We start from the raw sequence: 223,720 nt of genomic DNA, 5'->3' as shown, positions 1-223,720 counted from the left end.
CGGCGGCGCCTGACCGGTCCAGATCTGACTCGTGCAACCGGCACAGTCCCGATTGTCGTGCTTGTAAAGCGTCTGTCCAAAGCGGTCCTGGACCCGGTCGATCATCGTCGGTTCGATCCGCTTGCCGCCGTTGACCAGCATGGCGTATGCGGCAGTCATGCGCAGCGCCGTGGTTTCGCCGGCGCCGAGCGACATGGAGAGAACCTCCTCCAGATTATCGACGATGCCGAGGCGTTTCGCGTAGTCGGCGATCACCGGCATGCCGACCGCGTCCGCCAGTCGGACCGTCATGAGGTTGCGTGACTTCTCGACGCCGATGCGCAGCGTCGTGGGGCCGTAGAACTCCTTGGTATAGTTGGCCGGCTTCCACTTCGGGAGGCCAGGTCCTTGATCCATGGTGATCGGCGCGTCGAGCACGATGGACGAGGGGGTAAAGCCGTGGTCGAGCGCAGCCAGGTAGACGAAGGGCTTGAAGGCGGAACCGGGCTGCCGGCGCGCCTGAACGGCTCGGTTGAACTCGCTGATCTCGGCCGAGAAGCCCCCGCTCATGGCCAGCATGCGGCCGCTATGGGGGTCGAGCGCGACCAGCCCGCCCTGGACGGCCGGGATCTGGCGCAACCCGAACTGGGGCGGAACGGGCGCTTCGGTGCCGTCTTCGAGCGGCAAGGGCTCGATCAGAACCACGTCCCCGATCGACAATACGTCGGAGGGTTGACGGGGCTGTTGTCCAACCCGCTGGTTCTCGAGCGCCTCCCGGGCCCAGGTCAGCTCGCCCATGGGAATCGTACCGGCACTGCCGTCGGCCAGTCCGATGCGGGCCGTTTCGGCCTCCAGCGCGAGCACGACGGCCAGTTGCCAGGTCCCGGCTCCGGCAGGCTGCGCGACCGCCTCCAGGCGCTCGGCCCAACCCTCGCTTTCCGCGTCGATCGAGGCGACCGGGCCGCGGTAGCCATGACGGCGGTCGTAGGCGACCAAGCCACTGCGCAGGGCGCGGTCGGCGATGGCCTGCAGGCGCGGATCGACCGTGGTGCGGACGGACAGCCCTCCCTCGTAGACGCCGTCGTCGCCGAAGACTCCAGCCAGTTCGCGCCGGACTTCCTCGGCGAAGTAATCGGCCTGTGCCGTCTGCGTCGCTCTGCGCTGTCGGATGACGAGGGGTTCGGCGCGCGCGGTCGCGGCCTCCTCAGGCCCGATGGCTCCATCTTCCAGCATGCGCGCGATCACCCAGTTGCGCCGGTTGATCGCTGCCTCGGTCCGGCGGGTGGGATGGTAGTTGTTCGGCGCTTTCGGCAAGGCCGCAAGATAAGCGGCTTCGGCCGTCGTCAGCTCGTCGAGCGACTTGTCGAAATAGTTGAGCGCCGCGGTCGCGACACCGTAAGACCCGAAGCCGAGATAGATCTCGTTCATATAGAGCTGGAGAATCTTCTGCTTCGAGAAGGTCTGTTCTATGCGGAACGACAGGATGGCCTCGCGCACCTTGCGGTCGATCGAGACTTCGTTGGTCAGGAGGAAGTTCTTGGCCACCTGCTGCGTGATGGTCGAGGCGCCCACCGGTCGGCGATCGCTGCCGATCTGGCGGACATTCGTGACGACCGCGCGCAGCAGAGCGACGAAATCGATGCCGGAGTGCTGATAGAAGTTCTGGTCCTCGGCCGAGATGAAGGCGGCCTTGACCCGTTCCGGGATCGCACCGAACGGCACGAAGACCCGTTTCTCCGTCGCGAACTCAGCCAGCAATCGACCGTCGTTGGCATGCACGCGGGTCACCATCGGCGGCTCGTAGTCAGCGAGCTGGTCGTGGGCCGGAAGTCCCTCGGAGAAGTGATAGATACCGAAGGCCACGCCGCCGGCGCCCAGAAGCAGGCCAACCAGTAGCAACGACGCTGTAATTTTCAAAAACTTGAGCATTGCTCTCGAAAGATCCGCTTGTCTTGGCCCTGTTTCGACTGCGGCACCATGTAGAACTATACGACAGCTTTGGCCGGAATGTGGCGGCCTCAGTCCCGCGACTCGATGTTCAAACTTGCGAGATCGCCGTCGAGTTCCTGCGCCCTCAAACAGCTGGTTCTCAAATGTACCGGTCTGCGTGCAAGGCGACTCAGTTGTTGTGCATCGCCGTTTGCAGCTTGAAGAAGCGCTCGATGGAAGCAACCAACCCGTCGGTCACTTTCTCGCGATGTGCCTTGGTCTTCAACTGCCGCTCCTCCTCGGCATTCGACATGTAGCCGATTTCGACCAAAACCGAGGGTACGCTAGGCGACTTCAAGACCGCGAAGCCGGCGAAACGGTGGGTGTTGTTGAGCAACTTGACCCGCTCGCCCAGTGTGTCGACCAGCATGTTGGCGAAAGACCGCGAGAGGTTCAGCGTGTCGGTCTGCATCAGGTCGATCAGGATATGAGAGACCGTGTCGCTGTGAGGGCTCAGTTCGACGCCGCCCAGGGCATCGGCCTTGTTCTCCTTGGCCGCCAGGGCCGCCGCCTCGGTATCGGAGGCGCCCTGGGACAGGGTATAGACCGATGCGCCGCGGATTCGGCCCGAGGAATGGATGTTCGCGTGCAGCGAGACGAAGAGGTCGCCGCCGGCTTGTTCGGCGATTCGGTAGCGATCGCGTAGAGGGATGAAACGGTCGTCCGCTCGGGTCATGACCACCCGGTAACGGCCGCTCCCTTCCAGCGCCGTGCGCAAGGCCTTGGCGTAGTCCAGCGCCAGAACCTTCTCGTAGGTGCCGGAGACGCCGATCGCGCCGGGATCGACGCCGCCGTGACCTGCGTCGATCACGACCGTCGGGCGCGGGTCGCTTGGGACCGGAGGTGCCGCGGGCAAAGCTGTACGTATGCGCGGCAGTTCCTCTCGCGAGACCAGGCGGCGGTCCAGTTCGGCGGCGAGGAAGGTCGGGCGGTCCGTCCGCTCCAAATCGACGACAAGACGGTAGCCCTGGCCGTCGCGCGGCGGGATCATAAAGACCTCGCGCAGACGGGCCGGACCGGTCAGATCCAGAACGACACGGCTGGTCGTCGGCGTGAAGAGGCCGTAGCGCAAGTCGCCGATCAATCCGCCCGTTTGTTCCGACGCCGGGGTCGGCCAGTCGATCTCCGGCAGGTCGATCACGACACGGTAGGGGTCCGCCAAAGCGAAGACGCGGTAGGCCGGGGCGGCATCCAGTTCCAGGACGAACCGTGTGAACTCCAGGTGTGCGCCGATGCGCACGTCCGTGACGCGCGGCTTGGCCATTGCCGATTGCGCGATGGCGCAAACGACGACGACCGTCAGGGCGGTCAAGACGCCGAGCAGGCCTCGGACCTTACGCACTCGATCGTTCTGCACTCGATCGCTCCCTAAAGCCGTCGGGCGGGATTGCCGTAAACCCGATCCCGGCTCGGACGGCTCCCGCCGTCGGTCAAGTATTCGGAATGAATCCTTGATAGGTCTTAAATACACGTTGCCGAGTCACCGGGGCAACGTTTTTTGATTAGGCTGTTTTCGAAAAAAGCTCGACAACTCTGAGTGATGCGGACTGGTCTTGAGGTAACGTGCGATCAACGAAAGCCGGCCATCGGTCGCCGGAGGTCGCGATGCCGTCATGAACTCAAGCGTTGTTTCCTTGGGGCCAAATCCCTATGGTGCCTTATGCGGAGCCGATCCAAAGACTAACGTCCGGTCGCCGGGTCGGTTCGGTCTGGGACTTTTGAAACCAAGAGAGTTGCTCGACCGACCGCATCGCATAAGGAATTCGTCGACGATAGTCGGCGCCGGAGAGAATCGAGACAGGCGCAGGCGTTGTTGCGAGCGGATCGACCCAATTCGGGTGCGCCGAGAGCGTTGTCCGGATCGTCGGTTCTGATTTGAAGACGTCCGGGGCCATCCGCTCCGCAAGCTCTTTCCTGCCGTTTTCGCAGAAGGGCCGCGCCGCGGGACGACTAGCAACGAAAGGATCGGGGCCCGACGTGATGGGCTGGCAGAAGCTTCATAGCCGAAACGCAGCACTTGCTGCGGACTGCCCCACGTCGCCACAGGTCTGCGCTCCGCCCTTCCTCCCCCGACAAACCGCAACCCACGGCGCAGTCCGCGCCGTAACAATCCGCGCGTCTCGCGCCGCCCCCGTGGCCTGCGGTCTCTCCGCAGGTCCGCGTCTGGGCGCCGGGCGTGCTCTGGAGTCGAAAGTAAATGGCAAAGCGTATGCTAATCGATGCCACCCACCCGGACGAGACTCGGGTGGTGGTGGTCGCCAACGGCAAGGTCGAAGAATTCGATTACGAAACTGCTGCTAAGGCGCAGCTCAAGGGCAACATCTATTTGGCGAAGGTCACTAAGGTCGAGCCTTCGCTTCAGGCCGCCTTCGTCGACTACGGTGGGAACCGCCATGGTTTCCTGCCGTTTAGCGAAATCCATCCGGACTACTACCGCATTCCGATCGCCGACCGCGAAGCGCTGTTGGCCGAGGAAGAAGCCCTGCGCGCCAGGTCCGAGGGCCCGGTCGAAGAGGAGGGGCCCGGAGACTCCGGAGAGGATGCGCTCGACGAGCCCAGCGAGGATGACGCCGGTCTGGATGCCGAAGCCTACGACCTAGACGCCGTTGTTGCCGATGAGGGCCCGGACGACGCTGACCAAGACTCCGTCGAACAAGGTTCGGCCGACACCGGCCGTGCCAGGGCTCCGGTCGAGGAGGTCGAAACCGAAGGCAGCGTCGACACCGTTGGCGGAGACGAGGTCGAGGAGGCCGCACGCCGCCGCGCCAAGTTGATGCGCCGCTACAAGATTCAGGAAGTCATCAAGCGCAAGCAGGTCATGCTGGTGCAGGTGACGAAGGAGGAGCGGGGCACCAAGGGTGCGGCGCTGACCACCTATCTTTCGTTGGCCGGCCGCTACTGCGTCCTGATGCCCAATACGGCCAAGGGCGGTGGCATTTCGCGCAAGATCGCCAATGCTGTCGACCGCAAGCGGCTGAAGTCGGTGGTCGGAGAGCTTCTGATTCCCGAGGGAATGGCGGTCATCGTACGAACGGCGGGAGCTCAGCGGACCAAGCCGGAAATCCGGCGCGACTACGAGTATCTGCTGCGTCTTTGGGACGACATCCGCACCAATACCTTGGAATCCACCGCCCCGGCTCTGATCCACGAGGAAGCCAACCTCATCAAGCGCGCGATCCGGGATCTCTACGCCCGCGATACGGAAGAGATCCTGGTCGAGGGCGACGAGGGCTATAAGGCCGCAAAAGCCTTCATGAAGATGCTCATGCCGAGCCACGCTCGCCATGTGAAGCACTACACGGATCCACAGATTCCCTTGGTCTATCGCTACGGCGTGGAGCAGCAACTCGACCTGATGCACGAGCCCCAGGTCCAGCTCAGGTCGGGCGGCTCTATCGTCATCAATCCGACCGAGGCACTGGTTGCGATCGATGTCAACTCCGGCAAGGCCACGCGGGAACGCCACATCGAGGAGACGGCGCTCAAGACCAATCTGGAAGCTGCCGACGAGGTGGCCCGGCAACTGCGTCTGCGCGACTTCGCCGGCCTTATCGTCATCGACTTCATCGATATGGAGGAGCCGCGGCACAATCGTGAGGTCGAGCGCCGCCTCAAGGAAGCGATGAAGGCCGACCGTGCGCGCATCCAGTTGGGCCGCATCAGTCCCTTCGGCTTGTTGGAGCTGTCACGCCAGCGGCTTCGCCCCAGCCTGTTCGAGACCGAGACGGAAGTCTGCAAGGTCTGCGCGGGTACCGGGCATCGCCGCTCGAACAACTCGGCCAGTCGGCTCGTACTGCGCGCGCTGACCGAGGAAGCGATCAAGCGCGGTGGCGGCGAGTTGACGGTGACCGTGCCGACGTCCGTCGCTCTCTTCTTGCTCAACGAGCGGCGCCATGCGGTTCAAGATCTTGAACAGCGCTACGGTGTGTCCATCGCCGTTCGGGCCGATGACACGCTGCTGACCCCGGACTACGATCTGCGGCGTCTGACCAGCGAGGGCGCACCGCCGGTTCAGGTCCCTGCCAGGGAGCCCATCACCGAGGCAAGCTCCGAGGAGGAGCAGGCCGATGGCGGCGAGGAGCGCCGTTCCTCCGGCCGTCGAGGGCGTCGGGGCGGGCGAAAGCGCCGCAGCGGTAGCGAGGATGAGGTCCGGGCCAGCGAGCGTACGGACGAGCAGAGCCTCGAGGAAGCGCCCGAAACCGTCGAGCCGGCGGGAGCGGACGCTGACGCGGAGGAAGACGAGCAGGACGAGGCTCGGCAAGCCAAGCGCCGCCGACGCGGCAAGCGTGGCGGCCGGCGCCGGTCCAAGGCCCGCCAAGTTCGTGACGAGCAGGATGGCGAGTCCGAGAACGGCACCCTTGAAGAACCGGCTGGCGACGCGGGTGATCCGGACGCGACCGATGACCCTGACACTGCGGATGACGCGGTGCGCGAGGCCGGAGGTGACGTGTCTGCCGGCGAACCGCCCGCCGATGCGGAACCGGCCGACGAGCCGGTACAGGAGGAGAAGCCGAAACGCCGGAGCCGGCGTCCGCGCCGCAAGCCGGCAACCGCGGCCGAGTCTCGGTCGGATGTCGCTGCCGAGGAGCGGCCCGTCCCGGACTCCTTGCCCGAGCCGGTCAACTCGGTAGAGAGCGAACGCGTAGAGCCGCAACCAGAGCCGGCGCTCGCATCCTTGTCGCCGGCAACGGCCGAGCCTGAACCCGAACCGGTTCCGGCCGGACAGGCTGAGCGCGCGAAAGACGCCGAGCCTCAGCAGCCGGAGTCGAAGCGGCGAGGTTGGTGGAACCGCATCGTCGGCTGAACCGGATCACGGTCGTTCGACTCCTGAAGGTTTGGCGCAGAGTCGCGTCCTGACCGGCTAGCAGCCGGTCAGGACGCGCGCGTCTTCGGCCTGGTGCAGGATCTCGATCCCCCCGGCGTGACAGAGGCCCACGCGGACGTTTCGGCCGGCATGGAGGCGGACGCGTTTCGGAACGAAACCCCGACCGCCCCCGAGCGCATTTAACGTTCCGCCGCTCTCGACAGTCAGAAAGAGCCGCCGCGTTTCGCCGGAAATCTCGACCCGCGCCTGGGTTTCGACCTTCAGTGTCAGCTGTTCGCTATCGAGGGCGCAGGCCGGCAGGGTCAGTCGCGCGCCAGTCGTTGCCCCGACCTGCCGCAGAGGGCGGTCGGTCGTCAGCAGCAGGCGCATCTGGTCGGGATGGATCTGCCGGTCGAAGTCGCGCCTGAAGTGCAGCTTCGCCACGCTCTGGCCCTCCGAACCCTCGACCACGCGCAGATCGATATAGCTGTCTCCAATTGCGGGCGTATCGCTTTCGATCTGCACGCCGGGTCGTTCGCCACAGATCAGAGTCACGGTGATGGCTGTGTCGACATGAAGCTCGCTGAAGGCAGACAGCGGCCTGTTGTCCCCGGCTTCCGACGGTGTCGACAGAAGCACCGCGGCGACCGCGACCGCCGGCGGCAGCTTCATCCATCGGATCCGGCGAAGGTCCGGAGGCGGTCGCAGGCAGTCTTCATGGTATCCAGCGAGCCCGCGAAGGAAAACCGGACGAATCGATGTCCGCGTTGCGGGTCGAAGTCGACGCCGGGTGTCAGAGCGACACCGGTTTCTTGCAGGATGCGCGCACAGAGCGCCGGACTGTCGTTGGTCAGGCGTCCGGCATCCGCATAGAGATAGAAGGCACCGTCGGCCGGCGCCAGCTGTTCGAACCCGACGTGAGGCAGGCGCTCGAGCAGAAGGGCACGATTGACGGCATAGGCCTCGACACGCGCGTCCAACTCGCTCAGGCAGTCGAACGCTGCGACGGCGGCATATTGCGACAGCGTCGGCGCCGCGACGAAGAAGTTCTGGGCCAGACATTCGACCGGCCGGATCAGGTCTTCGGGAAGCACCATCCAGCCCAACCGCCAGCCGGTCATGCAGAAGTATTTGGAGAAGGAGTTGATGACGATGGCTTCGTTCGTCAGTTCCAGTGCCGACGTCGCGCGATCTCCGTAGGTGATGCCATGATAGATTTCGTCGGAGACCAGGCGGATGCCTTCGGCCGCACAATAGTCGACCAGCGCCTTGAGCGCATCGCGGTCGAGAACCGTGCCGGTGGGGTTCGAGGGACTGGCGACGATCAGGCCGTCCAGCCGGCCGGCTTGTCGCAGCAATGCGGGCGTCGGCTGATAGCGGTGCTCCAGGTCTGTTTCCAACAGCACCGGTTCGATGTCGAGTGCCTTCAGGATGTTGCGGTAGGCGGGGTAACCCGGTGCCGCAAGTGCAACCCTATCTCCGGGCTCGAAGGCGGCCAGAAAGGCCAGCAGGAACCCGCCGGACGAGCCCGGTGTGATGGCAATCCGGTCCGGGTCGGGATCGACACCGTTGACCCTGGCGTAGTGTCCGGCAAGGGCTTGCCGGAGGCTCGGTAACCCGAGGGCATCGGAATAGCCGATCAGCGACTGTTCAAGCGCCAGCTTGGCGGCATCCAGAACGGGTTGGGGGGCCCTGGTGGCGGGTTGCCCGACTTCAAGGTGAAGCACCTCCGCGCCTTCGGCCGCCCGTGCATTGGCGGCGCGAACCACATCCATCACGATGAAGGGAGAGACGCGGCCTCGCTGCGCAATCTTCAGCACCTTATCTGTCCTCGTCTACTGCGCGCGCTCTGCGAGGCCGAGACCACGCGGGTCGGTGGCGACGGTGCAGGCCGCTTCGTCGTCCTGTCGCAGGCCCATCGGGCAGCTAAAGGCATTGACCAACCCGCCGTCCGACTGGCGCAACAGCGGTACGCCACCGAAGGTGCCCGTGACCTCGGCCGCCTCGATCCCCGGCTCGGCCAGGATGCGGCCGCCTTGCCAGACCAGACGTGGCGCGTCGAGGGCGGCCCTCGCCTCGGCCTGGCCTTCGGTCATGCGCTGCAGGACCTGCACGAGATGTTGGAAGGCTGCCTCCCCCCCGCTGGCGGAGACGGCTTCGTCGAGCCGCCCGGTTTCGGGATCGGCGATCAGCGCGACTGCCAGCGGTACGCTGTTGTTGCTCGCCTCGACCGGGGCCGCCGGCAAAACGAGCCCCAGTCCGTCGGCCAGTCGGCCACGGCCGAAGAGGTCGTTCAGCGTAAAGCTACAGGCCACGGCGTTGCCTCTGCGGTCGCCGGTGACGAAGCCGGCGGCGAAGGGGGGCGCAGCGCTGCTCGTTGCCGGTGGCAAGGGGGCCGAAACCATCTCCCGGACCGAGTCTCCGGAGACCAGGACCTGTGGGTCGGCGATCGGCAGGCCGTCCGGCCCGATCCAAACCCGGCGTGCGGCGAGCGCCTTCAATCCGGCTTCCGCGGTCAAACGCGCCTGGCGGGCGGGCGCCGCGTCGATCCAGTTCGCCTGCTGCAACATCCGCCACATCTGGCCGGCCGCGACGCCGGCGCTGCTGCGTGGCGGCGGAAGCAGCAACAGGCTGTCACCTACCGGGATCTCGACCGGCGCCAGAAATTCTGCCCGGGCATCGCGGATTTCGGCCGGGTTCATTGCGACGCCGGCCTGCGCGGCAGCGTCCGCGTAGCGACGCGCGAAGCTCGGGCGATGCAGGTGGCCGCCGCCCTGGGCCCGCACACCGCCCAACACCGAGGAGAGTTCGGGGTTGCGCAGGCGTCGACCTTCCTCGATCCAGTCTCCGCTCTCGTCTTGGAATAGGGCGGCCAACTGCGGATCGCCGGCCAGCCGGCTCTGCGCGGCCGCCACGTCGCGCGCGAAAGCCCGGCTGGTGATGAAGCCGAATCGTGCAAAGTTCTCGGCTGGGGCGACCAATTCCTCCCAGCGGAGGGTGCCGTAGCGCGCGTGTAGCAGCGCCATGGCGCGGGTCAAGAGCGGCGGGACCGCCCCGTCGGCGGCGCGAACCGGTGGAAACAACAAGGCATCGGCCAGACCGTCTTCGTCGCTCCAAACCAGACAGGCACCGCCGCCGCCGAGCCCCACGCGGGACGGCAGGGTCACCGCCATGGTCATGGCCATCGCCACTGCGGCATCGGCGGCCGAGCCGTTGTTGCCGAGCACGTCGCGTCCGACCACCGTGGCATTGGGCTCATCGGCCGCGACGACCCCGGCAAAGCCTTCGACCGAGACCAGCAGTCCGGCCTGCTGGTCGTCAGCACAGCCGGCCAGCAGAAGGCTGCAGGCGCCTGCCGCAAAAGCGCCACGAAGCCGGGCTTTCCTGCCCAAGCGACTGCGGGTGGTTCGCGCGACTTCTCTGGAGGGGCTAGAGTGCGATTTCGCTCGAAGCAATCCTGCAGTAGGCTCGAACCGCACCGACACAGCCGCACGGAACAGCATGCGCCACGCGCTACGGATCCTCCAAGCCTTTGCCTCAGATGCCGCCGCCGAACCCTCGAGGGTTCGGCGGCCGACGGCATCGCTTCGCCTGCGGGCCATGGCGTTGTGGTTGATCTCGCTGGTTTTTCTGTCGAGCGGACCACTCGCCGCGCAGCAGCGTGGACTGCAGCTCATTCGCGACGCGGAAATCGAGAACACCATACGGATTTACGCCACTCCCTTGTTTCAGGCCGCTGGCCTCAGCCCCGGCGCCATCGACGTGTACTTGATCGCGGACGACTCCCTCAATGCCTTCGTCACCCAGGGCGGTCGTATGTTTCTGCATACCGGTTTCCTCATGGCCTCGGAAACGCCACTGCAGACGATCGGAGTGATCGCGCACGAGACCGGTCATTTGGCGGCTGGCCACTATATTGGACGGCGGGATGAGATCGAGACCGCGGGCATTACGGCTGCGGCCAGCAGCCTGCTGGCAATTCTGGCCGGCATCGCGACGGGGGACGGACGGGTCGCGGCGGCGGTCAGCAGCGGCGGTCAGGACATCGCGCTGCGCAACCTGCTGTCGTTCACGCGTGGGCAGGAACAGGCGGCCGACCAGGCGGCCGTCGAGTATCTGCGCGGTACTAACCTGAGTCCCGAAGGATTGCTCGACTTCTTTCGTATCCTCGAGGATCAGGAAGTCCTTCTGTCGGCGCAGCAGGACCCTTACCTGCGCACCCACCCGCTGACAGCCGACCGTATCTCCTTTCTACAGCAGGCGGTGGCTGCTTCGCCCTATACTGGGGCGCAGCTTCCGGCCGACGTGCTGGAGCGTCATCAGCGCATGCGGGCCAAGCTGGCCGGCTTTCTGCGGACACCGCAGGAAGTCTATCACCTCTTCCCCAAGGCAGATGAGAGCCTGCCGGCGCGCTATGCGCACTCGATCAGCAGCTTCAAGCAGGGATTTCTGGATGAGGCCTTGGCAACGCTCGATGATTTGATCGTCGAACGACCGAACGACCCCTACTTTCACGAGCTTCGTGGCCAGATGCTTCTGGAGAATCAGCGAGTCGCGGAAGCTCTGCCGGAGTACGAGAAAGCCGTCGCGCTTTTGCCGCGCGACCCGCAACTCCGCTTGCGACTCGCGCAGGTGCAGGTCGAACTGGGCTTCGAGGAGACCTATCGTTCCGCCCTCGACAATCTCACGTCAGTCCTGGCGTTCGAACCGAACAATGCGACCGCTTGGCGCCTGTCGGCTATCGCGCACGGGCGCCTCGGCAACGAAGGCATGACCGCGCTGTCGCTGGCCGAATACAACTACGCGCGCAGCAACTGGCGCGACGCCTCCGGCCAGGCGGAAAAGGCCAAGACCCTGTTGGACGAGGGAACCTCCGGCTGGTTGCGGGCATCGGATCTGGCCGAAGTGGCGGGGCGCGAAGCCGAGCAGCAACGCGATCGTGAGCGATAAGGTCGATAACGCGAACCTCAAAGGCCAGCTAGAAAGACCAATGAAAATATCATCCTGGAGAGGAAACGGGCCGATGGCGAAAGCCGGATCCTTGGTGGCTGGAGCTGTTTTGGCCGCCATGCTTCTGTTGCCTGGCGGTGCGGTGCAGGCGCAGGACGCCACACTGAGCGATGCGGAGCAGGCGGCCGTCCGCGCGCTGGTTCGCCAAACTCTGATGGAGAATCCGGAAATCCTGATCGAGGCGCTGCAGCTCTACGAGCAGCAGCAGCTTCAGGCCGAGGTGGAACGTCAAGGGCAGGCGCTCGCCGCCCACAGGACGGCGCTGGAAAACGATCCGACGGCTCCCGTGATCGGCAATCCCGATGGCGACGTCGTGGTGGTGGAGTTTTTCGACTACAACTGCCCCTATTGCCGCCGTGTGGCGGAACCTCTTCGCCAGGCGATCGAGGCCGACGGCAACCTCAAAGTGGTGATGAAGGAGTGGCCGATCCTGGGGCCCGAAAGCTACTTCGCCTCCCGTGCGGCGCTGGCCGCTCAGGAACAGGGGCGCTACGAAGATTTTCACTTCGCCCTGATGGAACGCGCCGGCAAGCTGACCCAGGATCAAGTCCTGGCCATTGCCGAGGACCTGGGTCTCGATATGGCGCAGCTGCAGGCCGATATGCGCAGTCCCGACATCGATGCGGCTCTGCAGCGAACCTACGATCTGGCCGAAGCTCTGGGCATCAACGGTACGCCCGCCTTCGTGGTGGGTGAGGAGATCCTGCCGGGGGCCGTCACCATGTCCCGTCTGCAGCAAGCCGTCGCCCAGGCGCGCGAAGGAAGCTAGGTTCGGACTAGTCACCCCCCTCTGTTGCTGCATGGGCAGGCGCGTGCTAGGCCTTCCCTTAAGCAAACAAGGCGAATCGCTTGGGGGTAAAGGGTGGCCGCTGCGCCGCGGGTCCTGCTGCTGAACGGACCTAATCTCAACATGCTGGGTAAACGCGAGCCGGAGATCTACGGCCGCGGCACGCTGTCCGATCTGGAGGCGGACTGCCGGCGTCGAGCGGGCGAACTGGGGCTCGGTCTGGAATGCCGACAGTCGAATCACGAAGGCGCCTTGGTCGACTGGATTCAGGAAGCGCCCGGTCAGTTCGAAGGGCTGCTGCTCAATCCCGGCGCCTTGACCCACAGCTCGATCGCGCTGCTCGATGCACTGCAAGCAGTGCGTTTGCCGACCGTCGAGGTGCATCTCTCCAACATTCACCGCCGGGAGGCGTTCCGGCATCACAGCTATGTATCGTTGGCTGCCGACGGTGTGATCATCGGTCTGGGCCGGCGGGGCTACCTGCTGGCGCTCGAGGCGCTGGCCGAGATCCTCGGCAGCCAGGTGGAGGTCTGAGTGAGTAAGTTTCCCATCGACGAAGAGGCGATTCGCAAGCTGGCGGAGCTCCTGAGCGAGACCGGTCTCAGCGAGATCGAGATCGAGGATGACGACCGCCGGCTGCGCGTGGCCCGGCAGGCCGCACCCTTGCAGACCGCCGTAGTGCCTGCCGGCCCGCCCGTCGCCGTTAAACCGGTCGCCGATGAGCCTGCGGCCGGCCCTCATCCGGGCACCGTGGCTTCGCCGATGGTCGGAACGGTTTACTTGGCGCCGGAGCCTGGCGCTGGCCCGTTCGTGCAGGTCGGAGATCAGGTGCGCGAGGGCCAGACCTTGTTGATCATCGAAGCCATGAAGGTGATGAACAACATGCCTTCGCCGCGCGCCGGCAAGGTTACGGCCATCCTGGTCGAAGACGGCACGCCGGTCGAGTTCGGCGAGCCTCTGGTCGTCGTCGAGTAGGGCGGGGGCCGGCAGGGCGGTGTTCGAAAAAGTTCTGATCGCAAATCGTGGCGAGATCGCCCTGCGCATCCACCGCGCCTGTCGCGAGATGGGCATTCATACCGTGGCGGTCCATTCCACTGCCGACGCCGACGCGATGCATGTACGTCTGGCGGATGAGTCGGTTTGCATCGGTCCGCCGCCGTCGGCCAAGAGTTATCTCAACATGCCGGCGATCCTCTCCGCCGCGACCATTACCGGAGCGGACGCCATCCACCCGGGTATCGGTTTCCTGTCGGAAAACGCGACCTTTGCGGCGATGGTCGAGGAGCATGGCTTCGCCTTCGTCGGTCCGGAGCCGGAGCATATCGCCTTGATGGGCGACAAGGTGAAAGCCAAGGAGGCGGCGCGGTCGCTCGGCATTCCCGTCGTGCCCGGGTCGGATGGTGCGATCGACGACCTGGGGGCGGTGAGCGAAGTTGCCGCCGCTATCGGCTACCCGGTGCTGATCAAGGCCTCGGCCGGCGGTGGCGGGCGCGGCATGAAAATCGCCGCGGCGCCGGAGGAGCTGGTGGGCCAGATCCAGTCGGCCCGCGCTGAGGCCAAGGCAGCCTTCGGCAATGACGAAGTCTATCTGGAAAAGTATCTGTCGAAGCCGCGCCACATCGAGGTGCAGTTGTTGGCCGACGGTCAAGGCGGCGCGATTCATCTGGGCGAGCGCGACTGCTCGATCCAGCGCCGCCATCAGAAGGTTATCGAGGAGGCACCGTCGCCTGCCCTCAATGCCGCAGAGCGGCAGCGCATCGGCGAGATCGCGGTCGCCGCGATGCAGAAGCTCGGCTACCGCTCCGCCGGGACGCTCGAATTCCTGTACGAAGACGGCGAGTTCTACTTCATCGAGATGAACACCCGCTTGCAGGTGGAGCATCCGGTGAGCGAGATGATTACCGGTATCGACCTGGTGCGCGAGCAGCTGCGCATCGCCAACGGGCAGCCGCTGGAGCTGACTCAGGATCAGGTCGTCTTCGAAGGCCATGCGATCGAATGCCGGATCAATGCCGAACACCCGGAGACCTTCCTGCCGTCTCCGGGGCGCGTGACGGAGTATCACGCGCCGGGCGGCCTTGGTGTTCGCGTGGATTCGCATCTCTACGGCGGCTATCGCGTGCCGCCGAACTACGACAGTCTCGTGGCCAAGCTCATCGTTCAGGGCCGCAACCGTAATGAATGCCTGATGCGCCTGCGCCGGGCCTTGGAGGAAATGGTCGTCGAGGGCATCGACACCAACTTGCCGCTGCACCGCCGTTTGATTTCGGCCGCCGACTTCATCGACGGCTCCTACAACATTCACTGGCTCGAAGCTTGGCTCGAAAGCCAGGCGAAATAGCCTCGCAAGGGCTTGCCCCTCTGGACGTGAGCCGCGGATCCCTTAACCTAAGACCATGCAGCTGACGCCGGAGTTGCTTCTTCGGGCGTACGCCGTCGGCATCTTTCCGATGGCCGAAAGCCGTGACGATCCGGAGATCCATTGGATCGATCCGGAGATGCGGGGGTTGCTGCCTCTCGATCAGGTCCACGTGCCGCGCAAGCTGAAACGCAAGATCCAGCGCGGTGCTTTCGACGTTCGCGTCAACACGGCCTTCACGGAGGTCATTCGCTGCTGTGCGGAGCGCGCCGGCAACCGGCCGGAAACCTGGATCAATCCGACGATCGAAGCTCTCTACAGCGAGCTGCATCGCATGGGATTCGGCCACTCCGTCGAAGCATGGCAGGTGGAGCCCGAAACTGGAGAGGAGCAACTGGTCGGCGGGCTCTATGGCGTCGCGCTCGGGGCCGCCTTCTTCGGCGAGTCGATGTTCAGCCGCGAGAACGACGCCAGCAAGGTCGCACTGGTTCACCTGATCATGCGGCTCCGCAAGGGCGGTTTCGGCTTGCTCGACACCCAGTTCACCACGCCACACTTGCGTCAGTTCGGCACCGTCGACGTACCGCGCAGCCACTATCGCGCGCTGCTGTCGAAAGCCTTGATGCGCCAAGCCGTCTTCCCGCGACAAATCGGACAGGAGGACATCGAGCTTCAGCTGCAGGATTTCGACTGAGAGCTTTCGGCTTGGTGTTTTCGGCCTAGAGCTCTCGACCTCGAGCTACTGCGGGGTGATCGGCGCTTCGGTCGGCGATTGCTGCGAGAGCTGTTCGGCACAATCCTTGACCCAGACATCGTAGACCGGATGCTCCAGCGCCGCGACGGCGGGGGAGGAGGCATACATCCAACCGGAATAAAGCGGTTGGCGCGGGCGATCCGGTTCGATCTCGGCGACCTCGAGAAAGGCGATTGCTTCCGGCGCTTCCGTTGGCGGGGTTTTGTGGCAGGCGCGTACGACGATTTCCAGTCCGCCGAAATCGACGGCCCGGTCGACCGGCACCTCGAAGGTCGAGATTCGCGCCGTCACCTTGTCGAGACCTTGCAGGACAGCGACGGGATAGGTCGGCGGCGGCCAGTTTTCCGGCTGGCTCTGCTGAGCCCAGGCCGGCAGTGCGGCAGTCAGGACCAGGACCAGCGGCACGGCGAGCCAGGCCCGGTTGCGTGAAGGATGGCTCACTTGCCTGCTCCGTAAGGGTTCCGAAGAGAATCGAGTAGCCTTTGCAAGGTCTCGCGGAGCTGTGCCTCCTCGGCCCCCATCAAGATGCCGTCTTCCAAAGCGTCCTGTGCCAACTCGCGAATCTCCTCAAGGTTCTCATTGAGGACCTTGATTTTTTCCTTGCAGGACAGGGGCTTGCCTTCGCTGTCATGCCAAGTGGGCGGATGAAAGCCAGATCGGTTGTTCGGTACCGTTGTCATGCCTAGGGACTTAGCCGCCTCCCGTGACATTCGCAAGGCAGCTCCGCTGCGACACTCACAGCGCTCTTGTGTGGTGCTATCTTCATCTTGATTGCTAGGTATCTCTGTGATCGCTAGAAACCGATCCGGGTCCGCAAGATCATGATCCGGTTCAGCGGAAACTTGGCTGTGGGGGGCCGTTATGGAGAACGTCGACGGGGTTCTGAACACTCTTACCTTCTACGTCACGACCTACGGGCTGAACGTGATCGGGGCGATCGTCATTCTGCTCATTGGGCTGATCATTGCCGGATGGGTGGCCAGAATTGTGGAGAATGCGCTCGCACGCACGCAGCGGGTCGACGAGACGCTGCGCGGTTTCTTTTCCAGCTTTGCCAAATACTTCATCATCGTTTTCACGGTCCTGGCCGTGCTTGCACAGTTCGGCGTGCAGACGGCCAGCCTGATTGCCATCTTCGGTGCCGCCGGCCTCGCCATCGGTTTGGCCTTGCAAGGCACCTTGAGCAATCTCGCGGCCGGCGTGATGCTGCTGCTCTTCCGTCCCTTCAAGACGGGCGACTTTATCGAAGCCGCCGGTCTTTCCGGTACGGTCAAGAGCATCACACTTTTCGTCACGGAGCTGGCGACGCCGGACAACGTGCAGATCGTGGTTCCGAACGGGCAGTTGTGGGGCGCCTCCATCCACAACTATTCCTTCCACGATACGCGCCGAGTCGATCTGACCCTTGGGATCGGGTACGAAGCCAACATCGCCGACGCCAAGACGGCGATCTTGGATGAGGTGAGCAAGGACGCTCGCGCCCATACCGAACCGGCGCCGATGGTGGCGGTTCTTGGGCTCGGAGACTCGTCGGTCGATCTGGTGGTGCGTATCTGGTGTAAAGCCGGCGATTACTGGGCGCTCAAGTTCGATTTGACTGAGGCGTTGAAGAACCGCCTGGATCGCGAGGGAATCTCCATTCCCTACCCCCAGCGCGCCGTTCACATCGTTGGCGCGGCCGGCGCAGCCTCGATTCCGACCTGATCTGCAGGCCCAAATGGACTCCCCAGGCGATTCAGCTCGGTCCGAGGCCGCTTCCGCTGTTCGGTTGACTGCCGCCATCGCCACCGCCGCCAAAAATGAAGCGACCCAGCAGGTCGACCACGTTGATGGCACCCTGCGTGTACTCGATGGTTCCGCCCGGTTCCAGATTCTCCAGCGCACCGCCCGGCTGCAGTTCGACATAGTTGCCGCCGAGCAAGCCCTCGGGAACGATCCGTGCCGAAGTGTCGTCCGGAAGTTGAATTCTATCTTCGATTGAAATTGTGACTTCGGCGAAGAAGGTGTTGGGGTCGAGTTCCTGCGCCGTCACGGTGCCGACCTTGACACCGCTCATGCGGACGTCGGCACCAGGGGAAATTCCGGTTGCGTCGTCGAAGACGGCTCGCACCTGATAGCCGCTCACAGTGCGCATACCGCTGGCGCTGAAGGCAAAGACGACGAAGGCGGCCGCAACCACCAGAACGACGCCGCCCATTACGGTTTCGATGATATTTCGCTTCATGGGTCGGTAACCTGCTCCCCCTCAGCAGCTAACTGCGGTTTGCCATTTGCGCTGTTGTCGGTCGCTTGTGAGACTTAGTTCGGATGTCCAAATCACTCAGGCGACCAGGCCTCGTAGTCACCCGTCGCCCGATCGCGCCGAGCGCCCTCCAGCGTATGCCCGGGCGGGCGATAGGCCAGCCCGGTTCCGGTCTGGTTGGGCTGGTGCTCCTTCATCCAGGAACGGCGCGGCGGGCCGCCCTCGGGGGGCGGCACATCGGTCGTATGGTGCAGCCAGGCGTGCCAGTCCGGCGGTACGCGCGACGCCTCCACCTCGCCGACATAAACCACCCAGCGCCGCTCGCGTCGGAGCGAATCCTTGCGAGTGAGAGGGCCGCGCTTGTCGCGAAAGTATTTGTTTCCCTGACCGTCGGAGCCAACCGGCTCGCCGTTCAGCCAAGTGAATAGCTTGGTTCCGATTGACGTCATGTCTCTATTCGAAGGCTGCCTGGAAACGCAGCGACTATCGCACCTCTGCCGCCGAGCGTCCAGCGATACGCAATCTAACGGATGAACCCCAATCATACTGTGGGTAAGACTTACAGAATCTTAGCGAACGGTGCACGCGCCCCATCTGTGACAGGGCATCTATGGCATGGCGATAACCTTGTCTTTTCCGACCGTGCCTCTTCACGCAAGGCGACCAGTCGTCCGCTGGCCCTGGCGATCCGATAGGGAGATACTCACGATGAAGACTTTGGTGGCCTTCACGGGTGCGCTGCTGTGCCTGGCGGTTCTGCAGTCTCCGGCGGCGGCTCAGACGGCTGGACAGATCGCCGACGAGCTGGTTGTCCAGCGTGTACCGACCGAGATCGAGATCGCGGTCGACCGCAAGGACTGGCCGCGTGCCCGCTCCTTCTTCGTCGACGATATCCGGGTCGACTTTTCTTCGCTCAGCGGCGCTCCGCCGGCAAGGATCCCGGCGGACGAGCTGATTGCTGCCTGGGCGGCCAATCTCGGACCGCAGAAGCACAGCCACCATCAGCGCGGCCATGGCTTGGTGACGCTCGACGGCGACAGAGCCACCATCTACTCGCAGGGTTATGCCTGGAACCGGCTTGAGGGCAACGGCGATCCGCTCTGGGAGGTCTGGGGCAACTACACCCACGAACTCGTCCGGACGCCCAGCGGCTGGAAGGTCACGGCCATGACCTTCGAAATGACCCATCAGCGCGGTAACGCCTGGGTCAGAGATACGCCGGCTCCGACCGACTGACCATCTTACCGCACCCGCAAAGGTCCTTCGAGCTTCTGAACCGAGGGGCGAAGGCGCCCGCGTGCTGGACAGCGGGCAGTCGCGCGGCGATATAGGCGTACAAGCAGCAAACGAAGACGCTCCGGGGGCAAAACAGGTCGATGATTCAGGATTTCTGGCGCGACAGCGGCTATCACCTGCTGGAGCCGAACGATTCCGGCCACCTTCAGGTGACCGACGATTTTCTGCGCGCCTACTTCAATCGACCCGAGGTGCGGCCGGTCGAGGAGTCCAACGAGGCCGAGCGTCATCTGCATGGACGTCTGCTGGCCAATCCTCGCGAAGCCGTCTCCGCCGATCGGCTTGCGGCGATCGAAGATTCCGATGCGATCGAGACCTACCGTATCGTTCTGGCCTTTCGGGATCGCCTGATTGCGGCCGGAACCGTCGAGGCGGCTTACCTGGAGCTCTTTCGGGATCCGCCGAACCGCGGCCGAGGCGACCCGCCGGTGCCGCCGCTATTCTACGATCAACTGGTGCAGGTGGTGGTGCGCCGTGTCCTTGAGGGAACGGACTATCCCCTGCGGGCACGGGCCGGCGAGCTGCTCTTCCGTGAGCAGAAAGTCACGATCAACGAAGGCCACGTGATGGCTGCCGATGCCGAGACCGTCGAGATGTATGCCTCGACGGGAGGTTTCGGTTCTCTCGGCAAGCTCGTCGCCGAAGCGCAGACACCGCTGCGGACGATTGAGCTGGAGGTGCTGGGCGAGGACAACGCCGAGCTCTATTGGACTCGTGACACGCGCTTCGACACGGTGCTCAACCTCAACTTCGCTGGCGATGGGCTGGACGCTCTCTGCCGCGTGCTGGAGGCTTGGGTCCGGCATTTCCTGGCTGTCGAGGTTTCGCTCCAGCCGGTACAGGAGATCAGCGATGAGCGCTGGGTCTGGCATATCGGCCTGGACACGGAAGGCACACACCTGCTCAACGACCTCTACGACGGCAAGGACGTCGGTGAGGTGCGCCTCGCGCGTCTGCTCTCTCTGTTCCGGTTGGAGTTCCGCGATCAGGGCGATATGCGCCCCGACATCGCCGGCCGGCCGGTCTATCTCGCCCTCAGCATGGACGAATCCAGCAATCTCAAGCTTAAGCCGCAGAATCTTCTGGTGAATCTTCCACTGGCGCCACGGTCCTGAAACGCGACTTAATGAATGCCGTGGCGTTTCAGCTCAGGCTCCAGGCGACCGGCCAGCCAGAGGAAGAACATGCGGAAGTCGCTGATCAGCGACCAGGCCGGGTAGGTGAAGGTGGCCGGCCGATTGCGCTCCACCGTCGCGTGGGCGATCCAGGCGAAGGCGTAGCCGGAAACGATCGCTGCCAGAAACAGCCACCAGATCTGTGTGAGCGCGGCCCCCGCCAGGATGGTGAGGCCCAAGGCCGTGCCGAAGTAGTGAAGCGCCCGGGTCGCCGGTTTGCGATGTTCGCCGAGATAGATCGGCCAGAACTCGGAATAGGTCTTCGCTGTCGGCAGAGCGGCCATGTCCTGCTTTCCCCGGGCCGGTTGCGTTCTTAGCTTGTAAATCCGAGGGTCGCCGCTAGGCTGCGCGTCCTCTTCTCCAATGAGATATGCGGATTTTGGCCATGGGCTACAAGGTTGCGGTCGTCGGTGCCACCGGTGCTGTCGGGCACGAGATTCTGAAGACTCTTGCCGAGCGGGATTTCCCGGCGGACGAGGTCGTGGCCCTGGCCAGCGAGCGCTCGGCCGGCCAGCAGGTCTCCTATGGCGAGGACGAGGTTCTCGATGTGCAGGACCTGTCGAAGTACGATTTTGCCGGCGTCGACATCGCGCTCTTCTCGCCCGGTGCCAAGGTCTCGGCGGCCTATGCGCCGAAGGCGGCGCGAGCCGGGGCCGTGGTGATCGACAACACCAGCCACTTCCGCATGGACCCGGATGTCCCGCTGGTGGTGCCCGAGGTAAATCCGCAGGCCATCGCCGACTACGGCAAGAAGCACATTATCGCGAACCCAAACTGCTCGACCATTCAGATGGTGGTGGCCCTGAAGCCGCTGCATGAACTGGCCCGCATCAAGCGGGTGGTGGTCGCGACCTATCAGTCGGTCTCCGGCGGCGGGAAGGAGGCGATGGACGAACTCTTCAATCAGACGCGCGCCGTCTACGTGAACGATCCTATGAAGAAGGAAGCCTTCACGAAGCAGATCGCCTTCAACGTCATTCCCCACATCGACGCCTTCATGGACGACGGCTCCACCAAGGAGGAGTGGAAGATGATGGTGGAGACGAAGAAGATTCTCGACCCTTCCATCAAGGTGCAGGCGACCTGCGTGCGCGTCCCGGTTTTCATCGGTCATGGCGAGGCGGTGACCGTTGAGTTCGAGACGCCGCTGGACGAGGTCGAGGCGCGCGCCGCGCTGCAGGAGGCCGAAGGCGTCACCTTGGTCGATCACCGCGCGGACGAGGGCTATGTGACGCCGGTCGAGTCGGCCGGCGAGGACTCCGTTTATGTCAGCCGCTTGCGCAGCGACCCCACGGTGGACAACGGCCTGTCCTTCTGGGTCGTGTCGGACAATCTGCGCAAGGGCGCGGCACTCAATGCCGTGCAGATCGCCGAGAAACTGGCGAGCGACTACCTCGCGGCTTGAGTCACGCGGCAGTCTGAGCCACGGCTTCTGCCGTGAACTGCCGTCGTGGTTTCACGACGAGGTCCTGCACCTCAACCAGAGCCAGGTCCCGGCCGCCCCTTGCCGCAGTGGCCTGCGCGATTTCGTAGACCGCTGCGGCGCAAGCTTCCAGCGCGCGGCGAGGATCGCCGCTTTTCAGATAGTGGGCGAGGAAGAGCGCGGCAGTCGCGTCGCCGAGGCCGCCCGGTGGCGGCTCGAGGGTCAGGTATGGCGTGGCGATACGCCAAGCCGACTCCGGGGTGACCGCCAGCATCTCGATTTCGTGGGCGGCGCTGGCCTGGTGGCGGAGGGAGGTCACCAGCACCAGCCTCGGTCCCTTGGCCGTGAGGCTGCGGGCGGCCGCGACCACCTCCGCCAGGGTACGAACCGTTCGGCCGGTCAGGAGCTCCAGCTCGAAGAGGTTGGGTGTCAGCAGGTCGGCTGCCGGGACGGCCTGTTCGGTCAGGAACGTTGGAATAGCGGGGTGGACGAAGAGGCCGCGCCCCCGGTCTCCCATCACCGGGTCGCAGCCGTAGAGCAGGTCCGGCGTTTCTTTGCGTAGCCGCGTCACCGCCGCCAGGATCGCCTCGCCCAGCGCCGCATCGCCGAGGTATCCGGACAGCACCGCTTGGCAGCTCCCCGGCGTCGCGCGTGCCAGCACACCCTCAATCAAGTGAGCCACCATCTCCGGCGCCGCTGTCTCGCCGGTCCAGGTGCCGTAGCCCGTGTGATTTGAAAACTGCACGGTATTGACGGCCCAAACTTCGAACCCCAGCCGCTGTAGCAGAAAGCTGGCCGCGCGATTGCCGACGCTACCGAAGCAGACGTGCGACTGGATGGAGAGAATGGGCATCTGAGGTCGTTAAGGCGGGTGTTGCGACGGGGATGTTGGGGCGAGGTCTGCGGGCACCTTGCCACAGGCGCCGCGACCGTTATAGTCCGCGCCAAATCGGCAGATCGACGGATTAAGGAGGCTCTATCCATGACCCAGGCGACAGCGCGGCCGCGCCGCAGCGTGCTCTACATGCCCGGCTCCAACACGCGCGCGCTGGAGAAGGGGCGCGGGATCCCGGCCGACGCGCTGATTCTGGACCTGGAAGATGCGGTCGCGCCCGACGCCAAGGCGGAAGCACGCGCCAACGTCGTGGCCGCGCTCGCCGAAGGCGGCTACGGCCGGCGCGAGATTATCGTGCGGGTCAATGGCCTGGACAGCCCTTGGGGGCGAGACGACATTGCCGCCATCGCCCCGACCGGCGCCGACGCGATCCTGATCCCGAAGGTCGAAAGCGCCGAAATGGTGCAGGAGGTCGAGCGTCTGATGGTTTCGGCCGGCGCCGCCGGGGCCATGGGCATCATGTGCATGATGGAGACCCCTCGGGGCATCCTGCATGCCGGGGAGATCGCCGGTGCCAGTGCGCGGCTGACCTGCCTGGTGATGGGCACCAGCGATCTGGTCAAGGATCTGAACGCCAAACATACGCCGGAGCGGTTGCCGGTGCTGACCTCCCTGAGCCTCTGTGTCTTGGCTGCTCGCGCCTATGGTCTGGCCGTGGTCGACGGTGTTCACCTGGACCTCAACGACGCCGAGGGCTTCGATGCCCAGTGCAACCAGGGCCGCGAACTGGGAATGGACGGCAAGACGCTGATTCACCCCAAAACGGTCGCGGCCGCCAACACGGCCTTCGCGCCCTCCGAAGACGACGTCGCACAGGCCAAGCGCATCATCGAGGCCCATTCCGAAGCGACCCGCGCCGGCAAGGGCGTGGTCGTGCTCGACGGCAAGTTGATCGAGAACCTGCATGTCGAGGACGCCCAGCGAACGGTCGCTCTAGCCGAATCCATCACCGATCTGGAAGCGCAGGCGGCCTAGGGTCGCCTGGAGAGACGCGCGAACCCCGCGACTCTGTGCTCTTCGGGTGCCGCGACCGATCACGGTCGGCTCGAGTGCGCCCGCCGGGTGATCGAGGGAGCCGATCCGCTGCCGGCCGAAGCGAGAGGTCGGCACATTTTCTGCGTCCGGATCTGCCTGCCATGGAAATCCGATTGCTCCGGCCCGTTCCGGATCTGTAGCGTGCTGCCATGATCACGGCTGACGTCTCCGATCCCATGCGGTCCGAGGCGTGTCCTACTGGCGGCCATCTTTCTTGCTCGTAGACATGCGAGCGGCCGAGCTTGCGCCGGTCAAGAACGCGGCGGACCAACGATCTGACAGTATTTTTTGCATTGCAGCGTAAGCCGTCCTGTGTTCGCTTCCGGCACAGCCTACCGCAAGACACGCGCGACGGAATCGGGAGCGACAGTCTTCAATGAGTCCGCAGAGTTCCTTGGCCGCCGAGGGCGTCCTCAAAACCAATCCCGGCCGTTTCTTCGAAGATTTTCGGCTGGGCGAGGCGCTGGTGCATGCCACGCCACGGACGCTGACCGCGGGTGATGCCTCACTCTACACCGCGCTGACCGGCAACCGCTTCGCGTTGCACTCCTCCGACGACTTCGCCCGCTCGCTCGGTTACCCCAAGGCGCCGCTCGACGATCTGCTGGTCTTTCATACGGTCTTCGGCAAGACCGTGCCCGACGTGTCCCTCAACGCCGTTGCCAATCTGGGCTACGCCGAGGGACGCTTCGGGGCGCCGATCTATCCCGGCGACACGCTCACGGCGACCAGCGAAGTGATCGGTTTGCGCGAGACCTCCGACGGCAAGTCGGGCGTGGTTTGGGTGCGGACCCGCGGCGTCAACGCCCATCACGAGCTGGTGCTGGAGTATGTGCGCTGGGTGATGGTCCGCAAGCGCGAGCCGGGCCGCGTGGCCGTCCCCGAGGCGACGGTCCCGGAGTTGTCGGAAGCAGTACCGGTCGAGCGTTTGTTGATCCCGCGCGGTTTGCATCTGCAGCTCTACGATCCGCGGCTGGCCGGCAGTCCGCATCTCTGGGACGACTATGCCGTCGGTGAGAAGATCGATCATGCCGACGGCATGACATTGGAGGAAGCGGAGCACCAGACCGCCACCCGCCTTTATCAGAACACGGCCAAGGTCCACTTCGACCAACTGGCCGCCGATGCCGGACGTTTCGGAAAGCGGATCGTCTACGGCGGCCATGTCATCTCGATGGCTCGGGCGCTGAGTTTCAATGGCTTGGCCAATGCCTTCCGTATCGTGGCGATTCACGGCGGTCGCCATACGAAGCCGACCTTCGCCGGCGATACGCTCTTCGCCTGGAGCGAGGTCTTGGCGAAGGAAGAGCTGCCGGGCCGTCAGGATCTGGGTTTGCTGCGGATCTTGACGCGCGCCACGAAGAACAGTGTTGCTTCGGACTGTCCGGCCTTGGGCGAAGATGGCAAAGCTCACCCGGATGTCGTGCTCGAGTTCGACTACTCCGTGCTGATACCCCGTCGGGCCGGCCTCGGCGGCACCTGACAGAGACCGGTTGGGTTCGTTTTGCCATCCCACAATTGCGTTCCGGCGCGTCGAAACTTTGGGTGACCCAGATCTTCTGTCGCCGGACGTTCACATCTTCACGACGTCAAGCAGCCTTGGGTCGTCCTACCAGAGGGCGTTCAGACCCTGCCCGAGGTCATGAGTGGGCCGGCCGACTGCCGAGCTCGCTGCGGACCTCAGCCACCGCTGATCGCCGTCATGACGATGACTTCGTTATCTGCGGCAAGGGGGGTTTCCAAGGCCGCCCGCTCGCCCTCGACGAAGACGTTTATATGGCGGCGGATCCCTGGGCGCGTATCGCAGAGGCGGTCGCGCATACCGGGCCAGCGGGCGTCGAGCCCGTCGACGACCTCCGCGACGCTTTCGGCCCGGAGTTCGAGCTGACGCGGCGCCCCTGGGAAGAGAGCGACGAGAACCGCCGGAAGCCGGACCGTGACCGGTGGCGCGCTCGGAGACAGCTTATCTTTCGACACTGTCGATACCTCCGGACTAGACCGGATAGCGAGTGGCGGAATCGCGGTGCGATTCCTGACGATCGCACGACGTTTCAGGTGGAGGGCGCATCGATGACCAGTGTCTCGACCGAGAGAATCGTAGGCAGGTGTTGCGCGACGCAGTTCCACTGCGCGCCTTCGTCGGCACTCGCGAAAACTGTACCGTTGTTGGTGCCGAAGTAGACTCCCGCCGGCTCCAGCGAATCGGTCGCCATGGCTTGGCGAAGCACGCCGAAAAAAACATTCTCTTGTGGCAGGCCTTGTCGAAGCGCAGTCCAACTGGCGCCGCTGTCCCGGGTCTGCCAGACAGCAGCTTTCGCTTCCGGAACGTAGCGGCCCGCAATGTCGCCGTTCAGCGGCAGCAAGTAGAGATGGTCCGGATCGCGGGGATGCGCCACGGCAGGAAAGCCGAAGCTGGAGGGGAGCCCTGCCTCGATGCTTTCCCACTGTCGCCCGCCGTCCTCGCTACGGTACATACCGCAGTGATTCTGCTGGTAAAGGCGGTCGGGCTGGCCGGCCGCCATGACAAGGCTGTGCACGCACTGGCCGTGCTCGGGGTAGTTTTGCCCTTCGGGCAGGAAATCGGCGCGCGTTCCCCGGTTCCGGGCCTCCCAGGTCCGTCCGCCGTCCGCACTGTGGAAGATGCCGCCGGCGGAGATCGCCACCCAGATTTCTCGCTCGTCTTCGGGATGCAGAAGGATCGCGTGCAGGATCAGCCCGCCGCCGCCCGGTTGCCATTCCGGTTGGGAGGGGTGCTCGCGTAGGCCGGAGACCTGCTGCCAGGTCTCGCCGTCGTCGTCGCTGCGGAAAAGACCGGCTGGCTCGACGCCGGCGTAGAGGGTCTTGCCGTTTGTTGCGAGGCTCCAAACCGACTTGATCGGCTCGTCTCCGGCCGCGTAGGCCAAACCCTCGCTCGAGTGCGTCCAAGTTTTGCCGAGATCGGCGGACTTCCAGACCGCCGGTCCGAACCACTCGTCGCCTCCGGCACCGTAGAGCGTGCCGGTCCTGGGATCCGCAATCAGGTGCTTGATCGGCCAAGTTTCGCAGAAGGGACCGCGCAAGGACCAGGTCTGGCGTTCGGCATCGCCTTCGATCAGGAATGCGCCCTTCTTCGTTCCCAAAAGAAGCAAAACCTTCTTCGCCATGTCGCCCTCCCTGCACTGGTTGCTCGCGCCGGGGTTGCTACCGTCAGGCCGGTTCGCGATGCCCGACGCGGCAAGACGGTCGGCACTGCTGCAATTTGCCGCTCACCGAGTGGTTTATGACGGCTGGACAAATACGTTGATATCAACATTATTTCATTATGTCAAAAGACGATCAATTGCCCTTCGGGCTTACTCTCAAAGTGCGAGACAGCTGTCTTTGCCTGGATGTTCAACGTGCGGCTCGAGCCTTGGCGCGCCGTTACGACCAGGCCTTGCGGCCGCTGAACCTGACCAACGGACAGTTCTCCCTTCTGATGTCGCTGAACCGTCCGGAACCGCCGACGATCGGCGAGGTTGCAACTCTGCTGGCTATGGATCGCACGACGCTGACGGCGGCGCTGAAGCCGCTCGCGCGCCGGGGACTGTTGGCCGTAGTCGTTTCCGGCGGCGACCGGCGCAGTCGCCGCATGGCGTTAACGCCGGCCGGCCGGAAGCTCATGGCGGCAGCGGTGCCTCTGTGGATGCAAGCCCAGGCGGAGACTGAACGCTTGCTCGCGGCCTCGGATGTGGAACGGCTGAGATCCGACCTGCGCAGCCTGCGCTGAAGTTCGTGGTGCGACCTGATAGCGTCCGAGCTTCTCCGATCCGCCACCCCGCCTAGAGCGATTGCAGCGGTCGAGTCATGGATTCGTTAGTCCATTAAGAACTTGTGATCTCTTTCCATGTCAAAAAAGACACTCAAAACTTGAGTGATGTGTCAGTTTTTCGACTTTTGCAGGTTTTTGCAGGAGATTTATCGGATGCTGAAATCCCTACGGACTCCGCGTTTTGGAGTGAAACGCTCATGAAACCGCTGGAACTCCGGCATCTCGACCTTTTGGAGTCGTCGCTCAATCGGCAGGTCGCCGACTATTGGTTCAAACTGGCAGACAACCGACCCACCGCCTTACCCGACAAGGCTGAGATAGATCCCTTGGCGCTTGGCAAGGCCTTGCCGCACCTCTGTTTGATCGACGTCCGCCCGGATGGCAGCTTTGCCTATCGTTTGGTTGGTGAGTGGGTGCGCGGACTGGGCGTGCGTCGCGGAAAGACCGTTGGAAATTTGAATGACGGAGACAGCGGTTTCCAAAGCTGCGATGGCTTGCGCCGGTGTCTTAGCGAGCGACTTCCTCTCTGGGACCGCCAGAGCTACGGTCAGCCGGGCGGGCAGGGCGTTGACGGCGAGGGCACCGTCAAGATAGAGGCCTTGGTTCTGCCTTTGACCGCGCGCCCGGGGACAGGACGGATCGACTTCCTCCTGACCTGCGGCGACTTCTGCAAGGCAGTCGTCGATAGCGGATCGGAAACCTAGAGCTGATCGTGATCGGTCGGTTGGCTGCGCCGATTGCGCCGGCTCCTGGCCCAGCGTAGCGGCCGACCGTCGATGGCTGCGAGGCCGAGGGCAATTAGTGCCATACCGGCGAAATGCTCGACCGACAAACGCTCGCCCAGAATCAGGGAGCCGAGCAGGATCGCCGTAACCGGAACCAGGAAGGTGACCAGCAACAGATTGGTCGCGCCGGCTGCCGCCAGAATCCGGAAATAGAGAATATAGGCGAAGGCCGTCGCCAGAATCGCCAGGGCAAGGACTGCGAGCCAAGTCTCCAGGCTTGGCGGGGGCAGCGTCCAGGGACGTTCGAAGAAGAGTGGGAACGGTAGCAGCAGAAGACTCGAGGCGGTGACTTGACCGGTCGCGGTCTGCAGCGGCGTCACGCCCAACCGCTTGAAACGTCGACCGAAAGCGCCGGCAAAGGCGTAGGAAAGGGCAGCTCCGAGGCAGGCCAGTTGGGCGAAGAGGTCGGCTCCCACTCCTTCAAGCGCGCCGATACCGATCATCACCATGGCCCCGGCGAAGCCTATGGCGACGCCCGCAACCTTCGGCCAGGTCGCGCGTTCGTCGGCCAGTAGGGTACCCGCGACGATGACCCCGAACAGCGGCGTGGTGGCGTTCAGGATCGCCGCAAGGCCGGAGGCGATATGGGTCTGACCCCAGACGAGCAAGCTGAAGGGAATAGCGTTGTTGAGCAGCCCCATGCCGAAGAAGGTCAACCAGATGGCCGGGCTCGCCGGCAGGCTTTGACCGGTCAGCCGCAGCACCAAGTGCAGCGTCAGGGCGGCCAGCCCGACGCGTAGCAGGACGATTGTCAGAGGCGGCAGCTCGGTGACGGCGACACCGACGAAGAAGAAGGCTCCGCCCCAGACGACAGACAAGGTCAGGACCAAGGCCCAGACGCCGGCGCTCATGCCCTCCAGTTGTCTGACGGTTTTCGAGATCGCCCTGCCCTCCGTCTTCCGAAGACTTGGCGATAGCACGTAATCCTGGTGGCGGCTCTCCGCTTTTTGTCGTCAGACCGCCGGTCTCGGCGGAGGCTGGAGGGTCAACTTCCGTCGGGTGCGGCGCGGGTCGCCTCTACGTTCTCAGGTTGGCCGACGACGACGGCGGTCAGCTCTTCCGGCTTATAGAGCGTGGCAGCGACGCGCTTGGCGTCCTCCAGAGTGATCGCCTCTATGTAGTTGTTGCGCCGGTCCAGATAGTCGATCCCGAGGCTCTCAAACTGCATGCCGGCCAGGATATCGGCCAGCGACCCCGTGGAATCGAAGCGCAAGGGGAAGGAGCCGGTGAGATAGGTTTTGGCGTTGGTCAGTTCCTCTGCGGTGGGACCGTCCGCGGCCATGCGTGCCCATTCCGCGCGGATGATCTCAAGGCTCTCGGCGACACGGGCGTTGGCGGTTGCGACGCCGCTGAGCACCAGGGCCGAGCGGTCGAGGGGCTGCAGGTAGCTGTAGACGCCGTAGGCCAATCCCCGTTTCTCGCGGACCTCTTCATAGAGGCGCGACGCGAAGCCGCCGCCGCCCAGGATGTAGTTGACGGCGTAGGCCGTGTAGTAGTCCGGATCAGCCCGCTGCAGGCCGCTCTGGCCCAGGGCCACGACCGATTGCGGCACCTCCTGGTCGATCACCACCGTACCGCCGTCGGCGGATGGATCGATCTCGGGCAGATCCAGCGGCGCGGCCTCCGCAGGCAAGGCGCCAAAGGTGCTGTCGAGCAGCGGTCCAAGCTCTTCCGGCGAAATGTCGCCGGCAACACCGACGTAGAGATTGTCGCGCGCCAGTCGCTCGGCGGTGAAAGTCTGGAGGTCGGAGGTCTCGACTGCCGCCAGGGTTTCGGACGTACCGTCGCGTTGGCGGCCGTAAGGATGTTCCGGATAGAGCGTTGCCATCAGCGTCGACCAGGCGATGGCGTCAGGATCGACGGCATTGCGCTGCGCGCGAACGATGAGTTGCTGGCGGATACGCTCGACCGGTTCGGCATCGAAGCGCGGCTCGGTCAAGGACAGCCGCAGCAGGTCGAAAGCGCGATCGCGGTTGCGCGTCAGGGTCGTCAGGGAGCCGGAGAAACTGTCAAGGCCGGCCCGGAAGCCGAGCTGGATCGAGAGATCGGCCAGTTCTTTCTGAAATGCCTGGGAGTCGAGTTCTCCGGCGCCTTCGTCCAGAGTTGCCGCAGCCATGCGTGCGACTCCGGCCTTGCCGTTCGGGTCGCCGGCCGCGCCACCGGCGAAGACCACCTGAAGCGCGATGATCGGATTGGAGTTGTCTTCGATCAGCCAGGCCTCGATCCCGCCGGGCGAGACGACTCGCTGTACGTCAATCGCGACGGCGGAACGGGGCAGAAGGGCGAAGGCGAACGCAGCCAGAACGAGCAGAAACGGGAGTGCTCTCGACGCGACAGGTCGGGCGAGGGTGATACGCGGGGCTTCGGTCGTATGATGGGGCCCGGTCACGTAATGGATCATCTGGTGGGCCTCCGTCATGTCGTGGGCTCGCTGCGCAGGATACCGGTGACGGAGCGGGCGGGATCTATCAGGTCCCGGAGTGCTTGCGTCACCTGCTCGGCCGTCACCGCCGCGATCCGGTTGGGCCAATCCTCCAGGTCTTCGATCGTCGAGCCGGTCGCCAGGGCCGCCCCGATGATGCGTGGAGCGGCGCCGACGCTGTCGCGTGCGTAGATCGCTTGGGCGGTCAGGCGTGTCGTCGCCTCCCGAACCTCATCTGCGGTCACACCCTCGTCGAGGGCGGCCTCGATCTCCGCCCTCAGCGCGGTCTCGACAGCCTCGACCTCCACTCCGGGTCGTGGCGAAGCCCAGAAGGTATAGTGCGTGCCGTCCAGACTGGAACCGTCGTAGCTGTTGCCGGCCCCGGCGGCCAGGCCCTGCTCGATCACGAGAGAGCGGTAGAGGCGGCCCGTGCTGCCGCCCAGCACTTCGCTGAGGACTTGCAGGGCATAGGGACGCTCGGGCATCTCAGCTAACCGGGAGGTTCGGAAGCTGGGCGCCAGATAGGCGACGGAAACCGATGGCTGACCCACGCGTGGGCTCGACAATTCGACCCGACGGCCGGCCCATTGCTGCGGCTCCTGCACTCTGATCCGCTCCGGCACCGGCTTGTGCGGCACCACGCCGTAGTAGCGTTCGGCCAGCGGGCGTACCTCCTCCACCGTCACATCGCCGGAGATTACCAGAACCGCATTGTTGGGCGCATACCAACGGTCGTAGAAGGCCAGCGCGTCTTCGGTGTCGAGAGCCTCGATCTCCTGCTGCCAGCCGATGACAGGTGTGCCGTAGGGATGGTGCAGATAGAGGTTGGCGCGAACCATTTCCCAAAGCTGGCTGGAAGGATCGTTGTCGGTCCGGCTGCTACGCTCCTCCAGCACCACGTCACGCTCGGGCACCACCACCTCGTCGCTGAGCACCAGATTGTGCATGCGGTCGGCCTCGTTGCGCATCATCAGTTCCAGGCGATCCTTTGCGACCGTCTGGAAGTAGGCTGTGTAGTCGAGGGACGTGAAGGCGTTTTCGCGCCCGCCGTTGCGGGCGACGATGTCGGAGAACTCGCCCGGCGCAAGGCTGTCCGTCCCCTTGAACATCAGATGTTCCAGGAAGTGGGCGATTCCCGACTGACCGCGCGGTTCGTCGGCCGAACCGACCTTGTACCAAAGCATGTGGGTGACGATCGGGGCGCGCCTGTTCTCGACCACCACCACCTGAAGGCCATTGTCCAGAGTGAAGGTCTCGGGTTCGAAGACCTGGGCCGCAGCTGGCCCGCGCAGAATGCCCAGCAGGGTGATGGCTGCCAGAAGTGCCAGACCGGCCCGCAGCCCGCCGGATCGCAACACTGCTGGGCTAGCCGGATGATAAGCGTCGAACATACTGGTACCTCATCGGACTCGCGGCGCGGCGAGAGCGGCCGCCATGCGTTATGACCTCCACATATTGTCGGCGGGGCCAAGGAAAGAAACCCAGGAGCCGGTTAAATTTACGTCATCCGTCTGCCGCGATGCGCCTGTGCGTCGCCGGAGGCACAGGCGCAGGGATGATCGGTGCGACGATGGACGCCCCGGTCTCGGCAGGTTAAGTCGAAGACCCTGGAGCCGTCCGTGTTATCGAGTCCCTGGCCGGGTCGTTGGCCGAGTTGTGTGGGAGGGCAGATGCCCGCGTCCGAAATCGAGCGCATGATTCACCTGCTGGCGCGTTTGCCAGGCCTGGGGCCGCGGTCGGCACGACGGGCCGCGTTGGCCTTGATCGTCAAGCGGGAGTCCCTGCTGCGCCCCCTGGGCGAGGCTCTGTTGCGCGCCTCCGAAGCCATCCGGCCGTGCTCCATCTGCGCCAACCTCGACGATCGCAATCCCTGCGGGATCTGTGCCGAGCCGAAGCGTGAAGCGCATCTTCTCTGTGTTGTCGAAGAGGTGGGCGATCTTTGGGCGATCGAGCGCTCCGGCGTCTATCGCGGCCGTTACCACGTGCTGGGCGGAACCCTTTCCGCGCTCGACGGCCGCGGGCCGGAACAGCTTAATGTCGCCGGGCTGTTGGATCGTGCCGCGGCGGTGGAAGTGACCGAGGTGATCCTGGCACTCGGTGCGACCGTCGACGGCCAGACCACCGCCCACTACATCGCCGAACGGCTGGAACCTTTGGGCGTGACGATCACACGCCTCGCCCAGGGGTTGCCGGTTGGCGGCGAGCTTGACTATCTGGACGATGGAACGCTCTCTGCCGCCTTCCGCCAACGTCGACCGGCATAGGGCGAATGCCAACAGCTCCGCCAAACTCCCGCCGCAATGGGTGGCGAGGTTTGATGTAAAATCAATCTACCGAAGCGAGATCAACCTCCATGAACTTTCGCCTTCTTACCGCCGCAGCCGCTCTGTCTTTGCTGCTTGCCACACCGGCGGCTGCCGTAGAGCGGGATCTCTCGACCGAAGCCCAGCGCGGTCTCACGCTGACTGTCTATCAGAATGGCTTGGCTCTGGTGCACGACCGCCGATGGGCGCCGCTGGTCGCCGGACGCAACACCCTGCAGATCGAAGGGCTGAGCGAGCAGTTGATCCTTGGGAGCTTGCGGGTCTACAGCAGCGAAGAGGGCGTCGGGCTGGTGGCCCGCAGTCTACGCGCGGCAGACCTCAATCCCAGTCGGCTGTTGGAGGAGATGGTCGGACGTCGCGTACTCTACGTCACGACCAATCCGAACACGGGGGAAGAGACGACGCGGCCGGCGCGTCTGCTTTCCCTGCATGGCGGTCTGGTGCTTGAGATCGAGGGACGGGTGGAACTCAACCCGCCGGGCCGCATTGCCTTAGAAGCCTTGCCCGAGCCGAACGAGCAGGCTCTGCGGGCCAAGGGCGGTCTGGAGGTCACGCTGGACAGTGCCGAGGCGCGGCCGGCCGAACTGACCTTCGGCTACCTGACTGACGGAATGAACTGGCAGGCTGACTACGTTGCCGATCTGGCACCCGACGGCACGGTCGATCTGACGGCCCATGTCACTCTGAGCAACAACTTGCGCACCCGTTTCGCTTTCGCCGATCTGCGGCTGGTCGCGGGAGAAGTTTCTCGCAAGAGTCTGGCACCGCCGCCGATGATGGCGCGCGGCCAGGCCGAGTCCATGGTGGCGATGGATACCGTCATGGCGCCGGTGGAGACCGGCGATCGCTACCTCTACGATACGGGTCTGGAAATCACTTTGGAGCCGGGTGAGCGCAAGCAGGTGGCCTTGTTTCAACTGACCGATATCCCGGCCGAGCGGCGTTACAGCTTCGACGGACTGGCGAGCCTGGGCGGGCCCGACGAGATCGGCCCGGTGCAGGCGAACCTGGAACTGGTGTTCGACAACCCTGCGCGCACGGACGAGCGCCCCTTGCCGGCTGGGACCATCCGCGTCTACGAGGCGCTCGATGAGGACGAGGGTCAACCGGTTTTCACGGGCGAAGCCGGGATCGGTCACACGCCGGTTGGCGGCGAGGTGGAGCTGTCGCTTGGCCGTGCCTTCGACGTGACCGCCGTGGCCCGCCGCACGACCTTTGAGCGCCTGGGCGACCGCGCCTTCGAGTCCGGTCAGGAAATTCAAGTGACCAACGCCAAGTCGGAGCCGTTGGAGGTTCAGTTGATCGGTCGGTTCCCCCGAGGCACCCAAATCCTCGAGGAAAGTCTGCCGCACGAACAGAGGACGGCGGAGCGTTTGACCTGGACGGTGACCGTTCCGGCCAATGGCACGGCAACCCTGACCTATCGCGCGCGCGTGCAGAACTGACCGCCGAACCGGACCGCGATCGGCCGGCCCTAGTTTCCGATCCGATCATGCGTCCGGAACCGGGCGCTGTTGCCTTTCCCAAGCCGCGATTGGCCGCGCTCTTGCCGCATCGGCTCCTTTGCTACGCCTGATCCATCAGCGACTCTACAGGCTGGTTCCGGCGTGAAGGAGAGGTCGATGCCTTGGAGGCTCGCAGCACAAAGCGAGGCGCGAAAACCGTTTCATGCCCTGGCTTTCAACCCGATCCTGAAGATTCTTCTGATCGCCACGTTGGCGCTGGGACTGTTGATCCCCTTGTCGCTCGTTCAGAACCTGGTCGATGAGCGCGAAGTTCGGCAGCGTCAGGTGGAACGGGAGATCGGCGATCTTTGGGGCCAGCCGCAAATCCTGGCCGGGCCGATTCTCCTGGTACCGGCTCGGCGCGAGCAGGCGGATGAGCAGGGTCGCGTAACGATCCTGGAGGAACATCTGGTCCTGCTGCCCGATGTCTATAATGTCGAGGCGACTCTGGAACCTGAGCACCGCAGCCGCGGCCCCTTCGAAGTCGTGGTCTATCGCCTAGCTCTTAAGATCAGCGGACATTTCTTTCTCGCAGGATCTCCGGCCAGTTCTTTGGAGGGAACCCAACCGGACTGGAGTCAGGCCCGCCTGCTCTTGGGACTGGAGGACCAGCGGAGCCTGACCGAGGCGCCGGAGATCGCATGGGACTCAGACATACTGGTTGCCGAGCCGGGTTCGTCGTCTCTGTTGTTGCTCCCGACGGCCGGAGGCCTTCAGAGCGATCTGTCCTTGAGACCCGACGACTTCGGCCGGCCTTTGACCTTCGCTGCGTCGCTAACGCTAAATGGGAGCAGCCGATTCTCGATCCTGCCGCTTGGCCGAGCGACTTCGGTAACGATTGCCTCGCCTTGGCCGCATCCGAGCTTCGACGGTGCCTTTCTACCCGTCAGTAGCGAGGTCTCCGACGAAGGCTTCACGGCGCGTTGGTCGACGTCTCATTTCGGCCGACGTTATCCACAAATCTGGCGCATCGGCGGAGCGGAAGGGGCATGGCTTCCGGAGCTGGCGGCATCTGCCTTCGGAGTACGTCTCTATCAGCCTGCCGACACATACCAGCAGAGCAAACGGACGACGAAGTACGGCCTGCTGTTTATCCTCTTCACCTTCACGTTGCTGTTTCTCTACGAAGTGATCAGCCGCCACCGACTGCATATTCTCCAATACGGTTTGGTCGGTTGCGCTCTCGCGCTCTTTTATCTCCTGCTCCTGGCCCTGGCCGAGCAAATGACCTTCGCGGCCGCCTATACCATCGCTGCCGCTGCGATCGTGGGGCAGCTGGTCTTCTACACGGCCGGCGCCTTCGGCAGCTTCAAGCGCGCTCTCTGTCTCGGCCTGACGGTGGCGGCACTCTATGGCTGTCTCTATCTGCTGATCGGTCTACAGGACTTGGCGCTTCTGGTCGGCGGGATTGCGCTCTTCGTAGCTCTTACGGCCGTCATGGCCGTGACCCGGCGGACCGACTGGTACGACGTCGGGTGGAGAAACGAGACCAAGACCGAGACAAACGGCGAAAGTGCAACGGTCGGCTCGAACTGAGTAGGATCCGACCCTGCCGGCTGCTGCGCTTCACTCCACCAATCGCGGCCGCGCCGGAGGTGCGACCGTATCGGCGATCTGGCCGGCGGCACCTTCGTCTTCCAATTCCAGGTCCTTGATGCGCTCGCCGCGCTTGGTGACCTTGTCGGCGGAGATGCGGATATCCCGGATGTCGCGGCTGGCCTGATCGAAGTGGGTCTCCAGCTTGCCGACACGCTGATCGAGCCGTGTGACGTCCTCCAGCATGGTCTGCACTTCCGTCTGGATGACGCTGGCCTGCTCGCGCATGCGAACGTCGCGCAGCACCGCGCGCACGGTGTTGAGAGTGGCCATCATGGTGGTGGGGGAGACGATCCAGACCCGCGCCCGATAGCTTTCCTCCACCACATTGGCGAAGTTGGCGTGCAGCTCCGCGTAGACCGCTTCGCTCGGCAGGAAGAGCAGGGCGGACTCCGCCGTTTCGCCGGGAACGATGTAGCGCTCGGCGATGTCCCTCACATGCTTCCGAAGATCCGTGGCGAAAGCGCGCTGGGCGGCCAGCCGGGCCGAGTCCTCTTCGGCTTGGCGCAAGGCTTGATAGCTTTCCAGCGGGAACTTGGCATCGATCGCGATCGGGCCCGGTGGATTGGGGAGCTTGATCAGGCAGTCGGCACGCCGGCCGTTCGCGAGTGTGGCCTGGAAGTCATAAGCCGACGGCGGCAGGGCCGACTGGACAAGGTCCTTGAGCTGCACCTCGCCAAACGCCCCCCGCGCCTGCTTGTTCGAGAGGATGTCCTGCAGCCCGACGACCTGGGTCGAGAGTTCGGTGATGTTCTTTTGCGCCCGGTCGATCACGGCCAGGCGCTCACGCAGATCGGTCATGGCCGTCGACTGGGTGCGGGTCTGCTCGTTCAGCCGTTCGCCGACCCGCTGGGTGAAGTTGCCCAAACGCAGGTCCATCGCCTCGGCAAGTTGGCGTTCCTGGCTGCGTAAAGCCTCGGCGATCTGTGCCTGGGTAGCGGCCTGGCTCTCCGCCATGGCCGTGAGGCGTGCCTGCAAAGCTATGGCTTCGGCGGCCCGGTCGGCTTTTGCGTCTTCGCCCTTCGGGCGCCGCAGCACTGCGACGGCCAAGAGCAGAACCAGCAGCAGAGCGAATCCTGCCAGAAGGAGTTCAGGGCTGAGAGGCACAGTCCGTTCCCTAAGCGGCGAATGAAAGACAACAGGCTAGCACGCGCGTTTCGAGTCGCTCGCCTTGACGGGTCGCGATGCACCGCATAGCTCTTGTTGGAACGATTTCAATCTACGCGCCAACTGGCGGCACCACTGGATATGACGACTCCATGGCCAAGCTCCCGATCCTGACCGCTCCCGATCCTCGCCTGAAGCAACGGGCCAACCCCGTCGACCGCGTCGATGATGATATTCGCCGGCTGATGGACGATATGCTGGAGACGATGTACGTGGCGCCCGGCATCGGTTTGGCGGCACCGCAGGTCGGTGTGCTCAAGCGCGTGATCGTGGTCGACGTGGCGCGCGAAGGTGAGGAGCCGCAACCCCATCAGCTCGCGAACCCCGAGCTTCTGTGGGTGTCCGATGAGGATGCAGGCTACGAGGAAGGTTGCCTCTCCCTGCCGGACCACTACGGCGAGGTTAGGCGCCCGGCCGCCATCCGTTTGCGCTACTTAGACCGCCAGAACGAGATTCGGGAACTGGAAGCCGAAGGTATTCTGGCAACCTGCATTCAGCATGAGATCGACCATCTCGATGGCATTCTCTTCGTCGACCATATGTCGGCGCTGAAGCGCAACATGATCCTGCGCAAGCTGCTCAAGGCGAAGAAGCAGCAGGCCTTGCCGGCCTACTCCGCAGCGAGCTGACAGTGGCTCAGGGGGTATCGCTGGCCTTGAAGCGCAGCAACTTTCGCCGGTCGCGCTTGCCGGGTCGAGCGGCGGCAGCCGGATGGCCGTGCGATCGTCCGCTGGTGGCCGAAAGCGCCGGCTGTTCGCTCGGCGGATCCAGATCTTCGTAGAGGGCCTGGGCCTCCGGCGCCGGGCCGCGCCGGCTGGCCAGCGCCAGCACCTTGATGACCCGGACATGGTCGCCTTGCGGGAAGGTGAGGACGTCGCCGATCCGCAGCTTGGCATGGGCCTTGTCGATCACGGTGCCCGAAAGGCGTAACTTCCTCGAGTCGCAGAGTTTTGCCGCCAGAGCGCGCGATTTGAAAAAGCGGGCGAAGAACAGCCACTTGTCGAGCCGCAGGGTCTCCATCCCGCCGCCATCCGCCTTGATGGGGCCGTCCTCGACCGGCGGTTTCGCCATCAGCGCGCCGACTTTCCGGTCTTGAGCGCAGCCAAGGCTGCGAAGGGCGAGTCTTCGGGGCGGGATGGCGCCTGAGGCGCCTTAGCGCGACCTCGGCTGGTCTTCGGAGCTTTGGTCGAGCGCCTGCCGCCCTTGGGCGGACGGCTGTGAAAGCTACGGCCGTCCTCTGAATCCACGGTCCAGTACCCAAGTGCCGGCAAGGCGACGGCCAGGTTCCGGGCTTCTCCTCCGACCAATCGCGTCAGCTCTGCATCGGGCGTGAAGGCGCCTCCGCGCCCGCGCTTCAGCGCGGCATAGGCCAGCCGCTCCAAGACATCGGCGCGCAGGGCCAGCCGGCCGGCCGCGTTTTCGAACAGCCGGTAGCCGAGTGCGCGCAGATCGGCCTCGTTCAGCTCTCTCGGGGGTGCGAAGGCGGCGGGATCGCCCTCCGGACAGGGAAGCATGACGCCATCCTTGCGCAGACCCTGGAGCAGAGCGCAGACGTCCCGCTGGCGTGGCTTCAGCAAGGCGGGTACGAAGATCGACTGTGCTCCGAGCCGGACGCCGAGCTCGGTCAGGGCTTTGCGTTCGGCCTTGCTCAGGGCGGCAAGCTGATCAGCGACCATCGTGCGTGCCAGGCAGCCCAGGTCTTCCGCCAGTTGGTAGGCCAGGCCACGTGCGGCACCCGACAAGGGAGCCTCCTTCAAGGCGACAAGCGGTTTAAGGCGATTGCCCAGATGCCGGCCAAGCCAAGCCGCCAGCCGCAACCGCAGCCGCTCGCGTGCCGGTCCATCGAGGAATTCGCTGCGTGCGACCTCGACCTGCGGGTTCAAGACCGAGTCGCCGGCCGCCAGCCGGGCAAGCGGTGCCTCGCGCCACAGCAGGCGGCCCTGAGCCGTTAGCCGAAAACTGCCGTCGTCGTCGGCTTCGATACGGCGAACGCGCAGAGGCATCTCTTCGGTCAAGGCACGTCGGGTTGCGGCAAGCAGGGCGCGGCGGTCTTGCTTCTCCGCGCTGGCGTCCAGACGAAAGCGAAAGCCCTCGAGCTGGCCGACGTGTTCGCCCTCCACCACCACCTCGCCGTTCGATTTGACGGCGCTCAGCAGCTTGTCGCCGCTGTCCAGCCGCTTGACCAGCGTTGCCGTCCGCTTGTCGACGAAACGCTGGGTCAGGCGTTCGTGCAGCGCGTCGGACAGCTTGTCCTCGATCCTTCGCGTTCGCTCCTGCCAGTGAGTCGCGTCTTCCAGCCAGTCGGCGCGGTGAGTCACGAAGGTCCAGGTGCGGATGTGGGCGATCCGGGCGACCAGGGCGTCGATGTCGCCCTCATCGCGATCCAGCTTGGCGATCTGGCCGGCGACGAAATCGTCCGGCAGCCGCCGGTCGCGGTCCAGCAAATGGCGGTAGATCTGGTCCAGCAGACGAACGTGGGAATCCGTCAGCGTCTTCCGGAAATCGGGGATCTGACAGACTTCCCAGAGCAGCCGGACCCGGTCCGTCCGGTCGGCCAACACCGCTGGGCCGCCTTCGCGGCTGAGCGCGGCGAGGGCCAGTTGGTCTTCCGCGTTGCGCACGCGGATCAACTCGGGCCGCGGTGGGGGGCGATCGAGCGAGCGCAGCAGCGCCTTCGGACTGGAAAAATCGAGATCGCCGTTGCGCCAGGTCACGGCGGTCAGAGGATCGAAGGCATGATCTTCGACAGCCTCCACCAGCTCGGCATCCATGCCGCCCAGTTCCGTGGTGGTGCCGAAGGTTCCGTCGGCCATATGCCGGCCGGCGCGCCCGGCGATCTGCGCCACCTCCTGGGGGCTTAGCCGACGGGCAAGCCGCCCGTCGAACTTGCGCAGACGCGCGAAGCAGACATGGTCAAGACCGAGATTGAGGCCCATGCCGATCGCATCGGTGGCCACCAGATAGTCGACCTCTCCTGCCTCGAAGAGACCGACCTGCGCATTGCGGGTGCGCGGGCTGAGTGCGCCGAGCACTACGGCCGTGCCGCCGCGCTGCCGGCGCATCAATTCGGCGGTGGCATAGACCTCCGCCGCCGAGAAGGCGACGACCGCCGAGCGTGGCGGAAGGCGCGTGATTTTCTTGGCGCCGGCATAGCTTAAGGTCGACATGCGCGGACGCGAGATGATTTCGGCCTCCGGCACCAGCCTGCGAATCAGCGGCCGGATCGTCTCGGCGCCCAGGAACATGGTTTCATCCTGGCCGCGGGCCCGCAGCAGCCGTTCGGTGAAGACATGTCCGCGCTCCGGGTCTGCCGCGAGCTGGATCTCGTCCACGGCCAGAAAAGCGACGTCGCGACCGAGCGGCATCGATTCGACGGTGCAGATGAAATAGCGCGCGCGGGCAGGGAGAATCTTTTCCTCGCCGGTGATCAGAGCGACCTGATCGGCACCCTTGAGGCGGAGGACGCGATCATAGGTCTCGCGGGCCAGTAGGCGCAGGGGAAACCCCATGGTACCGCTGCCGTGCCCGAGCATCCGCTCGACGGCCAGGTGGGTTTTGCCGGTGTTGGTCGGGCCGAGCACGGCCGTGATGCGGCGTTCGCGCATGATGCTTTGCAAGATTGCTTTCTCGAAGAGGACTTGCAAGTGGTGGGGCTTGGCCGGCTGGAGCGTCTCGCTTGCGGGTCCCTCGACCTGCAGGCCTTGATCTAGCTGCCTTCGACCAGAGGGACGAAGGCGACCGGCAGTACGTCGCGGCTGGAAACCACGCCGTGAACGTCCTTCTGGATCAGATAGAGCCTTTGGGTCGGCGTGCCCAGGAGGCTGCCGAGGGATCCGCCTTCGGCCACGGGGCAGACCAGCGCCCCGCCGGCGGCGAGCTGGTCGATCAGCGCCGGTGGAACCCGGCGCGCCGCCGCCGCGGTCACGATAATGCCGTGAAAGGGCGCTGCCTCCGGCCAGCCGCGCGTGCCGTCGCCGAGACGCAGATGAATCTGCCTATACTTCAGGTTTCGCAGCCGCGTGCGAGCTCCCTCGTAAAGCTCGGGCAGCGACTCGATCGACCAAACCTCGGCGCCCAATTCCGCCAGTACTGCGGCCTGGTAGCCGCAACCGGTGCCGATCTCCAGGATGCGCTTGCCCGGGCCGGCTCCGCAGAGGTCGCTCATCAGAGCGACGATGAAGGGCTGACTGATGGTCTGGGCACAGCCGATTGGCAGCGGCCGGTTCCGATAGGCTTCGGCAGCCTCGCCCGCCGCGATGAACCTCTCTCGCGGAACCCTGCCGACGGCCTCGAGCACCTCCGCCCGCAGCTTCGACCGCCCGGTCCAGCCGGCGGCCTCCGCCGCTTCCTGTGCGATCTCCTTGAGCATCCCGGCGCGAGCGCCAGCGAAATGATCGTCGGTCTCGGTTGTATGTTGCATCGGCGCAGCTCTCCCGCGCTGTCTCGGCGACGTGGACTCGCCGCCGGCCTTGCAGGCCACGAGCTTTCCACACATATCTTCGCGCGGCCTGATCGTCAGAGGCGCCCCGCATGCTCACCTTGACGTCAGAGTTGCCGGGACCGGAGCCCGGCACAAGCAAGAAAAAGCATCCGTTGGAGGATCGAAGGTCTTATGCCCGATAACGAATCCCAAACCGACAGTCCTCAGACCGACTCGGCCAACACAGGCCCAGCCACCTCTGAGCCCCTCGCTTTTCAGGCCGAGGTCAGCCGCCTGCTCGATATTGTCGCGAACGCGCTCTACTCGAACCGCGATATCTTTCTGCGCGAGCTCATCTCGAACGGGGCCGATGCCTGCGACCGCTTGCGCTATCTGGCCTTGACCCAACCGGAGTTGCTTTCCGGCGCGGCGGAACTGGCTGTCGAACTGCGGCCCAATGCGGCTGCCAAACAGCTCGAGATCGTCGATAGCGGCGTCGGCATGACGCGCGACGAACTGATTGAGAACCTGGGCACTATTGCCCACTCGGGCTCCGCCAAGTTTCTCAGTCAGCTCGGGGACAAGAAGACGGAAGTCGACCTGATCGGTCAATTCGGCGTCGGCTTCTATTCCGCCTTCATGGTGGCCGACAAGGTCGAAGTCTTCTCCAGGCGCGCCGGCGAGCAGCACGGCTGGCGCTGGGAGAGCGACGGGCGCAGCGGCTTCACTGTCGAGGAAACCACCGAGGCCCCGGCGCGGGGAACCCGGATCCTGCTCCACCTGAAGGAGGATGCGGGAGACTATGCCGAGCCGCTGCGCCTGCGTCATATCGTCAAGACCTACAGCGACCATATCTCGGTTCCGGTCAAACTCTCCCCGGGCGAAGGGGAAGACGGGAGCGAGCCCGAGACGCTGAATTCCGCCGGAGCCCTCTGGGCCCGGCCGAAAAGCGAGGTCACCGAGGAGCAGTACCAGCAGTTCTACCATGACGTGGCGCATGCCTTCGATCAGCCTTGGCAGACACTCCATTTCAAGGCCGAGGGCATGATCGAATACAGCGGTCTGCTCTTCATTCCCGGTACGCGGCCGCTCGATCTCTTCGATCCGAGCCGACGCGGCGGGGTGAAGCTCTACGTCAAGCGGGTCTTCATTACCGACGACTGCACGGAGGTGGTCCCGACTTGGCTCCGCTTCCTGCGCGGCGTTGTGGATTCGGAGGACTTGCCGCTCAACGTCAGTCGCGAGTTGCTGCAGAACAATCCCGTGCTCGCCAAGATCCGGCAGGGTCTCACCAAGCGCGTGCTGTCGGACTTGGAGAAGAAAGCCGAGAAGGAACCGGAGGCCTACGTCACCTTCTGGGAAAACTTCGGCCCGGTTTTGAAGGAAGGCCTCTACGAGGACAGCGGGCATGACGATACGCTGCTGAAGCTGGCGCGTTTCAAGTCGACCGCACCCGACCTGGGCGACGCCGGCTGGACCACCTTGGCCGACTATCTGACCCGCATGCCGGAGGAGCAGGAAGCGATCTACATCCTGGCCGGCGACGACCTGGAGCAGTTGGTCCGCAGCCCGCAGCTCGAAGGCTTCCGGGCCAAGGGAATCGAGGTTCTCTTGCTTACCGACCCCATCGACGAGTTTTGGACCGTGCGGGTCGGGACCTATCGGGACAAGCCCTTCCGGTCGGTGACCCGGGCCGGCGGCGAACTCGACAAGGTGGGCGAGGCCGAAAGCGCGGAGGATGCGGACGAGAAAGAAGACGGAGGGCTCGAGACCCTGCTTGCGATGCTGAGGGTCTCTCTGCAGGGCAAGGTGAAGGACGTGCGCGCCTCCAAGCGCCTGACCGACAGTCCGGTCTGTCTGGTCGCCGACGAGGGCGACATCGACCTGCATCTGGCGCGATTGCTGAAACAGCATCAGCGCCTGGACGATACACCGACGCGCATCCTCGAACTGAATCCGAAGCATCCGCTGGTCGCAGCCTTGTCGGAGACGGCCAAAACCGCCGCTGCGGGAGCCGGGGAGAACATCGAGGAGGTCGGACTGCTGCTTCTCGACCAGGCGCGCATTTTGGAGGGCGAGCCGCCGCTCGATCCGGCCGCCTTCTCGCGGCGCTTGGCCGGCCTGGTGGCGAAGGGGCTGAATTAGCCCCTTACCTGGCGGCGTCCTGCTGTCGTACCGGTTGGTCCAGATAGTGGCGGATCAAGGCTTTGGCGTCCTCAGCGGCCCAGTCGTAGGCGCCCTGCATGGCCCCGACCACCTTGCCGTTGCGGTCGACCAGATAGCTGCTGGGAAGACCGCGTACATCCAGATCGCGGGCGAGCTCGCCCTTCGGGTCCAGATAGACGGCAAGATGGTCCAGACGCAGGTCGGTGAAGAAGGGCTCAATCTGAGTCAGCCCACCGCGGTCGACGGAGATGGCGACGACCTGCAGTCCTTCGTCGGCAAGATCCGCCTGTAGCTGGTCGAGCGACGGCATCTCATGAATGCAGGGCGCGCACCAGGTTGCCCAGAAGTTGACCAGCAGGACGTCGCCGGACAGATCGCCGAGCGTTATGGTTTGTTCGACGCCGTCGCGCGCCAAGGTGAAACTGCGTTCCGGAGTCGCGACCGGAGGCAGCAAAGTCACCCAAAGCTCCTCGAGAGCCGGGCTCAGCGGTGGCTCACCGGCCCGAACGCTACCCGCCGGAGCTGTCGCCAGGAGGACGCTCAAACCGGCTGCCAACAGAGCCGAGGTTCCGAGGAAAGCCTTTCCAAGTCCTTGAATCATTCGGTACAGGTCTCCCCATGAGCGACATGCACGACAAGAGCAACGTTTCCATGGCGAACCCTTCGGCGGCCGTCGACTCCGCCTCACCGAGCGCCAACTCGATGTGGGGCGGGCGCTTCGCCGTGGGACCGGACGAGGCGATGGAGCGGATCAACGCCTCCATCGATTTCGACCGGCGTTTCTACCGGGAGGACATCGCAGCCTCTCGGGCCCATGCGGCGATGCTGGTCGCCCAGGGTATCGTCTCGGTGGGAGATGGCGATGCGATCCGCCGAGGTCTAGAGCAGGTGCTTCAAGAGATCGAGAGCGGCGATTTCGCTTTTTCCGCCGCGCTCGAAGACATCCACATGAACGTCGAGGCGCGGCTGGCAGAACTGATCGGCGCGGCGGCCGGCCGGCTGCATACCGCGCGCAGCCGGAACGATCAGGTGGCGACCGACTTCCGCTTGTGGCTGCGCGGCGCCCTCGACGCGCTGGATGGTCAGCTTCGCGATCTTCAGGCCGCCTTGATCGGCCAGGCCGAGGCCGAGGCCGCGACGGTCATGCCGGGATACACCCACCTGCAAGCGGCCCAGCCGGTCACCTTCGGCCACCATATGCTGGCCTATGTGGAGATGCTCGGCCGCGACCGCGGGCGCTTGTCCGACTGCCGTGCGCGCGTGAACGAGAGTCCCCTGGGGGCCGCTGCCCTGGCCGGCACCTCCTTTCCGATCGACCGGCAGGCAACGGCCGCCGCCTTGGGCTTCGACCGGCCTCTGGCCAACTCGCTGGATGCCGTCTCCGCCCGCGATTTCGCCATCGAGTTCCTGGCCGCTGGCTCCATTCTCGCGGTTCACCTTTCGCGCCTGGCAGAGGAACTGGTGCTCTGGTGTTCGCAGGGCTTCGCCTTCGTGACCTTGTCGGATGCCTTCACGACCGGCAGCTCCATCATGCCGCAGAAGAAGAATCCCGACGCCGCCGAGTTGGTGCGCGGCAAGGCGGGACGGGTGATCGGCGCCCTGACGACGCTGCTTGTGGTGATGAAGGGTCTGCCGATGACCTACGGCAAGGATATGCAGGAGGACAAGGAGCCGGTTTTCGAGGCCGTCGATACCCTGAGTCTCTGCCTCCTCGCCATGACCGGCATGCTGCGCGACCTGAAGGCCGACCCTGCCGCCATGGCCAAGGCCTGCGGCAGCGGGTTCCTGACCGCCACGGATTTGGCCGATTGGCTGGTGCGTGCCGTTGGCATGCCGTTCCGAGAGGCGCATCATGTGACAGGCCGTCTGGTCAAGCTGGCCGAAGAGAAGAAAGTCGGCCTCGCCGACCTGTCTTTGGCTGAGATGCAGGCGGCGGACGGTCGCATCACCGATGATGTCTTTTCCGTCCTGACGGTAGAGCGGGCGGTGGCAAGCCGCATGTCCTTCGGCGGAACCGCGCCGGAGCGTGTCCGTGAGGCTGCCACCCTGGCTCGGGAGCGTTTCCTATGATCCTGCGAAGGCACCTGTTCTCGTCGTTGCCCCTGGCTTTCGTCATCCTGCTGCTTCTGGTCGGCTGTGGCGTGAAGAACCCGCCGGAGGTCCCTCAGGACGCCGGTCCGGAATGGAGTTTGCCCTACGCCCCTCTCCATGGAGGGGGCTTCCGGGACGGCAAGAACGAAGTGGTGGTCGAAACGCCGCCCCCGGCCTACTTTCCCGGGGCCGAAGTTCAAGCACAGCCCGATGGCGGCCTGCTGACCTTCCCCATGCCGAATCAATAGGACGTCTCAAGCAGTGCAAGGCGCCTTTCACTATCGCGACGACGGACTTTCGGCCGGCCCCGTATCTCTTGCCGAGATCGCGGCGTCGGTCGGCACGCCGGTTTTCGTCTACTCGGCCGATGCGATCGTCGCCCGCTACCGCGCCATGACCAGCGCACTGGCCGCAGAGGGGCTGGATGCGACTGTCTGTTATGCGGTCAAGGCCAACCCGCATCTGGCGGTCGTGCGGACCTTGGCGCGCGAAGGCGCCGGAGCCGACGTGGTCAGCGAGGGCGAGCTGCTGCGCGCCCGCGCCGCTGGCGTTCCAGGTGAGCGCATCGTCTTCGCCGGCGTCGGCAAGACCGAGGCGGAAATGGCGTCTGGGCTGGAGGCGGGCATCCTGCAGTTCAATGTCGAGTCCGAAACCGAGCTGCGGACACTCGATCGCGTCGCGCGGGACAAGGGTCTGCGAGCTCCGGTCTCCTTGCGTATCAATCCGGACGTGGACGCGCGGACGCACGTCAAGATCACCACCGGGACCTCGGAGAACAAGTTCGGCATCGACCATGCCCAGGCCGGGGCGATTGCCCGGCAAGCGGCGGAGCTGCCGGGGATCGAGTTGACCGGTCTGGCCGTGCATATCGGTTCTCAGCTTGTCGATCTGGCGCCCTATGCCCTGGCGTTCGAGAAGCTGGCGCAGCTCTTCTCCGACTTGCGCGGGGCCGGTTTGCCGCTGCGGCGGCTCGATCTCGGCGGCGGAATCGGCATCTCCTATCGTGACGAGCAGCCGCCGGCGGTGACCGACTATGCCCGTGTCGCCGCGCGGGCCGTCGGTCACCTGGGCGTCCCCGTGATCTTCGAACCGGGCCGCTGGATGGTCGGGGACGCCGGTCTGTTGCTGACCCGCGTGATTTTCGTGAAACGAGGGGTCAAAAAGCATTTCGTGATCGTCGATGCGGCGATGAACGACCTGATCCGCCCGACGCTCTACGATGCCTGGCACGACATCCTGCCGGTCTGCAGGCCGGATCCGGAGGCTCCGACCCAGACGGTCGATATCGTCGGCCCCATCTGCGAGAGCGGCGACCTCTTCGCGACCGATCGGACCCTACCGCCGGTTGAACCAGGAGATCTGCTCGCGATTTGTTCAGCAGGGGCCTATGGCGCGACCATGGCTTCGACCTATAATTCTCGTCTACCGGCGCCTGAGGTCCTGGTCGCGGGCGCCGACTGGGCGGTCATCAAGGATCGCCCGGATCACGCCACATTGCTGAGGCAGGAATCCCTGCCGGCATGGTTGGCGCCGGAAGCCGACCGGGAGGAGTCGCTGCACGCGGGGTCGCGGGCGGCTTCCTGAGCAGACGGCGCGGACCGCGCCACAAGACCCCGCGCGACAGGATGGAGCGGCGGGTGGTGCAGAACGATCTCCCAGACGACTCGTCCCGGACGCCGCCGCAGCGGCCGCCAGGCCTGTCATGGCGTCTGCGACTGTCGGAACTGGCGCTCCTGGTCGAAAGCGCCTGGCCGCCGCTCTGGCCAGCCTTCGGTATCCTCGGAGTCTTTTTCGTTCTCGCTTTATTCGGCCTGTTGCCGGCTCTGCCCGCCTGGCTGCATGTCCTCGCCCTGTTCGGTTTTCTGGCCGCACTGATCTGGGCCTTGCGCCGCGCGGTCCGGGAGATGCGGCTGCCGGACGAGGGGGCGGCGCTGCGCCGGCTCGAACGCGACAGCGGTCTGGAGCACCGGCCGCTTTCCGGTTTGGACGATGAGCTCGCGACCGACGACGATCCCGAGGCACGAGCCCTCTGGGAAGCGCATCGCCGGCGTTTGGCCGCACAGATCGCGCGCTTGCGGCTTGCCGCACCGCGGGCGAGCTGGGCGCGGGTCGACGGCTATGGCCTGCGCGCGGCTCTCGGTCTCCTGCTCGTGATCGGATTCGTTGCGGCCGGCAGCGACTGGGCCGGTCGTCTGGGCGACGCCGCGATGCCGCGCTTTGCAGCCGCCGAGCCTTTACCTCCGGCTTCCTATGACGTCTGGATCGATCCCCCCGGCTATACCGGCGCGCCGCCCCGTCTGTTGAACACGGCACGGGACCAGGTCGACGGCGTCATGCTGCCGGCCGGCTCCACGCTCCTGGCTCAAGTACAAGGCGGCAGTGGCGAGCCCCTGTTGCGCGTCGATGGCAGCGGTCATGCCTTCGAGCGGGTGGGCGAGGCCTCCTGGAAGGCGGAACTGACTGTCGATCAGGGGCGCACCTTGACGCTGGAACAGGACGACCTGCCCTTGATGCAATGGCCGATCCAGGTCACCCCGGATACGCCCCCGGTGGTGGAATACACGGCACCTCCCAGCGCGACCCAGCGCGGTGCACTGGCATTGGAGTATCTGGCCAGCGACGATTACGGTCTCAGCGACATGACGGCGGTCATTCGCCGGATCGACGCGCCGGACGCCGAGCCGCTCGAACTGGAGCTGATCCTGCCGACCGTTGCGCCGCGTAACGCCGAGGGCGCCAGCTTCCATGATCTTTCGCCCCATCCTTGGGCCGGGATCGAAGTGACCATTACCTTGGTGGCGAGCGACGCCATCGATCAGATCGGCACCACCGAGGCCTTTCAGACGGTGCTGCCGCAGCGGATCTTCAATCATCCGGTGGCCCGCGAGCTGGTGGAACTCCGCCGGCAGCTCACCCTTGCACCCGACGCCAAGGCACCGGTGATCGCGCGTCTGGGGGAAATCACGGAGCAGCCCGCTCATTTCTTCTTCGATGCCGTTGTCGGTCTGGCGATCAGCCTGGCCGAACGCCGCCTGATGTACGACCGCAGTGATGGAGCGGTCACCTCGGTTCAGAATCTACTCTGGGACACGGCGTTGCGACTCGAGGATGGCGAGCTGTCCCTCGCTGAGCGCGATCTGCGCGAGCTGCAGCGCCAACTGCAGGAAGCGCTTGCCGAGGGCGCGCCCGACGAGGAAATCGAGCGTTTGACCGATGCGCTGCAAGAGGCTCTGGACCGTTTCCTTGAAGCCTTGGCGGAGCAGGCGTTGGACGAGCTGCGCAATGCCGACGGCGAAATCGAAGCCGACGAGTTGCCGCCCGATGCCCAGATCCTGCGGCGCGAAGACTTCCAACGGATGCTGGAGCAGATGCGCGAGATGGCGCAGTCTGGCGCCCGCGAACAGGCCCAGCAGATGCTGGAGAACCTGCAGCAGATGCTCGAGAACCTGCAGGCCAATCCCTACCAGCAACGCATGAACCCGGACTCCATGCAGACACAGCGCATGATGGAGGACCTGGAGACTCTGGCGCGGCGACAGCAGGAGCTGCTCGACCGCAGCTTTCAGCGCTCGCAACAGGGCGAGCGCGAGCAGCGTAACCAAATGGGAGAAGAGGGCGACGGAGAGGGCCGCGAGGGCGAGCGCAGCTCAAACGCCGGCGATGCGCGGTCTCAGGAGGCGCTGCGCCGCGCATTGGGTGAGGTGATGCGCCAGTTCGGCGAAATGACGGGTAATATGCCACAGCCTCTCGGCCAGGCCGAACAGGCCATGCGCGAAGCACGCGAGGCCCTCCAGAACGGTTCGCCGAGCGACGCGATCGACCCTCAAGGCCAGGCCGTCGACCAACTTCAGCAAGGTATGGAAGCCATGTTGGAGCAGCTTGCCCAGCAGCTCGGTGGCGGTCGCGGTCAGGAAGGCACGCAGACCGGCGTCGATCCGGGCGAGAGCCGCGATCCGCTCGGTCGCGGTCAGGGCGAGGCCGGGCAGATGAACCGCGACAACGTGGCGATTCCCGATGAGATGGAACTGCAGCGCGCCCGGGAGATCTTGCAGGAACTACGTAAGCGCTCCGGTGAAAACTTCCGTCCGCCGCAGGAACTCGACTACATCGAGCGCCTGCTGGAGCAGTTCTAACCGGTTACGTCTGGATCTGTGCTGTCGGTCCAGTCGCGATGCGGAGAGTGGCAGGCAGTGAATTACAGCTATTGATTGTGCGTGACCTCGTGCGGCGGCTCTGGTATCACAGCTGCCATGACGGATAGCGATGCACGCGCGAAGCTCTATGTGGGAATCGATACGCAGGATCTCGCACGAGCGCAGATGTTGGCGGAAACCCTGCGCGGCCGGGTCGGCGGTCTGAAGTTCGGCAAGGAGTTCTTCACGGCCCAGGGGCCGGACGGGATCAGGGCAGCGGCCGGCGGCGAACCCCTGTTCCTTGACTTCAAGTTCCACGACATCCCCAACACTGTGGCCGGCGCCGTCCGCTCCGCCTGCCACCTGCGTCCGGCAATTCTCAACGTCCATGCCAGCGGCGGCCGCGCCATGATGGCCGCGGCGGCCGAGGCGGCGCGCGAGGCCTCGGAAGATCTCGGTCATGAGCGGCCCTGGCTGATCGGGGTTACCGTGCTGACCAGCCTGGACGATGCCGACTTGACTGAGGTGGGCCAAACGGGTCCCGCCAGTGCGCAGGTGCTCCGACTGGCACGGTTGGCGCAGGACTGCGGTCTGGACGGCGTGGTCTGCAGCCCGCGCGAGATTGCTGCGCTGCGCGCGGCCTGCGGCACGAACTTCAAGCTCGTGGTGCCCGGCATTCGCCCGACCTGGTCCGCCGTCGGCGATCAGAAGCGCGTCACGACACCGGCCGAGGCACTGGCCGCGGGCGCCGATGTCCTGGTGATCGGTCGTCCGATTACCGGCACGTCCGACCCCGCCGCCGCTGCAGAACGTATCGTCTCAGAGTTGGCTGGCCGAGGCTGAATGCATGACGACTGACGCCGGCGGTTTTCCCCCGTGGCCCTATGATCAACCACCACAACCTGTGCCTGTCAACATAGCGCTTTGAGCAACGGTATGTGGCGCTTACAGGGCTCTGTACGACGACTGGCTCGGGTTTCTCAAGGTGGCGGCCGTCCCCTTCGTTATGCTTGTCTACACAAGCCACATCGAGTTGCGGTCCGAGCTGTCGGGCGAATTCGACCCGGCTCTCATTGCCGCAGCATTCGCCGACTTTCTGGCTTTCGTTCTGCTCTCTTTCGGTTGGTCTCGTCGTCGACTTCTGCCGGTCGGGGGACTGCGTCCGTCGGTCCCGCGCTGTTTTTTGCGATACCTGCTGTATAGCCTCTTTCTGTCCTTGATCGTCGCTGGGCTGGTGTTCGGTGGTGGCTTTCTGGCCATGCTCGTGTGGCAACTGCTGATCGAATGGGTCTTTCCGGCTCCGGTTTTGGTACAGGCCGGACCCGTTCTGATCGTCGTTTTGGCGCTCGCCTTTTGGCTTCTTATCAATACCCGGCTCCTCCTCGTGCTTCCCGGCAGTGCCGTCGGCGCCGGAGTCACCCTTCGCGCGTCTTGTTTTTTGATGGCCCGCAGCGCTTGGCGGGTGGCGGCGGCCCTCCTGCTCGCGGCAAGTCCTGCGATCCTGGTCGCTGTTGTCTCTCCGACGTTGTTCTTGTCGGAGGCGGCGACTGCCGTCTCATTCTGGACCGGTTTGGCCGCGCTGATTCAGGCGACGGTCTGGACTCTGAGCCTTGGTGCATCTGCCGGTGTCGCTGCGATTGTCTTCCGAATGGTGTGTGACAGCCTGACGGTCTCACAGCCATTGCAAGCCAGCGTGCCCTGAGAAGGCCCTGTGCGAGGAGCGGTGGATCTAATGACCGATATCACTCCAACGCCATCGCCCTTGTTTTGGCCGTCGTGCCAACCGCTGCACTTTGCCTAACCGCCTCTCTCTCTACAGGGCTACGGTTCCGGCTGCTACACTCGGCCTGATCGGCGGATTGTGGAGGAGGCGAGGTCGAATCGGCTGTGTCGGAGGCATCTCGGATCGCAGGGCTAGGTTTGCCTATCTTTGGTACGGTCAAGACAACGCTCTCTCTCGTGGTCGCGCAGGCCAGCGACCTTGTGGTGGCCGCCGCGGGGCTCTTTCCTCTCTATTACGCGCTGGCCTTGGCGAGTGCCGGGTCGCGGAATGCTCTGATCGACGCACTTGCCCTATCTGCCGGGCTCATGGTCATGGCCGTTATGAGCGTCGCCTGGTACCGGACCTTCTTGCTCGGCGCGCGCGCGGCCTTGCTGCCGAGATTATCGCGCCGTCATCTGCGCATGAGTCTTATGGCGCTTCTGTTGTCGCTGCTGATCTACGGCCCGGCCTGGGTGGCCGAGGCTTTCGTTCGACCTACGCCTGTGGAAGACCTGTTTCGCGAAGTTATCGCCGTTGCGATCTTGGTCACCGTACTCCTCGTTTCCTCTTATCTGTTTCTGAGACTGTTTCTGGTCCTGGCTGCGATCGCGCTGGACGAGACCTTCGGTTTACGCGATGCCCTTCGAGCCTCGGCAGGCAACGGCTGGAGGCTTCTCCTCGTCTCTATCCTGCTCACGCTGCCGTGGGGGCTGTTGCTGATCGGGGCGGATATCGCTTTCGCGGCCTCTCTGGACGAGCCCAACTGGGTCTCGCTCGCCTTTGGTTTGGAGGGCCCCGGCATAGGCGGTCTCCGGGAGGCCGTCTACGTTGCGCTCCAGAGCCTGGTGCATGTCGTTTTCGGAGTTTTATCGGCCACCCTCGGCTCAGTCGCTTTCACGAAGCTGACCGCCTGGGCGCCGCCGTCTTCCGGCGCCGGGACGTGAGCGCGGTCGCCGATGTCGGGGCCGCCCGCGTAGCTTGAACGGACTTGGTTGTGCTAACCCCTGCTTACACCTCAAACGACAAACCGCCTGCGCGCCGAAACAGGATCGAAATACCTCCATGACCGACCTCTCCTCCACGCCGCCATCCGGTCCCGTCGCGCTGCTGCCGGTGGTTCGGACAGTGACCGATGCCTATCAGTTCACACTGCAGCGCATCGGCCAGGTCGTCACTGCCGCGATCGTTCCCTTCGCCCTGTCGATGCTGGTCGCGCTGATCGATGCCGGCCTGGGGGAGACCCCGTTCGCCTTCGTTACTTTGCTCGTCGACCTTTTCGCCTACGCGATCTTTGCCGTGGCCTGGCATCGTGCGCTCCTGGTCAACGAGCCCCCGAGTCTGCTGCCGCGCCTTGGCGATCGTCAGCTCCGCTTTTGGCTGATGACACTCTTGATCACCCTGATCGTGGCGGGGGTCGTCGTCTTGCCCGCCTTCCTGTTCGGACTGCTTGCGGCAGGTCCCTCCGGATCGCCCATGGCATTGCTTGCCCTGCCGCTCGCACTGTCTTGCGTGTATCTGCTGGCTCGCTTCAGCTTCGTCTTTCCGGCTGCCGCCGTGGATGAACGCTTCGGTCTGGGGGCGTCCTGGCGGACCACGGCGGGTAACGCCTGGCGCTTGATCGGAGCCTACCTGCTCGCCGTCCTGCCGATGATGGTGGTGATGCTCGGTCTGCTGGCGGTGGGCGGGGGGCTGCTGGGAGTCGGCGGTTCCTTGGGCGGGTCCGGAGTCGGTGGCGCCCTCGGAGTGCTGATGATTGTGACACTCTCGGTGGTGAACTACATCTTTGCGGCCGTCTTTGTGTCGCTCCTGTCGCTTTCCTTCCGCACTTGTACCGGATGGATAGCTGACAGTGGACAGACACCGCCGGGTTCTAGTCCGACTGCCGAGTTACCTCGAAACGACGACAGCGGGGACGCCGGCTACCACTGAAGGCTGTTGGCGCCGAATTTCGAGAGTCATTTGGACTGATCCATCGATGCGGAGTTCTCGGCCTGCCCAGGCCGGAGCTTCTCTTGGCGGGTTCGGCGGCCGGAACGGGAGCAGACTTGTGACCGATTTATCCGCCCTGTCGCCGCGCGGCCCTGTCGCGCCGCTGCCAATGTTTCGGACGCTGTTCGAAGCCCAGAAGTTCACCTTGTGGCGGCTTGGACAGCTGTCGTTTGCCGCGGCCGTCCCTTTTTCGGCCTCCACGGCGAGTCTGCTTGTGATGGCGGAACTCTGGGCGGAGCCGGGGATGCGCTTGCCCCTACTGCTCACAGCCTTCTTTGTAAACGTCTGCGCTTTCAGCCTTTTTGCCGTCGCCTGGCATCGCGCGTTTCTTCTAGACGAAACGCCTCGGCTTTTCCCGCTGATCCGCCGCCGCCATCTGCATTTTGCACTGTTGTTTCTGCCATTTTTCATGATATTGTTATTTTATAATATTCCGCTTGGAGCTGGCGTTGTTTTCTCAGTTGATCATTTAATACTACTCTTGTTCTTTTTTGGCGAAGAGGTGACTATATCACCGAATTTGCCGAGAGGATTTGCAACGATTATTCTTTTGTTGTTTTCGGCTCTGCTGTCCGGCAGTTATTTGCTGATTCGCTTGGTTCTTGTATTGCCCGCCATAGCTATCGATGAGCGCTTCAGTTTCGGCGATTCATGGCGTAAGACTGCCGGAAATGCCTGGAGTTTAGTGGGCGCCTGTGTTTGGCCTTCGATGCTCGCGATTACGATCGCTTCCTTGCCGATCCTTCTACAGCGCTGGTTTTTGGCGAACGGGAGGCTGCTCTTCTCTTTCTCGTGGGGTCGCGAGGAGGTGTTTCTGTCGTTCTTCGCCTTGCTCGCCATAGGCTATGTTTTCGCCGCTGTGCTCGTTGCTGTCTTGTCACTGTCTTTCCGCACTTGCACCGGTTGGGCGCCGGACGAGGACATGACGCCGCCGGCTACGTCCGCGCCTTCCAGGGCCCTCACCCACTGAATCTGTAGAGCTGTTCCGATCATGTCCGTCGATGCGAAGATCTGTGGAGTCTCGACGCCGGAGGCCCTGGCGGCTGCTGTGGCCGGCGGTGCGCGCTGGGTCGGCCTGGTCTTCTTTCCCCGGAGCCCGCGCGCCGTCACGGTGGAGCAGGCGGCGGCACTGACGTCTGACCTCGGTCCTCAGACCCAAAAGGTCGCGCTGTTGGTCGATGCCGACGACGCCTTGCTCGAGCGGGTCGCTGCGGATCTCCGCCCCGACCTCTTGCAGCTTCATGGCTCGGAGACCGCGAAACGGGTGGCGGAGATCCGTGGCCGGTGGAAAATCCCCGTCATGAAGGTCGTCAAGGTGGCGCGGGCGGCCGACCTGGAGCCGGTTGCGGCCTTCGAGCCGGTGGCCGACCGCTTGCTGTTCGACGCCAAGCCGCCGGCCTCTCGGGCCGATGCTCTGCCGGGTGGGAATGCGCTCTCCTTCGATTGGCGGTTGCTGACGGGCCGACGCTGGCAGCGTCCCTGGATGCTCTCCGGCGGGCTGACGCTGGACAATCTGCGCGAGGCGGTCCAGATAACGGCGGCGCCGGCCGTCGATGTCTCCAGCGGCGTCGAGGAGGCACCTGGCCTGAAAAGCCCCGAGAAGATCCGCGACTTCCTGGCTCTCTGTCGGGACCTCTGATCGTCGTTGCGTTGCCCGCTGGCGCCTGATGGGGCAGAGTCGGGCGCGACGACAGCTTATGAATGTGTAGAGAAAACCGTGTCGATTGCCGAAAAACTGAATACCTACAAGAGTGGCCCGGACGAGCAGGGCCACTTCGGCCGCTTCGGCGGCCGCTTCGTGGCCGAAACCCTGATGCCGCTCATCCTCGAAGTCGAACAGGCTTACAAGGACGCGCGCCGGGATCCGGTTTTCCAGAAAGAGATGGACGACTACGCCCGCCACTACGTCGGTCGGCCGAGCCCGCTCTATCACGCCGAACGGCTGACGGAGGCCTTGGGCGGCGCCAAGATCTACTTCAAACGCGATGAGCTGAACCACACCGGCAGCCACAAGATCAACAACTGCATGGGCCAGATTCTCCTGGCCCGCCGCATGGGCAAGACCCGAATCATCGCGGAGACCGGGGCCGGTCAGCACGGCGTCGCGGTGGCCACGGTCTGCGCGCGCTTCAACCTGCCCTGCGTGGTCTACATGGGCGCCACCGACATCGAGCGACAGCAGCCCAATGTCTTCCGCATGAAGTTGCTGGGGGCCGAAGTGCGGCCCGTGACGAGCGGCACCGGCACCCTGAAGGACGCCATGAACGAGGCGCTGCGCGACTGGGTCGCCAACGTCGAGGAGACCTTTTACATCATCGGCACGGCGGCCGGCCCGCACCCCTATCCCATGATGGTGCGCGACTTCCAGTCTGTGATCGGCACGGAGCTGCGCGAACAGATGCAGGAGGCGGAGGGGCGCCTGCCGGACTCCCTGGTGGCCTGCATCGGCGGCGGCTCCAATGCCATGGGCCTGTTCTATCCCTTCCTGGATGACGCGGAGGTACGGGTCATCGGGGTCGAGGCGGCCGGCAAGGGGATCGCCACGGGCGAGCATGCCGCCAGCCTCAGCGGCGGCCGACCCGGCGTTCTGCACGGCAACCGCACCTACCTGCTGCAGACCGACGAGGGGCAGATCGTCGATGCCTACTCGATCTCCGCCGGTCTGGACTACCCAGGCATCGGGCCGGAACACGCCTGGCTGAAGGAGTCGGGTCGGGTCGAGTACGTCAGCGTTACCGATGCCGAGGCTTTGGAGGCCTTCAAGCTCTGTACCCGGATGGAGGGCATCATCCCGGCCCTGGAGCCGGCCCATGCCCTGGCCCACGTCGCCAAGTTCGCACCGACCCTGCCCAAGGATCACCTGCTGGTCATGAATCTCTGCGGACGCGGCGACAAGGACGTCTTCGCCGTGGCCAAGCACTTGGGAGAGGACTTGGCATGAGCGCCGGCGCCGCTTCCCTTGCAGCCGACTCCGCGCAAAGCCGTCTGGAAAAACGTTTCGCCGAGCTGAAAGCCGCAGGCCGGGCCGGCTTGGTGACCTACTTGACGGCTGGAGATCCGGACGTGGCGACCTCGCTGGAGATTCTCCGCGGTCTGCCCGCAGCCGGGGCCGACGTGATCGAGATCGGCATGCCCTTTTCCGACCCCATGGCCGACGGTCCGGCGATTCAGGCGGCCTCCCTGCGGGCGCTCGACGCCGGTATGACGCTGGCCAAGACCCTGGATCTGGTCGCTGCTTTCCGCGAGACGGACGACGCGACGCCGGTCGTACTGATGGGCTACTACAATCCGATCTACGCCCTGGGCAACGACGTCTTCTTGCGGCGTGCGGTGGAGGCCGGCGTGGATGGGCTGATTGTCGTGGATCTGCCGCCGGAAGAGGATAGCGAGCTTTGCCAGCCGGCGCGCGCGGCCGGTCTGCACTGGATCCGCCTGGCGACCCCGACCACCGACGACAAGCGTCTGCCGCGGGTCCTGGCCGAGGTCTCCGGCTTCCTCTACTACGTTTCGGTCATGGGGATCACCGGTACCAAGTCCGCGACCCGTGCCCAAGTTACGGAAGCGGTCACGCGCCTGCGGCGCCATACCGACGTCCCCATTGCCGTTGGGTTCGGCATCAAGACGGCCGACGCGGTGCGCGAGGTCGGCTCCGTGGCCGACGCTGCCGTGGTCGGCTCGGCGCTGGTGGAGCGGGTGCGCAGCAACCTCGACGACACGGGCCGGGCGAGGCCAGGGCTGGCCGAGGATGTGCAGGGCTTTGTGCGTGAATTGGCGGGAGGCCTGAAGACGTGAACTGGATCAGCGACTATGTCCGCCCCCGTATCCGCTCACTGATCGCCAAGCAGGACGTTCCGGAAAACCTCTGGGAAAAGTGCGGCTCCTGCGGGCAGATGATCTTCCACCGGGAGTTGGAGGCTAACCTTCGGGTCTGCACCAACTGCGGCCATCATATGCGCATCGGTGCCGAACGGCGGCTGAAACTGCTGTTCGACGGGGGCGAGTATCAGACCATCGAACTGCCGGAAACGCCGGCAGACCCGCTCAAGTTCCGCGACCGCGAGCGCTACAGCGATCGCCTCAAGAAGGCCCGCAGCAAGACCGGACATCAGGACGCCATCCTGGTGGCCCATGGCACCATCGGCGGTCACAAGGCTGTCGTCGCTTGCTTCGACTTCGGTTTCATGGGTGGTTCCATGGGTATTGCCGTTGGCGAAGCGTTGCTCGCGGCCTCGCGCCTGGCCGTGTTGCAGGAGGCGGCTTTGATTGCCGTGCCGGCCTCCGGCGGAGCGCGGATGCAGGAGGGGATCTTGTCCTTGATGCAGCTTCCCCGCAGCGTCATCGCCGTCGAAGAAGTCAAGGAGGCGGGCTTGCCCTACCTCGTGCTGCTGACCGATCCGACGACCGGAGGCGTCTCCGCCTCCTTCGCCATGCTCGGCGATATCCAGATTTCCGAGCCCGGAGCCGTGATCGGCTTCGCCGGTCAGCGGGTGATCGAGGAGACGATCCGCGAATCTCTGCCCGAGGGGTTTCAGCGGGCTGAATATCTGCGCGACCACGGCATGATCGATATGGTGGTCGAGCGCAAGGATCTGAACGCGACCATCGGCAAGCTCTTGTCGCTACTGACGGCTACGGCGCCACTGGCCGAGGTCGTGCCGCTCGACGTTACCAAGGCAGCCGGAGAACCCTCGGGCGAGACGCTCGACGAGCTCGAGCCGGCAAGTCCGCAAGCCGGAGCTGGTGTTGGGGATCCGGCGTCCGGCGACCCGGAGACGGAGTCGCGCGGCGCGTGAGCCAGAGCAGCGATGCCGTCCTGGAACGGCTGACCCGGCTCCATCCAAAGATCATCGACCTTTCGCTGGGACGGATCGAGCGGTTGCTGTCGCGGCTCGGTCGTCCGGACAGGCGACTGCCGCCGGTGGTGCATGTCGCCGGTACCAACGGCAAGGGCTCCGTCATCGCCTTGCTACGGGCGATGCTGGAGGCGGACGGCCAACGCGTGCACGTTTACACCTCTCCGCATCTGGTGCGCTTTCATGAGCGGATTCGCCTCGCGGGTGAGCCGGTTCCCGAAACCGACCTCTTGGCACTGTTGGAGATCTGCGAGGCGGCAAACGGCGAGGCGTCGATCACCTTCTTCGAGATCACCACGGCCGCGGCCTTTCTGGCCTTCGCTCAGTCTCCCGCCGACGTCCTGCTGCTCGAGGTCGGCCTTGGCGGGAGGTTGGACGCGACCAACGTGATCGCCCGGCCGGCCCTCACTGCGATCACCCCGGTATCGATGGATCACATGCAGTATCTGGGCGAGACGCTTCCCGAGATCGCCTTGGAGAAAGCCGGGATCCTGAAGCCAGACGTAACCGCCGTGATCGCTCGCCAGAGGCCGGAGGCCGCAGCGGTCATCGCCGCGCGTGCGGCCGAGGTGGGGGCGCCGCTGCTGCGGCGGGACCAGGAATGGGAGGTCGTACCGCAAGCGGATGGCTTTCGCCTGCGCGACGGTGCCGAAACCTTGCAGCTGCCGCATCCGGCTTTGATCGGTGCCCATCAGCTCGACAATGCGGGTCAAGCCGCCGTTCTGGCGCGCCGGCTCGGCCTTCCGGCCACGGCCATTGCCGCAGGTCTGCGCTCCGTCCGTTGGCCGGCCCGCCTGCAGCATTTGACCACGGGGCCGTTGGTCGCGGCCCTGCCCCAGGGCTGGCAGCTCTGGCTGGACGGTGGCCACAATGCCCAGGCTGGGGAGATGCTGGCGGCCGAGGCCGCCGGCTGGTCGGACCCGCTCGATCTCGTCTATGGCATGCTGAATACCAAGGCGGCGGCGGATTTCCTGAGGCCCCTCGCGGGGTCCGTGCGTCGCCTGCGGGCTGTCGCGATTCCCGGCGAGGCGAATTCTCTCAGCGCCGAGGAGGCTGCGGCTCACGCCCGAGCCTGCGGAATCGCCGCTGCGCCCGCCGGCGACCTGGAGCAGGCCGTGGCGGAGCTGATGGCGTCCGCAGAGCGACCGGCGCGCATCCTCATCTGCGGCTCGCTCTATCTCGCCGGGAAGGTCTTGGCAGAGCACGGGTGAGCAGCTAGACCGGAGGCGGCGTTCAGGAGGCGCCCGCCATGGCAACTGCACCGACCACGCCCCCAGGCCTCGCCGGCAAGGCCTCGCAGGCGCCGCTGCCGCCGCCGATCGTCGGCGACCTGCTGCCGGACTTCCAGTTGCAGGATCAGTCGATGCGTGTCTCGGTTCTCTCCACCCAGGCACTGGGCCATCCCGTCGTTCTGCTGCTGACTCCGGATCCGGGTGCGCCGGCTGCGGCCAAGCTGCTACGGACCTTCGCCGAAGTTTGGGAGGAGCTTGGCGAGCGGGTTCACTTCTTCTGCATCACCGCCGTCCCGCCGGAGGTCAACGCCAAGGCCCGGAGTCTGGCGAACCTGCCTTTTGCGCTCCTGTCGGACCCGCAAGGCCAGGTGGCCGGAGGACTCGGTTATCCTTGGCGGCGTCAGGCCGACCCCTTCGCCGCACCGCAGTGTCTGCTGCTGATCACCGACGCCAACCGGCGGATTCGGCTGATCGATCCGGCCGCGGCCGATCCACTCGCCCAGGTCCGTGCCTATCTGGCGGCGCAGCCGCATCGGCAGGCACGGCTGTTCCAGGGGCCGCTGGCGCCGGCGATTTACGTTTCCGATGTGCTGGAGCCCGAGCTCTGCGCGCGGCTGATCGCGCTGCATGCGACCGAGAACGAGCCCTCCGGTGTGCTGCGCGACGTGGCGGGGGGCGGGCGCAACATCGAGGATTCGCAGGTCAAGAACCGACGCGACCACTACCTTAAGGAGCCGGGGCTCGTGGCGACGGTCAAGTTGCGGTTCCTGCGTCGTCTGCTGCCTGAGATCGCCAAGGCGACCTTCTACCGCGTGACCGCCTTCGAGGAGTTCAAGGTGGTCCGCTATGACGCGGAAAGCGGCGGCTTCTTCAAGCCGCACCGGGACAATAATACCCTCTCCGGCGCCCATCGGCGCTTTGCCGTGACCCTCAACCTCAACGCCGAGGACTACGACGGCGGAGAGCTGACCTTTCCGGAATACGGGCCCGACCTCTTCAAGCCGGCCAGCGGCGATGCCGTCGCCTTTTCCTGCTCCTTGCTGCATGAGGCGCTGCCGGTCGCCAGAGGGCAGCGCTATGTTCTGCTGGCCTTCCTCTTCGGTGAGGACGCCAAGCGGGTCCGCGCCCCAGTTCGCCGATAACCGGCTGCGGGTCTATGCGGAGGCCAAAGCAAAACGCCCCGACCACAGAAGCCGGGGCGTTGCCGATTGTCGTCCGTGCCGGATGGCCGGGATCTCAGATACTGTCCTCGATCCACTGTTGCAGGGCACCCTTCGGCAGGGCCCCGACCTTGGTGGCGGCCACCTGGCCGTCCTTGAAGATCATCAGCGTGGGGATTCCGCGTACGCCGTAGCGTGCCGGTGTCGAGGGATTGTCGTCGATGTTCAGCTTGGCGATCCGCGCCTTGCCGTTCAGGTCCTGGGCGATCTCCTCCAGGGCCGGTGCGATCATCTTGCAGGGGCCGCACCACTCGGCCCAGAAGTCCACGACGACAGGCAGGTCGGCCTTGATGACGTCGGAGTCGAAGCTCGCGTCGCTGACGTGGTCGATGCTCATAGTTGGGTTCCTTGCGTTTTCCGGTATCGGGGCGGTTCACTGGTTCGCGATTTTCGTGTCGCGCCGTACCCCGACGGTTGTCTCGCTGAATATGGCGAGCGCCCGCTTGCAGCGTCAAGATGAGGCGGGGGTCGCCAGCGGTGCATAAGCTGCAAGGCTGGTCTCCGGCAGCGGCATCAGCCGCGGGCCGTCCGTCCACAGCAGCGCCGTTTCGACCGGCCGGTCGGGGTAGAGGCGGGCCAGAATCGCCCGGTAGAGCGCCATCTGGCGCAGGTAGATCGGCGCTACATCGACCAGGCTTTCCGGGGCCGGGCGGTTTGTCTTGAAGTCCACGACAAGCACTTTGTCCGGGAGGATGCAAAGTCGGTCGACCTGGCCGCTGACCGCCTCCGGGCCGTCCGCACCTTCGATCAGTCCCACGATCGGGGCCTCCGCGACGCTATCGGGGGCAAAAAGCGCCGCGAAGTCGGGATGATCGAGCACCGCGAGGACTTCCGCCGTCAGTGCTTCGATGCCTTCGCCCGCGAAACTCAGGGCTTGGGCCGAGAGATAGCGCTTGGCGGCCTCCGCGCGCGCTTCGGGCGGCAGGTCGGGCAGCGATTGCAGCAGGCGGTGAATTGCGCGTCCGCGCGCGAAGCGTTGACCACCGTCGTCACTCAGGGGCGACCGCAGGGCCGGCTCCTCGGCGCTGGGCCGGGAGGGCGTTAGCGGTCTGGGGGGGCTTGGTTCGGCCAGTGGCCGGCGACTTGCCCAAGCCGGCAGGATCCAGTCGGGTGGGATTCGGTCTGGGGGAGCCAGCAGAGGCACCTCCGGCGCCGGCATGGCTGTTTGCGCCGCAGCGATTCGCAACCCTGGCCCGCTCCATCCGCTGGCCGTCGTTTCGGTAAAGTCGAAGGCGATCCGCTCGGCAGTCGCCGTCCAGGCCTTTTCGCAGAGCTTGTACCAGCAGTCTTCAGGTGTGTGCGTACGTGTCTCATAGCCACAGACATACAGACGGTCTTCCGCCCGCGTCAAAGCCACGTACAGGAGCCGCTTGTACTCATCCTGGCCGGCGATTTCGAGCCTTCTCCGTGCTGCGGCGGTCACCGAATCCTCGACGGACCTGCGCGGCGCCCAAGCAGGTATGGAGCCGTCATCTCCGTTGAGCCAGACGACACGGTCGCTGTGGTGCGGCGTCTGCATACTGTCCGGCAGGAAGACGACCGGTGCCTGCAGGCCTTTGGCACCATGGACTGTCATCACACGTACGCTGGCTCCGGCAACCTCGGCGTCGCGCTTGATCTCCTGTGCACCGATCTCCATCCAGTGAAGAAAGCCTTCCAGACTCGGCGTATGTTCGGCTTCGTAGCTGAGCGCGAGGCCCAGGAACTCTTCAATCGGGTCAGCGGCGTCTGGACCCAGCCGTTCGAGCAGTCGAGATCGTGCCTCTTCGGCACCCAGCAACTCGGCGAAGAACTCGTAAGGCGGCACCAGATCTGCGCGCCCACGCTGCACCCTCAGGAAATTCAAGGCTGCACGATAGACCGGGTCTTGCCGCGCATGCCGCTCCAACGACTGCCAGAGACGATGTTCGCGGTTCCAGGCCAGGTGGTAGAGCTGCTCCTCGCTCAGTCCGACAAGCGGGCCTTTCAGGACGCAGGCGAGGGTGAGGTCGTCCTCCGGCAGCAAGCAGGCGCGGGCCAGCGCGACCAGATCCATCACCGCCAGTTGTTCGGTCAGCACCATGCGGTCGATCCCAGCGACGGGAACCGCTCTCTGTTTGAGTGCGCGGATCAACTCTTCGACGAAGGCGTTGCGCCGCCGCACTAGAACCAGGATATCACCGGGCTTGATCTGACGGTCGCGGGACGCCAGCCAGGCGTCGTCACCGGGTTGAACCGTCTCGGCTTGAGTCCATCGGCGGATCGTCTCGGCCAGCAGTTCGGCCAGGCGCGCGCGGGGACTCGTCTCAGCGCTGCGTTCCGTCGGGGGGCTCCAGACCTCCGGGTCGGCTCGGTCTTCCGGTGAAACCGGCGGCCAGAGCTCGACACAGCCGGCTTGGCCGACGCGCACCGGATCATGGTTGCGCCAAGGTTCGCCGAAGGTCACACCGTCCCGCTGGGCCGTCTCCGCGAAGAGAGCGTCCACGGCGTCCAGCACCGGCGCTACGGAGCGGAAGGAGTGGACCAGATCGACCGGCTGCCAACCGCGCTCGGCCTGGCGGACGCGCTGCGCGAAGTGGCCGCGCATGCGCAGAAACTCAGCCGGATTGGCACCTTGGAAAGAGTAGATGGACTGCTTGGGATCGCCAACGGCGAAAACGCTGCGCGCGGGCTGGTCTTGCGCTGGCGGATCGGCGCCGAGGCCGGCGAAGAACTCCTCCGTCAGCAGCTCGACGACGCGCCATTGGTCCGGATTCGTGTCCTGCGCCTCGTCGATCAGCAGGTGATCCAGGCCGCCATCCAGCTTGTAGAGGACCCAAGGCGCGATCGCCGGCTGTTCCAGCAGGGCGCGGCTGGTCTGGATCAGGTCTTCATAATCCAGCCGGGCCTTTTGGCGTTTGGCGGCCTCGTAGGCGTCGAAGATTGTTCCGGTGAGTTGAAGTAATGCCTCGCTGGCCTCGGCGACCGTTGCGGCCTTCAAGCGTTCGCGCAGCGCCGTCAGTCGCTCGGCCTCGGCTGCCAAAACGACCTCGGCGCCCGGCATAACCTTCAAAGTCGCCTTGGTCACCAGGCGTGTTCGGGGTTCGCCGTCCTGCTTGAAGAAAGCGGAGAGATAGGTTTCCCAGCGGTCCGGTCGGCCCTCCAAGGTCTCAACCCAATCCGCGATGGCTTTACCTGCCGTCGCGTCGGTCTTGCCGCCACTCCGTTGCATCGCCTGGGCGACTGCCCGCAGATCTGCAGAGTCCAGAGCCGGATCGTTGCAGGCCTCGGCCAGAAGGTCCTTGTAAGTCTGTTCCTCCGCCAGCCCGAGTCGGCTCCGCAGTGCCTTCACCAGGCCGTCGGTTCCTAGAAACCTGCGCCGGGCTCCGGCCAGTTGGGCGCGCCGGCCGAGCAACTCTCTCAGAAGCTTGTCGAAGTCCTCTTCATTCACCCAGGCCCCGACCGTGGCCAACGCTTGACCGAGCGGGCCGCCATCGTCCGCTGCACGGGCCAGCACCTGCGCCTTTGCGTCGGCCATCGTCTCTCGCGCCGTCATCTCGTCCATCAACTCGAAATGCGGGGCGATCTCGGCCTCGATCGGAAAGCGGGCGATTAGCGATTGGCAAAAACTGTGGATGGTCTGAATCTTCATGCCGCCCGGCACTTCGAGGACGCGTGCAAAAAGGGCGCGGACCTTTGCCAGGTCATCCGCACCGGGCGAAACGCCGGTCAGGGCCTGCACCTCCGAGCGAAGCTGCAGCTCAGGTAGCGCTACCCAGGCGGTGAGGCGGCGGGCCAAGCGGGTCTGCATCTCCGCGGCGGCGGCTCGGGTAAAGGTCAGGCAGAGGAGCCGTGCCGGATCGGCTCCCGCCAGAAGCAACGCCAAAACCCGGTCCGTCAGGACCTTTGTCTTGCCGGTCCCGGCTGAGGCCGAGACCCAGACGCTGGCCCGTGGATCCGCAGCCTGAGCCTGGGCGCGGCCGGCCTGTTCGAGTTTTCCAGCGCGTTGGGCCTCGTGTGAGAGACTCGCGGAAGGTCCGGCAGCCATCAGCCCTCCTCGACCTCTGCGGCGGTCCACTCCTTGACCCTGGCCAAATGTTCGTAGTCGCTGTAGCGCGGCGCCCAATCGGGGCGTGGCCGGGCGTGATAGGGCGTGCTCGGATCTCGGAAACGCGTGACCAATGCCGCGAGACCGTTCCGCGCCTGGACTGCAAGATCCTCGATCGCCGGCGTCTCCTTGCCTGGCTTGAGCGTTTTGATTTCGCCGGGCGGATGCCCTCCGCTCAGGCGCCAGAAGGCAAGTTCGGCCACCTCGGCAGGCGGCAGTCCCTCGAACCCGCCGGCCAGCGCGATGACCGCCTCAAGCGGTAGCTGCGGAGAAAAGCCGAGGCGCAGGGATTTCGAACTCGGCGCCGTACCGGTCTTGTAGTCGATCAGCGCCAGACCGCCGTCGATCAGCCGCTCGATCCGGTCGGCACGTGCGCGCAGTTCAAACCCCTCGATATCGATCCGGCCTTCGATCTCGCTCAGCAGCTCCGTAAGTTGCGGTCGCCGCTCCGCCTCCCTGTTCGACACCCAGGCCGCGATGCGGGCGAAGCGCGGCCACCAAAAGGCGAAGAGAGTCGGACGGTGCCGAATGCGTTGAAAAACCGCGCGGCCGTGGTTCAGGAGCTGCGCTTCCGCATCCGGCGGTAGGGTGACGGGCCAAGCTTTGGTGAAAGCCTCCAGGGCGTCGTGCACGATCAGTCCCTTGTCGGCGGCGCCCGGTTCCTCGTCGAGCGCCGGAAGCTTTCGGAGCTTCAGGATGTGGCGTGCGTAGATGGCGTAGGGGTCGCGCATCCAGGTCTCGACCTGAGTGACGGACAGGCCCCTGGGCCGTGCGGCGGCTGGCGGCGTCGGCGACGGCGGATCGCAGGGTCGGTAGGCCTTGGCCGCATCGAGCGCCTCGACGCGGGTCGCCCAAAGTGCGCTCTCGTCGGCCAGCGCAGATGGTCTGCCGAGGAGGTTACACAGCGCGTCGAGCCGCAGCAGCCAGCGTGACGGAACGGTCGGTGTTCCTTCGACGCGCTCCGCGCGGGTCAGGATCACCTCGGGCGCGCTCGCCGCCTGGGTAAAGTCGTGCGCCGCCAAACCGATCTTGCGCTCGACGGGAGGCAGGCCGAAGGCGGCCCTCATTGGCCGGCTCATCCAAGGTCCCGGTTCGGTCTCGGCCGGCCAGGTTCCCTCGTTCAGGCCGGCCAGGATCAGGCGGTCGGCCTGTTGCAGCCTGGCCTCCAGCGGACCCAGAATGGCCAGCCGTGGATGGCCGCCATAGCGGCGGCGGACAGCGCGGCCGGTCATCAGAGCCTCCAGAACGGCCAGGTAGCGCGCGGCGGTCAGACCGCCTGCGGTCAAGGCACCGTCATGCAACTCTGCGAAGAAGGCTGCCGCTTCTTCCCCGGCTTCGCCGCGCCAGAGCCGGGTGGCGCCGGGTTCGCTGTCGCTAGCTGCCAAGGCCTCGGCAAAGGCAACGTGTGCTTCCGCCGTCTGCGCAAGACCGGCAGCCCTATTGTTCAGGAGCGTGGCGAAGCTGCGTGCCATGCCGGCCAGGTGCTGCAACCAGGGCACCATCGAACGGCCTGCCGTCTCCGCGCGCGCCGCCTCCAGCAGTCCGTCGAAGCCGGCCGGCGGGCGCGGGCCCCGCAGCACCGCGGTCTCCAGCCGGCGGACCTGCGTTCGAAAGCGGCCGGTCTCCTCGCCGCCGGCCGCGAGGGGGTGTTTCAGGGTCGCGAGCAGCGGCAGCGGTGCCAGCCGCTCCGCCACCATCTGCGCGGTGAGGCGCAGAAAGGCGCTGGGCGGCGTGGTGGCGAGCGGCCGTCCGGCCGAATCGTCCACCTCCAACCCCCAGCGGCGCAGTTCGGCCGCGACCCGGCGGGCGAGAGCGCGGTCGGGCGTGACCAAGGCGGCTCGTTTGCCAGGCGTGTCCAGTGTTTCGCGCAGCAGCAGAGCCACCGTGGTGGCCTCCGTTCCAGGGTCCGGACAGTCGATGCGGCGCAGACCCGTCAGAGCCCGCTCGGCCTCTTGAGCGGAGAAGTCGTTCGGCATCTCGGCCCAGCCGGAGGTTGCCGTCGCCGGCCAGAGCGCCGTGGCAATCAGACAGCGCCGGGCTGTGGCCGGCGTCTGACCCGATGTCCCGGTCGCCTCTTGCGATGTGGGCCAGTCTGCCACTTCCTTGCGGCCGATCTCCAGATGCCGCAGCAGACGGGCGAGTGTGTGCTGCGGATGGCTGGGCGCCTCCAGCACTTGCGCCCAGGCGGTTTCCGGCATCTCGCGGTCGAGGCCTGGCAGGATCACGGCGCCGTTCGGCAGCCCGGCGATAACCTTGAGCAACTCGGCCGTGGCGGGAATCGAGCCGGTGGAGCCGGCGGCGACGACAGGGCCTTGCGGCGGTTCGGCCAGCCAAGCCGCCGCCTGCGCCTCCAGCAGCCGGCGACGGCGCTCGGCCGCGCCGAGGGTTCCGAGGTCTCGCTGGATCTCCGGCCAGCTATCGGTGACGATCCGCAGGAAGTCCAAGGTCTTCTGCCAATGGACCGCGTAGTCTTCGGGTGCCAGGCGGGCGAGTTCGGCGAAGTCCAGACCCTCCGTCTCCACGGAGTCGATCAGCCGCCCCAGTTCACCGGCCAAGCGGATGGCCTGATCTTCCGCCGGCGCAGCCGTGTCGCCGCGTTGCTCCGCCCAGCGCAATACGAGGCGGGCGAGTAAAAGTTGGCGGGTCACGCCGGGCAGTTCCGGTGGCAGGTCGGCAGCTATGCCAGTGCTGCCGAAAGCATGATCCAAGCCGGTTGGCTCGCCGGAGATCAGCAGCTCGTCGGCGTCGATCTCGCCCAGTGGCCGGATGCGTGGCAGCAGGAGTGCCTGCCCTCCGGCGACGCGCAGGAAGGCCTCGGACAAGGCCCGTCCGGCGCGACGGGTCGGGAGCAGCAATTGGATCCTGGAGAGATCCAGTGGATCGGTGGAACGGGCCAAGAGGCCGCGGGCGAGGGCATCGACGAAGCCGACCTCGGGATCGATGCTATAGACCTTCGGCTGCGCTCCCTCCACCGACCTGCCGTTCCTTCCGACCTCTCCCGGCCGTTCTATTCTTGAGCTGCCATCCGCTCTTCATGACCCCCGCCAAGTTCGAAGCGCAACTCCAACTCGGCCCGCTCCAAGTCCTCGGGGCGTCCAACGTGGTACCAAGCGCCATCGTGGCGTAATCCGAAGAGCCGCTGACGTTCGATGGCGCGATCGTAAATCAGATTGAGCGAAAAGGCGCCGTCCGGCGTCGTTGCGAAAAGCTCGGGCTTCAGGACCTGGACGCCGGCGAAGGTGAAGGGCGCAATCTCGCGCTCGCGGCGCCGGCGCAGGCGACCCTGCGGATCCATCACGAAGTCGCCGGGACCGTCATAGCCGATCGCGACCGGGCTCGGCTGAAGCAACAGCAGGGCATCCATTCGCTCGGGATCCCAGTAGCGCCGCAGCCGCTCGAGGGTCGGTTGGTACCCATCCAGCCAGACGACGTCGCCATTGCAGACGAAAAACGGTGCGGTACCCAGTTCCGGCAGGGCCTTCTTGACCCCGCCGCCGGTTTCCAGCAGTTCCGCTTCCTCACTGAAGACCAGTGGCGGCGCGACGCAGTCCGCCAGGTGGTCGCGCAACCTGCTGCCGAGATGGTGCAGATTCACCACCGCTTTCTCGATCTCAGCGGCGGCGAGGCGCGCGAGAACGCGATCGATCATCGGCACGCCGTGGACCGCGATCATCGGCTTGGGGGTCGTTTCTGTCAGTGGGCGCATCCGCTCGCCGCGGCCGGCGGCCAGCACCATGGCACGGGTCAGAGTCATCAGGCAGCCTCTTGCGGTGCGGGTGACAGGCGCAGATCCACCGGCCAGTGCGCGGCAAACCAAGCGTTTACGGGTTCGAGCGCGGGATGCGCCAGACTACGATTCAGATGTCGCCAAGTCCGTGGAATGTGGCGTAGGTAGCCCGCTTTGCCGTCGCGCCGGTCCAGGCGGGTAAAGACACCGACGATCTTGGCGGCGCGCTGGGCGCCGAGAATCGCATAGCCGTCGCGGAAGGCGGCGCCGTCCAGCTCCGGCAGGGCCGCGAAGTAGGCGGCCAGCGATGCCTCCACCGTTTTCGGCGCGATGTCTCGGCGCGCGTCCTCCAAAAGGGACACCAGATCGTAGGCCGGGTGACCGATCAGCGCATCCTGGAAGTCCAGCAGTCCGACCGCGGCGGGACCGTCCCGCTGCGGCAGGACCATGAGATTGTCGACATGGAAGTCGCGCAGGGCCAGAGTGGGCGTCAGCGCCTCCAGCCGCGCAAAGGCCTCACGCCAGGCGTCGTCGTAGGCGGCCGCGATGTCCGGCTTCAAGGCGTTGCCCTGAAGGGCCGGCCAAGTCCAGTCGGTCAGGAGCCGGACCTCGCGCAGCAACTCCTCGATGCCGTAACGGTCTAACTCCACCGCCGTTTCCGGTCGCCAGCGGCGTTGCAGGGCGACCAGGGTTTCGACCGCTTTCGCATAGAGTTGCCGCTCATCGGCGCCTTCCGCCAGCGCGACGGTGAAGGTTCGATCGCCGAAATCCTCCAGCAGCGCGAAGCCCTCGGCCTCGTCGGCTGCGATGATCGCCGGCGCCGAGAGCTCGAAGGTCCGAAGCAGTCGTGCAATTCTGAGGAACGCTGCAGGTTTCTCCTTTTCCGGGGGCGCATCCATCAAGACGGCTGTCTGCACGCCTCGGCGCAGTCGGTCATACCGGCGGAACGAAGCGTCGGCCGCCAAGACGGCACGGTCGCTCAGATGCCAACCGTGCTCCGCCAGGAAGCCCAACAAGCGCGTCTCTCGGTCACCAACCGTCATGGTCCGGCCAATTCCTGCGCCTGTGCGGCCAGCCGTGCGGCCCAGGCACCCTGCCCGCACAGGGTGGCAAGGCGGGTTTGCTCGTGCGCCGCGTCGGCCAACGGCGTGGCCAGGTGCAGGTCCAGCCGATCGCGTGGCAGTTGGCTGCCTAGGCGCTCCGGCCATTCGATCAGGCTGATTCCCTCGGCCAAGGCCTCCTCCAACCCGAGTTCCCAGACTTCGTCCGGATCCTTCAATCGGTAGAAGTCGAAGTGCCAGACCTGCCGGTCGCCGCGTTCGTAGACCTGGGCCAGGGTGAAGGTGGGGCTCGGCACCTCTTCGGCCGGGCCGGGCAGGGCGTTGATCAAGGCGCGACAGAAGGCCGTCTTTCCGGCGCCCAGACCACCGCTCAAGGCCACGACATCTCCCCGGCGCAGCAGCGGCGCCAGACGCGCAGCCAATACCTCCGTCGCCGCTTTGTCGGAGAGCTGCACCTCAACGCGCGTTTCCTCTGGAACTGGCAACCCCATGCGGCTGCCTTGTACACGTGGCCGCGCGCGCCCGTCCAGCCGGGCGGAACCTTGCCATTGCCGAGACAGCCTGCCATGTAGCGAATTACCCAACGGCCTCAACAACAGACCCAGTCTCGTCGCTCCATGACCCAGAACACTCAGACCATCAACGGAGAGACCGACGGCGGCGGAACCGGCGCCGCCCAGTCCGTCGACGTCGCCATTGTCGGTGCCGGCCCGGTTGGCCTCTTCGCCGTTTTCGAACTCGGCATGCTGAAGATGCGCACGGCGGTAATCGATGTGCTGGAGGCGGTCGGCGGCCAGTGCGCGGCGCTTTATCCTGAAAAGCCGATCTACGACATCCCCGGCTACCCCAAGGTTATGGCTTACGATTTGATCGAGAAGCTTGTCGAGCAGGCCGCACCTTTCGATCCCAGCTATCATCTGGGCCAACAGGTCGAGCGGCTCGAGCGAACGGCGGAGGGACGTTGGCGGCTGACGACCTCGAAGGGCGTGATAATCGAGGCGACGGCGGTCGTGATCGCCGCCGGCGTTGGTGCCTTTGGACCGAACCGGCCGCCTTTGACCGGGTTGGAGGGCTACGAGGCAAGCGGGGCGGTGCAGTACATGGTGCCCAAACCCGAGGCCTTTCGCGACAAGCGGCTGATCATCGCCGGCGGCGGCGACTCGGCGCTCGACTGGGCGCTCAATCTGGCACCGCTCGCCCGGTCCGTGGCCGTGGTTCATCGTCGTGCCAAGTTCCGCGCTGCACCGGACAGTGTCGCCAAGCTGTATGCCCTTGCCGCCGCTCCGGACAGCGGTGTCGAGTTGGTGGTGCCGTATCAGTTGCAGGGACTGGAGGGCGACGGGGACAGACTGTCGGCCGTCGCCGTGCAGGACTTGGAGGGCAATGAGCGCCGACTCGAAGCGGATATTCTTCTGCCGTTCTACGGTCTTTCCATGAACCTCGGCCCGATTGCCGACTGGGGCCTCGATCTGGAACGCAGTCATATTCTGGTCGATCCCGAAAACTGCGCGACTTCGGTACCGGGCGTCTTCGCCATCGGCGACATGGCGACCTACCCAGGCAAGCTGAAACTGATCCTCTGCGGCTTTTCCGAGGCCGCGATGGCGGCTCACGCCATCTACGCTCTTGTCCATCCCGGCGAAGCTCTGCACTGGGAGTACTCGACCACCAAGGGTCTTCCCGACGAAGACCGGCGCGACAGCGCGGCTTGAGCGAGCCCTCGAAGAGCGCTCTATCTGTTACTCGACCGACTTGACGCGAGGCTCGGAGATCGGTCGGGAGGCCGAGTCCACGCCCGTCTCCGCACCGGTTTCGACATCTGCTTCGAGAGCTTCGTTCAGATCCGGCAAGCGGCAGGTCACCTGAGTTCCAGCACCTGACGTCGAGCGCAGTTCGACCCGTCCGCCGTGCAACTCGATCAGCGATTTGACGAGAGACAAGCCAAGGCCGACGCCGACATGGCGCTCGGCCTTGGTTCTGCCGCGCTCGAATCGGCCGAAAACCCGCGTCTGGTCCTGAAGCGGAATGCCCGCACCGGTATCGGAGACGGAGAGCAACACCTCGCCGGGAGCACGCACGGCCGTCAGATGGATACGTCCGCCTTCCGGCGTGAACTTGATCGCGTTGGAAAGAAGATTGAAGAGAGCCTGAACGATGCGTCGCTGATCGCAGAGCAGCGAACCGAAGTCGGCGGGGCAGTCGACCGAGAGATCCAGTCCCGCGCTGCGCACTCTTTCGCGCACCAATCCCCCGACGTCGGTCAGGAGGTCGGGTATCGAGACCGAGGATCGCTCGAGGATCAGATAGCCGGCTTCGATCGAGGCCAGGTCCAGAATATCGTTGATCAAGGCGATCAGCCGTTGGGAAGAGTCCACGATCGCATGGCTGTATTCCCGCTGCCGTTCGCTCAACGGGCCAAAATATTGATTTTCCAGGATTTCGGCGAAACCGATGATCGCGTTGAGCGGTGTCCGCAGCTCGTAGGAAATGTTGGCGATGAACTCCGACTTAAGCCGGTCGGTGGTCTCCAGCGCCTCGTTGCGCTCGCGCAGGGCCCGTTCGACCCGGGTGGAGTCGGTCACGTCGACGTAGGTGAAGAGGCTGGCACCGTCAGGCAGCATGACCTGGGTCCAGTCGAGTTGCGTTCCATCGGCGCGTTCCAGGCGGCCACTGGCTTCCCGCGGTTCCGTGCTGGCGACGACCATCTCCTCCGCCAATTTGCTCCAGATGTCGTCGTCGACGTCATAGAAGTCTCTGGTGCGCTGCACGATCTCCCGGACATGTGGCCGGTTGTCGAGCAACTCGCCCGGCAGATTCCACGTCTGGGCAAAGGCTGGATTGTAGAGTTTGAGACGGCCGTCGGCGCCGTAGACCGCAACGCCCTCGAAGAGGTTGTCCAAGGTCTCTCGCTGGACCTCCAGCAGGGTGTTGTAGGTACGCTCCAACCGCAAGGTATCGGTGACGTCTTCGTAGGTCAGCAGCACACCGCCAAAGGGGTGCGGGTTGATCACGAAGCGCAGGGTGGTGCCGTCCGGCAGATGCATCAGCTCCTCGACCGGCTCGATCACCCGCTGGAAACTGCGGAGCTGCTGGGACTTAAATTCGCCGAAGTCGGCCTGCTCCGGCAGACGCCGGGCGGCACGGAGACGGTCCCAGACCTCTGCGATGTGCGGCTGGCCGGCCAGAAAGGCCTCGCCGAGCTGCCACAAGCGCGCGTAGGCCTGGTTGTAGAAGGTCAGGTGCATGTCCGGGCCGAGCACGGCGATCCCGACGTTGATGTTCTCCAATACGTCGCTCTGGGCCCGGTCATGACGTGCCAGCTCGGCGCGCAGCTCTTCGACCGCGGTCAGATCCCGGGCATGTCCGACCAGGGTGCCATCGGCCAAGGGCGTCTCGGTGATCTCCAGCAGTACCCGACGGCCGCCGGCGACGACATGAAAGGCCTGCGACCGACTCTCCCCACTACCGAGTGCCGCACGTGCCAACGCGTGCGCTGCTTCGCGGTCGTCGGCGTCGACCAGCTCTGCGTTGGTTGCCAGGGCCTGGCCGCGACCCAGGCCCACCGCGGCGAGATAGGCATCGTTGGCGTAAAGCAGCGAAAGATCGCTGCCACGCCACCAGACCGGCCGGGGCAGGCCGTTCATCAAGGCGTAGAGGTTGTCGCGCGCAGCCTCGGCTGTTTCGCGCAGGCGGCTTTCCTCGTCGCGCTCCGCCGCGACGCTGTCGGCCTGTGCCTGCGCTTTCAGCAAGTCCGCCTGAACCTGCCTGAGAGCCCTCTGGGCCGCCGTCTCTGCGGCGGCGTTGGTCGCCGCCTCCTTGCGGGCGCGCCAAAGCATGATCCCGGCCAAGCAAGCCAGAACCATGCAGACCAACGCTGCAATCCAGGCCGGAGTCATACCGTCCCAACGCTAGAGGCCGTGCCGAAGCTCTTGTGGTGGCACGCCCCTACCGTCCCCCTTGGAGCGCATTTTCACGCAAGTCGGAGTCTACGGGGAGATTCCGTCATCAAGCAAGCGGAGTGGTTGCGATCGAACGTCGGCGATTGAACCGCTGCATCACGCTGCACCCAGCAGCGCGTGATGCTGTCTAGTAGCGGTAGGCCTCGCCTTTGAAGGGGCCCTCGGTGCCCACGCCGATGTAGTCGGCCTGGTCCGTGGACAGCTTCGTCAGGTTGGCGCCGACCTTTGCCAGATGCAGTTCTGCAACCTTCTCGTCGAGCTTCTTGGGCAGCACGTAGACCTGCCGTTCGTAGCTGTCGGTGTTGGTCCAGAGTTCGATTTGGGCCAGCACTTGGTTGGTGAAGCTGGCGGACATCACGAAGCTGGGGTGACCGGTGGCATTACCCAGATTTACCAGACGCCCTTCCGACAGCAGGATGATCTTCTTGCCGTCGGGAAACTCCACCTGGTCGACCTGCGGCTTGACGTTGTCCCACTTCATGTTCCGCAGCCCCTCGATCTGAATCTCGGTATCGAAGTGGCCGATGTTGCAGACGATGGCGCGGTCTTTCATCGCGCGCATGTGCTCGACGGTAATGACGTCCTTGTTGCCCGTGGCCGTGACGAAGAGATCGGCGCGCGGTGCCGCCTGCTCCATCGTCACCACCTCATAGCCTTCCATCGCAGCCTGCAGAGCGCAGATCGGATCGACCTCGCTCACCATCACGCGGCATCCGGCGTTGCGCAGAGAGTCCGCCGAGCCTTTGCCGACGTCTCCGAAACCGCAGACCATGGCGATCTTGCCGGCCATCATCACGTCTGTGCCGCGGCGGATGGCGTCGACCAGGGACTCGCGGCATCCGTATTTATTGTCGAACTTGGACTTGGTGACGGAGTCATTGACGTTGATCGCGGGCGCCTTCAACGAGCCGGCCTTGGCCATCTGATAGAGGCGAATCACACCGGTGGTGGTTTCTTCCGAGATTCCGCGGACGTCCGCCATCAGCGGTGCGTAGTCCTCCTTATGCAGGAGCTGCGTCAGATCGCCGCCGTCATCCAGCACCATATTGATCTTCCAGCCGTCCGGCCCCGTGACGGTCTGTTCGATCGCCCACCAGAACTCTTCCTCGCTCATGCCCTTCCAGGCGAAGACCGGGATGCCTGCCGCGGCAATGGCGGCGGCAGCCTGATCCTGAGTGGAGAAGATGTTGCAGGAGGACCAGCGTACTTCCGCGCCCAGCGCGATCAAGGTCTCGATCAGGACCGCTGTCTGGATGGTCATGTGCAGACAGCCTGCGATGCGGGCGCCCTTGAGCGGCTTGGAGGCGCCATACTCTTCGCGCAAAGCCATCAGACCGGGCATCTCGGTCTCGGCGATCTCAATCTCCTTGCGGCCCCAGTCTGCCAAGGAGAGGTCCTTGACCTTGTAGTCGGTGAATTCGGCCATGGGAGAGCGGTCCTTCGGTCGATGGCCCCGAGCCTTTGGCTGCGGGAACGTTGCGGGAGACGTTCGAGATCTTTGGTTGGAAACCCTCGAGTCTGCGGGGGAGATAGCAGTATCACCCGCAGCCGGCAAGCTGCAGCCGGAGATAACGGCGAGGCTTCGAGAGAATAGGCCGCGTGACTCGTTTGTACCCGTTCAGACCACACCTCCCGCCGATCGCAACAGCCAGTGGAGGCGCAGGTTTCCTGTTATCTTTCGAAGTCTTCGATTCCGCTCTCGACATGACGGTGTTTCGCCTGCCGGGCTCTCGCATTGAAACGCGTCGGCTTGCCGTCAGGAACTCTGCTGCAGGCAGGCGCGCAGGGCGTCTGCATTGCGCCGCATCAGCTCGAAGTAAAGATCGGGGCCGTCCGGCAGGTCGGCGCCCAGGGGATCGAGGATGCCGGCCCGTGCCTGAGTCTCTTCGACCAGGATGCCGACTAGCCGTGATTCGAACTGCGGCTCGGCGAAAATGCAGGCGGCGCCGAGTTCGGCAATCTTATCGCGGATCTCCGCGATCCTGCCCGCGCCGGGGCTGCGGTCCGGCGACAGGGTGATCGAACCGACGGCGTTCAGGCCGAAGCGGTTCTCCAGGTACTGGTAGGCGTCGTGAAAGACGACGAAGGGTTCGCCTGCCACCGGTGCCAAGACAGCCTCCATCTCATCGGTCAGACTGGCAAGCCGCTCCAAGGTTTCGGTCGCGTTTCGCCGGTAGGTGTCGGCGTGATCGGGATCGATTTCGCCAAGCACCGTGGCGACGTGGCTGACGAAGAGTTGCGCATTCGCCGGGTCGAGCCAGTAGTGAGCGTTGAATGCGCCCGGGCGATCTGCCTGCGGCTCCTTGCCATCATGATCATGATCGTGATCATGATCGTGGCTATGCCCTTCGGCATGATCGTGGCTATGCCCTTCGGCATGATCGTGGCTATGTGGCTCGAAACCGCCGCCGTCGCGGACGGGCAGGCGCACTAACCCCTCGACCTCCTGGAAGGAAACTTTGCGTGCCTGCGGTGCGAGCTGTCCGATCGGCCCGATCAGGAAGGTTTCCAAGTCCGGACCGACCCAGAAGACGGCGTCTGCTTGCTCCAAGGCCTCCGCATTGGACGGTCGCAGGCTGTAGGTGTGGGGCGATCCGCCGCCTTTGACGATCAGATGAGGCTCGCTGGCGCCGCGCGTCACTGCGGACACCAGGGAATGTATGGGTTTGATGGAAACCGCGACCTGAAGCTGGTCGTCGGCGACCGCTGGCGCGGACAGTAGCAGTACGGCGGCGGACAGGAGCCCGGCACGCAAACTTTGGACCATCGAGACGCTCCTGAGGCAAATCGAGAAAGGAAATGTTATGATATAACGTAACGCGATCTTTCGATGCAAGACGCCCGAGCAAGCCGTTCTGCGATGCCCACTTGAGAACCCGACGGATCGGCGAACCACGAGACGGTGCGCTACTGCGCAAGGTTCCGGGGCCGGCGCGAAAAGTCGCGGCCTCGCTCTACGCAGACTGGCTTGTCGCTGCGCGCCGATTCTGTAGTGTGTCGGCGATGATTCGGCGCCTCTACAGATCTGCCGCCAGGCTCTCCGTTCTTGCCTTGCTGGTCAACCTGGCTGCACATGCAACCAGCGGCGCAGCCATGGCTGCCGTCGGTGCGGCGCAGCCCGGCGGTCCGGTGATCGTCATCTGCTCGCCCGAAGGTCTCAAACGGCTGGTCTGGACGCCGGACGGTTTCGTTCCTCTGCCGGGTGACGCGGGAGAGGCCAAGCAGTCCTGCCCTTTCTGTTCCCTGGCGGCTGTCAACGTCGTCTTGCCGGACTCACCTGCCTGTCGACTGCCCTGGGCGACGGTGGAGATCGCGATTCTCTCCGCACCCAGCCCGCAGCCCGTGTCTCTGCCCGGCTTCTCGATACCTCCGGTAAGAGCTCCGCCTGTCTTCGTTTGACGACCCTTTGAGGGCGTCCTGCCCGACCCGAGTCGGCAGAGCCCCATTATGTGAAAGAACGACACTCAGATCGGCCTGATCCGTGCAGAGGCGAGCCTTTCACGCAGGCCAATTCCCAAACCGGAGAGCGAAGATGAAAGAGTTTGTCGCGGGCTTCTGCCTGCTGGCCTTGGCTACCGCTACGGCGATCGCACACGACTTCAAGGCCGGCGCCATCCACATCGATCACCCTTGGGCACGCGCTTCCGTCGGCATGGCAAAGGCCGGGGCCGCCTACATGCTGCTGACCAACGAAGGCAGTGAACCGGACCGCCTGATCAAAGCGTCCGCCGAGGTAGCCGAAGCGGTCGAGTTGCACACGCACCTGATGGAAGAAGGCGTGATGCGGATGCGTCAGGTCGAGGCGATCGAGGTCGAGCCCGGTACGCCTTCTGCACTGGAGCCGGGTGGCTTGCATGTGATGTTGATCGGGTTGAAGCAGCCGCTCGTCGCCGGCGAGTCTTTTCCCATGACGCTCACCTTCGAGCAGGCCGGAGAGGTGACGGTCGAGGTCTCCGTCGAGGCCATGGGCAGTGACATGGGAGGTCACGACCATAGCGCCACCCCGACGCAGTAGATCTCGCTGAAACGGCGAAGGGCGAAGGGCGGAGGACGGCAGGTGTCGTCCGCCCTTCGCCCAACGTTTACAGCCGCTTTCAGATCCGTTCGTTGAAGAAGTCGAGCAAGCGGGCGATCTCGGCAGCATCGCTGAGCATCGAGATTTCGCTCGCCAGCCGCGCCGCGGCCGCCGCGTCGAGCTTGCGAACGCGGTCTTTCACCCGGGCCAAGGCCTTGGGACCCATCGACAGTTCGCGGACTCCGAGACCGATCAGCAGTGCCGTGTAGCGTGGATCGCCGGCGATCTCGCCGCAGACCGAAACGCTCTTGCCGGCACGCAATCCTGCATCGACGGCAAAATGGATCAGCCGGAAGACGGCTGGGTGCAGCGGATTGTAGAGATGGGCGACCTGTTCCTCGCCGCGGTCGATGGCGAGCGTATACATGATGAGGTCGTTGGTGCCGACGGCGAAGAAGTCGGCCTCGCGGGCGAGCGCGTCGGCGGAAAGTGCGGCTCCCGGAACCTCGATCATCACGCCCAACGGCGGCAGCACCTTGGCCATGCGGACCTTGCGGCGCTTCAGGCGGCGCCAGACCTTCAGCAGGATCGTGCGCGTCTCGCGCAGCTCCTCGACGCTGGTGATCAGCGGCAACAGGATCCGGATCGGCCCTGCGGCGCCGGCGCGCAGAATGGCCGCCAACTGGGTTTCCAACAGCTCGGGCGCGCGCAGGGACAGCCGGATGGCGCGAACCCCCAAGGCCGGGTTGGCGCAGGCGCCAAGATGGCCTCCGAGGGATGAGGCAAGCTTTTCGCCGCCGATATCCAGGGTGCGGATCGTCACGGTCTTCCCCGCCAATCCGGCGACCATGCCGCTGAGAACGTCGGTCTGTTCCTCCTCGTCGGGCAGGTCGTTGCGGTTCATGTAGAGGAACTCGGTCCGCAGGAGACCGACGCCCTCGGCCCCGACGGCCGTCGCCTGGCCGACCTCGCGCGGCAGCTCCAGGTTCGCCTGGAGCTGGATGCGGGTGCCGTCCTTGGTTTCCGCCGGCAGTTTGCGCAGCCGGGCGAGCGCCTTCACTTCCTTCGCCTGTTCCGCCTGGCGCTTGCGATAGAAAGCAAGACGCTTCTTGGTCGGGTTGACGATCACCAGGCCTTCGGAGCCGTCCAAAATCACCGGGCTACCGGGATCGACCCCACCGACGATGCCCGGTGTTCCCAGGACCGCCGGCAAACCCAGGGAGCGGGCCATGATCGCGGTATGGCCTTCCGCTCCGCCCAAGGCGCAGGCGAAGCCGGCGACCTTGGCGGGGTCCATCAGGGCGGTGTCGGCCGGCGTGATCTCCTCGGCCACCACGACGCTGCCGATGTTCAGGTCGCCGAAACCGCTGAAACCGCGTTGGTTCAGATTACGCAGGATACGCTGGCCGACTTCGCGAATCTCACTGGCTCTGCTGCGCAGGTAGGGGTCGTCCAACTCCGCGAAGGCGGCGGCGATCGACTCGATCTCCCGGGCCACCGCCGCTTCGGCATTCAAACGTTTGGCGATCCGTGCGATCACGCCCTCGCGGAGGCGTCGAGAGGAGAGCATCTGTAAGTGCGCTTCCAGCAGGTAACCGAGCTCTTCGCCCGAGGTTCCATGGAAACCGGCCGATTTGCTCCGGATCTTCTGAAGCTGGCGAACCGCCTTCTCGATTGCCTTCTCGAGGCGCTGGACCTCGGCGGCTACCTTGGCCGCGGCGACGCCGTACTCCGGAACACGCGCGACTTCGCCTTCGCGCAAATGCGCTGGGCCGATGGCGACACCGGGAGAGACCCCGAGTCCCTCGAAGACGCGTTCTTTGGTTTCGGTCTTGGCGGTGCGCTTGGAGCTGTTCGCTTTACCTGGTTCAGTCTTCATCGAACTTGCGTTCGACCAGCTCGGCCAAGGCCTCCACCGCGGCTTTGGCGTCCGGCCCGCTGGCCGCCACCCGGATGCGGCAGCCGGGCGCGGCGGCCAGCATCATCAATCCCATGATAGAAGAACCGGACACTGCGTTCGACCCTTTCGTCACCAGCACCTCGGCATCGAAGCTGCTGGCCAGCTTGACGAACTTGGCCGCGGCGCGGGCATGCAGGCCGCGTTGGTTCGCGATCGTTACGCAGCGGTGGGTGTCGGGCCGGCCTGGTAGGGCGGTGCTAGGCGCCGTATCGCTCATCCTTCGGCCCTTTTCAGCGAACGGCCTCGCCCGCGAGCAATTGGGAGGCGACGTTGATGTACTTTCGCCCCGCCTCCTGCGCCTGGGCGACGGCGGAGGCCAGTGTCGCACTTTGGCGCACGCTGGCCAGTTTGATCAGCATCGGGAGATTGGCGCCGGCGATCACCTCGACCTTGGCCTGATCCATAACGGAGATTGCGAGGTTGGAGGGCGTGCCGCCGAACATGTCGGTCAGGATCACGACCCCGTCGCCTTCGTCGCAGGCCTTGACCTGTGTAATGATCTCGCTGCGCCTCGCCTCCATGTCGTCGTCGGGGCCGATGCAGACTGCTGCGACCTTTGGCTGAGGCCCCACCACGTGCTCCATGGCGGAGATGAACTCTTGGGCCAGGCGGCCGTGGGTAACCAGAAGAAGACCGATCATCGGCAAGACAGCCCTGAAGGTGGGAGCCGGAGGCTAGACCCTTTTCCCATCAGGTGGAACCACCTGATGGGTAGAAAAACAGTCTCACTCTACAGTTGGGGTTCGCCCTTGGGTGTTCCCAGTCTCGGGGATCCGGTGGAATCGAGTCGAGACCCTGAAAGTTGGCCGGTTTTGCTCCGGATATGCGATCCGGGCCGCGAGTCGGTTGAGCTCACGTCGTCGGCATATCGCGATGGCCGACGGTTACCTCGCGGCCTTGGGCCGTCAGCCAGGTGCTCAGTTTCTCTGCGATCGCGACCGAGCGGTGTTTGCCGCCGGTACAGCCAATGGCAATGGTCAGATAGCTCTTGCCCTCGGCTTCGTAGCGCGGCAAGAGCGGCTCGATCAGAGCGGTAAGATTCGAGAAGAAGCCGGCGAAAGCCGGGTCGTTCGCAACATAAGCCGAGACCCGGGGATCGCGGCCGGTGAGCGGCTGCAGTGCCTCCACGTAGTGCGGATTGCGGAGGAAGCGCACGTCGAGCACCAGGTCGGCCTCGCGCGGCAAGCCTTGGCGAAAGGAGAAGGACGTCACGAAGACCACCAGTCCGCCGCTGCCTAAGCCGAAGTGGCCGGTGATCAGCCGGCGGAAATCGGGGACCGCGAGGTTGGAGGTGTCGACCACCAGGTCGGCCCGGGCCTTCAGAGGCGCGGTCATGGTGCGTTCCGCGGCGAGGCCGTCCGCCAACGGCCGCTCCTGAGCCAAGGGGTGGCGGCGGCGCGTCTCGGTGAAGCGGCGTTGCAAGACGTCGTCGGCGCAGTCCATGAAGACCAGCTTGACCTCCAGCGCCGGTTCGGCGACCAGGGCGTCCAGCTGTTTCAGAAAGGGCTGGGCCGCGAAGTCGCGATTGCGGATATCCGCGCCGAGCGCGACCGGTCGGTCGAGATGGCCGGCCAGCACGGCGGGGCCGAGCAGATTCAGGGGCAGATTGTCGATTGCCTCGTAACCGATGTCCTCCAGCAGTTTGAGCGCGGTGGTGCGCCCGGCGCCCGAGAGGCCAGTGACCAACACGACCGGCAGCGCTTGCGGTCCCTTCTCTGCTGCCTTGTCTGCAAAAAACGGTGTGACCAGTGCGGAAGCGCGGCTGCGTGCCGCAAGGCGAAGCTTGGCTGGCGCCGAGGGCTCGCGGGCATCCAGGTGGAGGGCTGGAACCGCCTGACCCAACAGCACCACGGAATGCTCGTCGGGCAGCCGGTCGATCGGGGTGCCGCCGGTGAGTTCGACCACCAGACAGATCGTCGTCTCCGCAGCGCTGGGGACGCCCGCCAGGCCGACGCCCCGCACTTCGAGTGTCCCTTCGAGCTGTGCCGGTGCGCGGGCCAGAACCCGGTCGCTCTCTCGGGTCAGCTGCGTCTGATCGTCGGCCACCAGACGCGCGCCGTCGTCGATCAGGCGCAGGGCCAAGTCCGATTTACCGCTGCCGCTGGGTCCACGCAACAGCACGCCGACAGGGCCGTCGGGCGTATCCAGCTCCACCGCCGTCGCATGCAGCAGTTCCTGATCCGGAAATCCGCTCATCCTCGGGTCCACATCGGCCTCTGGTCCATTTCGGCAGGTGTCGTTCCGTGTCTTTCTAACGCATCTTGCATTCGGGTAAATGCGCGATGCTCGAAACGTGCGCGATCGATCGGTTTTTCGAGCCGTCGGGTGAGGTCGCTCGGCCGGATCTCGATCTGGACCTCAGACGGCCGGCAGCCGCACGGTGAAGCGGGCGCCCGAAACCTGTCCGGTCTCGAAACGATTCTCCGCATAGATGACGCCGCCGTGTGCGTCGACGATCTGCTTTGAAATCGAAAGCCCGAGGCCCGAATGGGTCCCGAACTTCTCACCCTCGGGCCGCTCGCTGTAGAAGCGGTCGAAGATGGCGTCCAGCTTGTCTTGCGGCAGTCCGGGCCCTTCGTCGCTGACGGAGATCGCGATCCAATCGCCGCCTTCGGCGCGCGGGCGGCTGTCGCGCCTGGCGCGTAGCGTGATGGTGCCGCCGGAGGGAGAGAAGGAAATGGCGTTGGACAGGAGGTTTCGGAAAACCTGTCCCAAGCGTCCTTCCAGGCCCTGAATACGCAGGGGGTGTTGTGTCGCGGCATCGCAGACGATCTTGATTTCGCGTTCCTCCCCGACGGAGCGGTAGACCTCCGCCAGGGTCGCCAGCAGGCTGGAGACGTCGACCTCCTCGGCATCCGCCCGCGCCAGCTCGGCATCCAGGCGCGAGGCATCGGAGATATCGCTGATCAGGCGGTCGAGGCGCTGCACGTCGTCGACGATGATCGACATCAGCTTCTTCTGCTGCTTCGGGTCCTCGATTCGCGCCGCGGTTTCCACGGCGCTGCGCAGGCTGGTCAGCGGGTTCTTGATCTCGTGCGCGACGTCGGCCGCGAAACCCTCGATCGCCTGCATGCGGATGTTCAGCGCATCGGTCATCTGCTGTAGCGCCTGGGCCAGGTCGCCGATCTCGTCGTGCCGACGGCTCAGGCTGGTGATGAAGCTGCGCTGCCCTCGCCCGCGGCGTTGTCGGCCGCTGCTGCCTCCGCGCACCCGGTCCGCAGCTTCGGCCAGGCGCCGGATCGGCAGCGCGATGGTGCGTGCGAGATAGAGCGACAGCAATACCGTGACCGCCAGGGCGATGCCGAAGACCAGCAGGATGTCGTGGCGGCGGTCCCGCACCGCCCGCTCGACGCTGTCGCCGTCCTTGGTCAGCATCAGGGCGCCCAGGACCTGGCGGTAGCGCTGCACCGGCACGGCTAAGGACAGGACAATGCGGCCTTCGCCGCCGGCCCGCACCCGGCCGTCCGCATCGCCGGCCAGGGCCGCCATGGCCTCGGCGTAGTCCTGCGCGCTCTGGCTCAGGGGTTCGCGGTAGGGCGGCAGGCCGTTGTCGCCGGGCAGCCCGTAGATCACCTTGTCGTAGATATCGTCGATCCAGCGCACCAGGCTGTTGCCGGTCTCCAGCGGCGGCAGTTCGGTCACCTTGACCTGACCGCCTGGCCCCATCAGCACGAAGGAATCGGCGGTCAGACGTCCGGAGCGGTCGAAAATCCGCGCGCGCAACGTGGTGCCGGCCACCAGCAGCCGCACGGTCTGGCGGGTGGCGTCCTCCAGTAGCTGCTGCTCGCCGCTCGCGGTGTCCACGACGGCGGCCGACCCGATGGCCAGAGCAAAGGTCTCGGCCTGGACCTGAAGTGCCTTCAATTCCGAATCGATCAGCGACTGGCGGTATTGGTCCAGGTGCAGCAGACCCAGAACCGGGATCAGCAGCACGAGCATGTTGAGCGCCAGGATCCGCCGGGTCAGCGGCGAGCGCCAGGCCGGCCGCCGCCGATGGGACGGCGTATCGAGCTGCTTCGCACTCGCCTTGGCCGCCGCCGCTTGCCCGTCCTCGGCCGAGTCTCTTGCCGGCTGGGCCGTGGACGGCGGGGTCGTGCCTGACGGGGCACCCTCGTAGGCGGGGTCGAAGGGCTCGGCTGTCATGGCAATCGGCTGTCGATGTTTTGCAGTCTCTGGGTCATCCCGCTTTTCCGGCGTTCCCCTCAGCCGCGCGATCCGAATAGGGGTAGCCCGGCGGGTAGGCGGGACGGAAGTCTACAAGCTTAGACCAAAGGTTACGCGTCCTTATAACGATAGCCGACGCCGTAGAGCGTCTCGATCTGCGAGAAGTCCCCGTCGGCTTGCTTGAACTTCTTGCGTAACCGCTTGATGTGGCTGTCAATTGTGCGGTCATCGACGTAGATATGTTCGCCGTAGGCCGCGTCCATCAGCTGATCGCGGTTCTTCACGTGGCCAGGACGCTGGGCCAATGCCTTGAGAATCAAGAACTCTGTGACCGTCAGGTTGACCGGCTCGTCGCGCCAGGTCACCAGATGGCGGCCAGGATCCATCATCAGGCTGCCGCGCAGCAGCGGTTGCTCGCGCGGACCCTCGCCCGTTTCGTCGCGGCTGCTTCGCTCGCGGCGCAGGAGAGAGCGGATGCGCTCGATCAGCAAACGCTGGGAGAAGGGTTTCTTGATGTAATCGTCGGCACCCATGCGCAGGCCGAGCAGTTCGTCGACCTCGTCGTCCTTCGAGGTCAGGAAGATCACCGGAAGGTTGGAGCCCTCCCGCAGGCGACGCAGCAGCTCCATGCCGTCCATGCGCGGCATCTTGATGTCCAGCACGGCCAGGTCGACCGGCTGGGCGGAGAGGCTGCGCAGCGCCTCCGACCCGTCGGTATAGCTGCGGACCTTGTAGCCTTCGGTCTCCAGCGCCATGGAGACCGAGGTCAGGATATTCCGGTCGTCGTCGACCAGGGCGATGGTGTGTTGCATCTGCGGGATCCTTGCCCAATGAAAAACTGAGGCCGAAGGAGGCTATGCGATTCGGCCTCTTCTCTCCTCCAAGCTGCTGCCGCTTTCGGGCTAGGGTGCGGCAGAGCGGGGAATTGTGGCAAGTCAATTCGCCGCATTTTGTTCTTGCTTTGATCCAATCTGAGCCAGAACTGCGGGCCGCGAAAGGCCCGTCTGCGACGAGGCCGCTCTGTAGGAGTCGTCAGGTTGGAGCGTGAGCGGCCAAGAGACTTGACGGGTCGTACCGGGCGCGGCCAACTCCGATCCATGAGCGATGCCGAGACCCCTCCGGCCGCCGAAGTGCGCCGTCTGCTACGGCGAGCGGAAACCGCGGCCTTGGCGACAGGCCTGACGCGGGACGGATCCGGTTGGCCCTACCCGTCGCTGGTCCTGATGACGGTCGACCATGCCGGTTGTCCGCTGCTGTTGCTCTCCGACCTGGCCGACCATACGGCGAACTTCAAATCCGATGCGCGGGCCGGATTGCTGGTCAGCGACGTGGCTGGGCTGAGCGATCCGCTGACCGGCCCGCGCGCTGGGGTGCTGGGCCGGATCGAGGCGGTCGACGATCCTTTGCTCAAGGCCCGTGTGGTGCGCCGCCATCCCGGTGCGGCGCTCTATTCCGACTTCAGGGACTTTCACCTCTACCGCCTGCAGGTCGAACGGGCGCACCTGGTGGCAGGCTTCGGCCGGATCCACTGGATCGAGGGCGCAGAGCTGCTGATGGATGTCTCGGGTACCGCGGCACTGGCAGAGGCGGAAGCGGAGATCGTCGCCCACATGAACGAAGATCATGCCGATGCCATCGCCGTCATGGCCGGCCAGCTTCTGAACCTGAAGCAGCCGCCTTCCGGAACCGACTGGACGATGACCGGTGTCGATCCGGAGGGCTGTGACCTGCGCAGGGATGGTAGCCTGGCCCGGCTGGCCTTCGCCAAGCCGGTGCGGGATGCCGAGAGCTGCCGTGTGGAGCTGGTTCGCCTGACCAAACAGGCACGCCGAAGGCAGGCCGAGGCGGAAGCGGCGCCATCCTGAGCCAGTCGGTCTGAAGCCGTTGGGACCGAGTAGGCCGCATCCTAGTCTCCTTGCCGTCTCATGGCTCTCACGCCGCGGTCCAGACCGAGGACGGCAAAGTTGCGCGCGAAACTGGGCGGCGGTACACAAATCCTACGCGGCCTAGGGATAAGGGCCGAGCAAGCGACGAGGGAGACAGCAGGTGGGCATGCAAGGACCGGTCGTGTCGCGGCACGGGTTGGAAAGCCTGGGTTTGCGTAATCTGAAAGACGTCTATTGGAACCTGGCCGCACCGGCGCTCTATGAGCAGGCGCTGACACGCGGCGAGGCGCGCCTCGCCGCCGGAGGGCCCTTGGTGGCTTTGACCGGCGAGCACACGGGCCGCAGCCCCAAGGACAAGTTCATCGTCGAAGAGCCGGAGAGTCTCGACACCGTCTGGTGGGGCGAGGTCAATGTCCCGATGGAGCCGGCCCATTTTGACCGTCTGCTGGCCAAGGCCCGGGCCTACCTCCAGGGCCGCGATCTTTTCGTGCAGGATTGCTTCGCCGGCGCCGATCCGGCCTACCGTCTGCCAGTGCGCATCCTGACCGAATGTGCCTGGCACAACCTCTTCGCCCGCAACATGTTCATTCAGCCGTCGCACGACGAACTCGCGGACTTCGATCCGGCCTTCACTGTGCTGCAGGTTCCCGGCCTGCAGGCCGATCCGTCCACCGATGGCACGCGCTCCGAATGCTTCGTCCTGGTCAGCTTCGCGCAGCGGATCGTGCTGATCGGCGGGACCTCCTATGCCGGCGAGATCAAGAAGTCGGTCTTCTCGATCCTCAATTATCTGCTGCCGGACCGCGGCGTGCTGCCGATGCACTGCTCGGCCAACATCGGCTCGAAGGGCGACACGGCGATCTTCTTCGGCCTGTCCGGCACCGGCAAGACGACGCTCTCGGCCGACGGGTCGCGCACTCTGATCGGCGACGATGAGCACGGTTGGTCGGACACCGGCGTGTTCAACTTCGAGGGTGGCTGCTACGCCAAGGTGATCCGCCTCAGCGCCGAGGCCGAGCCGGAGATTTACGCCACCACCCGGCGCTTCGGGACGGTTCTCGAGAATGTGGTGATGGACCAGGATACGCGGTCGCTCGACCTCGAATCCGCCCATTACACGGAGAATACCCGCGCCTCCTACCCCATCGAGTTCATCCCCAACGTCAGCGCGGCGGGGCAAGGCGGGTTACCGAAGAACATCGTGATGCTGACGGCCGACGCCTTCGGCGTGTTGCCGCCGATCAGCCGGCTGACGCCCGAGCAGGCCATGTACCACTTCCTTTCCGGCTACACCGCGCGGGTGGCCGGCACCGAAAAGGGCCTGGGCAGCGAGCCGACGGCGACCTTCTCGACCTGCTTCGGGGCGCCCTTCATGCCGCGCCATCCCAGCGTCTATGCCCGCATGTTGCGCGACAAGATGCAGGCGGCGGACGCCAACTGCTGGCTGGTCAACACCGGCTGGTCGGGCGGTCAGTACGGAGTCGGCCGGCGCATGGACATCAAGCTGACCCGCGCCATGCTGCGGGCGGCCCTGGCCGGCGAACTCGACGAGGTGGAGATGCAGCCGCACCCCGACTTCGGCGTGCTGGTGCCGACAAGCTGTCCCGGCGTGCCCGCCGCGGTTCTGGACCCGCGGGCGACCTGGGCTGACCCCGAGGCTTACGACCGCATCGCGCGCGACCTGGTCCGGCGCTTCGAGGCCAACTTCAAGCAGTTCGAATCCTATGTGGACGATGGCGTCAGGGCCGCCGGCATCTACCAGGCCGCCGCCGAGTAACGTCTCGCGCGACTCCAAGCCGGGGGGCTCGAGTCGCCGGCCCGCGCCTCCGCCTCAGGCCGCCGCCGATCTCTGCAGGGCCGCTTCGACGAAGTGAAGCCGGTCCTGGCCGTAGAAAAGCGCGCCATCGATCAGATAGCTGGGCGAACCGATCACGCCCAGTTCCACGGCCTCGTGCGAGTTGGCGGCGATCTCGGCTTGCGCCGCCTCGGACAGCGCGCCCGCGCGCAGGGCCGGCCCGTCGAAGCCGCAGGCAGCGGCCAGCTCGTCGAGCACGGCCGGATCGGCGATGTCGCGATCGTCCCGCCAGAGCGCGGCCAGGATCTCGAAAGCCAGTCGGTCCAGGTCTCCGCTGCCGCCCGACTCGACGACTTGTTGCGCGGCGACCACTAAGCCGCTCGGCAGCTCCATCGGTCCGTAGTGGTTCTTCGGATCCTCCGGCACCACGGGCACGCCCCGCCAAGCCGCCCAGCGCTGAAAGTCCTCCCAGGCATGGCTTACGCGGGCCGGATGGCGATCCGTGAACCAGATTCCGCCGGTCTCCGGTACTACGATGGACAGCAGCATGGGCTTGTGTACGAGGCGCCGCCCGTGCTGGCGGGCCAGCCGGACGATCTCCTGATGGCCCAGATAGGCGAAGGAACCGCGTACGGAGTAGAAGGTGGTGATGGGGGGCAAGGTATCGGGTCCCAGCTATCGTTTGAGGTTGCGCTGAATGGCGAAGGTCGCGGTGGGTAAGGCCCGGGCGTGAGTCTTAGGCCGCTAAACCACGCCGACCCGCTCGAGATCGTAGACCACTTCTTCCGTGTAGTGGGGGCCTTCGGCGCCGAGCAGAGAGGAATAGAGCAGGAAGTGATCCACCGGAAAGGGACCGATCCGCAGCAGGCCGTGTTGCCCAAGATAGTGGCCGAGCTTCGGGCCCGGATCGCCCTTGAAACGGGCCAGGGTGACATGCGGCTTGAACTTGCGGCGCTCGAGCGGAAGTCCGGCGCGGGCGACCGCACTCTCGACCTTGGCCTGCAGGTGCAGCAGGGCTGGGTTGGGGGCCACGTCCGCGTAGAGGGCGCGCACCTTCGCGCCGTCGCCGAAGGTGGCAAGGCCCTGCAGAGTCAATGCGAAGCCGGGCGCGTCGATGGCGGACAGGGTGTCGTCCAGGTCCCGCGCCTGAGCGCTGTCCACCTCACCGAGGAAGCGCAGTGTCAGGTGCAGGTTTTCCGCAGCGACCCAACGGGCGCCGGGCAGGCCGCTGTCCAGCATGTCGAGGCGTTCGCGAACGTCCTCGGGCAGGCTCAGGGCGACGAACAGGCGCATGACGGAAGCCCTCCCGACGACGCGTGTTTGTGGGCCGCTGTACGGGCCTTCGTGGAGCATTCAGTCTAGCAGGGACCGGCCGCGCCGTCGCAAGTCCCGCCTGGGACTTTTCGGTCGAAACCATCAGGTTTTTGCTTTGCAGCACAGGTACGGCGCCGTAACGTTGCCGCTTCATGACAAGCCCGGCGAACAGACCGGGCAAGGGTGGCAAGCATGCCAGGGAAGCGGAAATCCGGTTGATGGCAAATCGCCAGCCGGCGCTGGTCGTCGAGCAGATGTACAAGTCCTTCGGTGCGCTGGAGGTGCTCAAGGGCGTCTCGATGACGGCGGCCCAGGGTGATGTGATCGCCCTGATCGGCGCCAGCGGCTCGGGCAAGTCCACCTTCCTGCGCTGTATCAACCTGCTCGAAATTCCGGATAGTGGCCGAGTCTGGGTCGGGGATGAACTGCTGGAGGTGCGCCGCGACCGCCGGGGCCGGCCCGCCTTCGACCGGCCCCAGGTGGATCGCCTGCGCACCCACCTCGGCATGGTCTTCCAGCAGTTCAATCTCTGGACCCACATGACGGTCCTGCAGAACGTGATCGAGGCGCCGGTGCATGTGCTGGGCGTGCCGAAGGAGCAGGCCAGGGCGCGCGCCATGGAACTCCTGGCCAAGGTGGGCATCGCCGAGCGTGCCGACTACTACCCGGCCCATCTCTCCGGCGGACAGCAGCAGCGTGCCGCGATTGCGCGCGCGCTGGCCATGGAGCCCGACGTGCTGCTGTTCGATGAGCCGACCTCAGCCCTGGACCCGGAACTGGTCGGTGAGGTGCTGCGCGTGATGCGCCAGTTGGCCGAGGAGGGGCGGACCATGGTGATCGTCACGCACGAAATGGGCTTCGCTCGCGATGTCGCCGACCGGGTGATCTTCCTCCATGAAGGCCGTGTCGAGGAGGAAGGGCCGCCGGCTCAGGTGCTGAGCGATCCGAAGTCCGACCGCTGCCGCCATTTCCTCGCGTCCCATCTGGCCATGGCCGGATAGGTGGCGGGGCGACCTTGAAGAGATAGAGAGTTAAAGAAGAGAGGAACCGAACGACCATGCGGAACATCGCACTCACCCTTGCCGCCGCGGCGGCTTTCGGCCTGGCGGCCACGGCCGCCTCCGCGGAAACCGTGCGCATCGGTACGGAAGGCGCCTACCCGCCTTTCAACTTCATCGATGAGAACGGCGAACTGCAGGGCTTCGATATCGATATCACCCGCGCGCTTTGCGAGGCCGCGGAGTTCGAGTGCGAATTCATCTTGCAGGATTGGGATGGCATCATTCCCGGCCTTCTGGCGGAGAAGTACGACGCAATCGTCGCCTCCATGTCGATCACCGAGGAGCGGATGCAGGTCGTCGACTTCACGAACAAGTACTATCAGACGCCGGCCAAGTTCGTTCAGCGAAAGGGCGCGGGGAACTCCATCGCCGATGGTCTCGGCGTCGAGGATTCGGTCGGTAACGTGGACGAGATCTCCTTCGACAGCGAGAGTCTGGACGGCAAGGTGGTCGGGGTGCAGTCGGCGACGATCCATGAGGCCTTCCTGCAGGACAACCTCGACGGTGTGGTGGAGGTCCGCAGTTACGGATCCCAGGAAGAGGCGAATCTGGATCTGGTCTCCGGCCGGCTCGACATGCTGCTCGCCGACTCAATTGTCCTGGACGAGGGCTTCTTGCAAACCGAGGGCGGTGCAGACTACGAGTTCGTCGGTCCCGGCTTCACCGACGCCCGTTGGTTCGGCACAGGCGCTGGCATCGCCATCCGTCAGGAAGACGACACACTGCGCGAAGCTTTCAACGCCGCGATCGACAAGATTCGGGCCGACGGCACCTATCAGCAAATCAACGATCAGTACTTCGACTTCGACGTTTTCGGCGCGGAGTAGAACGGATCGCCTTTGCGCGAGCGGAGCTTCCGCCCGATGCCCGCCGTTTGACCCGGGTGTCGGGCGCGATCCCGGCTGAGGACAGGTGCCCTCCGATGGGCGGGTGACGGGCTGGATACCGGAGGCAGGATGGAGAGTATCGCGGCGCTGGAGGCGCGCTGGCCGACCCTGATCGAGGGCCTGCAGATGACGCTGCTGGTCGGTCTCGTCTCCATGGCGCTGGCGATGGTGTTCGGTCTGGTCGCCGCCTGGGCCAAGCTCAGTTCGCTGCGGCCGGTGGCGCTGGCGGCGGAGACCTACACCACGGTGATCCGAGGTGTGCCCGAGCTGGTGCTGATCCTGCTGATCTACTACGGCGTGCCGACTCTGCTGCAGACCACCGTGCGCCAGTGGGGTCCCGGCTTCGCCGACTTCCGCCTCAACCTGGACCCCTTTACCGCCGGCACCATCACCCTGGGCTTCATCTACGGGGCCTTCGCCGCGGAGGTCTTTCGCGGCGCCTTTCTGGCGGTGCCGCGCGGGCAGATCGAGGCGGCTGTCGCCAGCGGAATGCGCCGGACTCTTTTGTTCCGCCGCATCCTCTTGCCGCAGATGATGCGCTACGCCTTGCCCGGTCTCGGCAATGTCTGGATGGTTCTGATCAAAGCCACGGCCTTGATGTCCGTCATTCAGCTCGAGGAGCTGATGCGCAAGGCGGAGATCGCGGCCGGTGCGACCCGCATGCCCTTTACCTTCTTCTTCGCCGCCGCTCTGCTGTTTCTCGGCATCACCGCTGTTTCGGTCCTGGTTCAAAGTCGCCTCGAGCGCTGGGCCAATCGCGGCGTGCGGCGGGTTTAGGGGGGCTGGCAGCATGAACTTCGATATCGTCTGGGACAGTCTGCCGCGCTTTCTTTCCGGGGCTGTGCTGACCGTCGAAATCACGGCCGTCTCCTTGGCGATTGGCCTGATCCTGGCGGTTCCACTGGCGATTCTCAGGGTCAGCCTTAACCAGCTGCTGTCCCTGCCGGTGCAGGGCTTCACCTTCTTTTTCCGGGGCACGCCTCTCCTGGTGCAGCTCTTCCTAGTCTACTACGGCGCCGGGCAGTTTTCCGACACGCTCCGCTCGCTCGGTCTTTGGGTCCTGTTCCGCGACCCCTGGTTCTGCGGAGTCCTGACGCTGACGCTCAATACCGCCGCTTATACCTGCGAGATCCTGCGCGGCGGGATTCAGGCGGTGCCGCACGGCGAAGTCGAGGCGGCGCGGGCCTTCGGGATGTCGGGCAGCAAACTCTACCGCCGGATCATTTTGCCGAAGGCCGCACGGATCGCTCTACCGGCCTACAGCAACGAGGTGATCTTCCTGCTGCAGGCAACCTCGCTGGTTTCCCTGATCACGCTGATGGACATCACCGGCGTGGCTTCGCGGGTGGCGGCGCGTTCCTTCGCGTTCTACGAGCTCTACCTGACGGCGGCCATCTTCTACCTGGTGATCGTCTACGGCTTGCAAGGGGTGTTCCGGCGTATCGAGCGGCGCCTGTCCGCCCATCTGCGCGAGCGTCCCGAAGGAGATCCTGCGGCTTTGCGCGGCTAGAGCCTGTTGTGATGGTATGGACTCGCTTTGCGGTTCCGCCGATCCCAAGAAACAGACTCTCACACTTTGAATCGAGACTGGATTTAACGTAATCGTCGGACCCAATACGTGGGTCCGACTGGTCACTGTCTGATCTAGTGCGGCGAAAGCAGCGCAGCTCTGCGTCGATGCGGCTGGTCGTGAGGGGCGAAGGCGGACGAGCCTGAAACTCCACTCAAGAGAGGAGGTTTCATGTCGGAGTCAGCTGTACGTGCGGCTTTTCTGCAGCAGAGCGAGGCCTGCCGCGCGTTGGGTTCGCCTTTTACGGCACGACTCACGGCCCTTTGCGCCGCGCGCCTGACACCGGATTTGGGACGGGCCGCTGTGCGCGTGTTGACTTGGTCCGGGGATCCCAGTCCGCGCGGTCAGGCCGTGCCGCTCCGCCTGATGGGCGGCTTTCATGCTTTGGTTCTGAGTGACCGGGCGCCGGACCTGGCCGCGGTTTATCCGCCGAATGAGATGGTCGACGACGAAGTCTTATGGCGGATCGTGACCGAGGCGCTGGCTCAGCATGATGACTGGATTCACGATTGGCTCGACTCCCCGCCCCAGACCAACGAGGTGCAGCGAGCGAACGGCCTCTTCGCCGGTCTCTCGTATCTTGCGGAGTCCTTCGATCTGCCTTTTGTCCTGTCGGAAGTCGGTAGCTCGGCCGGCTTGAACCTCAATCTGGGCCTTTACGGCTACAGCTTCGCCGGACGGAGGCTGGGTCAGCCCGATAGCCTATTGCAGCTTGCGCCGGAATGGCGAGGTGCGTCGCCGCCGAACGGCCGTGTCGAGGTCGTGGCGCGTCAGGGTTGCGATCTCAATCCGCTCGACCTTGACAATCCCGAACATCGCCTGCGCTTGAAGGCTTTCCTCTGGCCCGACCAGCGCGACCGTCTCGCCCGCCTGCAAGCGGCTTTCGAGATCGCGACCGTGCAGAGACCGGAGATTCGCCAGGCCGACGCCGTCGGGTGGATCGCCGGGCGCTTGGCCGAACGGTGGCCAGGTCATTGCCACGTGATCTTCCACAGCATCGTTCTACAGTACTTCCCCGAAGCGGCGCGCGCCGCCTTCGCCGGTCAGATGTCGCGCGCGCTGAGCGATGCCGCTGAAGATGCTCCGGTTGTCTGGTTGCAGATGGAGAGCGACGGTCGGCGACCCGGTGCCGCGCTGACCTCGATCACCAGCCACGATCCGTCGCCGCGCTTGCTCGGCCGTGTCGACTTCCACGGCCGTTGGGTCGACTGGCGCAGCTAGAGTGAACTGCGACCTCGTGACATCGCTATCTGGTCTCTTGTGCGTTCAGAGAGCGCTTCACGCCATCAGCGAACCCGCTTCGACCTAACGATAATCGCGTACCGGTCTTCCGAACTTCAGCTTCTGAAGAGATTGGGAATGCGCGCGTCGTGCAGAGGGACAAGGGCCTCGACGGTGTTCGCAAGGTCCTGGAAGCCGATCGGTTTCTGCAACACGCGATTGGCGCCCAACTTGCTTGCATACGCGAGGAAAGACATATCGCGGTTTACGCCGCCGCCGGAGATGGCGACAATCGGAAGGCTGGGATAGAGACTTCGGATTTCGTGGATTGTTTCGATACCATCCTTCTTCGGCATTAGGATGTCGGTGATGATCAGGGCGATATCTGTGAGTTGAAGGGTTGCCATACCGGCGTCGCCATTCTCCGCCTCGCGGACGTTGTATCCCAAGGTTTCAAGCATGTCGCGTAGGGTTTCGCGCAGCGGCCCCTCGTCGTCGATGATGAGAATGGTCATCAGACGAATGCTCCCAAGACAAGATAACCCTCTGTTGATAGAACGCCGTTATTGAGAAATTTGATTTTCGCCGGATTAGTCTCCATAACTGTCCGCACTCCTTTAGATCTGAGATGCGGAAACGACCTTGCCGCGGCGCTGAAATCTCTTTTCATCGAATGCTTGTCTGATTTTGTGGGCCAGTTCCTTGCGTCGATAGGGTTTTGTTACGAGATTCTGCGCAGTCGTAACTTCGCCTTGCCGCAGCACCGCGGCTTCGGCATAGCCCGTTGCATAGACGACGGGCAGGTCGGGTCGCAATTTGCGCGCCGCTTTGCCGACTTGGGTACCGTCCATGCCGCCGGGCATGACGATATCGGTGAAGAGAAGGTCGATCTCGCGATCTTCTTCCAAAATCAAAAGAGCCTGCGGGCCGCTCTCGGCTTCCAAAACCCTATAGCCGAGGTTCCGTAACAAGGAGACGGCGACAGTCCGCACCTCCAACTGATCTTCGACGACAAGAACCGTTTCCTGGCCGCTTTCCAGCTCCGTAGTCTCAAGGATCGAGGTAGGAGCTTCGTCGAGACCGCCGTCTTGGACAGGCAGATAGAGACGTACAGTTGTGCCGACTCCGACCTCGCTATAGACCCGGACGTGGCCTCCCGACTGTTTGATGAATCCGTACACCATGCTTAGGCCGAGGCCGCTGCCCTTGCCGACGTCTTTGGTCGTGAAGAAAGGCTCGAAAACCTTGTCGATCTCGTCGGCGGGAATGCCGTCTCCGTTATCTGTGACGGAAAGAACGACATAGTCTCCCGGTGCCACCTCGCTCTCGCGCGAGGCATAGTCGTCGTCGAGATGGACATGCTCCGTTTCAATCGTCAGCCTGCCGCCCTTCGGCATTGCGTCGCGTGCATTGACGGCAAGATTCAAAATTGCCGATTCGAGCTGGTTGGGATCGCTCCGCACGAGAGGGATCTGCTGGCCGAGGCGGTACTCAAAAGCGATGGACTCGCCGAGGGTGCGTCGCAGCAGAGTCCCTAGCCCCTCGATCAAGGGGTTGGGATCGACAGATTGAGTCTCCAGCGTCTGGCGACGGGAGAAAGCGAGCAGGCGACGATTGAGCTCCGCTCCTCTCTCGACGGCGGCCAACGCCGCCTCGATCCAGCGCTCGGCGTCCTTGTCTTCGGCGACCGACTGTTCCAGCAGTTCCAGGTTGCCCATGACAATACCGAGGAGATTGTTGAAGTCGTGCGCCAGGCCGCCGGTCAGTTGGCCGACCGACTCCATCTTCTGCGCCTGGACAAGTTGCCGCTCGACCACCTTGCGTTTGGTAATGTCGGTGAGAACCTCCATGGAGCGGCTGAAGTCGCCTGCTTCGTCGTACTCGGCGACGGCCGACGAAAGGATGTCCAGCACTTCGCCGGATTTCGTGACGATCTGATACTCCAGGTCCTTGCAGGCGCCGGTTCGCAGTAACTCCGGCAGGGCTTGGGCTGTGGCCCGATACGCCGACTCCGGAGTCATGAAGTTGGTCGCCTGCTTCCCGACAACCTCGTCTCTGCTGTAACCGAGTTTCTCCAGCCAGAAATCGCTGACACTGAGAAGACGTCCCTCCGCGTCGATGGAGTGAAGCATGACCGGCGTTCGGGTATAGAGCGACCGATAGCGCTCCTCGCCTGCGCGCAATTGTTCCTCGGCTAGTTTTTCGGCGGTGATGTCGGAGGTGGCGATGAACACGAAGCGCCTCCCGGTATCCGGGTCGGTGTAGGGAACCTTGTCGGTCCGCACCCAGCCTCGCTCACCGTCTCGCGGTACGTATTCCTCGATGATGCCTAGCTTTGGCGTGCCGGAGCGGATGATCTCCAGATCGTCGTCGTGGTAGCTCTTAGCCATCTCGGGGAAGAGGTCGAAGCTGTCCGCGCCTTCGGCCTCTTCGACCGTCATCCCCATGGAACGCGCGGCAGGTTCGTTAAGCCGCAGAATGCGGTTCGCGTCGTCCTTGTAGAAGATCCGGGTCGGGACGTGGTTGAAGATGAGTTCAAGCTCGTTTTTCTTCGAGCGCAGCTCGTTCTCGGCGCGTTTCCGGTCGGTAATATCCATGGCCATCGCGACCAGGCCTTTGACCCGACCGTTTTCGTCGAGATCCGGAAGATAGAGACCATGGATATCGCGTGTCACGCCGTCCGGGTAGGCCATGGTCGTTTCGAAGGTCGACTGAACTCCCTGACGCGCACTCTCGATGTAGCTCTCAATGCGTCCGAAGCTTTCGTCGCCCATAACTTCGGATATCGAGCGGCCTATGATCTGCTGCCGAGGTTGTGCGAACCAATCGACGCCCGTCTGGTTGATGAAGCGATAGCGTAGATCCAGATCCTCGTAGACGATCAGGACAGGCAAGTTGTCGGTGATGAGACGCAGATGGGCTTCGCGCTGCCGAAGTTCTGCCGTTGCTGTCCGGATGGCGGCTTCGAGCGCCTGCTCGGCCTCTTTGCGCTCTGTGATGTCGGTGTAGAGGCCGACGATACTGTCGGGCAGCCCATCGGTTGTGCGCTTCAGTCTCAGTTGATCCAGCATCCAACGGTAAGAACCGTCGGCGTGTCGGAAGCGATACTCCTGTTCGTCGTAGTCTTTCTCCAACAGTTCGGGAAGCCTGGCCGCGGCTCTATCTCGGTCGTCGGGATGGATCATCCTGCTCCAGAAGTCGGAGTCTCCGATGAAGTCTTCCGGTCTGTAGCCGGTCTGGTTTTCGATGCTCGGATCGACCTGGACGATGGCGAGTCCATCTCGGACCTTGGCGCTGTAGAACGCGCCGCCTGCCGAAGAAATCAGAAAGTCCAGATCTTCCGTGTTGCTGCGAAGCTCCTCTTCCATTCGGATGCGCGCCCGCAGGTGTCGACCCGTTTCTCTCCATCGCCGCCATCCGAACCAAGCGCTTACAACGCAGAGCACCGGCACGACGATGATCAGTTCGTCCAGCTCCCAGTCCTCATGCTGACGGGAGAGCTCGTAGAGCATTTCGAAGGCGTCTAGCGCTATCAGGCCTGCCGTCGCGAGACAGGCAACGGCGAAGGCGCCGATCAGGTCATAGACCCACGGTTCGACTCGACCGCGCGTCATTTGTGCAAGGCTGTGGGAAGGAACAAGATGAGTCGTCGCCCAGCGGGTCCGGCTATCCTTGCGATCCATGTCGGTTCGATCCGACGCGAGCGGCGTTTCGCCGGGTTTGTCGTGTTCGCTGGCGGTCTTCATGCTGCTGCCTCGCCATCGAGGTATTGCTTCCGATTGGAAGCGACGTCGGTGAGGCAGCGCAGGGCCGATACGGCCTCGTTATGTTGACGGGCGAAGTGAGATGTCATGGCGACCACGGCGGAACGGTTGAGTCGCAAGGGTATCTCCCTTGGGCAGGCCACAGCCCGCAGGCGATGGTTAAAACTAGATTGCGTCTGTTAAGGTTGCATTAAAAATCGTATATTCATTGATATACCTACATTAATGGCCGATATCTTACTTTGGCTTCGAATATAAATCGGGTGCGGAAAAAGAAAAATTCGTCTTTTGACTGTGCAGATCTCAAAAAATTCTATGTGAAATGGTATTTTTGCGAAAACGGCGTGCGGATCTTGCGGATCGCCAGCAGCCTGGGAGACAGCGGTCACTATCGACGGCCTGCATTGGCGGTTTCGGCGGCTCTCGAAGAGCTTGAGGCAAAGTTCGGTCGTTCGGACGGCCCCGGAACGGCAGGGCCTCAAGCCCTCTTTCGATCGATCAAACCGCTTCTGGCCGCCAGGCAACGACTCCGTCTGTCCGCGCCCGGACCTCGGGTGATGCCAGACAGGTGGCCACGGCCTCATAGCCCGGACTGCCTGGGTAGGGTTGGACGTAGACGGGGTAACTGTGGTTGGCGGGACAGAGAATGATCGTCTCCTTGGCACCCACGGTCTCCAAGTCCAGGATCGCGCTCGAGCGGGTGATCAGGAAGAGTGGACGCTCCCCGGGTCCTCGCCGTCGAAGATGCGCGATCACTGCTTGTTGAGCGGCTTCTTTGAGTCCCTGTTCGATCATGTCGACGACCAGGACGGTCGGGCCTTCGGCCTCCAGTCCTGCGACGAGGGCAATCAGGGCGTCGGTCATGTCGGCGCCGTCTTCGACGAGCCAAGCGAGAGTCTGATCGATCCGCGACCCGAGCAGCGGGTCGGCGCCGACCTGCCGTCGTAGCTCGGTTCCACTCTTGGCTAGACGCTCCAGACCGAGAAACGCGGCCTTGGGCAGTGCTTCGGCCAAGCGTTTCGCGAACCTGGTCTTACCGCTTCCGAGCGGGCCGATGATGCAGGTCAGCGGCCGAATGTGGCGGAGTTCGAATTGCTCACCTCCCCAGGGCCAGGGAAGGTCGAACGTCACCACAAGCTCGCCCGCCGACGCCAGCAATTCTGTCAGTTCACCCGCAGTGGGTACCCGGCCGCCCGGAAGCTGCCGCAGCAATCCCCGGATCTTCTCCAGCGTACCTGCGAGCTGGCGCATCTGAGATTCGAGTGTTGCCTCATGTGCGGCCAGGGCCTGCCCGAGGCCTTCGGGATCGCTCTTCAACACGCGCGCAACCTGGGCGAGGCTGAAGCCGAGCGCGCGAAGCGCGACGATCTCGGCGGCGCGGCTCATGTCGTCGGGACCGTAGGCCCGCCATCCCGCCGCGCTGCGAAGCGGGATGATCAAGCCGTGCTGTTCGTAGAGCCGCAGAGCCTTGGTCGACACGCCAAGGCGCTTGGCCGCTTCCGACGGCATCAGGAATTGGGCGGACGCGTTCATCACGAATCACCTCGCTGTGGGACGACGGCTCATCTTATCGGGGCGGCCGCAGGGGCCGGGTCAACCGGATTTTCGCGCTGACGGCGATCTGACCGTCTCGGATCTGCCTCGGAATCGCTCCGGAGGACTCGGTTCGGGCGCCTCTGACGTCATTGCTTCGGTCGAGGGCTTTCGGCGGTTTTGGCGTGGAGGACGATCCTCCGCGCCACCCCCCGCCAACAGCGGGATTTCGGAGCACAAACAAACGTCGGCAAACGACGATAACCGTTTACTGAGGAAAGTTAGGGGTGCAATCGACGGGGAGTGATTGGCTCTGCGAGATAAAGGTGCGAACTATGATTTCGCTGTAGCGCCAAGACACCAAGGGAAGGCGCCGGGGTCAGCTCCAAGCCCTTCGAGAGTATCGTTCGGATGCAGCGCTTGTTTGGCTTGGTTGTCGGCTGGCGGCGAGCGTAGTTTATCTTCGATAGAAATCCTGAGGAGATCGAAATGCACCGTCTCGTCACACAGGACCATATCGACACATTCCAGCGTGATGGCGTTGTCTTGGTGAAAGGTCTGTTCGCCAATTTCATTTCTGAAGTCCGCGACGGTATTGAAGCAAATATGGCGGAGCCCGGCCCCTATGCCGCCGAGAATCTGAAGTCCGGCGATGGCGGGCGCTTTTTTGACGATTATTGCAATTGGACGCGCATCCCAGAATTCGAAAAGGTCATAACGAATTCTCCAGCGGCGGAGGTCGCCGCGGATCTGATGCAATCAAAATCCGTGCAGATATTTCATGAGCATGTATTGGTTAAGGAGCCGGGAATCACCAAACCCACACCATGGCACCAGGATCAGCCGTACTATTTTGTCGGCGGTGCTCAGAACGTCTCCTTCTGGTCGCCTATGGATCCCGTCAGGGAAGCATCCCTGCGATGTGTCGCAGGCTCTCATAAATGGGAAAAACCCGTACTGCCAACCCGTTGGTTGAACGACGACAACTTCTATGTCGATGACGAAATCTACATGCCGGTGCCAGACCCGGATGCGGAAGCGATGGATATACGAGAGTGGGAAATGGAGCCTGGCGATGCGGTTGCTTTCAATTTCGGCATTCTCCATGGAGCGCGGGGCAACACTTCGGCACATCGGCGCCGTGCTTTCTCGCTGAGACTGTTGGGAGACGATGCGCGATACGTCGAACGTCTCGGCCCGACGTCACCGCCGTTTCCGGATCATGGGATGACGGCAGGCGATAAACTGCGTGAAGACTGGTTTCCGGTGATTTACGGAGAATGAGATCGACTTTGGAGCCACACTAACCCGCTATCCGCATTCTTCCCCAGCCTGGCCTTCGGTTTTGACGTATCGCGTGAACTGGATAGCGACCCTGCGTCCTCTAAACGGACGTTTGCGGAGGCGTCGTTTCCTGTCCTGCGATGAAGACGAATGGCGGAGAGAGAGGGATTCGAACCCTCGGTGCGCTCACACGCACAACGGTTTTCGAGACCGTCCCGTTCAACCACTCCGGCACCTCTCCACTGAGGGACTCGCCTCGGCCTCTGCCGGTTGCGGCAGATCGTCGGTCGGGACGGCCCTTTCCACGGCGAGTGGCCCCGCGGAAGATCGGTTATCTAAAGTGCCTCTTCCACGAACGCAAGCGTGGCCAGAGGTCTGGCGTTCAACTGCCGCTGTCTTTCGTGCGATCCTCCGTACATGATCGTCGAGACCCCCACAAACCCTCGGGCCGAGATCCCGCAGCTTCATCTGCCTGGTCACGACTGGGCGGCCAGGCTGCTGGCGGCCGAGCGCGACCGCGCGATGACCTTGCTGAAGCAGGGCGTTCGCCGTTGGCCGACCTTCGTGGTCCGTGCGGCCGATGCCTTGTCGCGGCGCTGGCTGGCGCGCGGCGGCAACCCCTATCTTGCCGAGATCGATGGCTTGGCCGACGCGATCGGGCGGCCGGGCGGCTACTTCCTCAACATCAATCACGAATGGGGCTGCACCACCCGGGCTGCGCCGGCGGCGGATGGAGAGGCGGCGCAGCTCCTGCGCGTGCTCGACTGGCCCAACGACGGTCTGGGCCGGCAAGTGGTGGCCGCGCACTTGGAAGGACCGGCCGGTCCTTGGACGAACCTGACCTGGCCGGGTTTTGCCGGGGTCATCCAGGCGCAAGCCCCCGGCCGTTTCGCCGCCGCCTTCAATCAGGCGCCGCTGCGTCGGGTGACGGGGCTTCTGCCCTTGGACTGGATCGCCGCGCGCCGCCGCTGGTGGGGCAACGACGGTTTGCCGCCGGCGCACCTGCTGCGTCGTGCCTTCGAAACCTGCGGCAGCTATTCGGAGGCCAAGGAGCTTCTGTCGAGCGCCGCGCTGGCCCTGCCGGCGATCTTCGTCTTGGCAGGCTTGGCTCCGGAGGAAACCTGCGTGATCGAGCGCCTGGAGATCGACGTTCAAGTGCGCGAAGGCCAGGATTGCGGTGGGGCCTGTGCCGCCAACCATTTCAAGGCTTTTCCCGGCCGCTGGCGCCCGCGTGGCGCGGAAAGTGCCGAACGTGCCGCCGCCTTGGCGAACTGGCGTGAGAGGTCCTGCGATGAAACTGAGGGGACTCTGGCTTTTCTCGTTCCGCCCGTCCTCAATCCCACGACGCGCTTGGCCTTGCTGGCGGAGCCGCACAGCGGCAAGTTGCTGGTCCAGGGGTTCGAACGCAACGGGCCTGCGACCGAGGTGCTCCGCTCGGGGTGATGCCTTGGAGCCCGCCGCTGCATTCGAGTTCGGTCCAGACATCGCGTTCGCCGGTATCGAAGCGCGAGGCGAACCTCCGCGATAGGGATCGCGCCCGAGGTCTGCTGTCGAACCCAGAAACAGGCCACTGCAGAGGCGGAAATCCCTGCCAAAACCCTGGCCGGCTGCGCAGTCTGTCCCTTGACAGCCGCGCACCCATCCCTATAGTCCCGGCCTTCGCGCGCGGCCTCGACGTCAGCGCGCGTTCCCTACTGATGAGCTTTAGCCGAAGAGCGCAAACGATGTTCGCAGTCATCAAGACGGGCGGCAAGCAGTACCGGGTCGCCAAAGACGACCGCTTGACCGTCGAGAAGCTGTCCGCCGAGCCCGGCGAGACCGTCACCCTGGACGAGGTGCTTATGGTCGGTGGCGACCAGGGTACCACCCTGGGTGCACCGCGCATCGAGGGCGCCAGTGTGACCGCGACGGTGGTCGAACAGACCCGTGGCGAGAAGCTGATCGTCTTCAAGAAGCGCCGCCGCAAGCACTCGCGCACGAAGAACGGTCATCGCCAGCAACTGACGGTGCTGCAGGTCACCGACATCGCGCTGGACGGCAAGACGCCGAAGAAGGCGGCGGCAAAGAAGAAAGCCGAAAGCGCCGAAGCTCCCGTGGAGGCTTCGGTCGAGACCGCTGGCACAGCCGGCGAAGAAGCAAAAGCGGAGTAGAATCCCATGGCACATAAAAAGGCAGGGGGCAGCTCGCGCAACGGGCGCGATACGGCCGGTCGGCGCCTGGGCGTCAAGAAGTTCGGCGGCGAGCAGGTGCTTGCCGGAAACATCATCGTGCGCCAGCGTGGCACCAAGTGGCGGCCGGGCAGCAATGTGGGCCTCGGCAAGGATCACACGATCTTCGCGCTGATCGAAGGCAAGGTTTCCTTCGCCAAGAGGGCCGGCAACCGTACGTACGTTTCGGTCGATCCCTTGCCGGAGGCCGCGGAGTAGGCGCGCCGCCGTCGCACGCGACCGAGCCGGTAGGGTTCGAAGATCACGGACGGGGGAGTGCAGGGTCGCTCCCCCGTTTTCTTTTTGGGCCGTGAATGCTCTTTCGGAACTGACCGGTCTCGAACAGTCTCCCCAGCCTTAAACAGTCTCAAGAGACAGCCGGACCGGTCATGAAGTTCCTCGACCAAGCCAAGATCTACGTGAAGGCCGGCGACGGCGGTAACGGAGCCTGCTCCTTCCGCCGCGAGAAGTATGTCGAGTTCGGCGGGCCGGATGGCGGCAACGGCGGCAAAGGTGGCGACGTGGTTGTCGAAGCGGTGGAGGGGCTCAACACCCTGATCGACTTCCGCTACCGCCAGCACTTCAAGGCGCGGCGCGGCGCCAACGGCATGGGCCGCGATCGGACCGGCGCCGGCGGCGAGCCTCTGGTGATCCAAGTGCCGGTCGGCACGCAGGTTTTCGACGAGGACAAGGACTTCCTGCTGGCCGACCTGACGGAAATCGGCCAGCGTGTGCCCCTGGCCCACGGCGGCCGGGGCGGCCTAGGCAACGCCGCCTTCAAGTCCTCGACCAATCGCGCTCCGCGCCGGTCGGATCCCGGTCAGCCGGGCGAAGAACTCTGGGTTTGGCTCCGCCTGAAGCTGATCGCCGATGCGGGATTGATCGGTCTGCCCAATGCCGGCAAGTCGACCTTCCTCTCCCGGGTCTCGCGGGCCCGGCCGAAAATCGCTGACTACCCTTTCACGACCTTGCACCCCAACCTCGGTGTGGTGGGGGCCGGCGAGGAAGAATTCGTCCTGGCCGACATCCCCGGCCTGATCGAAGGCGCGCACGATGGGGCGGGTTTGGGCACCCGTTTCCTCGGCCATATCGAGCGGTGCCGCGTGCTGTTGCACCTGATCGACGGTACTCAGGACGATCCCGTCGAAGCTTGGCATACCGTCCGGACGGAACTGGCCGGATATGGAGCCGATCTCGATCAGAAGCCGGAAATTCTGGTGCTCAACAAGGTGGATGCCTTGACGGCCGAGGCCCTGAAGGAGCGTGCGGCGGTTCTGGAGGCGGCGACCGGGGTCAAGCCAATCCTCTGTTCGGGGGTCAGCGGCGAGGGCCGGCAGGCGGTGCTGGCCGCGGTGATCGAGCAGATCCAGAAGGCCCGCGTGCTCGCCGCCGAGCAGACGGAAAACGAGGGACGGGAGGAGACCGCGGAGGAAGGTTGGCGGCCGTGACCGAGCTGCCCCGTGACGCCGCCGGAGGGCCCTCGCTCGAGCAGGCGCGCCGGCTGGTCGTAAAGATCGGCTCCGCCTTGCTGGTCGATCAGACCAGCGGCGAAATCCGTCGCGATTGGTTGGCGGCACTGGCGGAAGATTTGGTCGCGCTGCGCCGGCGCGGCTGCGAGGTGCTGGTGGTTTCCTCGGGTGCTATCGCGGTCGGCCGGCCCGCTCTCGGCTTGGCCAGAGGCAAGCTCAAACTGGAGCAGCAGCAGGCGGCGGCGGCCACTGGCCAAATCCTCTTGGCACATGCTTACCAGGCCGCCCTGCAGCCCCATGGAGTTACGGTCTCACAGGTGCTGTTGACCCTCGCCGATACCGAGGAGCGGCGGCGCCACCTCAACGCCCGCGCGACCTTGACGACTCTGCTGCGACTCAAGGCAATGCCGGTGATCAACGAGAACGACACCGTGGCAACGTCCGAAATCCGCTTCGGGGACAACGACCGCCTGGGTGCGCGCGTTGCCGCCATGATCAATGCCGACACGCTGGTCCTGCTCTCGGATATCGACGGGCTCTACAGCGGTGATCCCCGGCGCGACAGCGGTGCCGAGCATCTGCCCCAGGTCGAGCGCATCACGCCGGAAATCGAGGCCATGGCGGGCGCGGCGCCGGCCGGCTATTCCTCCGGCGGGATGATCACCAAGTTGGCGGCGGCCAAGGTCGCCGTCGATGCCGGCTGTCGTATGGCGATTGCCTCCGGACGGGTGCTGCATCCTCTGCGCGCCTTGGCCGAAGGCGCCCGCTGCACTTGGTTCCTGACTCAGATGAGTCCGCGCGCGGCACGTAAGCAGTGGATCGCCGGAACCCTGCAGCCGGCCGGAAGCGTCACCGTGGACGCCGGAGCCTTGGCCGCTCTGCAGGCCGGCAAGTCGCTTCTGCCGGCTGGCGTGACGGCCGTTGAGGGCCGGTTCCAACGCGGCGATGCCGTGTTGGTGGTCGGGCCCGACGGCGAAGAGGTCGCACGCGGCCTCTCGGCCTACGACGCCGAGGCGGCGCGGCGCATAGCGGGCCAGAAGAGCGGAGACATCGAAACCCTGCTGGGCTACCGTGGACGGGAAGAACTGATCCATCGCGACGATCTCGTCGTCACCCGGGTCGTTACGCAGTCGTAATGAGTGCAGCCATGAACGCCGAAGCCGCCTTCAAGGACACGTTGGAAGCCGACATGCTGGCGATCGGCTCCGCAGCCCGCGAGGCTGCGTCGCTTCTCGCGACTGCGTCGGCGGAGACCAAGCAGGTTGCCCTGCGCGCTGCCGCCGCAGCTTTGCGTGAGGACCTCTCGACACTCCTCGCGGCCAACCGTCAGGACATGGCGGCGGCTCGAGCCCGCGACCTGACTCCGGCTCTCCTCGACCGGCTTGAGCTGACCGAAGCACGCGTCGAGGCGATGGCCGGGGGCGTCGAAGCGATCGCGGCGCAGCCCGATCCCGTGGGCCGGGTCCTGGCCGATTGGGAGCGGCCGAATGGCTTGGTCATCGAGCGGGTGGCCGTTCCGCTGGGTGTCGTTGGGATTGTCTACGAGAGCCGGCCCAACGTCACCGCCGACGCCGGCGCGCTCTGCCTCAAGGCAGGTAATGCCGCGATCCTGCGTGGCGGCTCGGAATCCTTCCACTCATCGGGCGCGATTCTTGCCGCTCTGCACAGAGGTCTGGCGGCGGCAGGCCTGCCCGAAGCTTGTTTGCAGCGTCCGCCCAGCACAGACCGTGCCGCCGTCGGGCATCTGCTGCGGATGCACGACTATGTCGATGTGATCGTGCCGCGGGGCGGTCGCGGTCTGATCGAGCGCGTCATGCGGGAGGCAACGGTGCCGGTGTTGGCGCACCTGGACGGCAACTGTCACACCTATATCCATGCCGCTGCGGACCCTTCGAAAGCTCGGGCCATCGCGGTCAACGCCAAGATGCGACGCACCGGTATTTGCGGGGCGACCGAAACGCTGTTGATCGACCGTGAGGTGGCGGAACGCCTGCTGCCGCCGATCCTGGAGGCTCTGGCGGAGCGCGGCTGCGAACTGCGGGGCGATGCCGCCGTGCAGGCTCTGGATGGCCGCGTCCTTCCTGCGAAAGCGGCCGACTGGGACACGGAATTCCTGGCGCCGATTCTGGCGATCAAGACGGTGGAGGACCTGGAGGCCGCGATCGATCACGTCAATCGCCATGGGTCCCATCACACCGACGCCATCGTCACTGAAGATGCGGCGGTAGCCGAGACCTTCCTGAATCGTGTCGATTCGGCAATCGTCATGCACAACGCTTCGACCCAGTTCGCGGATGGCGGGGAGTTTGGCATGGGCGCCGAGATCGGCATTTCCACTGGTCGACTGCACGCCCGCGGCCCGGTCGGCGCTAATGAACTGACGATCTATAAGTATCGTCTGCACGGCCAAGGCCAGATTCGGCCGTAGGATTCGGGTTTTCAGCCGGTTGCCATGGTGTTCTCCCGGCTGCGGCCGCCCCCTTTCGTCACCCGGCGTCGCCTCGCTGCGGAGTTGGGCGGATGGCTGCCCCCGCCCGGTGCGCGAATCGGTCTGCTCGGCGGCTCGTTCAACCCGGCGCACGTCGGTCATCTGCACATCTCGCAGCAGGCTCTGAAACGCTTGCAACTCGACGAGGTCTGGTGGCTGGTCAGTCCCCAGAACCCCTTGAAATCGCAGGCAGGTATGGCTCGTTTGGGCGATCGCTTGGCGCAAGCGAAGCAGCTGGCGCGGCACCCGCGGCTGCGGATCACGGCCTTGGAGCGATTGCTCCCCGGCACGCTGACGGCGGACACCTTGCGTGCCCTGGTTCACTGGTTTCCGGGCACCCGATTTGCCTGGCTGATGGGGGCGGATAACCTCGGACAAATCGACCGCTGGGCTGCCTGGCAAGAAATTTTTCACACTGTCGGCGTTGCGGTTCTAGACCGTCCCGCTTATTCTTTTACACCTGTGGCCGGGAAGGCCGCGCGGCGATTTGTCCGCGCCCGCATTCCGGAGAGGAGCGCCGGAAGGCTGGTTTTGGCATCGCCTCCGGCATGGACGTTTCTCCATATTCCCAAGTCCGCGCTCTCGGCCACGGCGTTGAGGGCTCGCGCGCCGTCGGCAATCCCGGAAGACGGGATGGACAAAAGCGGGCCGCGCGGCGACCAGGATGAAGCAGTGGTCGCCACAGAAAGGTGAGGGTGTAAGCCATACTCGACCGCAGCGCGACGCAAAGCGTCATGGAGCGGTCGGCCGAACCTGCGGCCGGCCACCCCGGCGATAGCCGATATCTGGTCGAACTCGTTCAATCCTCGCTCGACGACGACAAGGCAGAAGACATCGTCGTCATTGACCTGGCAGGCAGGTCGTCCATCGCCGATTACATGGTTGTCGCCAGCGGTCGCTCGACCCGCCAGGTGGGTGCAATCGCCGAGAAGCTGCGCGAGCGGCTGAAGGCGGCGGGCTACGGCCATGTCTCGATCGAGGGGCAACGGACCTGCGACTGGGTCGTGATCGATGCCTTGGACGTGGTCGTGCATATCTTCCGACCCGAGGTCCGCGACTTCTACAATCTCGAAAAGATGTGGATGACGCCGGCTGCGGGCGGGCCGAGGGCGCAGGCCGCCAACGCCTGACGCCTGCCCGGCGGAGTGCCGTCCGGGTGGGGGATCTGCCAAGCGGGCGGCCGTAGGGCCGGAGCGAGGATGGGGATGCGATCTGTGCTGGCGGCCGTCGGCCGCCTGAAGCCGGGTCCTATGCGTGACCTCTATGCGGACTACGCCGGTCGCCTCGGCCGCGGTCCACTCGGTCCGCTGGAACTCCGTGAGGTAGAGGCGCGTCGCCCGCTGCCGTCTTCTGAACGGATGCTGCGCGAAGCCGAACTGCTGCGCGCCGCGCTGCCCGAGGGAGCCGTGCGCGTCGCCTTGGACGAGCGCGGCAGATCTCTGGACAGCGATGCCTTCGCCCAACACCTTGGCGGCTGGATCGAAGACGGACGCCGCGTCGTCGGCTTTTGGATCGGCGGCGCCGATGGGCTACACGCCGATTTGCGCGCGGAAGCGGATCTCCTTCTTTCCTTTGGGAGCATGACTTGGCCACACCTTCTCGTTCGTATTCTGTTGGCAGAGCAGCTCTATCGGGCCGGAACGATCCTAACCGGTCATCCCTACCATAGGGCGTGAGCGTCAATGTCTGTGTGGTCTCCCGCTGCCGCAATTCCGACGCAACTCTGCGACAGGCTTTCCTGTGTGCTGCAAGTCCTCCTTAGTCTGCTTCTAGGCTCCAGTCTCTTCGCCGCTTCGGCCCTGGCCCAAGAAACAGCCCGAGAGGCGGTGCCGCAGGTCGAGCGGTTGGAAGAGCTGCAGCGCGAGATCGAGGCGGGCGAGGCGGCCGAGAGCGCGGCTCAGGCCCGTGCCGCATCACTGCAAGAGGAGGTCGAGCGCTTGCGCCGCGACTCCATCGCCGCCGCAGCGCGGGCTCAGGAGCTGGAAAGGCAGCTTTCGGTCGCGGAGATCGCCGTGGCCTTTCGGCGTGCTGCGGAACTGCGCCAGCGTGCACGTCTTGCCGAGCGGAACGTTCAGTTGACGGTGACCCTCGCGGCGCTCCAGCGGATGGCATTGCAGCCCTCGGAAATGCTGCTGGCCTCGCCAGGAGGAGCGCTGGAAACGGCGCGCACCGCTCTCTTGTTGTCGGCCACCGTTCCGGAGCTGGAACGGCGTGCCTCGGAGGTGCGGCGGGATCTGGACCGTTTGGCGGCCTTGACCGAGGCGACGTCGGGAGAAAGAGACGCCCTGGCGTTCACACGCGACGCTTTGACTGTGGAGCGGGCGAGCATCGAAGACTTGGCCGGGCAGAAGCTGGTCTTGCAGCAGGAGGCGCTGACGGCCGGCACCGAGGCGGCCTTGCGGGTTCAGCGTCTGGCGGAGGAGGTCGAGGACCTTCAAGAGCTTGTGGAGCGCCTGGCGGCCGAGGCGCAGGAGCGCCGCGGACGCGAGACCGAGGCGGCAATGGCGGCTCTGGTTCGGGCTGAAGAACTGCGCCGCAGTCGGCGCTCCGCGCCGGACGTGCAATCGGTCGAGTCGGACGCCGAACCTGCCGCCGAACCGCCTGCCGAGATCGACCTGGCCCGCGAGACCGGTCCCGACGAAGCTTCGTTGCCGCCGCCCCTGGTCGCCAGCTTGCCGCAATCGCCTTTGGTCCGGCCGGGAAGTGTCCGCCCGTTTCCCGACGTTCAGAGCAGTCTGCGGCTACCGGTGGCCGGTCACGTTGCTGTCAATTTCGGCGAGGAATTGGCAGGCGGCATCGACGCCCGTGCCCGTGGGATCTATATGGAGTCCAGGCCTAGAGCGCAGGTGGTGGCGCCTTTCGACGGGCAAGTGGCCTTCGCAGGGCCCTTTCGGCGTTACGGGCTGCTGTTGATCATCGAGCACGACGGGCGATACCATAGCCTGCTGTCTGGGCTGGAGCGGATCGATGCCGTTGTGGGTCAATGGGTTCTGGCCGGGGAGCCCATCGGTATGATGGGTGGCCAAGATGGCAGCGTAGGGGCATCCCGTCTCTACTACGAGCTGCGGCGCGACAGCCAACCGATCAATCCCCTGCCGTGGTTGGCGATGGACGAAGAGAGAGCGAGAGGCTGATGCGCTTTGCGAAAACGGCGGTTGCGGCCGCCATCTGTGCGGCCGTCCTGTTGCCGACGGGGGCCAAGGCCCAGAACGGCGACGACGAAGAGATCTTTCGACAGTTAAAGGTCTTCGCTGACGTCTTCGAACGCGTCCGGGCCGAGTACGTCGAGGAGGTCAGCGACGAGACGCTGATCGAAGCGGCGATCCAAGGCATGTTGAGCGATCTCGATCCCCACTCGAGCTATTTGGATGCCGATAGCTTCAACGACATGCAGGTGCAGACCCGGGGCGAGTTCGGTGGGCTCGGCATCGAGGTGACGATGGAGAACGGGCTGGTCCGGGTGGTCTCGCCGATCGACGATACACCGGCCTTCCGCGCCGGCGTCGAGGCGGGCGATCTGATCACCCATCTGGACGGCGAGCCCGTGATGGGCCTTGAGCTTTCCGAGGCCGTGGACATGATGCGCGGGCCCGTCGGGACGTCGCTGACGATCACGGTGCGCCGGGGCGAGGAAGAGCCCTTCGACATCTCCATCGAGCGCGACATCATTACCGTGCAGTCCGTTCGCTCGCGTCAGGAAGGCAACATCGGCTACGTCCGCGTGACCGCCTTCAACGAGCAAACGACATCCGGGGTGGAAGAAGCCATTGCGGAGTTCGAAGAAGAGCTCGGCGAGAACTTCGGCGGTATCGTCCTGGATCTCCGCAACAATCCGGGTGGGCTCTTGGATCAGGCCGTGTCCGTCTCCGACGCCTTTCTGGAGCGCGGCGAGATCGTCTCGACCCGTGGCCGCTACGAAGAAGACTCCAGCCGATACAATGCGCGCTCGGGCGATCTCGTCGACGGTCTTCCGATCGTGGTGCTGATCAACGGCGGTTCCGCTTCAGCCTCGGAGATCGTGGCCGGTGCACTGCAGGATCATCGCCGGGCTATCGTCATGGGAACGAAGTCCTTCGGCAAGGGCTCGGTGCAGACAGTCATGCCGCTCGGTAGCGCCGGTGCCATGCGTCTGACCACGGCGCGCTACTACACCCCGAGTGGACGCTCGATACAGGCCAAGGGCATCGATCCCGATATCCTGGTGGAGCGCGCGCGCCTGGAGACGATCGATGGGCCAGCCGGCCGCAGCGAGGCGGATTTGCGCGGCAGCCTGGAAGCGGAAGAGGCACCCGTCGAAGAGTCCGGACCTCAGGCCGAGAACGCTCCGCAGGATCAGGCCCTCGAAGACTATCAGTTGGCGCGCGCCCTCGATCTCTTGCGCGGTCTGGTTTTGTATAGCCAGCGCACCGTAAACTGATCGGACTGCGCCGTTGAGGCGCACCTGATCGGATCGAGGCAGCACTCACCAGGTGGCTCTTGGACGGAAACTAGGAGGACGCGGCGGTCCGATAGGTCCATCGCGTCAGGTGATCGGTTCGGCTGCCGGCAAGGAATCGCGCCGTAGCGTTGCCAGCCTTGCCTTGCTGTCGGCTTGGATGTTGCTTGCCGTCTTGCTGGCCGCCGCCGCGGCCTATGTCTATTGGCCCGAACTCGAGCCCCAGATTGCGGTTTTGACGGAGACGACGCCGGCCGGCGAGGAGTTGGCCGAGGTCGATGTGGAGCCCAGCCCGCCGGTTCCGCCCATCACCGACGCGGCGACCGAAGGTCAGGAAACGACGGCGTCGGACGAGTTGGGATCGGAGCTGGACCTGGCGGGGCCGCAGTCAGCGCCGTTACCTGAACTCGAGTCGGAGGCCGCGCCCACACCTCCGGGCGACCGCGAGTCCGGTGAGTCGGAACTGCGCACGGCGCGCCAGCCGCCTGCCGGAGAGGTCGCCGAGACCGGCAGCATGGCTGCGGAGCCATCCAGCGAAAACCGGGCCGGCGGTCCTCAGGCGGTTCCACCGGCGCAGGAGACGCAAACGGCGGCTCTGCCCGCGGCTCCGGAGGCCACACCTCCTGCGCCCGCGCCGCCCGTCGTGCCGGCCTGGCAGCGCTTCGCCCGGTCTTTCATTCCACCGGACGAGCGGCCGCTGATCGCCATCGTAATCACCGGCCTGGGTCTCAACGGCCCGCGCACCCTGCAGGCGATCGAACAGCTACCGCCGGAGATTTCGCTGTCTTTCTCACCCTACGCCAAGCAGACAGAAGAGTTCATGCGGACAGCGCGTGCCTTCGGCCATGAGGTGCTGATCGATTTGCCGATGGAGCCGGCAACGCGCGACGATCCCGGCACCATGGCGCTCCTGACCAGCGCCCGGCCTGACGACAATCTGGAGCGTCTCGGTTTGGTTTTGGGCCGTGGACGGGACTACGTCGGCGTGGTCGGGACGCTCGGGTCGCGCTTCGTTGGAGATACGCAGGCTTTGACGCCGGTTCTGAGCGAGCTTGGCCGCCGAGGCCTGCTGTACGTCGACAATCGCCCGGTCGATACGCCTCATGCGGCGCGGCTGGCCGTGACCTTGGGTTTGCCGGTGGCGATCAACGATCGCAGTCTGGATGCGCGAATGGCGGCCACTCCGGCCGTCGATGCCAGCCTGGCGCAGGTGGAGCGGATCGCGCGCGAGCGCGGCACCGCCGTTGCCCTGGGGCAGCCGAACCCCACGACGCTCGCATTCCTGGTGGAATGGGCGAGAACGCTCCCCGGCAAGGGGCTGGCCTTGGCACCGGTCACGGCGGTGGCGAACAGTCAGTCGCCCCAGTGAACGCGGCAGTAAGTGCGCCAGTGAAGGAGGCGATATGAGCCGAAGCGATACGGTTTACGGCCCGGGCGCATCGGGCCCTCTGCCTTCCGCCGAACAGGCGGCGGCTCTGCCGTTCCGCCTGGGTGTGGGCGCAGTGTTGTTCAATCGAGAGCGCAAGGTTTTCGCGGCTCAACGTGCCGACATGGCTAATGCGGCTTGGCAGATGCCCCAGGGCGGCATCGACAAAGGCGAAGACCCAGAGGCCGCGGTCTTCCGCGAGTTGGAAGAGGAGACCGGAACCGCCAACGCCCGCTTGATCGCCGAAAGCCGCGACTGGCTGACCTACGACCTGCCTTTGGACCTGGTGCCGAAGCTCTGGAAAGGCCGCTATCGGGGGCAGAAACAGAAGTGGTACGCCCTGGAATTCCTTGGGACCGATGCGGAGTTCGACATCTTCGGCCCTCACGCCGAGTTCAAGGCCTGGAAGTGGGCGGAATTCAAGGAACTACCGGCCTTGATCGTTCCTTTCAAGCGCGATCTCTACCGGCGCATTCTTGAGGAATTCCGGCACTTGTCGTGATCAAGCGCGCTGAGGCGACGGAGATTTTCCGCGGCGCGCGCGTTCCGTTCTTCAAGCTCCCCCTGCCGACTGGTCGGCCTTGGAATTCATGTTATGATTGAATTCAAAGTCATGCATATATTCGAGGGGCGAGATTATGAGCACGACGGCGAAGAGCGACATCGACGTTCAGTTGAAGGCGTTAGCCGGCGCCGGTGACTTCACGGCCTCATCCGACTTATCGGCTGCGGACTCGGGAACGCCGGATTACTTGGTGCCGAAGATGCGCCAATACGCGATCGGCGAAACGGCTCAGTACCAAACGGTTCATATCGCGCGTTTCGCGCAAGATAGGACGGCGTCGGCGATCGCCGAGCCGCTCGATCCCTTCTCCGCCGAGTCGCCGCTGCTTGGGACCGAACCGGCGGAGGGGGTCCTGCTCACCCACCGCCAGGGTTGGCAGCAGATCGGCCTGGCCCTGGGCGAGCTTTTGCACTCGCTTTGTCTGGCGCCCGGCGAGGCGACGCGAATCGCCGTCGTCGACTGGCGGCGTCAGTCGCAGAGCAGCGGCGAGGAAGATATCGCCGAGGACGAGCGGCTGAGCCGCGAGGACGAGCAGAACCGTGCGGTTTCCGAGGTACAAAAGGCCGTCGCTGCCGAAAACCAGATTGGCAGTTCCTTGACACGCGTCAGCAGCAAGGCCCGGCAGCGCGGACGCTCCGGGTCGTTCTTCGGCCTGCTCGGCGGGTCATCCGGGAGCGCCAGCAGCCTGTCCAGCAGTTCCTCGGTGTCCTTCAGCGCGGGCAAGCGCGAGTTGGCGTCCGAGGCCAACCAGAAAATTCATCACCGCACGCGCGAGGTGGCGGAGGCCGTACGTTCGCGGCGCGCCAGTTTGGTGCAGGAGGTTAGTGAGCGCGAAAGCGAGACCGTCACGACCAGGGTGGTCGCCAACTACAACCACATGCACGCGCTCACCGTGATGTACTTCGAACTCCTCCAGGTCTTCAGTCTCGTCACAGAAGCGATCAAGGCCGAACGGCTGATCTTTTTGCCTCTCAAGTTGGTCGAGTTCGACGCAACAAGCATCAAACGGCACCGCGAAACCTTGATCGAGATCGCCACGGATTTCGAGCTCGAGGACCTTCGGAAGCTGCTGCTGCTGCGCGGCGATGCGGCGGAGAAGAAGGGAGAGTCGACCAGCCAGGTTCTTCAGGAGGAGATCGCTGCGCTGCGGTCGGAAATCCCGGATCTGGAGGCAGCGGCGCGTGCTGTGAGGAAAGAGTCGGATCTGACGGCTATCGAAATTCAAGAAATATCAGAAGAAATTTCCCGATTTAAAAGTAAATACGGACTGCATGGTGGCGTTTATCATGCGTCTCCTTTTGCCGAATCCGAACAAAATGACAAAAGAGTGGAGAGAAAGCGCGAATTAGAACGAAAAATTAAGAAGGAAATTGATAAATATACAAAAATAGAAAATCAGGTGGCGCAATACAAAACCCGCCTTGCCGAACTTGAAGGGCTGCTGTTGGTCGAACAGCAGGATCGTCTCGCGGCAGGCCTAAATCGCGAGCAGCTCTTCTTCAACCAGCAGATCTGGATGCGGTTGGACGACCATCGAGTCTACGGGATGGTTGCCGGGCGGAGCTACGATAACAAGCCTCTGGCCGGCCGGCTCGACCCGAAGCCGGTGGCGGTTTTCGGCAACTACGTGGCTTTCCGTCTGCGTTTCGCGGATGAGGAGGCGCCGGCGCAACAGGCCTTCGAGGACTCCTACCTCAGTGGCGGTCAGTTCGAGAGCCAAAGTTCGACCATCTCCCTGCCCTCCGGCGGCATCTTCGCCGAAGCGGTATTGGGCGAAGCCAACAGTGCCGAGGAGATCGATCTGAACCGCTTCTGGAACTGGAGCGACTCGCCGATCCCGATCTTACCGCCGGAAATCGGGCCGGTCGCGACCGGGACCCGCGCCGCCGCGGAACAGGCCGTTCCGGGCCAGTTGGCGGCGCCCGCGGTTCAGCTCCAGGGAGCCGCTGGGCTGCCGGACCCCACCGGCAGCGGCACCTTGCTGCAGATGTTGGCCGCCGGTCAGCTTTTTCGGGACATGAGCGGTCTGGCCGGCGGTCAAACCGCCGCTGGCGAAGCGGGTAGCGGGACGGGTCAGGGCGCGTCCGACGCGGCCGCCCAGGCCAACGCCGCCAACAAGGCCTATCTCGACTTTGTTCAAGGTCTGGCCGAAACAGGCGGTAAGCTGCTGACGGCGAACAATTCGACGGTACTTGGCGGACTTTTGAAGCTCAAGAAACCTGCCGAGAGCGAGTAAAAGGGCCAGGGCCGATCGTGATCGGATTGATCTGGCCTAGGTCCGAGTCGCGAGCGCGACTCGACGACGCTCGGTCGAGTCTTTCAGCCATTCCATGCACTCGCAATTCGCTCTAGGCGGCGAGAGCTCCGCTGCGCATCAGACGCCGGTGACGGTGCTGCATGATACGATAGGCCAGCCCTGCGAACCAGGAGACGGCGCGGCTTTGAGGATTCAGACCGGCCGCCTTCCAGGTCATCGCGGTGGCCATTTCGACTCGCGGTAACCGGTAGTAGCCGTAGGCGCGGCCCATGTAGGCGTTGGACCATTTGCGCAGGTCGTAAGGCTCTCCGGCTTCCGAGTTCGCGGCCCAGAAGGCGCAGGCCAGTTCGTCGTCCTCCGTCTCGTGCATGCGGCTCAGCGCGATCAGGAAACGCTTCGACCTGCCGATGTTCTCCGCCTCCAGGTAGCGGCGCAAGAAGGAGTAGAAGAGCTTGTAGTGGCGCAGCTCGTCGGCCGCGATGCGCCTGCAGATATCCTGGAGAAGCGGCTCTTCGGTTACGTCGGCGATTGAGCCGTAAAAGCTGGAGGTCCCGACTTCGACGATGCAGCGGGCGACCAGCTCGCCGCAGCGCGAGCCGCGCACCGACTCGGTAGCCTCCATCGGCAGGCGGAAGCCGTCGAGAAAGCGCGCGAAAGCCTCGTCGAAATCGAAATCGGGATCCGCGAGTTGCGCCCACCTGCCGAGTGCTTCGCCGTGCTGAACCTCTTCGCGCGCCCAGCGCTGCGCCTCCGCGCAGAACTCGCTGTCCTCCGGGAACACGTTGCACAGATAGGTGGCGTAATCGCCGCCATTGTATTCGACCAGGCTGGCGGCCTTGACGACCTTTACCGTGTCCGCGTCGACCTTGCTTGGGTCAAAGCGGTCCCACTGCACGTCGTCGAGCGTCCAGTGCTTGGCTGACATATCCCTTCGTGCCCTCTGCTTCAGCTGCGTGCGTCAAGAATGCCCGGTGCTGAGCCTGGCGTTCGTTTTTGATGCGACTGCCGTATAGCGAGAACGGCAGCACACGGCCCTCATTTTGGTAGCGTGTTATCCGGCTGCAAGGTTTATACGTTTAGATGCGCGTAAAATCGCCGAATCACATAAGAGACACAAGCGCTTACATGAAATGCGGGCGACTTTGTGGTCGCCCGCAATGCCCCGAATGGAAGCTGTCGGTCAGGCAGAATCGAAAGCCTGCAGCATACCCTCGTAGCGGGTGATTCGACGTTCCAGGGCTTGGCGTTCCGCGTCCGAAGCCGCATCCGACAGGTCTTCACGGGCATCCTTGAGCTGCTGCTCGGTTGCGCTCCGATCGATTTCACCAACCGGGACGGCTTGTTCAGCCAGGACCGTGCAGCGTTCCGGGGTCACCTCGGCGAAGCCACCGTCGACAAAGATTCGCTCACTGATATCACGGCGATTCTGACGGTAGACCGAGATCACACCGGTCCGGAGGGAGGAGATCAGCGGTGCGTGGCGTGGTAGCACGCCAAAGTCGCCCTCCGCACCGGGCACGACCACCATCTCGACCTTCTCGGACAGCAGAAGCTTCTCCGGAGAGACCAGCTCGAATTCCACCTGTTCGGCCGCCATGAAGTGCGCTCCCTACCTGTCGTTTCGTGAGCCCCTGGAGCAAATTCACGGTCTGCTCCGACATAGCGATGAGAGGCGGTGTCACGATCCACCTCCGATCGCTCAAGCGATCGGGGTTGGGCTGATCCGGCTCTAGGCCGCCTCGGCCGCCAGCTTCTTCGCTTTCTCGACCGCTTCCTCGATGGTTCCCACCATGTAGAAGGCCGCCTCGGGCAGATGGTCGTACTCGCCGTCCACCAGGCCCTTAAAGCCCTTGATGGTGTCCTCGAGCTTGACCTGGATGCCGGGAGTGCCGGTGAAGACCTCGGCGACATCGAAGGGCTGGGACAGAAAGCGCTGGATCTTGCGGGCCCGCGAAACCGTCAGTTTGTCTTCTTCCGATAGCTCGTCCATGCCCAGGATCGCGATGATGTCCTGCAGCGACTTGTAGCCTTGCAGGGTCTCCTGGACGCGGCGCGCCACGTTATAATGCTCTTCACCGACCACGCCCGGCTCCAGGATGCGGCTTGTGGAGTCGAGCGGATCGACCGCCGGGTAGATACCCAACTCGGAGATCGCGCGGCTCAGCACCGTTGTGGCGTCCAAGTGCGAGAAGGAGGTCGCCGGCGCCGGGTCGGTCAAGTCGTCGGCCGGCACGTAGATGGCCTGAACCGACGTGATCGAGCCCTTGTTGGTGGTGGTAATGCGCTCCTGCAGGGCGCCCATGTCGGTGGCCAGGGTTGGCTGGTAGCCCACCGCGGAGGGGATGCGGCCGAGCAGGGCCGAAACCTCTGAACCCGCCTGGGTGAAGCGGAAGATGTTGTCGACGAAGAACAGCACGTCCTGACCTTCCTCGTCGCGGAAGTATTCCGCCAGGGTCAGTCCGGAGAGCGCCACGCGGGCACGGGCACCCGGCGGCTCGTTCATCTGGCCGTAAACCAGCGCCACCTTCGAGTCGCCGCCCTCCAGGTCGATCACGCCGGCGTCCATCATCTCGTGATAGAGGTCGTTGCCCTCGCGGGTGCGTTCGCCGACACCGGCGAAAACCGAGTAGCCACCGTGAGTCTTCGCGATGTTGTTAATCAACTCCTGGATCAGCACCGTCTTGCCCACACCGGCGCCGCCGAAAAGGCCGATCTTGCCGCCGCGGGAGTAAGGCGCCAGAAGGTCGACGACCTTGATGCCGGTGACCAGGATCTCGGCCTCGGTCGACTGCTCGGCAAAGCTGGGTGCGGACCGGTGGATCGGCGCGCTCTGCTTGGCCTCCACCGGGCCGCGCTCGTCAATCGGTTCACCGATCACGTTCAGAATGCGGCCGAGGGTCTCGGGGCCGACCGGCATGGTGATCGGGCCGCCGCTGTCCTTCACGACCTGGCCGCGGACCAGGCCCTCGGTGCTGTCCATCGCGATCGTGCGGACCTCGCTCTCCCCCAGGTGCTGCGCCACCTCGAGAACGAGTCGGTTGCCGTTGTTGTCGCACTCCAGCGCGTTCAGGATCGGCGGCAGATCGCCTTCGAACTGCACGTCCACCACCGGACCCATCACCTGGGTGATCTTGCCCACCAGATTCTTGGCCATCGAACTTCTGCTCCCTGGCGTTTCGCCATTTCGGCGCCGACGCTGACCGCAAGCCGGCCGGCGCCCTCGCTCGCTCTTGGTTACATTGCTTCCTTGGCGGAGATGATCTCGATCAGCTCCGTTGTGATCGCGGCCTGACGCGTGCGGTTGTACTGCAGCGTCAGCTTGTTGATCATCTCGCCGGCGTTGCGTGTCGCGTTATCCATTGCGGTCATGCGTGCGCCATGCTCGCTGGCATTATTCTCCAGGATGGCGCGATAGATCTGGACCGAGAGGTTGCGCGGCAGCAGATCGGCGAGGATCTGCTCCTCGCTCGGCTCGTATTCGTAGACGGCCCCCTCCGCCTGGGGCGAAGCAGAGTCGCTTTGCGCCTCGTCCTCGGAGATTTCGCCTGCGGTAAAGGGGATCAGCTGTTGGCGTGTGACGAGCTGAGCAATCGCCGACTTGAAGCGCGCATAGATCAGGGTGCAGACGTCGAACTCTTCCGCCGCGAACATCCGGCGCAGCGTCTCGGCGATTTCATCGGCCTTTTCGAAACTCGGATAGGGCTTCGTCACGTCCTCGATCGTCTCGATGATCAGGTTGCCGTGGGTGCGGCGAAGCTGATCGCGTCCCTTGCGCCCGACGCAGAGCACCTTCACGTCTTTGCCCTGGCCTTTCAACTCGTCGATCAGCCGCTTGGCTTCACGCACGATGGAGGAGTTGAAGCCACCACAGAGGCCGCGGTCGGCCGTTGCCACCACCACCAGCTGGACCTGATCGCTGCCGGTGCCGGACAACAGCTTCGGCCCTTGGCCCGCAACCACACTGGAGGCCACCGACCCCAGCATGCGGCCCATGCGTTCGGCATAGGGGCGTGCTGCTTCGGCCTGCTCCTGAGCACGGCGCAGTTTCGCGGCCGCGACCATCTTCATGGCCGAAGTGATCTTCTGCGTCGACTTGACGCTCGAGATGCGGTTGCGCAGGTCCTTGAGGCTAGCCATCGGGTCCGCTTCGTCTCTGATCCACTCTCTTGGCGCTGCCGCTCAGGCGCCGCCGCCGGCTCAACCGGCCGTGTAGGTCTTGGCGAAGCCTTCCAGGAAGGACTTCAGCTTGCTTTCGAGGTCCTGGGTCAGGTCCTTCTGACTGCGAATCCCCTCCAGCAGATCTTGCTGAGTGGACCGCAGCTCGGCGAGCATGCGCTGCTCGAAATCGCCGACCTGGTTGACCGCCACCGTGTCGAGGTAGCCACGGGTGCCGGCATAGATCGCGCAGACCTGCTCCTCGACCGGCAGCGGCTTGTACTGCGGTTGCTTGAGAAGCTGTGTCAGGCGCTGGCCGCGCTGCAGCAGACGCTGGGTCGAGGCGTCGAGATCGGAGGCGAACTGGGCGAAGGCTTCCATCTCGCGGAACTGCGCCAGTTCCAGCTTCATGGTGCCAGCGACCTTCTTCATCGCCTTGATCTGCGCGGCCGAGCCGACGCGGCTGACCGAGATGCCGACGTTCAGCGCGGGGCGGATGCCCTTATAGAAGAGGTTGGTCTCCAGGAAGATCTGACCGTCGGTGATCGAAATCACGTTGGTCGGAATAAAGGCGGAGACGTCGCCGCCCTGGGTTTCGATGATCGGCAATGCCGTCAGGGAGCCGGAGCCGTTGTCCTCGTTCATCTTCGCCGCGCGCTCCAGCAGACGGGAGTGCAGGTAGAAGACGTCGCCCGGGAAGGCCTCGCGTCCCGGCGGGCGGCGCAGCAGAAGCGACATCTGACGGTAGGACACGGCCTGCTTCGACAGGTCGTCGTAGCAGATCACCGCATGCATGCCGTTGTCGCGGAAGTACTCGCCCATCGTGCAGCCGGTATAGGGCGCCAGGAACTGAAGCGGCGCCGGGTCGGAGGCCGTGGCCGCGACGACGATGGAGTATTCCATCGCGCCGTTGTCTTCCAGCAGCTTCACGAGCTTGGCGACCGAAGAGCGCTTCTGGCCGATCGCGACGTAGATGCAGTGCAGTTTGGCCTTGTCGTCGCCGCCTGTATTGACGCTCTTCTGGTTGATGAAGGTGTCGAGCGCGATGGCGGTCTTGCCGGTCTGGCGGTCGCCGATGATCAGTTCGCGCTGTCCGCGGCCGATCGGAATCAAAGCGTCGATCGCCTTGAGCCCCGTCTGCATCGGCTCGTGAACCGACTTGCGCGGGATGATGCCGGGGGCCTTGACCTCTACGCGGCGGCGCTCGGCATCCTCGATCGGACCCTTGCCGTCGATCGGGTTGCCCAGTCCGTCGACCACGCGGCCGAGTAGCCCCTTGCCGACCGGAACGTCGACGATGTCGCCGGTCCGCTTGACTGTGTCGCCCTCGCCGATGCCGCGGTCATCGCCGAACAGCACGACACCGACGTTGTCGTGCTCCAGGTTCAGGGCCATGCCCTTCACACCGCCCGGGAATTCGACCATCTCGCCGGCCTGGATGTTGTCCAGACCGTAAATGCGCGCCACACCGTCACCGACCGAGAGAACCGTGCCGATCTCAGCGACATCGGCCTCGGCGCCGAAGTTCTCGATCTGCTGTTTCAGGATCGAGGAGATTTCCGCGGCCCGGATGTCCATCAGCCAACCCCTTTCATCGCGAACTTAAGTCGTTCGAGCTTACTCTTCAGGGACCCGTCCACCATGCGGCTGCCGACCTGAACGATCAGGCCGCCGAGCAGCGAGGGGTCTATCTGTGTGTCGATTTCTACCTTGCCGCCGATCTTCTTCTGCAGCGTCTCGGCGAGCGCGTTGCGCTGCGTCTCGGAGAGCGCGCGCGCGGAGATAACCTTCGCCGTCACTTCGCCGCGGCGGCGACGCAACTCGGCGATAAAACCCTGGATCATGCGCGGCAGCGCAAACAGGCGGCCGTTCTCGGCAACCACACCGACGAAACGGCGAACCAGATCGCTGGCGCCAGCTCGTTCCAAGATTGCGGCAATCGCCTCGGCTTGCTGATCGCGCCCGTAGACCGGGCTGCGGATCAGGCTCCGCAGATCGCCGCTCTCGGCGATCAACGACTGCAGGCTGGTCAGGTCGCTGGCAACCGCGTCGAGTTGCTTGTTCTGATCGGCCAGTTCGTAGAGCGCAAGGGCATAGCGCCCAGCCAAGCCGCCTACGGTTTCATCTGTGCCTGCCAAGCCCGTCGGCTCCCTAAATAAAGACTTCAACGGAGGTCCAAGGTTCCAGCGCAGGGTTACGCCTGCTTTCCCCTTGGTTTCGCGCCGGAGAGCGCCACCCCGAACCCATGCTCGCTGGAACCGCGCAGGTCACTCCGCATCTGATTGAACAGCCTGAAGGAACCGCGCCGCAGAAGCTATGTGCTGCCATTGCGCGAGGAGATCCCCGCAGCGAAAGCGAGGGGTAGGTATCACAGGCCCATGGTGGGGTGCAAGCCGAGTCGGGAGCGGTTTTTGCAGTGCACAGTCCGCCCTCGGACCAGGCGCGCTACACAAAGTTTTCAGGTAGATTTGCCGGCCCTGCCTCGATGTCACCAGAAGCTGTAGGGATCGATGTCCGTCGCGAGACGCACGGAGTTCGGAAGGTCCAGCCCGGTCAGCCACCGGCGCAGGAGTCTCTGTAGCGGCAGGTCGCGCCGGGCCTTGATCAAAAAACGGCGGCGATGACGCCCGCGCAGAACCGCCAACGGTGCCTCCGCGGGACCGAGCACGCGCAGGCCGGGAAGGGTGGGCGCGGAGCGGGCGACCAGTCGCGCCGCCTGGTCGACCACGTCGGGATCAGGCGCGGAGAGGATCAAGGCGGCGAGACGTCCGAACGGCGGCCAGCCGCCGATCTGGCGCTGCTCGGCCTCCAGCGCCAGGAAGCGGTCGCGATCTCCCTCGACCAGCGCCTGCATGACCGGGTGGTCCGGGTCGTAGGTCTGGATCAGCACCCGGCCCGGTCGCTCGGCCCGTCCCGCGCGTCCGGCAACCTGGTGCAGCAGATGGTAAGTGCGCTCGCCGGCGCGCAGATCGCCGCCCTTCAGGCCCAGGTCGGCGTCGATCACACCGACCAAAGTCAGCAGCGGGAAGTGATGTCCCTTCGCCGCCAGTTGAGTGCCGATCACGATATCCAGTTCGTGGGCCTGGATTCGCCGGATCAGTTCGGCGGCGTCGGCCGGTCCCTGCAGGCTGTCCGATGACATGATCTGGGTCCGGGCGGCCGGAAAGCGGGCAGAGACTTCCTCCGCCAGGCGCTCGACGCCGGGACCGATCGGGGTCAGAGCCTCGACCTCGCCACAGGCCGGACACGCCTCGGGCACGCGCATGCCGTAACCGCAATGGTGGCAGACCAGGCGTCCGAGAAAACGATGCTCCACCAGCCAAGCCGAACAGCTCGGGCACTCGAAGCGATGGCCGCAAGCGCGACAGAGAGTGAGCGGCGCATAGCCGCGACGGTTGAGGTAGAGCAGGGCCTGCGCCCCGGACTGCAAGGTCTCCTCCAACGCCTGCAACAATGGCGGCGACAGCCAGGACGTGCCGATCTCCGGGTCGCGCCTGGGAGGATCGCGCCGTAGGTCGATCAACTCCACCTGCGGCAATTCGGCGCCGCCATGGCGGTTGGGCAGGCGCAGTTCGGAATACTTGTCGGTCTGAACGTTGACGAGGGACTCCAGGGACGGCGTGGCGGAGGCGAGCACGATGGGAAAATCGCCCAGATGGGCGCGCACCACCGCCATGTCTCGCGCGTGGTAGATCACTCCGTCTTCTTGCTTGAAGGCGGCTTCATGTTCCTCGTCGACCACGATCAGGCCGAGCTCGGGATAGGGCAAGAAGAGCGCGGAGCGCGCGCCGACCACCACTCTCGCCCGGCCGTCCGCGACGGCCCGCCAGGTCAGTTGTCGCGCGCTGCTCTTGAGATCGCTGTGCCATGCGACCGGTGGCGTGCCGAAGCGTGCCGCGAAGCGCTCCAGCCACTGGGCCGAAAGGGCGATTTCAGGCAGCAGAACCAGAACCTGTCGCTGCGCCGCAAGCGCTGCCGCCACGGCCTCGAAGTAGACCTCTGTCTTGCCTGAGCCGGTCACGCCGTCGAGCAGCGTTACGGAGAAGCCGCTGTCGACTTTCGCCCTGAGGTCGGCGGCGGCCGATGCTTGATCGGGCGAAAGCGCCGGACCCTGGTGCTGCCAGTTCGGCTCGCCGATCCCGAGGCGGGGGACGATCTCGACCTCGTCCAACGCTCCGGCTTCGATCAAGCCCTTGACCACGCCGACTCCGACGCCCGCGGTACGTGCCAGCTCTGCTTGGCTGCGGGCGAAACCGTCTTCCGCCGCGGCCAAGGCGCGGCGACGCGCCGGCGTGAGCTTGAGGCAATCGAGAGGAGGCCGGCCGGAGTGGAGGACGCGCCGCACCGGTTTTGGTGGTGTCAAAGCGCCCGGTGACGAGAGGCTCATACGCAGCACCGCGCCGGGTGGCGCAAGGCTGTAGCCGGCAACCCAGTCTATGAAGCGGCGATGGGCGTCGGGCAGTGGCGGAAGGTCCAGTCGCGCCACGACCGGTTTGAGTTTCCCCACCGGCACGCCGTCCTCCTCCGGGGCGCTGTCCCAGGCCACGCCCACCACGTCACGCCGGCCCAGCGGAACGGTTACGATGTCGCCGGGCGAAAGCTCCAACCCTGGCGGAACGCTGTAGCTGAAGGCCCCGCTTAGGGGCAGCGGCAAGAGGACGCGCAACCGCCGAGGTTGAGCCGGGTCCCCGAGTCCGGCCGGTCGATCTGCGGGGTCTTCTCGCTCTGAGATGGGGGCGCTGGTGGCGCGACGCTCAGCCATAAGCTAGACTCTAGCCATCCGATCGGAGTCCCTTCGAGTCTACTGGGTGGGGCAGCTCTGGACGGACCCCCTGGGGCGGGTCTATCTCCGGCGCAAGCGCCCCCGCGACAGCAGATATCCTGCAAGAGGGGGCTGGATACAAGGACGAGAAAGACCGCCGACATGAAGTTCTTCATCGATACTGCAGATGTCGCCGAGATCCGCGATCTTGCCGCCACCGGGCTGGTCGACGGCATCACCACCAACCCGTCGCTGATTGCGAAGACCGGACGGCGCTTCCTGGAAGTGGTCCAGGAGATTTGCGAGATCGTGCCCGGTCCTGTTTCCGCCGAGGTGACGGCTACCGATCATGCGACCATGTTGGCCGAGGGGCGCAAGCTGGCGGCCTTGGCCCCGAACGTGTGCGTCAAGGTTCCGCTGACGCCCGACGGTCTCAAGACCTGCAAGGTACTGAGCGACGAGGGAACCAAGGTTAACGTTACCCTCTGTTTCTCGGCGGGACAGGCGATCTTGGCCGCCAAGGCCGGCGCGAGCTTTATCTCGCCCTTCGTGGGCCGGCTCGACGACATCGGTGCGGACGGCATGGAACTGATCGCCGAGATCGTCGAGATCTACGCAGCTTATCCGCAGATCCAGACCGAGGTGCTGGTCGCCAGCGTGCGCGGGCCGGCGCATGTCATCGAGGCGGCGAAACTCGGCGCCGACGTGGCGACGCTCCCGCCCGCGGTTTTGCGAGGTCTCTATAAGCACCCGCTGACCGACAAGGGCCTGGAGGCGTTCCTGGCCGACTGGGCCAAGACGGGTCAAACGATTCTGAGCGACGAGGATGGCCATGGCGAACCGGCGCGACGCAGCGCCTGACAGTCCGGAGCGCCCTGAGCGCTCGGTGACCGAGGGACTCGAGAATGCACCGCGCCGCACGCTCGGCGCGGGCGAGGTAGCAGCCTATCTGCGCCGTCACCCCGATTTCCTGAAACGTCACCCCGAACTGCTCGATGCCATGGTGACGCCGGTGCGCGCAACCGGAGATGGGGTGCTGGATTTCCAGCAGGCCATGGTCGAGCGCCTGCGGCGTGAGGTGGCGCAGGCGCTTGAGACCCGCGATGAGCTGGTATCGTTGAGCCGTGCCAACGCCCTCGCCCAACAGCGGCTTCACCGCGGTCTGCTTGGACTGTTGGCCGCTCGCTCTTTCGAGCATCTGATTGAAACTCTGACCACGGACCTGACGCTGGCGCTCGACGTAGACGTGGTCTCGCTCTGTGTCGAACCCTCCGAGATGGCGCTCAGTCCGCCGAAGCGCCCAGTTGGCGTCTATCGGCTAGAGGCCGGCACGGTCGAGGCCTTGCTCGGCCCGAGCAAGCGCGTGCGCCTGATCGGCGATACGCCGGGGGATGCGGGTGTCTTTCCGACGGCGGCCGGTCTGGTGCGTTCGTCGGCCTTGGTTCGTCTCAATATCGGTCCGACAACGCCGCCGGCTCTGATTGGACTGGGCAGCCGCGATCCTGGGCATTTCGAGGAAGGTCAGGGCACGGAACTGCTTGGCTTTCTCGGTCAGGCGGTCGAGCATCTGGTCCGTGCATGGCTCGATCTGCCCGAGTAACCGACAAAGGGGGGGCCGGCCTGATCGGCTTTCCCGGCGACGCGGGAGTGGAGGCCGCCCTTCAGGACTGGCGTAGATGGCTGGCTGACGAGAAGCGCGCTTCATCGCACACCTGCACGGCCTATGACACCGATCTTCTCGATTTTCTGACCTTCCTCACGGATCATCTGGGACAGCGGCCGCGGCTGGAGGATCTGCGCAGCCTTCGGCAGGCGGACTTCCGGGCCTGGCTGGCGCGGCGGACCCTGGACGGGCTGGCCCGCAGTTCGACCGCCCGGGCTCTCGCCGCCTTGCGCAGTTTCTATCGATGGGGCGGGCGGACCGGCCGGCTCGACAACAGCGCCATCGCCAATCTGCGCGGGCCGAAGCTGCCGCGGACTCTCCCCAAGGCGCTGACCGAGGCCGAGGCGCGGGCGACGGTCGAGTCGGTCGGCGAGCTCTACGCGCAGGATTGGCAGGGTTTGCGGGACACGGCGATCCTGCTGCTGCTCTACGGCGCCGGCTTGCGCATCGGTGAAGCGCTGGCTCTGCGTGCCGGTGATGCTCCGGCCATGGGACAAGCGACCTTGCGTGTCCTCGGAAAGGGACGAAAGGAGCGCATCCTGCCGCTGTTGCCGGCGATCCCCGAAGCCATCGCCGCCTATCGGACCGCCTGTCCGCACGCTTTGCCGGCCGAGGGACCGCTGTTCCGCTCGCAACGGGGCAAGCCCCTGTCCGCCCGGCAGGTCCAGCTCTCACTGCAACGCCTGCGCAGTCTGCTCGACCTGCCTGAGACGGCAACTCCGCATGCCCTTCGTCACTCCTTCGCCACGCATTTGCTCGGGGCCGGAGGCGATCTGCGGTCCATTCAAGAGCTGCTGGGCCATGCCAGTCTCTCCACCACCCAGCGCTATACCGCCGTCGATGGGGCACGTTTGCTGGATATCTATGATCGCGCTCACCCACGGGCGCGCGGCTAGGCGAAAAGGCGGCGTGCGGACGGCTGGCCTGGGGACCGCCCTCAGAGCGAACGGGTGGTATGACCGAGTCTCAAGGCCCAAGGCCCCAGCGCCGCACCGAACGCCAGCAGGGCGAAAGCCCAGGCCCAGGCGCGCGGCTCTTCCATGCCTCCCGCAGCGTCCAGGACGATGCCGACGGCGAGTGGCGCGACAAATCCTGCGCCAAACCCGAAGAGAGTATGGATCGCCATCAGCGCGCCACGGTGCTCGGGATCCGAAGCGCCGACGGCACCGGCGGTCAAGGAACCGGAATCTCCCATGACCATCACGCCGACAACGAAGAGTAAGGCGAGCAGGAGCCAGCTCGGGCCATCGGCGGTCAAGCCGAATGCCAGAGTACAGACCGCCGAGCTTGCCATCACGACAGTAAGCACGCGGCGGCGCCCGAAGCGGATTGAGAGCTCGTTACCCAGTACCGAGGCCGGCAGACCGATGATCAGGGCCACCGTCGCCAGACGCGTCGCCTCGGCTTGGGCGAGACCTCCCAAGGCCGGCGCTGTTACTAGAAAAGCGACCAGCCAGGCGCGCCAGCCGAACAGCTCCCAGATATGACAGGTGTAGCCCAGCGTATAGCCCATGGCGGCACGGTTCTTCAGCGCCGAAACCCAGCGCATTGCGGTGGCCGGGCCTCCACTTCCCTGGGGCGGTCGCGCTTCGCTGCCGAGCCACACGATCAGTGCAGCGGCGACGCTACCGGCGGCAGCGAAGAAGAAAGCGGACTGCCAGCCAAAGCGGCTGGCCAGCTCGCCGGCGGCAAGAACGGAGAGGCCGACGCCAACGGCGAAATGGGCAGTGTACCAGGCGATCGCTCGCGACTGCTGCGGTCCCTCGATGCGATCGGCCAGGATGCGGGCGCCCACCATGTAGCTGCCGGCCAAAGCCGCACCCGCCAGGAACCGCCAGGGCAAGGCGGTCCAGAAGCTGTTTGCAAAGAGAGCGAAGCCGAGCGTTGTCACTGCGCCCAGCAGATTGGCCGCGATGAAAATTCGGCGCGCGTCGATCCGGTCGGTACGTCCGACCAAGACCGGAACGGCTGCGGCGTAACCGGCGTAATAGACTCCGCTGACCCAACCGGCTTGGCTTGCCGACAGATCCCAGGAGTCCTGAAAAAGAGGAATCAATGCGGGAAAAGTCGCGTTTCCGAGCATTGCCAGCACCAGTGCGGCGCAGGTCAGAACGGTTAGCCGGAGGGGGATCGCAATTGGCATGAAGAGTCTGAATCGGCTGCCGAGTCTGGCGTATCAAGCAGTCCGGTAAATCTTCAACTCATAAGTACTAATGGGGTTTCCTTATAAGTACTCATAGTTTCTGTGTGAGTGCTAGCTCTCTCTTTTGTTGGAATCAGATTTTTGGGTGATCCGGAGCTTTCAGGTGGTCGTAAATTAAATCAGAAGTGAAAAAAATCACGTCCGGGAGCAGCTCGCGATGGCTCACTATGAGAACCCCGAAGCGCAGCGGGCCGGGTCGGCCTTCATCCGCCGCTCGATGTCCGAACCTCTTCTGACCCGAGACCGAGAGTTCGCTTTGGCGCGAGCTTGGCGCGAGAAGGGCGATCAAACCGCTCTACATGAACTGGTGCGCAGCTACACGCGGCTTGTGGTCTCCATCGCGGCGAAATTCCGAAACTACGGCCTACCCATGAGCGACCTCGTTCAAGAGGGATCGGTCGGGCTGATGCAGGCGGCCGCCCGCTTCGAACCGGAGCGGGACGTGCGCTTTTCCACCTACGCCGCCTGGTGGATCCGCTCGGCCATACAGGACTTCATCTTGCGCAACTGGTCGATCGTTCGAACCGGAACCACGGCCGCGCAGAAGTCTTTGTTCTTTAACCTTCGTCGTCTTCGGGCGCGGATCGAGGAAAACAGCGGTCGACAGTTGGACGACGAGGGTCGCCAGAAAATCTCGGTCGAGCTTGGCGTCCCCTTGGCAGAGGTCGAGGCGATGGAAAGCCGGATGTCCGCCTCGGATCAATCGCTTAATATGACAGTCGGCGAAGATGGCGAAGACGAATGGCAGTCCTTCCTGGCCGATGAGCGCGCGACGCCTGATGTCAACGTTCAGATCGTGCATGACCGCGATCTGCGCAGTCTATGGTTGAGTGAGGCGCTCGGGACCTTGGACCGGCGTGAGCGCATGATTATAGAGGCGCGCCGCTTGACCGACGAAGGTGCAACCTTGGAACAGCTCGGTACGCAGCTCGGGGTGAGCAAAGAGCGGGTTCGGCAACTGGAGCATCGCGCTCTCGGAAAACTACGGACCGCGATCATGTCCCGCACGGACGCACCGAGGGATCTCTTGATCGAGGGCTAGATCAGCTAGCGGTCAATCGGTTTTCGAACGTGGTTCCGGTGCGCCCTCTCGCTCTATCGACCCATCGGGTTGAATGTTCGCAATCAGATCGCAAAGAGCGCCGTGCGCCTTCGGCATTCTATTGTCCGAACGCCACGCTAGGAACGTCTCACTGAGCGCAAGGGCGCGCGGCAAGGCTCTTGCCCTGAGCGCATCGACATTCCGGTAGGCAGCCACCGCTGCCTCCGGCGCAACCGCGAAGCCCATACCGGCTTCCACGCAACCGAGAATGCCGTCGAGCGTCCCCATCTCCAGAATCGGGGTATCGCTTCTCCCCAAGCTGCGCAGCCAGTTCTCCGCGACGGCTCGGTAGCTGCAGCCGCCTCTGAAAGCGAGCAGTGGCCTGTTCCCACCTGCCTCGGCAGCGCGCACCTCGACCAGGGCTTCGCGAAACGCCAGGATGCTGCGAAAGCGGCCGAGGTCGACCGGGCCCGCGACGAAAGCGGCCTCGAGCTTGCGATCCCAGACCAGAGAAAGCAGTTCTGCCGTCGGGCCGGTGTGGAGCGAAATCGGTGCCGTCGGACAAGCTTGAGTTAAAGCCTTCAGAAGCGGTGGCAAGCGAACCGCCGCCGTCGTCTCCATGGCGCCCAAGCGCAAGGGCGCGGAGCCTCCTGCCGCATCCAGCAGATCGCGTTCGGCAAGCTCGAAACGCATCAGAAGATCGTCTGCGTGGTGGCGCAAGCGTTCGCCCAGTTGCGTCAAGCGGGCACCGCTCCGCCCGCGCTCGAACAGCGTTCCACCGAGCTGATGTTCGAGGCGTCGGATACGTGCCGTCACGTTCGACTGCACGCAATGCAGCAGAAGCGCGGCTGCGGAAAAGCTTCCGGACTCGGCTACGGTGACGAAGGTTTTAAGCAGTTGCCGATCCATCCATCAAAAATGCAGATATAAAGTTCTCGTATCAATCGATTTCTTTCCGTCGTGCGATCTGGAAAGCTGCGGTCATGGAACAGATGATCAAGACCCGCTTTACCGAACGCTTTGGCATTCCTCATCCGGTGATGCTGGCCCCCATGGACAAGGTTGCCGGCGGTAGGCTGGCCGCTGCAGTGTCTCATGCCGGGGGGCTTGGGCTCATTGGCGGCGGTTACGGCGACGCCGCGTGGCTGGAGCGTGCGTTCGGAGAAATCGGCAACGCCGCCGTTGGCGTGGGCTTCATCACCTGGAGCCTTCTGCGCAAACCCGAGTTGATCGCGCAAACCCTGGTTCGACAGCCGGCAGCTTTCATGGTCTCCTTCGGGGATGGTGAGGAGGCCGTGGCTGCAGCGCGTGACGCCGGCGTGCCGACGATTTGGCAAATCCAACGGCTCAGCCAGGCCGAGCAGGCTCTGGCAGCCGAAGTCGACGTCATCGTCGTACAGGGTCAGGAGGCGGGCGGCCATGGTATGGACCGTGGCTTGACCGCGCTCCTGCCGGCGGTTCGCGATCTTGCCGGGCCGGAGCAAATCATCCTGGCCGCTGGCGGTCTCGCCGACGGTCGCGGGTTGGCGGCTTCCCTGATGCTCGGTGCCGATGGCGTCATGTTGGGCACGCGCTTCTGGGCGAGCGCCGAGGCCGAGGGATCCGAAGCCGCGAAGGCGGCCTTGCTCCGTGCGACCGGAGACGGAACGCTTCGCTCCAAGGTCTTCGACATCGCTCGGAATGCCGCTTGGCCCGAGCAGTTCACGGGGCGGACCGTTGCAAACGCCTTCGCGCGGCAATGGCAGGACGACCTCGAGGGTTTGCGGCGCAACGCGGAGAGCGAGCGGACGAGGTACGACGCTGCCCATCCGGACGACTACGAGACCCGCGTGCTGATCGCAGGTGAGGCGCTCGATCTGATCGACAAGATCGAGTCTGCCGAAACCATCGTCACCGATGTCGTTCGCGAAGCGGCAGGTCTGTTGCGGAATGCCGGCGACGTTCTGGTCACGGCCTAGGAGGGCATCCCAGGTCTAGGCAGGTTCAGAGTCGGCGAAGTTTCCAGGCCTCTTCGCACAAGCGACCGTCACCCGGTAGACTTCCACCGGATCCTCGCGTCCGCGCAAGTCGAGTTTACCCAGGTTCTCCCCTGCCTCCATCGCATCGGCAGCCGAGAGAGTGTCGGCACTGGCGAGCAGGATGACATCCGCATCCTCTCCCGGGTGCCCGCGCTCTTTTCCGAGAGCTTCCAGGCGCTGGGCGACGTTCACCGTATCTCCGATCAGCGTGTAGTTCATGCGGCTGGGCGCGCCGATGTTACCGACCACGGCGGGGCCACTATGCAGGCCGATTCGCAGACGAACGGCAGGCTGCCCATTGGCCTGGCGTTGCCTGTTGTCTTGGGCTACGGCCCGGGCCATCTCTCGGGCGGCCCTTAGAGCTCGAGCCGCATGATCGGGTTGCGACTCCGGCGCACCCCAGAAGGCCATCAGCGAATCGCCGATGTACTTGTCGACCGTGCCGCTCTCGGCCTCGACGCAGGTGCCCAGCAGCGCAAAGTGCTCGTTGAGCAGTGTCGCCAACTCTTCCGGCGAGCGCCGCTCGGCCAGCTTGGTAAAACCGGAGATGTCGGTGAAGAGCACGGTGATCTGCCGTTCCTCCGAATGCGTCGCGCTGGGGCCAAGCTGCATGAGACGGGCGACGAGCGCGCGTGGAACGTAAATCTCGAACCAGCCCAACGCCGTGCGCATGGCGGCAAAGGTGCGCTGCGCGGCATCCAGTTCGCGCAGGCGCGAGCGCTCGAGGGGCGGCATCTCGTCGAGTTTGAGCCGTGCTACCGCTTCGGCGGCGGCCTCCAGTCGGCGCACCGGGCGGGCCAGCGCACGACCCAGCAGAACGGAAAGCCCGATCGAGACCAAGAGAATGACGAGGGCAACGGTGCCGGACCCGATCAGACGATGCAGGGGCTGGATCACCTCATCCAACGGCAGGTAGACCCCGACAGTCATGGGTTCGCCGCCAATGGTCCCGGCCTCTCGGTAGACGAAAAGATGCCGGTTTCCAGCAACTTCCACGGCGTGCGCCTTGGCGTTTCGGGCGAAGACGATCTGCTGCAGTGCGCGGTCCATCACCGGCTCGTCCCACATGGCCGCCAAAACCTCGTCGCCGAGATCGCTGGCGCGCGGCAGGGGCCGCTCGGGTGAGAGCTCTGTCGCGACGCTCGCCATGTCGGCATGCGCCACGACCCGGTCGTGCCCCAGCAGGACGAAGGTTCGCGCGCCCTCGGACGCGAGAGACGCGACGAACTCGCTGATTTCCGTGATGGCCACGACCGCACTTGCCGCGCCCTGGAAACTGCCGTCGGGGCCGAACAGCGGCACAGAGGTACTGACGTGTGGAGCGCCCAGATCTTCGGCCCAGACCACGAAGTGATTGTCGGCCAGGGTGCCGCTGCGCGCGGTCTCGAGCAGATCGTCGATATCCGGCCGGCCGGCCCAGTTGCTGCGCAGATAGACCAGTTCGTCTTCGACGAAGCCGACCCGCGTCGCAGTCCCGTCGGCCTGAACGAGCGCGACGCCATGCACCTGCGGGCCGGCAGCCAGGCTGCCGGCGAGGACCGCCTTCAACTCCGTTTCGTTGTCGAGATCTAGGGCGCCGGTGCGAACCAGACGCGCCAGATGCTCGACCTGGAAGTGGCCGTCTTCCTGATGCTCCTGCGTCAGACCGGCCAGTGAGTCGAGGTAGAGCTCGGCTGTTCCCCCCATCAGTTCGAGCGTGTTTTGTTGGTTCGCGCGCCAGGTGACGAAACCGACGGCCAGAACGGCAACCGACAACAGCCCGCCGAAGGTCAGCGTGATCGCGCTGGCGATCGGCAGACGCCAAAAGTCTCGGCTTTTCGGGTCGGGTTCGTCCCTCGGCTGCATGCTGACCTGCTGCTACATCTTCGCGCTCGACCAAACGCTTGGGCCTGGCAAACACTATCTCTGGTCAAACACTACTGTACGACGAGTTTAACCGTTTGACCTGCTTGAACTTCTTGATCGGCTGACAGCCCGTTGAGGGCGCGCAAACGGGCCTCTCGATAGTTTGCGAAGGGGAGGCGGCGAGCCAGGCTCGCGACGTTCTCGCCCTGCTCCACCCTGTGCAGCACAAGGCGCTGCGGCTTCAGCTCTTGGGCCTCTGCTTCGCTCAGGCGACGAAAGCTGTAGAGGGTATCCACGAAGGCATCGGCGTAGCGGCGGCTTTGTTCGGGTGTGCTGACGAAGAGGAAGCGATAGACCGTATCGTCGGGCATGCGGATCGCCGCCAAACGGAGATGGCGCGACCCTTGTCGAGTCTCGATCTTGGCCAGACCGGAGGCTGCCGGGAGGCCGTCCACGACGAAATCGGCCAACTGCTCGAGCGAGACCTCCTGTCCGGCCCATTCGCGCTGCAGATAGGTCAAAAGATCTGCGCTTTCCGGCCGGGCGCGGTCGAAGACCACTCGAACGCCTTCACTGTCCACAGCGATCACTTGGGTCTGGCCGTTCAGCAGCCGGAAGCCTTCGGGCACCTCGAAGGCGAAGCGCAGGTGCGAATGCAGGAAGCTGCGACCGCGCACGAAGCCTTCCTCGGGACTGTCGCCGTAGAGCATGCCGTCGATCTTTTCCAGATAGAGATCGCGGGCGGTCATCGGGTCCACGACTGCCGTGGACCCCGCTTGGCGGATCGCCTCCTCGATGCGATCGGCCGTGCGCGGATGAGTTGCCATGATGTTGAAAGCGTCCGGCGCTCCGGGGCTGCCGGCGATTTCCGCTTCCAACCGGCTTTGGCGCAACAGGTTGTCCAGAAAGCCTGCCATGGCCTGCGGGTCGTAGCCAGCTCGCGCCAAGTATTGCACGCCCAGAATATCGGCCTCGTATTCCTGATCGCGCGAGTAGGCGCGCAAGCCCAGCTCCGCAACGCTGCTGCCGAACGCGGCGGCCTCTTCGCCCAGCAGAAGGCCAAGGCCGAGCGCCGCAAGTTCTCCGAAGATCCCCGCGCCGACGCGATTGAGGCCGTGCCGGGCATTCACATGCCCGATCTCATGAGCCAGCACGCCGGCCAGCTCTGCTTCGTTCTCGGCGAGGGCCATCAAGCCGCGGGTCACGTAGACGTAGCCGCCGGGCAGGGCGAAGGCGTTGACCATGGGGGAGTCCAGCACGGTGAAGGTGTAGTCGAGATCTGGTTGCTCTGACGTACGGGCCAGAAACTGTCCAAGCGAGTCGACGTAGTCCCGGACTTTCGGATTCTCGTAGGCACCGCCGAAGGCCTCGACCATCTGCTCGTGCTGCTGGGCGCCAAGGCTCCGTTCGATGCCGGACAGCCAGTCCGCGGAGGCCTGGCCGGGCGCCGTCAGGCTCGCGGTGAACAGCAGCGCGGCCGCGGCAAAAGCCAGCAGAGGGCGAAACGATCTGCGAATCACTGTTCCTCCAACACCTCGATCTGATCCGGCGAAAGAATCTCGATCATCGGGCCATTGAACGATTCGAGCCAGCCGCGGAGCCGCAGCCGTCGTCCGGCGTAGGCACGCGGATCGAGACCGGCCGCGCGGAACCTGCGCCGCGCATCGGGCGACAGGGTAGCGGTGAAGTCGCTGCGCCAGTCGGCCCCGAAGTTGAGATAGGCCCGGCCGCGCACCACTGCCGCATCCGTCACACGTCCTTCCACGATCACGAAACGGCCGAGAGACATTTGCTCCAACTCGTCCGGAAGCGCCTCCGCCGTACGTACAGAGTAATACGTATCCGACCAGAGCCCACGTCCCTCCGCACGGGCCGTCGCCTCGAGACGCAGGCGCTCGCTTCGCCCGGGCGTCGGCTCCAAACCGGCCACTTGCGCCAAGCCTGCGGCGATCAGAACAGAGCCAAGTTGTCGCCCGTCCGGCAGGGTTGCCGAGCCCAGCGCCCGCCCCCAACGGTCCTGGCCGATGATTGTAAGGCGCAGCGGCACATCCAGCGTCAGCGCTGATAAACCTTCACGCGATCGCTCGGCCATGTACCAAACTCCGACATAGCCGAGCGGCGGTTGCGGCGGTAGCAGCCCGGCAAGACGAAAGGCGGTCCCGTCCTCCAGGCGCAGGGTCGTTCCGTCATCCGCCGCCACAGCGGTGCGCGTTATGGTTTCAGCCGTAGCTTCGGCGGCTACGGGGCTGAAGCTGCCGGCGAGAAGAACAAGCACGGCAATCCAGCGCATGGCCTTTCACCTTGCAGACGACCGTCGAGACCCGACCTGACTCAGCCGCTCGCGCATGCTGTCCGTCAGCGGGCGCGACTTGCGCGTAATGTCGTCCATCAGCACCAGAACGGTTTCGGCCGTCGCGACGCAGGTATCCTTGGCGAACAGACCTTGTGCAAGGGTCATGGAACTGGTGCCGATGCGGGTCACGCTGGTCCCGATCTGGATGTCCCCCGGCCAGTGCAGCTCCGCCCGGAAGTCGAGCGCCAGTCTGGCGATGACGAAGGAAGCTCCCTCCGGTGCCAGAGACTGCTCGGGATCGTAGAAGATCGCTACGCGCCCGGACTCCAGGAAGGTTGCGAAGACAGCGTTGTTGACGTGGCCTTGGCGGTCGGTGTCGCGGTAGCGCAGGATGTCTTTGGTCCAGCTCGCATAGAGATCGCGGTCCGTCGGATCGGGCGCGGGTGTTGCGTCTTTTCTGCCGTTTGAGCTGCTCATGGTGCCAGTAGCTAGCACGCCAAACGGAATTTCGCCAAAGCTCGGTGCTTGCAGGGGGTGTTGGCTCTGCCGGCCGGCGCGATATAAGGGCGTGCGTCGTACAGCTTTGCAACGTCCCGACAGTCCGCCGGCCAATAGATTTGGCCGATGGACAGGTTTTCACGGACATCCCCCGATGGAGATCCGATGGCGGCTCAAGACCTCTTTCCGCCCATCCAAGCTTACGAGACCGGCTTGCTGGCGGTCGACAACCTGCACACGATCTACTGGGAGCAGTCGGGTCATCCGGAAGGACGGCCGGTCCTGTTCGTGCATGGCGGGCCAGGTGCGGGCGCATCGCCGGACCATCGCCGCTTTTTCGATCCGGCGGCCTACCGCATCGTTATCTTCGATCAGCGCGGAGCCGGCCGATCCACGCCCCTGGGCGAGACGCGCGCCAACACCACGCAACACCTGATCGCCGACATGGAAATGCTACGCGTGCGCTTGGGGATCGAGCGCTGGCATCTCTTCGGCGGGTCCTGGGGGTCCACTCTGGCGCTGGCCTACGCCCAGGCTCATCCCGAGCGGGTTTCGGCCTTGCTGCTGCGCGGCATCTTTCTCTGCCGGAAGAAGGAGGTCGATTGGTTCCTCTATGGCATGCGCACCTACTTTCCCGAGGTTTGGGAACGTTTCTCCGGCTTCATTCCCAAGGCGGAACGAAACGATTTGCTGGATGCCTACTACACCCGCCTGATGGATCCGGATCCGGAGGTACACATGCCGGCCGCGCGGTCCTGGAGCACCTACGAGGGCGCTTGCTCCACCTTGATGCCAAGTCCGGAGACCGTCGCCGCTTTCGGCGAAGACAGCATGGCCCTCGGTCTGGCACGGATCGAGGCGCACTACTTCGTCAATAAGATCTTCCTGCCTGACGACGCCTTGCTGGAGCGGGCGAGCCTTCTGCGCGACTTGCCGGGCGCCATTGTCCAGGGGCGCTACGATACCGTCTGTCCGCCGACGACGGCTTACGATCTTCACAGGGCCTGGCCGGCCGCCAGCTTCCGCATCATCCCCGATGCCGGTCACTCCGCGATGGAACCCGGTATCCGCCGCGCTCTGGTCGAAGCGACGGAGCGCTTCAAGAATTACGCCTAGAGCAGGATTCACGTCATGACTGGAAGCGAAACCACTTCCAGTCATGGCGATCGCGCTCCAGAAAAATGTTCTGCAACTTTAAGTAGTTGCGAAGAATTCACTGCGAAGTTGCCGTGCATTCAGGCTTGCCCTCTTTTCGGTGCTCAGTAAACTTGGTTCCCAGGGTTGGGAGTGTGTTGGGGGCGAGTGTTGATGGTGCGTGGTATTCTGGCCGCCGTTCTGGCGGTGGCGTTGCTTGTAGGTGCTGCCGAAGTTTCAGCTGAGGACGACCCAAGCCTTATCTCATTCGGCGCCGGCTGGTGGGATCTCCTCGCCGGAGATGATGACCAGGCGGACTTCCGCCTGGAGTATCGCCATGGTCAGCGGTTTCTCCATATCGTGAAGCCCTGGGCCGGCCTGGAGGTCACAACGGCTGGCGGGTTCTGGGGTGGTGCGGGCCTGTTGATCGACATCTACCTCGGCCGTCGCATCGTGCTGACCGGTAGCACCGGGGTTGGCGGCTTCTACGAGGGTGACGGCAAGGATCTGGGCAGCCCGATCGAGTTCCGTTCGACGATAGAACTGGGGTACCGCTTCGACGATCGCTCGCGTCTCTCGCTGGCCTTCGGGCACCTCTCGAACGCCGGGATCGGCGACGACAATCCGGGGGCCGAGGTCCTGACGCTCTACTACCATCTGCCGATCAACACTCTTTTCGACTAGGCGCGCGTCCGCCTTTTTGGGCGAGAACCTGTCTCTCCTGCCGATAGCGCAAGCCGCCTTCTCGGGTCACGCTGCGGGCAAACCCGTTTTCCGACCCGTTGGGAGAGATGTCGTGTCGTTCAGAGCTTACCGGCTTCTCATGAGCGGGCTAGCCGGACTTGTCTTGCTGGGAGCTAGCGCGAGTTCTGCTGAGTCGGATCAGCCCGGCTGGAACTGGAGCGCAGCCTCCCAGGCTGAGCGCGCTGCGGCAGGGCAGGCCGGTGACTCGACGAATGGTGCCTCGGCCGGGGGGCGGCTCAGCGACGCCGTCTCCGCCGACGAAGCGGTGAAGGCGCCGGAGGGCGACGACGAAACCGAAGCGGGCGTCGCCAGCGCGATCTCCAGTATCATGCGCCCGAACCACGGTCGCGCTCTCGCCAACGAGGCGGACATCGAGGCGCTCCGGCGCCGCGCTCAAACGGGCCAGCCACTGCGGCGCCGACCCCGATCCGGCTTTCGCGCCGCTCACCGATGGGTGATTGGACCTGCGCGGCCGAAGGCGCTGCAATCCTCGCCATGCAGCCCGCCGGTCTTCTGTCGCCTCTGGCGGCTCTCGCTTTCGCCCTCGCCCTCGCGGCGCCGGGCTCGGCGTCGGCGAATATCTTCGAGACGGACGACCGGGTTGCCGTCGAGCGCCTACCCGGTACGCCCTGGGCGGCGGTCGGTCTGATCACGCAGACCACGCCGGGTCGCGATTTTCGCTTCGGTACGGTAACCCTGGTCGGGCCCTGTCATGCGCTGACGGCTCACCACACCGCCTTCCGCAGTATCGCTCAGGCCAATAGTGACGAGCCGAGCCACCTCTGGTTCGGGCCGCCGCGACCGGCCGGCGCGATATCCGGCGCGTCTGGGGATGCGGCCACGGCGGCAGAAGGCGGCGCGGCCGAAGGTGGAAGCTTCCCTTGGACTTGGCGGGTCACGGCGCGGCCGGTGGCCTGGGGCGATCTGGATGCCCATGTGCATGGCGACTGGGCCTTGCTGGAACTCGAGCATTGCCTCGGCGCCGAACTGGGCTGGTGGGAGCTGGCCCCGCTGGGCTTCGACGAAATCAAGGCGCTGGAGCCCAACGCCCTGCGGCTGGTCGGGCACCCGACTGAGAGCCCACGCGAAACGGCTCTGCTCGACCCCGCGTGCAACCTCTATAGAGAGCTGGGCTCTGTCCCGGGCTGGCGCATGGACTGCGCCGTGCGTGTCGGTAATTCCGGCGGTCCCGTCTTTCTCGACCCGACCGAACCCGCGGCGGTCGCGACGCCCTCGAGCACTGCCGTCTCTGCCGGCACCGCCAAATCCGGTCCGCTCGGTCCGCGTCTGATCGCCATCGTCAAAGGCGATTTCTTTCCGCAGCCGGGTGGCGTGATTATTCCGCAATGGGACGAGCGTGCGGCCAACGTCGCTCTGCCGGTCTATGCCTTTATCGAGACCCTGCGACCCCACCTCGCCGCCGGACAAGCCCGCGCCGCGCGGGAAGCGGGTCAGTAGGCCGGCCGCGTCGGCCGGTCCGCTCTCACGACTTGCGCAGAAAGCTCCGAGACGACAGATTGCGTCCTGCCTAGATGCATTCCAAGATCCTACAGCATCTGTTGCGGGTCCCCGTAGCTCAGCAGGATAGAGCACAGGATTCCTAATCCTGGGGTCGCAGGTTCGAATCCTGCCGGGGACGCCACTTCCATCCTGTTCGCCCGTGGTTACGGACAACGGATTCTCGACGCGAACGACAGTGTAGCGCGCCACTTAAAATGGGGGCACCGCGCCACATAAAGTGGGGTCACTTGTTGCAGCGCGAAAACCGGCCTGTAACGCCGCCGTCGCGGCAGGCGGAGGTAAAGTCACAGACCCAGCTCCCGCCGCCACGTATCGGGGCCGGTGACGATCAGCTCAGCAGCGGTCTGCCCTTTCTTGACATGGTTTAGGGAGTAGCTCGTCTGGACCTCCAGAATCTCGAAGCGGCCGAAGACTTGGCGCATCTCCGGTCGGTCGTTGATGGACAGGATGAAGCGGCCGGCTAAGCTGGCCAGCTGATCGGCCAGACGTTCGAAGTCGGCGGGTTGGAACAGCCGGCGGCCGTAATCCTGCTCTCCACCGGCATAAGGCGGATCAAGATAGAAGAGCGTGCCGGGCCTGTCGTATCTCGTCAGGAAGGCGTCGTAGGGCAGGCGCTCGATGACTACACCTGCGAGGCGTTCGTGGAGAGCTTCGAGCAGCGGAACCAGCTTGGTGATGTCGAAGGTGCCGGGGCGGCCGACAGACACGCCGAAGTTGCGGCCGTTGACCTTTCCGCCATAGGCCGTGCGCTGGAGGTAGAGGAAGCGAGCAGCCCGCTCCAGGTCGGTCAGGCTGTCCGGATCGAGCTTCACCAAGCGCTCGAACTCCGAGCGTGTCGTGATCTGCCAGCGGATCATATCGAGGAAGGCCTGGTAGTGGCGCTGCAGCACGCGAAACAGGCCCGAAACGTCTGCTGACAGGTCGTTTATGACCTCTGCCTGTGGCCGGCGTGTGCGGCGCAGGAAGATACCTCCGAGCCCGACGAAGGGCTCGGCGTAGGTCTGGCAAGGTAAAGCATCGATCAGCGGGACGAGCCGCTTTGCGAGGTTGCGTTTGCCGCCGATGTAGGGGGCAACGGGCATGCAAGGCGAGACGGGCTCGCCCGGTTGTAAAGGCATCGACTCCATAAAGGATTCTCACGAGACTGGTCCCGCCCCGATCGGGGTGGCGGGGCGGCCTGATGCGGCCGGTCAGATCGTGCGAGTCTCTGGCTCGCGGCTTAGGGCGTTGGCGCGCCCTGGCCCCCGCCGGCCGGTGCGGCTGAACAGGGGAACACGGGATGGAACAGGAGAAGCTGGCGGCCGAGGTGGAGCGGCTGCAGGCGCGTGTCGAATCGCTGGAGTACGCGCTGGTCGCTTTGCTGGAACAGGGGAGCGTAAGCGAAGAGTGGATCTCGGACTTTGTTAAGGCGAACAACTCGCCATACAGCCATCCGACCGAGATCAGCGGCGGCGGCGCGCAGCTGCTGTCGCGCATGCGCAACCTCAAGCGGGCAATCGCCGAAGCCACCGAGGATGAAGTGTCGTGACTGAAGAAGAGCTGCAGAGGCAAATGAAGCTGGAGCACTACAAAGCCCAGATTCAACTCCATTTGGAGGGCTGGAAAGCAGATAGAGAGCTTTACAACCTCAAATACAGCACTGACATCGCTTGGCGCCAGGATGCAGGCAACGTGATGCGGAGCGAAGCAATGACCTTCGCAGTTCTGGCGCTTCGAAGCCTCATGCTCTTCAACGGCGCTGCACTGGTGATTCTTTTGACACTGGTCGGCGCTATTTGGAGTGCGGATGCAGAGCAGGGACAGCAGCTGATTACTCAGTTGCATCCCGCGCTTAAATGGTTCGGCGCAGGCGTGTTTCTCGGCATGACCTCCGCTGGCGTCGCTTACCTTATCCAACAAGGCGCGATCGAGGGTGTCGAAGAACTGTACAACGCAAAACCTAAGAAGCCGGACCTGCCTGAAGCCGACCTGCCTGAAGCCGACCAGCCTGAAGCCGACCAGCCTGAAGCCGACCAGCCTGAAGCCGACCAGCCTATCAAAGACAAAAACATCGCAGATGCAGATAAAACAGATGGGCAGGGTATCAAAGATCAGATCGAGGCGCTCAATACGAAGGTGAAGTGCCGGAGGTACTTCGTGATTGTTATGGCTACTGGCAGTCTGGTCAGTTTCTTTTCTGGCGTGTACTGTGCCGCTCAGGCCTTCGGTTCGATAGCGAGTTAAGGCTCGCCACGGCTGCTTCGGCCGTCTGGGTCTGGGGTGACCAAGACGGGTCGATCCCTCAATGCAAACTCCTGGACGGCGCGCAAAGGTTGCCGCAAGACTGAGGCGATGCGACCGATGCTCGTCTTGATGGCGCTTATCTGGACCGTGCCCGCCTTGGCCGAAGAGGCCGCACTGGAAGTAGCGGCCGAGCCGACGATCGTCGAGGGTGAAGCTATCGCCTTGGACGGCGATACCGTTGTGCTCGAAGGGCGGCGGCTTCGGCTTTGGGGTATCGACGCGCCGGAGATGTCGGACCCACGAGGGCCGGTGGGCCGGGCGGCGCTGGACGCGCTGTTGCGCCGAGGGCCGCTGCGCTGTGTTTTGGTCGACAAGGTCGACTCGCAGCTGCCGGTGGCGCGTTGTAGCGTTCCAGGTCCGGCTGGGCCGGAGGACTTGGGCGAGCTGCAGCTGGCGGGTGGGCATGCCTTCGTGCATCGGCTCTACACGCTCGGAGACGACTGGGCCGGTCGCTACGACGCCGCAGAACGGCACGCGATAGAGGGCGGCGCAGGCTTTTGGAGCGCTGAACAGGATCAGGCCGATGAGAATGCGCTGACTGTCAGGTGGTGGCTCGAACAGTTTTTCGGCCTGCTTATCGGACTCCTCGCTGTCGGCGCAGCAGCATGGACAGCCAGAGCGATCTGGAGAAGTGCTCAACACACGGCAGACGCTCAGACACGTATCAACGAGAGGCGGGTCAAGCTGGATCTCTTCGAACGCCGACTGGTGATTTACGATACGGCGATGTCCATCACGCGGGGGTTCTTTCGATTGAGCACTCCGCATGCGACAGAACTGGTGGATCGGCTGGATGAATTCTTTCCACAAGTCCAATTCTTGTTCGCTGAGACTGGCGTGCGCACTCTTCTTGAGCAGATCCAGAAAAAGGCCCGCCTCTATCGGCTTTACTCCAACCACATAGTCGCCGATAGGAATGGCGCTCAACAGCATCCGAAATTCGAAGAGTGGGTCAGCACGTGTGACGAGATTGAGAGCTGGATGGTAGCCCAGCAAAAGGAGCTTACTGACATGCTCGGACCCGATCTCGACCTCCGCAATGACTGACCTCACGCCGCTCTCTCCTCTGGCTCTACAGCCTGCAGGCTCGCCTCCAGCTTAGCGCGGCGGGTGAGGAGGTCGGCCGCGCGGAAGGCGGCGGCGCCGCGCAGGTCGAGGGTCACGGTCTCCGCGATCCGGCTGCGGCGGCGTGCTCCAGGACGGCTGCCGCAGCCGCACGGCCGCTCCAGGGTCCAGGCCACGCGGACGGTCAGGCGGCCGGTGGCGGACAGCTCGGCCTCGATCGGCTGCAGGCGGTAGCCCAGCTTCGCCAGAGCCAGGTGCTTTGCGGTCAGATTCAGCGCCGCCAGGCAGTCGGCCAGGTCGGGCTCGCGCTGCCACTGGCAGCGGGCGATCGGCTTGCCGCTCATGCCGGCCAGACGGCAGGATCTGCCGGATCGATGGCCGCCAGCTCGGCCGGGGTCTGCGCGGCCTGGGCCGCCAGCTCCAGGGCGTGCTGGGCGCCCAGTACGGCGCCGGCCGCCGCGTTGAAGTCGGCCGCCTTCATCTGGACGCGCTGCACCATCGCGACCAGCGTGATGCCGCGCCGGGCGGCGATGGCCGAGAGCAGGATGCAGGGCGTCGCAGGGTCGGCCGCGTGGGCCAGCGCCTCGCGCGCCTGCTGGTGCCAGGTCTCGCGCTCCGCCAGCTCGTAGTCGGGCGTGAGCGCCAGCAGGCGGCGGGAGCCCTCGGCGCGGATCGCCTCGAGCAGCGCCTGCTGGGTCGGCGCCGGCGGCGCGAAGGGTGCGATGACAGACGGGCTGCCGTCCGGTTGCGGTGGAACGGCCGAGGCCAGGCCCGACCAGCCGTTGTCGTCGGCAACGCGGGTGTTGTCGGCGTCGAGGTAGCGATAGGCGGTCACAGTTCGCTCCCCGTGAAGATCAGCCGGCTCGTGATGGTGGCGTGCGCAAGGATCGCGCCGTCGCCGGGCGCGAGGCTGGCCGAGGTGGGGGCAACCTCCACCACCGCGCCCTCTCGCCCCGCCTCCAGGAAGGTCAGGCTCTGGACATTGAGCGTGCCGCCGCCGCGGCGAAGGTACAGGCCGCCCACGTTGGTCACGGTGAGTCCTGTCGGCGCGGCCCTGAGGGCCGGCGCGAAGGGGACGAAGATCCACGCGAGCGCGCTGGACCGTGCGTAGCCGGAGCCGAGCGGCATGCCCACGCCTTGCTCCGCCTGAGCGACGTAGGCATCGCGCCCGGCCGCCGCGATCTCCTGAGCGATCGGGCGGCGCTGGAACGGCCCGACCGCGCCGCCCTCGACCAGCTGGACGTTGCGGAAACGCAGGCCGACGCTGCCGCCCGGTGGATCGACCCAGTTCCAGGCGACGGCGATTTCGCGGGTCTGGATTGGCAGCGTGACGCTGTAACTGAAGGTCTGCCAGTCGTTCGAGAGGCCGGCGGCGGGGATAGTCTCGGCAAGCGGCGAGCTGCCGCTGGTCCAACCGCCCGTCTCGACAGCTTGCGCCCCTTCGTCTTCGCCGGTGCCGGTGGAGATCACCACGTTAAGGTCGTTCGGGAAGGCCCCGATCGTATCGACCTCGAACGACAGGGTGACAAGCCGGCCGGCCAGGTGTGCGCAGTTCGCCGTCTCGATGACCTGGCCGAAGCGCTGTAGGCCGGGCAGCGGCGTGGTGCTGTCGCTGCGGAGAAAGACGTGAGACTCGCCATTCGCATCGCCTTGCTGGACCCGGTAGTCGCCCTGCTGCCCGCCCTGCTGGAAGAAATAGAAGCGGTCGCAGGCGCCGTAGGAGGCGACGCCCGGCGTTGGGTCGTAGCCGACGTTGCGGCGCGCGACCCGCATGTCGCCGTTGTCGATCAGGTTCACGGTGGCGCCGGTCTGGATCTGCAGGCGTTCGCGCGCTTCGGCCGGAGTGGCGGCCAGGTCGAGACCGAGACCGCTGCGCCTCGTGATCTCGCGCCAGCCGCTGGCCTCGCGGCGCAGCCAGAGCCAGGAGCCTTCGGGGCCGAGCTGGGCGTCCCGGCCCTCGTGCAGCCAGATACCCTCGGCGATGCCGACCGGATCGTGCGCGACCGTGACGACGCGCGCCGGGTCGGCCGGCAGCAGCAGCAGCGTGCGGCCGAGCGGGTGCGTCTCGATGCCGATCCGGTCGAGGGTGTCCGCCGCCTGGCCGGCGAAGGTCGCGACCAGGTGCGCCGCGCGCGTGGGCTCGATCGCGCCGGCCGCGATCCCAAGGACGGTCGGCGCGGCGCCGCCCAGCAGCTCGCCGACGACGCCGAGCAGCTGGTCCTGCGCGAACTTCGCCTCGGCGTTGAGCCGCGCCGGATCGCTGAAAGTGCCGGCCGCTGGCAGCTCCGTCATTCGATCGCCGCCGCCGCGACGAAGAGCGCGTCCACCTCGGCCTTTGACAGGCCGAGACTCGGCGCGAGCGCGGCAATCAGCGGCGAGTGGCGCTCGAAGACGGTGAGATCCTCCCACCTAACACGCACCTCCTCGGCCGTCGCGGGATCGTTCACCAGCGCGACGACCTGGTCGAAGAGCCCTGCGTCGCGGAGGGCTTGCCGACCTTGATAGCGGCTGACGATCGCCGGCACTTCAGGCGGTGGTGGCTCATAGGCGGCGATCTCGACGCTTTCGCCAATGATGCGCGCATAGTGGCGGTTGGCCTGGTCGATCGGGACGTGAAGCGTCTTGCCGTCAATTTCGGCGACGATCAGCGTCCCCTCGGGGTCGGCATAGCGTGCTGTGATCGGCATGGTTACAACTCCGCGTCCAAAGTGAGCCGCGCTCTCAGCAGATAGTCGCCGGATTGTCCCGCCGAAAACGAGCTGCGGATCGTGCAAGCTTCTAGCGTCAGCTCATCGACCTGGACGGAGGTACTGAGCAGTATGGTCGAGGCGCTGATCCCCAACGCGGGCGTGGCTCGCATCGAGACTGCGAAAGCGATGCAGATGGTGGCAAACCCTGCCGGCGTGTTCGGGTTATGGCCGCGATCAACCAGATCGCGGTACTGCTGATAGTACCTCTGACAGAGCGTGACTTCTGTCGCGATGGGCCTCGGCTCGAAGGGTGTCGGGCTGTCACCGGGCTCCAGCTGGGGGAGGCTGAAGCTACCGCTTGAAAAGCGGACGGTCGCATTGCTTCCGCCTGTGAGCGTAAAGCTCTCTCCGTTGGCCCGTGCCACGCCATTGACGGTGCAGGTTGCGGAGCCGATCCAGCTGATGACGTAGGGTCCCGTGACGATGCTGGCGCCCTCGATCACCTGCTCGACGCCTCCGGCCGGCGCCGTGACGGTCCGGGTTCCCTCGCTGTCCACCCAGGAGAGCGACTGCCCCGACACGACGACCCGCCAGCGGTCGAGCGTGTAGGCGTTCGGCGACGCGGTTGCCGCCCCGCCCACGTAGCCGCGCTGATTGATCTGGCCGCGGGGGTTGATCAAGAGGTTGCGAAAGCCGCCGAGAGGACCTTGGTTGATCGCGGAGACCCGCCGCAGACCGGCGCCCGCCAGATCCAGCCCGCAGGCCGGCGCGCGCTGCAGCTCCACCCAGCGACCGGCGCGCTGTTCGAGCAGCAGCCATTTGGCCAGGCTGTCGAGCAGCAGGTCCTGGCCATCCAGCAAGTCGATACCCTCGGCCGCCGCGAGCGTATCGTGCTGGACCGTGACCGCCCGGCCGGGATCGGCGCCCGCGATCAGCAGCAAGCGGCCGGGCGGGTGCGTGTCCGTCCCGATCCGCTCCAGCGTGTCGGCCGCCGTCTGGCCTTCCGTGTCGACGAGGTGGAGGGCGGCGGCCGGGACGATGCGCCCGGCCGCGATGGTCAGGGTCGTGCGCGCGCTGCCGCCCGGCAGCTCGCGGACCACGGCGAGCAGATCGTCCTGGGCCGCTTTCGCCTGGGCGTTGGTGATCTGGCCGGTAAAGAAGGCGGCCTCGGGCAAGGTGGTCATGTGGCTGGTACTCCCAAAATCTCGGCGTCGATCGTGGCGGCCACGGGCTGACCGGCCGCGTCGCGGGCATCGACAAGCGGTCCCTCGATCGCGCGGTCGAGCAGACGCAGGCTGGCGGCGCCGCCGCCGTCGTCCTGCAAAGTGAGATTGACGTGGGTGATGCGCCGCCAGCTCTTCGCGGTCGGCAGGCGCGTCGGCGCTGGCGCGACAGCCACGTCGTTCAGCGCCTCTCTTTGGTCGGGCACGTCGAAGAGGAGCCGCAGGCGGCGGATCACGCCGCGCTGGGCATCGGCCGCCGTCGTGACGCGCAGATCGTAGCGCCGCGCTACGGCCGGCAGGCTGCCGGGCCAGGGCGCCAGCGGGCCGGGCGGCTCCAGGTAGGGCGCCGCGCCGTCCGGCAGGTAGGGCGCCAGGCCGTCCGGCAGATAGGCGCCGTCGCCGCCGGTGACGTACTCGACGCGCCAGGCGCCGGCCTCGATGTCGGAGTCCAGAGACAGCGCCGAAGGCACGGCGTCACGCGGCGGCGAGAAGCCGAAGGCGAAGGCCATCTCCCGCCAGGCGATCGGCAGATAGTCCGCCTGGGGTTCGGGCAGGTAAGGCGCGTCGTCGTTGACCAGATAGGCCGCGCCGTCGTCGGCCGCGCGCAGCTCGCCGTCGAGACGGGCGCCGTCCGTCAGGGTGCCTTCGGCCGCCAGATCGATCGGCCGTTCCAGCACCACATTTGCGACCAGCGGGTCGCCGAGATCGAGCTGCAGCATCGCCGCGCCGGCCGAGAGGTTTCCGGCCACGTCGACCGCCCGGACCAGGACCGTGCGCGGGCCGCTTCCCAGCTGATCGATGGGAATCCGACGTTCGGTCAAGATGCCGGCGTGGGCGGGCTCTCCCAACTCCCAGGTGCCGCGCCGCCCCGAAATCACGCGAACCAGGAAGCCCGCGAGGTCGAGCGGCGCCTCGTAGGGCCAGATCACATGGCTCGTCTCGCGCCAGAGCGAGGGGACGTCGGGCGGCAGGCTCGACTTGCCGACGACGCGGTGCTCGACGGATGCCGTCCAGTCCGAGGGCTGGCCGTTGCGGTTCAGGCCGCGGATCTGGAGTTCATAAACCGCGCTTTGACGGACGCCGTCGATATAGAGCGCGGGCGCCTCGGCCGCCGCGCGCAGATCCGAATCCCAGTCGCTGGCGCCGAGCAGGCGCGCGCGGGCCTGCCAGCTGGTCGCCTGGCCGCCGCGGCCGCCGGTCGCCACCAGGGTCACCAGGATGCGCGGCGAGAGCGACCCGTCCGAGCCGCGTAACAGGACCGTTTCATCGCTCACTATGGCCTGGATCGCCGGCTTCGGCGGCGGCCTCAGACCGACGAAGTCGGGCGGCAGAGTGATGCCGCTGCGGATCGGCGGGATCGCCGCGCCGTCGAGGACGTGCAGTTCGGGCGCGGCCGGGACGCACTCGATCGTCGCGGTCAGGTCCTCGGCCATCCAGCGGTTCTTGACGACGGCGTCGACGGTCTCGAGACCGGCTTCGCCGAAGAAGGCCAGGTCGCCTTCCTCCGGTGCCGGCTGGCCGGGCGGGATGGGCGCGGTGAAGAGCAACGTCCGCGTAACGCCCGGCACGGCCGACAGCTCGATTACCAGCTCGGTTGCGTCGGCCTTGCGGACCTTCAGGCCGTAGGTCACGCCGATCTCCACCTCGACCTCCACGTCCAGGACCAGGCCGTCGACCTGGTCGCCACCGGTCACGGGCGTGGTCAAGAGCCTCCGGACACGGCCGCTGCCCAGACCCACGAGGATGACCGGGTGCGCGATGCCGACCCGGTCGCCCCGGTTGACCAGGCGGTTTTCCCAGTCGGTCTGGAAGGTGAAGGTCTCGCTGCGCAGGACCAATTCGGCCAGTTGGCGGCGCACGTCCTTGTAGACGAAGCGCGCGTCGGTCACGCCGTCGAAGGGCTGCTCGACGATCACCCGCGCGGTGGTCTCGTCGCGGCCCTCGGCGTAGACGACGATCTCGTCCTGCTGCCAGCCGGCCTCGGGATTGAGAAAGAGCGCGCGGACCGCGTCGGGTTGCTCGGGAAAGCGCTTCACGTACCTGAAGCCCCAGGAGTTGTCCGGACCGAAGAGCTGGCGCCGTACCGGCTGCGGCAAGTCGCGCAGGACGGTGTAGCGGCCGTCGACCCGGTCGAGATCCGCGCGGGCGGCGTTGGCGATGCGCCGCAGGCACTGCTCCAGCGTGCCGAAGCTCTCGATCGTCAGATCGACGCAGCGCCCCTCGGCCTCGTCGTCGAGCGCCCAGGCGCGCAGGCCCTCCAGGTCGATCTCCTCGACACGGGCGCGCTGCTGGCTACCGCGCCCCCGCAGCGCCTCGATGAAGGACCAGGCGGCGGTGCGGGTCGGTCGCCACTCCCAATCGGTCCCGTCCCAGACCGGCCGGATCGAAGTCGCGACGCAGCTCAGCTGGTCGAGGAGGCCCTGCAGCTGCTCGGTGCCTTCCACTCGCAGCGCGATCAACGCGAAGCCGCGGTCGCGGACGGCGGGCCGGGTCTCGTCGACCACCCGCAAGGCCGCCAGGAACGATACGTCGCGCTGGCGATCGTTGGTCGCGTCGGGCGTCAGGCGGCGCAGGCGGATCTCGTAGAGGCCGCGGCCTTCGGCCGGTTGCCACCCGACCGTCTCCCACACGCCATTTGTGCTGTTGCCGCTGACCACGATCGGGGGCGGCGAGACAGCGCCGGCCGCGACGGTCACCCGCGTACCGTCCCACACGGGCGCGAAGTGGCCAGCGGCTTTCTGGGGTGGTGGGCGCACGTCGGTCAGCACGGCGGAGTCGGAGACGGTCACGGCGCTGGAGCCGGCAAGCGTCCAACTGGTCGTGCGAGTCAGCGAAAAGATCTGCAGGCCGTCGGGGAAGGTCTGACTGCCGTCGCCTTCGGCGATCTTGAGCGCGCCGGTGCGGACATCGATGGCGCCGCGCCAGACCTTGGTGCGGCGCGAAACCTCGAGGCTGTACTCGATCTCGCCGCCCGACTCGCCCGGCGCGCGCCGTCGGCGCACCTCTGCGACGTTCGTCAAGGGCGCGCTGCTTTGCGCAGCGACGGCCTGAGACTGCGCGAGCGGGCGCCAGGGGCCGCCGAGCTGGCGGTACTCCAGATCGAACTCGACGGTCAGCGCGCTACGGCTGCCGTCGTCGTTGAAGAAGGCGAGCTGCGGCAGCTGGATGTCGATCGACAGTCGGGTGCCGGCTTGCGGCATGGTGCGGGTCACCCAGCCGCCCGCGGCCGTGACCTCGACCTGCAGGCCGGCCTGGGCGACATCGAAGGGGTAGAGGCTCGGCGGCGGCTCGTCGGGATAGCCGGCGCAGATCTCGACCTGCACGTCGTCGAGGTCGGCCAGAGGCGTGTTGCCGAGCCGAAGATCCTCGATGCGCAGCGGGCCGTAGCCGACCTCGAAGAGCCCATAGAAGACGCGCCGGCCGCGCTCCGTCGTCGTGTAGTACTCCGCGGCCAGCGGCGGAAAGACCTTCATGCGCCCGACGATCCAGGGCTTGGCGCCGTAGCGCGCGCGGGCGTTGCTGATGCCCGTGATGGTCGGGACCAGCGGATCGGTGCCGGTGCGCCCGACCGGGCCGGCCAGCTGCGGGCCGCGCGGCGTCGGCGCCGGGACCAGGGCGTTGACCGCCAGCATGCCGACAGCACCCACCACCGTCGTGACCAGGCTGCCGACCGTCAGGGTACCGACGATCGTCGTGCTGGCCAGCGTCGGGCCAAGCAGGGCCGGCGCCGCGAAGGAGGCGGCGATCACCGCCAGCGTGAGGACGATGCGCAAGGGCGTCTTGCCGCCGCCCCCGCCGCCGCGCGGCAGCAGCGCGACCTCGACCCGCAGGCCGGGCTTGGGCCGCACGGTCCGCCAGAGGTTCACGCGCCGGCCGGCGACCTCGCTCCAGCGCGGGATCACCTCGGGCGGCGCGCGCCACTCGGGGTCGGCCAGGATCACGCGGGCCTGGTTCCAGAGCCGCTCGGGCAAGCCGGCGCGGCGCAGCAGCTCCTCCAGGGTGTCGCCGGGCGCGACGGGGGCGTCGAAGGCCTCGACGTTGAAGGGCCAGGTCGCGACCCGCAGCTGCAGTGGCGCTCCGGTCGGGGACACTTCGGTCGGGGGCGCCTCGATGGGGACAAGTCCGGTCATGCCGCCACCCTGGCCGAGCTGGCGAGATCCGGATGACGGTAGAGGCCGACGAGGCGGCGGGACCAGAGGCGCTCCGCCAGGCGCTCCGGCAGGCAGCGGGTGGCGCGCTCGAGATGCAGCATCCAGCCGGACGCGATGACGACGCCGACGTGGGACGCGCAGCCGCCGTGGCGCAGCAGCGCGATGTCGCCGGGCGCCTCCTGGCCCAGCGGGATCTCGGCGAAGTCCAGCGCCGCGTTCATGAAGGCCGTGGCATTGCGCGCCAGCTCGTGGGGGTCGGACCCGTCGGGCTCGGGCGGCAAGGTCAGCCCGAAGCGTTCGCGCGCCACCAGAGAGACGAGTCCGTAACAGTGGGTGCCGGCGCGGCCGCGATCGACCTCGGCGAAGGGGATACCGATATAGCTGTCGGCCCAAGCCGGCAGGGCGCGGGGATCGCTCTGGAGCCTCACGAGAAAAGCCCCGGATTGCTGGCCGGCGTGAAGGCGTCGGCGGGGAAGCGGCTGTTGAGGATGTCCTCGCTGACCAGCTCCCCCTGCCAAAGGGTCGAATTGGCAGGGCGCTCGACCTGGACCCACTGGTAGCGGAAGGGTCCCAGCTCGACGACATCGGGCGTTGCTACCAGCACCACCTCGACCAGCACGTCGATGCGTCCCGAGGCCTGGCGCACATAGGGCACCAGGTCGTTCTGCGGATCGTCTATCCGCACCTGCGCCCTCGGCGGCTCGTCCTCGGCCGAGGACTCGAGGACGATCTCGAACGGCAGCGCGATATAGGTCTCGCCGCGTGACTCGAGGTTTTCGGTATGGCCGCAGATCCGTATCGGCGCCGGCACGCCGGCATGGCTGAGGGTGGCCAGCACGATCTCTTCCTCGGCCGTCTCCTCGGCCGTCATGGCCTGGGTCAAGCGGTCGGAGATCTCGGTCACGACACGGCCTCCAGGGTCAGCTGCAGAAGATGAACGGACCCCTGGCGCGTGGTCCTCGGCTCGCGATCGGTGCGGATCTGGAAGCGCAGCGCGGCGCCGTCGTCCGGGTCGATCCAGTCGAAGGCCAGGGCGCCGTAGGCCAGCGTGTCTTCGAAGAAGGCGCGCCAGATCGCCAGCTGGTCCTGCGCCGGGTCGGGGTGCGCCTTGAGGTCCAGCGTGATCTCGAAGACCCGCGGCTCGTAGCGCGAGCGGCGGCGGCGCTTGCTGCGGCCCGAGTCCATCTGGCTGCGGAGCACCTGATCCGGCCACCTGACGCGGTAGCCCTTGAGGGGGGACTCGGGCAGGCCGGCCGGCCAGACGGGCGTCGCCATCACAAGCCTCCCCGGGGCCTGCGCGCCACCCCGTAGTTGCGCTCCATCGGGCCGTCGAGGGCGCCGCTATCGATCGCCTCGCGCATCTCGCCCCGGATGACGAGCTTCAGCTCGCGGGTCCCGTCGCCGCGCGTCCGTTGTTCCTGCTGGATCGGCGCGGCCTCGGCGCCCCGGCGGTCCTCGATGATGACGACGGTCCCGCCGCCCTCCGGAGCAGCGCCAGCCGAGCCTCCGCGCCCCAGGTTGCGGCGGTGGCGCGGGTCGGCCTCGGTCAGCACTTCTTCGCCGATCCGCGCGACGATCGGCATTTCGTCGCTGACCAGGCCGCCGCGATGGTAGCGCCGCGCGCCAATGAAAAGAGCCGGGTCGACGGCCTTGCGCGGCGCCAGGGTCTCGCCGACCAAGCCGCCTTCATGGAAGAGCGCCATGGAGGTGCCGCCGCCACCACCGCCCGACCCACCGCCGCCGAAGAGCCCCCCGAAGAAGCCGCCGAGGGACTGCTCAAAAAAGCCGGCCAGCGGGCCGGTGATGGTCGACCTGATCGCCGCGCGCTGGAATTCCCTGCGGATCGCGTCGACAAAATCGGAGACAGACTCGACGCCGTCGACCAGCGCGTCCTCGATCGCGCGCATGGAGCCGGTCATGGCGCTGGCCGCGTTGGCGCCGGCATCGCTCGCCGCCTCTTCGTAATCCTGGAGCGCGCGCACCACGCCGTCGCGCCAGTGACGCGAGTCGCGCAGGTTCTGGTCCAGCGCGTCGGCCAGGCGGCGCTGAAAGACCTCCTCCACCTGGCCGACATAGCCCTCGTAGCCTTCGGCCGTCTCGTCAAGGTTCGCCAGCTGCTCGTCGCGCCAGGCTTCGGCGGCCGCGCGGGACTGCTCCAACTGCGGTTGCAGCGCCGCGTGGGCCTGGCCGATGGCCTTGACCGCCTCGACGTGACGCTCGCGCGCCTCCTGACGGCTCTCCGCGATCTCCACCTGTTCGAGCGCGAAGCGGTAGGACTCCAGCAGCTCCGTGGCGGTCCCGGTGGCGACGCCCGCGTCCTGCAGCGCCAGGGCGGCCGTCATGACCTGGCCCTCGATCTCGCTCAAGCTCCCGGTCGTGACCTCGGCCTCCAGCCGCAGGTCGGCGATCCGCTCGCGCAGCGCCTCGACGGCCCGCGCGGCCTGGTCGGCGCGCTGCTGCGTCTGCTGGGCGACTTCCGGGTCGACCGACTCCGCGAAGGCAGCGGCGTCTTCCTGGAGCGACGCCAGTGTGGCCTGCATCTCCTCAAGGCTCTGGGTACCGTCCAGAACCTGCCGAACCTGCTCCAGCACCTGATCAGCGAAGCGCGTGAAGGCAGGGGACGTTCCGTCCAGCTCTACCGTCAGGGTCGCGAGAGCTTCGCCCAACTGCTCCACGCCCTCGACACCCGCCCCAGCGTCGAAAGACTCTAGGGCGCCGAGTAGGCGGCGGGCCTGTTCGTCCTCCAATTCGCCTCCGGGAAAGATTGGGCCTTGCGCTTGCCCCCCATCTAGTCGACCAGCGCGAAGCGCCAGAGTGGACGCCAGCTCGTCTCCCGCCGCCTGAATGGCCCGGGTTTGCTCCTCGATCCCGTCTCTGATTTGCGCCATTTCGACAACGAAGTCGGCTTCAATCAACAGACGCTGTGCTTGGGCCGCTTCGGCATAGGCACGGGCAAGGTCCCGAACCTTCTCGGCTTGGTCGCCGACCAACTCCTCTGCTCGGTCGAGCGCGTCCGCCAACGCATCGGTGGCGTCGGCCGCTCTGTCAGATGCGCTCTCAATGTCCAGCAGCATCGGCGCAAGAGCGCCGCCGACCGCGACCACCGCGCCGATCACCGCGCCCCAGACCCCGAAGCCGCCGAGCAGCTGCGGCAGCTGCTGCGACATGGCGCGCATGGCGGAGGTGCCGCCGCCGATCTGGACGGCCATGTCGCCCAGCTGAAAGGCCGCATTCTGCGCCGCGAAGCCCATGTTGCGCGAACCGGTCGTGGTCGTCGCCAGTCGGCGCGAGGCGTCCCGCGCCGCGGCGTCGCTGCGCTGGAGCGCTTGGCGCTGGGCGGCCAGGCCCTGGGCCGACTGGCGCGCCTCGTCGCCCAGGCGGTCGCTTGCGAGGGCCGCCTGGTTGAGACCGGTCTGCGCCTGGGTTCCGGACTGCCCGAGGCGGTTCACCGCCGCCGCGCCGCCGTCCAGCGTCGTGACCAGGCCGCTCGCGTCGGCCGTCAGGCGGATGCCGGTCTGGATCGTCATCCGGTCAGGCCCTTCTTTCCCGGCGCCGCTCCAGCAGTGCTTCCAGGGCCGCGGCTTCCAAAGTGCGCAGCTGCGCGAAGCGTTGCCGCGTCGGTTCGATCCCGGCCAGGCGCGCGGCCGTCTCGGCGCCGCCGTAGTCCAAACCCAGCGGGACGGCCGTCTCGCCGGCATAGCGCCACTGCGACGCGCAAGCCCGGAACCACCGGAAGGCTTCCCAATGATCGGCCCAGATCTCGACCGGCTCGGCCGGCGGCGGTGCCGGCGCGGATCTGCGCGCCGCGATCGCCTCGGGCGGTGCGCCCAGGGCGCGCAGCTGCTCCAGGATCTCGGGGTCCGCGGCCGGGCGGCGCGGCCGGGGCGTCTCGACGCCCACCCAGGCGCGCGCCGCCGTGGTCAGTTTTTTGCCGGCCCGCCACGCTCCGCCTCCAGATAGGCCTTGGTCAGGGCGAGTCGCACGCAGGTGATGTCGATCAACGCATCGCGGGTCCCGTCGCCGACCGGCAGGTCCTCGTGACTGCTGTCCTTGACGCCGCGCCAGTCGCGCAGCACCCGCCGCAGCAGCGGCTTGTCCACCTGCAGCGCGCCATGCGCCTTCACCAACGCCTGATAGGCGTTGTCGCCGATCAGCGCGAAGCGCGCCTCGAAGTCCTGCTGCTCGACGCCGCCGCCGTCGAGCGGCACGGAGACCGTGACCGGCCACCAGACCAGGCGCTCGGCGATCAGAATGAACTCGGGCAAGGCTGCCTCCTTTCCTCACTTGCTCGCCGCCAGTCGGCGGCAATGAAACGACCCCGTTACGAGACGGTGATCAGGATCTCGTCGTCGCCGGCCTGCCGGTTGAAGCGCAGGTTGGCCGACAGCATCACGGTGCCCTGGCTGTCGCTGTAGCTGGGCTGGTGCAGCTGCACGGCCGGCGCGTCGATCTGCACGCGACTGCCTGGCGTCGTGCCATGCACCGCTTGCAGCGCGACCAGTGTCTCGCCGTCGATCGTCGCCCAATAGTCCTGGGTCGCCGGGTCCGGTGCCTGGATCGCCAGCTGACCCGTGGGGCCGCGATCCGTAATCTGGATCTCGCGCGAGTTGGCGCGGTCGCGCAGGATGACGGTGTTGTTGGCCGAAAAGCTCAGGGACTCCATGACGGCCGGAAAGCCGCCCAGCGTGAACTGGGTGTTGGCTTCCGACATCTCGACGGCCGGCACGAAGGCCGACCAGTCGGCGTTGGTCGGCAGCGGCGCTGCGGTGATCGTCTCGAACAGCCCGGTCAGGGAGAAGGTGAAGACCGGCAGCTGCCGCTCCGTCAGCGTCAGGCCCCAGGTGCCGCGCGCGCCCGTCATGCGATGCAGCGCGCCGGCCCGGTAGATGTAGGCCGTGACCGACTCCTCCTCGGCCGAGACCGGCGCGTACTCGACGCGCTCCTGGCCCACGGTGGTGACGATCGTCTCGGCCAGGCCGCAGGCGCGCAGGATCGGGCCGTAGGCCGGCGCGGCGATGCTGGCGCCCGAGGTCCCGCTGCCGCTCAGCTCGATCTGGCCGGAGAGCACGACGTTTTTTCCCGCGAGCAAAACCGGGTCGAAACCTGCGGCCGGGCGCGAGCGGTCGCGCGGGATCTCGTCGGCGTTGTAGGGCTGCAGCGTCGGCGAGAGGATCTCGATGGCGTTGGCGATCGCGGTCGGGGTCGGGTCCACGCCGTAGGCGCTTTCCGGCGCCGCCAGCACGACGAGGGCGCGGCTCTTGAAGCTCATGACCGCTCCTTTCTCTTAGTCGTCGCCTTAGGCGGATCTTTCGGTACCGGCGCAGCTGCCGCGCGCTTCGCTGCCGGCGCCGGCCGGGTGTGCTGCACCCGCTCGGACTTACCGTCCGCGCCGACGCGGTAGCTGCCTCCCAGTCTCACGGTCTGTTTCATGGGTCTTGTCTCCTCAGCTCGCTGTGCGCTGATAAGCGCTGCGGTAAACCTCTTCCCACCAGACCAGCCTGTCGCGGAGTGCAACCGTGCGGCCGCTGACCAGGTCCAGGGGGTCCAGCCGCACGTCGGGCTGCCAGGCGACCAGGCGGTCGCGCAGCGCGCGCAGCAGCTGCTCGACCTCGGCGCCATCGGCGACGCTGTAGCGGCCGCCCTCCACCTCGAAGGCGATCACGACCCGCAGCAGCTGCTCGACCCGCTGGCGGTGCCGGCCGGAGACGACCGGCGAGGGCTGGGCGCGGTCCCCGCCCGGCAGCAGGAAGACCGCCGGCAGTTCGTGCCCTTGCGGCCGCCACTTGGGGTCGGCCAAGGCGATGCCGCTGAAGACCTTGCCGAGCGTGCCGGCCGCGACCAGCGGCTGCAGCTGCTGCTCGACGGTCGAGAGCGCGAGCGTCATGGCGCACCTCCCTGCAGACCCCGCAGCAGGTGATCGTCGAGGATCTCGACGATCTCAGCTTCGTCGTCGGGGCCGAGGCCCAGGTACGGCCGCGCAGGGATCGCGGCGGGGCCTGGCGCCATGCCGGGCAGTCCGCCGAACTGGTGGATCGCGGCATAGACAACGTTCGTCCCCACCTCGACGAAGTCGGCCCCCAGGTCGTAGGTTTGGCTATCGCGCAACCGGCCGCTGCCTGGCCCGATCAGCGTCTGCCCGCCTTCCCGCAAAACGCGCTGACTGGGAATCCAGGGCGTCCCGTCCGGAGCGCGGCCCTCTTCGAAGCGCAGCAGGGTCTCCGCGACCAAATAGCTGCCGATCTCATCGAAAGGCGCCGTCAGATCCTCGGCGGCCTCGACGGCGCCGGCCAGCGCGCGGCGCAGGGCCAGGTCCTCGATGTCGATGCGAAAGGAGACCCCGGCCACGTCAGAAGCTCCTCAATGTTTCACGGGAAAAGATCCGCTCGGGCCCTTCGACCCGCACGTCGCCGGGCTCCGCGCCCGGCGCGGACTCGCCCGAGGCCAGCGGCAGCTCGGCCTTGCCCGAGCCCAGGGCCTCCAGCGTCTTGCGCGCGTCGGCGTTGCCCTGGACGACGCGCTCGTGGGCGCCATCCTTGGCGAGTTCGTAGCGGGCAATCTTGGCGGCCAGCTCGACCAGCAGGCGGGGCGTCTCCGTCAGGGGCAGCTCGTAGCGGCGAGCAATGTAGGAGTCGATCAGCGCGTCGGCGCTCTCCAGCGCCCGCTGCACTACGGCCACGTCGATCACGCCGCCGCCGTCCCGGTCGCTCCAGTCGATCAGCTCGCGCTCGCCGTAAAGGTCGATCAGGTCTTGCTGGGTCGCGTAGGTCACGGCCGCGTCACTCCAGCACGAGCCGCTCGGCCCAGTGCTCGGCCTCGGACAGGCGCGCCAGGCACTGCTGCAGATGCAGCCGGTCGAGAGAGTCGCCGGGTTCGGCAAGTGCGGAGAGTTGAGCGCGCAGATCGGCGAAGGCGCCTTGGACGCGCTCCAGCTCCGCTACCTCTTGGACGGTCAGAGCGACCAGCTCGTCGGGGCGCGGCTGGCTCATGGCGCCATCCCCAGGGCCCGCTTGTAGGGCGTCGAAGGCCTTCAGTCGGTCTGCGGCGACGCCGCCGGTGTCGGTCATGGGACAAGCCTCTCTTGTGGCGCGGGCGGCGGCCGTTGGGGCGACCGCCGCCCCCGGACTGCCTCCCGCCCCGGAAACGCGATCCGGCGCGGGAGGACTTTCGTAGCGGCCTCGGAGCCCCGGCCGTCGCGCCGGCCGGAGCCCGTCACTGGCCTCCGGTATTAGGTATTCTCGGTCTTGGCCGGCTTCGGCTCGGCAGCCTTGGTCGCCTTCGCGGCGGCGGGCTTTGCCGGCTTGGCCTTCTTCTCGTCGCCGGCCGCGGGAACGGTCTGCGAGGACGTGCCGTCGCCACCTTCGCCGCTCTCGTCTTTGCCGCTCGTCTCGGCCGGGGCCGGCAGCTCGGTGACGATCAGCTGCGGCTCGGCCAGAACGGCCTCGATCTGCTCGGGCGTGAGGTTCTCCACGACCGTGCCCTTGGCCGGCCAGGCCCGCCCGGCGCGGCGGAAGCCGTCGCGCCGGGCCTTGATCTCGAAACGCCGCCTTGTGGGCTGAGTCTCTGTCATGTGCGGGGCCTCCGTCATGACCGCAGCCAGGGCACGACCAGCAGCTCGGCCGTGTTGCGGTAGATGTTGGTCGCACCGGCCGCGTTGCGCTCGGCGTTGAGCAGCTCCAGCGCCGCCCCCTCCAGCGAGGGCGGCACGACGAGGAGGTTCGGCATGACGCCGAGCGGCCGGCCGTGGTCGCCGGGCATCGCCATGAGGCTTTCGCGCGCGAGCTTGTACGTGACGGCGCTGAGCGGCTGGCGCGACCCCCAGGCGAACTGCCAGAAGCCGAAGCCGACGTTGCTGCGGCCGTCGACGCCGTAGAGGTACTCCTTGCGCTCGAAGACCTTGTCGTCGTCGGGGCGGTCCTTGCTGACGAAGTTCCAGGCGCGGCGCTGCTGATAGATGATCGGCCGCAGCGCGCGGCTGCCGTCGATCAGGTACCAGGGCGTGCCGGCGCCGCCGTCCGTGTTGGCGACGGAGACGGTCGCGCCGCTTTCGTCCAGGACGGGGTGGTCCGTGTCGAAGAAGGGCTGGCCGTCGTAGCACAGCTCGGTGAAACCGTTCTGCAGCAGCTCGAAGACCAGCTGCTCCCTATGGGCGGCCGTGCTGCGCCCCATCTCCTCGAACATGGGCATGTAGACGCCGAGGTTGTCGTCCTCGATGTCGTCGCGGTCGACGCCGATCGTCAGCTCCCAGGAGCGGTTGCGGATGGTGTAGGCGTGCTGCAGCATGTTCTGCACGACCCGGTCGCCCACCCACTCCCGCACGTTGGGGATCTTGCCGAGCCAGCCGTACTCCTCTTTGCCAGTGGTAGAGGTTACGGTTGTGGCCACTCGGTCTGACTGGGCCTCGGCCTGCCCGAGACCGTTCTGGAAGCTGGTCTTGAAGCCGACCCCCAGGTTCGTGAGATTCGTACGGTTGATGATCACGGTTCCGGTTCCTCAGGCGGTTTAGCGGAAGTCGACCCAGACGCCTTGGGCGTCCACAGCCCAGACGCGGCCGGCCCGGCTGCGGGTGTTGGTGCCGTTCGTGATGGCGACGGTCTGGTCGTCGACGATGAAGCAGTCCTCGCCGATGTCGGCGTTGCCGATCTCGTCGGCGCCGGCCGAGTTGGCGAAGCGGAACACGCCGCGCCGCACCTTCGCGGTGACGGCGCCGGCCGACCCGCCGCCGTTGTCGACCGCGGCCTCGACCCGCCCCAGGCCTTTCAGCGTGGTGGCGGTGGCGCCGGGCGTGACGTTGCCGGCCGCGTCCAGGGCGGCCAGGGCGCCTGCATGGAGCACGACGCCCGCGGCGGCTGGCAGCTCCAGCGTGCTGGGCTCCAGAATCTCGGGCGTCAGGCGGTCTTGCGTCAGGGCGGCCATCAGGCGGTCTCCTTCACTTCGGCGTCCAGCGTCTCCTTGAACGCTTCGGGCTTGAGGCCGAGCTGGCTGCAAAGCGCCAGCTGCGCCTCGTCGAGCGCGGCGCCCTTGGTGCGCGCCGGCTGGCCGGTCGTCTCGGCGCCCGGCTTGACGATGACCGGCTGCAAGGCCAGGAAGGCCTCGAAGCCCTTCGGATCGGACTTCGCGTAGTCCAGCGCCCATTCGCGGCTGGCGGGAACGATCCGGCCCTCGCGCAGCGCGCTGTCGACCCGCGCCGCCGTCTCCGTGTCCTCCAGCTTCTCCAGCCGGCTTGCGAGAGCGGCGTACTGTTCCATCGGCACCGACTTGCCGGTCTCCTTCAGCCGCGCGGTGACGGCCGTCGCGATGGCCTCCGGTTCGGCCTCGGCCTCCAGCTGAACCAGCGGCGCGAGGCTCGCCAGCGCGGCGGTGCCGGCGTCGCCGCCCTTCGCCGCCGTCTTGAGCGCGGCGGCCTGGTCCTCGGCCGCCTTGACGATGGCGGCCGGCCCGGCGTCCGCCTGCAGGCCGAGCGCGCTGCAGAGCGCCTTCAGGTCTTCTTCGGTCATGGTGGTCTCCAGGTCGTGGGGAGGGTCGGCCTCGCGCCGCGCCAGGGCGCGGACCTCCAGGGCCGGGTCGTTGGTCAGGGCCGCGCGCAGGATCAGCTTCACCTCGCGGCTCGTCTTATCGAAGACGAAGGTCGGACTGAGGTAGCGGTACTCGCGGCTCTCGATGTGCTGGCGCGCCCGCTCGGTCCACTCGACGCGCGCATAGATGCCGTCCGGGCGCGCCTCCAGGGCCTTGATCCAGCCGGCAGCCGGCGCCGGCTGTCCGTTCTTGGCCGCGTGGTCCGTCTGGTGCTCGTAGTCGAAAGGCAGGTCGCGGCCTTCGGCCAGGCTCGCCTCGACCACCTTCGCCGGATCGCTCAGCTTCCAGCTGCGACCGTCGCGGGCCAGCAGTGCGCCGTCGGCGTCGGCCGAGGGCATGAGCTGCACCCACTCCGGCGCCGCACCGCCCGGCAGGGGCAGCGCGCAAAGCGCAAGGAGGCTGGTCTGGCCCGTCGTCACATCCTGTCCCTCTTGGGCGGCTGGTAGCTGTCGTCGCTGGGCTGGACCGCCCGTTCGATGTCGGGGATAGTGACGCGAAGCGGCGCAGGCCGCCCTTCCCACCGCAGTGGGAAGGGATCGCCGCGCGGACCCCGAAAATCGGCGAAATTGGACCCGCGACCGGCCGAATCGGCCTTCGGGGGCGATCGGGCGGGCGGGCCGCGCGATCAGAATCGATTCTACGGGGGTGTTACCGCGATTGTAACAGGGAGTCCTGTGCTTCCCGGCCGAAGACGGCCCGGACCCAGCCAGCGGCCGTCAGCGGGCAACTGAGAGCCTTTTTTACATTTGGTGGGATAGTAGGGGAGAGCGGGAGCTGCCGTTGCAAGGCGGCGGCCGGACGCTTACATCTTGATCAGCAGCTGAAGGCGGGGCCGTTCCCCAAGCGCTTTCAGCCATGCGACGGCCGGCGGACGGCGCGGCCAGTCACTCTCCCGAAAACACCATGTTACGACTGCGAGTCCTGCCGGTAGACCGGCAGTCCCCAGCGCAGCTGGTTCATGGCGCGCGGGTTGCCGCGAAAGAAGGTCAGCCCGCTCCAGGACCCGTTGTCGGCGTCGGCGATCAGGCCGATCGTCCGGGCGCGGTCGAATTGCAGCAGCTTGACGTAGCGCCGCCGAACCGCGACCTGGCCCGTTTGGTCATTGATGACGAAGCCGGCCCAAATCTCCTGCGGGTCTTCGACCAGCTCCGGGACCAGCGCAAAGAATCGCTCCCGGCCGTCCGGCCGCGCCGCCACATGATCGGCCAGGGCGGGCCCGACGCGAACCTGCCCGCCGGCCGGATCGGCGAAGACCACCTCGTCGTCTCCGATCGCGCGGCGCAGCAGGTTGCGCATCCGCTGGCCCTCGGAGTCCTGGGCGACCGGGCCGAGCGCGGCGCGCGGCCGCACCGGCTCCAGCGTGCCGCCCGCCCGCGCCACCTGGCTGGGCGCGATCAACCGTTCCCAGCGGCCCTCGTGCCCGGCCAGCGCGACGCGCTGCTGGCCGTAGCCTTGGGCGGCGATGCCCGCGTTGTGACCCCAGCCGGGATCGATGCCTTCCGGCACCTGAACCTCGGCCGGCCCGTCCGGCGTGTTGAGGGTCACCGACCGCAGCCGCACCTCCGGGCCCGGTTCCGTGACGCGCCAGCCGCGCCCCCGCAGGTCGCGCTCCGAAAGCTGCACGACGCTGCACAAGCAATACCAGCCGTTGGGCGGGAAGTGGGTCTGCCAGAAAGGATGGTCGAAGCGCAGAATCATCGCGTGCCAGCGCTCATGCGACAAACGCTTGCTCTCGCGCTGGACCTGAACATAGCGCAGATAGGGCCGGCGTGTGGCCGTGCGCAGGATCTGCCGCCAACGCCCGGCCGCGTGGGCGCTGCGCATGTTGGACTGGAAGATCGTGCGCGCCCGCCAGGCGCGGCCGCCGCGGTAGCTCCAGCCGTGGCGCGCGACGATATCGTCGAAATCGCGCTGGAAATCGCGAAAGGTCGTGCCTTGTTCCATCGCCTTCAGGAGCGCGCCCTGGAAGTCGGCAAGCAGCGCGTCCTGCGTCGCGCCGGCCACGACGAAGGCCTGGGCGTGCTGCCCACCCCAGAGATCCGTCCAGGCGCGCGTCGGCAGCCGCAGCTTGCGCCGCAGGAAGTCGATCGCCTCGCGGAAGACGACCGGCTCGGCCCGCGGGGCGCTATCGGCGAGGCCGGCCATTCAGCTCTCGGGCTCGTCGCTCGCCGCGCCGTCCATCCCCTGCAGCTCGGCCAGGACCAGCGCCTCGCGCGCCAGTTCGACCAGGCGCGGGTCGGCGGCCTCGGCCGACAGCTCCAGCAGCGCGGCCTGGGCCTCCTCGAAGGTCGTCGCCGCTGCGATCCGCGCGCGCAGAGTCTCGACCAGCCGCTCGACCGGTTCGCTCGCGGCCTCGAACCCGGTTTCTGCGGCCGGGTCCAGCTGGACCTCTTCGTCCTCCTCGCGCCGCGCCTGTGCCGTCCGGGTCTGGGCCGTCCGCGTCTGCTCGATCGGCGGCAGGCCGTCTAAGCCTGCCGGCCCAGAGTCTGACGGCGCCGGCGCCGTCAGCTGGTCCTCTTCGTCCTCGGCTTCGGGCAGCGCGAAGGCCTGCATCATCCCCTTGCGCGAGATCCGGGCGCCCATCGGGACCAGGGCCTTGGCGCCGGCCAGCAGCATGCGCAGATCGCGCTCCTCTTCGCGGCCGATTTTGAGACGGGGATAGACCTTTTGCGGCCCGTAATTGAGATCGATGAAGGGCCGGACCAGGTCGCGGTTGAGGGTGGCCGAAAGCTGCCGGGCGTCCGCGCCCTCGATGTCGCCGCGGACCTCGTTGTGCACATTGGCAGCCGCGAAGGAACCGCCCTCGACCTGGGTCGTGAGGTTCTGGCCCAGCACGCCCTTGCTGACTTGCGTGTCTGCCCAGTTGCCGAACTTCTCATAGAGGTCGTTGGCCGTGGCGCCCTTGCCGACCGCCTCCACGAAGTCGATCATCATCCCCTCGGGAATGATCGCGCCGACATCCGCGCCGATGTTCCGGACCGCGCGGAGCAGGACGGCCTTTTCCTCTGCCGTCGCGCCGGCATGATATTTGCCGACGCGCAGCGGCATCCCGTAGACCTCCATGAAGGCCAGCCAGTCCTTCACGGTGTAGCTCTTGAAGAGGTACATCCAGGCCGCCAGGCGCGCCAGGCCGCCGCGGATCGGCAGGCCGGACTTCGCCTTGCTGCAATGGAACACGTACTTGAAGGGCGTCAACGGCCGGTCGCCGGTCGTCTCGCGCAGCAGCGGCGTCCGCCCGTCCGTCCGGTCGAAGCGAAACCAGCGCGGGTCGCGCCACTCCAGCCCCTTCGGCCGCCACTGCCGTTCCGACGTGTCCCACAGGATCTCGGTCAGCGAGAAGCCCTTGCCCGTCGCGTCCAGGATGTCGATCAGCTCGTCGCGCAGTTCCTCGCGCTCCAGCCAGTCCTCCAGCTCCTCGGCCTGGCGCAGCTGCTCCGCCTCCTCGCCGGCCGGCACGACGGTGATCGGCAGCTGGCTGACCTGGCGCTTGCGCACGCCCAGGACCGAGGCGTAGTGCAGGTCCTTCTCTTCCATCGCCTCGGCCAGATCCAGATAGCGCTCCGGCTCGCCCTCCTCGGCCTCGCGCAGGATCTGCGCCAGCTTGCGCGGCGTCAGCCCGATCTCGGGGTGATCCCCCAGCACCTGGCGCACGCCCGTGGTGGTCGGCGCGGCTTCCTCGCGCGTCAGGGCGCCCCGCTGGATCGGCCGGTTCCACTGGTCGTAGAGAGTCACCTTGCGTGCCATGGTCAGTAAGCTCCCATCGTCAGTAGGCTCCGCGGCCGGTGAAGCGGCGGCCGCTGTCCTCGTCCTCGTCCGGCAGCTCGGCCAGGCGCCGGCTGTGAAGCGGCGCGCCGGGCTCGTAGCCGTAGCTGTAGCCGGCGTTGCTCGCCGCGTTGATCGCCAGGAAGCCGGCCCAGGCATAGTCGGCGTGGCCGGTGGAATCCGACTCCGCCACGAAACGCGGCGCGCCGGTCGGCCCCAGCACCCGCTTGAGCTTGTGCAGATCCGCCCGCAGCGCCATGTCGCCGGCCGGGATGCGGATGCGCCGGTCCTCGAAGGCTTGCTTGCCGGCCGTCGCCAGAACCAGCTTGTTGCCGGGCGTGAACATCACGCCCTCAACCCGAGAGTCTCCATAGCGCGCCTTGGCGTCCTCGACAGGCTTCTCGCCCATGCCCGTCTGGTCCATGCAGATCCGCGCGACCCGGTAGCGCGCGACCAGCTCGTCCAGGACCGCGTCCTGCTCCGCGAAGCTGGCCCGTCTCAGCACCCGGACCTCGCGGGTCCAGAGAACGTCGCCCACCTCCTCGATCACCCAGGCGACCCAAAGGTCGTTGCGCGCGGCGATGTCGTTGCCGATGTAGCAGGCGCCGCCTGCGTAACGTTCCGGCTCGCCGGCCTCGTCCTCCTCGGTCGCGGTGATCAGGTCGTACGGCAGCCAGGCGCTGGCCTCGTCGAGCCACTGGCACTCGAACTCTTGCTGCCATAGCTCTTCGTCGCCCAGGCCGCGGCGCAATTCTTCCACATCGCGCGGCAGGCCTTCGGCGGCGGCGCGGTGGATATCGACCACATGGCGCGACCAGTCGGAGTCCTCGGCCGTCATCAGCTCGTAGAACTTGTTGGCCTTGCCTTTGGGTGTGGAAGTGATGCGCACCTTCCAGCCGGCCGAGACCACGGGGAAGAGCGCCCCCCAGATCTCCCGGCTGTCCCGATGGATCGCGAACTCGTCCAGATAGACGTTGGCCGACTCGCCGCGCGCCGTGTCGGGATTGGCCGGCAGCGCGATGACCCAAACGTCGTCGCTCATCTTGATTTCGAGCCGCTTGTAGACCGTGTGCTCGTCGACCCGGAAATCGCTTTCCAACTCTTCGAAGGCCTGGCCCAGCGCCTTCAGGTGCCCCTTCAGCTGGCGCAGGTTCGAGGCGGACTGGCGCTCGCCGCGAGACAACATCACCCAGGGTGCGCGACGGCCTTCGAGGTAGGCGTCCACCATGTCCTCGGCGATCTCGAAGGTGGTGCAGAAGGTCTTGCCGACCTGGCGCGACCACATCCCGATCTTGAAGCGCGACAGGTCGTTCAACCATTCGCGCTGATAGTCGTACCAGCGATAGCGCAGCGCGCCGCCGTTCACCGGATCAGCCCCATCTCGGCGCGGATCTGGTCCAGCGCCTCCCGGCCCAGCTGCACCCCAGCCTTGGCCGCGCCAGCCTCGGCCGCGACGATGGCCTTGCGCACCACCTCCTCGACGATCTCGGCGCGCGCGTGGTCGCGCAGCTGGATCTCCAGCCCGGCCGAGTCCTTCAGGGCCGCGCCCAGGTCGCGGGTCAAGCGGCCGAGCGCGGCCAATGCTTTCGGGTCCTCGGCCGCAGCGCCGTCTTCGAGCCTCTGGTCGATGTAGCCGTAGGCCAGCTCCTGGACGAGGCTCGCCAGATAGCGGATGCGCTTGTCGTCGGCCAGCCCTTTGAGATCGTCACCGAAGCGCTGCGCCAGCTCCTGCGACTGCCGCAGCCGCGCACCCAGGCGTTCGTGCCGTTGCATGTAGCGATGGGCCGACGAGCGCGAAACCCGCTCGTCGGAGCCCTGCTCCTCCAGCAGCTCGTTGACCAGCTCGGCGAACTCGTCGACCGAGCGCGTCTCCTTGAGGTAGGCGCCGATCTGCTCGCGAAGCTCGGACGGCAGCTTGTCGATCGTGCTGCGCTTGGGCATAGACTGGCCCTACGCCTGGCTGGGCAGCGCGACGCCCGTGACCTGGATCTCGCCGCGGCCGACGCGCGCGCCCTGGGGTGTCACCCTGACCTCCAGAACGCCCTTCGCCAGCTCCTCGATCGTGACCAGGTCGAGGGCGCGCAGCTGCTCCAGGTCGGCGCGCACCACGTCCCGCTCGACCCGGTGGCCGAGATCCTCCAGCGCGCGGTTGATGACGGCGTCGGGCAGGGTGCGGTTTGTCACCTCCAGGAGACAGCGCAGGATCGAGAGACGCCGCGTCGCGTTCAGATGTTCCCGCCAGCTCATGGTGCCGGCCCTCCCCGTGTCAGAAGGTAGGAGTTCAGGCGCTGCATGGTCTCGGAGTGCTGCTTGTAGAGATCCCGGATACCCGCGAACTCGCCCCGCAGCCCCTGCAGGTCGGCGTGCACGTCGCCAAGCCGCGTGGTCAGCTTGTCGACCGCGCCGCCCGACGGCATGGCGGCCAGCTTACCCTCCAGGCGCACGACATCGGTCTTCAACATGGCGATCTCCGACTGCAGCGACGCGCGCTCCTTGTCGTCGTCCCGCGCGGCCGCGCGCCAAAGCGCGACGACCGACAACAGGAGAGACACCCCGATGCCGGCCCAGGCGGCGACGGACCCCCACTCCATTACGCGCGCCTCTCTCGATCACTCGTCACACAGCACCTCGTAGGCGATCAGGTTGTCTTCCCACGCGCTGACCTCCTCGGCCGTCATGACCGCCAGGGCCGCGGCCGGCAGCCCGTGCGGCACGAAGACCTGGCAGAAGCCCGGCTCACCCCCCGGATCAGCCATCCCGGGTCCAGCGCTCGCGCAGCCGCTGGCGGAGAGCAGGATCGCGGCGAGCGCGGCGAACGTCCTCAAGCGCATCACGGCTGGCCTCCAGTCCGGCGGCGATCGCCTGCGCCTCGCCCGCCTCGATCAGCCGGCGCTCCCGCAGAAGAGACAGGAGCCCCTCGGCGACCGAGAGGACCAGGCGCAGGAGCGAAAGCCAGGTCACTCCGCGCCGGGGTCACGCCGCGTCGGGCAGCGCCTCGTTCGGCACGGCCCAGACGCCGACCGCGGTCAGCACGGGAATCAGCGTGTTGACGATCTGCTCCGCTTCCCAGGAGACCGAGAAGCCGAGGAACTGGTCGAGCGCGATCAGCAGGGCGCCGATCAGGGCGACGATCAGCTTGCGGTAGGGCGCGAGGTTCAGGCTCATGACTGGGGCTCCTTCTGTTGAAACAGGATGGCGCGGCGGTGGATGTCGAAGGCGCGCCTGGACCAGCCGCGCATGAACTTCCAGGCGTGGGGGAGGCTGGCGTAGCGCTTCGTGCGTCGCGCCATGAAGTCGGTCAGCAGGTCGGCGGGCGGCCGTCGCCGGACGGCAGCTAGGGTCAGCGGCCCGATGATGCCGTCGGGCGTGGCGCCCGCGTCGCGCTGCAGCGCCTTGGCCGCGAAGCCGACGCCCTGGTTGACCCCGCAATCGAAAACCGCGAGGTCGAGGCCGGCCGGCAGCTCGCTGCAACGCAGCCGGTCCCAATAGTCGCGCCGGTAGATCGCCGCCGCGTCGGCGTAGGTCAGGCCCCGGATATCGACGTCGGGATGCGCCCTTTGGCTGATTCCGTACTTGGTCAGCCCACCCGGATCGTCCGGATCTTCGGTGATCGCGTCACCGCCCTCGTGGAGGATGATGATCGCGACGGCATAGTCGAACGTCATGGCGGACATCGGCGCGGCTCCCCGACCCGCTCTCGGGTCGGCTCTGTGAGGGTGAGCCGAAGGGTAGGGCCAGGAGCCTTGCGCCGCCCTTCCCACCGCAGTGGGAAGGGGCGCCCCTCTCGGGGCCGCGCGCGCCGCGGCCGGAGTGTGACGCGCGCCTTTCGGCGCCGTCAACGCCCCGCTACGGGCAGGTTACAGACTCGGGAAGAGGGGCAGCGTTTCGTCGCGCCGGCCGTTCTTCAGCCGGCGCACCGTCTCGGCGTGGCAGCCGACCAGCCGGGCGATTTCCTGGACCTTGAGGCCGGTGGTCAGCAAATAGACGATCAGGGCGCGCTGCGTGGCAGCACCCATCGGGATCTCGATCGTCTCGTCGGCAACGAAGAGACCGGCGATCTTCCGCGCCGCCTCTATGCCGACCGTCTCGACCAGCAGAGAGCCGGCCTTCGGCCGCCGCGCGACATGCACCAACGTGCCGCCGAGCCGGCGCCGCAGCGCCAGCGCGGCCTTCAGCCCCGCCACCTCCGCGATCTGCGCCAGCAGCTCCGGCAGGATCTCGCGGTAATCGACGCAGTCGGATCTGCGCGCCGCCTGGGTCACGAGCGCCGCCACCAGGCCGCCCAGCGGCGCAGCGTCAGGGCAATCACATGGCCGGCAGGCGCTTTGCACGACGCCTGCCGGCCGGCCGCGGCATAGGCTTGCCGCGGTTGCGCCGGAGAGCAATAGGACTCCCCGGCTGTGTCGCGCGCCGGGCTTGCCCCGGACCGCGCCTGCGCGGTCTGCACCGCGTAGCCCAGCAGCTGGCCGGTGACGCGCTTGACGATCGAGCGCCGCGCGCGGGCCCGGCCGGCCGGAGTCAGATACTCGGGATGCGCCTCGAAGGTGGCGCGCACCGCCCCGTCGACGATCCGCCAGAGCTGCCGGTAAGCGGCCGTCTGGCCCTCCGGTGGCCGGCAGCGGCGCGGCCGCCGTTTCACGGGGAACGCGCGCGGCATCATCCGACCCCCAGATCCGGAAAGTCGGGCGGCAGCGCCTTCACCGGCCCCTTGACCGGCTGGTCGATGCGCGCGATCAGCGATCGCTGCAGCTCCGCGTCGATCGGCGCGCCATACCGACCTTCATAGTCGGCCGCCGAGGTGATCGTGCGCGGCTGACGCCAGACGATCAGCTCGCCCTCAAACGTTCCCGCCTCGAAGGCGGCCGGATGCTCATGGCGCCAGAAACAGCCCATCACGGCGGCGGGCGGCTCTTCGATCCAGCGCGCCTTGCCGTCTTCGAACCAGGCGCCCTTGGCGCGCGACTGCACGAAGGCGAAACCGTCTCTGGCCGCGAAGAAATCGGGGTCCACCGGCTTACCGTCAACGCGGACCTCCACCAGCCGGTACGGCCGCTCGAACCGCAGGCTGCAGGGCAACACCAGCCGGCAGACGGGGTCGTAATCCAGGATCTTTCGAGCGTGTTTCGTACGCAGGCTGGTATAGAGCTGCAGCTTCTCCTTCGGCCGTGCGTGCCGGCTGCGGCCCGCCCGCGGCGCGCGAAGCGTGTAGCTCTTCAGACCCCAGCGGATCGGTTCGCCAAAGAAGCGTTTGAAGCCGTAGGCGACCATCAGCCTTGGTCCCCCCGCTGCGCCCGTGCCTTGCGCACCGCCGCGCCCAGCGCCTCGATCGCACGCTCCAGCTCGTCGAGCCGCGCCGTCGCGAAGCTGCCGAGATCGGTCCCGGCCAGCTGACCGACGAAACGCCGCAGGTCTCCGAAAGTCGGCCCGGCATCTTGATGCAGCTTGAGCCAGAGCGCCGCCGCCAGCCGAACCTTGAGGCCATGCGCCGAGGTGCCTGGCTCCGGCGTCATGCGAGGCACCTTGCCGGCCGGGTCGAAGCCGGCGCGCGCGCACCAGGCGCGCAAGGCCTCGATCACCTGGTTGGCCTGCTGCGGCTTGAGCCAGGCCAGACTCGCGACGCCCGTTTGCCGCTTGGCGAAGCTGTCCAGGGCCGACTCTCTCGGGTCGGCGACCTCGCCCAGGTGATAGAGCGCCAGCCAAAGGGCGCGGGCCTTCGCGGCCTGCGGTCCCGCCGCCAGCGCGCGCGGTCCGGCCCGCTTGGGGCCGCGCCGCTTCCCCCCTTCGGTCGAGGGCGCCTCCGGCCGAGGCACGCCCAGCGCCGGGTAGGTCCGGCGCAGGTGGTCGGCGATCTGCCGCAGCTGCGCGACGCTGCAGGTCCGCAAAGACCGTCGCCCCGTGACCAGTTCGAAGATGTCGCGCTGCGTCTCCTCGTCTCGCACGCCCGCCGATCGCAGCCAAGCCCAAATGAACTTGTTGAGCCGCTTCCAGGCGTCCGTCCGCTCGACGGTCTTCGCGTCGGCCGCACTCATGCCGCCAGCTCCCGCGCGTCCGGGAAAGCTAGGTGCTGGCGGCCGTCCAGAAGATTCCCCGCCGCCTTCTTGCCGATGCGGACCATCTCGATTGGATTGCAGCAGCAGTCCCCCTCTGGGCCGCGCGGGAAGCACTGCGGCCAGTGCGCCGGCTTGTGACGAAATGCCGTCTCCAGGGACAGATCCCCGACAAAGCCGTTGCTGCAGATGACCTTGAAGGCATCGCACTCTGGGCCGAATCGCTCCGGCAGCTCCTCGGCCGTTGCGGGACGGAACGCGCCCCACTGCTTGAACAGGTAGGGGATATCGTTGGCGGCGCACCAATCGCGCGCGGCCCGGTGCCACTCGGGATGCGACGGCCGCGCGTGAGGGCCACTCTCGCCGCCCGAAACCAGCCAGTAGATGAACTCGTAGCCGGACCAGTCCACCGGCCCCAGCGCCGGCTCGTAGCTCACCCAGGTGCGCCACCCCCCGGCCGCGATGTGAGCGATGTCCTCTAGGCGCTGATTTGCGCGCGCCTGGTCTTCGACGGAGACGCCGACCAGAACGTTGCGAAGGGGCAGCCGCCGGACCAGCTTGCCACCGACGCGCCGGAAGCGGCTGCGGCACAGACCGATGTGACCATGCGCAAGGTTGCGGCCGACAGTCTGCGTCTCTCTGGCCAGCCGCGACGGCAGGTCGGGGTCCGCGTAGTATCGGGCGGCACGCTCGGAGCGCTTGGTTAGCACCTGGTAGATGTGCCAAGGGGCTAGCGCCATGACGGCGTGGACGCGATCGATCACCGCGACCGGAACCTTCTCATAGAAGAGATCGCCGTGCGCTACGGTGAAGATCATCCGCGGCCGACTCCACCGCAGCGGCTGCTCCATCCACTCCTCGTTGACGCGGATCTCGCCGTTCCAGACCGGCCCAGCCTTGGACGGCTGAGTGAGACCCGCACGGCTGGGATGATTGCGCAGGCGCCCGCCCGCCAGCTTCATGGCGTAGCACTTGGCACAGCCCGGCGAGACACACCAGCAGCCGGTCACCGGATTCCAGGTCGCGTCGGTCCACTCGATCAACGATCGGTCGCCCATCAGCTGGCCCTCGCTTCCAGGCGCTCGGCCGCGTAATTGGGCTGCAGACCACCCAGAGCGGGCGGCAAGGTCACGATCAGCGCGCCCTCTTCGACCCGGTGCTGAACGATGCGCGCACTCAGGCGGGGCGCCCTTCGAATCCCCAAGCGCTCGGCGCTGACCTGAACCGTGATGGAGCGGCTCTTATTGTGGGCGCGGTGGAGCGTGTATCCTGCGTCCGCCCGGGCCACCCGCAGCAGCCCGGCATGACTGTCACGCCCAAGGAATAGAGCGACCCGCTGATCGGCGCGCCAGCCCAGTTCCTGCTGCAGGCCTTGGCCCAGCGCGAGGTGCACTCGGGGCGCCCCGCCTTGCTTGCTCTGGTACACCCCCAGGCTCACACCGTTGAGACGCCGCTCGGGCAGTTCGCTGGAATAGTCGACAGCTTCCCACATCGTCAGATCTCCGAGACCGCCTTGTGCACCGGCTTGGCCGGAAGGCTCTGCGGCTGCAGGCCGAGCCGCGCGTAGCCGGTCGAGACGCCCCGCGCCAGCGCGACGATCGTCGCGGCCAGATAGACCTCCACGAAGTCCGACCGGATCTCGCCGTAGACCGAGAGCGATTCGGCGTGCGCCTGTCCGATCACTGCCTTGGCCGCTTTGCTCATGTCCTGCAGCTGTTCGTCCTGCATCGTCCTCTCTCCTTTCACCCGTCGATGTCCCGGCGCCAGCCCGGCGCCGCTGCTTCTTCCGCGTCCGCCTCGTCCGCCAGTCGCCGCAGCTCCGGCAGCTTCCGCTCCGCCTGCAGCCGCGCCACCTCCGCCTGCCACTCCCGCCGCCGCCGCCGCCCGCGCACCCGCTCCAGACAGCTCTGCGTCAAGGCCAGGGCGTCGTCGGGCGTCAGCGCGGCCATCGGTCACTCCTCCCACTCGAAGAGCCCGACCTCGTCGCCCCAGGCATCCCAGCCCGGCGCCGCCTGGCGGGCGCAGATTTCGAGGTACGGCCCCTCGAACAGGGCCTCGCAGACCGCGTAGATTTGATCGGGCTTGCGGCTGTGACCGCGCGTCGCGGCGGCGATGGCGTTGCGAACGTTCCGGGCCTTCAGCGGCGGGTTCCCGCGCGTCGCCACCAGGAAGGGCTCGGCCGCAGTGCGCAGCCGGTAGCCGGGGCCGAAGGCGGCCTTGCCATGCTTGGTTTGTTTGAACCAGCTGCCGCCAGTCGAGTAGGCGAAGCCCCAAGCCTCAATCACCTCCAGCGCGTCCGGCAGCATCGGGAAGGTTGCCCAGAAGACTGCGCCGCAGTCCGGCGCGGTTAGCCAGTCGATCCCGAGGTGTTCCTTCCAAACGGTGGCCAGCTCCTCGGTGGTCCAGCAGTCGTAGTGCGCTTGCGGCGCCTTCTCTTCGCCTTCCTCGGAGCGCAGCGCGAATTGCCACGGCAGGTCCAGCAGCAGGCAGCCGTAGCCGCCAGGCACCCGCGGGGGCGGCGGCGCCAGCGGCCGCTTTCGGCGCGGTACCGGCGCGGCCGGCAGCGGCTGCCCGAAGAGATCGACGGCGGGCGCGAGGGTCATCGTCTCAGCCGTCCCGCGCGATCAGGTCGACCGCCGTCACAGGCACGCGCACCGTCTTGCGGCGCGGGTTGGAGGTGGTGCGATAGGCGTCGATGTGGTCTTCGTACCTGACCGAGACCTCGCGGCGGCGCGGATGGATCTTCTTGACGAGGCCCTCGGCCACCATGCCGTCGCCCAGCCGGACCTCCACGCGGTCGAACAGCTCGACCACATATTCGCTCGCCGGATCGTCTCCGTACCAAAGCTGCGCCATCTCTCAGCCCTCCGCGGCGGCCAGCCGCTTCGCGAAGTAGGCTTTGGCGTCACCGACCGTGGCGTGCAGTCCCACCAGGAAGTCGTGAAATACCTCGGCGTCCGTGACGCCCTCGGCGGCTTGGTCGCTGCGCTCGACCTCGACAGCGCTGGGGCCACCGATTTCCTCCAGCATCTCGGAGAGTTGAACGGCGTCCGACAGGATCTCCGCCATCCACCAGGCGTCGCGCGCCCGCAGGGTCACGGTCTCCTGGTTCTCGGCTGCCATGCGGAAGTCGATAAGTGCTTGCGGGGTCATGATGTCCTCCCTCAGCTGGCGGATAGGTCGATGGGGATCGGCTGCCAGGGCGCGTCCGGCCGCTCGCGGCTGTAGAATCGGACGTAGCGCTTGGTGCCGATCACGCGGATAGCGTCGCGGATCGCGGCCTGCGCTTGCTCCCACCGCAGATCGTCGATTTCGAGACGCAGCAGCCGCAGCACGGCTTCCCGGTTCACCGAACCTTCCTTGTCGGTCTGGAAGGCGTCGGCGATGATCGCCCGCAGCTCCGGCCGGGCATCTGCCGACCACTCGCCGACGCACTCGTCGAAGAGGCTCTTTGCGACCTGTAGCGACGGGCCGAAGACCAGCCGGTCGGCGACCGCGAACTGAACCTTGAGCAGCCCGTCGTAGCTGGTCAGCGTGACGTTTCCCTTGCCTTCGGCGCCGCGCTTGCTCGCGCCGTACTGGTCGGCCAGGGCCAGCAGGAAGGTCTGCAAATCCAGCTGCGTGTGGTGGTAGAAGCGGTCGATCTGATTGGCCAGCTCGACGGCGTAGGCCATGATGATCCGCACCGTCTGGTCTTCCAGCGCCTCGGCGCCCTTGACCTGTTGCTCCGGCACCAGCCGCCCCTTGGCGTCCTGGACGTAGCCTTCCGGCGCCGCGACCCTGGGGGTCGGCAGGCTGTACCTCGGCGCCGGCGTCGTCTCGTGATCGGTCACTTTCTCAGCTCCTCTTGAGGATGGTCACAAGCCAGCGCCACTGTTGGCGCAGCAGGCGGGGACAGATTCGCCGACGTCTCATGCCGCACCGTCCGGCGATGGCCGATCCGTCCGCAAGCCCACGGCCCGCAGGTACCGCCGTCCGTCGCCCCGGCTGCGCCAGGCGTCCAGGTCGATCACCTCGGCGCCCGTCTCAGGCCGGCGCAGCGGCAGCTGCTCCAGCGCCGCAATGGCCGGGGCCAGCTCGGCGAGGCGCTGGATCTCCTCGGCCCACTCGCCCAGGCCCATGCGGTCCTGGGCGATGGCCAGGCGCAGCGCCGTGACGTGCTTGCAGAGTTCGATCCCCGGCAACGCCGTGCCCGGCGCCAGGAAGACGGCCCCCTGCAGCGCGAGGGTTCGGTCCTTGATGTCGGACAGCCAGTCGAGAAACGGCCAGGGCTGGTCGATGCGCTTCTCTTCGCGCAGCTGCGCGGAGACCTGCTGCAGGCCTGCCATGAACTCCCCGCTCAGCATGGCGCGCCTCCTGCCTGCTGCAGCGCCAGCCGCTCGGCCGCGATCTGCGTCGCCCTGACCCGGTCTCCCGAGCGCCAGGCGAGCCAACCGACGACCGCCAGCTGCGCCGACTTCTCCGACACCGCTTCCGGCACGCCCGGCAGCAGCAGCGTCTCGCCGTCAAGGGCGCGACGCGCCCCGGCTTCGATCCCGGCGTAGAAGGTCTCCGGTTTGCCGGCGCCCAGCGCCATCGCACCCTCCGGGACCGCCGGCCCGAACTCGATCTCGCCGCTTCGCCAGCACCAGGCCCGCAGAAGGCCCTGGTCGCAGACCAGCTCCGACAGGTCCGTCGTCTCGTCGATCCTCTTCACCGCTTTCATGGCTGTCTCCTGAGGTTGTGACTGCAGGTTTGGCAGGCCCGATAGAGCTGGACGTTCATCGGCGACGACCCCAGGTCGCCCAGACGCCGCCCCTGGTGTTCGAGGCAACGGTCGCGGCGCAGCTCACCGAGCACCGGACAGTCGACCGCTGCGTCGAGTAAGCGGCCACGGACGCGCTGTTCGATCTGCCGAGCATCACGGTCGTAGGCGTTGCGCATCAGCATGGAGACGGTCGCGCGGCTGATGCCGCAGGTCTCGCCGGCCTGGCGGTGACCGCCCAGCTCGTCGCAGGCCCGTGCCAGGGCCAGCACCCAATCGGGGGCCTCGCCGTTCCACGCCTCTTGGCAGCTTTCGAGATGGCGGCTCATGATGCCGAGCCTCCGGTCAGCGGGTGAGATTCGCCCGTGTTAGGATCGTAGAGATCGTCGCGCTTCTGGCTGATCCGCGGCGGCAGCGGCCCGCTGTTCTTGATGAGCCTGTAGCGCTTGGCGCCGGGACTGCTGGGCGCAGTCCCCGGCTCGCGAAACCGCAGCTCCGCCAGGTAGCCGGCCGCCTTCAGACCGCGTAGGTAGCGCCGCAGGTTGCTCTCGGGATCGCGCCCGCCGCCGCCCGTCAGCTCGATCAGATCGCCCAGGGTGAACTTGTCCAGCGAGCGCATCGCGCGCCAAGCCTTGTCCCGCAGCGTCGGCTGGGCATTGGCATTGCGCCGACCCGTGTGAGCCGAGCGCGGCCCCGAAGCGATGGCTTCGCCATTGCGGCGCGCTAGCATCCCGGCCTCGGTGACGAGATAGCAGCCGGGGCGCTGTCGCTTGGCGAGACCGCGCTCGTGCAGGACGACGAGGGCTTTCGAGACCTCCTTGCGCGGCATGGTCAGCTCCTCGGCCAGATCCGGGACCGTGACGCACCGGCCCTGGTCCGGCAGCGCCCGCAGCACCCGCGTGGACCGTGTCAGCCGCTCCGTCATCACGCGGCCTTCCGGCTGAGGCGTTGGTGGTCCTGGCACAGCGGCCGATCGGCGACCATGGCGGCCGTCACCGCCTTGCCCCGGTGGCGCAATCCGACCCGTTCGGCGGTCTTCAGCGCCTTGACCACCTCGCGGATATGGCCTTCCGACTCCTGCCAGATTCGGGCGACAACCTCCGGCTGGAGCGGCACCTCGCACAGCTCCTCGGCGCACAGCTTCACGTCCTCTTCCGTAGCCGGGCCGAACTCCGCGCGGGCGTGGATGCGAGTCCAGATCTGCCGCTCCCGCTTCAGACGCCCGACCACATGCTCGCGCCCGATCAGGATGACCGGGATCTCGCAGGCGTCGGAGAGATCGCGAATCGTCTCGATCACCGTGAGATCGCGCAACGCATGCTCCACCTCGTCGACCACGATCGGCCGGGGATGCGGCGCCAGGATCGCGACCGCTTGTCCGAATAGCTTTTCCGAGGAACGCGCCGGCTTGGCCTCGCCCAGCTGCCGGACGATGTCGGTCAGGAGCCAGTTCGGCGTCGAGGCCGCATGCACCCGGACGTGCGCTGCATCCTGCGTCGTCGCGAACCAGACGCCGCAGCGGCTCTTCCCATAGCCTGCGTCGCCGGTTGCCAGCACCAGGCTGGCCTCAGGCGCCCCGCGATCGTCCAGTGACTGGACGGCGCCCAGGAACCGCCGCACGTTGGCCGTCTTGACGAAACGATTGCGCATCCGCGTCTCCTTTTCCTCTGGCCCCGTCTCGGGCCGCCTGTGTGAACCGGCAGCGCCGGCCCTCTCAGCCCGCCGCGCGGGCTTCGTCGTCGAGGTCGAGCAGCAGCCGCATCGCTGGCCGCTTGAGCAGCTCTTCGGCGTAGCTGCGGTCTTCCGCTGTCACTTGATCCGGGTGCGCCAATACCCAGCGCAGAAAGTCCTCGTCGGTTGCGAAGAAGGGGCGGCCGTCGAGGCTGTGAAGCTCGGCCGAGGCAGGCTTGCCGCCGCGCTCCAGCTCCTCGAAGAGCGCGTCGGCCGCGGCCTTCTCTTCGTCCGTGAGATCGGGTGCCGTGCCCTGTCTCGGGCCGGCCGCCGCTGCCTCGGCAGCGGCGTTCAAGGCTTCAGTGCGGTAACCGGTACCGCGACCCTCAAGCGCCACGATGTTGCCGTGCTCTTTCTCCGCCAGCGCCAGGATCTCTTGGGCGATATCGTCGACTTGAGCAGCCTTCTCGGCCGCGCGGAGCCTGGCGCGTCCCTCGCGCAGATGTTGCCGCTGCACCGCCTTGGTTGCGGCGGCCAGCGCCGCGCGATCGACGCCCGTCAGCTCCGGTGCTTCAGCAATGCAAAGGAAGGTCTCGTCGGGATCGAACACCCACACCCGGCCCGCGTCGGCATCGTCCATGCGCAACCGCACTCGCCGCCCGATCCAGGCCCCCAGCTCAGGCGCGATGTAGAAGCGGCCCTCGACGGAGATCCCCTTCTTTTGGACGATGCGCCAGCCGTCGTTGCTTGGCAGCTCGGACAGCAAGATCGCCAACGCCTCGGCGTTCTCGACGCGTCGCCGCGGCGCGCGGCAGGAGGCCGCTTGCTGCGTCGGCGACTTCTTGTTCAGCCCGCCGTGCGGGTCGTGGGCGTAGAGATGGCTACACCAGCGATCCAAGAAGCCCTGGAACTCGGCCGGCGTCAGCTCGGGCGCCTCGGCCGGCGTGTTCTCTTCGCGGGGCGTGCCGCGCCCGTCCATCAAGCGCCTGGCGAAGGATACGCGGTTGCGGATCGCCTCCCGCTCCGCCACGTCGTGGCCGACGTAGCCCGGCAGCAGCTCCACCAGGTCGCGGGACATCGTACCCAGGCCCCGCTCGATGAATGGCTTGAGGTCTGGCCGGAAGGGCTGACAGAGATCGTGATCCACCTGCAGCGCGGCCAGGGCCGCGCCGACCGCCCGAGACGCGTAGTCCGCCCCATTGTCGGTTTTCACGATCTCGGGGACGCCCCATTCCAGGATCGCGCGCCGCAGCAGGGCAAGCACCGCCGCCGCCGTCGAGGTCCGCGCCACCTGGAAGAGCATGCGCCGGGAATAGACATCGATCACCCCGAGGACCGCGTGGCGCCGCCCGTCCGCCAGCACCACGTCGGTCGGGGTGGAGTCGAGTTCCCAAAGCTGGTTGACCCGGCTGATACCCGCCGAGGCGGCGCCCATCGCCGATCCGAGGCGGCTACGATGGCCGTCCGGGTCGCTGACATGGGCGTGCAGCTGGATTTCGGCCTCGCGCCAGCTCTGCAGCCAGCGCTGCACCGTGCGATAAGGCGGCGTTTCGCCGTTGTAACGGGCGCGCAACGCCCGCATGACGTGCTTGGAGCTGGCGTGCGGATTCGCCGACAGCAGCCCTTCGATCAGGCGCACCATCTCGGGGTCGCGGTCGATCCGCCCGGCGCCCTTGCGGTGCCGCCCGCGTCTGTCCGCCAGCCCGGCCGCGCCGGCCGCCTTCGCCTTCGCGCTCCAGCGCTCCAGGCTCTTTGCCGAGATCGTCGGCAGCGCGGCGCGCACCCAGTCCGGCGCGCTCAACTGACCCACGCCATAGGCCGCCACGAAGGCCGGCCGCCCGGCCCGCGCCGACAGACCGGCCTCCCGGCAAAGCCGCGCGCAGCGCTGCACCGCCCAGGCCTGCGCCTCGGCCTTGCCCCGCTGCCCGCCGCCCGTCTCCGCCGCCTCCGCCAGCAGCTCGGCCTCTCCCGGCGCCGCCTGCGCCCGCAGCGCCAGCGCCACCCGCGCCGCTTCCGGCAAGCTGGCGACGTGATACTCGTGAGTGGTGCCGCCGTTCCCCACTGTCTCGCGCTTGGTCCAGCCGTCACGCTCTGCGCGTTCAGCGACTTTTCTTCGTGTCCCCGGCAGTCCCGGCAGAGTGGCCGCCGCCAGTTCGGATGCGGACCACCAGGCCTTCATGGCCTGGACTCCGCTGTGGTGGTAGGCTGGTGGCCTTTGCAATCACTCGTGCCGGAGACTCTTGAGTGGACGCCACCGATCTCGAAACCGCCGACCTCGCGCTGAGGACGGGGAACCGGCTGGTCGATCTCGTCGTCCGCCTGCCAGGCCTCTTCAAGGGCAAGCAGCCGGAAGAGCTGAAGTCGGCGCTCCAGGCCGCCCGCGATCTGTTGGAGCAGGTGGAGACGCTGAAGGATCAGAAGCTGGTGGCGCTGCAGGAAATCAACGCTCTGAAACAGCAAGCCGTCGAGCTTGAAAAGCGCAACGTTGAACTTCAGCAGGCGGATCTGGACCTTCAGAGCGCCAACCTCAGATCCGTGGGACCCGGCGCCTTCGTCTACCTGATCGGCGAGTCGGTGGAATCGGTCGAGCAGCGCCCCTGGTATTGCGTGCCCTGCCTTGACCGCAGAAAGAAGACGATTCTCAGCCTTCAGGAGCGCCGACCAGGCGCGGACCGTTACAATTGCTCGGCCTGTGGCTACGCGATCCAGACGCCCAATGATCTTCAGGCGGCGGGGGCGACCATCGCGCCAATCCGCCGAAGCCGCCGCCGCACGGATTTCGATCAGGGCTTCTAGGAGTGTGCCGGACAGATCCGCCGTCTTCAGCTGCAGCGGGTCTTCCCCGCCGCCCATGTAGCGGGTGCGCCAAGCCTTCAGGGCTTCGGCCCCGCTGAAGGTGCCGATCCAGCGCAGCGCGTTCGCGCGATGGGCAGCGACTAGGGTGGGATCGGGATTGACCGCCACTTGCGCGGCCAAATCCGCCAGAAGTCGCTGCCGGATATCGGAGTCCACGCACGCCCTCATGAGCCGCTCTCCTCGTCGCGCGCCGTGAGGCGCGAGAGGTAGCGCTCTTGCTCCTCCAGCTGCCGCCGCTGCTCCTGCAGTCGGCCCATGCGGTAATAGACATGATCTTTCGCCAGAAGGACGCGGCAGCCGACCGTCTCGGCGAGCCGTTCGAGCAGCCAATAGGCGCCTGTCGCCTCGATCAGTGCCGGCAGATACTCCAACGGCATCCGCCACTTCTTCTTGGCCTGGGCCGTCCAGGCGTCGATTGTCGTCTTGGCGATAGGGTCTCCGGTCAGGCGCGACATGTCGGCCGCGACAGTGTGCCGGTCGCGCCCTGCGAGAGCTTCCGAGATCCAGCCGGCCAGCGCCGACCCCAAGCTGAGGTTGCGCGCGGAGCCTTCCGCCGTCGCGCTCAGGTCGACCCAACCTTCTAACGTCAGTTGCCGCTCGTCCTGGTGGCGCTTGGCCATGTCTACGCGACCTTCACGCTAAGACGTTGACCGCGTCGGGTGGTCGCACGATCCTGCGCCCCAGCGCGCGGATGCTTGGGGGTGCCGTCGCGCTGGTATCGGGACGGCCAAAGGCTCTGCGCCGACACGCCGAGAAAGGCGGCAATGGCTCGTTCGCCCGCAAGGCTCGGCCGGTTTAAGGCGACGCGGCAGGCGGACTCGTAGAGCCCGTTGTCGAGGGCCAGCCGGGTCAAGGTCGTGCCGCGCTTTCGAACGGCCGCCTTGATATCTTCCGGATGCCAGCCGCCCTTCGCCACGTCCGCCTCGCCTCCACCGCCGGCCCTGCCAGGCCGGCTTTCTTCGGGTGTCTAAAACAACGAACGTGCTAGACAATGCGAAAATCTGCGAAACAGTCAACTCATAAGTTCGGAAAACTGCATTTTTCTGACCTTATCGCGCAAAAATCAGCGAATTCGCTATGACACAGGCAATCGCGACAAACGGCGATTCCGCCGACACCTCACGAGTCGAACGCCTGCGCGAAGCGGTTAGTCGAGGCGGCGGGGCGAAGGCCGTTGCGGTGGGGACGGGAATCAACCAGCGAACTCTCTACAGCTATCTCAGAGGCGAAACAGAGATTCGGCTCGGTGATGCGGTGAGAGTCGCGGAGTTCTGCGACGTCGGCGTCGACTGGCTGGCCACGGGGCGAAACAGCGGAGCTTTGGAAGCTGCCACGGATGAACAGGCCGTGCAGATTTCTGCAAACCGCGGTTATACGGTCGTTGGCCTTGCGTCATGCGGCCTAAGGAACTGGTTTCAGGGAGATGCCATGGCGGTTGAGGCAGAGCTGCGCCTGGAAGATCCCGAGGCTTTCGCCGTCATGGCAGTTGGCGAGAGCCTGCACCCCGAAGGCGTGCGACAGGGATTCCTCTGCTTCTGCTCGCCGAATTCCAGTCGCCGGCCGGGCGATATCGTCTTTGTGGAGCGCGCAGACGGCACCGTCGCTCTCAAGCGTCTCCTGTCCGAGTCGCTTGAAATGATCGTCATCGAAGGGTGGCTCCCGCCTGAGGATGGCGAGCAGGAACTATACCGCGAGGAGATTAAGTCCTCCTACATCCGTCGCGTCGCCACCGTCGTTTATGTCAAGCGAAAGTTGTGAAATAGACATCGCCTGCCGGCTCTAGCCGAGGTAGCATTGCCAGCCTTGGTAGCTGACAGACGATGCGATGGATAGATTTCAGAAAGTGGCGATCGCTGTACTGACGCTCGCCGTCGGAACCTCCATCACCCTGAACGTGATGGACGCGGTTGAGCTGACGCCTCGCGAACGCGCAGAGGCGGCCCGGCAGCACCTGACAGACGCCTGCGCAAGCATCGTGATCGAATTCATCCGAACGCCGTCGAGCTTTGTCCTGGATCGAGGCTCGGTCAGTTTCCGCGACGCAGAAGTAACCGTTTTCTATGAGCGCCAGAACTATTTCGGAGCGATCGTCAGGTACAACTCGTCTTGCACCTTCGAGCCAGCCGAGGCTGGCCCTCTGCAGCTCACCAGGCTTCGCGTCGAGACCCGTGAAGTGGAGCCCATCTTGGTCGACGCCTGGAACGGGACGAACCGCATCAGGGGGGACTGGACCTGGCCCGAAACGCCGTGACTCAGTATCTAGCCTTTGCGCAGCTTTTTACGCCGTTACACAAGAGGTCGTAGTGGAAGCGGGTGAGCGCAACAGCATCATCATGTTCGCGCTGCTGGCCTTAGCCGGCGCGGGGTGGGCTGGCTACCAGATGTTCAAACCGACACCACAGGAGCGACTCATTAGTGCCTGCGCTGATATCGTGTCTGAGCGCATTCCCACGCCAGCCAGCTTCTCGCTTCAGAGCGGTTACGCCGATCTGCGGACGGGCGTAGTCGACATCGCTTACGATCGGCAGAACCTCATGGGAGCCGTCATTCGCGTTCCCGCCGAGTGCCGTTTTCGCCCAGCTGACGACGGCCCACTGCAGCTCGATGGCCTGCGGGTCGAGGCGCGCGAAGTGGAAGAGGTGCTCGTTGACGCCTGGAACCTAAGGAACCGCGTGAGCGGCGATTGGACCTGGCCCGAAACACCCTGATAGTGCGGCTCACCTTTGTGCGATGCACAAGTTCTAAGTAACTGTTTTTTCGGCATTGTACAGTTTTGCAAGGTGGGCCGTTGCGGCTCACCTTCGCAGTTTCGCGCCAATCGAAACGGCGGAGTTCTGCGGTTTCGCTGTCAGCGGTGACCCCACTTTAAGTGGCGCGGCGGTTGGGGCGTCTCGACGGGTCGCGAGGGGCGATTTGGCCCGCAAGGTATTGAAATCGTCCCGTTATTTCCCGCCACGTCCCGGATAGTCCCGGATCTCCCGGTGCCCCCACTTTAACTGTCACCTCACAGACAGCTCGTGTCGAGCGGGTCGTCGATGGTTTGCGCTGTCTCGGTCCAAATCAGTTCGCGCCGACACCGACTGCAACCGGATCTCGTACGCTAGGGATAGCTGTGGTGGCGAAGGTTGCAGGCACTGCCTCGCCCCGCGTTGCACGTCTCTGTCGCGCGGATGCAGGTGTCTCCACAGGCTTTTCTCCCGCGACATTTGGGATAGCCGTACTCGACCTTGGAGCACATCAGGGGCTCCCGGTAGGCGTACCTGCGGTCTCGGTCGTCGTCCTCGTCGCGGTTCTCGCTCAGTGCATAGGCCGCCGCAACAATGGCGGCCGCGCCGATGAGGCCGATCAGTACCGAGGTCCCGACCTCGGGAGTTTCCGCTGCGGCTTGCTGTGCTATGAAAAAATCCAGCTGTTCGATCGCTTGCTGATGGGACAGAGCCTTCTCGCCGACCTGTCCACGCAGCCAAACGATATGAGAAAAGACGGCGGATGCCTGCTCGTTTGGGTTGCCAGCGACGGATTTTCGCAGCGCCGCATCGACGCAGTATGAGTAACCGAAGAAACCACCTGCTTTGCTGCATGACTTGGCGTCTTGTTGAAGCGGGCCGACTTGTGCGCAAGCAGTGACGATCACGCATAGAAAAAGAAGAGCTTTCTTCATGTTTTTTCCCGACCGGCCAGAAAGGCGTACAGGAGCTTCTACGCAATTTTTGGTAGCGTTATCCCCACCTGCGATTCGATTGGAAAGAAGCGCCGGACCGGACTGTCCGGCCGGCCTGCGCTCGATGGGCCGAGGTCGTTTGGCGACGCTTGGTCACGGCCTTGAGTCCCACCGTTGGCGCTTTGCCGGATCGCAGATGAAAAAACGGCGGCTCCGTGAAAGCCGCCGTTTCCGTCACTAACCCGGAGCATGTTTCGTTTAGGTGCCGCGACTCTCGCGTCCTTTCAGCCAACGCAGGCCGGCCAGGCCACCGAGGCCTGTCAGCAGGAACCAGGCAGCCGCGGGCAGGGGAACGGCGGCGACGGCGGCCACCTCGCCCGCCTGCACGGTCAAGGCGTGTTTGGAACCGCCGCCGGCGAGCAGCGCCAGACGCCCGCGGATGTTGAAGCCGTCGGCGAAGCCGGCACTGGCGAAGATCGCGGTCTCCGAGAGGTTCTTGTTCGCCGCATCGCCCACCCGGAAGTTCACGCTCTGGCCGTCGAACTCGGTGATCTGGATCTGGGCCTGGCGTTTGGCGAAGATACTGACGGCGTTGCCGGTGAGCAGGGAGCCGGAGTAGGTCAGCAGCGGATCGCTCGAGCGCGCGGTCTCCGGGTCCCACAGCCAGAGTTGGGCGGATCCGGCGCTGTAGACATATTCAAAAGCCCAGACGTCGAGGTGCTTGCCCCAACCGAATTGCGCCTGACGGAAGCCGCCGCGCGTGCTGGTCTGCGTCCCGAGCCCGAGTTCCCAGTCGCCACGAGTCTTCTGGCGTCCGCCGCGCAGCTCCAACCCATGCACGCCTGGGGCGCCCGGCCTGCTGAAGGAGTCAAAGGACCCGCCGGTCGTCGTACCGGTCACGTCCATAACCGCGGCGGCGGCCGTTTGTGTCGTCAGTAATGCGGCGCTTAGTGCGCCGGCCAAGGCCATAAATCTGAGTACTTGCACGGGAGTGCCTCTAAGAAAATTTATCTTCCGGCAAGCTATTTGGTGATGTTAACGAAGATACACAACATTTCTGCTGAATAATTTTGTAAACATCGTGTAATTCACATGTATAATTTATTAGTTAATATTTATTAATGATAAAAACTTAGATGAATACTGAAATTCTATAAAGCAACCCGAGAATCGAGAGCCTTCTCATCGAAGGCCGAGCGTTGCACGATGCACTTCTTGTGCGATTCGAAGACCGCTGTCCTCCCGTCAATGGCTGAGCTACCGCCTTACATTTGGCTTGGCAGGATTGTCTCGCCGGGTCTCCCGTAGTATCTCCGGACATTGGATTTGAGAGTTGCGTGTTAGCAGAGCCATTTCTCCGCTCGTACGCGGTTCCCACGCGAACAGATTCAAAAAAACACCAACTGTTCGTCACTTTTAGACATATAGCACGTCTAAATCGTACTGGTTTTTCTTTCTTCTCGCGTGAAGTAGTCGCGAAAAGAGGAGCTACTGTTACACTGGAGCGTCGCTTGACTAGGTTGAAGGGCTCGATCGGCGAGCCTGCAAGCTCGTAATCCGCCTTAGGCGTGCGTGCGATGCGGAAAGAAAGATCCTTCGGATGTCGCAAACGACGGACCAGATCGAAGCCGTTGTTCGATCCGATCGACTGCTGCGCCTCTATGCGTACTGGAAGGGCAAATGCTCGAAGCGCGGCTTCCCCTCGCGGCAGTCGATCGACGTACTCGAACTCGGATTCGTCCTCGGCAATATGCATCTCTTCGACGTTGAGCGCGATCCGCTGGACTTTCGCTTTCGCGTTCACGCCGGCAAGGGAGTGGATTATGTCGGACGTGATATGACCGGCCGCCGGGTTTCGGACTACGAAGACGAGGATTATGGACGTGTCGTGCACGACTTCTATGCCAGCGTCATTTCTCATGAACAGCCGCGGGCGATCACAGAACAGGGATTGATGACGGAGACGCGATTGCTGAAATGGGAAGGTATGGCATTGCCGCTGTCCGACGACGATCGCACGATTACGGGTCTACTGGTCGGTTTTGAGATTCTCTAAATTCGAACTCAATCACTCTGGTTATAGTAAGGCCTGCACCGAGAGAAGCAGATTTAGCGCCGCGCCGAACCCGAGCACGGCAAAGGTCAAGAACATACCGATCACGCGCAGACGGTAGGGTTCGGGGTCGCGACTGACGCCGCTTGCATGGATGAGACGCCCGGCCAGTAGAGCCAGACCGAGCCCATGCAGAGGCCAAACCGGTAGGCCTTGCAGCTCTGCCAATGCGATCAGCAATAGACAGAAGGGAACGTACTCTGCGAAGTTCCCCTGTACCCTCAGGCAGCGCAGCAGCGTCTCGTCGCCGCCGTCACCGAGCGGAACGCGACTTCGTCTCCGTAGACGGATGACCCTGAGACTCAAAAAAATGAGCTGCAGACCTAGAAGGCTTGCATAGAAAGGCGTGACGGTCAGGGACATGATGCTTCGTTCTCCATTGCATAGACTTTACGTGCAGTAGAGACGGAAGGATCAGTGCCGGGCGCTCCGTCGGCGAAGAGGGGCCTTTCCGGCGAGGTCGAGCAGCGCCTGAGCGCAGATCGCCCGATCGGGCAGCCCGGTGCGTTTGCAGGCGGCCTCGGCCTCCAGCAGGCGCGCGAGGGCGCGGCCGAGCCAGGCCGGTGGCCAGCCACGCGCTTGGGCGACGAAGGCTTCTTTCACCTTCCAAAAGACGGGAGGGCGTAGTTGTTTCAGCGCGCTTTCGGGATCGCGCCCCGCGGCAAGCGCAGCCGAGACGAGATGAAGCTGTTGGAAGTGCCGTGCGACGCCACGTAGAACGGCGACCGGAGACTGGCCTTCCGCGAAGCTGCGCGTCAGAGCCCGGTCCAGTGCCGCCGGTTGGCCGCCGGCGACGGCATAGGCGATGTCCTGCAGAGAAAGCGCGGCCGTATCATTGACCACGGCTGAGGCTTCGGCCAGATCGACTGTGCGCCGCGCCGGCCCAGACCCGCTCGCCTCTTCGCGCGTCCGTCCGTCTTCGGGTCCACTCATATAGGTGACGAGCTTCTCCAACTCGCTGCGCGAGATCAGGCGATCGCCACCCAAGTTCGCCGTGAGATAGGCCTTGGCATCGGCAGTGACGGACAGGTTTGCAGCCGCCAGAACCTGGTCGATCAGCTTCGGCAGTCCGGCGCCTTCATCGCGGTAGCAGGCGACTGCTGCGCCGCAGGTGCTGGCCTCGACGACGCGCACCAGCCGAGACGCCTTGGCGGAGCCGAGATCGCCGGTTTCGATGACAACCAGCGCGTCGCCCGGCGGGTCGGCCAGGAAGGTTTCGATCTGTTTGGCGTCCTCGTTGCCGATATCGCGCAAGCATACCACCCGGCGGCCCCCGGTCAGGGCCATGGCCGCCGCCTCGTCGTTGAGGATCGCGGGATCGCCGCGCAGCTGCTTGGCGGCGATCTCGGCCATGCGGAAGGGATCGTTGGGATCTTCCAGCACCGCACGTGTTGCGGCTTGGGCTCGTTCGCGCACCATGCCCTGGTCCGGTCCGTACAGCAGCAGCAGCCTCAAGGCCGGATCCGGCTTGGCGCAGAAGGCATCGGCCCGGGCAGGCTGGACCTTCATGGCCGCTGGCTACTCGCCGATGTAGAGCTTGCGCGCAAGCGTACCGTCGGCCCGAGCTTCGATGAACCAAGAAGCCAGGCGCGTTCGTATCTGGCGGGCGACTTCCTCGGCCCCGCGGGCGCGGGCATCCAATTCCGCGCGATGGGTGGCGTACTCGGTCTCGACGATATCGTAGGCCGAGATGGCGGTGGCGTTGCCGCTCGCCAACTGCGTGCCGTTGGCCGTCAGCGAAAGCGTATACCTGGCCCTCAGCCTCAGCTGCGCACGGGTTGCCGTTGCATCCGTGGCCAGCAGACGCTCACCGATGCTTTCCTCGATTGTGGTGGTCAGGGTGTAGGCCGGATTGCTCGGTTGACCGCTCGGGGTGAGTTCGTTGCGCAGTGCGTTGTGCACCTGCTGTCCCACCCGATTTGGGATCGGCTGGATCCGGATCGCCCTCAGATCCTCCTCGCTTTGGTAAGACTCCGAGGGCCCGACGGGATTGAAAGACCCATAGAGCGGCTGCACGCGGCAGCCCGTCAGCACGACAGGGGCTGCCAGCAGAGCGAATAGAAGCAGATGGCGGCGTGAGACAGTCACGGCTTAGATCACCAGGTTGACGATTCGGTTGGGCACAACGATCACCTTGCGGAGGGCGTGCCCTTGCAGGGCCCGCTGTACGGCGGGATCGGCCAAAGCGGCCTCTTCGGCGGCCTGCTTGTCGGCATCGCGCGGCAGTTCGATTGTCGCACGCTTCTTGCCGTTGACCTGAACGGCCAGAACCACCGACTCCTCGATCAGCAGGTCGCGCTCGGCGTCGGGCCAGACGGCGTCTGCCAGCAGGCCGGTGTGGCCCAGGCGCTGCCAGAGCTCCTCGGTCAGGTGCGGCATCATCGGTCCGGTCAGGCGCACCAGCATCTCCAGGGCCTCGCGCAGGACCCAGAGTCCCGCGGCGTCTCGCGCGTCGTAGCCCGAGAGTCCGTTGGTCAGTTCATAAAGGCGTGCCACTGCCTTGTTGAAGTGGAAGGCCTCGATGTCGTGGGTGACTCCGGCGACGGCCTTGTGCACCTGCCGGCGCAGGTCGAGAGCCGGTCCCTCGATGACTGCCGGTCGGGGCGTTCCCTGGGGCGGCAGATTGTCGAGCGCGCTCTCGACCAGTCGCCACAGGCGATTGACGAAGCGCCAGGCGCCTTCGATACCGGCGTCGGTCCACTCCATCTCGCGCTCGGGCGGCGAGTCGGAGAGCATGAACCAGCGTGCCGTGTCAGCGCCGTAGGTCTCGATGATGGTTGCCGGGTCGACCGTGTTGCGCTTCGACTTGGACATCTTTTCGACGCGGCCCTGGGTCACGGCGCGGCCGTCGCCCGTCTTGAGGCCGCCGGTCTCGGCCTGAGCCACTTCGCTGGGCTCGATCCACGCGCCGTCTTCGGCCCGATAGGTGGCGTGGGTGATCATCCCTTGGGTAAAGAGGCCGGCGAAGGGTTCGGCCGCCTCGACCGTCCCGAAGCGCTGCAGGGCGCGCGTGAAGAAACGCGCGTAGAGCAGATGCAGAACGGCGTGCTCGACGCCGCCGATGTACTGATCGACGGGTAGCCAATAGTTGGAGGCTGCCGAATCGAGCGGCTGCTCGGCGCGCGGCGAACAGAAGCGCGCGAAATACCAGGAGCTGTCGACGAAGGTATCCATTGTGTCGGTGTCGCGCTCGGCCGCGGCGCCGCAGCGCGGGCAGTCGACCTGTTTCCAGGTGGGATGATGCGCAAGGGGGTTGCCCGGCGTATCGAAGCCGACATCCTCCGGCAGGGTCACCGGCAGCTGTTCGTCCGGCACCGGGACCGGGCCGCAAGCGGCGCAGTGGATCACCGGAATCGGGCAGCCCCAGTAGCGCTGCCGGGACACGCCCCAATCGCGCAGACGGAACTGTACCGTGCCCCGGCCCGCGGTCAGTTCCGCAAGCCGCTCGACGACACGGCGCTTGGCGTCCGGCACGCTCAGCCCGTTCAGAAACTCGGAATTGTAGATGCTGCCGTCGCCGACGTAGGCCTCGTCGCCGATCGCGAAGGCCGCCGGGTCGGCGTCGGGCGGCAGAACCACCGGCGTGACCGAGAGGTCGTACTTGCGCGCAAAGTCCAAATCTCTCTGGTCGTGTGCCGGACAGCCGAAGATCGAGCCGGTCCCGTAATCCATCAGCACGAAGTTGGCGACGTAGACCGGTAAGCGGCGGTCGGCGTTCAGCGGATGGCGCGCCGTGAGCGGAGTCTTGTAGCCGCGTTTCTCGGCTGTCTCGATCGCCTCCTCGCTGGTGCCCAGGCGGTCGCATTCGGCGACGAAGGCGCGCAGGTCGGGATCCGTCGCCGCCAGTGCCGCGGTCAGGGGATGGTGGGGCGAGAGGGCGCAGAAGCTGGCACCGAACAACGTATCGGGGCGGGTGGTGAAGACTTCCAGCGGGCCGTGAGTCTCTGCGGCCGGAGCGCCTTCCAGCGGAAAGAAGACCCGCGCGCCTTCGGAACGGCCGATCCAGTTGGCCTGCATCAGGCGCACCTTCTCCGGCCAGCGCTCCATGCGCTGCAGCTCGTCCAGCAGTTCCTCGGCGAAGGCAGTGATCTTGAAGAACCAGCCGGGCAGGTTCCGCCGCTCGACCGGAGCGCCGGAGCGCCAGCCCTTGCCGTCGATCACCTGCTCGTTGGCCAGCACCGTGTGATCGACCGGGTCCCAGTTGACCCAGGTCTCCTTCCGGTAGACCAGGTCGTGGGCCATGAACTCCAGGAAAAGCCGTTGTTGTTGGGCGTAGTACTCGGGATCGCAGGTTGCGAATTCGCGCGACCAGTCGAGCGACAGGCCCATGGATTTGAGCTGATCGCGCATGGCCGCGATGTTGTCGTAGGTCCACTTTGCCGGATGGATCTTGCGCTCCATTGCGGCATTCTCGGCCGGCAGGCCGAAGGCATCCCAGCCCATGGGATGCAGGACGTTAAAACCGCGCGCGCGTTTGTAGCGGGCGATCACGTCGCCGATCGTATAGTTGCGCACATGCCCCATGTGGATGCGCCCCGACGGGTAGGGGAACATTTCCAGCACATAGTACTTCTCGCGGCCCGGCGCCTCCTCGGCCCGAAAACAGTCGGCGTTGGACCAAGCCGACTGCCATTTGACCTCGATCTCTTTCGCGTTGTAGCGGCTCATCTGTGCGTGCGGTCGCTCCGGCATCGGTCAGGTCCACGCCATTCCCTGGGCGTCGGTCCCGATGGGTGTCGTTCTAGGGCGGCGTCAGTTCAAGACAGCGTCAGTTCAGGGCGGCGATGCGCAGTTCTCTTGCGCGGGTCAGGATGGCGTTCTCCAGGTCGATGCCCGTGGTATCGCCGACCTGCGCGTCCTTCCAGGTGACACCGCCCTCGCCGCCGCCGTTGATCTGCCGGAACACACGGGCACGCACGCCGTCGGCACGCAGATCCCGGCCCAGAATGAAGACGTTCACCTTGAAGCGCTCCTCGGGGCTTTCCGGCGGGGAGTACCAGTCCGTGATGATCACACCACCGAAGGGATCGGCCGAGGACAGCGGCATGAATGACACCGTGTCGAGCGAAGCGCGCCAGAGGAAGGCATTGACGCCGATACCCGTACCTCCCGCGACTCCTTCCGGAGTGTCGTTACTTCCGAAGATATCGAGGCCGCTGGGACCGAAGACGCCGCCTTCGCTGCTTACATCGTAAGCATTGTCGCCAGTCTCTCGCCGGTCGTCGTCGGGGTAGACGGTCCGGGTGCCGCCGTTTCCGCCGCAGGCGGCGAGGCTCAAGCTGAGCAAGACCGCTAGGACCGCTGCACCGCGCCAACCTCGGCGGCCATTTGAAATCATGACTGCACTCATCGTTCGATGGATCTCGACTGTTGTGTTCGACTGGTCCTGGCGGTGTTGCGAGGTCCCCGACTCGACCTGCGCACACCGGCCCGACCACGTCCAACGTAACGTCCGCAGGCGTCCGAATCCAGCGGTTCGGCGCCTTAGTTTGAGCCGATCCACTCCAGCCTCTGCTCCAGAGCCTCGATCCGAATGGCTGCTTGGCGCGTGAAGGGGCTGAGCGCGACGGTGTGATAGCGCAATCCTCGCCGTTCGACCAATTCCTGGAAGGCTTTGTATTCATGAGCCCGCCAGCCGGGATAGGCGAAGTACTCGTCGAACACCAGGACGGTCCCGACGGTCAGCCGCTGCGACAGAGCGTCGAGCACATCGACTGTCGAGCTATAGATGTCGCAGTCGATGTTGGCGAAAGCCAAGGGTTCGGAGGTGGTCTCCATGAAGGATTGCAAGGTTTCCGCGAACCAACCGATGTGCAGATGCACGCCTGCCGGCATTTCGGGGAGGCGTCCCCTGGTCGAGTAAGCCCCGGCCCCCTCGTCCGGAAGCCAGGCCTCCGGCAGGCCTTCGAAAGAGTCGAAGCCATGCCAGTCTCCGAAGCTCGCCGCTGGCCGCGTTTCGGCCAGCAGGCGCAGGGAACGGCCGGTGAAGACTCCGAATTCGCATTGCAGGCCGTGCTGCGGCGCTTGTGCGAGTGCGAAGCGCAGCAGGCTGGGTTTGAAGCCGAAGATCGCCGGTGCGGCGTCTTCTCGCTTCTCCGTTTCCAGATAGTGGCTCACGGCCTCGCGAAGGGCGGTCTGCGCGGGATCCAGTCGCTCAGCCCGCCGCCAGGCCTCTGTCGCGGCTGATTGGCCTGTCAGCTGGAGGAGCGCGGCATGGTAGGCGGCGGCCAGGCCCATCTGTGGATTCGCGCGCTCGGCCGCCGCGAAGCGCGCAGCGGCCTCCGTTCGATCGCCGCGGTCGACCGCGCAGAGTCCGAGATGCCAGAGCGGCCCCGCTAACTCGGGCAGTCTGGCAAGCGCGGCTTCCGCGGCTGCAGCGGAGGCATCGATCCGCCCGAGGTCTGCCAGACACGTGGCGCGATTGTGCAGAGCGAAGGCGCCTTTTGGTCCGGGCAGGGACGCGGCCACCTCCAGAGGGATCAGGGCTTCGTCGGGCAAGCCAGCGGCCAGCAGTGCGGCGCCGAAGGCCAGCGACAGCTCGGGGTCCCTCGGCTTGACGGCCGAGAGGGGCGTCAGCAGATCGACAGCCTCGGCCGCGCGTTTGGCCTCGACCAGCAACTCGGCCAGCAGCAGTGCCGGTTCGTCGGCCTTCGGTGCGGCCTTCCATGCGGCCTGCGCCGCCGCGAGAGCGGCTTCCGCTCTACCGAGTCGACGTAGAAGCTGCGCTCTGTCGTACTGCAGCGGGCTATCGGTCGGCCGTGCGGCGCAGGCCGCCTCCAGCGCGCGAAGGGCCGGCTCCGCCTGTCCGGCGGCGAAGCGTGACTGGGCCAGAGCCCGCAGAAGGCCAGGGTCGTCGGGCCGTTGACGCAGGGCGGCCTCCAGATGCCCACAGGCCTTCGCCCACTGCCGCCCGCTCATTGCTTGGCGGGCCGCTGAGACATGCGCATCTAAGCTGTTGGGGTCGGGCATGGCACAAGGAAAGCGATGGCTGCGCAGTTGACAGGTTACCGCGTCGGCGGATTGATGGCCCCAACCTAAGCGCTGACTCCGCAGCCTTGACAGACTTATCCTTCAAAGGACCGATCGATGCAGCTCGCCAATGCCGACGGCCCGGTGGTGCTAGCCTTTCCGACACCTATCTACCGCCATCGCTGGCCTGAGAGCGCGGCCCTGAATGACGCCCTGAGAGCCTTGATTCTGGCGCGTAGGGCGACGGCGTCCTCGACAGTGCGGAGCAATATAGGCGGTTGGCAGTCGAGCCACGACTTGATGTCCTGGGGCGATCCGTCTCTCGCGACACTCGGCCAGTACATCAACGAAGCTTTCGGGGCCGCCATGGAAGCTGAGATCGGGACCCGGGCCTTCACTTGTAAGTTGGCCGTTACGGCCTGGGCCAACGTGAATGGCGATGGCGACTACAATCGACACCACACCCACGCCAGCAACCACTGGTCCGGCGTCTACTACGTCGACTTGGGAGGGCCGGACCCGGATATCGTTCCCAACGGCGCTATCGAATTTCAGGATCCCCGGCCGGCGGTCGGCGTTTACGATCTGCCCGGTGTCCAGAGCGTCGCCACTTGGACAATTCAACCCGAAGCCGGGGAGATGCTGCTCTTTCCCTCCTGGTTGCGCCACGGCGTGCTGCCCTTCCGCGGTAGCGGCGAGCGCATCTCCGTCGCTTTCAACCTGCGTGTCGGCGATTTGAAGCGCTAGAGGCATCGCCACCTGCAGACCTCTGAGACGCTCTGCTGTCTGGTTTCGAAGCGGAAGACCGCCGCTGCGGCGCCTTCGCGCTTTTCTGTTTCTTGGCGGTTACCAGCAGTTTTGCGGCGGTTTAGCGTGGCGGCTGCGGGCGTTGGCCGCCGGCCGGCTGCGCGTCGGCGCCGAAGAGGAAGGCCAAAAGAACGTAGCGTTGACCTCGCGTGATCGGCAGCACCTCGTGCAGTAGCGAGCAGGAGAAGACGACGGCGTCGCCTGTGGCGGGGCTGAAACGGTCACGGCTGTATTCCGGAAAGCGAAGTTCCCCGCCGTCGTATTCGCCGGTATTGAGATTTAAGGTAACGGCGAAACGCCGGTGCGCACCGGCCATCGTGTCGTTGTCTCTGTGCGGCTTGAAGACCCCGCCTGTTTCGGCATCGTAGCGGCCGATTTTGAATTTTTCGAAGCCGGCCACGTGATAGAAAGTAGCCTTGTTAATTTCCGGAAGCATGCGCCGCTCGAACCGTATCTTGAGCGTCCCGATGAGCTTGCGGTCCTCGAGGAAGTGATCGCGGCGTGATTTGACTTCGCTGTCGGCGGGTTCGCTGTGGCTGGCCGAGCGGTCACGAAGAACTCCCGAGGCCACATTCTCCGCACGATGCAGTTCGATGAGCTGCTGACAGAGATCCGGATCGAGGACCCGAGGTACGTAGATCACCGGCGGCATGCTGCGCTGCACGAGCAATTCGCCCTCGGTTGCAACGTCTCTTGTCTGGCCTACGATAAAGTCGACCGGGTCTTCGAAACTGCCCGTTGCGACGGTCGCGATCCGCCTGTTTGCGTTGCAGACGACAACGGTGGTGTTCGATGGGCTGAAGGCATCCTTGCTGCGTTGCCACTGTTGCCCGAAACCACGAAGAATCAGACCGTCGGGATCGGAGAGTACGAGAAAGGGCCAGTTCGCGATTGTGGCGGCCTGAGCGTTGCTCGCTACATCGGCGGCGGTGATCGCGAAAAAATGGGCGGCAGCATCGACTTCGTTCCAGTGCTTGGCGATGTCGTTGAGCAGTTTGGCTGTTTTCGGGTGTTTAGGATCGGCGACGAGGAGTAGGACAATCGGCTTACCCCGAGCATGGAGGGAAAGCACTGAAAGGCGAGAGGTTTGATCGCGCAGCTTGAAGTCGGGAAAGAGATCGCCTTCCCGCAGTGGTGAAATAACTTGCGTCATATTTTTCGGAACTCCCCAGATCCCGCCATTCCTGACTGGTTTTTGTCTTAAGTAGCAGCCTGAGGCGACGGCCGTAAATTCCAAATGATACGATATAATTCACATATTAAGTAATATACTAATGATTAAGTTGTTCGTGTTTTTTGAAGCACGCTAGGACAATATCGACACAGCCAGGGGCAAGTCTTTATTGCATGGCGACTCAACAAAGCTAGAGTGCCGGCCAGCACCAGGGGCGATTCGTGTCGTTCCTTTTGTGCGATGAGTTCACCCGGGGGGCTTGAGAGAAGGCGAACTGGCCTTGATGAGGTTGGTGGCGGTCTCGACAGAGGGAAGCCGGGTGGGGATGTCAACGGCATCTGAGCTTTGATGGAGGAGCAACGGATGAAAAAGGTCCTTATGGGCACCACGGCGATCGGCGCTGTTGCGCTGATGGCTGGCCCGGCGGCCGCTCAGGATGGGAAGATCTCCCTGGGCGTCGGCGGTTACTACGAGAACTTCTTCACCTTCGTGGAGCAGGACTTCGACGGTCCCGGCGACAACGACTACAACCAGTTCAACGTCCGCCAGGAAGGTGAGATTCACTTCAAGGGCGAGACGACCCTGGACAACGGTCTGACGGTCGGTTTCCAGGCGCAGCTCGAGGCGGTCACCCAGGGCGACCAGATCGACGAGACCTACCTCTACTTCGAGGGCAGCTGGGGTCGTCTGGTCATGGGTTCGGAGAACTCCGCACCCTACCTGATGCAGTACACGGCACCCTCCGCCGGTCTGGGCCTCAACTCGCCCAACATCGCACCGTTCAATGACATCTCGGATGCCGGTACTTCGACCCTGCTGAACCAGGTGTCGGACGCCAATAAGATCACCTACTTCACGCCGCGTTTCGCCGGCTTCCAGCTGGGTGCGTCTTATACGCCGAACATCGATGCGACCGGCGGTGATCGCCAGTCTTCCGATCTGAACACCGACGAAGATCCGGGCGACTACAACAACTTCTTCGGGGCCGGCGCCAACTTCGTCGAGTCCTTCAATGGTGTCGATGTCGCCATCGCCGGTGGCCTCGAGTACGGCATGGAAGAAGAAGACGCCTTGGTGGGCAACCCGGAAACCGACGACTTCCTGGCCTTCTCGGGCGGTGTGAACGTCGGCTTTGCCGGTTTCACGGTCGGCGGTTCGGTGCTGCACAGCAACGGCGGTCTGGACGACGACGGCGACGTTCTGGTCTGGGACGTGGGCGCGACCTACGGCCAGGGCCCCTGGGAAGTCGGTGTCACCTACCTGAACGGTGAGACCGAGACCGTCGGCGGCGACGATCAGCTCCACCGTGTCGAAATCGGTGGCAACTACCGTCTGAGCCCGGGCGTCAAGGTCATCGGTGCCCTGCAGTACACCGATGAGGAAGACGAGTCGGCGAATCGCGATGAGGATGCCTGGGGCGTCATCATCGGTACCCGTCTGGACTTCTAAGTCCGGCACGGCCGACAGGTTGCGCGCCCGACAGGCTCGGGATGCACAGCCAAGTTAAGAGAGGGGCGGGTCCAGCGGACCCGCCCCTTCCTTTTTGGCTTCACCGTTGCTGTTCGTTTGGAAGCGGAGAGGCAATCGGCTCGTCAATGGGCAGCGTAGGGACCTGAAGCTTTCAGGAACGTACGTTTTGGCGTGATTCTGGAACCGGTCGCCGTTGGGCGCGCGTGCCGACTCCCTAAATGCCGCGAAGCAGGCGCGATCTTTCGACCGAGCGAGACAGTCTCTCCAGAAGGTCGCAGAGTGTCGCGAGTTCCGGGTCGCTCAGTCCGAGGACTTCCGGTTGCTCGACGCCCTCGAAGACAGGCTTGAGGCGGTCACGAAGATCGCGGCCCTTGTCGGTCAGAAAAACCACACGGCGGCGCTGGTCGTCGGGGTCTCGGTCGCGAACCACCCACTCGCGGCGCTCCATTTGGGCCAGAACACCGACCGCGGTCGGCTCGACGGTGCCCACGCGCCGTGACAGCTCCCGCTGAGAGATACCGTCTTCCTGCCAGAGCGCGCAGAGAAAATACCAAAGCCCGATGGGCACGTTCTCGTCGGCCAGACGATCCTGCAGAGCTTTCATATAGAGCCGGTAGGCTTCGCGAAGTCGAGAGCCGACGCCCTCGAACTGCAGCGCGGCTAAAGGCTCAGCATCGGAGGAAGTATCGGCGACGTCGTGAAGAGTTTGTGAGATAGGTGTCATGGTCATGAGACGATACGATCATATAATTATGTAAAGAAGCTATCGATGTGATCGAGTTTATGCAATCGATGTTTTCGAGCTGTTTTGTAGTACAAATCATTCAGCCATGAAGCGCTTTGACAAAGGGCGAAACACCAGAGATCGGCGTTCTCTGTGCCGTTCTGGTCCCGCGTCGCTCCTGCAGGCCAGATATCCCTGCGGATCAGAAGGCACATGGCAACCATTATCCTTCTCGAGTCAGATCTAAATTAAATTAACAATAACAATTTCTTAGCATCCGAATCTGGCGATTGCTCTGAGCGATGGTCAGCAAGATCAAGCTATCGCCTGGGATTATCGGCCTGTGTTCTATCTGCAACAGGTTGGCAGAAATGCCTTAAGGCGAGAATCCTTTGGTTTGTGACTAAAGTGATTCTGCGTAGAGTGCGGCCATCGGTTCACTACCGAATGAAGAGTCACCCGGGGGGCTCGAGAGGACGTTAGCTGGCCTTGATGAGGTTGGTGACGGTCTCGACAGAGGGAAGCCGGGTGGGGATGTCAACGGCATCTGAGCTTTGATGGAGGAGCAACGGATGAAAAAGGTCCTTATGGGCACCACGGCGATCGGCGCTGTTGCGCTGATGGCTGGCCCGGCGGCCGCTCAGGATGGGAAGATCTCCCTGGGCGTCGGCGGTTACTACGAGAACTTCTTCACCTTCGTGGAGCAGGACTTCGACGGTCCCGGCGACAACGACTACAACCAGTTCAACGTCCGCCAGGAAGGTGAGATTCACTTCACCGGCGAGACGACTCTGGACAATGGTCTGACGGTCGGTTTCCAGGCGCAGCTCGAGGCGATTACCCAGGGCGACCAGATCGACGAGACCTTCCTCTACTTCGAGGGCAGCTGGGGTCGTCTGGTCATGGGTTCGGAGAACTCCGCACCCTACCTGATGCAGTACACGGCACCCTCCGCCGGTCTGGGTCTGAACGATCCGAATATCGCGCCGTTCCAGCAGAACTCGGATGCCGGGACCTCGACCCTGCTGAACCAGGTGTCGGACTCGAACAAGATCACCTACTTCACGCCGCGTTTCGCCGGCTTCCAGCTGGGTGCGTCTTATACGCCGAACATCGACGCTACCGGTGGTGACCGTCAGTCTTCCGGTCTGAACACCGACGAAGATCCGGGCGACTACAACAACTTCTTCGGTGGCGGCGCCAACTTCGTCGAGTCCTTCAACGGCTTCGATGTGGCTGTGGCCGGTGGCATCGAGTACGGCATGGAAGAAGAAGACGCCCTGGTGGGCAACCCGGAAACCGACGACTTCCTGGCCTTCTCGGGCGGTGTGAACGTCGGCTTTGCCGGTTTCACGGTCGGCGGTTCGGTGCTGCACAGCAACGGCGGTCTGGACGACGACGGCGATACTCTGGTCTGGGACGTGGGCGCGACCTACGGCCAGGGCCCCTGGGAAGTCGGTGTCACCTACCTGAACGGTGAGACCGAGACCGTCGGCGGCGACGACCAGCTCCACCGTGTCGAGCTTGGTGCCAACTACCGCCTGAGCCCGGGCGTGCGCGTCATCGGTGCCTTGCAGTACTCCGACGATGAAGATTCATCGGAGGATCGCGAGGAGGACGCCTGGGGTGTCATCATCGGTACCCGTCTGGACTTCTAGGTCCGGCACGGCCGACAGGCCGCGCGCCCGACAGGCTCGGGACGCACAGCCAAGTCAAAGAAGGGCGGGTCCAGCGGACCCGCCCTTTCCTTTTTGGTCGCATAGCGCCCCAGCCAATGCGCCCTTCGCTTGGCGGTCCTTACCGCGCATGCTAGTCAGCCGGGGTCCGGGCGTGGCATCGGGCATTCCCTGTCTTGCTTTCTCGGAGCTTCTTTTCAGTCTGATGGGCGCGATCATCTGGCTTGCCTCCTTTCCCAAATCCGGCAACACCTGGATGCGGGCTTTCCTGCATAACCTGCTGCGCGATCCGGACAAGCCGGTGCCGCTCAACGAGCTGAACAAATTCACGCTCGGCGACAGCCAGTATGCCTGGTACCGGCAGTTTACCGAGAAGCCGGCGACGGATCTGACGCTGGAGGATCTGGCCGCGCTGCGGCCCAAGGTTCATCGCGCCATGATGGGCGCGCATCCCGACTCGGTTTTCGTCAAGACTCACGGATATCTCGGGGCCAGCAAGGGCGCCGCCATACACACGATGGAGTGCACTGCCGGCGGTATCTATGTCGTCCGCAATCCGCTCGACGTGACTCTCTCCTATGCCGACCACTTCGGCCTCGGCCTCGACGAAGCCATCGAGGCCATGGCTGTCGAAGGCGGCTTGAGCCAAGCGACCGACGGTCAAGTCATCGAGTTTCTGAACTCCTGGTCGACCAACGTGAAGTCCTGGACGCAGGTGCCCAATCCGCGTCTTCACGTGGTGCGCTACGAAGACATGCTGGATAAGCCACTTAAGACTTTCGCCGGCGTTGCCCGTTTCCTCGGCCTCAATCCGCCACGCCGGCGCATCGAGAAAGCCGTCAAGTTCTCCTCCTTCCGCACTCTCAAGAAGCAGGAGGAAGAGCAAGGGTTCCAGGAACGCAGCCAACACTCCAAGGCTTTCTTCCGCGCGGGAAAGCGCGATCAGTGGAAGACGCTGCTGAGCGAGTCCCAGGTCGCCCGAATCGTCGAGCTTCAGGGCGAACAGATGGCCCGCTTCGGGTATCTTCCGAAAGGTTTCTGACGGCAGGCTTGCCGGGTGAACGGCGGCCGTCCCCGTCAGGCCGTCAGTTCAGATCGGCGATGGGAAGAAACCGCTCTTTCCGAGCATCTTCGCTCAGGCCGCCCGTTTCCCGAATACCGGTTAAGGCCCCCGCATAGCTCGTGATCCCGATCAGGCCGTCGGCCTTCTCCGGTGTTGCCACTTTTCCGCCGGCTCCCACCGCCCGACCCAGCGGCAGCACCAACCTTAAGCCCGCCACGCGGGCGCCGGAGCGGAAGACGATTTCTCCGCCGACAGTCATGACGCTCGGGCCAGACAGCACTTTGTCATAGCGCTCCCTCACTTTGGGACAGATGTCGGGGGGAATCACGTCTTCCAGCAGGCTGCCGCGGTCCCAGTTTCCGATCGCGCGTTTCGCTTCTTCGCCGACCAGGCGCAAGCGCAGTCTGCCTGTGTCGTCGAAGGCCCAGAGCCACACCCATGGCAGGGCTGGCACCATATCCAAAGGATCGACGTCGCGAAGCGACGGCAAAGCCCTCGCGTCACCGCTGAGCGTGCGAGCACGCGCACGCCAGGTCAGCCAAGCCTCCGCGAGGAGGCGAATGTGCGGATGCCGATCGCCCCCGTCGCCCAACCAGTCGAACAGATCGAAGCCGCATCCTTCCGGCGTTGCGTTGTCGGCTTCACCTCGCCGGTCAGGCGTTTCGGCTTTCATGTTTTTCCCGTCCGCCGTTTAGCGCATCCCCTGCATCGCAACTTTTCCATAGCGGAATGGGAGTCGCAGACCAAGCCTCCCGTACTCGACCGAACTAATGGGTCGAGACGGTCATCGCCTGTCGCCCTGCGGCGACCTGCCATCGATTTTCCGACCTGGATCGGCGCCGGCCGATCCGTCAGATTCCTGGCGGTTCCGAAAGCACGCCATCCGGTCTAGCGTCGCTGCGGCGCGCAGCGATCAATCGCAAGGATCAGGCTCCATGTCCCGCCGCAGACCCCGTCGCACGCGCATCCAGGTTTTTCTGACCGTTGCCTTTGCCTGCATCGCGCTGATCGGCTGGCTGGCCTGGAAAGGCTATCTGGGCGAAACCGGACCCGCCGATCCTTGCATCGGATTGGACGGACAGGAACGGGAGGACTGTCTGCGGCGGCGATGACGGCTACGCGACGGCCTGTGGTTCGAGCAAGGCTCTAACCCGCTCGATCTGGTCGGCCGTCGGTTCCGGGGTTTCGAAAAGCTGGTAGGACCGGCCGAGCGCGCGCCATTTCGCTTCGCCCATCTTGTGGAACGGCAGAACCTCGATGCGGTCGACGTTGGGCAGGCTCCGGGCGAAGGTGGCGAGACCCCGAACGTTCTCGTCGGAATCGGTCAGCCCCGGAACCAGGACGAAGCGCAACCAGAGTGGCGTGCCGCGCTTTGCAAGGCGGCGCGCAAAGTCGAGGGTCGGTTGCAGCGCGACGCCGGTGACGTCCCGGTAGGTCTCGGGATCCCAGGACTTGATGTCGAGCAGCACCAAGTCGGTGACCTCCAGCAGGGCATCGTCGGCGCGCGCACCCAGAAAACCCGATGTGTCGAGCGCGGTCGTCAGGCCCCAAAGCTTGGCCGCCTGAAAGAGCGCCCTGGTGAAATCGGGCTGCACCAGCGGTTCGCCGCCGGTCACGGTGAGACCGCCATGGGCGCGGTAAAAACTTGCAAAGGGCGCCAATTCGGCCATGACGGCGCCGACCGTCGTCGCCTCGCCGGCCTTCAGATGCTGGGCGTCCGGATTGTGACAGTATTTGCAGCGCAGAGGACAGCCGGTGGTGAAGACCACGAACCGTACGCCTGGCCCGTCGACCGTGCCGGCGGTCTCGAGGGAATGAATGCGGCCGGGTACTTCCGTCAGATCGTGCGATAGCGGAGGAAGGGCTTCCCGCATCTAGCGTCCGCCCGCGACGCGTAGAATGGCGCCGCTGACGTAAGCGGCTTCCTCCGACAGGAGCCAGAGAATCGGCGCCGCGATTTCCTCCGGAGTAGCGACCCGGCGCAACGGGATCGTCGGTGCTATCTGAGTCGGACGGTCGGGGTTCCCCCCGGCGGCATGGATTTCAGTGTCGGTCATGCCCGGTGCGACCGCGTTGACCCGGATGCCTTCGGGGCCGACTTCCTTAGCCAAGCCCTGCGTGAAGCTGTCGATCGCTCCCTTGCTGGCGGCATACCAGACGTACTCGCCCGGGCTGCCCAGCGTGCTGGCGGCTGAAGAGAGCGTGACGATGATGCCTCCCGACCCTCCGCCGGTTCCGGACATGCAGCGCACCGCCTCGCGGCAGCAAAGCAGGGTGCCGGTCACATTGACGTTGATCACCGTTGCGAGCTCGGCCGGATCGGCCGCGGCTAGCGTCGAAATCCGGCCGGTCAGGCCGGCCGAGGCAACCAGCGCATCGAGCTGGCCGAGACCGCGCTCGCAGGCCGCGAAAAGATCCGCGACCTCATCGGCGTCGGAGACATCGGCCTGCACTGTCAGAGCGCGCCGACCGGAAGCAACGACGTCTTCGGCAACGGCTTCGGCCGCCGTTTGGTCGCGTTGATAGTTGATGCAGACATCCCACCCGCGCGCCGCGGCCATCCGGCAGACGGCGGCCCCGATTCCTCGGGCTCCACCAGTGACAAGTAGAATAGGCATGCTTCTATTCTAGAGCAGGATCGGGGAGAGGGGAATCTCCCTGCTGCCGCCTTCAAAAGCGATCGTTCCCCGGTGGCGCGACGGCGCCCGATAGCAAAAAGGCCGCCCTTGAATGAAGGGCGGCCTTTTAAGTCGCAAAGGGAAAAGACCTGAAACTTTGGAGGAGCAGTCAGGCCTCGCGGGTGCCGGTCTTACTTCTGATCGGCCGGCTTCGGAGTTTGCGGCACTTCAGCCGTTTGAGTGCTGGTCTTGGTATCGGTCATCACCGTTTGCTGCGTCATGCTCATGCAAGCAAGAGCTGGGCCGGCAAACGCGACGACGGCAAAAGCGGCGACACCGCCTGCAACAATCTTGCGCATGTCATCCTCTCCGAAGGGTTCCACCTAAGCCAGAGGATAGGGTGATCGTCGCCGAGCGTCCATAGGTGTTATGGCGAATTCGGCATAAACACCTTCCTGTTCCCGAGGTGCTCTTGCCGCGCCGCGCCAACCCCTTCTTACCGAGCGGCAGATATGAAATCGCTCGAGGCGAGGCGCGCGAGATCAGGCTGCGCGCTTGTCCAGCTCCGCCAGCAAAGCGTCGCCCATCTCCTGGGTGGAGACCAGCTTGGCGCCGGTCGCCATGATGTCGCCGGTGCGGATGCCCGAGCCCAGTACGGCCTTGACGGCCGCTTCGATCAGGTCCGCGTCGTCACCCAGATCGAAGCTGTAGCGCAGGCACATGGCGAAGGACATCAGCGCAGCGATCGGGTTGGCCTTGCCGTCGCCTGCGATATCGGGCGCCGAACCGTGCACCGGTTCGTAGAGCGCCTTGCGCCGGCCCGTCTCATCGGGGTCGCCAAGCGACGCCGAAGGCAGCATGCCGAGCGATCCGGTCAGCATCGCGGCCACGTCGGAGAGCATGTCGCCGAAGAGGTTGTCGGTCACGATCACATCGAACTGCTTCGGGGCACGGACGAGTTGCATGCCGCAATTGTCCGCATACATGTGGCTGAGCTCGACGTCGCCATAGGCTTCGCCATGCAGCTTGGTGACTTCCTCTCGCCAAAGAACGCCGGACTCCATGACGTTGGCTTTCTCGGACGAGCAGACGCGGTGGCCGCGCTTGCGGGCTAGCTCGAAGGCGACAGCGGCGACGCGTCGGATCTCGTGGGTCGTGTAGACCTGCGTATTGACGCCCTTCCTCTCGCCGTTGGGCAGATCGAAGATGCCGCGCGGCTCGCCGAAGTAGGTGCCGCCGGTCAGCTCGCGCACTATCATGATGTCGAGGCCGGCAACCACCTCCGGCTTGAGGGTCGAGGCTTCAACCAAGGCCTCAAAGCAGATTGCCGGACGCAGGTTGGCGTAGAGCTCCATCTCCTTGCGCAAGGCCAGCAGGCCGCGCTCGGGCTTCTTCTCGAAGGGCAGGTCATCCCACTTCGGGCCGCCGACCGCGCCCAGCAGCACGGCGTCGGCCGCTTTCGCGCGCTCCAGCGTCGCTTCCGCCAGCGGAACCCCGTGGACATCGAGGGCCGCGCCGCCGACCAGGTCTTCGGTGACGTCAAACCGCACGGCCCGCCGCTTGTCCATCCACTCGACCACGCGACGAACCTGGCTCATCACCTCCGGACCGATGCCGTCGCCGGCGAGAACCAGCAGATTCTTGTTAGCGGCCATTGCCTTTTCGCTCCCTTGTAGTCTGCTCAAGCCCCCATCTCATGCGGATCGCTTTCGCGATCCCTCTCGGAAGAGAGAGGGCGCGGCCCGCTCGGGCTCGTTGTCTGTCGGACGAAGATCTCGCGTCTCCGGGTCCAGTCCGGTGACAGGTTCCCTGATGCGAGGCGTCGGTGATTGGCGTCTTGTCTAGGCGTAGAGCCAGGGTTGACCGATCTTCTGCCGTTCCTCGAAGCCGTCGATCTTCGGCGCCTTCTCAAGCGTCAGGCCGATGTCATCCAGGCCGTTCAGAAGACAGTGCTTGCGGAAGGCATCCACCTCGAAGGCGATGCTACCGCCGTCGGGGCCATGGATGGTCTGAGTCTCCAGGTCGACGGTCACGACGGCATTGGCGCCACGCTCGGCGTCGTCCAGCAGCTTGTCGACCTCGTCTTGTGGCAGAACGAGAGGCAGAATGCCGTTCTTGAAGCAGTTGTTGTAGAAGATATCGGCAAAGCTGGGGGCAATGACGCAGCGAATGCCGGCATCCAGCAAGGCCCAAGGCGCATGTTCGCGCGAAGAGCCGCAGCCGAAGTTGGCGCCGGCGACCAGGATCTTGGCGCTCTTGTACGCGGGGCGGTCGAGCACGAAGTCGACGGGCTTGCCGTCGCCGTCATGGCGCAGCGCGTAGAACAGACCCTCGGCCAGGCCGGTACGCTTGATCGTCTTCAGAAAGCGCGCCGGAATAATCATGTCGGTATCGACATTCGTCAGTGGCAAAGGTGCCGCGACGGCCGTCAGTTTCGTGAATTTTTCCATCGCCTCTCTCACGTCGCTTCCCAAGACCACGTCAGGATGTAGCGCAAAGCGCCCGGCGGCTCAACGCACCGCCGTGGGAGGGCGCTATGCGCGGGGAAAGACGGTGATCTTCGCGCCGCCACCGCCGGCAGCGCCTATCCCTCGGCTGAAATGGTCTTGCAGGCCTCAACCAGACCGCGGACGGACTCCACGGAATGGTTCAGCATGCTCTGCTCCTCGCTGTTGAGCTTGAGCTCGACGATGCGCTCGACGCCGCCGGCGCCGATCACGGTCGGCACACCGACGTAGAGGCCGTCGACTCCGTACTGGCCCTCAAGATAGGCGGCGCAGGGCAGGACCCGCTTCTTGTCTTTCAGGTAGCTCTCGGCCATGGCGATAGCGCTGGAGGCCGGTGCGTAGAACGCGGAGCCAGTCTTCAGCAGACCCACGATCTCGGCCCCGCCGTTGCGGGTCCTGTCGACGATGGCGTCGAGTTTGTCCTTGGCGATCCAGCCCATCTCGATCAGGTCCGGCAGAGGAATGCCGGCGACGGTGGAATGGCGCACCATCGGCACCATGGTATCGCCGTGACCGCCCAGCACGAAGGCGCTGACGTCCTCGACGGAGACCGCCATCTCCTCGGCCAGGAAATGACGGAACCTTGCGGAATCGAGCACACCGGCCATACCGACGACCCGGTTGTGGGGCAGGCCGCAGGCTTCGCGCAGCACCCAGACCATGGCGTCCAGCGGGTTGGTGATGCAGATGACGAAGGCCTCCGGGCAGTTGTCCTTGATGCCCTGGCCGACGGCGTTCATCACCTTGATGTTGATGCCGAGCAGGTCGTCCCGGCTCATGCCCGGCTTGCGCGCTACGCCCGCCGTGACGATCACAACGTCGGCACCGGCGATGGCGGAGTAGTCGTTGGCGCCGGTAAAGACCGCGTCATAGCCCTCGACGGGAGCGGACTGCGCGATGTCGAGAGCCTTGCCTTGCGGGACCCCTTCGGCAATGTCGAACAGCACGACGTCGCCCAGCTCCTTGATCGCACTCAGCAATGCCAGCGTGCCACCGATGTTGCCAGCCCCGACCAAAGCGATCTTCGCGCGCGCCATGCTCTTCTCCCTATCCTGTCCGAAGCGCCTGCCATCTGCGGCGAGGGCGCGGTTTCGTGGGAAATCCGCGCGCGTTCTACCGCCAAGAGGCCGCTACGGCAAGGTGGGAGGCCTCGCGCGGGTCGAGCCTCTTGCCGCCAGCGCGGACCGAATGCAGAGGCTGGCGCCCAGATCACGGGCGATCACGTCAGGGAACTTGACCGTACCGAGGGGGCCCCGATTGCGAATGCGAGCCCCAAGCAGATGGCAGAGGTCAAGGAGTCTAGGAGGCGCGGACCTTGGCCAGAAATCCTTCGATCTCGCTCTGCAGATCTCTGGTCTGACCGTTCAGATCGTCGACCGCTTTGGCCACGAGCGTGACGGCCGCACTCGACGTCGCGGAGTCGTCCCGCACGGTCTGGATCCGGCTCGAGACGGCCTGGGTTCCGGTTGCCGCGTTCTGGGTGTTTCGAGCTATCTCTTGAGTGGCGGCGGTTTGTTCCTCGATCGCTGACGCGATCGAGGTCGTAACCTCTCCGATCTCCTGGATGCGTTGCGCGATCGAACCGATGGCGTCGGCAGCCGTATTCGTGGCCGACTGCATGGCCGCGATTTGTCCCGCGATCTCCTCCGTCGCCTTCGACGTCTGCGTGGCCAGGTTCTTCACTTCGTTGGCCACCACGGCGAAGCCCTTGCCGGCATCGCCGGCGCGCGCGGCCTCGATGGTGGCGTTCAGCGCCAACAGGTTGGTCTGCTCCGCGATATCCTGGATCAGCTTCATGACGTCGCCGATCCGGTCGGCTGCCGTCGTCATGCCTTTGACGCGCTCGTCCGTGGCGGCCGCTTCCTCGACCGCCTGCCGCGACACGTCGTTGGCGCGCGTGACCTGCGAGGCGATTTCCGCGATGGAAGCGCTCAGTTCCTCCGCAGCGGTGGCCACGGTCTGCACGTTTCCGCTCGCCTCGTTGCAGACGTTGACCACCTCGGCCGTGCCCTCGTCGGTGCGTTGCGCGATCGCGCTCATTTCGTGGGCGGTGCGCTCCATCTCGGTAACGCCGCCCGCCACCTTCGTCGCGATCTGTCCGACCGAGGCTTCGAAGCCGTCGGCCAGGCTGCTGAGCGCTTTCTGTTTCTCCACGACCGCCCGCTGCTCGGCCGCGCGCTGGTCTTCCTCCAGGCGCAGTTTCTCGATGGCGTTGTCCTTAAAGACCTGAACGGCTCCGGCCATCTCGCCCAGCTCGTCAAGGCGGTTGCGCCCAGGAATCTCGACCGAGGTCTCGCCCGCGGCCAGCCGGCGCATGACGGCTGTCGTGACCGAAATCGGCTTGGCGATGGAGCGGTTCATCATCCAGGCGATGACAAGAGCCATGGTCAGCACGCCCAGGCCGATCGCCAGGGAGATCATCCGACCGGAGGCAAGGGAGGCGTCGATGGCGGAGCGGTCGAAGCCGATCGCAGCCACGCCGATGACGCTGCCGCTGAAGTCTTCGACCGGCGCCAGCAGTGTGGTGTGCGCGACGCCCGCGACGTCCACTTCCGGCAGAATCGTGTGGCCGGCAGCTTGCGCCGCGGCGCGCAGGCCGGTCTCATCGAAGGTCACGCTTTCCGGAAACGTGGTGGCAAAGAGCTCGACGGTCTCATCCCGGAGAACGTAGAGCGCGGCGCGCGCTTCCGAGCGCTCCGTAAAGCGGTCGAAGAAGGGCTGGCCGAACGACAGACCGAACTCGACGGACCCGATTTGGGCGCCGTCGTGCATCACCGGCACAACGCCGCGCATGCCCAAGCCTGCGACGCCGCGTTCCAAGCCCGAGACCGGATGGCCCTTCGTATTGACCTCGACGACCGTGAAGCGGAAGGAGGAGAGGTCGTCCCCGTACTTCTCCGGTTTGTGAACGCGAAGGAAAGAGGTCGCTGGCGCCAGATGGAACTGGAACTGCCGCGCGCCGTGCTCGGTCTTTATCTTCTCGAATTGGGGCACGAAGTTGCTGGCCAGGCTCTCGCGGTCCCGCGCGGCGAAAGCCTCCTTGACCGCCGTGGTTTCGGCGACCGCCGTCGCCATGGACAGCGCGCGCGAGGCCTCCGCATCGAGGGCATCGATCAGCTGGGCTTGCAGGCTGGACAGCTTTTGCTCGATGGCCTCGTCGCTCATGTCGGAGGCGACCCAGAGATTCGCAGTCGTCGTGATGCCGACGGCAAGGATCGCGGTCATGGCCAAAGCCGATGCGAGCTTGACTCCGATTTTGTGGATCTCGGCAACCTTAAGCATCTATAGAATCCCATGAAGATCGCGCACAGGTTCAAGACGGTAGTAAATCAATATTAATCGAGCATTAAAATGCTCGACATGCCGAATGTAGGATTTTTTAACGAAAACCCATGAAACCGGTCTGTTCCGTCCCGACTAAATCTTGCTATCCGTGGCGTTTTAAAATTCAACGGCTTGCTGGACGGCGACGATATTTCATTGATGAAGTAACAAGTGTTTCGCTCGGCACCCGTCGTTCCGGAATAACGGAGGCGTGCCATGGGTCGAGAACTGATCTAAACCTCGAGACCCATCAGGCTCTTGGCGAAGTGTTCGGCCGAGAAGGGGCGCAGATCCTCGGCGCCTTCGCCGACCCCGACGGCATGAACCGGCAAGCCGTGCTGTTCAGCAAGCGCCACCAGTACGCCGCCCTTGGCCGAGCCGTCGAGCTTGGTGACCACCAGGCCGGTGACGGCGACCAGTTCCTTGAAGGTGGCGACCTGGCTAAGTGCGTTCTGCCCCGTGGTGGCGTCCAGCACCAGCAGTACATCGTGCGGGGCGCTCTCGTCCTGCTTTCTCAGCACACGCTGAATCTTCTGCAGTTCGGCCATCAGCTCCGTCTTGTTGTGCAGTCGCCCGGCCGTGTCGATCAGCAGCAAATCGGCGCCCTCGCGCTTGGCCGTCTCCAGCGCCTCGAAGGCCAGACCGGCGGCATCGGCGCCGGCTTGTTTGGCGATCACCGGCACGCGGCTGCGCTCGCCCCAGATCTGAAGCTGTTCGATGGCGGCGGCGCGAAAGGTGTCGCCGGCCGCCAGCATGACCTTGCGGCCCTGCTCGACCTGCTGCTTGGCCAGCTTGCCGATCGTGGTCGTCTTGCCGGCCCCGTTGACGCCGACCACCAGAACCACATGGGGCCGGCGCTCCGGCGTGATCTCCAGGGGCTTGGCGACCGGCTTCAGCATCTCGGTTACGTCGGCGGCCAGCGCCGTGCGGACTTCCTCCGGGCTCACGTCCTTGTTGAAGCGGGTCTTTGCCAGGTTGGCCGCCAGCTTGGCGGAGGTCGCGACGCCGAGGTCGGAGGCGATCAGCAACTCCTCCAATTCCTCCAGCGCCGCGTCGTCCAGCTTGCGTTTGTTGAAGATGCCGGCGATGCCGTCGCCCAGTTTGGACGAGGAGCGCTTGAGCGCCGACTTCAGCCGTGTCAGCCAGCCTTCGCTCACGACACGGCCATCACACGGGGCGTCTCGACGGGATTTTCGCCGACGAGCTTGCCTTCGGCCAATCCGGTCAGGCGAACTGAGACGATCTCGCCGACCGGCCCTTCGGCCAGGACGGGGGCATAGTGCTCCGAGCGGCCGAGGCCCTCGCTTTCGATCAGGACTTCCGCAGTCTGGCCCAGGCGGCTCTCCAGGAAACGGGCTTCGGCTGCTGCCCCGGCTGCCCGCAGGCGTTGGGCGCGCGCCTTGCGCTCCGGCTTGGGCACCGTGGGCATGCGTGCGGCCGGCGTACCGGGCCGTTCGGAATAAGGAAAGACGTGCAGGAAGGTCAGGCCGGCCTCCGCCACGAAGTCGAGCGTGTTGCGGAACATGGCTTCGGTTTCCGTCGGAAAGCCGGCGATGATGTCCGCGCCGAAGACCGTGTCGGGCCGGGCCGCCCGCGCCCGTTCGATGCAGGCCAGGGCGTCGGCGCGCAGGTGGCGGCGCTTCATGCGCTTGAGGATCAGGTCGTCGGCGGCCTGCAGCGACAGGTGCAGGTGCGGCATGAAGCGCGGCTCGCTCTCCAGCAGGCGGAAGACCTCGGCGTCGATCTCGACCGGATCGACCGAGGAGAGGCGCAGGCGCGGCAGCTCCGGCACGTTGGCCAGCAGGCGCCGCATCATCTGCCCGAGTGTGGGGGTCCCGGGCAGGTCCGCTCCGTAGCTGGTGACGTCGACGCCGGTCAGCACGACCTCGCGGACGCCGGCGGCGACCAGGGCCTGGACCTGGCGCACGATTTCGCCGATCGGAACCGAGCGGCTGGGGCCGCGGCCGAAGGGAATGATACAGAAGGTGCAGCGATGGTCACAGCCCTGCTGGACCTGAACGAAGGCGCGGGTCTTCTCCGCGAAGCCCTCGACCAGATGGCCCGCGGTCTCGCGCGCCGTCATGATGTCGGCGACCTGGACACGAGCGTCTCCAAGTCCGCGCCCAAGACGTTGCCAGGATTCGGCCTGCAGCTTTTCGCTGTTGCCCAGCACCCGGTCGACCTCGGGCATGGCGGCGTAGCGCTGCGGGTCGATCTGCGCGGCGCAGCCGGTCACCACGATCTCCGCCTCGGGATGTTCGCGCCGCGCCCGGCGGATCGACTGGCGCAACTGCCGCTCCGCCTCGGCCGTCACGGCGCAGGAATTCAGGATCACCGTGTCGCCCAGCCCCGCCGCGCGCGCATGGTCGCGCATCACCTCGGACTCCCAGGCGTTCAGCCGGCAGCCGAAGGTGATCAGCTTCGCCTCGTCGAGGCGGCTGGAGGCAGAGGTCTCGGACATGGCCGCCTTATATGGGCGCGGTGGCAGCCGAGTCTAGCGAACGCCTGAACCGGCGTCGCCGGTCGGCGGCGACTTCAGCTCCAGCCGCGTGCCGTTGGGGTCGAAGAAGACGGCGATCTCGCCCCAGGGGTAGCTGCGGCGTTCGAGCCCGATGCCGGCCATCTCGAGGCGCGCGACCGGGGCCTCCAGATCGTTCACGTCGAGGCGCAGGATGAAAGGCAGACCGCCGCTGTAGCTGCCACTACCGTCGGGCTCGGCCTGCCGTTTTCCGCCGGACTCGATCATCAGATAGGTGTCGCCCCAGGCGAAGGCGATCAGGCCACCGCCGTCCCAAGTCTTTTCGGTGACTACGGCCAGACCCAGTGTCTCGCCGTAGAACCTGCGGCAGGCCGGGTAGTCTTCGACAAATAGGATCAGCCCGGGGAAGTCGATCTGCATCGCCTTAGCCCAGAAGTTCCGGCGCCAAAGTGCCGGCGAAGCTCTTGCTGGCCGGGCCGGTCATGAGGACGTGGGTGTCGTCGCGCCAGTCGATCCGCAGGTCGCCGCCGTCCAGGGTGACGCGGACCCGGCGGCCGGTCAGGCCGCGGCGGGCAGCGGCCACGCCGGCGGCGCAGGCGCCGGAGCCGCAGGCGATGGTGATGCCGACGCCGCGCTCCCAGACCCGGTAGCGCAGACGGTCGCCTCCAAGGTGTTGCACGAGGCCGACATTGACCCGCTCGGGAAACAGCGGGTCGGTCTCGATCTGCGGGCCGAGCGTCTCCAGGTCCATCGCCTCGGCGTCGGCCACGAAGAAAAGGACGTGCGGGTTGCCGATGTTTACGGCAACCGGGTCGCTCAGCGGCCCCTTGGCGTAGTCCAGGTGCAGCGTGTCCAGCTCGCGTGCGAGCGGGATCTCCTGCCAGCCTAGATTGGCCGGCCCCATGTCGACGGTGACCAGGCCGTCGCTGTCCAGGCCGGTCAGCAGTCCGGCGCGGGTTTCGATCTTCGCTTCGACCCGTCCCGTTTCCTCGAAAAGCAGGCGGGCGACGCAGCGGGTGCCGTTGCCGCAGGCGCCGACCTCGCCGCCGTCGGCATTGAGGATCTTCAGGTAGAGATCGCCGCCGTTGCGTGCCGGCTCCAGGATCAGAAGCTGGTCGCAGCCGACGCCGCGATGGCGGTCGGCGATCCGCCGCGCCGTCTCGGGCGACAGCTCCAGCGCCTGCGCGCGCGCATCCAGCACGACGAAATCGTTACCGAGGCCGTGCATCTTCAGAAAGGGCAGTGGTTCCGTCATGCCGCCCATATAAGAGTGCGGAGGCGCTGGCGTCCATGCCCGCCTCACGGCCATGCTTGACGTTCAAGAGGCCGGCCCATACATTCGCGGCGCTTTCAGGCAAACCCTTTTCCTGAAGGCTCCGAGGAGCCACGTCCGTCCGCGAGTGTCGCGCACGGGCGCGTTTTTGCTTTGGCATTTCGGACCACCGAGGGAGCGAGAGATGTTCGACGGACTGCAGAGCCGCCTGGGCGACGTCTTCGACAAGCTGCGACGCCGCGCCAGCTTGAGCGAGGACGACGTCAATGCCGCGCTGCGCGAGGTGCGCGTGGCGCTGCTCGAGGCCGATGTCGCACTGCCGGTGGTCAAGGACTTCATCGAGGGCGTGCGGCCCAAGGCGGTCGGACAGGAAGTTCTGCGCTCGGTCACGCCGGGCCAGCAGGTCGTCAAGATCGTTCACGACCATCTGGTCGAGATGCTGGGCGGAACGCCGGGTGCCGAGGAACAGGCCGCCCGTGAGGGCCGCTATCCCGGATCGGGCGGGATTGATATCGACCTGAACGCACCGGCACCCGTACCGATCCTGATGGTCGGTCTCCAGGGCTCGGGTAAGACCACCACCACCGGCAAGATCGCCAAGCGCCTGAGCGAGAAACAGCGCAAGAAAGTGCTGATGGCCTCGCTGGACACTCGCCGTCCCGCGGCTCAGCAGCAGCTCAAGGTGCTGGGCGAACAGGTCGGCGTCGCCACCCTGCCGATCGTGCCGGGCGAGCCGCCGGTGGCGATCGCCAAGCGGGCGCTCAGCACCGGTAAGCTGGAAGGCTACGATGTGGTGTTGCTGGACACCGCCGGACGCCTGGCGATCGACGAGGAGTTGATGGCGGAGGTCGTGGCGGTGCGCGATGCTTCGCAGCCGCACGAAACCCTGTTGGTGGCGGACGCCATGACGGGCCAGGACGCCGTGAACGTCGCCGCCACCTTCAACGAGCGTGTCGGTCTGACCGGCATCGCCCTGACTCGCGTCGACGGCGATGCGCGTGGTGGTGCCGCGCTCTCCATGAAGGCGGTGACCGGAAAGCCGATCAAACTGCTGGGGACCGGCGAAAAGCTCGATGCCCTGGAGTCCTTCCATCCCGAGCGGGTCGCCGGCCGGATCCTGGGCATGGGCGACATCGTCTCCTTGGTCGAGAAGGCGGCCGAGACGCTCGAACAGGAAGACGCCGAGGCCATGGCCAAGCGCCTGGCCAAGGGGCGCTTCGATCTCAACGACATGCACAAGCAGCTACAGCAGCTCACCAAGATGGGCGGTCTCAAATCGATGATGCAGCTGCTGCCGGGTGTTCCCAAGATCCAGGACCAGCTCAAGAAGGCCAACGTCGACGACAAGGTCGTCAAGCGGCAGATGGCGATCATCTCCTCCATGACCAAGGCAGAGCGCACGCGCCCGGAGTTGATCAAGGCTTCGCGGCGTCAGCGCATCGCCAAGGGTTCGGGGACCTCCGTGCCGGACGTCAACAAGTTGCTCAAGCAGTTCGCCGAGACCCAGCGCATGGTCAAGAAGGTGAAGAAAATGGGCGGCATGGAGAGTCTGATGGGCGGCGGCGGCATGGAAGGCCTGATGCCCGGAGGCGGTGCGGGCGCAAGCGGCCTGCCGGGCGGCATGCCGCCGGGCTTTGGCGGCGGGCGCGCCACGCGACGCCTCGGGAGGCGCAAGTGAGGCCCGTTCGGCTCGCCCCCCTTATCGACGAACCGCCCGCCTTCCAGGAGCCGGAAGGCAGCGTTCGAATCCAATCGCAGTCATTCAGACGTCAATCGAGGAGTTAACAGGTCATGTCCCTGCGTATCCGCCTGACCCGCGGCGGCGCCAAGAAGCGCCCCTTCTACCACATCGTGGTCGCCGACTCGCGCAGCCCGCGCGACGGCCGCTTCATCGAGAAACTGGGCTTCTACAACCCCATGGTCCCGCGCGATCATCCGGACCGCATCCGGCTGAATGACGAGCGGGCCAAGCATTGGCTCGGCGTCGGTGCACAGCCGAGCGACCGCGTCGCCCGTTTCTTCGCCCAGGCAGAACTGATGGAGCCGCGTGCGCGCGCCGAGCAGACCAAGCAGCCGAAGCCCAAGGCCAAGGCCCAGGAGCGTCTGAAGGAGCAGGAAGAGCGCCGTCAGGCCGCCGAGGAAGAGGCGAAAGCGGCCAGCGCCGCCCCGGAAGCGCCGGTTGAAGAGACACCCGCCGAGGAAGCGCCGGCCGAAGAAGTCGCTGCCGAAGCCGCTCCGGAGGCCGAGGCGGCACCGAGCGACGACGAGACCAAGAGCTAAGGTCTTTACTGTCATGGCGCGACCTCGGGCCGATCTGCCCCCGGCCGAGTCACCCCGGGCCGAGTTGCCGTGGGCCGAGCGGCGCGTCTGCCTGGCGGCGGTTGCCGGCGCACAGGGGGTGCGCGGCCAGGTCCGGCTCAAGACCTTCACCGAACGGCCGGAGGATGCCTTGGCCTACGGCGTGCTGCGCGACGAGGCCGGCGACCGGGTCTTTCGCATGACGGCCAAAGGCCGGGCCAAGGACCTCCTGGTTGCGGCGATCGAGGGGGTCACCGACCGCGATACGGCGGCGGCGCTGCGCGGGACAAGGCTCTACGTCGATCGGGCCGTGCTGCCGCCGACGGAGGAGGAGGAGTACTACCACGCAGACTTGCTGGGTCTGGAGGTGATGGACCGCGAAGGGCAACTGCTGGGCCGGGTGCGGGCGATCTACGATTTCGGTGCCGGTGATGTCATCGAAGTGCAGGGCGAGGGCGGCGGGGTCGCCGTTTTGCCCTTCACTCGACAGGCAGTTCCCGAGGTCGATCTCGCCGGCGGTCGGCTGGTCGTGGACCCGCCGGCCGAAACCGGGGGCGATAGGCCCGAGGGGACTGGACAAAGCAGCGGGAAAGCGCCATAACCCGCCACTTCCGAGGAGGGCTGGCGTGAGTTCGACAGGCAGTGCGGAAGCGGTCGTTGCGGCCGTGGGTAAGTCCGCCTGGAAAGCGACCGTCTTGACGCTCTTCCCGGAGGCCTTTCCCGGACCGTTGGGGCTCAGTCTGGCGGGGAAGGGGCTTGAGAAGGACATCTGGCGGTTGGAGACAGTCGACGTTCGCGACTTCGCCAGCGGCCGCCATCGCTCGGTCGACGACACGCCCCTGGGCGGCGGCGCCGGCATGGTCATGCGGCCCGACGTGGTCGACCGCGCCATCTCGGCGACGGCGGACAGGCCGGGGCCGCTCGTGTATCTCAGCCCGCGCGGGCGCGCCCTGACGGCGCAAAAGGCGCGGAAGCTGGCGGCGGAGCCGGGCCTACGCCTGCTTTGCGGGCGCTACGAAGGGGTCGACCAGCGGGTGCTGGACAAGCATGGGGTAGCCGAGCTGAGCATCGGTGACTACGTGCTCTCGGGCGGCGAGCTGGCCGCGCTGGTGGTGCTGGACGCGGTGGTGCGTCTGCTGCCCGGTGTCATGGGCAACGCCGAGAGCCCGGAGGAAGAGAGTTTCGAGCGGGGCCTCCTGGAGTACCCGCAGTACACGCGCCCGGCCCTTTGGGAGGGGCGAGAAGTTCCGGAGGTTCTGCTGTCCGGCCATCACGCGGCGATCCGCGACTGGCGGCGGGCGGAGGCCGAAGAGACCACACGGAGGCGGCGTCCCGATCTTTGGGCCCGCTACCGCGAACGGCAGGCCGAGGCGCCGGAGTAGGGCGGTCGCGGCTGGCGGTATGAGCAACGAGACGAGACGCGTACGAAAGCGGGATTGAGAGCCATGAACATCATCGACCAGCTCGAGCAGGAGCAGATCGCCGAGGTCAACCGTCCGGTACCGGAGTTCTCGCCGGGCGACACGCTGCGCGTGAACGTGCGGGTGGTCGAGGGCAATCGCGAGCGGACCCAGGCCTTCGAGGGGGTTTGCATTGCGCGGCGCAATCGCGGCGTGAACTCCTCCTTCACGGTGCGCAAGATCTCCTACGGCGAGGGTGTGGAGCGCGTTTTCCCGTTGCATAGCCCGCGGGTCGAGTCGATCGAGGTCGTGCGCCGCGGTGACGTGCGCCGGGCCAAGCTCTACTACCTGCGCGGCCGTCGCGGTAAGTCGGCGCGGATCGCCGAGAAGACCACGGGCGCTGCCGGCAAGATCGCGATCGCTGAGCGTCAGGCAGCGCAGGCCGCCAAGAAGGCCGGCGGCGGTAAGAAGGCTGCCAAGGCCGCAGTCACGGAAAGCGCCAGCGAAGCCTGAGCTTTTCGCCGAGACCCGGCGCAGTTTTTGCGTCCCGGGTCTCTGCACGGGGTGTTTCTCCTGGCGGCAGCGAGTCGTGACGTTGTAGGAAAATCCGGCGTTGAAGCATGACCGGACTGGCGCTTTCTCCTGGGTGTGCCGGATCGCGGCTAATGCCGTCTCGCGGCAGATCACGGTTTAACTCCACGTCATGACAGGCGAAGCGCCGAGCGGGACGCGACTGCAACGACTTCTGACTTTTGGGCGCGGAGTGGCACCCGGCGTGCTACTGGCCGTCGCCGTAGCCGCCGCGGCCAAGGGGTTGCAGGCCGGTCTCGGCTGGCCGGCGATGCTCTTGGCGCTTGGCCTTGGCATGCTTCTGGTGCGCGCTTCGGCGGCGGGCCGTCTGACCCAGCATGGTGTCGAGTTCACCGCCAAGAAGGTGCTGCGTTTCGGTGTGGCCTTGCTCGGCGCCCGCATCACCCTCGAGGAAATCGTCAGCCTAGGTCTGACGCCGATCCTGGTGACCGTCGCGGCCGTCGTGGGAACCATCCTGCTTGGGGGCTGGCTGGCACAGAGGCTCGGTTTCGCCCGCGCCTTCGGTACCTTGACGGCCGGTGCGACGGCGATCTGCGGCGCCTCGGCCGCTCTGGCTTTGTCCTCTGTCCTGCCGAAGCACAAGACTCACGAACGCGACACGATCTTCGCGGTGATCGGCGTGACCACGCTCTCTACCGCTGCGATGGTCGCTTATCCGTTCTTGACCGCCGCGCTCGGATTCGACGACCGGGCGGCCGGGCTGTTGATCGGGGGCACGATCCACGACGTGGCCCAGGTGGTGGGTGCCGGCTATGCCGTGTCGGGCGAGGCGGGCGATGTGGCGACTTTCACGAAGCTGTTGCGGGTCGCCCTCTTGGTGCCGGCCGTGCTGGCGGTCGCCTGGGTCTACCGGGCGGAGCTGCGGGCCGAAGGCGGCAAGGCGCAGCTGCCGTTACCCGGTTTTCTCTTCGGCTTCGTCGCCTTGGTGGCGTTGAACTCCGCCGGCCTGATCCCCGAGCCTCTCCGGCTCGCTCTCGTCGAGCTGTCCGGCTGGTGCCTGGTGGCTGCGGTGGCGGCGCTCGGCATGAAGACCAGCGTCACCGCCCTGCGCCAGGTGGGTGGCCGCGCCATAGCCCTTCTGATCCTCCAAACCTTCCTGATTTTGGGGATCGTTCTAGGGCTCTTGCTGCTGGTCGGGTAGTGCCGCGCCTCTCATCTAACGCCGAGCGTGGCGAAGCACGAAGACAACAGCCGGCGTGATCCTCGCCTAACCGGCCTTTCCGAACACCAGCAGCAGGAAGGCGTAGAGCATCGCCACTTCCTTCAGCTTGTCGAAGCGGCCGGCCGAGCCGCCGTGACCCGCCTCCATGTAGGTGTGGAGCAGCAGCAGATTGTCGTCGGTCTTGGTCGCACGCAGACGGGCCACCCACTTGGCCGGTTCCCAATAGGTCACGCGGGGGTCGCTGATACCGGCGGTGGCGAAGATGTGCGGGTAAGCCGTGGCGGCGATGTTGTCGATGGGGCTGTAGCTGCGGATATAGTCGAAGGCTTCTTCGGATCGGATCGGATCGCCCCATTCCGGCCACTCGGGTGGCGTCAAGGGCAAGGTCTCGTCGACCATGGTGTTGAGCACGTCGACGAAGGGCACTTCAGCCACGACCGCCTTGAAAAGCTCCGGGCGCAGGTTGACCGTCGCGCCCACCAGCATGCCGCCGGCGCTGCCGCCGTGGATCGCGATCTCGCCCCTGGCCGTGTAGCCCTCTGCGACCAAGTGCTCGGCCGCCGCCACGAAATCGGTGAAACTGTTCTTCTTCGCCAACAGCTTGCCGTTGCGGTACCACGCATAGCCCTTGTCCATGCCGCCGCGCACATGGGCGATGGCATGCACAAAGCCACGCTCGACGAGACTCAGGCGGTTCGGCGACCAACCGGCTGGAATGCTCATCCCGTAGGCGCCGTAACCGTAGAGCAGGCAAGGTGCGGAGCCGTCGAGCGGGGTATCCTTGTGCCGTAGAAGGGTGACCGGCACCGTCTCGCCGTCAGTGGCCGGCGCCTGTAGCCGTTCGACCAGATAGTCGGACGGGTCGTGACCGCTCGGCACCTCATCCTGTTTCAGAAGGCTGCGGCTGCCGCCGCCGAGATCCTGGGCGTAGGTGATCGGCGGGGTGGTCGGTGAGGAGTAAACGAAGCGCAGCTCGTCGCTGTCGTACTCGTAGCCGGGTTGCAGGGCCAAGGCGTAGGCGGCCTCCTCGAAGGCGAGCGTCTGCTCACGCCGGTCGTCGGAAGGTTCCGGACCGAGGCGCGTGACGACAAGGCGCGGCAAGCCCTCGCTTCGCTCCAGCCGGACCATCCAGTCGGCGAACAACAGCAGATCGAGACGCAACACGCCCGGTGCGTGAGGCAGAACTTCGGTCCAGGCCTCGCGGCCCGGCGAGGACAGCGGCGCCGCCATCACTTTGAAATCCTCTGCCGCCTCCGCATTGGTCAGGATCAGCAGCCGATCGCGCGCCGCGTCGTGGTGGACTCTGTACTCCTGGTCGCGCAGGCGCGGCGCCACCAGGCGCGGCGCGGTCTCCGGCGCCTTGGCGTCGATCAGGTAGACCTCGCTGGTGGTGTGGTCGTGGGTGGAAATCATCACGAAGCGGCGGCTTTCGCTCTCGTCCAAGCCGACGAAAAAGCCTGGGTCCCGTTCCTCGTAGACCAGCGCGTCCTCGCTCTGTGCGCTGCCGAGGCGGTGGCGGTAGACCCGATAGGGCCGGTGGTTGTCGTCAAGCACCACATAGAACAGGTGCTTGCCGTCGCCTGCCCAGGCGAAGGCGCCGTTGCTGCCTGAGATCACGTCGGACAACAGCCTGCCGTCATCGAGCACCTTGATCCGGATGTCGCAAATCTCGGCGCCGGTCGTGTCGCTCGACCAGGCGAAATGGTCATGGTCTGGAGAGTGTTGGGCGCCGCGGATGGCGAAGAAGCCGGACCCTTCGGATTCGCGATCGCCGTCCAGCAGAACCATCTCGGTCGGCTCGGACTGACTCGCCCCGCGCGGCTTGCGGCAGAAGATCGGGTGCTGACCCCCCTGTCGGAAGCGGCGGTAGTAGACCCAGGGGCCATCGGGAGCGGGGACACTGGCGTCCTCTTCCTTGATCCGCCCTTTGATCTCGGCGAAGAGCGTGTCCTGCAGGGCCTTGGTCGGTTCCAGGACCGCCGCCGTATAGGCGTTCTCCGCCTCCAGGTGGTCGCGGATGTGCGCTTTCAGCCGTTCCGGTTCGCGCATGACCCTTTGCCAGTCGTCATCGCGAAGCCAGGCGTAGCCGTCGCTCCAGGTTCGGCCATGCAGGTCGTGGACGAGGGGCTCGGGTTCGGCGTGGGGCGGCTGGGGCTTCGACACGGGATATGGATCTCCGAACTGGGCGGGGGACCGGATAGCTACGGCGGGAGCGGCGGGCTCTCGAGTCAGCCTTCTTGCGGCAGCTTGAGATGCAGGTCGAGCGCCAGCCGAGCAACATCCGAATCGATATGGGTCGGTGCCGGCGGCAGTGCAGGGTGCAGAGCCTCGATCACGGTTCGCATCGCGGCGAGGCGGGCGTAGCGCTTGTCCTCCGCCGGTATCACCGTCCAAGGAGCGTGGGATGTCGAGGTGCGCCTCAGCATGGCTGCGATCGCCTTTTCATAGGCATGCTGCTTGCTGCGGTTGCGCAGATCCTCCGGAGTCAGCTTCCAGCGCTTCGTCGGATCGTCCAGCCGTCTTTGGAAGCGGTGCAACTGCTCGCCAGACGAGATATGCATGAACAGCTTGACCAGCATGGCACCGTCGTCGCGCAGCATCCGTTCGAAGGTATTGATTTCGCGGTAGGCGCGCTGCCAGTCGGACTTGGGCGCAAGGCCTTCGACCCGCTCGACCAAGACCCGGCCATACCAGGAGCGGTCGAAGATCGCCAGGCTGCCTTCCTCTGGCAGACGCTTCCAGAAACGGTGCATGTAGTGGTGCCGCTGTTCGAGCTGGCCCGGCGGTCCGATCGGCCAGACCTTGAGTCCGCGCGGGTCCAGGCGAGCGGTCATCCGCCGGATCGCGCCACCCTTGCCGGCGGCATCCCAACCTTCGAAGACTACGATGGCGCGCCCGCGGGCGGCGCGCAGCGCGCGCTGCAAGTCGTGCAGCTCTTCCTGCAGCTGCAGCAGCTCGGTGTCATAGCTGTCTCGGTCGGCCGTCAGTCGGAGATCGACGTCGGCCAAGCGTGGTGGACGGTGTTTCGACATCCTGAGAATAAAAGCATTCACCGATAGCCCAAGGCCAGCTTTTAGCCACAAGTCGCGTCGCCGCCCCATGTTTTCTTCAGAACGGGCGTCGTCATCTGGTCTCTCGGGGCTGGTCTGCAGACCGGTCTCTATGGTCCGATGTGGCGGTCCATGCGCCTGAAGCGAAACGGGAGACGGCAATGCTGAACGAGTTGCAGGAACGTTGGTGCTCCGAGAGCCGCTGGGATTTCTCCGATCTGAAGGCCCTGTTCCTCAATTGCACGCTTAAGCGGTCGCCGGAGCAGTCCCATACCGATGGCCTGATCCGGATCTCCCAGGCCATCCTCGAGAAGAACGGCGTCACGGTGGAGACGTTGCGGCCGGTCGACCATCGCATCGCCAGCGGCGTCTACCCGGATATGACCGAGCATGGTTGGGAGGTCGACGACTGGCCCGGACTCTATGCCAAGGTCCAGGCGGCGGATATCCTTGTCGTCACCACCCCGATCTGGCTTGGCGAGAAGTCTTCTGTCTGCACGCAGGTGATCGAACGGCTCTACGGCAACTCGAGCGACCTCAACCCACAAGGTCAATACGCCTACTACGGCCGCGTCGGCGGCTGCCTGATCACCGGTAACGAGGACGGTGCCAAGCATTGCGCCATGAACATTCTCTATTCGCTGCAGCATCTCGGCTACGTGATCCCGCCCCAGGCCGATGCCGCCTGGCTGGGCGAAGCCGGACCCGGTCCTTCCTATCTCGATCCCGAGTCAGGCGGGCCGGAGAACGACTTCACCAATCGGAACACGACCTTCATGACCTGGAACATGCTTCACTTGGCGCGCATGATCAAAGACGCGGGTGGTGTTCCGGCCCATGGAAACCAGCGTAGCCAGTGGGACGCTGGCTGCCGCTTCGACTATCCAAACCCGGACTATCGTTAGGGAGAGCCGAGCCCTTCGATCAGCCGCTATCGAATCAACTCGACCAGATGAAGGCCGCGCGGCATGGGGAGCGGATCGCCGATCGGGCGGAGGGCTGGCCGATCTCCTCTCTCCAGGCGCCAGAAGGCCAGGCTTCCGTCTTCGCCGTCCCGGCCCTGATAGGCCGTAACCGCGAGGTGCTGGCCCGAGGCGTCGAAGGTGATGCCCTGAGGCAGGACGACACCGTTCATGCGGGTCTCGCCGTGTGGCGTCATGGCACCGGTCTCGGGATCGAACTCGAAGAGCGTGAGTTCGCTGTAGTCGGTTCGGCCCGGATGGTCTTGCGGCAGCCAACTGGCGGCCATGTTGAGGCCGACGACCCAGGTTCCGTCTGGCGAGATCGCGAAGTTCTCGACGTACCCCATGCCGGCTGGAACCTGCGTGACCCGCGCATGCTGTACGGGCCCGCTTTCGTAGCTGGTCGAACGGTCGTTGGCGCGGCGCGGCGGCGAGGCCGGCGTTTCGTCGCCGTCGAAGGCGAAGACCGTAAAGAGGCTGGCGTTCCTGCCGTAGCCAAGTTGCGCCATGTCGCCTGTTACCGTAATGGTCGTCACGACGAAGTATCGTCCATCCGGTGTCCAGGCACCTTTGCCGGGCAAAGGTGCCGTGCGCAACGGGTCGCCCCAGGGCGACAGAGCCTGGCCGTCGAAGCGGTAGAAGGCGACCAGGTCGGCGCCGCCGAGGGTGACCGCCGCGAAGTCGCCGGACGGATGCCATTTGAACTCCGGGACAAAGCTGTTCGAGAGGCCGTCGAGACCGAGGTCGTGCGAGCTTGGCTCGCCGAGGCGTCCTTCGGTGAAGGGATAGAGGGCAATTCGGCCGTCGAAGGGTAGCGTTGCCGCCACCAGGTCTCCGGAGGGATGCACATCGATGGCCGCCGGTGGACCTTCGGCATCGACTTCCTGAACGATCTCAGGCGCCTGCAGATCTCTCAGATCAACGACGGTGATCCGGCTTCCGCGCGGAATTTCGGAGAATTCCGCCGCATCCTCTTCCGGCTGTCCGAAGGGCTCGGTCACGAGCGCGAACCCGCCGTCCGCTGTCAGCGTGAGGACGTTGGGCCAGGTCGCGACGGAGTTGGAGACGGCCGTGTCCCGCCGTTGCAAGGCGCCGGCGCCCGTAAGCGGGATCACGCTGAGCAGATCCGGCCGACGCGGGCCAAGATGGCCGTCGATGTAGCCGCTGGCCAGCATGGCGCCATCCGCGATCGTGACCAGCGCCCGCCCCTCGAAGGCCGGCAGGTCAGTCGCTTTCACACTCGGGCTGGCAAGGGCGAGCGTCAGGATGGTCGGTGCCAGAAGGCCTGCGAAGGTCGTTGGTCCGGTCTTGCTCATGTCGGTGTCTGCCCTGCTGTCGGTTGCTGTGAAGGCAGCCGCGAATCGGGCTGTCCGACCGGTCAGATCGTCCTGGAGTTTGATATCCGCCAATAATTCTTGCGCGCCCCGTGATGAGATTTTTTAATTAGAAGATGGATCTCCAGAGTCTTCGCTGCTTCTCCGTTCTGGCCGAAACGCTTCATTTTCGCCGCGCCGCAGAGCGGCTGAACATGACGCAGCCTGCCTTGAGCTTGCGCCTTAAGCGACTGGAGGACGAGCTCGGCCTCCGCCTGTTCGAGCGCTCGCGATCCGCCGTCGCGTTGTCCGAGGCCGGGCAGGAGTTCCTGCCCCATGCGGAGCAGCTTCTGTGTCAGGCTTCGATCGCTCGTGAGACCGCGGCGCAGATCGCCACGGGTCAGGCAGGTCATCTTCGGATCGGCTACACGCCGGTTTCGTTTTTTGGCTATGTGCCCGACCTGATCCGCAGCTATGCGGTGAAGCTGTCTCGGGTGCGGATGTCCCTGACCGAGCTGCTGTCCGACGAGGTCGAGGCTGCGCTTGCAGCCCGCGAGATCGATGTCGGATTCCTGCATCCTCCGGTGCGCCGGTCGGATCTGCGCATTCACGACCTGCGAAGCGAGAGCTTCCTGGTGGCCTTGTCCAGCGAGAATCCGCTTGCCCGAAAGCCCAGTCTGACGTTGCAAGATCTGGCAGGGGAGGATTTCGTTCTGCCCGGCCGGAAGGTCGGACCCGCTCTCTACGATCGGATCATCAGCCTCTGCCGTGCGAGCGGTTTTGTGCCCAGGATCCGCCAGGAGGTGACGACCTCGATAGCCGTTCTGGGTCTGGTGGCGGCCGGGCACGGCACGGGCCTGGTGATTTCTCCGATGAGCTGCGTTGCCCGGCCGGGCCTGACGTTCCGCCCTTTAACGGGACCGGCTCCGTCATTGGCGTTCGCTGTCGCCACTCGATCCAGCGGAACCTCGGCCTTGACGGATAGCCTTGTGGCGCATGCAACGCTCTTTGCGCCGCCCGAGCCGGGCGGCGCAAAGAGCGTTGCCGCTCGGTCCTGAAAAGGGTGAAGCTATGGTCTATGGGCCTGTCGCCGCTCCGGTTTCGGCTTTTCGGCTGCGGCATTTTTACGGCTGGCTGGAAGCTGCGATAAATCAACGTTAGCTACACGCCTGCAAAGCAGAATAGGGCGCTGAGCGGTGGGGAGACGATTGGATGGACTACGAGTTTTTTTTCGAGGGTCAGTTGTCGGCGTTGCGCGCTGAGGGTCGTTACCGTGTTTTTGCGGATCTCGAGCGGCGTGCGGGCGCTTTTCCGCGTGCGACGCGCTACCGGGGCGATGCGACCTCGGAGGTGACGGTCTGGTGCTCGAACGACTACCTGGGCATGGGGCAGAACGCCGAGGTGATCGCGGCGATGCATGAGGCTCTGGACCGCTGCGGGGCGGGGGCGGGGGGGACGCGGAACATCTCCGGCACCAACCACTACCATGTGCTTCTGGAGCGCGAGCTGGCGGACCTGCACGGCAAGCAGGCGGCGCTGCTCTTCACCTCGGGCTACGTCTCCAACTGGGCCGCGCTCTCGACCCTGGCGGCCAAGCTGCCGGACTGCGTCGTCTTCTCGGACGCCAAGAACCACGCCTCGATGATCGAGGGCATTCGCCACAGCCGGGCCGAGAAGCATCTCTTCGCGCACAACGACCCGGAGGACCTGGACCGCAAGCTGGCGCAGGTGGCGCCGGGGCGGGCGAAGCTGGTGGCCTTCGAGTCGGTCTACTCGATGGACGGCGACATCGCGCCGATCGCCGAGCTCTGCGACGTGGCCGACAA

218 protein-coding genes, 2 tRNA genes and 4 pseudogenes (1 of these 224 only partly in view) are annotated in these 223,720 nt (G+C 65.5%); 92 read left to right on the top strand and 132 right to left on the bottom strand.

Annotated elements, in window-relative coordinates; all coding sequences use genetic code 11:
• A protein-coding gene (locus tag DBZ32_RS11130) for a penicillin-binding protein 1A (protein ID WP_119167232.1) crosses the window boundary here: on the bottom strand, positions 1–1,908 show its 5' portion. The gene continues 549 nt to the left of window position 1, outside the view; only the first 1,908 of its 2,457 coding nucleotides appear in the window; it begins with the start codon at positions 1,906–1,908; its stop codon lies beyond the left edge, outside the window.
• Between the two features lie 190 nt (positions 1,909–2,098).
• Positions 2,099–3,325 carry an N-acetylmuramoyl-L-alanine amidase gene (locus tag DBZ32_RS11125; protein WP_119167231.1) on the bottom strand — a complete coding sequence of 409 codons (1,227 nt, stop codon included), beginning with the start codon at positions 3,323–3,325 and terminating at the stop codon, positions 2,099–2,101.
• Positions 3,326–4,165: 840 nt separating this feature from the next.
• Here DBZ32_RS11125 and DBZ32_RS11115 point away from each other — a divergent pair.
• The gene (locus DBZ32_RS11115) at positions 4,166–6,772 is read left to right on the top strand and encodes an Rne/Rng family ribonuclease (RefSeq protein WP_119167229.1); all 2,607 of its coding nucleotides are present in this window, start codon (positions 4,166–4,168) and stop codon (positions 6,770–6,772) included.
• A gap of 57 nt (positions 6,773–6,829) precedes the next feature.
• Here the strand turns inward: DBZ32_RS11115 and DBZ32_RS11110 are convergent, their stop codons facing one another.
• The 3 genes from DBZ32_RS11110 to DBZ32_RS11100 are packed head-to-tail and all read right to left on the bottom strand — an operon-like array spanning position 6,830 to position 10,164.
• Entirely contained in the window at positions 6,830–7,444 is a 615-nt protein-coding gene (locus tag DBZ32_RS11110; protein ID WP_119167228.1) for a head GIN domain-containing protein, read from the bottom strand.
• Entirely contained in the window at positions 7,441–8,589 is a 1,149-nt protein-coding gene (locus DBZ32_RS11105) for a pyridoxal phosphate-dependent aminotransferase (RefSeq protein ID WP_235830197.1), read from the bottom strand. The genes DBZ32_RS11110 and DBZ32_RS11105 overlap by 4 nt, the downstream gene beginning before the upstream one ends.
• 18 nt (positions 8,590–8,607) lie before the next feature.
• Positions 8,608–10,164 carry a gamma-glutamyltransferase gene (locus DBZ32_RS11100; protein WP_162906718.1) on the bottom strand — a complete coding sequence of 519 codons (1,557 nt, stop codon included), beginning with the start codon at positions 10,162–10,164 and terminating at the stop codon, positions 8,608–8,610.
• Positions 10,165–10,273: 109 nt separating this feature from the next.
• Between DBZ32_RS11100 and DBZ32_RS11095 the strand changes: the two genes are divergently transcribed.
• The 6 genes from DBZ32_RS11095 (at position 10,274) to aat (ending at position 15,622) form a co-directional block, all read left to right on the top strand.
• Entirely contained in the window at positions 10,274–11,722 is a 1,449-nt protein-coding gene (locus DBZ32_RS11095) for a M48 family metalloprotease (protein WP_162906717.1), read from the top strand.
• A 73-nt stretch (positions 11,723–11,795) separates the two neighbouring features.
• Positions 11,796–12,551 carry a DsbA family protein gene (locus tag DBZ32_RS11090; RefSeq protein ID WP_208539196.1) on the top strand — a complete coding sequence of 252 codons (756 nt, stop codon included), beginning with the start codon at positions 11,796–11,798 and terminating at the stop codon, positions 12,549–12,551.
• A gap of 93 nt (positions 12,552–12,644) precedes the next feature.
• Positions 12,645–13,103, top strand: a complete 459-nt coding sequence (gene aroQ, locus DBZ32_RS11085; RefSeq protein ID WP_119167226.1) for a type II 3-dehydroquinate dehydratase — start codon at positions 12,645–12,647, stop codon at positions 13,101–13,103.
• A complete protein-coding gene (gene accB, locus DBZ32_RS11080; RefSeq protein WP_119167225.1) occupies positions 13,104–13,544 on the top strand; it encodes an acetyl-CoA carboxylase biotin carboxyl carrier protein in 441 nt (146 codons plus the stop codon). It begins immediately after the preceding gene.
• A 19-nt stretch (positions 13,545–13,563) separates the two neighbouring features.
• Entirely contained in the window at positions 13,564–14,910 is a 1,347-nt protein-coding gene (accC, locus tag DBZ32_RS11075) for an acetyl-CoA carboxylase biotin carboxylase subunit (RefSeq protein WP_119167224.1), read from the top strand.
• A 55-nt stretch (positions 14,911–14,965) separates the two neighbouring features.
• A complete protein-coding gene (aat, locus tag DBZ32_RS11070) occupies positions 14,966–15,622 on the top strand; it encodes a leucyl/phenylalanyl-tRNA--protein transferase (protein ID WP_119167223.1) in 657 nt (218 codons plus the stop codon).
• Positions 15,623–15,667: 45 nt separating this feature from the next.
• On the opposite strand, the gene DBZ32_RS11065 is transcribed toward aat, so the two are convergent.
• Both DBZ32_RS11065 and DBZ32_RS11060 read right to left on the bottom strand, forming a co-directional pair.
• Positions 15,668–16,123 carry a DUF2155 domain-containing protein gene (locus tag DBZ32_RS11065; RefSeq protein ID WP_235830146.1) on the bottom strand — a complete coding sequence of 152 codons (456 nt, stop codon included), beginning with the start codon at positions 16,121–16,123 and terminating at the stop codon, positions 15,668–15,670.
• On the bottom strand, positions 16,120–16,362 hold the full coding sequence (locus DBZ32_RS11060) for a hypothetical protein (RefSeq protein ID WP_119167752.1): 243 nt from the start codon (positions 16,360–16,362) through the stop codon (positions 16,120–16,122). Before DBZ32_RS11060 ends, DBZ32_RS11065 begins: the two co-directional genes overlap by 4 nt.
• Before the next feature lie 181 nt (positions 16,363–16,543).
• Between DBZ32_RS11060 and DBZ32_RS11055 the strand changes: the two genes are divergently transcribed.
• Positions 16,544–17,386 carry a mechanosensitive ion channel family protein gene (locus DBZ32_RS11055; protein WP_119167222.1) on the top strand — a complete coding sequence of 281 codons (843 nt, stop codon included), beginning with the start codon at positions 16,544–16,546 and terminating at the stop codon, positions 17,384–17,386.
• Between the two features lie 31 nt (positions 17,387–17,417).
• On the opposite strand, the gene mlaD is transcribed toward DBZ32_RS11055, so the two are convergent.
• On the bottom strand, positions 17,418–17,906 hold the full coding sequence (gene mlaD / locus DBZ32_RS11050; RefSeq protein ID WP_119167221.1) for an outer membrane lipid asymmetry maintenance protein MlaD: 489 nt from the start codon (positions 17,904–17,906) through the stop codon (positions 17,418–17,420).
• A gap of 92 nt (positions 17,907–17,998) precedes the next feature.
• Positions 17,999–18,373, bottom strand: a complete 375-nt coding sequence (locus tag DBZ32_RS11045) for an NADH:ubiquinone oxidoreductase subunit NDUFA12 (RefSeq protein WP_119167220.1) — start codon at positions 18,371–18,373, stop codon at positions 17,999–18,001.
• Positions 18,374–18,632: 259 nt separating this feature from the next.
• On the opposite strand from DBZ32_RS11045, the gene DBZ32_RS11040 reads away from it, so the two are divergent.
• Together DBZ32_RS11040 and DBZ32_RS11035 are read left to right on the top strand one after the other, a co-directional pair.
• Positions 18,633–19,160, top strand: a complete 528-nt coding sequence (locus DBZ32_RS11040) for a nuclear transport factor 2 family protein (RefSeq protein WP_119167219.1) — start codon at positions 18,633–18,635, stop codon at positions 19,158–19,160.
• A gap of 140 nt (positions 19,161–19,300) precedes the next feature.
• Complete coding sequence (locus DBZ32_RS11035) at positions 19,301–20,335, top strand: DUF6352 family protein (RefSeq protein WP_208539195.1); 1,035 nt, start codon at positions 19,301–19,303, stop codon at positions 20,333–20,335.
• A gap of 8 nt (positions 20,336–20,343) precedes the next feature.
• Here the strand turns inward: DBZ32_RS11035 and DBZ32_RS11030 are convergent, their stop codons facing one another.
• The gene (locus DBZ32_RS11030) at positions 20,344–20,679 is read right to left on the bottom strand and encodes a DUF962 domain-containing protein (RefSeq protein WP_119167218.1); all 336 of its coding nucleotides are present in this window, start codon (positions 20,677–20,679) and stop codon (positions 20,344–20,346) included.
• Between the two features lie 101 nt (positions 20,680–20,780).
• Between DBZ32_RS11030 and DBZ32_RS11025 the strand changes: the two genes are divergently transcribed.
• Positions 20,781–21,800: an aspartate-semialdehyde dehydrogenase gene (locus DBZ32_RS11025; protein ID WP_119167217.1), complete on the top strand. Its 1,020-nt coding sequence runs from the start codon at positions 20,781–20,783 to the stop codon at positions 21,798–21,800.
• A 1-nt stretch (position 21,801) separates the two neighbouring features.
• Here DBZ32_RS11025 and pdxY read toward each other — a convergent pair whose 3' ends face one another.
• On the bottom strand, positions 21,802–22,671 hold the full coding sequence (gene pdxY / locus DBZ32_RS11020) for a pyridoxal kinase PdxY (protein WP_119167216.1): 870 nt from the start codon (positions 22,669–22,671) through the stop codon (positions 21,802–21,804).
• A gap of 129 nt (positions 22,672–22,800) precedes the next feature.
• On the opposite strand from pdxY, the gene DBZ32_RS11015 reads away from it, so the two are divergent.
• Positions 22,801–23,688 (top strand): HpcH/HpaI aldolase/citrate lyase family protein, encoded by an 888-nt coding sequence (locus DBZ32_RS11015; RefSeq protein ID WP_119167215.1) that lies wholly within the window; start codon positions 22,801–22,803, stop codon positions 23,686–23,688.
• 436 nt (positions 23,689–24,124) lie between these two features.
• Positions 24,125–25,231, top strand: a complete 1,107-nt coding sequence (locus tag DBZ32_RS11010) for a MaoC family dehydratase (RefSeq protein ID WP_119167214.1) — start codon at positions 24,125–24,127, stop codon at positions 25,229–25,231.
• Between the two features lie 197 nt (positions 25,232–25,428).
• Here the strand turns inward: DBZ32_RS11010 and DBZ32_RS11000 are convergent, their stop codons facing one another.
• Both DBZ32_RS11000 and DBZ32_RS10995 read right to left on the bottom strand, forming a co-directional pair.
• Positions 25,429–25,725, bottom strand: a complete 297-nt coding sequence (locus DBZ32_RS11000; RefSeq protein WP_235830145.1) for a ubiquitin family protein — start codon at positions 25,723–25,725, stop codon at positions 25,429–25,431.
• Between the two features lie 74 nt (positions 25,726–25,799).
• On the bottom strand, positions 25,800–26,891 hold the full coding sequence (locus tag DBZ32_RS10995; RefSeq protein ID WP_119167213.1) for a WD40/YVTN/BNR-like repeat-containing protein: 1,092 nt from the start codon (positions 26,889–26,891) through the stop codon (positions 25,800–25,802).
• A 248-nt stretch (positions 26,892–27,139) separates the two neighbouring features.
• Between DBZ32_RS10995 and DBZ32_RS10990 the strand changes: the two genes are divergently transcribed.
• Positions 27,140–27,496, top strand: coding sequence for a MarR family winged helix-turn-helix transcriptional regulator (locus DBZ32_RS10990; protein WP_328587484.1), 357 nt, complete (start codon positions 27,140–27,142; stop codon positions 27,494–27,496).
• 104 nt (positions 27,497–27,600) lie between these two features.
• The gene (locus DBZ32_RS10985; protein WP_162906716.1) at positions 27,601–28,242 is read left to right on the top strand and encodes a PAS domain-containing protein; all 642 of its coding nucleotides are present in this window, start codon (positions 27,601–27,603) and stop codon (positions 28,240–28,242) included.
• Here the strand turns inward: DBZ32_RS10985 and DBZ32_RS10980 are convergent.
• The 3 genes from DBZ32_RS10980 to DBZ32_RS10970 form a co-directional block, all read right to left on the bottom strand.
• Positions 28,239–29,174 carry a DMT family transporter gene (locus DBZ32_RS10980; RefSeq protein ID WP_119167210.1) on the bottom strand — a complete coding sequence of 312 codons (936 nt, stop codon included), beginning with the start codon at positions 29,172–29,174 and terminating at the stop codon, positions 28,239–28,241. The genes DBZ32_RS10985 and DBZ32_RS10980 overlap by 4 nt on opposite strands.
• A gap of 134 nt (positions 29,175–29,308) precedes the next feature.
• Positions 29,309–30,742 (bottom strand): M16 family metallopeptidase, encoded by a 1,434-nt coding sequence (locus DBZ32_RS10975; protein ID WP_235830144.1) that lies wholly within the window; start codon positions 30,740–30,742, stop codon positions 29,309–29,311.
• Entirely contained in the window at positions 30,739–32,136 is a 1,398-nt protein-coding gene (locus tag DBZ32_RS10970; RefSeq protein ID WP_119167209.1) for a M16 family metallopeptidase, read from the bottom strand. Before DBZ32_RS10970 ends, DBZ32_RS10975 begins: the two co-directional genes overlap by 4 nt.
• A gap of 279 nt (positions 32,137–32,415) precedes the next feature.
• Here DBZ32_RS10970 and recR point away from each other — a divergent pair, with 279 nt between their 5' ends.
• The 3 genes from recR to creD all read left to right on the top strand — a co-directional run bounded on the left by recR (position 32,416) and on the right by creD (position 36,110).
• Complete coding sequence (gene recR / locus DBZ32_RS10965) at positions 32,416–33,009, top strand: recombination mediator RecR (protein ID WP_119167208.1); 594 nt, start codon at positions 32,416–32,418, stop codon at positions 33,007–33,009.
• Positions 33,010–33,098: 89 nt separating this feature from the next.
• Positions 33,099–34,514, top strand: a complete 1,416-nt coding sequence (locus DBZ32_RS10960) for a DUF4139 domain-containing protein (protein ID WP_119167207.1) — start codon at positions 33,099–33,101, stop codon at positions 34,512–34,514.
• Positions 34,515–34,691: 177 nt separating this feature from the next.
• The gene (gene creD / locus DBZ32_RS10955; protein WP_119167206.1) at positions 34,692–36,110 is read left to right on the top strand and encodes a cell envelope integrity protein CreD; all 1,419 of its coding nucleotides are present in this window, start codon (positions 34,692–34,694) and stop codon (positions 36,108–36,110) included.
• Between the two features lie 30 nt (positions 36,111–36,140).
• On the opposite strand, the gene DBZ32_RS10950 is transcribed toward creD, so the two are convergent.
• Positions 36,141–37,277, bottom strand: coding sequence for a DNA recombination protein RmuC (locus tag DBZ32_RS10950; protein ID WP_162906715.1), 1,137 nt, complete (start codon positions 37,275–37,277; stop codon positions 36,141–36,143).
• A 152-nt stretch (positions 37,278–37,429) separates the two neighbouring features.
• On the opposite strand from DBZ32_RS10950, the gene def reads away from it, so the two are divergent.
• The gene (gene def / locus DBZ32_RS10945) at positions 37,430–37,966 is read left to right on the top strand and encodes a peptide deformylase (RefSeq protein WP_119167205.1); all 537 of its coding nucleotides are present in this window, start codon (positions 37,430–37,432) and stop codon (positions 37,964–37,966) included.
• Positions 37,967–37,973: 7 nt separating this feature from the next.
• Here def and DBZ32_RS10940 read toward each other — a convergent pair whose 3' ends face one another.
• The 3 genes from DBZ32_RS10940 to DBZ32_RS10930 form a co-directional block, all read right to left on the bottom strand.
• Entirely contained in the window at positions 37,974–38,408 is a 435-nt protein-coding gene (locus DBZ32_RS10940) for an RNA-binding S4 domain-containing protein (RefSeq protein WP_235830143.1), read from the bottom strand.
• Positions 38,408–40,954: a helicase-related protein gene (locus DBZ32_RS10935; RefSeq protein WP_235830142.1), complete on the bottom strand. Its 2,547-nt coding sequence runs from the start codon at positions 40,952–40,954 to the stop codon at positions 38,408–38,410. Before DBZ32_RS10935 ends, DBZ32_RS10940 begins: the two co-directional genes overlap by 1 nt.
• Before the next feature lie 89 nt (positions 40,955–41,043).
• Positions 41,044–41,757, bottom strand: coding sequence for a protein-L-isoaspartate(D-aspartate) O-methyltransferase (locus DBZ32_RS10930; RefSeq protein WP_162906714.1), 714 nt, complete (start codon positions 41,755–41,757; stop codon positions 41,044–41,046).
• 192 nt (positions 41,758–41,949) lie between these two features.
• Here DBZ32_RS10930 and htpG point away from each other — a divergent pair, with 192 nt between their 5' ends.
• Positions 41,950–43,902, top strand: a complete 1,953-nt coding sequence (gene htpG, locus DBZ32_RS10925) for a molecular chaperone HtpG (protein WP_119167203.1) — start codon at positions 41,950–41,952, stop codon at positions 43,900–43,902.
• 4 nt (positions 43,903–43,906) lie between these two features.
• On the opposite strand, the gene DBZ32_RS10920 is transcribed toward htpG, so the two are convergent.
• Positions 43,907–44,524 (bottom strand): TlpA disulfide reductase family protein, encoded by a 618-nt coding sequence (locus DBZ32_RS10920; protein ID WP_119167202.1) that lies wholly within the window; start codon positions 44,522–44,524, stop codon positions 43,907–43,909.
• Positions 44,525–44,574: 50 nt separating this feature from the next.
• Between DBZ32_RS10920 and argH the strand changes: the two genes are divergently transcribed.
• From argH to DBZ32_RS10845, 15 genes are all read left to right on the top strand, one after another.
• Positions 44,575–45,993, top strand: coding sequence for an argininosuccinate lyase (gene argH, locus DBZ32_RS10915; RefSeq protein WP_119167745.1), 1,419 nt, complete (start codon positions 44,575–44,577; stop codon positions 45,991–45,993).
• On the top strand, positions 45,990–46,262 hold the full coding sequence (locus DBZ32_RS10910) for a hypothetical protein (RefSeq protein ID WP_119167201.1): 273 nt from the start codon (positions 45,990–45,992) through the stop codon (positions 46,260–46,262). Before argH ends, DBZ32_RS10910 begins: the two co-directional genes overlap by 4 nt.
• A gap of 13 nt (positions 46,263–46,275) precedes the next feature.
• Positions 46,276–47,598 carry a diaminopimelate decarboxylase gene (gene lysA, locus DBZ32_RS10905; RefSeq protein ID WP_119167200.1) on the top strand — a complete coding sequence of 441 codons (1,323 nt, stop codon included), beginning with the start codon at positions 46,276–46,278 and terminating at the stop codon, positions 47,596–47,598.
• 56 nt (positions 47,599–47,654) lie between these two features.
• Positions 47,655–50,147, top strand: coding sequence for a TIGR02302 family protein (locus tag DBZ32_RS10900; protein WP_162906713.1), 2,493 nt, complete (start codon positions 47,655–47,657; stop codon positions 50,145–50,147).
• 117 nt (positions 50,148–50,264) lie between these two features.
• Complete coding sequence (pyrF, locus tag DBZ32_RS10895) at positions 50,265–50,990, top strand: orotidine-5'-phosphate decarboxylase (RefSeq protein WP_119167198.1); 726 nt, start codon at positions 50,265–50,267, stop codon at positions 50,988–50,990.
• A gap of 373 nt (positions 50,991–51,363) precedes the next feature.
• Positions 51,364–51,849: a hypothetical protein gene (locus DBZ32_RS10890; RefSeq protein WP_162906712.1), complete on the top strand. Its 486-nt coding sequence runs from the start codon at positions 51,364–51,366 to the stop codon at positions 51,847–51,849.
• Positions 51,850–52,067: 218 nt separating this feature from the next.
• A complete protein-coding gene (locus DBZ32_RS10885) occupies positions 52,068–52,853 on the top strand; it encodes a hypothetical protein (protein WP_119167196.1) in 786 nt (261 codons plus the stop codon).
• Between the two features lie 118 nt (positions 52,854–52,971).
• Positions 52,972–53,838: a hypothetical protein gene (locus tag DBZ32_RS10880; protein WP_119167195.1), complete on the top strand. Its 867-nt coding sequence runs from the start codon at positions 52,972–52,974 to the stop codon at positions 53,836–53,838.
• A 118-nt stretch (positions 53,839–53,956) separates the two neighbouring features.
• Positions 53,957–54,868 (top strand): hypothetical protein, encoded by a 912-nt coding sequence (locus tag DBZ32_RS10875; protein WP_119167194.1) that lies wholly within the window; start codon positions 53,957–53,959, stop codon positions 54,866–54,868.
• 21 nt (positions 54,869–54,889) lie between these two features.
• A complete protein-coding gene (locus tag DBZ32_RS10870) occupies positions 54,890–55,537 on the top strand; it encodes a phosphoribosylanthranilate isomerase (protein ID WP_119167193.1) in 648 nt (215 codons plus the stop codon).
• Positions 55,538–55,621: 84 nt separating this feature from the next.
• Positions 55,622–56,839 (top strand): tryptophan synthase subunit beta, encoded by a 1,218-nt coding sequence (gene trpB / locus DBZ32_RS10865; protein ID WP_119167744.1) that lies wholly within the window; start codon positions 55,622–55,624, stop codon positions 56,837–56,839.
• Entirely contained in the window at positions 56,836–57,690 is an 855-nt protein-coding gene (gene trpA / locus DBZ32_RS10860; protein WP_119167192.1) for a tryptophan synthase subunit alpha, read from the top strand. Before trpB ends, trpA begins: the two co-directional genes overlap by 4 nt.
• A complete protein-coding gene (gene accD / locus DBZ32_RS10855) occupies positions 57,687–58,691 on the top strand; it encodes an acetyl-CoA carboxylase, carboxyltransferase subunit beta (protein ID WP_119167191.1) in 1,005 nt (334 codons plus the stop codon). The genes trpA and accD overlap by 4 nt, the downstream gene beginning before the upstream one ends.
• Positions 58,688–59,962: a bifunctional folylpolyglutamate synthase/dihydrofolate synthase gene (locus tag DBZ32_RS10850; RefSeq protein ID WP_119167190.1), complete on the top strand. Its 1,275-nt coding sequence runs from the start codon at positions 58,688–58,690 to the stop codon at positions 59,960–59,962. Before accD ends, DBZ32_RS10850 begins: the two co-directional genes overlap by 4 nt.
• 38 nt (positions 59,963–60,000) lie before the next feature.
• Complete coding sequence (locus tag DBZ32_RS10845; protein ID WP_119167189.1) at positions 60,001–61,125, top strand: 2OG-Fe(II) oxygenase; 1,125 nt, start codon at positions 60,001–60,003, stop codon at positions 61,123–61,125.
• A gap of 94 nt (positions 61,126–61,219) precedes the next feature.
• Here the strand turns inward: DBZ32_RS10845 and trxA are convergent, their stop codons facing one another.
• The 6 genes from trxA to tsaE form a co-directional block, all read right to left on the bottom strand.
• Positions 61,220–61,540 carry a thioredoxin TrxA gene (trxA, locus tag DBZ32_RS10840; protein ID WP_119167188.1) on the bottom strand — a complete coding sequence of 107 codons (321 nt, stop codon included), beginning with the start codon at positions 61,538–61,540 and terminating at the stop codon, positions 61,220–61,222.
• A 114-nt stretch (positions 61,541–61,654) separates the two neighbouring features.
• Positions 61,655–65,209, bottom strand: a complete 3,555-nt coding sequence (addA, locus tag DBZ32_RS10835) for a double-strand break repair helicase AddA (protein WP_119167187.1) — start codon at positions 65,207–65,209, stop codon at positions 61,655–61,657.
• Complete coding sequence (gene addB, locus DBZ32_RS10830; RefSeq protein WP_119167186.1) at positions 65,209–68,241, bottom strand: double-strand break repair protein AddB; 3,033 nt, start codon at positions 68,239–68,241, stop codon at positions 65,209–65,211. Before addB ends, addA begins: the two co-directional genes overlap by 1 nt.
• Before the next feature lie 35 nt (positions 68,242–68,276).
• On the bottom strand, positions 68,277–69,023 hold the full coding sequence (locus tag DBZ32_RS10825) for a nucleotidyltransferase family protein (protein WP_119167185.1): 747 nt from the start codon (positions 69,021–69,023) through the stop codon (positions 68,277–68,279).
• Positions 69,023–70,039, bottom strand: coding sequence for an aminoglycoside phosphotransferase family protein (locus DBZ32_RS10820; RefSeq protein WP_119167184.1), 1,017 nt, complete (start codon positions 70,037–70,039; stop codon positions 69,023–69,025). Before DBZ32_RS10820 ends, DBZ32_RS10825 begins: the two co-directional genes overlap by 1 nt.
• Entirely contained in the window at positions 70,036–70,548 is a 513-nt protein-coding gene (gene tsaE, locus DBZ32_RS10815) for a tRNA (adenosine(37)-N6)-threonylcarbamoyltransferase complex ATPase subunit type 1 TsaE (RefSeq protein ID WP_119167183.1), read from the bottom strand. The genes DBZ32_RS10820 and tsaE overlap by 4 nt, the downstream gene beginning before the upstream one ends.
• Before the next feature lie 126 nt (positions 70,549–70,674).
• On the opposite strand from tsaE, the gene DBZ32_RS10810 reads away from it, so the two are divergent.
• Positions 70,675–71,769 carry an NAD(P)/FAD-dependent oxidoreductase gene (locus tag DBZ32_RS10810; protein WP_119167182.1) on the top strand — a complete coding sequence of 365 codons (1,095 nt, stop codon included), beginning with the start codon at positions 70,675–70,677 and terminating at the stop codon, positions 71,767–71,769.
• 27 nt (positions 71,770–71,796) lie between these two features.
• Here the strand turns inward: DBZ32_RS10810 and DBZ32_RS10805 are convergent, their stop codons facing one another.
• The 3 genes from DBZ32_RS10805 to DBZ32_RS10795 all read right to left on the bottom strand — a co-directional run bounded on the left by DBZ32_RS10805 (position 71,797) and on the right by DBZ32_RS10795 (position 76,783).
• Positions 71,797–73,920 carry a sensor histidine kinase gene (locus DBZ32_RS10805; protein WP_235830141.1) on the bottom strand — a complete coding sequence of 708 codons (2,124 nt, stop codon included), beginning with the start codon at positions 73,918–73,920 and terminating at the stop codon, positions 71,797–71,799.
• 223 nt (positions 73,921–74,143) lie between these two features.
• Entirely contained in the window at positions 74,144–75,442 is a 1,299-nt protein-coding gene (gene ahcY / locus DBZ32_RS10800) for an adenosylhomocysteinase (RefSeq protein WP_119167181.1), read from the bottom strand.
• A 330-nt stretch (positions 75,443–75,772) separates the two neighbouring features.
• On the bottom strand, positions 75,773–76,783 hold the full coding sequence (locus tag DBZ32_RS10795) for a zinc ABC transporter substrate-binding protein (protein WP_119167180.1): 1,011 nt from the start codon (positions 76,781–76,783) through the stop codon (positions 75,773–75,775).
• Between the two features lie 236 nt (positions 76,784–77,019).
• On the opposite strand from DBZ32_RS10795, the gene DBZ32_RS10790 reads away from it, so the two are divergent.
• Both DBZ32_RS10790 and DBZ32_RS10785 read left to right on the top strand, forming a co-directional pair.
• Complete coding sequence (locus tag DBZ32_RS10790; RefSeq protein WP_162906711.1) at positions 77,020–77,415, top strand: DUF2946 family protein; 396 nt, start codon at positions 77,020–77,022, stop codon at positions 77,413–77,415.
• Positions 77,416–77,548: 133 nt separating this feature from the next.
• Positions 77,549–78,031 carry a copper chaperone PCu(A)C gene (locus tag DBZ32_RS10785; RefSeq protein ID WP_119167178.1) on the top strand — a complete coding sequence of 161 codons (483 nt, stop codon included), beginning with the start codon at positions 77,549–77,551 and terminating at the stop codon, positions 78,029–78,031.
• 79 nt (positions 78,032–78,110) lie between these two features.
• On the opposite strand, the gene ptsP is transcribed toward DBZ32_RS10785, so the two are convergent.
• The 6 genes from ptsP to DBZ32_RS10755 form a co-directional block, all read right to left on the bottom strand.
• Positions 78,111–79,910 (bottom strand): phosphoenolpyruvate--protein phosphotransferase, encoded by a 1,800-nt coding sequence (ptsP, locus tag DBZ32_RS10780; protein WP_119167177.1) that lies wholly within the window; start codon positions 79,908–79,910, stop codon positions 78,111–78,113.
• Positions 79,900–80,208 (bottom strand): HPr family phosphocarrier protein, encoded by a 309-nt coding sequence (locus DBZ32_RS10775; RefSeq protein WP_119167176.1) that lies wholly within the window; start codon positions 80,206–80,208, stop codon positions 79,900–79,902. Before DBZ32_RS10775 ends, ptsP begins: the two co-directional genes overlap by 11 nt.
• Before the next feature lie 13 nt (positions 80,209–80,221).
• On the bottom strand, positions 80,222–80,632 hold the full coding sequence (locus tag DBZ32_RS10770) for a PTS sugar transporter subunit IIA (RefSeq protein ID WP_119167175.1): 411 nt from the start codon (positions 80,630–80,632) through the stop codon (positions 80,222–80,224).
• 211 nt (positions 80,633–80,843) lie between these two features.
• Positions 80,844–82,187, bottom strand: a complete 1,344-nt coding sequence (gene rapZ / locus DBZ32_RS10765; protein WP_119167174.1) for an RNase adapter RapZ — start codon at positions 82,185–82,187, stop codon at positions 80,844–80,846.
• A gap of 162 nt (positions 82,188–82,349) precedes the next feature.
• Positions 82,350–84,134: a stimulus-sensing domain-containing protein gene (locus tag DBZ32_RS10760; protein WP_119167173.1), complete on the bottom strand. Its 1,785-nt coding sequence runs from the start codon at positions 84,132–84,134 to the stop codon at positions 82,350–82,352.
• Positions 84,135–84,265: 131 nt separating this feature from the next.
• A complete protein-coding gene (locus tag DBZ32_RS10755) occupies positions 84,266–84,967 on the bottom strand; it encodes a response regulator transcription factor (protein WP_119167172.1) in 702 nt (233 codons plus the stop codon).
• 285 nt (positions 84,968–85,252) lie between these two features.
• On the opposite strand from DBZ32_RS10755, the gene DBZ32_RS10750 reads away from it, so the two are divergent.
• Together DBZ32_RS10750 and DBZ32_RS10745 are read left to right on the top strand one after the other, a co-directional pair.
• Complete coding sequence (locus DBZ32_RS10750) at positions 85,253–86,020, top strand: HugZ family pyridoxamine 5'-phosphate oxidase (protein WP_119167171.1); 768 nt, start codon at positions 85,253–85,255, stop codon at positions 86,018–86,020.
• Positions 86,021–86,207: 187 nt separating this feature from the next.
• On the top strand, positions 86,208–87,818 hold the full coding sequence (locus DBZ32_RS10745; RefSeq protein ID WP_208539194.1) for a phosphoenolpyruvate carboxykinase: 1,611 nt from the start codon (positions 86,208–86,210) through the stop codon (positions 87,816–87,818).
• Positions 87,819–87,872: 54 nt separating this feature from the next.
• On the opposite strand, the gene DBZ32_RS10740 is transcribed toward DBZ32_RS10745, so the two are convergent.
• Together DBZ32_RS10740 and thpR are read right to left on the bottom strand one after the other, a co-directional pair.
• Positions 87,873–88,496, bottom strand: a complete 624-nt coding sequence (locus tag DBZ32_RS10740; protein WP_162906710.1) for a 2-hydroxychromene-2-carboxylate isomerase — start codon at positions 88,494–88,496, stop codon at positions 87,873–87,875.
• An 84-nt stretch (positions 88,497–88,580) separates the two neighbouring features.
• Complete coding sequence (gene thpR / locus DBZ32_RS10735) at positions 88,581–89,129, bottom strand: RNA 2',3'-cyclic phosphodiesterase (protein WP_119167168.1); 549 nt, start codon at positions 89,127–89,129, stop codon at positions 88,581–88,583.
• A gap of 239 nt (positions 89,130–89,368) precedes the next feature.
• On the opposite strand from thpR, the gene DBZ32_RS10730 reads away from it, so the two are divergent.
• The 5 genes from DBZ32_RS10730 (at position 89,369) to DBZ32_RS10710 (ending at position 93,889) form a co-directional block, all read left to right on the top strand.
• The gene (locus DBZ32_RS10730) at positions 89,369–90,151 is read left to right on the top strand and encodes an ABC transporter ATP-binding protein (RefSeq protein WP_119167167.1); all 783 of its coding nucleotides are present in this window, start codon (positions 89,369–89,371) and stop codon (positions 90,149–90,151) included.
• A gap of 56 nt (positions 90,152–90,207) precedes the next feature.
• Positions 90,208–91,038 carry an ABC transporter substrate-binding protein gene (locus tag DBZ32_RS10725; protein WP_119167166.1) on the top strand — a complete coding sequence of 277 codons (831 nt, stop codon included), beginning with the start codon at positions 90,208–90,210 and terminating at the stop codon, positions 91,036–91,038.
• Positions 91,039–91,167: 129 nt separating this feature from the next.
• The gene (locus tag DBZ32_RS10720) at positions 91,168–91,875 is read left to right on the top strand and encodes an ABC transporter permease (protein ID WP_119167165.1); all 708 of its coding nucleotides are present in this window, start codon (positions 91,168–91,170) and stop codon (positions 91,873–91,875) included.
• Positions 91,876–91,888: 13 nt separating this feature from the next.
• A complete protein-coding gene (locus DBZ32_RS10715) occupies positions 91,889–92,608 on the top strand; it encodes an ABC transporter permease (RefSeq protein ID WP_119167164.1) in 720 nt (239 codons plus the stop codon).
• Positions 92,609–92,839: 231 nt separating this feature from the next.
• Positions 92,840–93,889, top strand: coding sequence for a DUF2332 domain-containing protein (locus DBZ32_RS10710; RefSeq protein ID WP_119167163.1), 1,050 nt, complete (start codon positions 92,840–92,842; stop codon positions 93,887–93,889).
• 116 nt (positions 93,890–94,005) lie between these two features.
• Here DBZ32_RS10710 and DBZ32_RS10705 read toward each other — a convergent pair whose 3' ends face one another.
• The 3 genes from DBZ32_RS10705 to DBZ32_RS10695 form a co-directional block, all read right to left on the bottom strand.
• Positions 94,006–94,404, bottom strand: coding sequence for a response regulator (locus tag DBZ32_RS10705; RefSeq protein WP_208539193.1), 399 nt, complete (start codon positions 94,402–94,404; stop codon positions 94,006–94,008).
• 102 nt (positions 94,405–94,506) lie between these two features.
• Entirely contained in the window at positions 94,507–97,635 is a 3,129-nt protein-coding gene (locus DBZ32_RS10700; protein WP_119167161.1) for a PAS domain S-box protein, read from the bottom strand.
• 516 nt (positions 97,636–98,151) lie between these two features.
• On the bottom strand, positions 98,152–99,186 hold the full coding sequence (locus DBZ32_RS10695; protein ID WP_119167160.1) for a MerR family transcriptional regulator: 1,035 nt from the start codon (positions 99,184–99,186) through the stop codon (positions 98,152–98,154).
• A 489-nt stretch (positions 99,187–99,675) separates the two neighbouring features.
• Here DBZ32_RS10695 and DBZ32_RS10690 point away from each other — a divergent pair, with 489 nt between their 5' ends.
• Entirely contained in the window at positions 99,676–100,470 is a 795-nt protein-coding gene (locus DBZ32_RS10690) for a phytanoyl-CoA dioxygenase family protein (RefSeq protein ID WP_119167159.1), read from the top strand.
• 151 nt (positions 100,471–100,621) lie between these two features.
• On the opposite strand, the gene DBZ32_RS10685 is transcribed toward DBZ32_RS10690, so the two are convergent.
• Positions 100,622–100,711: transfer RNA gene (locus DBZ32_RS10685), tRNA-Ser, on the bottom strand.
• A 176-nt stretch (positions 100,712–100,887) separates the two neighbouring features.
• Here DBZ32_RS10685 and DBZ32_RS10680 point away from each other — a divergent pair.
• The 14 genes and pseudogenes from DBZ32_RS10680 (at position 100,888) to DBZ32_RS10615 (ending at position 115,296) form a co-directional block, all read left to right on the top strand.
• Positions 100,888–101,913: a hypothetical protein gene (locus tag DBZ32_RS10680; protein WP_119167158.1), complete on the top strand. Its 1,026-nt coding sequence runs from the start codon at positions 100,888–100,890 to the stop codon at positions 101,911–101,913.
• A gap of 281 nt (positions 101,914–102,194) precedes the next feature.
• Positions 102,195–102,500: pseudogene (gene rplU, locus DBZ32_RS10675) on the top strand (50S ribosomal protein L21); the annotation flags it as partial.
• Positions 102,501–102,626: 126 nt separating this feature from the next.
• Positions 102,627–102,896 carry a 50S ribosomal protein L27 gene (rpmA, locus tag DBZ32_RS10670; RefSeq protein WP_119167156.1) on the top strand — a complete coding sequence of 90 codons (270 nt, stop codon included), beginning with the start codon at positions 102,627–102,629 and terminating at the stop codon, positions 102,894–102,896.
• Between the two features lie 170 nt (positions 102,897–103,066).
• Positions 103,067–104,125: a GTPase ObgE gene (obgE, locus tag DBZ32_RS10665; protein ID WP_119167155.1), complete on the top strand. Its 1,059-nt coding sequence runs from the start codon at positions 103,067–103,069 to the stop codon at positions 104,123–104,125.
• A complete protein-coding gene (gene proB, locus DBZ32_RS10660) occupies positions 104,113–105,282 on the top strand; it encodes a glutamate 5-kinase (protein ID WP_407923493.1) in 1,170 nt (389 codons plus the stop codon). Before obgE ends, proB begins: the two co-directional genes overlap by 13 nt.
• Before the next feature lie 11 nt (positions 105,283–105,293).
• Positions 105,294–106,574: a glutamate-5-semialdehyde dehydrogenase gene (locus DBZ32_RS10655; protein ID WP_119167741.1), complete on the top strand. Its 1,281-nt coding sequence runs from the start codon at positions 105,294–105,296 to the stop codon at positions 106,572–106,574.
• A 24-nt stretch (positions 106,575–106,598) separates the two neighbouring features.
• On the top strand, positions 106,599–107,327 hold the full coding sequence (locus tag DBZ32_RS10650) for a nicotinate-nucleotide adenylyltransferase (protein ID WP_119167154.1): 729 nt from the start codon (positions 106,599–106,601) through the stop codon (positions 107,325–107,327).
• A 41-nt stretch (positions 107,328–107,368) separates the two neighbouring features.
• Positions 107,369–107,764 (top strand): ribosome silencing factor, encoded by a 396-nt coding sequence (gene rsfS / locus DBZ32_RS10645; RefSeq protein WP_119167153.1) that lies wholly within the window; start codon positions 107,369–107,371, stop codon positions 107,762–107,764.
• 75 nt (positions 107,765–107,839) lie between these two features.
• Positions 107,840–108,310 carry a 23S rRNA (pseudouridine(1915)-N(3))-methyltransferase RlmH gene (rlmH, locus tag DBZ32_RS10640; protein WP_119167152.1) on the top strand — a complete coding sequence of 157 codons (471 nt, stop codon included), beginning with the start codon at positions 107,840–107,842 and terminating at the stop codon, positions 108,308–108,310.
• 66 nt (positions 108,311–108,376) lie between these two features.
• Positions 108,377–109,768, top strand: a complete 1,392-nt coding sequence (locus DBZ32_RS10635) for a murein hydrolase activator EnvC family protein (RefSeq protein ID WP_119167151.1) — start codon at positions 108,377–108,379, stop codon at positions 109,766–109,768.
• On the top strand, positions 109,768–111,051 hold the full coding sequence (locus DBZ32_RS10630) for a S41 family peptidase (protein ID WP_119167150.1): 1,284 nt from the start codon (positions 109,768–109,770) through the stop codon (positions 111,049–111,051). The genes DBZ32_RS10635 and DBZ32_RS10630 overlap by 1 nt, the downstream gene beginning before the upstream one ends.
• Positions 111,052–111,160: 109 nt before the next feature.
• The gene (locus DBZ32_RS10625) at positions 111,161–112,438 is read left to right on the top strand and encodes a divergent polysaccharide deacetylase family protein (RefSeq protein WP_119167149.1); all 1,278 of its coding nucleotides are present in this window, start codon (positions 111,161–111,163) and stop codon (positions 112,436–112,438) included.
• 34 nt (positions 112,439–112,472) lie between these two features.
• Positions 112,473–112,997 carry an RNA pyrophosphohydrolase gene (locus tag DBZ32_RS10620; RefSeq protein ID WP_119167148.1) on the top strand — a complete coding sequence of 175 codons (525 nt, stop codon included), beginning with the start codon at positions 112,473–112,475 and terminating at the stop codon, positions 112,995–112,997.
• A 136-nt stretch (positions 112,998–113,133) separates the two neighbouring features.
• Positions 113,134–115,296, top strand: coding sequence for a hypothetical protein (locus DBZ32_RS10615; protein ID WP_119167147.1), 2,163 nt, complete (start codon positions 113,134–113,136; stop codon positions 115,294–115,296).
• A gap of 112 nt (positions 115,297–115,408) precedes the next feature.
• On the opposite strand, the gene DBZ32_RS10610 is transcribed toward DBZ32_RS10615, so the two are convergent.
• The 7 genes from DBZ32_RS10610 to DBZ32_RS10580 form a co-directional block, all read right to left on the bottom strand.
• Positions 115,409–116,242 carry a ferritin-like domain-containing protein gene (locus tag DBZ32_RS10610; protein WP_119167146.1) on the bottom strand — a complete coding sequence of 278 codons (834 nt, stop codon included), beginning with the start codon at positions 116,240–116,242 and terminating at the stop codon, positions 115,409–115,411.
• Positions 116,243–116,497: 255 nt separating this feature from the next.
• Entirely contained in the window at positions 116,498–116,914 is a 417-nt protein-coding gene (locus tag DBZ32_RS10605) for a F0F1 ATP synthase subunit epsilon (protein WP_119167145.1), read from the bottom strand.
• Positions 116,915–117,046: 132 nt separating this feature from the next.
• Positions 117,047–118,471, bottom strand: a complete 1,425-nt coding sequence (atpD, locus tag DBZ32_RS10600; RefSeq protein WP_119167144.1) for a F0F1 ATP synthase subunit beta — start codon at positions 118,469–118,471, stop codon at positions 117,047–117,049.
• A gap of 80 nt (positions 118,472–118,551) precedes the next feature.
• The gene (locus DBZ32_RS10595) at positions 118,552–119,454 is read right to left on the bottom strand and encodes a F0F1 ATP synthase subunit gamma (RefSeq protein ID WP_119167143.1); all 903 of its coding nucleotides are present in this window, start codon (positions 119,452–119,454) and stop codon (positions 118,552–118,554) included.
• Positions 119,455–119,514: 60 nt separating this feature from the next.
• Positions 119,515–121,050, bottom strand: a complete 1,536-nt coding sequence (atpA, locus tag DBZ32_RS10590; protein WP_119167142.1) for a F0F1 ATP synthase subunit alpha — start codon at positions 121,048–121,050, stop codon at positions 119,515–119,517.
• Entirely contained in the window at positions 121,050–121,610 is a 561-nt protein-coding gene (locus tag DBZ32_RS10585; RefSeq protein WP_119167141.1) for a F0F1 ATP synthase subunit delta, read from the bottom strand. Before DBZ32_RS10585 ends, atpA begins: the two co-directional genes overlap by 1 nt.
• Positions 121,611–121,960: 350 nt before the next feature.
• Positions 121,961–124,234, bottom strand: coding sequence for a primosomal protein N' (locus DBZ32_RS10580; RefSeq protein WP_119167140.1), 2,274 nt, complete (start codon positions 124,232–124,234; stop codon positions 121,961–121,963).
• 162 nt (positions 124,235–124,396) lie between these two features.
• On the opposite strand from DBZ32_RS10580, the gene fsa reads away from it, so the two are divergent.
• The 3 genes from fsa to DBZ32_RS10565 are packed head-to-tail and all read left to right on the top strand — an operon-like array spanning position 124,397 to position 126,793.
• Positions 124,397–125,095, top strand: coding sequence for a fructose-6-phosphate aldolase (fsa, locus tag DBZ32_RS10575; protein WP_119167139.1), 699 nt, complete (start codon positions 124,397–124,399; stop codon positions 125,093–125,095).
• Positions 125,067–125,834, top strand: a complete 768-nt coding sequence (locus tag DBZ32_RS10570; RefSeq protein WP_162906709.1) for a DUF484 family protein — start codon at positions 125,067–125,069, stop codon at positions 125,832–125,834. Before fsa ends, DBZ32_RS10570 begins: the two co-directional genes overlap by 29 nt.
• A complete protein-coding gene (locus DBZ32_RS10565; protein WP_119167137.1) occupies positions 125,813–126,793 on the top strand; it encodes a tyrosine recombinase XerC in 981 nt (326 codons plus the stop codon). The genes DBZ32_RS10570 and DBZ32_RS10565 overlap by 22 nt, the downstream gene beginning before the upstream one ends.
• Before the next feature lie 41 nt (positions 126,794–126,834).
• Here the strand turns inward: DBZ32_RS10565 and DBZ32_RS10560 are convergent, their stop codons facing one another.
• A complete protein-coding gene (locus DBZ32_RS10560) occupies positions 126,835–128,040 on the bottom strand; it encodes an MFS transporter (protein WP_119167136.1) in 1,206 nt (401 codons plus the stop codon).
• A 217-nt stretch (positions 128,041–128,257) separates the two neighbouring features.
• Here DBZ32_RS10560 and DBZ32_RS10555 point away from each other — a divergent pair, with 217 nt between their 5' ends.
• Positions 128,258–129,142, top strand: a complete 885-nt coding sequence (locus tag DBZ32_RS10555) for an RNA polymerase factor sigma-32 (protein WP_119167135.1) — start codon at positions 128,258–128,260, stop codon at positions 129,140–129,142.
• A gap of 12 nt (positions 129,143–129,154) precedes the next feature.
• Here the strand turns inward: DBZ32_RS10555 and DBZ32_RS10550 are convergent, their stop codons facing one another.
• Positions 129,155–130,051: a LysR family transcriptional regulator gene (locus tag DBZ32_RS10550; RefSeq protein WP_119167134.1), complete on the bottom strand. Its 897-nt coding sequence runs from the start codon at positions 130,049–130,051 to the stop codon at positions 129,155–129,157.
• A 74-nt stretch (positions 130,052–130,125) separates the two neighbouring features.
• On the opposite strand from DBZ32_RS10550, the gene DBZ32_RS10545 reads away from it, so the two are divergent.
• Positions 130,126–131,100: an NAD(P)H-dependent flavin oxidoreductase gene (locus tag DBZ32_RS10545; protein WP_208539192.1), complete on the top strand. Its 975-nt coding sequence runs from the start codon at positions 130,126–130,128 to the stop codon at positions 131,098–131,100.
• 15 nt (positions 131,101–131,115) lie between these two features.
• Here DBZ32_RS10545 and DBZ32_RS10540 read toward each other — a convergent pair whose 3' ends face one another.
• From DBZ32_RS10540 to DBZ32_RS10525, 4 genes are all read right to left on the bottom strand, one after another.
• Positions 131,116–133,005, bottom strand: coding sequence for an adenylate/guanylate cyclase domain-containing protein (locus DBZ32_RS10540; protein ID WP_119167133.1), 1,890 nt, complete (start codon positions 133,003–133,005; stop codon positions 131,116–131,118).
• Between the two features lie 71 nt (positions 133,006–133,076).
• Entirely contained in the window at positions 133,077–134,525 is a 1,449-nt protein-coding gene (locus tag DBZ32_RS10535) for a M48 family metalloprotease (protein ID WP_119167132.1), read from the bottom strand.
• Complete coding sequence (locus tag DBZ32_RS10530) at positions 134,522–135,295, bottom strand: thermonuclease family protein (protein WP_119167131.1); 774 nt, start codon at positions 135,293–135,295, stop codon at positions 134,522–134,524. Before DBZ32_RS10530 ends, DBZ32_RS10535 begins: the two co-directional genes overlap by 4 nt.
• A 6-nt stretch (positions 135,296–135,301) precedes the next feature.
• Complete coding sequence (locus DBZ32_RS10525) at positions 135,302–135,775, bottom strand: acyl-CoA thioesterase (RefSeq protein WP_119167130.1); 474 nt, start codon at positions 135,773–135,775, stop codon at positions 135,302–135,304.
• A 186-nt stretch (positions 135,776–135,961) separates the two neighbouring features.
• Here DBZ32_RS10525 and pip point away from each other — a divergent pair, with 186 nt between their 5' ends.
• From pip to DBZ32_RS10500, 4 genes are all read left to right on the top strand, one after another.
• Positions 135,962–136,912 carry a prolyl aminopeptidase gene (gene pip, locus DBZ32_RS10520; RefSeq protein WP_119167129.1) on the top strand — a complete coding sequence of 317 codons (951 nt, stop codon included), beginning with the start codon at positions 135,962–135,964 and terminating at the stop codon, positions 136,910–136,912.
• A 192-nt stretch (positions 136,913–137,104) separates the two neighbouring features.
• Positions 137,105–137,614 carry an acyloxyacyl hydrolase gene (locus tag DBZ32_RS10515; protein WP_119167128.1) on the top strand — a complete coding sequence of 170 codons (510 nt, stop codon included), beginning with the start codon at positions 137,105–137,107 and terminating at the stop codon, positions 137,612–137,614.
• A gap of 510 nt (positions 137,615–138,124) precedes the next feature.
• A complete protein-coding gene (locus DBZ32_RS10505) occupies positions 138,125–139,132 on the top strand; it encodes a trypsin-like serine peptidase (protein ID WP_119167126.1) in 1,008 nt (335 codons plus the stop codon).
• A 107-nt stretch (positions 139,133–139,239) separates the two neighbouring features.
• A tRNA-Arg gene (locus tag DBZ32_RS10500) sits at positions 139,240–139,316 on the top strand.
• 163 nt (positions 139,317–139,479) lie between these two features.
• Here DBZ32_RS10500 and DBZ32_RS10495 read toward each other — a convergent pair.
• Positions 139,480–140,313: a DNA adenine methylase gene (locus tag DBZ32_RS10495; protein WP_328587483.1), complete on the bottom strand. Its 834-nt coding sequence runs from the start codon at positions 140,311–140,313 to the stop codon at positions 139,480–139,482.
• 161 nt (positions 140,314–140,474) lie between these two features.
• On the opposite strand from DBZ32_RS10495, the gene DBZ32_RS10490 reads away from it, so the two are divergent.
• The 3 genes from DBZ32_RS10490 to DBZ32_RS10480 all read left to right on the top strand — a co-directional run bounded on the left by DBZ32_RS10490 (position 140,475) and on the right by DBZ32_RS10480 (position 142,525).
• The gene (locus tag DBZ32_RS10490) at positions 140,475–140,723 is read left to right on the top strand and encodes a hypothetical protein (protein WP_119167124.1); all 249 of its coding nucleotides are present in this window, start codon (positions 140,475–140,477) and stop codon (positions 140,721–140,723) included.
• Positions 140,720–141,418, top strand: coding sequence for a hypothetical protein (locus tag DBZ32_RS10485; protein ID WP_119167123.1), 699 nt, complete (start codon positions 140,720–140,722; stop codon positions 141,416–141,418). Before DBZ32_RS10490 ends, DBZ32_RS10485 begins: the two co-directional genes overlap by 4 nt.
• A 117-nt stretch (positions 141,419–141,535) precedes the next feature.
• Entirely contained in the window at positions 141,536–142,525 is a 990-nt protein-coding gene (locus tag DBZ32_RS10480) for a thermonuclease family protein (protein WP_119167122.1), read from the top strand.
• Between the two features lie 2 nt (positions 142,526–142,527).
• On the opposite strand, the gene DBZ32_RS10475 is transcribed toward DBZ32_RS10480, so the two are convergent.
• The 49 genes from DBZ32_RS10475 to DBZ32_RS10255 form a co-directional block, all read right to left on the bottom strand.
• Complete coding sequence (locus tag DBZ32_RS10475) at positions 142,528–142,887, bottom strand: hypothetical protein (RefSeq protein WP_119167121.1); 360 nt, start codon at positions 142,885–142,887, stop codon at positions 142,528–142,530.
• Positions 142,884–143,378 carry a hypothetical protein gene (locus DBZ32_RS10470; RefSeq protein WP_119167120.1) on the bottom strand — a complete coding sequence of 165 codons (495 nt, stop codon included), beginning with the start codon at positions 143,376–143,378 and terminating at the stop codon, positions 142,884–142,886. The genes DBZ32_RS10475 and DBZ32_RS10470 overlap by 4 nt, the downstream gene beginning before the upstream one ends.
• The gene (locus DBZ32_RS10465) at positions 143,375–144,835 is read right to left on the bottom strand and encodes a hypothetical protein (RefSeq protein ID WP_119167119.1); all 1,461 of its coding nucleotides are present in this window, start codon (positions 144,833–144,835) and stop codon (positions 143,375–143,377) included. Before DBZ32_RS10465 ends, DBZ32_RS10470 begins: the two co-directional genes overlap by 4 nt.
• Positions 144,832–145,230 (bottom strand): hypothetical protein, encoded by a 399-nt coding sequence (locus tag DBZ32_RS10460; protein WP_119167118.1) that lies wholly within the window; start codon positions 145,228–145,230, stop codon positions 144,832–144,834. Before DBZ32_RS10460 ends, DBZ32_RS10465 begins: the two co-directional genes overlap by 4 nt.
• Positions 145,231–145,232: 2 nt before the next feature.
• Positions 145,233–146,417 (bottom strand): hypothetical protein, encoded by a 1,185-nt coding sequence (locus tag DBZ32_RS10455; protein ID WP_119167117.1) that lies wholly within the window; start codon positions 146,415–146,417, stop codon positions 145,233–145,235.
• On the bottom strand, positions 146,414–150,586 hold the full coding sequence (gpJ, locus tag DBZ32_RS10450; RefSeq protein WP_119167116.1) for a TipJ family phage tail tip protein: 4,173 nt from the start codon (positions 150,584–150,586) through the stop codon (positions 146,414–146,416). The genes DBZ32_RS10455 and gpJ overlap by 4 nt, the downstream gene beginning before the upstream one ends.
• A complete protein-coding gene (locus DBZ32_RS10445; RefSeq protein ID WP_162906707.1) occupies positions 150,583–151,035 on the bottom strand; it encodes an NlpC/P60 family protein in 453 nt (150 codons plus the stop codon). Before DBZ32_RS10445 ends, gpJ begins: the two co-directional genes overlap by 4 nt.
• Positions 151,032–151,511 carry a hypothetical protein gene (locus tag DBZ32_RS22115; protein WP_162906706.1) on the bottom strand — a complete coding sequence of 160 codons (480 nt, stop codon included), beginning with the start codon at positions 151,509–151,511 and terminating at the stop codon, positions 151,032–151,034. Before DBZ32_RS22115 ends, DBZ32_RS10445 begins: the two co-directional genes overlap by 4 nt.
• Positions 151,508–151,882 (bottom strand): hypothetical protein, encoded by a 375-nt coding sequence (locus DBZ32_RS10440; protein WP_119167114.1) that lies wholly within the window; start codon positions 151,880–151,882, stop codon positions 151,508–151,510. Before DBZ32_RS10440 ends, DBZ32_RS22115 begins: the two co-directional genes overlap by 4 nt.
• Positions 151,882–154,134 (bottom strand): phage tail tape measure C-terminal domain-containing protein, encoded by a 2,253-nt coding sequence (locus DBZ32_RS10435; protein WP_119167113.1) that lies wholly within the window; start codon positions 154,132–154,134, stop codon positions 151,882–151,884. The genes DBZ32_RS10440 and DBZ32_RS10435 overlap by 1 nt, the downstream gene beginning before the upstream one ends.
• A gap of 4 nt (positions 154,135–154,138) precedes the next feature.
• Positions 154,139–154,507, bottom strand: a complete 369-nt coding sequence (locus DBZ32_RS22110; RefSeq protein ID WP_162906704.1) for a DUF1799 domain-containing protein — start codon at positions 154,505–154,507, stop codon at positions 154,139–154,141.
• Between the two features lie 20 nt (positions 154,508–154,527).
• Positions 154,528–154,872 (bottom strand): hypothetical protein, encoded by a 345-nt coding sequence (locus tag DBZ32_RS22105; protein ID WP_162906703.1) that lies wholly within the window; start codon positions 154,870–154,872, stop codon positions 154,528–154,530.
• A 56-nt stretch (positions 154,873–154,928) separates the two neighbouring features.
• On the bottom strand, positions 154,929–155,876 hold the full coding sequence (locus DBZ32_RS10425) for a phage tail tube protein (protein WP_119167111.1): 948 nt from the start codon (positions 155,874–155,876) through the stop codon (positions 154,929–154,931).
• A 174-nt stretch (positions 155,877–156,050) separates the two neighbouring features.
• Positions 156,051–156,491, bottom strand: a complete 441-nt coding sequence (locus DBZ32_RS10420; RefSeq protein WP_119167110.1) for a phage tail terminator protein — start codon at positions 156,489–156,491, stop codon at positions 156,051–156,053.
• Positions 156,488–156,952, bottom strand: coding sequence for a phage virion morphogenesis protein (locus DBZ32_RS10415; protein WP_119167109.1), 465 nt, complete (start codon positions 156,950–156,952; stop codon positions 156,488–156,490). The genes DBZ32_RS10420 and DBZ32_RS10415 overlap by 4 nt, the downstream gene beginning before the upstream one ends.
• Position 156,953: 1 nt before the next feature.
• Entirely contained in the window at positions 156,954–157,376 is a 423-nt protein-coding gene (locus DBZ32_RS10410; protein WP_162906702.1) for a gp436 family protein, read from the bottom strand.
• A gap of 7 nt (positions 157,377–157,383) precedes the next feature.
• Complete coding sequence (locus DBZ32_RS22100; protein WP_162906701.1) at positions 157,384–157,671, bottom strand: hypothetical protein; 288 nt, start codon at positions 157,669–157,671, stop codon at positions 157,384–157,386.
• A 161-nt stretch (positions 157,672–157,832) separates the two neighbouring features.
• Positions 157,833–158,174 carry an HI1506-related protein gene (locus DBZ32_RS10405; RefSeq protein ID WP_119167107.1) on the bottom strand — a complete coding sequence of 114 codons (342 nt, stop codon included), beginning with the start codon at positions 158,172–158,174 and terminating at the stop codon, positions 157,833–157,835.
• Positions 158,175–158,188: 14 nt separating this feature from the next.
• Positions 158,189–159,085 carry a Mu-like prophage major head subunit gpT family protein gene (locus DBZ32_RS10400; RefSeq protein WP_119167106.1) on the bottom strand — a complete coding sequence of 299 codons (897 nt, stop codon included), beginning with the start codon at positions 159,083–159,085 and terminating at the stop codon, positions 158,189–158,191.
• Positions 159,086–159,106: 21 nt separating this feature from the next.
• On the bottom strand, positions 159,107–159,520 hold the full coding sequence (locus DBZ32_RS10395; RefSeq protein WP_119167105.1) for a hypothetical protein: 414 nt from the start codon (positions 159,518–159,520) through the stop codon (positions 159,107–159,109).
• Complete coding sequence (locus DBZ32_RS10390) at positions 159,520–160,599, bottom strand: phage protease (protein ID WP_119167104.1); 1,080 nt, start codon at positions 160,597–160,599, stop codon at positions 159,520–159,522. The genes DBZ32_RS10395 and DBZ32_RS10390 overlap by 1 nt, the downstream gene beginning before the upstream one ends.
• A 487-nt stretch (positions 160,600–161,086) precedes the next feature.
• Positions 161,087–162,325 (bottom strand): PBECR2 nuclease fold domain-containing protein, encoded by a 1,239-nt coding sequence (locus tag DBZ32_RS10385; RefSeq protein WP_119167103.1) that lies wholly within the window; start codon positions 162,323–162,325, stop codon positions 161,087–161,089.
• Entirely contained in the window at positions 162,326–163,924 is a 1,599-nt protein-coding gene (locus tag DBZ32_RS10380) for a DUF935 domain-containing protein (protein WP_162906700.1), read from the bottom strand.
• Positions 163,925–163,943: 19 nt separating this feature from the next.
• The gene (locus tag DBZ32_RS10375; protein ID WP_235830139.1) at positions 163,944–165,308 is read right to left on the bottom strand and encodes a phage terminase large subunit family protein; all 1,365 of its coding nucleotides are present in this window, start codon (positions 165,306–165,308) and stop codon (positions 163,944–163,946) included.
• On the bottom strand, positions 165,305–165,883 hold the full coding sequence (locus DBZ32_RS10370; protein WP_119167101.1) for a phage protein Gp27 family protein: 579 nt from the start codon (positions 165,881–165,883) through the stop codon (positions 165,305–165,307). The genes DBZ32_RS10375 and DBZ32_RS10370 overlap by 4 nt, the downstream gene beginning before the upstream one ends.
• Before the next feature lie 9 nt (positions 165,884–165,892).
• Positions 165,893–166,189: a VpaChn25_0724 family phage protein gene (locus DBZ32_RS10365; protein WP_119167100.1), complete on the bottom strand. Its 297-nt coding sequence runs from the start codon at positions 166,187–166,189 to the stop codon at positions 165,893–165,895.
• Complete coding sequence (locus DBZ32_RS10360) at positions 166,186–166,533, bottom strand: hypothetical protein (protein ID WP_119167099.1); 348 nt, start codon at positions 166,531–166,533, stop codon at positions 166,186–166,188. Before DBZ32_RS10360 ends, DBZ32_RS10365 begins: the two co-directional genes overlap by 4 nt.
• Before the next feature lie 18 nt (positions 166,534–166,551).
• Positions 166,552–166,698 (bottom strand): hypothetical protein, encoded by a 147-nt coding sequence (locus DBZ32_RS22095; RefSeq protein WP_162906699.1) that lies wholly within the window; start codon positions 166,696–166,698, stop codon positions 166,552–166,554.
• Positions 166,691–166,903 carry a hypothetical protein gene (locus DBZ32_RS10355; RefSeq protein ID WP_119167098.1) on the bottom strand — a complete coding sequence of 71 codons (213 nt, stop codon included), beginning with the start codon at positions 166,901–166,903 and terminating at the stop codon, positions 166,691–166,693. Before DBZ32_RS10355 ends, DBZ32_RS22095 begins: the two co-directional genes overlap by 8 nt.
• Positions 166,904–166,915: 12 nt before the next feature.
• Entirely contained in the window at positions 166,916–167,107 is a 192-nt protein-coding gene (locus DBZ32_RS10350) for a hypothetical protein (RefSeq protein WP_119167097.1), read from the bottom strand.
• Entirely contained in the window at positions 167,104–167,616 is a 513-nt protein-coding gene (locus DBZ32_RS10345; RefSeq protein ID WP_208539191.1) for a glycoside hydrolase family 108 protein, read from the bottom strand. The genes DBZ32_RS10350 and DBZ32_RS10345 overlap by 4 nt, the downstream gene beginning before the upstream one ends.
• A 183-nt stretch (positions 167,617–167,799) precedes the next feature.
• On the bottom strand, positions 167,800–168,216 hold the full coding sequence (locus DBZ32_RS10340) for a helix-turn-helix domain-containing protein (RefSeq protein ID WP_119167096.1): 417 nt from the start codon (positions 168,214–168,216) through the stop codon (positions 167,800–167,802).
• Positions 168,201–168,602 (bottom strand): globin family protein, encoded by a 402-nt coding sequence (locus DBZ32_RS10335; RefSeq protein ID WP_119167095.1) that lies wholly within the window; start codon positions 168,600–168,602, stop codon positions 168,201–168,203. The genes DBZ32_RS10340 and DBZ32_RS10335 overlap by 16 nt, the downstream gene beginning before the upstream one ends.
• Positions 168,599–169,210: a hypothetical protein gene (locus DBZ32_RS10330; protein ID WP_119167094.1), complete on the bottom strand. Its 612-nt coding sequence runs from the start codon at positions 169,208–169,210 to the stop codon at positions 168,599–168,601. The genes DBZ32_RS10335 and DBZ32_RS10330 overlap by 4 nt, the downstream gene beginning before the upstream one ends.
• A complete protein-coding gene (locus tag DBZ32_RS10325; RefSeq protein WP_119167093.1) occupies positions 169,210–169,971 on the bottom strand; it encodes a regulatory protein GemA in 762 nt (253 codons plus the stop codon). The genes DBZ32_RS10330 and DBZ32_RS10325 overlap by 1 nt, the downstream gene beginning before the upstream one ends.
• A complete protein-coding gene (locus DBZ32_RS10320) occupies positions 169,968–171,047 on the bottom strand; it encodes a DUF5131 family protein (protein ID WP_119167092.1) in 1,080 nt (359 codons plus the stop codon). Before DBZ32_RS10320 ends, DBZ32_RS10325 begins: the two co-directional genes overlap by 4 nt.
• The gene (locus DBZ32_RS10315; protein ID WP_119167091.1) at positions 171,047–171,481 is read right to left on the bottom strand and encodes a hypothetical protein; all 435 of its coding nucleotides are present in this window, start codon (positions 171,479–171,481) and stop codon (positions 171,047–171,049) included. Before DBZ32_RS10315 ends, DBZ32_RS10320 begins: the two co-directional genes overlap by 1 nt.
• Positions 171,482–171,483: 2 nt before the next feature.
• Positions 171,484–171,717: a hypothetical protein gene (locus DBZ32_RS10310; RefSeq protein ID WP_119167090.1), complete on the bottom strand. Its 234-nt coding sequence runs from the start codon at positions 171,715–171,717 to the stop codon at positions 171,484–171,486.
• Between the two features lie 14 nt (positions 171,718–171,731).
• Entirely contained in the window at positions 171,732–171,938 is a 207-nt protein-coding gene (locus DBZ32_RS10305; protein ID WP_119167089.1) for a hypothetical protein, read from the bottom strand.
• Between the two features lie 3 nt (positions 171,939–171,941).
• Positions 171,942–172,592, bottom strand: coding sequence for an MT-A70 family methyltransferase (locus DBZ32_RS10300; protein WP_119167088.1), 651 nt, complete (start codon positions 172,590–172,592; stop codon positions 171,942–171,944).
• 4 nt (positions 172,593–172,596) lie between these two features.
• Positions 172,597–172,845 carry a hypothetical protein gene (locus DBZ32_RS10295; protein WP_119167087.1) on the bottom strand — a complete coding sequence of 83 codons (249 nt, stop codon included), beginning with the start codon at positions 172,843–172,845 and terminating at the stop codon, positions 172,597–172,599.
• 3 nt (positions 172,846–172,848) lie between these two features.
• Entirely contained in the window at positions 172,849–173,142 is a 294-nt protein-coding gene (locus tag DBZ32_RS10290) for a hypothetical protein (protein WP_119167086.1), read from the bottom strand.
• An 11-nt stretch (positions 173,143–173,153) separates the two neighbouring features.
• Positions 173,154–173,822 (bottom strand): DUF3164 family protein, encoded by a 669-nt coding sequence (locus DBZ32_RS10285; protein WP_208539190.1) that lies wholly within the window; start codon positions 173,820–173,822, stop codon positions 173,154–173,156.
• A 78-nt stretch (positions 173,823–173,900) separates the two neighbouring features.
• On the bottom strand, positions 173,901–174,335 hold the full coding sequence (locus tag DBZ32_RS10280; RefSeq protein ID WP_119167085.1) for a hypothetical protein: 435 nt from the start codon (positions 174,333–174,335) through the stop codon (positions 173,901–173,903).
• Positions 174,329–174,694 (bottom strand): host nuclease inhibitor protein, encoded by a 366-nt coding sequence (locus tag DBZ32_RS10275; RefSeq protein ID WP_119167084.1) that lies wholly within the window; start codon positions 174,692–174,694, stop codon positions 174,329–174,331. Before DBZ32_RS10275 ends, DBZ32_RS10280 begins: the two co-directional genes overlap by 7 nt.
• Complete coding sequence (locus tag DBZ32_RS10270; protein WP_119167083.1) at positions 174,691–175,062, bottom strand: transcriptional regulator; 372 nt, start codon at positions 175,060–175,062, stop codon at positions 174,691–174,693. Before DBZ32_RS10270 ends, DBZ32_RS10275 begins: the two co-directional genes overlap by 4 nt.
• Positions 175,059–175,658, bottom strand: coding sequence for a helix-turn-helix domain-containing protein (locus DBZ32_RS10265; RefSeq protein WP_119167082.1), 600 nt, complete (start codon positions 175,656–175,658; stop codon positions 175,059–175,061). The genes DBZ32_RS10270 and DBZ32_RS10265 overlap by 4 nt, the downstream gene beginning before the upstream one ends.
• Positions 175,658–176,383, bottom strand: a complete 726-nt coding sequence (locus tag DBZ32_RS10260) for an AAA family ATPase (protein WP_119167081.1) — start codon at positions 176,381–176,383, stop codon at positions 175,658–175,660. Before DBZ32_RS10260 ends, DBZ32_RS10265 begins: the two co-directional genes overlap by 1 nt.
• 64 nt (positions 176,384–176,447) lie before the next feature.
• Positions 176,448–178,583 carry a Mu transposase C-terminal domain-containing protein gene (locus DBZ32_RS10255; protein ID WP_119167080.1) on the bottom strand — a complete coding sequence of 712 codons (2,136 nt, stop codon included), beginning with the start codon at positions 178,581–178,583 and terminating at the stop codon, positions 176,448–176,450.
• 65 nt (positions 178,584–178,648) lie between these two features.
• On the opposite strand from DBZ32_RS10255, the gene DBZ32_RS10250 reads away from it, so the two are divergent.
• A complete protein-coding gene (locus DBZ32_RS10250; protein WP_119167079.1) occupies positions 178,649–179,200 on the top strand; it encodes a hypothetical protein in 552 nt (183 codons plus the stop codon).
• Between the two features lie 224 nt (positions 179,201–179,424).
• Here the strand turns inward: DBZ32_RS10250 and DBZ32_RS10245 are convergent, their stop codons facing one another.
• Together DBZ32_RS10245 and DBZ32_RS10240 are read right to left on the bottom strand one after the other, a co-directional pair.
• A complete protein-coding gene (locus tag DBZ32_RS10245; RefSeq protein WP_119167078.1) occupies positions 179,425–179,880 on the bottom strand; it encodes a hypothetical protein in 456 nt (151 codons plus the stop codon).
• A gap of 2 nt (positions 179,881–179,882) precedes the next feature.
• The gene (locus DBZ32_RS10240; protein ID WP_119167077.1) at positions 179,883–180,176 is read right to left on the bottom strand and encodes a helix-turn-helix domain-containing protein; all 294 of its coding nucleotides are present in this window, start codon (positions 180,174–180,176) and stop codon (positions 179,883–179,885) included.
• Between the two features lie 161 nt (positions 180,177–180,337).
• On the opposite strand from DBZ32_RS10240, the pseudogene DBZ32_RS22825 reads away from it, so the two are divergent.
• The 4 genes and pseudogenes from DBZ32_RS22825 to DBZ32_RS10225 all read left to right on the top strand — a co-directional run.
• A pseudogene (locus DBZ32_RS22825) lies at positions 180,338–180,544 on the top strand (helix-turn-helix domain-containing protein); the annotation flags it as partial.
• Between the two features lie 144 nt (positions 180,545–180,688).
• On the top strand, positions 180,689–181,018 hold the full coding sequence (locus tag DBZ32_RS22450; protein ID WP_235830138.1) for a S24 family peptidase: 330 nt from the start codon (positions 180,689–180,691) through the stop codon (positions 181,016–181,018).
• A gap of 85 nt (positions 181,019–181,103) precedes the next feature.
• Positions 181,104–181,511 (top strand): hypothetical protein, encoded by a 408-nt coding sequence (locus tag DBZ32_RS10230; RefSeq protein WP_162906698.1) that lies wholly within the window; start codon positions 181,104–181,106, stop codon positions 181,509–181,511.
• 52 nt (positions 181,512–181,563) lie between these two features.
• The gene (locus tag DBZ32_RS10225) at positions 181,564–181,968 is read left to right on the top strand and encodes a hypothetical protein (protein WP_119167074.1); all 405 of its coding nucleotides are present in this window, start codon (positions 181,564–181,566) and stop codon (positions 181,966–181,968) included.
• Between the two features lie 392 nt (positions 181,969–182,360).
• On the opposite strand, the gene DBZ32_RS10220 is transcribed toward DBZ32_RS10225, so the two are convergent.
• Both DBZ32_RS10220 and DBZ32_RS10215 read right to left on the bottom strand, forming a co-directional pair.
• Positions 182,361–182,921: a hypothetical protein gene (locus tag DBZ32_RS10220; RefSeq protein WP_119167073.1), complete on the bottom strand. Its 561-nt coding sequence runs from the start codon at positions 182,919–182,921 to the stop codon at positions 182,361–182,363.
• Between the two features lie 258 nt (positions 182,922–183,179).
• Positions 183,180–183,890, bottom strand: a complete 711-nt coding sequence (locus DBZ32_RS10215) for a VPLPA-CTERM sorting domain-containing protein (protein ID WP_119167072.1) — start codon at positions 183,888–183,890, stop codon at positions 183,180–183,182.
• 736 nt (positions 183,891–184,626) lie between these two features.
• Here DBZ32_RS10215 and DBZ32_RS10210 point away from each other — a divergent pair.
• Positions 184,627–184,977: pseudogene (locus DBZ32_RS10210) on the top strand (hypothetical protein); the annotation flags it as partial.
• 21 nt (positions 184,978–184,998) lie between these two features.
• On the opposite strand, the gene DBZ32_RS10205 reads toward DBZ32_RS10210, so the two are convergent.
• The 6 genes from DBZ32_RS10205 to DBZ32_RS10180 form a co-directional block, all read right to left on the bottom strand.
• Positions 184,999–185,397, bottom strand: coding sequence for an MAPEG family protein (locus DBZ32_RS10205; protein ID WP_119167070.1), 399 nt, complete (start codon positions 185,395–185,397; stop codon positions 184,999–185,001).
• 51 nt (positions 185,398–185,448) lie between these two features.
• The gene (gene holA / locus DBZ32_RS10200; protein ID WP_119167069.1) at positions 185,449–186,543 is read right to left on the bottom strand and encodes a DNA polymerase III subunit delta; all 1,095 of its coding nucleotides are present in this window, start codon (positions 186,541–186,543) and stop codon (positions 185,449–185,451) included.
• 9 nt (positions 186,544–186,552) lie between these two features.
• On the bottom strand, positions 186,553–187,122 hold the full coding sequence (gene lptE, locus DBZ32_RS10195; RefSeq protein ID WP_119167068.1) for an LPS assembly lipoprotein LptE: 570 nt from the start codon (positions 187,120–187,122) through the stop codon (positions 186,553–186,555).
• 3 nt (positions 187,123–187,125) lie between these two features.
• Positions 187,126–189,726, bottom strand: coding sequence for a leucine--tRNA ligase (gene leuS, locus DBZ32_RS10190; protein WP_407923492.1), 2,601 nt, complete (start codon positions 189,724–189,726; stop codon positions 187,126–187,128).
• A 76-nt stretch (positions 189,727–189,802) separates the two neighbouring features.
• On the bottom strand, positions 189,803–190,384 hold the full coding sequence (locus DBZ32_RS10185) for a DUF3576 domain-containing protein (protein WP_235830137.1): 582 nt from the start codon (positions 190,382–190,384) through the stop codon (positions 189,803–189,805).
• Positions 190,385–190,518: 134 nt separating this feature from the next.
• The gene (locus DBZ32_RS10180) at positions 190,519–191,952 is read right to left on the bottom strand and encodes a class I SAM-dependent methyltransferase (RefSeq protein ID WP_162906697.1); all 1,434 of its coding nucleotides are present in this window, start codon (positions 191,950–191,952) and stop codon (positions 190,519–190,521) included.
• 168 nt (positions 191,953–192,120) lie between these two features.
• Between DBZ32_RS10180 and DBZ32_RS10175 the strand changes: the two genes are divergently transcribed.
• Entirely contained in the window at positions 192,121–192,750 is a 630-nt protein-coding gene (locus DBZ32_RS10175) for a TIGR02466 family protein (RefSeq protein ID WP_119167065.1), read from the top strand.
• A 121-nt stretch (positions 192,751–192,871) separates the two neighbouring features.
• Here DBZ32_RS10175 and DBZ32_RS10170 read toward each other — a convergent pair whose 3' ends face one another.
• Positions 192,872–193,963 carry a 2OG-Fe(II) oxygenase gene (locus DBZ32_RS10170; protein WP_119167064.1) on the bottom strand — a complete coding sequence of 364 codons (1,092 nt, stop codon included), beginning with the start codon at positions 193,961–193,963 and terminating at the stop codon, positions 192,872–192,874.
• Between the two features lie 384 nt (positions 193,964–194,347).
• Here DBZ32_RS10170 and DBZ32_RS10165 point away from each other — a divergent pair, with 384 nt between their 5' ends.
• Entirely contained in the window at positions 194,348–195,433 is a 1,086-nt protein-coding gene (locus DBZ32_RS10165) for a porin (RefSeq protein WP_119167735.1), read from the top strand.
• A gap of 235 nt (positions 195,434–195,668) precedes the next feature.
• Here the strand turns inward: DBZ32_RS10165 and DBZ32_RS10160 are convergent, their stop codons facing one another.
• Complete coding sequence (locus DBZ32_RS10160) at positions 195,669–196,184, bottom strand: MarR family winged helix-turn-helix transcriptional regulator (RefSeq protein ID WP_119167063.1); 516 nt, start codon at positions 196,182–196,184, stop codon at positions 195,669–195,671.
• A 566-nt stretch (positions 196,185–196,750) separates the two neighbouring features.
• On the opposite strand from DBZ32_RS10160, the gene DBZ32_RS10155 reads away from it, so the two are divergent.
• Both DBZ32_RS10155 and DBZ32_RS10150 read left to right on the top strand, forming a co-directional pair.
• On the top strand, positions 196,751–197,836 hold the full coding sequence (locus DBZ32_RS10155) for a porin (protein WP_162906696.1): 1,086 nt from the start codon (positions 196,751–196,753) through the stop codon (positions 197,834–197,836).
• A gap of 148 nt (positions 197,837–197,984) precedes the next feature.
• On the top strand, positions 197,985–198,896 hold the full coding sequence (locus DBZ32_RS10150; RefSeq protein ID WP_235830136.1) for a sulfotransferase domain-containing protein: 912 nt from the start codon (positions 197,985–197,987) through the stop codon (positions 198,894–198,896).
• Positions 198,897–198,939: 43 nt separating this feature from the next.
• Here DBZ32_RS10150 and DBZ32_RS10145 read toward each other — a convergent pair whose 3' ends face one another.
• Positions 198,940–199,590: a PAS domain-containing protein gene (locus tag DBZ32_RS10145; protein WP_119167060.1), complete on the bottom strand. Its 651-nt coding sequence runs from the start codon at positions 199,588–199,590 to the stop codon at positions 198,940–198,942.
• 262 nt (positions 199,591–199,852) lie between these two features.
• Here DBZ32_RS10145 and DBZ32_RS22090 point away from each other — a divergent pair, with 262 nt between their 5' ends.
• Complete coding sequence (locus tag DBZ32_RS22090) at positions 199,853–200,029, top strand: hypothetical protein (protein WP_162906695.1); 177 nt, start codon at positions 199,853–199,855, stop codon at positions 200,027–200,029.
• A gap of 3 nt (positions 200,030–200,032) precedes the next feature.
• Here DBZ32_RS22090 and pflA read toward each other — a convergent pair whose 3' ends face one another.
• The 11 genes from pflA to dapF all read right to left on the bottom strand — a co-directional run bounded on the left by pflA (position 200,033) and on the right by dapF (position 211,100).
• Positions 200,033–200,791: a pyruvate formate-lyase-activating protein gene (gene pflA, locus DBZ32_RS10140; protein ID WP_119167059.1), complete on the bottom strand. Its 759-nt coding sequence runs from the start codon at positions 200,789–200,791 to the stop codon at positions 200,033–200,035.
• Positions 200,792–201,535, bottom strand: a complete 744-nt coding sequence (locus DBZ32_RS10135) for an SDR family oxidoreductase (RefSeq protein WP_119167058.1) — start codon at positions 201,533–201,535, stop codon at positions 200,792–200,794.
• 191 nt (positions 201,536–201,726) lie between these two features.
• Positions 201,727–201,894, bottom strand: coding sequence for a hypothetical protein (locus tag DBZ32_RS22085; protein ID WP_162906694.1), 168 nt, complete (start codon positions 201,892–201,894; stop codon positions 201,727–201,729).
• 183 nt (positions 201,895–202,077) lie between these two features.
• A complete protein-coding gene (leuB, locus tag DBZ32_RS10130) occupies positions 202,078–203,190 on the bottom strand; it encodes a 3-isopropylmalate dehydrogenase (protein WP_119167057.1) in 1,113 nt (370 codons plus the stop codon).
• 186 nt (positions 203,191–203,376) lie between these two features.
• Positions 203,377–203,985, bottom strand: coding sequence for a 3-isopropylmalate dehydratase small subunit (leuD, locus tag DBZ32_RS10125; RefSeq protein WP_119167056.1), 609 nt, complete (start codon positions 203,983–203,985; stop codon positions 203,377–203,379).
• 134 nt (positions 203,986–204,119) lie between these two features.
• Positions 204,120–205,079 carry a malate dehydrogenase gene (gene mdh / locus DBZ32_RS10120; RefSeq protein WP_119167055.1) on the bottom strand — a complete coding sequence of 320 codons (960 nt, stop codon included), beginning with the start codon at positions 205,077–205,079 and terminating at the stop codon, positions 204,120–204,122.
• 262 nt (positions 205,080–205,341) lie between these two features.
• Entirely contained in the window at positions 205,342–207,324 is a 1,983-nt protein-coding gene (locus DBZ32_RS10115) for a methyl-accepting chemotaxis protein (RefSeq protein ID WP_119167054.1), read from the bottom strand.
• Positions 207,325–207,599: 275 nt separating this feature from the next.
• Positions 207,600–208,523, bottom strand: a complete 924-nt coding sequence (gene ftsY, locus DBZ32_RS10110) for a signal recognition particle-docking protein FtsY (protein ID WP_119167053.1) — start codon at positions 208,521–208,523, stop codon at positions 207,600–207,602.
• Positions 208,520–209,827 (bottom strand): tRNA (N(6)-L-threonylcarbamoyladenosine(37)-C(2))-methylthiotransferase MtaB, encoded by a 1,308-nt coding sequence (gene mtaB / locus DBZ32_RS10105; RefSeq protein WP_119167052.1) that lies wholly within the window; start codon positions 209,825–209,827, stop codon positions 208,520–208,522. Before mtaB ends, ftsY begins: the two co-directional genes overlap by 4 nt.
• A 33-nt stretch (positions 209,828–209,860) precedes the next feature.
• Positions 209,861–210,265, bottom strand: a complete 405-nt coding sequence (locus DBZ32_RS10100; protein WP_119167051.1) for a VOC family protein — start codon at positions 210,263–210,265, stop codon at positions 209,861–209,863.
• A gap of 4 nt (positions 210,266–210,269) precedes the next feature.
• On the bottom strand, positions 210,270–211,100 hold the full coding sequence (gene dapF / locus DBZ32_RS10095) for a diaminopimelate epimerase (protein ID WP_119167734.1): 831 nt from the start codon (positions 211,098–211,100) through the stop codon (positions 210,270–210,272).
• Positions 211,101–211,302: 202 nt separating this feature from the next.
• Here dapF and ffh point away from each other — a divergent pair, with 202 nt between their 5' ends.
• From ffh to DBZ32_RS10065, 6 genes and pseudogenes are all read left to right on the top strand, one after another.
• Entirely contained in the window at positions 211,303–212,796 is a 1,494-nt protein-coding gene (ffh, locus tag DBZ32_RS10090) for a signal recognition particle protein (protein WP_119167050.1), read from the top strand.
• Positions 212,797–212,909: 113 nt separating this feature from the next.
• A pseudogene (gene rpsP, locus DBZ32_RS10085) lies at positions 212,910–213,275 on the top strand (30S ribosomal protein S16); the annotation flags it as partial.
• A gap of 136 nt (positions 213,276–213,411) precedes the next feature.
• The gene (rimM, locus tag DBZ32_RS10080; protein ID WP_119167048.1) at positions 213,412–214,017 is read left to right on the top strand and encodes a ribosome maturation factor RimM; all 606 of its coding nucleotides are present in this window, start codon (positions 213,412–213,414) and stop codon (positions 214,015–214,017) included.
• Between the two features lie 64 nt (positions 214,018–214,081).
• Positions 214,082–214,798 carry a tRNA (guanosine(37)-N1)-methyltransferase TrmD gene (gene trmD / locus DBZ32_RS10075; RefSeq protein WP_119167733.1) on the top strand — a complete coding sequence of 239 codons (717 nt, stop codon included), beginning with the start codon at positions 214,082–214,084 and terminating at the stop codon, positions 214,796–214,798.
• A 63-nt stretch (positions 214,799–214,861) separates the two neighbouring features.
• Entirely contained in the window at positions 214,862–215,329 is a 468-nt protein-coding gene (gene rplS / locus DBZ32_RS10070; protein WP_119167047.1) for a 50S ribosomal protein L19, read from the top strand.
• Positions 215,330–215,591: 262 nt separating this feature from the next.
• Positions 215,592–216,548: a YeiH family protein gene (locus DBZ32_RS10065; protein WP_208539189.1), complete on the top strand. Its 957-nt coding sequence runs from the start codon at positions 215,592–215,594 to the stop codon at positions 216,546–216,548.
• A 66-nt stretch (positions 216,549–216,614) separates the two neighbouring features.
• Here DBZ32_RS10065 and DBZ32_RS10060 read toward each other — a convergent pair whose 3' ends face one another.
• Together DBZ32_RS10060 and DBZ32_RS10055 are read right to left on the bottom strand one after the other, a co-directional pair.
• Positions 216,615–218,732 (bottom strand): S9 family peptidase, encoded by a 2,118-nt coding sequence (locus tag DBZ32_RS10060; protein ID WP_208539188.1) that lies wholly within the window; start codon positions 218,730–218,732, stop codon positions 216,615–216,617.
• A 65-nt stretch (positions 218,733–218,797) separates the two neighbouring features.
• Complete coding sequence (locus DBZ32_RS10055) at positions 218,798–219,601, bottom strand: polyphosphate kinase 2 family protein (RefSeq protein ID WP_119167045.1); 804 nt, start codon at positions 219,599–219,601, stop codon at positions 218,798–218,800.
• Positions 219,602–219,780: 179 nt separating this feature from the next.
• On the opposite strand from DBZ32_RS10055, the gene DBZ32_RS10050 reads away from it, so the two are divergent.
• Positions 219,781–220,524: a flavodoxin family protein gene (locus DBZ32_RS10050; protein ID WP_119167044.1), complete on the top strand. Its 744-nt coding sequence runs from the start codon at positions 219,781–219,783 to the stop codon at positions 220,522–220,524.
• 26 nt (positions 220,525–220,550) lie between these two features.
• Here the strand turns inward: DBZ32_RS10050 and DBZ32_RS10045 are convergent, their stop codons facing one another.
• The gene (locus tag DBZ32_RS10045; RefSeq protein WP_162906693.1) at positions 220,551–221,897 is read right to left on the bottom strand and encodes a lactonase family protein; all 1,347 of its coding nucleotides are present in this window, start codon (positions 221,895–221,897) and stop codon (positions 220,551–220,553) included.
• Between the two features lie 134 nt (positions 221,898–222,031).
• Between DBZ32_RS10045 and DBZ32_RS10040 the strand changes: the two genes are divergently transcribed.
• Together DBZ32_RS10040 and DBZ32_RS22445 are read left to right on the top strand one after the other, a co-directional pair.
• Positions 222,032–222,952: a LysR family transcriptional regulator gene (locus DBZ32_RS10040; RefSeq protein WP_119167042.1), complete on the top strand. Its 921-nt coding sequence runs from the start codon at positions 222,032–222,034 to the stop codon at positions 222,950–222,952.
• A gap of 154 nt (positions 222,953–223,106) precedes the next feature.
• A partial coding sequence (locus DBZ32_RS22445; RefSeq protein WP_235830135.1) for an aminotransferase class I/II-fold pyridoxal phosphate-dependent enzyme occupies positions 223,107–223,720 on the top strand: 614 nt, incomplete at its 3' end.

Origin of the sequence: Algihabitans albus (genome assembly GCF_003572205.1) — a bacterium.
In the GTDB taxonomy this organism is placed as follows: domain Bacteria; phylum Pseudomonadota; class Alphaproteobacteria; order Kiloniellales; family DSM-21159; genus Algihabitans; species Algihabitans albus.
Note: the sequence above shows the minus strand (reverse complement) of the source record. Positions and strands in the feature narration are given on the sequence as shown.

What these genes read in the sequence shown, in the direction of transcription:
- DBZ32_RS11115 (WP_119167229.1), top strand. Translation starts at nt 4,166, where the DNA reads ATGGCAAAGCGTATGCTAATCGATGCCACCCACCCGGACGAGACTCGG.
- DBZ32_RS11110 (WP_119167228.1), bottom strand. Translation starts at nt 7,444, where the DNA reads ATGAAGCTGCCGCCGGCGGTCGCGGTCGCCGCGGTGCTTCTGTCGACA.
- DBZ32_RS11095 (WP_162906717.1), top strand. Translation starts at nt 10,274, where the DNA reads ATGCGCCACGCGCTACGGATCCTCCAAGCCTTTGCCTCAGATGCCGCC.
- DBZ32_RS11090 (WP_208539196.1), top strand. Translation starts at nt 11,796, where the DNA reads ATGGCGAAAGCCGGATCCTTGGTGGCTGGAGCTGTTTTGGCCGCCATG.
- aat (WP_119167223.1), top strand. Translation starts at nt 14,966, where the DNA reads ATGCAGCTGACGCCGGAGTTGCTTCTTCGGGCGTACGCCGTCGGCATC.
- DBZ32_RS11060 (WP_119167752.1), bottom strand. Translation starts at nt 16,362, where the DNA reads ATGACAACGGTACCGAACAACCGATCTGGCTTTCATCCGCCCACTTGG.
- DBZ32_RS11055 (WP_119167222.1), top strand. Translation starts at nt 16,544, where the DNA reads ATGGAGAACGTCGACGGGGTTCTGAACACTCTTACCTTCTACGTCACG.
- mlaD (WP_119167221.1), bottom strand. Translation starts at nt 17,906, where the DNA reads ATGAAGCGAAATATCATCGAAACCGTAATGGGCGGCGTCGTTCTGGTG.
- DBZ32_RS11045 (WP_119167220.1), bottom strand. Translation starts at nt 18,373, where the DNA reads ATGACGTCAATCGGAACCAAGCTATTCACTTGGCTGAACGGCGAGCCG.
- DBZ32_RS11040 (WP_119167219.1), top strand. Translation starts at nt 18,633, where the DNA reads ATGAAGACTTTGGTGGCCTTCACGGGTGCGCTGCTGTGCCTGGCGGTT.
- DBZ32_RS11035 (WP_208539195.1), top strand. Translation starts at nt 19,301, where the DNA reads ATGATTCAGGATTTCTGGCGCGACAGCGGCTATCACCTGCTGGAGCCG.
- DBZ32_RS11030 (WP_119167218.1), bottom strand. Translation starts at nt 20,679, where the DNA reads ATGGCCGCTCTGCCGACAGCGAAGACCTATTCCGAGTTCTGGCCGATC.
- DBZ32_RS11025 (WP_119167217.1), top strand. Translation starts at nt 20,781, where the DNA reads ATGGGCTACAAGGTTGCGGTCGTCGGTGCCACCGGTGCTGTCGGGCAC.
- pdxY (WP_119167216.1), bottom strand. Translation starts at nt 22,671, where the DNA reads ATGCCCATTCTCTCCATCCAGTCGCACGTCTGCTTCGGTAGCGTCGGC.
- DBZ32_RS11015 (WP_119167215.1), top strand. Translation starts at nt 22,801, where the DNA reads ATGACCCAGGCGACAGCGCGGCCGCGCCGCAGCGTGCTCTACATGCCC.
- DBZ32_RS11010 (WP_119167214.1), top strand. Translation starts at nt 24,125, where the DNA reads ATGAGTCCGCAGAGTTCCTTGGCCGCCGAGGGCGTCCTCAAAACCAAT.
- DBZ32_RS10995 (WP_119167213.1), bottom strand. Translation starts at nt 26,891, where the DNA reads ATGGCGAAGAAGGTTTTGCTTCTTTTGGGAACGAAGAAGGGCGCATTC.
- DBZ32_RS10980 (WP_119167210.1), bottom strand. Translation starts at nt 29,174, where the DNA reads ATGAGCGCCGGCGTCTGGGCCTTGGTCCTGACCTTGTCTGTCGTCTGG.
- DBZ32_RS10975 (WP_235830144.1), bottom strand. Translation starts at nt 30,742, where the DNA reads ATGACGGAGGCCCACCAGATGATCCATTACGTGACCGGGCCCCATCAT.
- DBZ32_RS10970 (WP_119167209.1), bottom strand. Translation starts at nt 32,136, where the DNA reads ATGTTCGACGCTTATCATCCGGCTAGCCCAGCAGTGTTGCGATCCGGC.
- recR (WP_119167208.1), top strand. Translation starts at nt 32,416, where the DNA reads ATGCCCGCGTCCGAAATCGAGCGCATGATTCACCTGCTGGCGCGTTTG.
- DBZ32_RS10960 (WP_119167207.1), top strand. Translation starts at nt 33,099, where the DNA reads ATGAACTTTCGCCTTCTTACCGCCGCAGCCGCTCTGTCTTTGCTGCTT.
- creD (WP_119167206.1), top strand. Translation starts at nt 34,692, where the DNA reads ATGCCTTGGAGGCTCGCAGCACAAAGCGAGGCGCGAAAACCGTTTCAT.
- def (WP_119167205.1), top strand. Translation starts at nt 37,430, where the DNA reads ATGGCCAAGCTCCCGATCCTGACCGCTCCCGATCCTCGCCTGAAGCAA.
- DBZ32_RS10940 (WP_235830143.1), bottom strand. Translation starts at nt 38,408, where the DNA reads ATGGCGAAACCGCCGGTCGAGGACGGCCCCATCAAGGCGGATGGCGGC.
- DBZ32_RS10930 (WP_162906714.1), bottom strand. Translation starts at nt 41,757, where the DNA reads ATGCAACATACAACCGAGACCGACGATCATTTCGCTGGCGCTCGCGCC.
- htpG (WP_119167203.1), top strand. Translation starts at nt 41,950, where the DNA reads ATGCCCGATAACGAATCCCAAACCGACAGTCCTCAGACCGACTCGGCC.
- DBZ32_RS10920 (WP_119167202.1), bottom strand. Translation starts at nt 44,524, where the DNA reads ATGATTCAAGGACTTGGAAAGGCTTTCCTCGGAACCTCGGCTCTGTTG.
- argH (WP_119167745.1), top strand. Translation starts at nt 44,575, where the DNA reads ATGGCGAACCCTTCGGCGGCCGTCGACTCCGCCTCACCGAGCGCCAAC.
- DBZ32_RS10910 (WP_119167201.1), top strand. Translation starts at nt 45,990, where the DNA reads ATGATCCTGCGAAGGCACCTGTTCTCGTCGTTGCCCCTGGCTTTCGTC.
- pyrF (WP_119167198.1), top strand. Translation starts at nt 50,265, where the DNA reads ATGACGGATAGCGATGCACGCGCGAAGCTCTATGTGGGAATCGATACG.
- DBZ32_RS10880 (WP_119167195.1), top strand. Translation starts at nt 52,972, where the DNA reads ATGACCGACCTCTCCTCCACGCCGCCATCCGGTCCCGTCGCGCTGCTG.
- DBZ32_RS10870 (WP_119167193.1), top strand. Translation starts at nt 54,890, where the DNA reads ATGTCCGTCGATGCGAAGATCTGTGGAGTCTCGACGCCGGAGGCCCTG.
- trpA (WP_119167192.1), top strand. Translation starts at nt 56,836, where the DNA reads ATGAGCGCCGGCGCCGCTTCCCTTGCAGCCGACTCCGCGCAAAGCCGT.
- DBZ32_RS10845 (WP_119167189.1), top strand. Translation starts at nt 60,001, where the DNA reads ATGGCAACTGCACCGACCACGCCCCCAGGCCTCGCCGGCAAGGCCTCG.
- trxA (WP_119167188.1), bottom strand. Translation starts at nt 61,540, where the DNA reads ATGAGCATCGACCACGTCAGCGACGCGAGCTTCGACTCCGACGTCATC.
- addA (WP_119167187.1), bottom strand. Translation starts at nt 65,209, where the DNA reads ATGGCTGCCGGACCTTCCGCGAGTCTCTCACACGAGGCCCAACGCGCT.
- DBZ32_RS10825 (WP_119167185.1), bottom strand. Translation starts at nt 69,023, where the DNA reads ATGACTCTGACCCGTGCCATGGTGCTGGCCGCCGGCCGCGGCGAGCGG.
- DBZ32_RS10820 (WP_119167184.1), bottom strand. Translation starts at nt 70,039, where the DNA reads ATGACGGTTGGTGACCGAGAGACGCGCTTGTTGGGCTTCCTGGCGGAG.
- tsaE (WP_119167183.1), bottom strand. Translation starts at nt 70,548, where the DNA reads ATGGGGTTGCCAGTTCCAGAGGAAACGCGCGTTGAGGTGCAGCTCTCC.
- DBZ32_RS10810 (WP_119167182.1), top strand. Translation starts at nt 70,675, where the DNA reads ATGACCCAGAACACTCAGACCATCAACGGAGAGACCGACGGCGGCGGA.
- DBZ32_RS10805 (WP_235830141.1), bottom strand. Translation starts at nt 73,920, where the DNA reads ATGGTTCTGGCTTGCTTGGCCGGGATCATGCTTTGGCGCGCCCGCAAG.
- ahcY (WP_119167181.1), bottom strand. Translation starts at nt 75,442, where the DNA reads ATGGCCGAATTCACCGACTACAAGGTCAAGGACCTCTCCTTGGCAGAC.
- DBZ32_RS10795 (WP_119167180.1), bottom strand. Translation starts at nt 76,783, where the DNA reads ATGGTCCAAAGTTTGCGTGCCGGGCTCCTGTCCGCCGCCGTACTGCTA.
- DBZ32_RS10790 (WP_162906711.1), top strand. Translation starts at nt 77,020, where the DNA reads ATGATTCGGCGCCTCTACAGATCTGCCGCCAGGCTCTCCGTTCTTGCC.
- DBZ32_RS10785 (WP_119167178.1), top strand. Translation starts at nt 77,549, where the DNA reads ATGAAAGAGTTTGTCGCGGGCTTCTGCCTGCTGGCCTTGGCTACCGCT.
- ptsP (WP_119167177.1), bottom strand. Translation starts at nt 79,910, where the DNA reads ATGAAGACTGAACCAGGTAAAGCGAACAGCTCCAAGCGCACCGCCAAG.
- DBZ32_RS10775 (WP_119167176.1), bottom strand. Translation starts at nt 80,208, where the DNA reads ATGAGCGATACGGCGCCTAGCACCGCCCTACCAGGCCGGCCCGACACC.
- DBZ32_RS10770 (WP_119167175.1), bottom strand. Translation starts at nt 80,632, where the DNA reads ATGATCGGTCTTCTTCTGGTTACCCACGGCCGCCTGGCCCAAGAGTTC.
- rapZ (WP_119167174.1), bottom strand. Translation starts at nt 82,187, where the DNA reads ATGAGCGGATTTCCGGATCAGGAACTGCTGCATGCGACGGCGGTGGAG.
- DBZ32_RS10760 (WP_119167173.1), bottom strand. Translation starts at nt 84,134, where the DNA reads ATGACAGCCGAGCCCTTCGACCCCGCCTACGAGGGTGCCCCGTCAGGC.
- DBZ32_RS10755 (WP_119167172.1), bottom strand. Translation starts at nt 84,967, where the DNA reads ATGCAACACACCATCGCCCTGGTCGACGACGACCGGAATATCCTGACC.
- DBZ32_RS10750 (WP_119167171.1), top strand. Translation starts at nt 85,253, where the DNA reads ATGAGCGATGCCGAGACCCCTCCGGCCGCCGAAGTGCGCCGTCTGCTA.
- DBZ32_RS10745 (WP_208539194.1), top strand. Translation starts at nt 86,208, where the DNA reads ATGCAAGGACCGGTCGTGTCGCGGCACGGGTTGGAAAGCCTGGGTTTG.
- thpR (WP_119167168.1), bottom strand. Translation starts at nt 89,129, where the DNA reads ATGCGCCTGTTCGTCGCCCTGAGCCTGCCCGAGGACGTTCGCGAACGC.
- DBZ32_RS10730 (WP_119167167.1), top strand. Translation starts at nt 89,369, where the DNA reads ATGGCAAATCGCCAGCCGGCGCTGGTCGTCGAGCAGATGTACAAGTCC.
- DBZ32_RS10725 (WP_119167166.1), top strand. Translation starts at nt 90,208, where the DNA reads ATGCGGAACATCGCACTCACCCTTGCCGCCGCGGCGGCTTTCGGCCTG.
- DBZ32_RS10720 (WP_119167165.1), top strand. Translation starts at nt 91,168, where the DNA reads ATGGAGAGTATCGCGGCGCTGGAGGCGCGCTGGCCGACCCTGATCGAG.
- DBZ32_RS10715 (WP_119167164.1), top strand. Translation starts at nt 91,889, where the DNA reads ATGAACTTCGATATCGTCTGGGACAGTCTGCCGCGCTTTCTTTCCGGG.
- DBZ32_RS10710 (WP_119167163.1), top strand. Translation starts at nt 92,840, where the DNA reads ATGTCGGAGTCAGCTGTACGTGCGGCTTTTCTGCAGCAGAGCGAGGCC.
- DBZ32_RS10705 (WP_208539193.1), bottom strand. Translation starts at nt 94,404, where the DNA reads ATGACCATTCTCATCATCGACGACGAGGGGCCGCTGCGCGAAACCCTA.
- DBZ32_RS10700 (WP_119167161.1), bottom strand. Translation starts at nt 97,635, where the DNA reads ATGAAGACCGCCAGCGAACACGACAAACCCGGCGAAACGCCGCTCGCG.
- DBZ32_RS10695 (WP_119167160.1), bottom strand. Translation starts at nt 99,186, where the DNA reads ATGAACGCGTCCGCCCAATTCCTGATGCCGTCGGAAGCGGCCAAGCGC.
- DBZ32_RS10690 (WP_119167159.1), top strand. Translation starts at nt 99,676, where the DNA reads ATGCACCGTCTCGTCACACAGGACCATATCGACACATTCCAGCGTGAT.
- DBZ32_RS10680 (WP_119167158.1), top strand. Translation starts at nt 100,888, where the DNA reads ATGATCGTCGAGACCCCCACAAACCCTCGGGCCGAGATCCCGCAGCTT.
- rpmA (WP_119167156.1), top strand. Translation starts at nt 102,627, where the DNA reads ATGGCACATAAAAAGGCAGGGGGCAGCTCGCGCAACGGGCGCGATACG.
- obgE (WP_119167155.1), top strand. Translation starts at nt 103,067, where the DNA reads ATGAAGTTCCTCGACCAAGCCAAGATCTACGTGAAGGCCGGCGACGGC.
- DBZ32_RS10655 (WP_119167741.1), top strand. Translation starts at nt 105,294, where the DNA reads ATGAACGCCGAAGCCGCCTTCAAGGACACGTTGGAAGCCGACATGCTG.
- DBZ32_RS10650 (WP_119167154.1), top strand. Translation starts at nt 106,599, where the DNA reads ATGGTGTTCTCCCGGCTGCGGCCGCCCCCTTTCGTCACCCGGCGTCGC.
- rsfS (WP_119167153.1), top strand. Translation starts at nt 107,369, where the DNA reads ATGGAGCGGTCGGCCGAACCTGCGGCCGGCCACCCCGGCGATAGCCGA.
- rlmH (WP_119167152.1), top strand. Translation starts at nt 107,840, where the DNA reads ATGCGATCTGTGCTGGCGGCCGTCGGCCGCCTGAAGCCGGGTCCTATG.
- DBZ32_RS10630 (WP_119167150.1), top strand. Translation starts at nt 109,768, where the DNA reads ATGCGCTTTGCGAAAACGGCGGTTGCGGCCGCCATCTGTGCGGCCGTC.
- DBZ32_RS10620 (WP_119167148.1), top strand. Translation starts at nt 112,473, where the DNA reads ATGAGCCGAAGCGATACGGTTTACGGCCCGGGCGCATCGGGCCCTCTG.
- DBZ32_RS10615 (WP_119167147.1), top strand. Translation starts at nt 113,134, where the DNA reads ATGAGCACGACGGCGAAGAGCGACATCGACGTTCAGTTGAAGGCGTTA.
- DBZ32_RS10610 (WP_119167146.1), bottom strand. Translation starts at nt 116,242, where the DNA reads ATGTCAGCCAAGCACTGGACGCTCGACGACGTGCAGTGGGACCGCTTT.
- DBZ32_RS10605 (WP_119167145.1), bottom strand. Translation starts at nt 116,914, where the DNA reads ATGGCGGCCGAACAGGTGGAATTCGAGCTGGTCTCTCCGGAGAAGCTT.
- atpD (WP_119167144.1), bottom strand. Translation starts at nt 118,471, where the DNA reads ATGGCCAAGAATCTGGTGGGCAAGATCACCCAGGTGATGGGTCCGGTG.
- DBZ32_RS10595 (WP_119167143.1), bottom strand. Translation starts at nt 119,454, where the DNA reads ATGGCTAGCCTCAAGGACCTGCGCAACCGCATCTCGAGCGTCAAGTCG.
- atpA (WP_119167142.1), bottom strand. Translation starts at nt 121,050, where the DNA reads ATGGACATCCGGGCCGCGGAAATCTCCTCGATCCTGAAACAGCAGATC.
- DBZ32_RS10580 (WP_119167140.1), bottom strand. Translation starts at nt 124,234, where the DNA reads ATGGCTGAGCGTCGCGCCACCAGCGCCCCCATCTCAGAGCGAGAAGAC.
- fsa (WP_119167139.1), top strand. Translation starts at nt 124,397, where the DNA reads ATGAAGTTCTTCATCGATACTGCAGATGTCGCCGAGATCCGCGATCTT.
- DBZ32_RS10570 (WP_162906709.1), top strand. Translation starts at nt 125,067, where the DNA reads ATGGCGAACCGGCGCGACGCAGCGCCTGACAGTCCGGAGCGCCCTGAG.
- DBZ32_RS10565 (WP_119167137.1), top strand. Translation starts at nt 125,813, where the DNA reads ATGGCTCGATCTGCCCGAGTAACCGACAAAGGGGGGGCCGGCCTGATC.
- DBZ32_RS10560 (WP_119167136.1), bottom strand. Translation starts at nt 128,040, where the DNA reads ATGCCAATTGCGATCCCCCTCCGGCTAACCGTTCTGACCTGCGCCGCA.
- DBZ32_RS10555 (WP_119167135.1), top strand. Translation starts at nt 128,258, where the DNA reads ATGGCTCACTATGAGAACCCCGAAGCGCAGCGGGCCGGGTCGGCCTTC.
- DBZ32_RS10550 (WP_119167134.1), bottom strand. Translation starts at nt 130,051, where the DNA reads ATGGATCGGCAACTGCTTAAAACCTTCGTCACCGTAGCCGAGTCCGGA.
- DBZ32_RS10545 (WP_208539192.1), top strand. Translation starts at nt 130,126, where the DNA reads ATGGAACAGATGATCAAGACCCGCTTTACCGAACGCTTTGGCATTCCT.
- DBZ32_RS10540 (WP_119167133.1), bottom strand. Translation starts at nt 133,005, where the DNA reads ATGCAGCCGAGGGACGAACCCGACCCGAAAAGCCGAGACTTTTGGCGT.
- DBZ32_RS10530 (WP_119167131.1), bottom strand. Translation starts at nt 135,295, where the DNA reads ATGCGCTGGATTGCCGTGCTTGTTCTTCTCGCCGGCAGCTTCAGCCCC.
- DBZ32_RS10525 (WP_119167130.1), bottom strand. Translation starts at nt 135,775, where the DNA reads ATGAGCAGCTCAAACGGCAGAAAAGACGCAACACCCGCGCCCGATCCG.
- pip (WP_119167129.1), top strand. Translation starts at nt 135,962, where the DNA reads ATGGCGGCTCAAGACCTCTTTCCGCCCATCCAAGCTTACGAGACCGGC.
- DBZ32_RS10515 (WP_119167128.1), top strand. Translation starts at nt 137,105, where the DNA reads ATGGTGCGTGGTATTCTGGCCGCCGTTCTGGCGGTGGCGTTGCTTGTA.
- DBZ32_RS10505 (WP_119167126.1), top strand. Translation starts at nt 138,125, where the DNA reads ATGGGTGATTGGACCTGCGCGGCCGAAGGCGCTGCAATCCTCGCCATG.
- DBZ32_RS10495 (WP_328587483.1), bottom strand. Translation starts at nt 140,313, where the DNA reads ATGCCTTTACAACCGGGCGAGCCCGTCTCGCCTTGCATGCCCGTTGCC.
- DBZ32_RS10490 (WP_119167124.1), top strand. Translation starts at nt 140,475, where the DNA reads ATGGAACAGGAGAAGCTGGCGGCCGAGGTGGAGCGGCTGCAGGCGCGT.
- DBZ32_RS10480 (WP_119167122.1), top strand. Translation starts at nt 141,536, where the DNA reads ATGCTCGTCTTGATGGCGCTTATCTGGACCGTGCCCGCCTTGGCCGAA.
- DBZ32_RS10475 (WP_119167121.1), bottom strand. Translation starts at nt 142,887, where the DNA reads ATGAGCGGCAAGCCGATCGCCCGCTGCCAGTGGCAGCGCGAGCCCGAC.
- DBZ32_RS10465 (WP_119167119.1), bottom strand. Translation starts at nt 144,835, where the DNA reads ATGACGGAGCTGCCAGCGGCCGGCACTTTCAGCGATCCGGCGCGGCTC.
- DBZ32_RS10460 (WP_119167118.1), bottom strand. Translation starts at nt 145,230, where the DNA reads ATGCCGATCACAGCACGCTATGCCGACCCCGAGGGGACGCTGATCGTC.
- DBZ32_RS10455 (WP_119167117.1), bottom strand. Translation starts at nt 146,417, where the DNA reads ATGACCACCTTGCCCGAGGCCGCCTTCTTTACCGGCCAGATCACCAAC.
- gpJ (WP_119167116.1), bottom strand. Translation starts at nt 150,586, where the DNA reads ATGACCGGACTTGTCCCCATCGAGGCGCCCCCGACCGAAGTGTCCCCG.
- DBZ32_RS10440 (WP_119167114.1), bottom strand. Translation starts at nt 151,882, where the DNA reads ATGGCGACGCCCGTCTGGCCGGCCGGCCTGCCCGAGTCCCCCCTCAAG.
- DBZ32_RS10435 (WP_119167113.1), bottom strand. Translation starts at nt 154,134, where the DNA reads ATGACGATCCAGACCGGCATCCGCCTGACGGCCGACGCGAGCGGCCTG.
- DBZ32_RS10425 (WP_119167111.1), bottom strand. Translation starts at nt 155,876, where the DNA reads ATGAGCTTCAAGAGCCGCGCCCTCGTCGTGCTGGCGGCGCCGGAAAGC.
- DBZ32_RS10420 (WP_119167110.1), bottom strand. Translation starts at nt 156,491, where the DNA reads ATGACGCTCGCGCTCTCGACCGTCGAGCAGCAGCTGCAGCCGCTGGTC.
- DBZ32_RS22100 (WP_162906701.1), bottom strand. Translation starts at nt 157,671, where the DNA reads ATGACCGACACCGGCGGCGTCGCCGCAGACCGACTGAAGGCCTTCGAC.
- DBZ32_RS10405 (WP_119167107.1), bottom strand. Translation starts at nt 158,174, where the DNA reads ATGACAGAGACTCAGCCCACAAGGCGGCGTTTCGAGATCAAGGCCCGG.
- DBZ32_RS10395 (WP_119167105.1), bottom strand. Translation starts at nt 159,520, where the DNA reads ATGGCCGCCCTGACGCAAGACCGCCTGACGCCCGAGATTCTGGAGCCC.
- DBZ32_RS10385 (WP_119167103.1), bottom strand. Translation starts at nt 162,325, where the DNA reads ATGGCCGGCCTCGCCGATAGCGCCCCGCGGGCCGAGCCGGTCGTCTTC.
- DBZ32_RS10380 (WP_162906700.1), bottom strand. Translation starts at nt 163,924, where the DNA reads ATGGCACGCAAGGTGACTCTCTACGACCAGTGGAACCGGCCGATCCAG.
- DBZ32_RS10370 (WP_119167101.1), bottom strand. Translation starts at nt 165,883, where the DNA reads ATGCCCAAGCGCAGCACGATCGACAAGCTGCCGTCCGAGCTTCGCGAG.
- DBZ32_RS10365 (WP_119167100.1), bottom strand. Translation starts at nt 166,189, where the DNA reads ATGAGCTGGCGGGAACATCTGAACGCGACGCGGCGTCTCTCGATCCTG.
- DBZ32_RS10360 (WP_119167099.1), bottom strand. Translation starts at nt 166,533, where the DNA reads ATGGAGTGGGGGTCCGTCGCCGCCTGGGCCGGCATCGGGGTGTCTCTC.
- DBZ32_RS22095 (WP_162906699.1), bottom strand. Translation starts at nt 166,698, where the DNA reads ATGGCTGATCCGGGGGGTGAGCCGGGCTTCTGCCAGGTCTTCGTGCCG.
- DBZ32_RS10350 (WP_119167097.1), bottom strand. Translation starts at nt 167,107, where the DNA reads ATGAGCCTGAACCTCGCGCCCTACCGCAAGCTGATCGTCGCCCTGATC.
- DBZ32_RS10345 (WP_208539191.1), bottom strand. Translation starts at nt 167,616, where the DNA reads ATGTCCGCCATGACGTTCGACTATGCCGTCGCGATCATCATCCTCCAC.
- DBZ32_RS10335 (WP_119167095.1), bottom strand. Translation starts at nt 168,602, where the DNA reads ATGATGCCGCGCGCGTTCCCCGTGAAACGGCGGCCGCGCCGCTGCCGG.
- DBZ32_RS10330 (WP_119167094.1), bottom strand. Translation starts at nt 169,210, where the DNA reads ATGGTCGCCTACGGCTTCAAACGCTTCTTTGGCGAACCGATCCGCTGG.
- DBZ32_RS10325 (WP_119167093.1), bottom strand. Translation starts at nt 169,971, where the DNA reads ATGAGTGCGGCCGACGCGAAGACCGTCGAGCGGACGGACGCCTGGAAG.
- DBZ32_RS10320 (WP_119167092.1), bottom strand. Translation starts at nt 171,047, where the DNA reads ATGGGCGACCGATCGTTGATCGAGTGGACCGACGCGACCTGGAATCCG.
- DBZ32_RS10315 (WP_119167091.1), bottom strand. Translation starts at nt 171,481, where the DNA reads ATGTGGGAAGCTGTCGACTATTCCAGCGAACTGCCCGAGCGGCGTCTC.
- DBZ32_RS10310 (WP_119167090.1), bottom strand. Translation starts at nt 171,717, where the DNA reads ATGCAGGACGAACAGCTGCAGGACATGAGCAAAGCGGCCAAGGCAGTG.
- DBZ32_RS10305 (WP_119167089.1), bottom strand. Translation starts at nt 171,938, where the DNA reads ATGGCCGCGCTGACGCCCGACGACGCCCTGGCCTTGACGCAGAGCTGT.
- DBZ32_RS10300 (WP_119167088.1), bottom strand. Translation starts at nt 172,592, where the DNA reads ATGACCCTCGCGCCCGCCGTCGATCTCTTCGGGCAGCCGCTGCCGGCC.
- DBZ32_RS10295 (WP_119167087.1), bottom strand. Translation starts at nt 172,845, where the DNA reads ATGGCGCAGCTTTGGTACGGAGACGATCCGGCGAGCGAATATGTGGTC.
- DBZ32_RS10290 (WP_119167086.1), bottom strand. Translation starts at nt 173,142, where the DNA reads ATGACCCCGCAAGCACTTATCGACTTCCGCATGGCAGCCGAGAACCAG.
- DBZ32_RS10280 (WP_119167085.1), bottom strand. Translation starts at nt 174,335, where the DNA reads ATGCTGAGCGGGGAGTTCATGGCAGGCCTGCAGCAGGTCTCCGCGCAG.
- DBZ32_RS10275 (WP_119167084.1), bottom strand. Translation starts at nt 174,694, where the DNA reads ATGAAAGCGGTGAAGAGGATCGACGAGACGACGGACCTGTCGGAGCTG.
- DBZ32_RS10270 (WP_119167083.1), bottom strand. Translation starts at nt 175,062, where the DNA reads ATGAGCCGCCATCTCGAAAGCTGCCAAGAGGCGTGGAACGGCGAGGCC.
- DBZ32_RS10265 (WP_119167082.1), bottom strand. Translation starts at nt 175,658, where the DNA reads ATGACGGAGCGGCTGACACGGTCCACGCGGGTGCTGCGGGCGCTGCCG.
- DBZ32_RS10260 (WP_119167081.1), bottom strand. Translation starts at nt 176,383, where the DNA reads ATGCGCAATCGTTTCGTCAAGACGGCCAACGTGCGGCGGTTCCTGGGC.
- DBZ32_RS10255 (WP_119167080.1), bottom strand. Translation starts at nt 178,583, where the DNA reads ATGAAGGCCTGGTGGTCCGCATCCGAACTGGCGGCGGCCACTCTGCCG.
- DBZ32_RS10245 (WP_119167078.1), bottom strand. Translation starts at nt 179,880, where the DNA reads ATGGCCAAGCGCCACCAGGACGAGCGGCAACTGACGTTAGAAGGTTGG.
- DBZ32_RS22450 (WP_235830138.1), top strand. Translation starts at nt 180,689, where the DNA reads ATGGCGGTTGAGGCAGAGCTGCGCCTGGAAGATCCCGAGGCTTTCGCC.
- DBZ32_RS10220 (WP_119167073.1), bottom strand. Translation starts at nt 182,921, where the DNA reads ATGAAGAAAGCTCTTCTTTTTCTATGCGTGATCGTCACTGCTTGCGCA.
- DBZ32_RS10215 (WP_119167072.1), bottom strand. Translation starts at nt 183,890, where the DNA reads ATGGCCTTGGCCGGCGCACTAAGCGCCGCATTACTGACGACACAAACG.
- DBZ32_RS10205 (WP_119167070.1), bottom strand. Translation starts at nt 185,397, where the DNA reads ATGTCCCTGACCGTCACGCCTTTCTATGCAAGCCTTCTAGGTCTGCAG.
- holA (WP_119167069.1), bottom strand. Translation starts at nt 186,543, where the DNA reads ATGAAGGTCCAGCCTGCCCGGGCCGATGCCTTCTGCGCCAAGCCGGAT.
- leuS (WP_407923492.1), bottom strand. Translation starts at nt 189,726, where the DNA reads ATGCCGGAGCGACCGCACGCACAGATGAGCCGCTACAACGCGAAAGAG.
- DBZ32_RS10185 (WP_235830137.1), bottom strand. Translation starts at nt 190,384, where the DNA reads ATGAGTGCAGTCATGATTTCAAATGGCCGCCGAGGTTGGCGCGGTGCA.
- DBZ32_RS10180 (WP_162906697.1), bottom strand. Translation starts at nt 191,952, where the DNA reads ATGAGCGGGCGGCAGTGGGCGAAGGCCTGTGGGCATCTGGAGGCCGCC.
- DBZ32_RS10175 (WP_119167065.1), top strand. Translation starts at nt 192,121, where the DNA reads ATGCAGCTCGCCAATGCCGACGGCCCGGTGGTGCTAGCCTTTCCGACA.
- DBZ32_RS10170 (WP_119167064.1), bottom strand. Translation starts at nt 193,963, where the DNA reads ATGACGCAAGTTATTTCACCACTGCGGGAAGGCGATCTCTTTCCCGAC.
- DBZ32_RS10165 (WP_119167735.1), top strand. Translation starts at nt 194,348, where the DNA reads ATGAAAAAGGTCCTTATGGGCACCACGGCGATCGGCGCTGTTGCGCTG.
- DBZ32_RS10160 (WP_119167063.1), bottom strand. Translation starts at nt 196,184, where the DNA reads ATGACCATGACACCTATCTCACAAACTCTTCACGACGTCGCCGATACT.
- DBZ32_RS10155 (WP_162906696.1), top strand. Translation starts at nt 196,751, where the DNA reads ATGAAAAAGGTCCTTATGGGCACCACGGCGATCGGCGCTGTTGCGCTG.
- DBZ32_RS10150 (WP_235830136.1), top strand. Translation starts at nt 197,985, where the DNA reads ATGCTAGTCAGCCGGGGTCCGGGCGTGGCATCGGGCATTCCCTGTCTT.
- DBZ32_RS10145 (WP_119167060.1), bottom strand. Translation starts at nt 199,590, where the DNA reads ATGAAAGCCGAAACGCCTGACCGGCGAGGTGAAGCCGACAACGCAACG.
- DBZ32_RS22090 (WP_162906695.1), top strand. Translation starts at nt 199,853, where the DNA reads ATGTCCCGCCGCAGACCCCGTCGCACGCGCATCCAGGTTTTTCTGACC.
- pflA (WP_119167059.1), bottom strand. Translation starts at nt 200,791, where the DNA reads ATGCGGGAAGCCCTTCCTCCGCTATCGCACGATCTGACGGAAGTACCC.
- DBZ32_RS10135 (WP_119167058.1), bottom strand. Translation starts at nt 201,535, where the DNA reads ATGCCTATTCTACTTGTCACTGGTGGAGCCCGAGGAATCGGGGCCGCC.
- DBZ32_RS22085 (WP_162906694.1), bottom strand. Translation starts at nt 201,894, where the DNA reads ATGCGCAAGATTGTTGCAGGCGGTGTCGCCGCTTTTGCCGTCGTCGCG.
- leuB (WP_119167057.1), bottom strand. Translation starts at nt 203,190, where the DNA reads ATGGCCGCTAACAAGAATCTGCTGGTTCTCGCCGGCGACGGCATCGGT.
- leuD (WP_119167056.1), bottom strand. Translation starts at nt 203,985, where the DNA reads ATGGAAAAATTCACGAAACTGACGGCCGTCGCGGCACCTTTGCCACTG.
- mdh (WP_119167055.1), bottom strand. Translation starts at nt 205,079, where the DNA reads ATGGCGCGCGCGAAGATCGCTTTGGTCGGGGCTGGCAACATCGGTGGC.
- DBZ32_RS10115 (WP_119167054.1), bottom strand. Translation starts at nt 207,324, where the DNA reads ATGCTTAAGGTTGCCGAGATCCACAAAATCGGAGTCAAGCTCGCATCG.
- mtaB (WP_119167052.1), bottom strand. Translation starts at nt 209,827, where the DNA reads ATGTCCGAGACCTCTGCCTCCAGCCGCCTCGACGAGGCGAAGCTGATC.
- DBZ32_RS10100 (WP_119167051.1), bottom strand. Translation starts at nt 210,265, where the DNA reads ATGCAGATCGACTTCCCCGGGCTGATCCTATTTGTCGAAGACTACCCG.
- dapF (WP_119167734.1), bottom strand. Translation starts at nt 211,100, where the DNA reads ATGACGGAACCACTGCCCTTTCTGAAGATGCACGGCCTCGGTAACGAT.
- ffh (WP_119167050.1), top strand. Translation starts at nt 211,303, where the DNA reads ATGTTCGACGGACTGCAGAGCCGCCTGGGCGACGTCTTCGACAAGCTG.
- rimM (WP_119167048.1), top strand. Translation starts at nt 213,412, where the DNA reads ATGGCGCGACCTCGGGCCGATCTGCCCCCGGCCGAGTCACCCCGGGCC.
- rplS (WP_119167047.1), top strand. Translation starts at nt 214,862, where the DNA reads ATGAACATCATCGACCAGCTCGAGCAGGAGCAGATCGCCGAGGTCAAC.
- DBZ32_RS10055 (WP_119167045.1), bottom strand. Translation starts at nt 219,601, where the DNA reads ATGTCGAAACACCGTCCACCACGCTTGGCCGACGTCGATCTCCGACTG.
- DBZ32_RS10050 (WP_119167044.1), top strand. Translation starts at nt 219,781, where the DNA reads ATGCTGAACGAGTTGCAGGAACGTTGGTGCTCCGAGAGCCGCTGGGAT.
- DBZ32_RS10045 (WP_162906693.1), bottom strand. Translation starts at nt 221,897, where the DNA reads ATGAGCAAGACCGGACCAACGACCTTCGCAGGCCTTCTGGCACCGACC.
- DBZ32_RS10040 (WP_119167042.1), top strand. Translation starts at nt 222,032, where the DNA reads ATGGATCTCCAGAGTCTTCGCTGCTTCTCCGTTCTGGCCGAAACGCTT.